Source organism: Kistimonas ophiarachnellae, from assembly GCF_057552235.1.
In genome coordinates this window covers 1-230686 of record NZ_BAAJPA010000003.1, presented here as the reverse complement: position 1 = coordinate 230686, position 230686 = coordinate 1, and the positions used below count along the sequence as shown (strand labels likewise).

The 230686-nt window shown below is 50.4% G+C and carries 207 protein-coding genes and 1 pseudogene (1 of these 208 cut by a window edge); 112 read left to right on the top strand and 96 right to left on the bottom strand.

Annotated features, from left to right (window positions below; genetic code table 11):
* Positions 1-255, top strand: partial view of a hypothetical protein gene (locus AC27K1_RS05090; RefSeq protein ID WP_487148816.1) — the 3' end only. It extends 1323 nt beyond the left edge of the window; only the last 255 of its 1578 coding nucleotides appear in the window; its start codon lies off the left edge, out of view; the stop codon is at positions 253-255.
* A 50-nt stretch (positions 256-305) separates the two neighbouring features.
* Here AC27K1_RS05090 and AC27K1_RS05085 read toward each other — a convergent pair whose 3' ends face one another.
* Positions 306-557 (bottom strand): NirD/YgiW/YdeI family stress tolerance protein, encoded by a 252-nt coding sequence (locus tag AC27K1_RS05085; RefSeq protein WP_487148815.1) that lies wholly within the window; start codon positions 555-557, stop codon positions 306-308.
* Positions 558-1039: 482 nt separating this feature from the next.
* On the opposite strand from AC27K1_RS05085, the gene AC27K1_RS05080 reads away from it, so the two are divergent.
* The gene (locus AC27K1_RS05080) at positions 1040-2014 is read left to right on the top strand and encodes an ADP-ribosyltransferase domain-containing protein (RefSeq protein WP_487148813.1); all 975 of its coding nucleotides are present in this window, start codon (positions 1040-1042) and stop codon (positions 2012-2014) included.
* A gap of 136 nt (positions 2015-2150) precedes the next feature.
* Here the strand turns inward: AC27K1_RS05080 and AC27K1_RS05075 are convergent, their stop codons facing one another.
* Positions 2151-2561, bottom strand: coding sequence for a NirD/YgiW/YdeI family stress tolerance protein (locus AC27K1_RS05075; RefSeq protein WP_487148812.1), 411 nt, complete (start codon positions 2559-2561; stop codon positions 2151-2153).
* Between the two features lie 417 nt (positions 2562-2978).
* Between AC27K1_RS05075 and AC27K1_RS05070 the strand changes: the two genes are divergently transcribed.
* From AC27K1_RS05070 to AC27K1_RS05040, 7 genes are all read left to right on the top strand, one after another.
* The gene (locus tag AC27K1_RS05070) at positions 2979-3182 is read left to right on the top strand and encodes a hypothetical protein (RefSeq protein ID WP_487148810.1); all 204 of its coding nucleotides are present in this window, start codon (positions 2979-2981) and stop codon (positions 3180-3182) included.
* A 104-nt stretch (positions 3183-3286) separates the two neighbouring features.
* Complete coding sequence (locus tag AC27K1_RS05065) at positions 3287-4120, top strand: helix-turn-helix domain-containing protein (RefSeq protein ID WP_487148809.1); 834 nt, start codon at positions 3287-3289, stop codon at positions 4118-4120.
* Positions 4121-4366: 246 nt separating this feature from the next.
* Positions 4367-7324: an ankyrin repeat domain-containing protein gene (locus AC27K1_RS05060; RefSeq protein ID WP_487148807.1), complete on the top strand. Its 2958-nt coding sequence runs from the start codon at positions 4367-4369 to the stop codon at positions 7322-7324.
* A gap of 490 nt (positions 7325-7814) precedes the next feature.
* On the top strand, positions 7815-7937 hold the full coding sequence (locus tag AC27K1_RS05055; RefSeq protein WP_487148806.1) for a hypothetical protein: 123 nt from the start codon (positions 7815-7817) through the stop codon (positions 7935-7937).
* Between the two features lie 166 nt (positions 7938-8103).
* Positions 8104-9609: a sodium:solute symporter family protein gene (locus AC27K1_RS05050; protein WP_487148804.1), complete on the top strand. Its 1506-nt coding sequence runs from the start codon at positions 8104-8106 to the stop codon at positions 9607-9609.
* A gap of 74 nt (positions 9610-9683) precedes the next feature.
* Entirely contained in the window at positions 9684-10976 is a 1293-nt protein-coding gene (locus AC27K1_RS05045) for a glycine/sarcosine/betaine reductase component B subunit (protein ID WP_487148802.1), read from the top strand.
* Positions 10977-10996: 20 nt separating this feature from the next.
* On the top strand, positions 10997-12286 hold the full coding sequence (locus tag AC27K1_RS05040; RefSeq protein WP_487148801.1) for a glycine/betaine/sarcosine/D-proline family reductase selenoprotein B: 1290 nt from the start codon (positions 10997-10999) through the stop codon (positions 12284-12286).
* 46 nt (positions 12287-12332) lie between these two features.
* Here the strand turns inward: AC27K1_RS05040 and AC27K1_RS05035 are convergent, their stop codons facing one another.
* From AC27K1_RS05035 to AC27K1_RS05025, 3 genes are all read right to left on the bottom strand, one after another.
* The gene (locus AC27K1_RS05035; RefSeq protein WP_487148799.1) at positions 12333-13337 is read right to left on the bottom strand and encodes a hypothetical protein; all 1005 of its coding nucleotides are present in this window, start codon (positions 13335-13337) and stop codon (positions 12333-12335) included.
* A gap of 135 nt (positions 13338-13472) precedes the next feature.
* Positions 13473-14243 (bottom strand): C39 family peptidase, encoded by a 771-nt coding sequence (locus AC27K1_RS05030; RefSeq protein ID WP_487148797.1) that lies wholly within the window; start codon positions 14241-14243, stop codon positions 13473-13475.
* Positions 14244-14261: 18 nt separating this feature from the next.
* Entirely contained in the window at positions 14262-14789 is a 528-nt protein-coding gene (locus tag AC27K1_RS05025) for a hypothetical protein (RefSeq protein ID WP_487148795.1), read from the bottom strand.
* 647 nt (positions 14790-15436) lie between these two features.
* Between AC27K1_RS05025 and AC27K1_RS05020 the strand changes: the two genes are divergently transcribed.
* Positions 15437-16720 carry a hypothetical protein gene (locus tag AC27K1_RS05020; RefSeq protein ID WP_487148793.1) on the top strand — a complete coding sequence of 428 codons (1284 nt, stop codon included), beginning with the start codon at positions 15437-15439 and terminating at the stop codon, positions 16718-16720.
* A gap of 72 nt (positions 16721-16792) precedes the next feature.
* Here the strand turns inward: AC27K1_RS05020 and AC27K1_RS05015 are convergent, their stop codons facing one another.
* Together AC27K1_RS05015 and AC27K1_RS05010 are read right to left on the bottom strand one after the other, a co-directional pair.
* Positions 16793-17353 (bottom strand): hypothetical protein, encoded by a 561-nt coding sequence (locus tag AC27K1_RS05015; RefSeq protein WP_487148792.1) that lies wholly within the window; start codon positions 17351-17353, stop codon positions 16793-16795.
* Between the two features lie 186 nt (positions 17354-17539).
* The gene (locus tag AC27K1_RS05010; protein ID WP_487148791.1) at positions 17540-17746 is read right to left on the bottom strand and encodes a hypothetical protein; all 207 of its coding nucleotides are present in this window, start codon (positions 17744-17746) and stop codon (positions 17540-17542) included.
* A 254-nt stretch (positions 17747-18000) separates the two neighbouring features.
* Between AC27K1_RS05010 and AC27K1_RS05005 the strand changes: the two genes are divergently transcribed.
* The 8 genes from AC27K1_RS05005 (at position 18001) to AC27K1_RS04970 (ending at position 27956) form a co-directional block, all read left to right on the top strand.
* The gene (locus tag AC27K1_RS05005; RefSeq protein ID WP_487148786.1) at positions 18001-19149 is read left to right on the top strand and encodes a hypothetical protein; all 1149 of its coding nucleotides are present in this window, start codon (positions 18001-18003) and stop codon (positions 19147-19149) included.
* A gap of 348 nt (positions 19150-19497) precedes the next feature.
* The gene (locus tag AC27K1_RS05000; RefSeq protein WP_487148790.1) at positions 19498-20958 is read left to right on the top strand and encodes a hypothetical protein; all 1461 of its coding nucleotides are present in this window, start codon (positions 19498-19500) and stop codon (positions 20956-20958) included.
* Positions 20959-21109: 151 nt separating this feature from the next.
* Positions 21110-22312: a hypothetical protein gene (locus AC27K1_RS04995; RefSeq protein WP_487148788.1), complete on the top strand. Its 1203-nt coding sequence runs from the start codon at positions 21110-21112 to the stop codon at positions 22310-22312.
* Between the two features lie 490 nt (positions 22313-22802).
* Positions 22803-23951 carry a hypothetical protein gene (locus tag AC27K1_RS04990; RefSeq protein ID WP_487148786.1) on the top strand — a complete coding sequence of 383 codons (1149 nt, stop codon included), beginning with the start codon at positions 22803-22805 and terminating at the stop codon, positions 23949-23951.
* A 101-nt stretch (positions 23952-24052) separates the two neighbouring features.
* Positions 24053-24175, top strand: coding sequence for a hypothetical protein (locus tag AC27K1_RS04985; RefSeq protein WP_345197114.1), 123 nt, complete (start codon positions 24053-24055; stop codon positions 24173-24175).
* A gap of 105 nt (positions 24176-24280) precedes the next feature.
* Positions 24281-25249 carry a DMT family transporter gene (locus AC27K1_RS04980; RefSeq protein ID WP_487148785.1) on the top strand — a complete coding sequence of 323 codons (969 nt, stop codon included), beginning with the start codon at positions 24281-24283 and terminating at the stop codon, positions 25247-25249.
* 73 nt (positions 25250-25322) lie between these two features.
* On the top strand, positions 25323-26813 hold the full coding sequence (locus tag AC27K1_RS04975; protein ID WP_487148784.1) for a sodium:solute symporter family protein: 1491 nt from the start codon (positions 25323-25325) through the stop codon (positions 26811-26813).
* Positions 26814-27302: 489 nt separating this feature from the next.
* Positions 27303-27956, top strand: a complete 654-nt coding sequence (locus AC27K1_RS04970; RefSeq protein ID WP_487148783.1) for a hypothetical protein — start codon at positions 27303-27305, stop codon at positions 27954-27956.
* Between the two features lie 310 nt (positions 27957-28266).
* On the opposite strand, the gene AC27K1_RS04965 is transcribed toward AC27K1_RS04970, so the two are convergent.
* Positions 28267-30015, bottom strand: a complete 1749-nt coding sequence (locus AC27K1_RS04965; RefSeq protein ID WP_487148781.1) for a hypothetical protein — start codon at positions 30013-30015, stop codon at positions 28267-28269.
* A 223-nt stretch (positions 30016-30238) separates the two neighbouring features.
* Here AC27K1_RS04965 and AC27K1_RS04960 point away from each other — a divergent pair, with 223 nt between their 5' ends.
* Together AC27K1_RS04960 and AC27K1_RS04955 are read left to right on the top strand one after the other, a co-directional pair.
* Positions 30239-30643, top strand: a complete 405-nt coding sequence (locus AC27K1_RS04960; protein WP_487148779.1) for a helix-turn-helix domain-containing protein — start codon at positions 30239-30241, stop codon at positions 30641-30643.
* A gap of 148 nt (positions 30644-30791) precedes the next feature.
* Positions 30792-31243 (top strand): annotated as a pseudogene (locus AC27K1_RS04955) (IS630 family transposase).
* Positions 31244-31550: 307 nt separating this feature from the next.
* On the opposite strand, the gene AC27K1_RS04950 reads toward AC27K1_RS04955, so the two are convergent.
* Positions 31551-33563, bottom strand: coding sequence for a hypothetical protein (locus tag AC27K1_RS04950; protein ID WP_487148778.1), 2013 nt, complete (start codon positions 33561-33563; stop codon positions 31551-31553).
* A gap of 322 nt (positions 33564-33885) precedes the next feature.
* Between AC27K1_RS04950 and AC27K1_RS04945 the strand changes: the two genes are divergently transcribed.
* The 3 genes from AC27K1_RS04945 to ahpF all read left to right on the top strand — a co-directional run bounded on the left by AC27K1_RS04945 (position 33886) and on the right by ahpF (position 36624).
* The gene (locus AC27K1_RS04945; RefSeq protein ID WP_487148776.1) at positions 33886-34191 is read left to right on the top strand and encodes a hypothetical protein; all 306 of its coding nucleotides are present in this window, start codon (positions 33886-33888) and stop codon (positions 34189-34191) included.
* Between the two features lie 153 nt (positions 34192-34344).
* Entirely contained in the window at positions 34345-34914 is a 570-nt protein-coding gene (gene ahpC, locus AC27K1_RS04940) for an alkyl hydroperoxide reductase subunit C (RefSeq protein ID WP_487148774.1), read from the top strand.
* A 129-nt stretch (positions 34915-35043) separates the two neighbouring features.
* Positions 35044-36624 carry an alkyl hydroperoxide reductase subunit F gene (ahpF, locus tag AC27K1_RS04935; protein WP_487148773.1) on the top strand — a complete coding sequence of 527 codons (1581 nt, stop codon included), beginning with the start codon at positions 35044-35046 and terminating at the stop codon, positions 36622-36624.
* A gap of 116 nt (positions 36625-36740) precedes the next feature.
* Here ahpF and AC27K1_RS04930 read toward each other — a convergent pair whose 3' ends face one another.
* The 6 genes from AC27K1_RS04930 to AC27K1_RS04905 form a co-directional block, all read right to left on the bottom strand.
* Positions 36741-37754, bottom strand: coding sequence for a YopT-type cysteine protease domain-containing protein (locus AC27K1_RS04930; RefSeq protein ID WP_487148771.1), 1014 nt, complete (start codon positions 37752-37754; stop codon positions 36741-36743).
* A 504-nt stretch (positions 37755-38258) separates the two neighbouring features.
* The gene (locus AC27K1_RS04925) at positions 38259-39065 is read right to left on the bottom strand and encodes a hypothetical protein (protein ID WP_487148770.1); all 807 of its coding nucleotides are present in this window, start codon (positions 39063-39065) and stop codon (positions 38259-38261) included.
* Positions 39062-39496: a putative periplasmic lipoprotein gene (locus AC27K1_RS04920; RefSeq protein ID WP_487148769.1), complete on the bottom strand. Its 435-nt coding sequence runs from the start codon at positions 39494-39496 to the stop codon at positions 39062-39064. Before AC27K1_RS04920 ends, AC27K1_RS04925 begins: the two co-directional genes overlap by 4 nt.
* Before the next feature lie 3 nt (positions 39497-39499).
* Complete coding sequence (locus AC27K1_RS04915; protein WP_487148767.1) at positions 39500-40762, bottom strand: COG3014 family protein; 1263 nt, start codon at positions 40760-40762, stop codon at positions 39500-39502.
* Positions 40719-41345, bottom strand: coding sequence for a penicillin-binding protein activator LpoB (locus AC27K1_RS04910; protein WP_487148766.1), 627 nt, complete (start codon positions 41343-41345; stop codon positions 40719-40721). The genes AC27K1_RS04915 and AC27K1_RS04910 overlap by 44 nt, the downstream gene beginning before the upstream one ends.
* Before the next feature lie 18 nt (positions 41346-41363).
* Positions 41364-41882 (bottom strand): hypothetical protein, encoded by a 519-nt coding sequence (locus tag AC27K1_RS04905; protein WP_487148765.1) that lies wholly within the window; start codon positions 41880-41882, stop codon positions 41364-41366.
* 272 nt (positions 41883-42154) lie between these two features.
* Between AC27K1_RS04905 and AC27K1_RS04900 the strand changes: the two genes are divergently transcribed.
* Complete coding sequence (locus AC27K1_RS04900) at positions 42155-43183, top strand: AraC family transcriptional regulator (protein WP_487148763.1); 1029 nt, start codon at positions 42155-42157, stop codon at positions 43181-43183.
* Positions 43184-43321: 138 nt separating this feature from the next.
* Here AC27K1_RS04900 and AC27K1_RS04895 read toward each other — a convergent pair whose 3' ends face one another.
* From AC27K1_RS04895 to AC27K1_RS04860, 8 genes are all read right to left on the bottom strand, one after another.
* Positions 43322-43816: a DM13 domain-containing protein gene (locus AC27K1_RS04895; RefSeq protein WP_487148762.1), complete on the bottom strand. Its 495-nt coding sequence runs from the start codon at positions 43814-43816 to the stop codon at positions 43322-43324.
* Between the two features lie 305 nt (positions 43817-44121).
* On the bottom strand, positions 44122-45039 hold the full coding sequence (locus tag AC27K1_RS04890; RefSeq protein WP_487148761.1) for a ParB/RepB/Spo0J family partition protein: 918 nt from the start codon (positions 45037-45039) through the stop codon (positions 44122-44124).
* A 2-nt stretch (positions 45040-45041) separates the two neighbouring features.
* Positions 45042-45854 carry a ParA family protein gene (locus tag AC27K1_RS04885; protein ID WP_487148759.1) on the bottom strand — a complete coding sequence of 271 codons (813 nt, stop codon included), beginning with the start codon at positions 45852-45854 and terminating at the stop codon, positions 45042-45044.
* Between the two features lie 43 nt (positions 45855-45897).
* Positions 45898-46539 (bottom strand): 16S rRNA (guanine(527)-N(7))-methyltransferase RsmG, encoded by a 642-nt coding sequence (rsmG, locus tag AC27K1_RS04880; RefSeq protein ID WP_487148757.1) that lies wholly within the window; start codon positions 46537-46539, stop codon positions 45898-45900.
* A gap of 946 nt (positions 46540-47485) precedes the next feature.
* Positions 47486-49417, bottom strand: coding sequence for a ricin-type beta-trefoil lectin domain protein (locus AC27K1_RS04875; RefSeq protein WP_487148755.1), 1932 nt, complete (start codon positions 49415-49417; stop codon positions 47486-47488).
* Positions 49418-49715: 298 nt separating this feature from the next.
* Complete coding sequence (locus AC27K1_RS04870; protein ID WP_487148754.1) at positions 49716-50123, bottom strand: hypothetical protein; 408 nt, start codon at positions 50121-50123, stop codon at positions 49716-49718.
* Between the two features lie 170 nt (positions 50124-50293).
* A complete protein-coding gene (gene mnmG, locus AC27K1_RS04865) occupies positions 50294-52183 on the bottom strand; it encodes a tRNA uridine-5-carboxymethylaminomethyl(34) synthesis enzyme MnmG (RefSeq protein WP_487148753.1) in 1890 nt (629 codons plus the stop codon).
* Between the two features lie 510 nt (positions 52184-52693).
* Positions 52694-53107, bottom strand: a complete 414-nt coding sequence (locus AC27K1_RS04860) for a GtrA family protein (protein ID WP_487148751.1) — start codon at positions 53105-53107, stop codon at positions 52694-52696.
* 93 nt (positions 53108-53200) lie between these two features.
* On the opposite strand from AC27K1_RS04860, the gene AC27K1_RS04855 reads away from it, so the two are divergent.
* The 4 genes from AC27K1_RS04855 to AC27K1_RS04840 all read left to right on the top strand — a co-directional run bounded on the left by AC27K1_RS04855 (position 53201) and on the right by AC27K1_RS04840 (position 56898).
* Positions 53201-54229: a glycosyltransferase family 2 protein gene (locus AC27K1_RS04855; RefSeq protein WP_487148750.1), complete on the top strand. Its 1029-nt coding sequence runs from the start codon at positions 53201-53203 to the stop codon at positions 54227-54229.
* 188 nt (positions 54230-54417) lie between these two features.
* Entirely contained in the window at positions 54418-55989 is a 1572-nt protein-coding gene (locus AC27K1_RS04850; RefSeq protein ID WP_487148992.1) for a glycosyltransferase family 39 protein, read from the top strand.
* Positions 55990-56053: 64 nt separating this feature from the next.
* Positions 56054-56449, top strand: coding sequence for a hypothetical protein (locus AC27K1_RS04845; RefSeq protein ID WP_487148749.1), 396 nt, complete (start codon positions 56054-56056; stop codon positions 56447-56449).
* A gap of 116 nt (positions 56450-56565) precedes the next feature.
* Positions 56566-56898 carry a hypothetical protein gene (locus AC27K1_RS04840; protein ID WP_487148748.1) on the top strand — a complete coding sequence of 111 codons (333 nt, stop codon included), beginning with the start codon at positions 56566-56568 and terminating at the stop codon, positions 56896-56898.
* 8 nt (positions 56899-56906) lie between these two features.
* Here AC27K1_RS04840 and mnmE read toward each other — a convergent pair whose 3' ends face one another.
* The 5 genes from mnmE to rpmH form a co-directional block, all read right to left on the bottom strand.
* Positions 56907-58289, bottom strand: coding sequence for a tRNA uridine-5-carboxymethylaminomethyl(34) synthesis GTPase MnmE (gene mnmE / locus AC27K1_RS04835; protein WP_487148747.1), 1383 nt, complete (start codon positions 58287-58289; stop codon positions 56907-56909).
* Between the two features lie 87 nt (positions 58290-58376).
* The gene (gene yidC, locus AC27K1_RS04830) at positions 58377-60026 is read right to left on the bottom strand and encodes a membrane protein insertase YidC (RefSeq protein WP_487148746.1); all 1650 of its coding nucleotides are present in this window, start codon (positions 60024-60026) and stop codon (positions 58377-58379) included.
* Positions 60027-60028: 2 nt separating this feature from the next.
* Entirely contained in the window at positions 60029-60439 is a 411-nt protein-coding gene (yidD, locus tag AC27K1_RS04825) for a membrane protein insertion efficiency factor YidD (protein ID WP_487148744.1), read from the bottom strand.
* 55 nt (positions 60440-60494) lie between these two features.
* Positions 60495-60911, bottom strand: coding sequence for a ribonuclease P protein component (rnpA, locus tag AC27K1_RS04820; RefSeq protein ID WP_487148742.1), 417 nt, complete (start codon positions 60909-60911; stop codon positions 60495-60497).
* 20 nt (positions 60912-60931) lie between these two features.
* Positions 60932-61066, bottom strand: coding sequence for a 50S ribosomal protein L34 (rpmH, locus tag AC27K1_RS04815; RefSeq protein WP_395180574.1), 135 nt, complete (start codon positions 61064-61066; stop codon positions 60932-60934).
* A gap of 843 nt (positions 61067-61909) precedes the next feature.
* Here rpmH and dnaA point away from each other — a divergent pair.
* The 8 genes from dnaA (at position 61910) to AC27K1_RS04775 (ending at position 71067) form a co-directional block, all read left to right on the top strand.
* On the top strand, positions 61910-63589 hold the full coding sequence (gene dnaA / locus AC27K1_RS04810; RefSeq protein ID WP_487148990.1) for a chromosomal replication initiator protein DnaA: 1680 nt from the start codon (positions 61910-61912) through the stop codon (positions 63587-63589).
* Between the two features lie 40 nt (positions 63590-63629).
* A complete protein-coding gene (gene dnaN, locus AC27K1_RS04805) occupies positions 63630-64733 on the top strand; it encodes a DNA polymerase III subunit beta (protein WP_395180572.1) in 1104 nt (367 codons plus the stop codon).
* 85 nt (positions 64734-64818) lie between these two features.
* Positions 64819-65907: a DNA replication/repair protein RecF gene (recF, locus tag AC27K1_RS04800; RefSeq protein WP_487148740.1), complete on the top strand. Its 1089-nt coding sequence runs from the start codon at positions 64819-64821 to the stop codon at positions 65905-65907.
* Between the two features lie 111 nt (positions 65908-66018).
* Positions 66019-68433: a DNA topoisomerase (ATP-hydrolyzing) subunit B gene (gene gyrB, locus AC27K1_RS04795; RefSeq protein ID WP_487148739.1), complete on the top strand. Its 2415-nt coding sequence runs from the start codon at positions 66019-66021 to the stop codon at positions 68431-68433.
* Between the two features lie 94 nt (positions 68434-68527).
* Positions 68528-69115: a D-sedoheptulose 7-phosphate isomerase gene (gene lpcA / locus AC27K1_RS04790; RefSeq protein ID WP_487148737.1), complete on the top strand. Its 588-nt coding sequence runs from the start codon at positions 68528-68530 to the stop codon at positions 69113-69115.
* 181 nt (positions 69116-69296) lie between these two features.
* Complete coding sequence (locus tag AC27K1_RS04785; RefSeq protein ID WP_487148736.1) at positions 69297-69620, top strand: hypothetical protein; 324 nt, start codon at positions 69297-69299, stop codon at positions 69618-69620.
* 19 nt (positions 69621-69639) lie between these two features.
* Positions 69640-70599 carry a hypothetical protein gene (locus AC27K1_RS04780; RefSeq protein ID WP_487148734.1) on the top strand — a complete coding sequence of 320 codons (960 nt, stop codon included), beginning with the start codon at positions 69640-69642 and terminating at the stop codon, positions 70597-70599.
* 18 nt (positions 70600-70617) lie between these two features.
* On the top strand, positions 70618-71067 hold the full coding sequence (locus AC27K1_RS04775; RefSeq protein WP_487148732.1) for a hypothetical protein: 450 nt from the start codon (positions 70618-70620) through the stop codon (positions 71065-71067).
* A 70-nt stretch (positions 71068-71137) separates the two neighbouring features.
* Here the strand turns inward: AC27K1_RS04775 and AC27K1_RS04770 are convergent, their stop codons facing one another.
* From AC27K1_RS04770 to AC27K1_RS04745, 6 genes are all read right to left on the bottom strand, one after another.
* Positions 71138-71758 (bottom strand): lysophospholipid acyltransferase family protein, encoded by a 621-nt coding sequence (locus AC27K1_RS04770; RefSeq protein WP_487148731.1) that lies wholly within the window; start codon positions 71756-71758, stop codon positions 71138-71140.
* Between the two features lie 104 nt (positions 71759-71862).
* Positions 71863-72414, bottom strand: coding sequence for a D-glycero-beta-D-manno-heptose 1,7-bisphosphate 7-phosphatase (gmhB, locus tag AC27K1_RS04765; RefSeq protein WP_487148729.1), 552 nt, complete (start codon positions 72412-72414; stop codon positions 71863-71865).
* 178 nt (positions 72415-72592) lie between these two features.
* Entirely contained in the window at positions 72593-74683 is a 2091-nt protein-coding gene (gene glyS / locus AC27K1_RS04760; RefSeq protein ID WP_487148727.1) for a glycine--tRNA ligase subunit beta, read from the bottom strand.
* A complete protein-coding gene (glyQ, locus tag AC27K1_RS04755; RefSeq protein ID WP_345196824.1) occupies positions 74683-75630 on the bottom strand; it encodes a glycine--tRNA ligase subunit alpha in 948 nt (315 codons plus the stop codon). Before glyQ ends, glyS begins: the two co-directional genes overlap by 1 nt.
* Positions 75631-75935: 305 nt before the next feature.
* The gene (locus AC27K1_RS04750; RefSeq protein ID WP_487148725.1) at positions 75936-76565 is read right to left on the bottom strand and encodes a glutaredoxin domain-containing protein; all 630 of its coding nucleotides are present in this window, start codon (positions 76563-76565) and stop codon (positions 75936-75938) included.
* A gap of 273 nt (positions 76566-76838) precedes the next feature.
* The gene (locus AC27K1_RS04745; protein WP_487148723.1) at positions 76839-78875 is read right to left on the bottom strand and encodes an ankyrin repeat domain-containing protein; all 2037 of its coding nucleotides are present in this window, start codon (positions 78873-78875) and stop codon (positions 76839-76841) included.
* A 425-nt stretch (positions 78876-79300) separates the two neighbouring features.
* On the opposite strand from AC27K1_RS04745, the gene AC27K1_RS04740 reads away from it, so the two are divergent.
* The 3 genes from AC27K1_RS04740 (at position 79301) to AC27K1_RS04730 (ending at position 84010) form a co-directional block, all read left to right on the top strand.
* Positions 79301-80254, top strand: a complete 954-nt coding sequence (locus AC27K1_RS04740) for an aldo/keto reductase (RefSeq protein WP_487148721.1) — start codon at positions 79301-79303, stop codon at positions 80252-80254.
* Positions 80255-80433: 179 nt separating this feature from the next.
* Positions 80434-81918, top strand: a complete 1485-nt coding sequence (locus AC27K1_RS04735; protein WP_487148719.1) for a hypothetical protein — start codon at positions 80434-80436, stop codon at positions 81916-81918.
* A gap of 433 nt (positions 81919-82351) precedes the next feature.
* Complete coding sequence (locus AC27K1_RS04730; protein ID WP_487148717.1) at positions 82352-84010, top strand: hypothetical protein; 1659 nt, start codon at positions 82352-82354, stop codon at positions 84008-84010.
* Between the two features lie 49 nt (positions 84011-84059).
* Here AC27K1_RS04730 and AC27K1_RS04725 read toward each other — a convergent pair whose 3' ends face one another.
* The 4 genes from AC27K1_RS04725 to fmt form a co-directional block, all read right to left on the bottom strand.
* Positions 84060-85508, bottom strand: coding sequence for a TrkH family potassium uptake protein (locus AC27K1_RS04725; RefSeq protein WP_487148715.1), 1449 nt, complete (start codon positions 85506-85508; stop codon positions 84060-84062).
* A gap of 160 nt (positions 85509-85668) precedes the next feature.
* Positions 85669-87042 (bottom strand): Trk system potassium transporter TrkA, encoded by a 1374-nt coding sequence (gene trkA / locus AC27K1_RS04720; RefSeq protein ID WP_487148713.1) that lies wholly within the window; start codon positions 87040-87042, stop codon positions 85669-85671.
* A gap of 73 nt (positions 87043-87115) precedes the next feature.
* A complete protein-coding gene (gene rsmB / locus AC27K1_RS04715; RefSeq protein ID WP_487148711.1) occupies positions 87116-88447 on the bottom strand; it encodes a 16S rRNA (cytosine(967)-C(5))-methyltransferase RsmB in 1332 nt (443 codons plus the stop codon).
* A gap of 1 nt (position 88448) precedes the next feature.
* The gene (gene fmt / locus AC27K1_RS04710; RefSeq protein ID WP_487148709.1) at positions 88449-89396 is read right to left on the bottom strand and encodes a methionyl-tRNA formyltransferase; all 948 of its coding nucleotides are present in this window, start codon (positions 89394-89396) and stop codon (positions 88449-88451) included.
* A 194-nt stretch (positions 89397-89590) separates the two neighbouring features.
* On the opposite strand from fmt, the gene AC27K1_RS04705 reads away from it, so the two are divergent.
* Positions 89591-91978, top strand: coding sequence for a hypothetical protein (locus AC27K1_RS04705; RefSeq protein WP_487148707.1), 2388 nt, complete (start codon positions 89591-89593; stop codon positions 91976-91978).
* Between the two features lie 57 nt (positions 91979-92035).
* Here AC27K1_RS04705 and def read toward each other — a convergent pair whose 3' ends face one another.
* Positions 92036-92545, bottom strand: a complete 510-nt coding sequence (gene def / locus AC27K1_RS04700) for a peptide deformylase (protein ID WP_487148705.1) — start codon at positions 92543-92545, stop codon at positions 92036-92038.
* A gap of 283 nt (positions 92546-92828) precedes the next feature.
* Here def and AC27K1_RS04695 point away from each other — a divergent pair, with 283 nt between their 5' ends.
* The 8 genes from AC27K1_RS04695 to AC27K1_RS04660 all read left to right on the top strand — a co-directional run bounded on the left by AC27K1_RS04695 (position 92829) and on the right by AC27K1_RS04660 (position 99765).
* Positions 92829-93878, top strand: a complete 1050-nt coding sequence (locus AC27K1_RS04695) for a LysM peptidoglycan-binding domain-containing protein (protein ID WP_487148703.1) — start codon at positions 92829-92831, stop codon at positions 93876-93878.
* An 85-nt stretch (positions 93879-93963) separates the two neighbouring features.
* Positions 93964-95112 carry a DNA-processing protein DprA gene (gene dprA / locus AC27K1_RS04690; protein WP_487148701.1) on the top strand — a complete coding sequence of 383 codons (1149 nt, stop codon included), beginning with the start codon at positions 93964-93966 and terminating at the stop codon, positions 95110-95112.
* Between the two features lie 73 nt (positions 95113-95185).
* Positions 95186-95692 carry a 5-(carboxyamino)imidazole ribonucleotide mutase gene (gene purE, locus AC27K1_RS04685; RefSeq protein WP_487148699.1) on the top strand — a complete coding sequence of 169 codons (507 nt, stop codon included), beginning with the start codon at positions 95186-95188 and terminating at the stop codon, positions 95690-95692.
* Positions 95692-96243 (top strand): L-threonylcarbamoyladenylate synthase type 1 TsaC, encoded by a 552-nt coding sequence (gene tsaC / locus AC27K1_RS04680; protein WP_487148697.1) that lies wholly within the window; start codon positions 95692-95694, stop codon positions 96241-96243. Before purE ends, tsaC begins: the two co-directional genes overlap by 1 nt.
* Before the next feature lie 72 nt (positions 96244-96315).
* Positions 96316-97230: an oxygen-dependent coproporphyrinogen oxidase gene (gene hemF, locus AC27K1_RS04675; protein ID WP_487148695.1), complete on the top strand. Its 915-nt coding sequence runs from the start codon at positions 96316-96318 to the stop codon at positions 97228-97230.
* Between the two features lie 9 nt (positions 97231-97239).
* The gene (gene aroE / locus AC27K1_RS04670) at positions 97240-98079 is read left to right on the top strand and encodes a shikimate dehydrogenase (RefSeq protein WP_487148693.1); all 840 of its coding nucleotides are present in this window, start codon (positions 97240-97242) and stop codon (positions 98077-98079) included.
* A gap of 71 nt (positions 98080-98150) precedes the next feature.
* The gene (locus AC27K1_RS04665) at positions 98151-98714 is read left to right on the top strand and encodes a hypothetical protein (protein WP_487148691.1); all 564 of its coding nucleotides are present in this window, start codon (positions 98151-98153) and stop codon (positions 98712-98714) included.
* Between the two features lie 331 nt (positions 98715-99045).
* Positions 99046-99765 carry a glycerophosphoryl diester phosphodiesterase gene (locus AC27K1_RS04660; protein ID WP_487148689.1) on the top strand — a complete coding sequence of 240 codons (720 nt, stop codon included), beginning with the start codon at positions 99046-99048 and terminating at the stop codon, positions 99763-99765.
* Here AC27K1_RS04660 and AC27K1_RS04655 read toward each other — a convergent pair.
* Positions 99734-101188 (bottom strand): sodium:solute symporter family protein, encoded by a 1455-nt coding sequence (locus tag AC27K1_RS04655; protein ID WP_487148989.1) that lies wholly within the window; start codon positions 101186-101188, stop codon positions 99734-99736. The two genes, AC27K1_RS04660 and AC27K1_RS04655, sit on opposite strands and share 32 nt — an antisense overlap.
* Positions 101189-101190: 2 nt before the next feature.
* Positions 101191-101418 (bottom strand): hypothetical protein, encoded by a 228-nt coding sequence (locus tag AC27K1_RS04650; protein ID WP_487148687.1) that lies wholly within the window; start codon positions 101416-101418, stop codon positions 101191-101193.
* Positions 101419-101561: 143 nt separating this feature from the next.
* On the opposite strand from AC27K1_RS04650, the gene AC27K1_RS04645 reads away from it, so the two are divergent.
* Positions 101562-101996: a DUF2141 domain-containing protein gene (locus AC27K1_RS04645; RefSeq protein ID WP_487148685.1), complete on the top strand. Its 435-nt coding sequence runs from the start codon at positions 101562-101564 to the stop codon at positions 101994-101996.
* A 49-nt stretch (positions 101997-102045) separates the two neighbouring features.
* Here AC27K1_RS04645 and AC27K1_RS04640 read toward each other — a convergent pair whose 3' ends face one another.
* A complete protein-coding gene (locus AC27K1_RS04640; protein ID WP_487148683.1) occupies positions 102046-102639 on the bottom strand; it encodes a YhgN family NAAT transporter in 594 nt (197 codons plus the stop codon).
* Positions 102640-102791: 152 nt separating this feature from the next.
* Between AC27K1_RS04640 and gpt the strand changes: the two genes are divergently transcribed.
* A complete protein-coding gene (gene gpt, locus AC27K1_RS04635; RefSeq protein ID WP_487148681.1) occupies positions 102792-103298 on the top strand; it encodes a xanthine phosphoribosyltransferase in 507 nt (168 codons plus the stop codon).
* An 11-nt stretch (positions 103299-103309) separates the two neighbouring features.
* Here the strand turns inward: gpt and AC27K1_RS04630 are convergent, their stop codons facing one another.
* Together AC27K1_RS04630 and AC27K1_RS04625 are read right to left on the bottom strand one after the other, a co-directional pair.
* A complete protein-coding gene (locus AC27K1_RS04630) occupies positions 103310-103711 on the bottom strand; it encodes an SMI1/KNR4 family protein (RefSeq protein WP_487148679.1) in 402 nt (133 codons plus the stop codon).
* 340 nt (positions 103712-104051) lie between these two features.
* The gene (locus tag AC27K1_RS04625; protein WP_487148677.1) at positions 104052-104621 is read right to left on the bottom strand and encodes a hypothetical protein; all 570 of its coding nucleotides are present in this window, start codon (positions 104619-104621) and stop codon (positions 104052-104054) included.
* A gap of 435 nt (positions 104622-105056) precedes the next feature.
* Here AC27K1_RS04625 and AC27K1_RS04620 point away from each other — a divergent pair, with 435 nt between their 5' ends.
* From AC27K1_RS04620 to maiA, 6 genes are all read left to right on the top strand, one after another.
* Positions 105057-106181: a pentapeptide repeat-containing protein gene (locus AC27K1_RS04620; RefSeq protein ID WP_487148675.1), complete on the top strand. Its 1125-nt coding sequence runs from the start codon at positions 105057-105059 to the stop codon at positions 106179-106181.
* A gap of 121 nt (positions 106182-106302) precedes the next feature.
* Positions 106303-107385 carry a 4-hydroxyphenylpyruvate dioxygenase gene (hppD, locus tag AC27K1_RS04615; RefSeq protein WP_487148673.1) on the top strand — a complete coding sequence of 361 codons (1083 nt, stop codon included), beginning with the start codon at positions 106303-106305 and terminating at the stop codon, positions 107383-107385.
* Positions 107386-107425: 40 nt separating this feature from the next.
* On the top strand, positions 107426-108223 hold the full coding sequence (phhA, locus tag AC27K1_RS04610) for a phenylalanine 4-monooxygenase (protein WP_487148671.1): 798 nt from the start codon (positions 107426-107428) through the stop codon (positions 108221-108223).
* Between the two features lie 15 nt (positions 108224-108238).
* Complete coding sequence (locus tag AC27K1_RS04605) at positions 108239-108583, top strand: 4a-hydroxytetrahydrobiopterin dehydratase (RefSeq protein ID WP_487148669.1); 345 nt, start codon at positions 108239-108241, stop codon at positions 108581-108583.
* A gap of 138 nt (positions 108584-108721) precedes the next feature.
* The gene (locus tag AC27K1_RS04600; RefSeq protein WP_487148667.1) at positions 108722-109711 is read left to right on the top strand and encodes a fumarylacetoacetate hydrolase family protein; all 990 of its coding nucleotides are present in this window, start codon (positions 108722-108724) and stop codon (positions 109709-109711) included.
* Entirely contained in the window at positions 109708-110340 is a 633-nt protein-coding gene (maiA, locus tag AC27K1_RS04595; RefSeq protein WP_487148665.1) for a maleylacetoacetate isomerase, read from the top strand. Before AC27K1_RS04600 ends, maiA begins: the two co-directional genes overlap by 4 nt.
* Before the next feature lie 9 nt (positions 110341-110349).
* Here maiA and AC27K1_RS04590 read toward each other — a convergent pair whose 3' ends face one another.
* From AC27K1_RS04590 to satP, 3 genes are all read right to left on the bottom strand, one after another.
* The gene (locus AC27K1_RS04590; protein WP_487148662.1) at positions 110350-110892 is read right to left on the bottom strand and encodes a gamma carbonic anhydrase family protein; all 543 of its coding nucleotides are present in this window, start codon (positions 110890-110892) and stop codon (positions 110350-110352) included.
* A 69-nt stretch (positions 110893-110961) separates the two neighbouring features.
* Positions 110962-112674 carry an AMP-binding protein gene (locus tag AC27K1_RS04585; protein WP_487148987.1) on the bottom strand — a complete coding sequence of 571 codons (1713 nt, stop codon included), beginning with the start codon at positions 112672-112674 and terminating at the stop codon, positions 110962-110964.
* 149 nt (positions 112675-112823) lie between these two features.
* Positions 112824-113387 carry an acetate uptake transporter gene (gene satP, locus AC27K1_RS04580; RefSeq protein ID WP_487148660.1) on the bottom strand — a complete coding sequence of 188 codons (564 nt, stop codon included), beginning with the start codon at positions 113385-113387 and terminating at the stop codon, positions 112824-112826.
* Between the two features lie 450 nt (positions 113388-113837).
* On the opposite strand from satP, the gene AC27K1_RS04575 reads away from it, so the two are divergent.
* Positions 113838-114104 (top strand): neutral/alkaline non-lysosomal ceramidase N-terminal domain-containing protein, encoded by a 267-nt coding sequence (locus AC27K1_RS04575; protein ID WP_487148658.1) that lies wholly within the window; start codon positions 113838-113840, stop codon positions 114102-114104.
* Between the two features lie 42 nt (positions 114105-114146).
* Here the strand turns inward: AC27K1_RS04575 and AC27K1_RS04570 are convergent, their stop codons facing one another.
* Positions 114147-116099, bottom strand: coding sequence for a S41 family peptidase (locus AC27K1_RS04570; RefSeq protein WP_487148656.1), 1953 nt, complete (start codon positions 116097-116099; stop codon positions 114147-114149).
* A 664-nt stretch (positions 116100-116763) separates the two neighbouring features.
* Here AC27K1_RS04570 and AC27K1_RS04565 point away from each other — a divergent pair.
* From AC27K1_RS04565 to prlC, 4 genes are all read left to right on the top strand, one after another.
* A complete protein-coding gene (locus AC27K1_RS04565; RefSeq protein ID WP_487148654.1) occupies positions 116764-117075 on the top strand; it encodes an ArsR/SmtB family transcription factor in 312 nt (103 codons plus the stop codon).
* A gap of 2 nt (positions 117076-117077) precedes the next feature.
* A complete protein-coding gene (locus AC27K1_RS04560; protein ID WP_487148653.1) occupies positions 117078-117485 on the top strand; it encodes a YeeE/YedE family protein in 408 nt (135 codons plus the stop codon).
* Between the two features lie 9 nt (positions 117486-117494).
* Entirely contained in the window at positions 117495-117938 is a 444-nt protein-coding gene (locus tag AC27K1_RS04555) for a DUF6691 family protein (protein WP_487148651.1), read from the top strand.
* 63 nt (positions 117939-118001) lie between these two features.
* On the top strand, positions 118002-120029 hold the full coding sequence (gene prlC / locus AC27K1_RS04550) for an oligopeptidase A (RefSeq protein ID WP_487148649.1): 2028 nt from the start codon (positions 118002-118004) through the stop codon (positions 120027-120029).
* A gap of 63 nt (positions 120030-120092) precedes the next feature.
* Here prlC and AC27K1_RS04545 read toward each other — a convergent pair whose 3' ends face one another.
* Complete coding sequence (locus AC27K1_RS04545; RefSeq protein ID WP_487148647.1) at positions 120093-121013, bottom strand: carbohydrate kinase family protein; 921 nt, start codon at positions 121011-121013, stop codon at positions 120093-120095.
* Positions 121014-121133: 120 nt separating this feature from the next.
* Between AC27K1_RS04545 and AC27K1_RS04540 the strand changes: the two genes are divergently transcribed.
* The 4 genes from AC27K1_RS04540 to AC27K1_RS04525 all read left to right on the top strand — a co-directional run bounded on the left by AC27K1_RS04540 (position 121134) and on the right by AC27K1_RS04525 (position 124310).
* Positions 121134-121391: a YheV family putative zinc ribbon protein gene (locus AC27K1_RS04540; RefSeq protein WP_487148646.1), complete on the top strand. Its 258-nt coding sequence runs from the start codon at positions 121134-121136 to the stop codon at positions 121389-121391.
* 304 nt (positions 121392-121695) lie between these two features.
* Positions 121696-123063 (top strand): serine/threonine-protein kinase, encoded by a 1368-nt coding sequence (locus tag AC27K1_RS04535; protein WP_487148644.1) that lies wholly within the window; start codon positions 121696-121698, stop codon positions 123061-123063.
* Between the two features lie 387 nt (positions 123064-123450).
* Positions 123451-123870 carry a hypothetical protein gene (locus tag AC27K1_RS04530; RefSeq protein WP_487148643.1) on the top strand — a complete coding sequence of 140 codons (420 nt, stop codon included), beginning with the start codon at positions 123451-123453 and terminating at the stop codon, positions 123868-123870.
* A 293-nt stretch (positions 123871-124163) separates the two neighbouring features.
* The gene (locus tag AC27K1_RS04525) at positions 124164-124310 is read left to right on the top strand and encodes a hypothetical protein (RefSeq protein ID WP_487148642.1); all 147 of its coding nucleotides are present in this window, start codon (positions 124164-124166) and stop codon (positions 124308-124310) included.
* On the opposite strand, the gene fabG is transcribed toward AC27K1_RS04525, so the two are convergent.
* Positions 124290-125063, bottom strand: a complete 774-nt coding sequence (gene fabG, locus AC27K1_RS04520) for a 3-oxoacyl-ACP reductase FabG (protein ID WP_487148641.1) — start codon at positions 125061-125063, stop codon at positions 124290-124292. The two genes, AC27K1_RS04525 and fabG, sit on opposite strands and share 21 nt — an antisense overlap.
* A gap of 665 nt (positions 125064-125728) precedes the next feature.
* Between fabG and coxB the strand changes: the two genes are divergently transcribed.
* From coxB to AC27K1_RS04500, 4 genes are all read left to right on the top strand, one after another.
* Positions 125729-126907: a cytochrome c oxidase subunit II gene (gene coxB / locus AC27K1_RS04515; RefSeq protein ID WP_487148639.1), complete on the top strand. Its 1179-nt coding sequence runs from the start codon at positions 125729-125731 to the stop codon at positions 126905-126907.
* Positions 126904-128484 carry a cytochrome c oxidase subunit I gene (gene ctaD / locus AC27K1_RS04510; protein WP_487148637.1) on the top strand — a complete coding sequence of 527 codons (1581 nt, stop codon included), beginning with the start codon at positions 126904-126906 and terminating at the stop codon, positions 128482-128484. The genes coxB and ctaD overlap by 4 nt, the downstream gene beginning before the upstream one ends.
* 27 nt (positions 128485-128511) lie before the next feature.
* Positions 128512-129063 (top strand): cytochrome c oxidase assembly protein, encoded by a 552-nt coding sequence (locus tag AC27K1_RS04505; protein ID WP_395180498.1) that lies wholly within the window; start codon positions 128512-128514, stop codon positions 129061-129063.
* Positions 129064-129185: 122 nt separating this feature from the next.
* Positions 129186-130073, top strand: coding sequence for a cytochrome c oxidase subunit 3 (locus AC27K1_RS04500; RefSeq protein WP_487148635.1), 888 nt, complete (start codon positions 129186-129188; stop codon positions 130071-130073).
* Positions 130074-130161: 88 nt separating this feature from the next.
* Here AC27K1_RS04500 and AC27K1_RS04495 read toward each other — a convergent pair whose 3' ends face one another.
* Together AC27K1_RS04495 and AC27K1_RS04490 are read right to left on the bottom strand one after the other, a co-directional pair.
* Complete coding sequence (locus AC27K1_RS04495) at positions 130162-131706, bottom strand: carotenoid oxygenase family protein (protein WP_487148633.1); 1545 nt, start codon at positions 131704-131706, stop codon at positions 130162-130164.
* A gap of 227 nt (positions 131707-131933) precedes the next feature.
* Positions 131934-132188 carry a twin transmembrane helix small protein gene (locus AC27K1_RS04490; protein WP_246506670.1) on the bottom strand — a complete coding sequence of 85 codons (255 nt, stop codon included), beginning with the start codon at positions 132186-132188 and terminating at the stop codon, positions 131934-131936.
* A 50-nt stretch (positions 132189-132238) separates the two neighbouring features.
* On the opposite strand from AC27K1_RS04490, the gene AC27K1_RS04485 reads away from it, so the two are divergent.
* The 5 genes from AC27K1_RS04485 to AC27K1_RS04465 all read left to right on the top strand — a co-directional run bounded on the left by AC27K1_RS04485 (position 132239) and on the right by AC27K1_RS04465 (position 136350).
* Positions 132239-132955, top strand: a complete 717-nt coding sequence (locus AC27K1_RS04485) for an SURF1 family protein (protein ID WP_487148631.1) — start codon at positions 132239-132241, stop codon at positions 132953-132955.
* The gene (locus AC27K1_RS04480) at positions 132939-133559 is read left to right on the top strand and encodes a hypothetical protein (RefSeq protein WP_487148630.1); all 621 of its coding nucleotides are present in this window, start codon (positions 132939-132941) and stop codon (positions 133557-133559) included. The genes AC27K1_RS04485 and AC27K1_RS04480 overlap by 17 nt, the downstream gene beginning before the upstream one ends.
* A 114-nt stretch (positions 133560-133673) precedes the next feature.
* Positions 133674-134729, top strand: coding sequence for a COX15/CtaA family protein (locus AC27K1_RS04475; protein WP_487148628.1), 1056 nt, complete (start codon positions 133674-133676; stop codon positions 134727-134729).
* A gap of 72 nt (positions 134730-134801) precedes the next feature.
* A complete protein-coding gene (gene cyoE / locus AC27K1_RS04470; protein WP_487148627.1) occupies positions 134802-135698 on the top strand; it encodes a heme o synthase in 897 nt (298 codons plus the stop codon).
* A gap of 7 nt (positions 135699-135705) precedes the next feature.
* Positions 135706-136350 carry an SCO family protein gene (locus tag AC27K1_RS04465; RefSeq protein WP_487148625.1) on the top strand — a complete coding sequence of 215 codons (645 nt, stop codon included), beginning with the start codon at positions 135706-135708 and terminating at the stop codon, positions 136348-136350.
* Between the two features lie 9 nt (positions 136351-136359).
* On the opposite strand, the gene AC27K1_RS04460 is transcribed toward AC27K1_RS04465, so the two are convergent.
* From AC27K1_RS04460 to AC27K1_RS04440, 5 genes are all read right to left on the bottom strand, one after another.
* Complete coding sequence (locus AC27K1_RS04460) at positions 136360-137004, bottom strand: nitroreductase family protein (protein ID WP_487148623.1); 645 nt, start codon at positions 137002-137004, stop codon at positions 136360-136362.
* A 20-nt stretch (positions 137005-137024) separates the two neighbouring features.
* Positions 137025-137810, bottom strand: a complete 786-nt coding sequence (znuB, locus tag AC27K1_RS04455) for a zinc ABC transporter permease subunit ZnuB (protein ID WP_487148622.1) — start codon at positions 137808-137810, stop codon at positions 137025-137027.
* The gene (gene znuC, locus AC27K1_RS04450; protein WP_487148620.1) at positions 137791-138591 is read right to left on the bottom strand and encodes a zinc ABC transporter ATP-binding protein ZnuC; all 801 of its coding nucleotides are present in this window, start codon (positions 138589-138591) and stop codon (positions 137791-137793) included. The genes znuB and znuC overlap by 20 nt, the downstream gene beginning before the upstream one ends.
* Complete coding sequence (locus tag AC27K1_RS04445) at positions 138591-139076, bottom strand: transcriptional repressor (protein WP_487148618.1); 486 nt, start codon at positions 139074-139076, stop codon at positions 138591-138593. Before AC27K1_RS04445 ends, znuC begins: the two co-directional genes overlap by 1 nt.
* A 130-nt stretch (positions 139077-139206) precedes the next feature.
* Positions 139207-140307, bottom strand: a complete 1101-nt coding sequence (locus tag AC27K1_RS04440; RefSeq protein ID WP_487148616.1) for a hypothetical protein — start codon at positions 140305-140307, stop codon at positions 139207-139209.
* 216 nt (positions 140308-140523) lie between these two features.
* On the opposite strand from AC27K1_RS04440, the gene AC27K1_RS04435 reads away from it, so the two are divergent.
* The 5 genes from AC27K1_RS04435 to AC27K1_RS04415 all read left to right on the top strand — a co-directional run bounded on the left by AC27K1_RS04435 (position 140524) and on the right by AC27K1_RS04415 (position 144963).
* Positions 140524-140742, top strand: coding sequence for a hypothetical protein (locus AC27K1_RS04435; protein WP_487148614.1), 219 nt, complete (start codon positions 140524-140526; stop codon positions 140740-140742).
* A gap of 61 nt (positions 140743-140803) precedes the next feature.
* The gene (locus AC27K1_RS04430; RefSeq protein WP_487148612.1) at positions 140804-141109 is read left to right on the top strand and encodes a hypothetical protein; all 306 of its coding nucleotides are present in this window, start codon (positions 140804-140806) and stop codon (positions 141107-141109) included.
* A 237-nt stretch (positions 141110-141346) separates the two neighbouring features.
* Positions 141347-142045 (top strand): cysteate racemase, encoded by a 699-nt coding sequence (cuyB, locus tag AC27K1_RS04425; RefSeq protein ID WP_487148611.1) that lies wholly within the window; start codon positions 141347-141349, stop codon positions 142043-142045.
* Positions 141999-143024, top strand: coding sequence for a LysR substrate-binding domain-containing protein (locus tag AC27K1_RS04420; RefSeq protein ID WP_487148609.1), 1026 nt, complete (start codon positions 141999-142001; stop codon positions 143022-143024). The genes cuyB and AC27K1_RS04420 overlap by 47 nt, the downstream gene beginning before the upstream one ends.
* 325 nt (positions 143025-143349) lie before the next feature.
* Complete coding sequence (locus AC27K1_RS04415) at positions 143350-144963, top strand: alkaline phosphatase (protein ID WP_487148607.1); 1614 nt, start codon at positions 143350-143352, stop codon at positions 144961-144963.
* Positions 144964-145025: 62 nt separating this feature from the next.
* Here AC27K1_RS04415 and AC27K1_RS04410 read toward each other — a convergent pair whose 3' ends face one another.
* The 3 genes from AC27K1_RS04410 to AC27K1_RS04400 form a co-directional block, all read right to left on the bottom strand.
* Positions 145026-146021: a homoserine kinase gene (locus tag AC27K1_RS04410; protein ID WP_487148605.1), complete on the bottom strand. Its 996-nt coding sequence runs from the start codon at positions 146019-146021 to the stop codon at positions 145026-145028.
* 752 nt (positions 146022-146773) lie between these two features.
* A complete protein-coding gene (locus AC27K1_RS04405) occupies positions 146774-147517 on the bottom strand; it encodes a hypothetical protein (RefSeq protein WP_487148604.1) in 744 nt (247 codons plus the stop codon).
* A 679-nt stretch (positions 147518-148196) separates the two neighbouring features.
* Positions 148197-148604: a DUF2782 domain-containing protein gene (locus tag AC27K1_RS04400; protein WP_487148603.1), complete on the bottom strand. Its 408-nt coding sequence runs from the start codon at positions 148602-148604 to the stop codon at positions 148197-148199.
* A 167-nt stretch (positions 148605-148771) separates the two neighbouring features.
* Between AC27K1_RS04400 and polA the strand changes: the two genes are divergently transcribed.
* Positions 148772-151513: a DNA polymerase I gene (gene polA, locus AC27K1_RS04395; RefSeq protein ID WP_487148601.1), complete on the top strand. Its 2742-nt coding sequence runs from the start codon at positions 148772-148774 to the stop codon at positions 151511-151513.
* A 418-nt stretch (positions 151514-151931) separates the two neighbouring features.
* Here the strand turns inward: polA and AC27K1_RS04390 are convergent, their stop codons facing one another.
* A complete protein-coding gene (locus AC27K1_RS04390; protein ID WP_487148600.1) occupies positions 151932-153848 on the bottom strand; it encodes an MBL fold metallo-hydrolase in 1917 nt (638 codons plus the stop codon).
* Positions 153849-154165: 317 nt separating this feature from the next.
* Positions 154166-154789, bottom strand: a complete 624-nt coding sequence (gene yihA, locus AC27K1_RS04385; protein ID WP_487148599.1) for a ribosome biogenesis GTP-binding protein YihA/YsxC — start codon at positions 154787-154789, stop codon at positions 154166-154168.
* Positions 154790-155029: 240 nt separating this feature from the next.
* On the opposite strand from yihA, the gene AC27K1_RS04380 reads away from it, so the two are divergent.
* The 4 genes from AC27K1_RS04380 (at position 155030) to AC27K1_RS04365 (ending at position 157863) form a co-directional block, all read left to right on the top strand.
* Positions 155030-155332, top strand: a complete 303-nt coding sequence (locus AC27K1_RS04380) for a c-type cytochrome (RefSeq protein ID WP_487148597.1) — start codon at positions 155030-155032, stop codon at positions 155330-155332.
* Between the two features lie 54 nt (positions 155333-155386).
* Positions 155387-155995 carry a c-type cytochrome gene (locus AC27K1_RS04375; protein WP_487148595.1) on the top strand — a complete coding sequence of 203 codons (609 nt, stop codon included), beginning with the start codon at positions 155387-155389 and terminating at the stop codon, positions 155993-155995.
* 291 nt (positions 155996-156286) lie between these two features.
* Entirely contained in the window at positions 156287-156949 is a 663-nt protein-coding gene (locus AC27K1_RS04370; RefSeq protein ID WP_487148594.1) for a thiol:disulfide interchange protein DsbA/DsbL, read from the top strand.
* 56 nt (positions 156950-157005) lie between these two features.
* Positions 157006-157863, top strand: a complete 858-nt coding sequence (locus AC27K1_RS04365) for an endonuclease/exonuclease/phosphatase family protein (RefSeq protein WP_487148593.1) — start codon at positions 157006-157008, stop codon at positions 157861-157863.
* Between the two features lie 70 nt (positions 157864-157933).
* On the opposite strand, the gene AC27K1_RS04360 is transcribed toward AC27K1_RS04365, so the two are convergent.
* The 10 genes from AC27K1_RS04360 to AC27K1_RS04315 form a co-directional block, all read right to left on the bottom strand.
* On the bottom strand, positions 157934-158683 hold the full coding sequence (locus AC27K1_RS04360) for a hypothetical protein (RefSeq protein WP_487148592.1): 750 nt from the start codon (positions 158681-158683) through the stop codon (positions 157934-157936).
* A 173-nt stretch (positions 158684-158856) separates the two neighbouring features.
* Positions 158857-160029, bottom strand: coding sequence for a radical SAM family heme chaperone HemW (gene hemW, locus AC27K1_RS04355; RefSeq protein WP_487148590.1), 1173 nt, complete (start codon positions 160027-160029; stop codon positions 158857-158859).
* A gap of 44 nt (positions 160030-160073) precedes the next feature.
* Entirely contained in the window at positions 160074-160676 is a 603-nt protein-coding gene (locus AC27K1_RS04350; RefSeq protein WP_487148588.1) for an XTP/dITP diphosphatase, read from the bottom strand.
* Between the two features lie 8 nt (positions 160677-160684).
* A complete protein-coding gene (locus tag AC27K1_RS04345; RefSeq protein WP_487148586.1) occupies positions 160685-161125 on the bottom strand; it encodes a DUF4426 domain-containing protein in 441 nt (146 codons plus the stop codon).
* Positions 161125-161730 carry a methionine biosynthesis protein MetW gene (gene metW / locus AC27K1_RS04340; RefSeq protein WP_487148584.1) on the bottom strand — a complete coding sequence of 202 codons (606 nt, stop codon included), beginning with the start codon at positions 161728-161730 and terminating at the stop codon, positions 161125-161127. The genes AC27K1_RS04345 and metW overlap by 1 nt, the downstream gene beginning before the upstream one ends.
* Complete coding sequence (metX, locus tag AC27K1_RS04335; RefSeq protein ID WP_487148582.1) at positions 161730-162911, bottom strand: homoserine O-succinyltransferase MetX; 1182 nt, start codon at positions 162909-162911, stop codon at positions 161730-161732. Before metX ends, metW begins: the two co-directional genes overlap by 1 nt.
* A 253-nt stretch (positions 162912-163164) precedes the next feature.
* Positions 163165-165126 carry a dynamin family protein gene (locus AC27K1_RS04330; RefSeq protein WP_487148580.1) on the bottom strand — a complete coding sequence of 654 codons (1962 nt, stop codon included), beginning with the start codon at positions 165124-165126 and terminating at the stop codon, positions 163165-163167.
* Between the two features lie 190 nt (positions 165127-165316).
* The gene (locus AC27K1_RS04325; RefSeq protein WP_487148579.1) at positions 165317-165889 is read right to left on the bottom strand and encodes a YggT family protein; all 573 of its coding nucleotides are present in this window, start codon (positions 165887-165889) and stop codon (positions 165317-165319) included.
* Positions 165890-165996: 107 nt separating this feature from the next.
* Complete coding sequence (gene proC / locus AC27K1_RS04320) at positions 165997-166815, bottom strand: pyrroline-5-carboxylate reductase (RefSeq protein ID WP_487148577.1); 819 nt, start codon at positions 166813-166815, stop codon at positions 165997-165999.
* A gap of 40 nt (positions 166816-166855) precedes the next feature.
* Complete coding sequence (locus tag AC27K1_RS04315; protein ID WP_487148576.1) at positions 166856-167551, bottom strand: YggS family pyridoxal phosphate-dependent enzyme; 696 nt, start codon at positions 167549-167551, stop codon at positions 166856-166858.
* A 173-nt stretch (positions 167552-167724) separates the two neighbouring features.
* On the opposite strand from AC27K1_RS04315, the gene AC27K1_RS04310 reads away from it, so the two are divergent.
* Together AC27K1_RS04310 and AC27K1_RS04305 are read left to right on the top strand one after the other, a co-directional pair.
* The gene (locus AC27K1_RS04310; RefSeq protein ID WP_487148575.1) at positions 167725-168759 is read left to right on the top strand and encodes a type IV pilus twitching motility protein PilT; all 1035 of its coding nucleotides are present in this window, start codon (positions 167725-167727) and stop codon (positions 168757-168759) included.
* 41 nt (positions 168760-168800) lie between these two features.
* Positions 168801-169931 (top strand): PilT/PilU family type 4a pilus ATPase, encoded by a 1131-nt coding sequence (locus AC27K1_RS04305; RefSeq protein ID WP_487148985.1) that lies wholly within the window; start codon positions 168801-168803, stop codon positions 169929-169931.
* A 35-nt stretch (positions 169932-169966) separates the two neighbouring features.
* Here the strand turns inward: AC27K1_RS04305 and ruvX are convergent, their stop codons facing one another.
* A complete protein-coding gene (ruvX, locus tag AC27K1_RS04300; protein ID WP_487148573.1) occupies positions 169967-170431 on the bottom strand; it encodes a Holliday junction resolvase RuvX in 465 nt (154 codons plus the stop codon).
* 141 nt (positions 170432-170572) lie between these two features.
* Here ruvX and AC27K1_RS04295 point away from each other — a divergent pair, with 141 nt between their 5' ends.
* Complete coding sequence (locus tag AC27K1_RS04295; RefSeq protein WP_487148571.1) at positions 170573-171121, top strand: cytidine/deoxycytidylate deaminase family protein; 549 nt, start codon at positions 170573-170575, stop codon at positions 171119-171121.
* Positions 171122-171127: 6 nt separating this feature from the next.
* Here the strand turns inward: AC27K1_RS04295 and AC27K1_RS04290 are convergent, their stop codons facing one another.
* From AC27K1_RS04290 to AC27K1_RS04275, 4 genes are all read right to left on the bottom strand, one after another.
* Positions 171128-171703: a YqgE/AlgH family protein gene (locus tag AC27K1_RS04290; protein WP_487148569.1), complete on the bottom strand. Its 576-nt coding sequence runs from the start codon at positions 171701-171703 to the stop codon at positions 171128-171130.
* 47 nt (positions 171704-171750) lie between these two features.
* The gene (locus tag AC27K1_RS04285) at positions 171751-172626 is read right to left on the bottom strand and encodes an energy transducer TonB (protein WP_487148567.1); all 876 of its coding nucleotides are present in this window, start codon (positions 172624-172626) and stop codon (positions 171751-171753) included.
* Between the two features lie 176 nt (positions 172627-172802).
* Positions 172803-173756 (bottom strand): glutathione synthase, encoded by a 954-nt coding sequence (gshB, locus tag AC27K1_RS04280; protein WP_487148565.1) that lies wholly within the window; start codon positions 173754-173756, stop codon positions 172803-172805.
* A gap of 184 nt (positions 173757-173940) precedes the next feature.
* The gene (locus AC27K1_RS04275) at positions 173941-175461 is read right to left on the bottom strand and encodes a polysaccharide lyase 6 family protein (protein ID WP_487148564.1); all 1521 of its coding nucleotides are present in this window, start codon (positions 175459-175461) and stop codon (positions 173941-173943) included.
* Positions 175462-175829: 368 nt separating this feature from the next.
* On the opposite strand from AC27K1_RS04275, the gene pilG reads away from it, so the two are divergent.
* From pilG to AC27K1_RS04235, 8 genes are all read left to right on the top strand, one after another.
* Positions 175830-176216 carry a twitching motility response regulator PilG gene (gene pilG, locus AC27K1_RS04270; RefSeq protein WP_345198481.1) on the top strand — a complete coding sequence of 129 codons (387 nt, stop codon included), beginning with the start codon at positions 175830-175832 and terminating at the stop codon, positions 176214-176216.
* A gap of 107 nt (positions 176217-176323) precedes the next feature.
* Positions 176324-176689, top strand: coding sequence for a twitching motility response regulator PilH (gene pilH / locus AC27K1_RS04265; RefSeq protein ID WP_487148562.1), 366 nt, complete (start codon positions 176324-176326; stop codon positions 176687-176689).
* A 117-nt stretch (positions 176690-176806) separates the two neighbouring features.
* Entirely contained in the window at positions 176807-177349 is a 543-nt protein-coding gene (locus AC27K1_RS04260; RefSeq protein ID WP_487148561.1) for a chemotaxis protein CheW, read from the top strand.
* Between the two features lie 96 nt (positions 177350-177445).
* Entirely contained in the window at positions 177446-179515 is a 2070-nt protein-coding gene (locus AC27K1_RS04255; RefSeq protein ID WP_487148559.1) for a methyl-accepting chemotaxis protein, read from the top strand.
* Positions 179516-179538: 23 nt separating this feature from the next.
* Positions 179539-180411, top strand: coding sequence for a CheR family methyltransferase (locus AC27K1_RS04250; RefSeq protein WP_487148558.1), 873 nt, complete (start codon positions 179539-179541; stop codon positions 180409-180411).
* 37 nt (positions 180412-180448) lie between these two features.
* On the top strand, positions 180449-186400 hold the full coding sequence (locus AC27K1_RS04245; RefSeq protein WP_487148556.1) for an Hpt domain-containing protein: 5952 nt from the start codon (positions 180449-180451) through the stop codon (positions 186398-186400).
* On the top strand, positions 186393-187412 hold the full coding sequence (locus tag AC27K1_RS04240) for a chemotaxis protein CheB (RefSeq protein ID WP_487148983.1): 1020 nt from the start codon (positions 186393-186395) through the stop codon (positions 187410-187412). Before AC27K1_RS04245 ends, AC27K1_RS04240 begins: the two co-directional genes overlap by 8 nt.
* A 31-nt stretch (positions 187413-187443) precedes the next feature.
* A complete protein-coding gene (locus tag AC27K1_RS04235) occupies positions 187444-187908 on the top strand; it encodes a chemotaxis protein CheW (RefSeq protein WP_487148554.1) in 465 nt (154 codons plus the stop codon).
* A gap of 15 nt (positions 187909-187923) precedes the next feature.
* On the opposite strand, the gene AC27K1_RS04230 is transcribed toward AC27K1_RS04235, so the two are convergent.
* The 9 genes from AC27K1_RS04230 to AC27K1_RS04190 form a co-directional block, all read right to left on the bottom strand.
* Entirely contained in the window at positions 187924-188784 is an 861-nt protein-coding gene (locus tag AC27K1_RS04230; protein WP_487148553.1) for an alpha/beta hydrolase, read from the bottom strand.
* A gap of 12 nt (positions 188785-188796) precedes the next feature.
* Positions 188797-190656, bottom strand: coding sequence for an Lnb N-terminal periplasmic domain-containing protein (locus AC27K1_RS04225; RefSeq protein ID WP_487148551.1), 1860 nt, complete (start codon positions 190654-190656; stop codon positions 188797-188799).
* A 104-nt stretch (positions 190657-190760) separates the two neighbouring features.
* Positions 190761-191246 carry a DUF3015 domain-containing protein gene (locus tag AC27K1_RS04220; RefSeq protein ID WP_487148550.1) on the bottom strand — a complete coding sequence of 162 codons (486 nt, stop codon included), beginning with the start codon at positions 191244-191246 and terminating at the stop codon, positions 190761-190763.
* A 149-nt stretch (positions 191247-191395) separates the two neighbouring features.
* On the bottom strand, positions 191396-192124 hold the full coding sequence (locus AC27K1_RS04215) for a 16S rRNA (uracil(1498)-N(3))-methyltransferase (RefSeq protein WP_487148548.1): 729 nt from the start codon (positions 192122-192124) through the stop codon (positions 191396-191398).
* Between the two features lie 159 nt (positions 192125-192283).
* Entirely contained in the window at positions 192284-192898 is a 615-nt protein-coding gene (locus AC27K1_RS04210; RefSeq protein WP_487148546.1) for a hypothetical protein, read from the bottom strand.
* Positions 192899-193090: 192 nt separating this feature from the next.
* The gene (metF, locus tag AC27K1_RS04205; RefSeq protein ID WP_487148545.1) at positions 193091-193957 is read right to left on the bottom strand and encodes a methylenetetrahydrofolate reductase [NAD(P)H]; all 867 of its coding nucleotides are present in this window, start codon (positions 193955-193957) and stop codon (positions 193091-193093) included.
* Positions 193958-194038: 81 nt separating this feature from the next.
* Positions 194039-195433, bottom strand: a complete 1395-nt coding sequence (ahcY, locus tag AC27K1_RS04200; protein ID WP_487148543.1) for an adenosylhomocysteinase — start codon at positions 195431-195433, stop codon at positions 194039-194041.
* Between the two features lie 126 nt (positions 195434-195559).
* Complete coding sequence (gene metK, locus AC27K1_RS04195; protein ID WP_487148541.1) at positions 195560-196723, bottom strand: methionine adenosyltransferase; 1164 nt, start codon at positions 196721-196723, stop codon at positions 195560-195562.
* Between the two features lie 25 nt (positions 196724-196748).
* Complete coding sequence (locus AC27K1_RS04190; RefSeq protein WP_487148540.1) at positions 196749-197768, bottom strand: ArsR/SmtB family transcription factor; 1020 nt, start codon at positions 197766-197768, stop codon at positions 196749-196751.
* A 210-nt stretch (positions 197769-197978) separates the two neighbouring features.
* On the opposite strand from AC27K1_RS04190, the gene AC27K1_RS04185 reads away from it, so the two are divergent.
* The gene (locus AC27K1_RS04185; protein ID WP_487148539.1) at positions 197979-198680 is read left to right on the top strand and encodes a glutamine amidotransferase-related protein; all 702 of its coding nucleotides are present in this window, start codon (positions 197979-197981) and stop codon (positions 198678-198680) included.
* Between the two features lie 23 nt (positions 198681-198703).
* Here AC27K1_RS04185 and AC27K1_RS04180 read toward each other — a convergent pair whose 3' ends face one another.
* Positions 198704-199561 carry a hypothetical protein gene (locus AC27K1_RS04180; RefSeq protein WP_487148537.1) on the bottom strand — a complete coding sequence of 286 codons (858 nt, stop codon included), beginning with the start codon at positions 199559-199561 and terminating at the stop codon, positions 198704-198706.
* A 231-nt stretch (positions 199562-199792) separates the two neighbouring features.
* Between AC27K1_RS04180 and tkt the strand changes: the two genes are divergently transcribed.
* From tkt to AC27K1_RS04165, 3 genes are all read left to right on the top strand, one after another.
* On the top strand, positions 199793-201799 hold the full coding sequence (gene tkt / locus AC27K1_RS04175; protein ID WP_487148536.1) for a transketolase: 2007 nt from the start codon (positions 199793-199795) through the stop codon (positions 201797-201799).
* Between the two features lie 280 nt (positions 201800-202079).
* Positions 202080-202523: a hypothetical protein gene (locus AC27K1_RS04170; protein WP_487148535.1), complete on the top strand. Its 444-nt coding sequence runs from the start codon at positions 202080-202082 to the stop codon at positions 202521-202523.
* A 306-nt stretch (positions 202524-202829) separates the two neighbouring features.
* The gene (locus tag AC27K1_RS04165) at positions 202830-203321 is read left to right on the top strand and encodes a hypothetical protein (RefSeq protein WP_487148534.1); all 492 of its coding nucleotides are present in this window, start codon (positions 202830-202832) and stop codon (positions 203319-203321) included.
* Positions 203322-203376: 55 nt separating this feature from the next.
* Here the strand turns inward: AC27K1_RS04165 and AC27K1_RS04160 are convergent, their stop codons facing one another.
* Positions 203377-203949 carry a DUF4136 domain-containing protein gene (locus tag AC27K1_RS04160; RefSeq protein ID WP_487148532.1) on the bottom strand — a complete coding sequence of 191 codons (573 nt, stop codon included), beginning with the start codon at positions 203947-203949 and terminating at the stop codon, positions 203377-203379.
* A 251-nt stretch (positions 203950-204200) separates the two neighbouring features.
* Here AC27K1_RS04160 and AC27K1_RS04155 point away from each other — a divergent pair, with 251 nt between their 5' ends.
* From AC27K1_RS04155 to AC27K1_RS04145, 3 genes are read left to right on the top strand one after another with little or no spacing between them, the layout of a single operon-like run.
* Positions 204201-204866 carry a TIGR00266 family protein gene (locus AC27K1_RS04155; protein ID WP_487148530.1) on the top strand — a complete coding sequence of 222 codons (666 nt, stop codon included), beginning with the start codon at positions 204201-204203 and terminating at the stop codon, positions 204864-204866.
* A 4-nt stretch (positions 204867-204870) separates the two neighbouring features.
* On the top strand, positions 204871-205551 hold the full coding sequence (locus tag AC27K1_RS04150; RefSeq protein ID WP_487148528.1) for a TIGR00266 family protein: 681 nt from the start codon (positions 204871-204873) through the stop codon (positions 205549-205551).
* Between the two features lie 12 nt (positions 205552-205563).
* The gene (locus AC27K1_RS04145; RefSeq protein WP_487148526.1) at positions 205564-206256 is read left to right on the top strand and encodes a TIGR00266 family protein; all 693 of its coding nucleotides are present in this window, start codon (positions 205564-205566) and stop codon (positions 206254-206256) included.
* Between the two features lie 126 nt (positions 206257-206382).
* Here the strand turns inward: AC27K1_RS04145 and AC27K1_RS04140 are convergent, their stop codons facing one another.
* Positions 206383-208683: a hypothetical protein gene (locus tag AC27K1_RS04140; RefSeq protein WP_487148524.1), complete on the bottom strand. Its 2301-nt coding sequence runs from the start codon at positions 208681-208683 to the stop codon at positions 206383-206385.
* A 478-nt stretch (positions 208684-209161) separates the two neighbouring features.
* Between AC27K1_RS04140 and AC27K1_RS04135 the strand changes: the two genes are divergently transcribed.
* The gene (locus tag AC27K1_RS04135) at positions 209162-210070 is read left to right on the top strand and encodes a hypothetical protein (protein ID WP_487148522.1); all 909 of its coding nucleotides are present in this window, start codon (positions 209162-209164) and stop codon (positions 210068-210070) included.
* 128 nt (positions 210071-210198) lie between these two features.
* Here AC27K1_RS04135 and AC27K1_RS04130 read toward each other — a convergent pair whose 3' ends face one another.
* Positions 210199-210558, bottom strand: a complete 360-nt coding sequence (locus AC27K1_RS04130) for a group I truncated hemoglobin (RefSeq protein ID WP_395180419.1) — start codon at positions 210556-210558, stop codon at positions 210199-210201.
* Positions 210559-210704: 146 nt separating this feature from the next.
* Here AC27K1_RS04130 and AC27K1_RS04125 point away from each other — a divergent pair, with 146 nt between their 5' ends.
* Positions 210705-211718 (top strand): type I glyceraldehyde-3-phosphate dehydrogenase, encoded by a 1014-nt coding sequence (locus AC27K1_RS04125; protein ID WP_487148520.1) that lies wholly within the window; start codon positions 210705-210707, stop codon positions 211716-211718.
* A 109-nt stretch (positions 211719-211827) separates the two neighbouring features.
* The gene (locus tag AC27K1_RS04120; protein WP_487148519.1) at positions 211828-212328 is read left to right on the top strand and encodes an ATP-dependent zinc protease family protein; all 501 of its coding nucleotides are present in this window, start codon (positions 211828-211830) and stop codon (positions 212326-212328) included.
* A 20-nt stretch (positions 212329-212348) separates the two neighbouring features.
* Here the strand turns inward: AC27K1_RS04120 and AC27K1_RS04115 are convergent, their stop codons facing one another.
* Together AC27K1_RS04115 and AC27K1_RS04110 are read right to left on the bottom strand one after the other, a co-directional pair.
* On the bottom strand, positions 212349-212570 hold the full coding sequence (locus tag AC27K1_RS04115; protein ID WP_487148518.1) for a hypothetical protein: 222 nt from the start codon (positions 212568-212570) through the stop codon (positions 212349-212351).
* Between the two features lie 23 nt (positions 212571-212593).
* The gene (locus tag AC27K1_RS04110) at positions 212594-213037 is read right to left on the bottom strand and encodes a host attachment protein (protein WP_487148516.1); all 444 of its coding nucleotides are present in this window, start codon (positions 213035-213037) and stop codon (positions 212594-212596) included.
* A gap of 259 nt (positions 213038-213296) precedes the next feature.
* On the opposite strand from AC27K1_RS04110, the gene AC27K1_RS04105 reads away from it, so the two are divergent.
* The gene (locus AC27K1_RS04105) at positions 213297-214460 is read left to right on the top strand and encodes a phosphoglycerate kinase (RefSeq protein WP_487148514.1); all 1164 of its coding nucleotides are present in this window, start codon (positions 213297-213299) and stop codon (positions 214458-214460) included.
* 77 nt (positions 214461-214537) lie between these two features.
* Here AC27K1_RS04105 and AC27K1_RS04100 read toward each other — a convergent pair whose 3' ends face one another.
* Together AC27K1_RS04100 and AC27K1_RS04095 are read right to left on the bottom strand one after the other, a co-directional pair.
* Positions 214538-216055 (bottom strand): protein kinase domain-containing protein, encoded by a 1518-nt coding sequence (locus tag AC27K1_RS04100; protein ID WP_487148513.1) that lies wholly within the window; start codon positions 216053-216055, stop codon positions 214538-214540.
* Positions 216056-216322: 267 nt separating this feature from the next.
* The gene (locus AC27K1_RS04095) at positions 216323-217744 is read right to left on the bottom strand and encodes a protein kinase family protein (protein WP_487148511.1); all 1422 of its coding nucleotides are present in this window, start codon (positions 217742-217744) and stop codon (positions 216323-216325) included.
* A 169-nt stretch (positions 217745-217913) separates the two neighbouring features.
* On the opposite strand from AC27K1_RS04095, the gene fba reads away from it, so the two are divergent.
* From fba to AC27K1_RS04075, 4 genes are all read left to right on the top strand, one after another.
* A complete protein-coding gene (gene fba, locus AC27K1_RS04090) occupies positions 217914-218978 on the top strand; it encodes a class II fructose-bisphosphate aldolase (protein WP_487148509.1) in 1065 nt (354 codons plus the stop codon).
* Between the two features lie 105 nt (positions 218979-219083).
* Positions 219084-219311, top strand: coding sequence for a YgdI/YgdR family lipoprotein (locus AC27K1_RS04085; RefSeq protein ID WP_487148507.1), 228 nt, complete (start codon positions 219084-219086; stop codon positions 219309-219311).
* Between the two features lie 307 nt (positions 219312-219618).
* Entirely contained in the window at positions 219619-220581 is a 963-nt protein-coding gene (locus AC27K1_RS04080) for an alpha/beta hydrolase (protein ID WP_487148506.1), read from the top strand.
* Between the two features lie 122 nt (positions 220582-220703).
* The gene (locus AC27K1_RS04075; RefSeq protein WP_487148505.1) at positions 220704-221483 is read left to right on the top strand and encodes a hypothetical protein; all 780 of its coding nucleotides are present in this window, start codon (positions 220704-220706) and stop codon (positions 221481-221483) included.
* 11 nt (positions 221484-221494) lie between these two features.
* Here AC27K1_RS04075 and AC27K1_RS04070 read toward each other — a convergent pair whose 3' ends face one another.
* Positions 221495-222109: a YigZ family protein gene (locus AC27K1_RS04070; protein WP_487148504.1), complete on the bottom strand. Its 615-nt coding sequence runs from the start codon at positions 222107-222109 to the stop codon at positions 221495-221497.
* A 179-nt stretch (positions 222110-222288) separates the two neighbouring features.
* Between AC27K1_RS04070 and AC27K1_RS04065 the strand changes: the two genes are divergently transcribed.
* Complete coding sequence (locus AC27K1_RS04065; RefSeq protein ID WP_487148502.1) at positions 222289-222843, top strand: DUF4136 domain-containing protein; 555 nt, start codon at positions 222289-222291, stop codon at positions 222841-222843.
* Between the two features lie 74 nt (positions 222844-222917).
* Here AC27K1_RS04065 and AC27K1_RS04060 read toward each other — a convergent pair whose 3' ends face one another.
* On the bottom strand, positions 222918-224060 hold the full coding sequence (locus AC27K1_RS04060; protein WP_487148500.1) for a 2OG-Fe(II) oxygenase: 1143 nt from the start codon (positions 224058-224060) through the stop codon (positions 222918-222920).
* 299 nt (positions 224061-224359) lie between these two features.
* Between AC27K1_RS04060 and AC27K1_RS04055 the strand changes: the two genes are divergently transcribed.
* Positions 224360-230686: hypothetical protein (locus AC27K1_RS04055; RefSeq protein WP_487148498.1), on the top strand; the 6327-nt coding region annotated here is incomplete at its 3' end.

The following is a 230686-nucleotide window of genomic DNA, read 5'->3' as shown; positions in this document are numbered from 1 at the left end:
ACAATAGTAACTATTAATGATATTATTAATTTAAATGAATGGGTGAGATGCCTGTCATCTCATTTTAGGAAAATTAATCAGGATTTTGATAAAAACGATAAAGAGTCAGTTTACCAAAAAACTGTAGAAATACTTTTTTTATACAATAGGGATTATTTTGCACGACATAATAAATCGCCAAAACAAGCCCCCCCCTCTGAACAAGAACTTCTCTCTGAACAAGGACCTCCCTCCAAAAGACCACGTTTATTCTGATAACACTACATTCAGGGCAGGATCCTATACCTGCCCTGCTGCTTCTTTTATCAGGTTTGGTTAATTGTTGTCATTGTCGGTTTATAAGCTGCCTCAAGAATCTCAACCTTCCGGGCATCAATATCCGTTGGCTTGGTTCGGTGGTAATCCACCTCACCGGAGATATGCACTGTCATTTCCCGTGTCACTGGCTCCCGGATCGCGCCCCAGTCATCGCCGTCAATCTCGACATTGATTTCACCGGTGGAATCCCTGAACAGGTAATTCTCGTGGCTAACTTGGCGGACAATGTGGGCGGACATCTCAAACTGTTGAAAAACGGTCATTTAGAAGCGGTGGTAAAAAACGCTGGAGAGGCGACTGATCCCGTTGATTGAAAACCTTCAAGACTGCTCAGAATGATATGAACCCTTCTTATGACGTGGAACTTTAGATGGTTTCTGTACAGTCCATTAAGGTTGGCTCTTCCAACGTCAGAAACAGACTGAATAAATTGCATCTCAACCGGAACTTCCTGATAGCTATCAGGTCATAATATATATAAACAAGGTAAATACCCTGGTACATATTACCCTTTGCACAAATGGAATATTATTTATGGTCGTGTACTTAATATCCAGCGATGCACCAAATATTTGCATTATAAAAAACTAAAACCGTGATAATTATCTCAGACAATAACTTCTCTGCAACCCTACTGGAAAGCTACAGATCCAGATGTAACGAACCGAAGAAAAAAACCCCTTAAATAGGTACTTGTTATTGTTATAAGGGATTTAACAAAATGATAAGCACAGAGATAAAAAATCAAAACAGCCTGAAAAAACAGAACAATTCATTTATTGGAAAGCTCAAAGACTTATTTATTTTTATATTACGAAAAATAAAAATAATTTCTTGCTGCTATTGCATAACATCCAACAATCCAGAATCTAAAAAACAACCGAGCACATCGATATCTGCTCGACGTGTGAATACTACCGATTCTCCTGCAGCATTACCAGAAAACAACGGTAGCGTAGCTGGTAGCTCCCTAAAACATCGTAGTAATGAAAACTCCCATACAGACTCTCTTATAAAAGACCCTTTCGATTTAGTAAAACCTGGTTATATATCCAATAGTTTAGTTACTGAGGCGCTAACGAATAAAAATAAACTCTTAGCTGAAGATCAAAACACCCTGGAATATAAAACAGCAAGCCTTCTCAATGACACAGAATATGTTGCACTTGATATTTATTCAAAGTATGACTATCGATGGGTTAATGAATTCCTTCGCAAAAAACCAACAAGCGACAAGCACCCAGACAGCACCTATATTCATGCCGTAACAGAAGTATTAGTCCGTGCAATAACAAAGCTTGAACGTTTAAATGGAGATCCGCCTCAAAATAGAGTTTTGTTCAGGGGAGTCCCTCACTCAGACCTCTCACTATTTAAGACCGATGGTATTTTTACTGAAAAATCATTTATGTCCACCTCTACCAAAGACTATATAGCGGGTGAATTCATGGATAAAAGATGGAATAAAAAGCCTGATGAACAACCTGTTCTTTTACGTATAACAACAACTTCAGGTGCAGATATGTCGGCTTTGAGCACAGCCCCCGGAGAACATGAAGTCTTATTGAACGCCAATACCCGATTTAAAGTCGACAAAATAGACTTTAGCCCAACCTATAAGTTTGGAAGAGGTTTCAGCGGAGCCTATATTGTCGACCTGACTGAAATACCCGGCACGGAATCAGAAAACACCTAACCATGACTCAACCTTCGTCCCGTTCAGCTGGAAAGCCATCGCCGCAGGCAACCAGACGTTATCCCCCTGGCGATGGTAAACAGCACGGTAGCAAGACATTAGCGCCACGGTTAACGCCGATTTTATCTGGATTAGTTCAGCCTTGCTCTAAACTCGTCATCGCAGGCTTATAGGCTGACTCGATAATCTCAACCTGCCGGGCATCAATATCCGTCGCCCGGATTTGATGGTAATCCACCTCACCGGAGATACGAACCGTCATTTCCGGGGTAACCGGCTCCCGGATCGCGCCCCAGTCATCGCCGTCAATCTCGACATTGATTTCACCGGTGGAATCCCTGAACAGGTAATTCTCGTGGCTAACCTGCCGGACAATGTGACCTGTCAGCACAACCTCTACGTCATCGGAGGCTTTTTTGGCTTCTTCAACGGTCTTGATCGTTTCACTGCCCGGCCCTTCATACTGTGCCCACAGCGGGGTTGATGCGCCCAGAACCGCTGCCAACGCCATGCCACGAATCATCTGATGCTTCATTGTCTGTTTCATTGCTCTCCACCTCTGTCATTGTTTGTTTTTTGGAAGCTGCCGCTTCCCGATCGCTGTTGAGACATAATGTACAGGAGGCACTATGAACAGGGGGTGGAGGCATCATGAACTTTTGTTAATAAAAACCGGCCGGGAAATACGCCTATCTGAATTCACTCAATACGTAACCCAACCTTGAAAATCAACACAGTAACCACGCTTCACTGACAATAAAAAAAGATTCAACCCCGAAACAGCAGCCCTATAAATAAGGCTTATACCCCTCCCAAATTTTAATGATTTCACGCCGGTTCCGGACGTTCCTATACTCGCACTACTCCTCCCTGAATTGTTTCGTGGAACAGGTTACCCCTTTATCAAACCTGCCCTGGTGAATATTTATTGTCTTCAAAAAGTGGACACAATAGATATTCATTCATGGCGACCTGTTCCACGCTTTTTCTTCAAACCGGATTGATTGCCATGAATACGATGTCTGATGCAAAACGCTGGATTGAACTGAAGCAGAACACCCCTATCTTTACCGATATCATGAATGCCCGTAAGGCACTGAAGCGTTCGACCTCCTGGGACGACATGACCAAGTTCTTCCGTGAAGCGGACAAGCACCTGAAAATCTGAGTACTAATACCTATCTGCATTCGACTCTCACCTTGATAGGTATCAAAAATCCAGCAGCCTGATGTTCTATGATGGTGCGCCTAACGATTCAAGAGGGGCGCTCCGTGAGTATCAGGCTGGTTAATCGCGCAGAAAAAGAAACTTATACCTTCTTCGACAAACGCGTCGTGCAGCCCGAACCTGAACTCTATTACCGCAGTGATTTCTCGATTCTGTTTATTGAGAAGGGTGAGGGTGTCATCCAGGTCAACAGCCAGACCAGCGATTTCTCTGAACAGAATATCATCGTTATCGGTCCCTATATTCCCCATCGCGTAGTTTCCGCCACTGACTGCAAAATCACCGCCATTGTGTTCCGTATGAAAGCCATGGGAGAAGATTTCATCAACTGCTGCCAGCTCGCCCATGTTCGCTCTTTTCTGGAACGGAGCAGCTATGGCCTGAAATACAGTGGCCCTGTCTACAAAAAAGCCTTCCGGATTGCTGACCGCATTGAAAACACCTTCGGCTTCCGGGAAGTGCTCAGCCTGTTTGAAATTCTGGATATTCTGTCGTTATCCGGCAATCACAAGATACTGACTACGGAACCGGTATCTACCCCGATTATCGACAAGAACAAGCAACAGATTGATCGTATAAAGCATTACATAGAACAGCACTCACAGGATGTGATCTATGTTGAAGCGCTGGCCCAGCAGTTCAACATGGCGGAAAGCACGTTTATTCGCTTTTTCAAAAGTAATGCGGGCGTATCGTTCACCAAGTTCCTCAACCGGGTTCGGATTGATAAAGCCTGCCATCTGCTGACGACCAGTAGTGACACCATTGCCAGTATCAGTGCTACCGTGGGGTACTCGAGCCTGTCCAACTTTAACCGGCAGTTTCGCAGCATTATCGGGACAACACCGCGACAATACCGCTGTTCCCTTTGTGCATAACCTGGCTGATATTTCCTTAACGGCCGGGTAGCTGTAATTCTGGTTCAACCTGTTTTGAACTTTATACCCCCCGTGTTGGTCATACAGCAAAGTGTTTTTTCCGTATCAAAGGTAATGGTGCAACGCTGATTTCCCCTTTCCTGACAAGAAAAAAACTGTCTTTACTGGCAATAATGAATCATCCAGTCTGTCATCGGCTTGAAGAAACACCTTCCTTTGAATGAGTTTTATGCAAGGTTCATGAAAATGGAAAGACTTTCAACAGGCTTACCCCACGCTATTTCATCATCGGCAAAAACGGTTAGCAATTCAGACAACATTCCGGGCATGGCAACAGCCGGGCAGCCTGAACAGATAGCGCCTCAAGAAATCGTTTCAACTGTTCCGCATACCAGAGCTCCAGTCTCGCGAACGCCTGAAAGGGCGTTGTCTGAAATGCACATTAGCCATCCTGTGGAAGGGGCCACACATGTATCCAGCACGACCGCCGATGATGACAAACTTGTTATGGAAATCCTGCAAAATCTACCCGAAAAAAAGCTGGATGAGGATCCCTTCGAAACCCATGAGGACAAACATCCTTATTTTCGCTTGATGCCAGAACACTCCAGCAAATATATAAAGCACTGCGCAAAAATACTCGAAGACTTGCTTTTTACCAAGGTAAGACAGCCCGAAAAACGTATACACATTTTGAAATTATTAAAAGCAAAACTATCAACAGAGGCTTGCCAATTCAATGACTTAAACAAAAAATTATTACATGAACTTCTGGAAAACAGCATTTGGGCAGATTCCATACTTAATCATATTTATAACGCTTTAAACAAAACAAGTTATGGTGATGACTATTGTCTTGACGCCATCAACACGATCTGGAAATTGTGCATTGAAAAAAGAGAGGGATGCCGTCTTTATTTTGAAAATGAACCGGGTTATCTTGCCAGATTCTACCAGGGAATCGCTGAGGGGCTTGACCATATTCACTCAGGTGGGAACCTGGACATTCATTTTATGCTGAGATTAGCGTTAATCTATGGTTTATTCTTTAATTTCCTGTATTTTGGTTTTGAATATACAATTTTGGAAGATGCTCACGATATATCAGAAGGATTGAAAGAGCTACTTAGCCAAAGTCATTGTACCTCAACCAGAGGGAAGTTGGCGTCTATTCTCCCTGAACCATTGAAGGCTCTTGCCAATTCTGCACTGAGCACATCTGATAACGATGAGAAATCACATCAGTGTAAGTATAAGTTGAGTTTTGAAAAGTGTGGTAAATTCTTCGACATATATATCTTTACTCCTGAAAATAAATCGCATTATTTACGCTGTAATGAATTAATTGAAAGCCAGGAAATAAAACCACCAACAAAATATGCCATAGACATGCTAGCGGATATACACGATACCAGTTGCAAGTTATGGCTATCTCACCTGTTTTCCTGTGGAAATACCCGTCTTTTTTACATGACTTTTCAGTTTTTACGGTTATACCAAAATAATTTCTGGCAAACTGATCACTTCAGCCGCGACTATAAATATTACCTGAGAAGTTCTTTTCTCCGTTCACCCCGGCAGGTCGCCCTAAACAATATCCACAAACTAGCTAAAGCTATACCACTTGATAAGAAAACGGGTTGGCGGGAATCTTTACCCACCACAGAGAAGCTCCGTTTAGCCTGCGCTGAAAATGATCTGCCAGTAGTAAAAGCGCTTATCGAAAAAGACCCTGACCTTCTTGATGTAACGCTAAGGCCGTGGGGAGTTAAACCACTACTATTAACCGGTATGGTTTGGCGTAACCCGGAAACATTCGAATACCTCTTAACCCGAGAAAAAGAAAGAAAAACAGAGCAGGACACAATAAAAATGCTGGCAACAGCAATAGAGGACCAACGATTTTTGTTGATTGACAAGCAATGGGAAATAGAAAACTACAACATGATTACAAACAGCATAAAAATATTATTGGCTATATTCGAAGACAAATACAAAATTATGCGCTGCATTTTAAATATGAAAAAGCGACCACCGCTTTCCCCTCAAGTTTGCTCTTTCTCAAAAATAAATTGGCTGATCAGCGAACTGCTCAACGCAGAGTATGCTGATAAAGTTGAAATTTTATGCTGTCATAATCAAGAAAAAATGACCATTCTTCATCAGACCTGCTTGTATCAAAACCCATTGTTGCTCGAAGCTATTCTGGAACATAAGGAAGGAAGAAACATACTATTTCTATCCGACAGCCATGGCTATACAGCACTTCACAGAGTCTGTCTCTCAGGTAATGAGGTAATGGTTAAAGCAATACTTAAACATGCGGCTGGACGTATGACGTTATTGTTATGCTCTTCTCAGGGCATTTCACCGCTATTCATAGCCAGCAGAAATAATTTTGACAAAATCATCAATGCGATCCTTGAATATCCCGAAGGACTCACGTCACTGTCGGTAAAAACAGATAAAGGTAATACACCTATGCACGTTGCCTGTCGGTATCAGTTATTAAAATCTCTTGAAACTATACTCAAATATCCGGAAGGCCGAGAAACATTGTCCGTAAAAAACAATAAATCATATACGCCCATAGATCAGGCCTTTGAATATAAGTATGTGGCTGCTTTTGAAAAAATACTTGCCTGTCCGGAAGGAAACTATGCATTAGTGTTGAAAAATAACGAAGGTAACATGTTGCTACATCTTGCCTCTGAATGTGGTTATTTTCCAGTTGTTGAACAATTACTCGAATATCCTGAAGGCCGGAATGCCCTGTCTATAAAAAATAAAGCGGGTAACACGCCACTACATCTTTGCTGTCAAAACAACCATTTGGAAGTCCTCAAAAAATTACTTGAATACCCTGAAGGCCGCGATTCTCTATCGGCAAAGAACAGTGATGGCTTTACGCCGCTTCATCTGGTATGTCATGCCAATGGCAAGGTTGATTTGGTACGTTGCATATTAAACACTCAAGAGGGAAAATTAATATTGAAAGAAAAAAGTAACGACGGAACCACCCCTCTTTTACAGGCCTGTAAAGATAACAACCATGAGGTCATGGAAGAAATCCTTAATTATCCGAAAGGTGCCGCCACTATAGATATCTATGATATGTATTTTGTTAGCCCAGCCTCTTTTTTTGATCCCACTTTTTCCGATTTCTATCGGCTAATGTCTGCAACAGAGACTGATGATGATTGATATGAACTCTCTCTTTATAGGTACAGCAACATTTTTAATCAACTGTTTACTGTTATGATTAAACTAATAACCTAAAGCAGTTCAGAATTTCGTAACAGATTTAAATATTTACTTCACTTTTGCTTTATTCATGAGTATTGGTAATCTCTTTTCAAAACCAAACTTCTAAAAAATGATAAATAACTGATTGAGAATACAGGCTCTCCTCTTTAACAGGGCATAACAGCGCACAAAAAATGTCTATATTCGTGTCATGGAAGTGCTCAGGGAGTCGCGTATAACTCATTAGCATGAAAAATGAGCAGTCGAAGGATGATCGTCATGCATCTGCTGTTTGCCTCTCTCACTGGCATGATGCCGAACAATAAGGGTTCGGCCAGTCCCGTCCTTACGCCTGCTGGCTCGTCACTCCCCTCACTGATAACCAGAAAGTCCCTGTACGCATCATTCGGTACAACCCTGCACTCTGACCATAACCAGGAGAAAGCCTATGCTTACCGGCTCGTGGACGCTTGACTGGTTCTTTGTACTGGCCGCCATCCAGATCGGCCTGCCCGTCATGCTGTGGATAAAACGTGAATCCACCGGCGTTAAGGGAATAGGAGAAGCCTGACCCAATACCCGTTTTTACCGCGTGAATCACATCGATACAGACCTATCAAAACAACAGTGATCACGACGCTCCTCGGAAAATTCCAATAACTGATCCGGCTCTGTCTGGCGGCTGTGGCTATGCATGCCCGTCCCGTCACGCGAGTCCCGGGAGGAGAGATCCTGTTATGTCTGAAATTAACTGGACGAACTGGCTGATTCTGATGGCATCGATCGTGGTGCTGATCGGCATGGGTTATTACACCAACAAGAAAATCGTACACGGCTCCGACGGTGAAGGCGGCTTCCTGCTGGCAGGGCGATCCCTGGGTCCCATCATTGGCGGCGGAACCATCGTTGCAACCGGTTTCAGCGGCTGGGGTTTCATGGGTTCACCCGGTGCGGCCTATGCCTTTGGTACGACGGAACTACTCGGTAACTTCTTCTTTGGTTTTTCACTGGTTATCGGTGTGCTGTTCTTTGCCCGGTTTCTCTATCGCCGCGGCGTCAAAATGGGCGCGCTGACCATTCCCGAATTTATCGCCAAAAACCATCCCGGCGATGAGCGCATGCAGCGGATTCTGCAGGGAACCGCTTCCATCATCACCGCCGTGCTGCTGAGTGTTTTCCTGGTCGGCCAGATCAAGGCGCTGGGTATGCTGGGCGGCAGCTGGCTGGGTATCCCGCTTGAGTACGCCGCCGCACTGATGGTTCTGGTCATTGTGATCTACACCAGTATGGGCGGACTCGCTGCAGTCGCCTGGACAGATACCTTCATGGTGATCTGCATGACCATCTCGGCCATCTACATCTGCTTCCAGATGTTTACCGATATCAGCCTGTTCGAGATGATCGAGCAGCTCAACGTCATTGACGCCAACCTGGTGAACCCGGCCACCGCCAATCCTTACGGCAGCGCCCCCTTCCAGATCTTCTACCTGCTGCCCTACACCATCCTGTTCGCCTGCGTGCTGCCTTACCAGTCTATCCGGCTGATGTCGTTCCGTCCGGATGTGAAAGCGCACCATGCCGCCATGGTGGTCGCACCCATTGGTCTGCTGCTGAGCATGATTCCCTTCGTCGGCCTGTACATGCGCATCAAGTTCCCAGAGCTGGCGGTCGCGGATGAAGCCATGCCCATGTACCTCAAGCACTTCATGCCGCCGATTGCGTCTGGCCTCATTACCCTGTTCATCCTGTTCGCGATGCAATCAACCGCTAACTCCGTGCTGCTGGTCGTGTCCTCCTCGCTGTCCCATGACCTGCGAAAAGCCATCAAGCCGGAATCCAGGCTCTCCGACAAACAGGCGATCACCCTGAACCAGACCATGGTGGTCATCATCGGTCTGATCACCATGGCCATGATGCTGTTTGCCCCACCGTTCATGCTGAACATGATTGCCATTATGGGCACCGGTACCTTAATGGCGTCGTTTGTCGGCCCGGTGCTGGTCAGCGTGTTCTGGAAAGGCACCGCCAAGGGCGCACTGGCGGCCATTATCTCTGGATTCTGCATCAGCGGCGGCCTGCTGGTCTTCAGCGACCTAGGCTGGATTGAGCCTCCCATCTACGCCGCGGTCTGTTCCAGCATTATTTATGTCGTTATCAGCCGTTTCACCCGGACAGATCCGGTAAGGAGCAAGGAAACCACCCAGGCTTCCCATTCCCATAACGCCAGACCGCTGGCGCATTAATTGGCGGTCAAACCCAGTTTCCGGGCGGACAGCCCGTCCGGATTGCTAATGATTGAGGTATTGGAGTCGGCTTTATGAAGCTTCAGATTGAGGATATTCATGTTCGTCAACTGGCGTTCGGCTCTCCCGGGCGGGTTGAAGATGGCACCGTTTACATTGACCGGGAGGCGGTACTCACGTTTATCCGGGAACTCGATACGCATATCACCGAGGTTCGTCTGGATATCGCCCAGCCCGGCGACAGCATCCGGATCATGCCGGTCAAGGACGTGATCGAACCGCGGGTGAAGATGGATGGCAAGGGGGTGATGTTCCCCGGCATCCACGCTGATGAAAACGAAATGGTTGGCGAAGGCGTCACCCGGGTGCTGAAAGGTATGGCAGTCGTTACCACCGGCAAGGTGGTGGGCTTCCAGGAAGGCGTGATCGACATGAGCGGCCCGGGCGCGGATTACACCCCGTTCTCCAAAACCCGGAACCTGGTCATCACCTGCGAAATTGATGATGCGTGCACGGCCCACGAGAAAGAGGCCATCCTGCGCAAGGTGGGGCTGGAAACCGCCCTGCTGGTCGGCAAGCTGGCGCTGGAAGGTGTACCGGATCAAGCCGCCGTTTACGAGTGTAAATCCCTTGCAGAACAGGTGCTGGAACATCCGGAATTGCCCCGGGTCGGCTACATCTACATGCTGCAAAGCCAGGGCCTGATGCACGACACCTATCTCTACGGTGTCGATGCCAAGAAGATCCTGCCCACCCTGCTCTCCCCCACAGAGGTGATGGATGGTGCGCTGATCAGCGGCAACTGTGTGGCGGCGTCCGACAAGGTCACCACCTACATGCACCAGAACAACCCGGTCATCCATCAGCTGCTGAAATACCACGGTACCCGTTACAACTTTGTAGGCGCCATTGTCACCAATGAAAACGTCACCCTGCAGGACAAGGAGCGTTCCTCCGCCTTTACCTGCAAGCTGGCACGACAGCTGGGACTGGAAGCCGTCATCATCACCGAGGAAGGCTACGGCAACCCGGATACCGACCTGGTGATGAACTGCAGCCGTCTGGAAGACGCCGGCATTGAAACCGTCCTGATCACCGACGAATTTGCCGGCCGTGACGGTGAAAGCCAGGCCCTGGCGGACGCCACTGACAAAGCCGACGCACTGGTTTCCTGCGGCAACGGTAACCCCACCGTGGTCCTGCCACCCATGGACACCATCCTCGGCCACCTGAACTGTGCGGACACCATCGTCGGCGGCTTCACTGGCAGCCTGCGGGAAGACGGCAGCATCTGCATGGAAATTCAGGGCATCATCGGCGCCACCAGTGCGGTGGGATTCCACAACCTGGCAGCCCGCGAAGGCTGATCGTTTCCGGAGAACATGCAATGAAAGTACTGCACTACATCAACCAGTTCTTCGGCCAGAAAGGCGGCGAAGAAATGGCCCATATCGGCATGGAGCTGGTCGAGGGGCCGGTGGGCCCCGGCGCCATGCTGGCCAACCTGCTCAAGGACAAGGCCGAGCTGACCCATACCGTCATCTGCGGGGATTCCTGGTTCAATGAAAACCAGGCGGTTGCCTGCCAGGGCATTACCGAGATTCTGGAACAGGTGAAGCCTGACCTGGTGATTGCCGGCCCTGCGTTCAACGCTGGCCGTTACGGCATGGCCTGCGGTGCTGTCGCAAAAACCGCGAAGGCACTGGGCATTCCCACCGTGACCGGCATGTACCCGGAAAACCCCGGTTTTGATGTTTTCAAGACCTCGGTCTACTGCGTGGAAACCGGCAACAGCGCCGCTGCTATGCGTACCGCCCTGCCCGCCATGGCGGAACTGGCGAAAAAGTACCTTGAGACCGGCGACTTCGGTTATCCGGAAGAAAGCGGTTATATGCCTCGCGGTGTGCGGGTGAACTACTTCGCCGAACGCAACGGCGCCGAGCGGGCTGTGGATATCCTGCTGGCCAAGCTGGAAAAACGGCCTTTCACCAGCGAATTTGAGATGCCGGTTTACGACAAGGTGGCGCCACAACCGCCCGTGGTTGATCTGACCGGGGCAACCATCGCGGTGATTTCTTCCGGCGGTGTGATTCCGAAAGGCAACCCGGACCGGCTGGAATCCTCCAGCGCCTCCAAGTTCGGCACCTATGATATTGCCGGCCTAGAACGCCTGGACCCGGAACACTGGGAATCCATCCATGGCGGTTATGACCCGGTCTACGCCAACGATGACCCCAACCGTGTCACGCCGCTTGACGTCATGCGAGACCTGGAACGGGAAGGCAAGATCGGCAAGTTGTACGACAAGATCTTTGTCACCGTCGGTACCGGTACGCCGGTATCCAACTCAGAAGGCTTCGGGCGTGATATCGCCATGCTGCTGCAGAAGGCCGGGGTGACCGCCGCCATCCTGACGTCCACCTGAGGCACCTGTACTCGTTGCGGTGCAACGATCGTCAAGCAGATTGAGAAGGTAATGCCTGTCGTCCATATCGCGACAGTAACGCCGATTTCCCAGACCGTAGGCGCCAACCGGATCGTCAAGGCCAAGGCCATTCCTCATCCTCTCGGTGACCCGACGCTGGCACCGGCTGATGAGAAAGCCATGCGCCGGAAGATGGTTGAAAAGGCGCTGACCGCATTAACGACAGAAATCAGTGAGCAAACACTGTTTTAACCACACGTCACCACCGTATCAGCCATTTGGCTGATACGGTGATTTATCACGTCTTTTCGGCATAATTTAATGGTTTGAAAACCATCAGCGTTTTCGAAAACGTATCAACATGTGATTCACTCTTCATTGATTTTCTAAGCCAGGAAGAAGGCTCTAATGCCTCTATTTCGTTAATTTCCCTATAATTCTTGCCCTTCACTTTCAGGCGATAATCGGTCTCATCATAGAGGCGATGCATGTCTTTCCACTTCCATTTGGGGATACCTTTCGACTTTCCACTAGATCCCATCTTAACAAATGAAACCCCCTCATCAGGACAGCTCTTTACGTAAATTTCCTCCCTACGCATCTTGTTAACAGCGCAGGTCGCCTGCCATACTGCCGTTGTATTGAACCAGTCGAATTTCCCATTAGAAACAATAAGAAGATTGCTTTTGGTTTGATCAAATCCTAAAACAACAACAGCATGTTCTGACCACTGTTTCGTACAGGCCGCATCAGGATTCATTCTTTCATCAACTTGAAGAAAGATTACGACAGGTATTTTATTAATAATATTTTTAAAAATAAGAGTCCTATATTCATCAATAGTTTCTGCAACCATTATTTCTGATTCAAAACTGGATTTTCTTGCAAGAACCTGAAACATTAACGGACTGGCCACCTCCCCCTGGACGGAACCATAGGTTTTTGAAACTTCTCTTAGAGAAACACTACAACTTTCGCTGCCATATTCATCTTCACCTTGCTGATTAATTATTCTTGTTTTTTTATAAGGTATTAGAGGAAAACAGCATTTCTTTTGATAAAAATACTCACTTACATAACACAAGGCTGCTAACTTACAGGTTTCTCCTTTTTGATAAAAGGTGATTTTAAATGGCAAAACGTGCCCTTCCCTTATTCTGGTTTTAAATTCTGACAAATCCCGATGCGATTTTTCTTTATCTTCTGACGCTGCTGTTAAACCTATGGATACTTTACTCGAAAGATCCATTTCCGGGCTCAATGCACCGGATTCATCTTCCGGTATTGCCGGACGTTGAGTCATCGAACCTTGCGTTACTGGCCTGATCATCGTTCATCTCAAATGTATTGTGGTTTTTATCAGCGTATGGACAGCAAATGACCGAACGCAGTCTTCAAATCTACAAAATACCGGAGTGATTCATACACTTCTTCACTGTCAGTCATAGAGTGATCTGGGCAAGAAATGCATTACTGTTCTTGCAAAATGGTCGTCTGGTGAAGTGCACTTTCTGGATTTTCGTAAATAGCTGGAAGGTGTTAATTGCTCGATATCACTGAACTCGAAATAGATCCTGTTACCTACAAACAGTTTATAGGACGTTTCATCGTAAAGACGGTGCAGATCTATCCATTTCCATGGATATAGGAGGGGATCTGTTTCAACAATGGAGCAGAAGCCCACATTCTCACCTCTGTCTTTTTTCGCATATATTTCCTCTCGCCGTTCTCTGCTCATTACACAAGTCGCCTTCCATACTCTTTTTAAATCCATGAAACATATAGATCCATGATTAACAACCAAAATAGTGTCTGATAAAAGGTCATAGCCAAATACTGCAACCGCATGCTCTGCCCATTGCTTTTCATAGGTATGGTCAGGGTTACCCTTCGAATCAACATGCATAAAAATAACGACGGGTATTCCTCTATCAATCATAGAAACAATATAATCTATATATTCGCTAAAACTTTTTGCTACAAATTTAGCCGTCAAAAATTCCAGATTTTTTGCAATATTCTCCATCATGCCAGGACTCGTTACTTCCCCCTGAACCGAGCCATTCATTTTAGCGATTTGTCTGATTGAGATTTTTGAAGAAAAATTTTCATCCAGATAGCATGCCGCGTTTGCCTTTTTATAAAGTGGCGTGATTGGACAGAAACCATTTTGTTGATAAAACCCGTAAACATTTGCAAAAGCAACCAATTTACAGCTTTCTCCATATTACATATTTGTAACATCTACTTCGTAGGGTAGGAAATGAGATATAAGACTTAATGTTTTTTTTTGAAAAATTATTTCCTTATAATAATCTATTGACTTTGAACTATGGAGAGAAGTACCACTTACCCTTAATCGAAAACGAATACTGGATGATTTATCACGACGAAGATTATTACTAATGTTTTTTTCGAATTGTTCCCTTTGACGTTTTTTTATATCAGCCATCAATTGATGGCATTCATCCTTTATTTCCCTGTTTTTCTGAACCAGTGCCTGATTTTCAACGACTGATTCAGAGAGTTCAGGTTTAGGGGATTCATTGCCTGATGCCTGAGTCACCACTCTCTCTTCTAATGTTGCTGGTTCTAATCCATCGTAATAATCTCTACCTGAACCTCTTACTTCAAGGAGCTGATTCAAGTACCCATTACTTTCATCATTGTCAATACTGTCAGCACTATAAGAGCCTGTTAAATCACTATCACTACTAACCAGTGGTGGCGGGGTATCACTATTAATATGACGCATTGTATCAAAAAATCCTTACAACAAATAAGTGCCAGTACACTAGTAATCTTTTATTTTGTCAGCGATAACCGAGAAGGTTTGTTCGATGTGACAACTACGCTTCAGGTACTTATTTTAGTTAAACACTAACTGAATAATATCTATTCATGAAATCATAAAAACAATAGATTTTAAATCTCTTAAACAAAACACTATTTAGTAAAACGTTAACTTTGGCAACCACCTGCAAATAACATTCAATGATTTATCAGTTAAAATAACCTGTTTGACAGCAAATTATATCAATAATGGCATTTTTGGTAAGGAAAACCAACAATTACTATATCATCATCACCATCTGAAAACTGGCATCAAACAGGCAGCTTCATGCGAGATAGTGAATTCTTACAAGAAGATTTCTGCTTTAGTTTCATCCATCTCAGGAATGGAAAAAATCAAAACCCAACAAAAAATACCACTCTCTACAACCATTAAAAGTTTCATCTAAATCATCAATAAAGTTTTCCTTTAAACATTTCGAACTAATTATTACAGCAAGCAATCTGGTTGTTAAATTATCCATCACCATAGTTAGGCGTACTTCTGAAATATTTTAAATATTGATGGTCGAACAAATGATCACAACACACTTATTTTGGAGAACTACCATGCCTGAGATTCAAATCCCTGTCATCCGTTGCGAATACCCAAAGCAAGGCATACAACAAATTGACCAAAAATCAGATAAGAGTAGCGAATACCGTCTGGAAATTAATGGCAAGAGTTACTCAGTCACAGGTCTGGCGAGCTCAAAAGAAGGACGTATTGTCCGCCATACAGATACCTCCGTGACGCCTCACAAAAATCTGGAAGAGCGCCGATTCAAAGCCACCTTCTACCATGACTCTACACATACTTTCCTGCACCTGGAATGCCCTGAAGTAGAAGGTAAAGAGGCTATTGATATAGCGGTAGGAAAATACCCGCGTAGTAAAGGGTTGTTCAAGCTTGGATCAGTAACACAAACAAAAATTGCCGGATTTCCCAATAGCTTTGTGAGAACAGCTGTAACGATCGCTATTGCCAAACCTTTATTTGTTTTCTGTCTGTCTTTTCCTACAGATGCATTCCTGAATGATGAAAAGCGCCTCTATCAACAGTTTGGGGAAGATTGGCGACATCATCCTTATGTTACCTTTGAAATGAAACAAGAAGATGCTACTGAATTATCCAATTGGGTATTAGATTTGCGAAATCGCTCTATAAATGGAGAAAACCCGCTTAAATTCCGAATATTAGATCAGGATTGCCATGAGTTTACCCGTCAGGCATTTGAAAAAACCGGTTTCCCCGGTCAGTTTATTGATTATTTTGACGAAGAGACGTTAAGCTCTCGCGGTGCTTCTGTTGCAGAAAACGTGTGGATGTCTCAAAGTTTTTCTGAAGGGTTGGCTCGTCTCTATAAAAATTATCTAATGCCATGGATTAAATGGACTCCTTACAGCACTTATGAAAAACCTGAACCCACGCTTTCCAGTATACAGAAGCTACTTACATCGGCTGAGGGTAAACTGAAAATAAGCACTAAAGCTTCAGAAAGACGATCAAAACCACAAAGAACCGGTTGGTATGAATCGATAGTGGCCTATTGCAGCTCTTACTCGTCTTTGACTACCGCAGAAAGATTGCAAAAAGAGCAACGCTATAACGAAGCCATTAACGTGCTTAAAAACGAAACTAAAAAATTCAGACAGGAAATGGAGAAAATCCAACAGGAAAATAATAAAATCAAAAAGAAAAACAAGAGAATTAAAAACGAAAAAAATAAATTAATAGAAAAAAAACCGGATGCGAAGTGGCTGGAAGATACCGATTTCCACTTGCGGATCATTGATTCTACCGCTGACAAGATTATTCACAAGACTGGCCAGGAAAAGAAAAAAACGGACTAATACAGATATAATCCAATAACAGCTGGATGCTTGAGCGTCATCATCCAGCTGTAATTTGATGTACAGTGTTTATCAGTATTTCAGAATCCCCTTCACATCTACCCGCTTTCCGGAGGATTGGATGGTCTTGTCGATGGTAATCTCCAGCTGAGCCAGCTGTTCCGCCACAGGCTCGGTCAGCGTGATGTTTTCAATCACAAAGCAACCATGCAGCTCACAGCGTTTGTCGAACATCTGGTGTTCTCCGCCATGTCCCCCGATGCCATAGCTGTCGATCACAATAAAGGCCGGTGACTTCGTCAGAATCTGATCCAGTACATCGCTTTCCAATACGGTACGGGTTTTGGCGTAGATATCATTCCCATAACCATTGCTTTCCAGGTTAGCGGTATAAAGCACCAGCGCCTTCCCTGAGAGGTTTAACGGAATAACAGTATCCATAGTGGGCATACCTTTGCGGCAATCCAGAACCACTGCCTCAACCCGGTAGAACACTTCCTCAGGTTCACGGGTATAACAGTCAATATGGGTACCAATATGTCCCATGGCGCTGACAGCATCAGACTGACGTTTCGCCCACTGGAAAGCCGGATGATCTTCAGTGAGTTCAAGGGAAAGGGGGACAGGTTGCATGGTTACATCCTTTCTGTATCGGTAATGTCTTTGATGCGACACAGTGTAGGTATTGTTGGACTGGCAGATTACAAACATCCGGACAAAAACTATCGTAAACAGGACAACCCACTATCTTCGACTATTTGAAAAACGACTCGAACAGCTCCCTGCGAAAGCGCATTTTTCAGCTCAGAAAACAGCGGCTCAAATTCGATCAACTATCGATTTTTGACTCAAATCAATGTTCATGGAACAAACAGCTTTTCCCTGATAGTCGTAAGCATCAAACAGGTAAACTCCGGCAATTTTTTTGTAGTTTACCGCGCCCGAAAGCGTAGGATAGCAACCAACCCCGAAACAGATGGCAACATCAAAACCGGGAAGAAAAAAACTGCCGGACAGTCGTTGCATGATAAATAACCGGCAGTCGTGAACAAAAGCGCAGTATGGATTCCATTTTTACCGATATTTTTCGATTAAAAATGCGGGATGGTTTTGCCCGAAGAATCCGGGCCATAAACGACACGGCTTCCATTTTACCAGAGGGTAAAGCGTCAAGCCGCGGGCTATGGCGACAGCGCACAGGGTGTTGATTTGATCAGGCAGCATCACTGCCGGATCTCAAATACTGACGTTAGATAAAGTGTTAACTGAGGAATACTCCTGTGACTCAAGATACTATTGTCAGCTCCTGGAACGACTTTGACCCTCTCCGCCACGTAATCGTCGGCCGCGCCGACCACTGCTGCGTGCCTCCTTCAGAACCTGCTGTAGACGACAAAGTACCTGTAGACAGCAAGATGAAAGGCATGTGGGGTCCTCGTCCGCTGGAAACCGTTGAAGCCGCTAACGAACAGCTCGACGGCTTTGCCAAACTGCTCGAATCCCGTGGTATCCGTGTTGACCGTCCTACTCCGATCCAGTGGAACCAGGCGGTATCCACCCCTGACTTCCGCACCTTCTCCATGTTCGGCTGCATGCCCCCACGGGATGTTCTGCTGACTGTCGGTAACGAAATCCTCTCCGCAGCCATGTCCTTCCGCTGCCGTTACTTCGAATACCTGGCCTACTGGCCGCTGATGAACCAGTACTTCCGTGAAGACCCCAACTTCCGTTGGGAACAGGCGCCACGTCCTCGCCTGACCGATGACTCCTACCGTCCGAACTATGGCATGGGCAAGCACGCCATGACCATCGAAGAGCGTCTGGAAAAAGTGGCTGCCAAAGAGTTTGTCACCACTGAAGTAGAACCGATGTTCGACGCCGCTGACGTCATGCGTATGGGTAAGGACCTGTTCGTACAGCACGGTCTGACCACCAACCGCACTGCGATGGAATGGATGCAGCGCCACTTCCCGAACCACCGGGTACACGCGGTCAACTTCCCCGGCGACCCCTACCCCATCCACATCGACGCCACCTTCGTTCCTCTGCGTCCCGGTCTGTGCATCAACAATCCGCATCGTAAGATGCCGGAAGAACAGCGCAAGATCTTCGCGAAGAACGACTGGGAAATCGTTGATGCAGCAATGCCTGCCCACGACAACCCACCGCCGCTGTGCTACTCCAGCACATGGCTGTCCATGAACTGCCTGGTGCTGGATCACAAGACCGTCTGCGTCGAAGCCAGCGAAGTACACCAGATGGAACAGATGGACAAACTGGGCATGGAAGTTATCCCTGTGCCTCTGCGCGACGCCTACGCCTTCGGTGGTGGTATCCACTGCTGCACCGCGGACGTCTATCGCGAAGGGTCCTGCGAAGACTACTTCCCGGTTCAGGTGCCCGGCACCCAGATCCGTCCGGTCGAATAAGAAAGATAACAGGAAAGCGCTCAAGCGCTTTCCTGGTTTTAGTCAGGTATTATTCTCTACTCCACACACCCGACATCAGCCTTGACTCGCACTTCCCGACACCACTCAAGACTTGCCCGTTTCGTCAGCATTCCTGCCAGCATTAACAATCAAGACATCCATACTAACTTTCACCGAACGATTCATTAATAAGCAAACCAAAGTAAACAGAATATTATCTGTTACAGCTTTGGCCGATTTGGGTAGGTTTATTTTCATGTTACAAGCAAGCATGGTGAAATTCCGAAAAGCTGACAAATAGTTAATGTAAATATTTTATCTGTACCCAAAAAGGATTTAATGATGATAATGGAAATGCGAATTCCCAGCGCCTTGTCAACGATTGAACAGAGATGTTACTTGAACGAAAATCAAGATGAAGACTTTAATACATTTCATGAGTATGATCCTGACTACAGTAGATTTACCACCAATATAAAAACAATAAACTTAGATTTTGTTTACTTACTTCATCCAGTAAATTGCGCTGATGAAACCTGTAAAAAAATAATAAGTTCAATACGTGTTTCAAAAGCTGAAATAACATTCAAAACTATTCCTGACGAAACAAACAAAGAAAACAGACTTATCACAGATCTTATATTTAACAGTAAAAAAACTTTAATATTTAATAAATCATTTCCTATTAGTAAAATAGGAGACATACAAAAAGATGAATTCTATGATAGCTTTTATAAAAACGGAGAGGTTATTAACAAAAAATTCGAACACCAATTAAGTCCGGAAGAATTATCAGAAAAGAGTTTTTACGCAACAGGGGAGTCGGATACCATACGCTCAGGTATTTTAATTGGTAAAAATTACAATTTATTGGGTGGGCTTGGAAATTGGGAACCTGGTGAAGAATTTTCAAAAGAAATTATCAAGCATTTCGGAGAAGAAACTATTAAAGATTTAAATGAAACACTTGAGACTTCTGTTTTTCATCAAGATGGGATTGATCTTTCTGGCGTTGCAGCAAAAGTTCACGGTAGAGATATATATATTATTACTTCAGAAAACAGCCGCGAAAAAATGAATTTTAAAAAATTGACTGCAGATGAAATAAATGATTTACAAATGACAAGTGAGCAGTGGGGGATATACTGTATGTATGAAAAAGATCATAAAATGATTGAAGAAAACCTACCACTTTTTGTTTCACTCGATACAGTCATAAACGATATTGATCAACTGGATGTGTATCTGGATAAAATCAAAGCGTTCTTCCGCGAAACAGGAAATAAGCCTGAAACCCCTACAACCTCAGCTGTTGCCGAATGTACTCATGAATTGGCACAGGAAACCGTAAGTCCGGATAGTTCTGTTTCCTTAACCTCTGGTTCTGAACAAGGTGAAGGTGAAGAAGAAATCAATAATATTCAAAAAGTCATCACCTTTTTAAAAAACAATAGATCCCATATTAAAAAATTGATATTGATCGATTACCGAAGAGAATATATAAAAACTAACAGAAGCCTGAGTGAACATCTACGTGAGTCTTCCAATGAAAGAAGTGATAAAGAAGAAGACGAATGCTGGGAAAGTATTAATAATTATTTTGGAAGCGAAACCTTTATGTCTTTTCAAGAGATAGTAGATAGCGTATCCAAAGTCTTTAAAAAGTTTGATAAAAAGGGAATGTTGATAAACAAATATGGTCCGGCAAGTCAAAAATTAGGGGAATTACTAACAGAACTCTTCAGCAAGCTTACTCTATTAGGTCAACGTCATGATACAAATATCAAGCCGGACGCCGGGCACCCTTAAGGATATGGCATAGATCCATTGATGTTCATTCGCTAATAGTTATATCTAGCTGGGCTCAATTGTGATCATTTAATACTTTTCTGTTAGTGATTTATTTGACCATTTAAATAAACTGATAACAGTTTTACAAATCAGGCAGAAGGGAAATAAAATGATACATTTCCATGATACAAAAATGATACATTTCCATGATACAAAATGTTCATCAAAATGCGATGTAAACAGCAGAATTGAAACTGGCAGGAAAAGCGGTAGCAGTGAAAGGGTAAAACCATACCCAACAGAAAAAAAAAGAATGATCGATGATAAAGACAGGTTATCAATCTCATATAAAACGGGAAGAACAGAGCATAGAAAGATTATACCTTATGAAGTAAACCTAACTGTCAGGCCTTTAGATGAAAGTGAAGTAGGACAGTATTTTCAAAATTTATATCGAAAGGGTAGCCATTACGCTTACAATCCACATGATATTTCAACCATAAATAAACCAGAATGGTTTAATTCCCACTTGATTTGGCATGCTATCAAGCTATTTGACGATGTAATTTTTCATGCCTTATCAAATATCAGTGAAGAAAAAAGAAGCCTTAGTCTGTTACTGAATAAGGTCGAATCCGTTGAACCTTACTTATACCTCGTCTTTAAACGATGTATCGTATTGGGGTTAACGCTTAGTGTTGATAAATCGGTACTCGATATTAACTCCAAAACAATCATACCTTTCTGGATAAAACACTCATTAATCAAAGGAGGTGTACACGTCAATAATGCATGGTTAGATAACTGGTTATCAACAGAAAGCAATATGAATAACATTAAAAAAGACTTACATTTTAAATTCAGTATCGATGATAAATTATCACCAGGGGAAAAAGTCGAGAGCTTATTTTCCCTGGGATTTAAAAGAACAGAGTTACGAGTGGATAATAAACCCGAATCATTATCGAATAGCCTGTGGTTCATTGTGTCTAGCCTGGGACTCTACCTTTATCAATGTCATGATCAAAAAATTGATCCGTTATCAAAACAAGCCTTCTGGATTCACGGAGAGTTTTATATATATCACGATATACTCAATCGTTTTTTTTCTGGCCATAGAGAGTCCTACAAAAAACCACCGCTAGATATTCCCGAAGAAACATTAGAAAAGGATCGACTGCATGTGGAAGGTTTGCTGGATTGCTTAGCCACGCCGGATTATTATCCAGAGTTCACAAACTGGCGAGAATGGCTGAATAATGAGGTGATTTTAACCTGGATGAGTCATCCTTTTCACCTGTTGAAAGAGTCATTCCATATTCTAAAGTCCAAAGAGCATCTCCCCCCGGAGGCATTACCTGCTTCTCCGTGAACATCCCGTTGTCAGCTCAGAAAACAGTGGCTCAAATTCGATAAACTATCGATTTTGACTCAAATCAATGTTCATAGAACAAACAGCTTTTTCTCATATTTGTAAGCATCAAACAGGTAAACCCCGGCAGTTTTTTTGTAGTTTACCGCGCCCGAAAGCGTAGGATAGCAACCAACCCCGAAACAGATGGCAACATCAAAACCGGGAAGAAAAAAACTGCCGGACAGTCGTTGCATGATAAATAACCGGCAGTCGTGAATAAAAGCGCAGTATGGATTCCATTTTTATCGATATTTTTCGATTAAAAATGCGGGATTGTTTTGCCCGAAGAATCCGGGCCATAAACGACACGGCTTCCATTTTACCAGAGGGTAAAGCGTCAAGCCGCGGGCTATGGCGACAGCGCACAGGGTGTTGATTTGATCAGGCAGCATCACTGCCGGATCTCAAATACTGACGTTAGATAAAGTGTTAACTGAGGAATACTCCTGTGACTCAAGATACTATTGTCAGCTCCTGGAACGACTTTGACCCTCTCCGCCACGTAATCGTCGGCCGCGCCGACCACTGCTGCGTGCCTCCTTCAGAACCTGCTGTAGACGACAAAGTACCTGTAGACAGCAAGATGAAAGGCATGTGGGGTCCTCGTCCGCTGGAAACCGTTGAAGCCGCTAACGAACAGCTCGACGGCTTTGCCAAACTGCTCGAATCCCGTGGTATCCGTGTTGACCGTCCTACTCCGATCCAGTGGAACCAGGCGGTATCCACCCCTGACTTCCGCACCTTCTCCATGTTCGGCTGCATGCCCCCACGGGATGTTCTGCTGACTGTCGGTAACGAAATCCTCTCCGCAGCCATGTCCTTCCGCTGCCGTTACTTCGAATACCTGGCCTACTGGCCGCTGATGAACCAGTACTTCCGTGAAGACCCCAACTTCCGTTGGGAACAGGCGCCACGTCCTCGCCTGACCGATGACTCCTACCGTCCGAACTATGGCATGGGCAAGCACGCCATGACCATCGAAGAGCGTCTGGAAAAAGTGGCTGCCAAAGAGTTTGTCACCACTGAAGTAGAACCGATGTTCGACGCCGCTGACGTCATGCGTATGGGTAAGGACCTGTTCGTACAGCACGGTCTGACCACCAACCGCACTGCGATGGAATGGATGCAGCGCCACTTCCCGAACCACCGGGTACACGCGGTCAACTTCCCCGGCGACCCCTACCCCATCCACATCGACGCCACCTTCGTTCCTCTGCGTCCCGGTCTGTGCATCAACAATCCGCATCGTAAGATGCCGGAAGAACAGCGCAAGATCTTCGCGAAGAACGACTGGGAAATCGTTGATGCAGCAATGCCTGCCCACGACAACCCACCGCCGCTGTGCTACTCCAGCACATGGCTGTCCATGAACTGCCTGGTGCTGGATCACAAGACCGTCTGCGTCGAAGCCAGCGAAGTACACCAGATGGAACAGATGGACAAACTGGGCATGGAAGTTATCCCTGTGCCTCTGCGCGACGCCTACGCCTTCGGTGGTGGTATCCACTGCTGCACCGCGGACGTCTATCGCGAAGGGTCCTGCGAAGACTACTTCCCGGTTCAGGTGCCCGGCACCCAGATCCGTCCGGTCGAATAAGAAAGATAACAGGAAAGCGCTCAAGCGCTTTCCTGGTTTGTTCAGGCGTTATTCAGTATCAGGCAAGGATAATCAGCACCATTGCGCGGAGGATACTCACAATGTTCACCAGTTCATGGACCGCTGCCAGTTTTGTTGTGCTCAACCTTGCGCTGTTAGGTTTTGTGACAGCTGTCTACTGCTACCGGGAAGCGAAAGGCGCCAAAGGTATTGCGGAACAGTGATCGCTGAGCCATCACCGCCAGCCATTTCTCACTGTTTTTCCTGCATCCTTCACGTCCGGACTTCCAGACAGTTTCATCAAGAAATCCAATACCAGGGAGTTCACCGTGTCCACAACCAATACCAAGGCCCTGGGCTATACCACGATGCTGATATCAGCGACGCTGATGGGCTGCGTGGGATTGTTTGCCCGCCATATCAATACTTCCGGTGATGTTATTGCCTTTACCCGTTTCCTCGTGGGCGCCATCGGCACCCTCGCCATCATTCTTGCCAGCGGCAAGCTGATCTACCTGCGTGGTACACGACTTTCACCCGCTATCGTCTGTGGCGGTGTATCACTGGGTCTCTGTTTAGCTGCCTATGTGTCGTCTACTCAACATACGACTCTCGCCAACGCGGTATTCCTGATTTATACCGGTCCGCTGTTCTCCAGCATCCTGGCCGCCATTTTCCTGAAAGAGAAAGTGGACAAAATTACCGGTTGTCTGCTGTTCCTGGTCTTCATCGGAACGCTTATGATCCTCGGTCTGATCAACTACGATGCTGCTACCGGCTTTACCATGAGCCTCAGCTTCAAAGCGGAAAACATGCTCGGTGATATGCTCGGCCTGGTTTCCGGCTTTGGTTATGGCCTGTATCTCTTCCTCAGTCGTTATCGCACCGAAGTATCTTCCGAAATCCGCTCTTTCTATAACTTCCTGTTCGGCGGCATCGGTATCGCGGTCTACCTGATCCTGAATCCGCCTTCACTGGCGATGATGGACGGCAGCTCCTGGCTCTGGCTGATCGCCATGGCCTTCTTCACCGGCTTTGCCGCCCTGGGTCTGCTGGCCGTGGCCGCCCGCCACCTGAAAGCCGCGGAACTGGCCTGTGTCGCTTACTTTGAATGCGCGGTCGGTGCCGGTATCGGCATCCTGGTCTTCGGTGAAACCATGACCGCCTTCCAGGCCTTCGGTGGCGCCATGATCATTATTGGGGGTGTCGGCCAGGTGGTGGCCAGCACCGTGGTCGATCACTTCAGCAAATTCCGACAGCCCGCCCCGGTTCCAGAAACAGTTCGTCAAACGCACTAACCGCTCTACAGGTTAACTGTTTCACGGCGCAGCGACACAACACGCTGCGCCCGCCAAGAGAGAGGATTCACTGATGACCTCGAACTGGATTAACTGGGTTGTATTGGGTATTTCCGTTTTTGTCCTGGTGGCCATGGGACTGATTTCCAGCCGCCGGGTCTGTAACAGCAAGGGAGAAGGCGGGTTTCTACTGGCCGGGCGCAGCCTGGGGCCGGTGGTGGGTGCCGCCAGTATTGTCGCCACCGGTTACAGCGGCTGGGGCTTTATGGGCTCGCCGGGGGTTGCCTACAAGTACGGCACTATCGAAGTGCTGGGCAACTTTCTCTATGCGCCCGCCATGTGTCTTGCTGTTTTATTCTTTGCGTCTTTTCTTTACCGCCGCGCCCTGAAGATGGGCAGCCTGACCATCCCTGAGTACATTTCCCGCAGCCATCCCGGCTCCCCTGCCATGACGCGTTTTATCCACGGTTTTGCTGCACTGGCAACAGCGCTGTTGCTGCTGGTTTTTCTGGTAGGTCAGCTCCGTGCCATGGGTATGCTGGGCAGTAGCTGGCTGGGGATTTCCGTGAATCAGGCTATTGTCCTGATGATCGGGATTATCATCCTGTACACCACGCTGGGCGGAATGGCAGCCGTCGCCTGGACAGATACCCTGATGGTTGCCGGCATGACGGCTGCAGCGGCATTCATCGCCTACCGGATTTTCAGTGATGTCTCTCCGACAGCGCTATTAGCACAACTGGAAGCCATTGATCCGGCACTCATTGCTCCGGAAACGGCAGCGCCCTATGGTGATTCCCGGTTCCAGGTCTTCATGATTTTCCCCTATGCTTTCCTGTTCAGCGCCATTCTGCCTTATATGTCTGTACGTTTTCTGGCGTTCAGAAAGGATGTGAAAATCCACCAGGTCGCGCTGATTATGGCGCCGATCGCCTGCCTGCTCAGCCTGGTACCCATCGTCGGGCTGTATGTGCGTATCCGCCATCCGGAACTGGGCAATGCCGATAACGCCATGCCCTATTTCCTGGCGAATTTTGTCTCGCCGCTGGCATCCGGCCTGATCACCCTGTTCATCATTTTTGCGATGAAATCCACGGCCAGTTCGGTGCTGCAGGTGTCGTCTTCCGCCCTTTCCCATGACCTGCGCGTCGCACTCTTTCCGGATCGTCACCTGTCCCAGAAACATGCCTTGCGCTTTAACCGCTGCATTTTGGCCTGCCTGGGTGGAGTGACCCTGGTGATGACCCTCTACGCGCCGCCCGTCATGCTGTCATTGTTCGCGATCACCGCCACCGGCACGCTGATGGCCACGCTGATAGGCCCGGTTCTGATCAGCAGCGTCCTGCCCGGCAACGCCAATGGCGCACTGGCCAGCATGGTCACCGGTTTCTGCCTTTGTGGCGGCCTGCTGTTATTTACGAATACCGGCTGGGTGGAAGCGCCACTGTTTGGCTGCCTGGTATCCAGTATCGTTTACGTGGTGGTGAGCCGTTTAAGCCGTATGGAAACCCTGGTGGTTGGCAAACCCCGGTTACTGACCCTGGCGGAGTCCGGGTCACACTGAAGTCGAGGAGCCGTTATCAGTAACTACTGATAACACTTTGCCCTGCTTTTGCAGGGCTTTTTTTTTACTTGTCCGGTTTGCCTTCTAACGGATCCAACCAGCACAGACATGATTCATGTTTCAAACCTTATAAGCAGAACAGCAGGCTTTTCCTTTATACAGTGAGGAATACCTTTATCAGGATCAGTCTTATCCAGGGTGAACACTCTATGCTACCAGTCACGATTTCAAACTGAATGTTTTCAATAATGATGAAACAGGCAGAGCTTTCATCTATTTCCCCATTCATCTTATTACATCCAGCTTTCTGAAAGGGTTAATTTAACTCATCACAGCCTTATGCATCTCCCTGTAGTAGTCTGAATCTTTTAGATATCACTCCTTGGTAGTTTTTTAAGATCTGAACATCATCGTCATTGTTTTTGACTACTCCTTTATATAAAAAAGATACGTGAAAAATTAATCTTTTTAAGATTCAGGAGGTAATTTATGCCTTACTTAAATGCAAATATTCCGATCCTTGATTGCTATGTGCGGGGAAATTACCTAAGAGATCAAAAAGATTCACATGATAAATTTTTCGAATGCTCTGTATTTGGAGTAAGCTCAATACCCGGCGAAGTTCCTCTTTTCCATTTTCTTATGACAGATGGTGGTGTTTGGTGGAAAGCACCGATATCTGCGTTTTGCCAAACACCAGATATCGACGAATTACCACTCGATGAAATCTGCATGTGGGATTCATTTAGTTATAACATCAGTGTTACAACCTTTTACCAGCTGTCCGGATGCAAAATTCAATATATTTCAAGGCGAAATCAAACAAGAGAAGGTATCTATCTATTTACATTGGATTGGTGTCATGGCGATTTCAATGAGCTTGATTACGGCTATTCTAATAAACCCGATCAACATAAATGTGGTCATGTGATTGAGCTTGATGATGGTAATTATGCTATCCAGCCCAACAACCGCCTGAAATTTTTTGATCCTTGCGTTGCTGACAAACCGGATTTTCTGATTCACCGACTGGTTAATACTCGTCGATGGTCGGTAGAAACCACATCCAAATGGACCACCGATGAAAAAGAAGAAGGCAGTTACGACTATGAATATAAATCTTTAGATGACAACGATTCATAGCAGATGCTCTTTCAAAGGATGCGTCATGCACCCGCTATCTGGATCACCGTTACAGCTCATGGAAAGCAACGCTCGGTCATGTATCAAACCTGTTGATAGCGCACTCTGAAGATAAATTCATCGATCACTTTATCATCGAACACATTTCAATGGGGTTATCATGTGGTCTGCACAGGCTTTACGGCTTTTACAATTAACCAAGGTAACCAGCCTGTCATCCTGCCCATTGGGAAGCTTGTTTTTCATAAGGACAGCCTTGCGTTTTCCTTAGCCGGTAGTTTTCGCCGTACATTATCGCGCACTTCGCCTTTTATTGGGGCACGTACTGAACAAAGAATTCGCTCAGATTGAGAGGACCGAATTCACCGCTATAATGAGAACCCCTTGGTGCCTTAGGTTTGACCCGAATCCAGAGGTTTCCATCCTTATAATAATACTTATCTTCCCAGTCAATCCCTCGTATACTGGCAACATGTTCAGGTAATTGCACTCGATGTTTCCAAACATTCACTGTCTGTGGATTATTATCATCATGATATTGGTAAAGCCGAACCCCTGCCACTTCTTCCAGTTCAGAGCCAACATCGGCACTCAAGGTCACTTCCTTCCTGATCCATTCCCGGGATTCATTACGTGTGATGGGTATGGAGACTTTAGTTTCAGGTCTACCAGGCGACAGACATTTTAAAGTTTTGATTAGTGAATTATCTCTCACCGTTGCTGCTTTTACGTTTCCAATCTTTAAAGGACTACAATAATACTGATTATTACAGTCGTAACTGTTCATTTTCTGCCAAATATAAACACACTCAGGAATATTAGAACTACCTGCTTTCAGACTAGCAACAACTTCTTCTGCTGATGGCGGTTTTAAACCACCCTGTTTACTCTTACAACGATTATTCTCAGAGGTGATATATTTCAAATAAGGCGCATACGATGATAAATCAAATTCAAAAACCCCCTCTTTTAAATGGCATTCAGTGATCATTCTTCCATCAATACAGTCATTGTATCTGGCGTAATGATTAGCAACTACCTCTTCCTTGGTTAAATATAAGCCTTTGCCTTCACACACTGCTTCCCTGTTTCCCATCATCCACTGTTTTCTTCTTTCCAGTCCATATATACCCTCACCTTGAAGGTATACATTGCTATCAGGGATCCAATCTTTCATTCCATTAGTCTGGACAAAATCCTTGAATTTATAGGGTAACGACTCACTGTGCTCTTCGAATATTTTCCGATAATGCTCTGGCACACGATCATCAGGATCAGTTTGATCACCTTCATTGCCGTGGAGAACATCGCATTCATTTGTTTCATTATCAGACGATTGATCCTCAAACTCCATTAAAAATTCGTCCAGGTCGAATCCTTCATCACTTGTAAGGTCCGCGTTCAGGGCCTGATCCCCTGTGTTGTCAGGCATTGAATCTGATGATGACTCATCACCTGGAATACTATTATCATCTTCTAAATGTGGGCTGGCCACGTTTTCACCCTCTGGAATGGGTGGTAACTCATGATTATTGTGTTTTTCCAATAGCGTATTTACATCGCTCTCTGGCTTTTGAATAACTCTATCATCGTGTCCCGGTCCATGCGGATGGGAACCAGCGTCTTTGTTAACATCAGTCTCGCTGCATGATGTCTGTAAACCATGAAGCAATGGATCTATTTCTGTTTGTGCATGCTCACACTCATCAGTGGTTGCAGCGTTGATATTCTCATCAGTATCTGGGCACGTTAAATATGACCCATCGGACATTGATGAACTCCCTCCATTATCGATAGATGTAGATGTCGGTATCGGTGTCGGAAGAACTCCATCCCCCTCTACAGCAGCCGAGCTTTCAACAGCATGATCCCCTGACAGCGTAATATTCCGGACGCTAATCTGTTTTTGTTTAAACTCCTTTGCAAATGCTGTTTCCTGATACTTTTTATTATTTGCAAGCCGCTCAATATGAACATTGCTGGAATGACCATCATCAATAGTTTTATCATAACTATATGAACAAGAAGAATAAGTACTCAGCACCGTTGATTTATCCATTCTGTTTTCTACCTCCTAAAACCTCAGAATTATAATTCTTGGACAGTAGAGTTAAAAAAAAATTCATTATTATCCCAGATAATTTAAAAAATAATCTTTTTTCTCTACACATAAGTACCCGGTCATAAATAATCTGCTATTTATGTAAATGGTAATATGCACCAAAGTACTTCCCTTATTTGTATATGCTTTGACCTGACAGCTATCAGGAAGTTCCAGCGAGATGAAATTCATTCAGTCTGTTTCTGACGTTGAAAGAGCCAACCTTAATGAACTGTACAGAAACCATGCAAAGCACCACGTCAGAAGAAGGGCTCATGCCGTTCTGAGCAGCCTTGAAGGTTTTGCGGTTAACGAGATCAGCCGCCTATTTAACGTTGACAGGAATACTGTCTGCACCTGGTTACAGCTTTGGGAGCTGAAGGGAATTCCCGGCCTCCTTCAGCGCCACAGGCCCGGTCGCCCCAGCATACTGACGGCGATTGATGTGAAAAGGCTGGGTGAACTGGTAAAAGAAGAACCCCGTCAGATCAAAGTCGCCAGCGCCCGACAGGCTTCGGAAACCGGTAAGACCTTCTCGTTGCGAACGGTGACGCGCACGTTAAAAAAAACTGAATTTGACGTATAAGCGATGCCGTCGCTCCTGCAAACACAAACGTGACCAGAAAGCGTTTGAGCAGAGATACGCCATTGTACAGGCATTGATTGACGCAGAATCGCAAGACCAGTGTTCCCTGCACTATTTTGATGAATCCGGATTCAGCCTGATCCCTAATGTGCCTTATGCATGGCAGGCGATTGGTGAAACACTGGCTATCCCCTCACAACACTCTCGCCGGTTGAATGTGCTGGGTTTCCTGAGCCGAAGCGGTGAGCTGAATGACTCTGTCACAGAGGAGAAAGTGACAGTGAGGTAGTCATCGCAGCCTTTGATGATTTCATTCAACAGACAGATGATGACAAACCACGCGTCATCGTCATTGATAATGCCTCCATGCATACCAGCCAGTTATTCCGGGAGGCGCAGGATAACTGGATGGAGAAGAATGTGCACATTGTCAGACTGCCAACTTATTCGCCAGAGCTGAACCTGATCGAAATATTATGGCGAATGGTTAAGTATTACTGGGTAAATTTGTCAGCCTATGTTGACTTTGATTCGCTGAAAGAAGAAGTGATGCGAGTACTGAATGACTACGGTACCAAATATGAGATTAACTTTGTCTGATCACTTATGAATATAAATCTTTAGATGGCAACGGTTCATAGCAGATGCTCTTTCAAAGGATGCGTCATGCACCCGCTATCTGGATCACCGTTACAGCTCATGGAAAGCAACGCTTGGTCATGTATCAAACCTGTTGATAGCGCTCTCTGAAGATAAATTCATCGAATACATTTCAATGGGGTTATCATGTGGTCTGCACAGGCTTTTTTGAGTACTGACGACGAATCGAACAGACCTGGCCATTGGGAAGCTTGTTTTTCATAAGGACAACCTTGCGTTTTCCTTAGCCGGTAGTTTTCGCCGTACATTATCGCGCACTTCGCCTTTCATTGGGCACGTACTGAACAAAGAATTCGCTCAGATTGAGAGGACCGAATTGACCTCTATAATGAGAACCCCTTAGTGCCCTGGGCTTGACCCTAATCCAGAGGTTTCCATCCCTATAATAATACTTATCTTCCCAGGTAATCCCTCGTACGCTGGCAACATGTTCAGGTAATTTCACTCGATGTTTCCAAACATTCACTGTCTGTGGATTGTTATCATCATGATATTGGTAAAGCCGAACCCCTGCCACTTCTTCCAGTTCAGAGCCAGCATCGGCACTCAAGGTCACTTCCTTCCTGGTCCATTCCCGGGATTCATTACGTGTGATGGGTATGGAAACTTTAGTTTCAGGTCTACCAGGCGACAGACATTTTAATGTTTTGATTAGTGAATTATCTCTCACCGTTGCTACTTTTACGTTTCCAATCTTTAAAGGACTACAATAATACTGATTATTACAGTCGTAATTGTTCATTTTCTGCCAAATATAAACACACTCAGGAATATTAGAACTACCTGCTTTCAGACTAGCAACAACTTCTTCTGCTGATGGCAGTTTTAAACCAACCTGTTTACTCTTACAACGATTATTATCAGAGGTGATATATTTCAAATAAGGCGCATCCAATGATAAATCAAATTCAAAAACCCCCTCTTTTAAATGGCATTCAGTGATCATTCTTCCATCAATACAGTCATTGTATCTGGCGTAATTATTAGCAACTACATTTTCCTTGGTTAAATATAAACCTTTGCCAAATAATATATCACCCTTGCCTTCACACACTGCTTCCCTGTTTCCCATAATCCACTGTTTTCTTCTTTCCAGTCCATATATACCCTCACCTCGAAGGTATACATTGCTATCAGGGATCCAATCTTTCATTCCATTAGTCTGGACAAAATCCTTGAATTTATAGGGTAACGACTCACTGTGCTCTTCGAACATTTTCCGATAATGCTCTGGCACACGATCATCAGGATCAGTTTGATCATCTTCATTGCCGTGGAGAACATCGCATTCATTTGTTTCATTATCAGACGATTGATCCTCACTCTCCATTAAAAATTCAGCCAGACCGTATCCTTTATCACTTGTAACGTCCGCGTCCAAGGCCTGATCCCCTGTGTTGTCAGGCATTGAATCTGATGATGACTCATCACCCGGAGTACTATTATCATCTTCTAAATGTGGGCTGGCCACGTTTTCACCCTCTGGAATGGGTGGTAACTCATGATTATTGTGTTTTTCCAATAGCGTATTTACATCGCTCTCTGGCCTTTGAATAACGCTATCATCGTGTCCCGGTCCATGCGGATGGGAACCAGCGTCTTTGCTAACATCAGTCTCGCTGCATGATGTTTGTAAAACATGAAGCAATGGATCTATTTCTGTTTGTGCATGCTCACGCTCATCAGTGGTTGCAGCGTTGATATTCTCATCAGTATCTGAGCACGTTAAATATGCCACATCGGACATTGATGAGCTCCCTCCATTATTGATAATTGCCGACTCAGGATCACCTCTTTCCATACTGCCTGATACCGTCCCACCATTGGTGTTATCAATATCAACGTTTTGTTCATCAAGTACTGGTGTAGAGGTAGGTGTAGAGGTAGGTGTAGAGGTAGGTGTAGAGGTAGGTGTAGATATCAGTGTCGGTGTCGGTGTCGGTGTCGGTGTCGGAAGAACTCCATCCCCCTCTACAGCAGCCGGGCTTTCAACAGCATGATCCCCTGACAGCGTAATATTCCGAACGCTAATCTGTTTTTGTTTAAACTCCTTTGCAAATGCTGTTTCCTGATACTTTTTATTATTTGCAAGCGGTTCAATATAAACATTTATTACCCTATAAGTACAAAATAATGCATAGGGTAATGTAGCAAACAATACTTTTAGAACGCCAACCATGCAGCAATAACCATCATTAATAGTTTTATAATAACTATATGAACAAGCAGAATAAGTACTCAGTACCGTTGATTTATCCACTCTGTTTTCTACCTTCTGAAACCACATCATTATTATTTTTGGACAGTACAGTTAAAAAAAATTCATTATTATCCCAGAAAGTTAAAAATAATATTTTTTCTCTACGCATAGAGTTATGAATTAATCAGCAATCTTATCTTTGGCGCCGCTTTCTCTTTCAGAGAATCAAAGTCAACATAGGCTGAAAATTTTCACCCAGAAACAATTAACCCGTCCCATCGTATTTCTATCAGCTTCAGCCCTGGCGAACAGGTTGCCAGCCTGACAGTATGCACATTCTTCTCCAGCCAGTTATGCTGCGTCGTTTGTTGCCATCTGTTTGTTGAGTGAAATCATCGAAGGCTGCAATGACTACCTCATGGGCTACCTTCCCCCTTTATGGCAGCGTCATGCACAGCCAACATGCAACGTTCACCCAGGCGTTTTTGATGGTTTACCCCCCTTTTTTGCAATACCAGAATACTGGCTTCCAGCAGAGGTCATCATGATACTGCCGGCCTCAGTCACGGTTAGCGAAGCAGTCTGCGGCGGTTCAGGTGGTTTTCCAGATCTGGATAAGCTCTATTGCCCTGCCTTTAGAAACCTTCTGTTTTTATTAACCAAAATGCCCTTCCGACAGTACGCCTGAACCTGTAGTTATCCCTGCTGACAAGGCGGACTCGAACATTAACAAAAATCTATCAAACCTATAATTTTAATTAATTTTAAACATCTAACGAGTGGCCTTATAGTTACCACAACGAAACGTTACTCACGAACGAACAAACCGAGGAACATGACCATGACTCAGTCTCTGATCAACACCAAAATCAAGCCTTTCAAAGCGACTGCATTCCACAACGGCGATTTCGTCGAAGTTACCGAACAAGACCTGATGGGCAAGTGGTCCATCGTTTTCTTCTACCCGGCTGACTTCACCTTTGTCTGCCCCACCGAGCTGGGCGACATGGCGGATCACTACGAGCAACTGCAAGCCATGGGCGTTGATGTGTACTCCGTGTCCACCGACACTCACTTCACTCACAAGGCATGGCACGACGGCTCCGAGACCATCAACAAGATCCGCTTCCCGATGATCGGCGATCCTACTGGCGTCATCAGCCGTAACTTCGGTGTGATGATTGAGGAAGAAGGTCTGGCACTGCGCGGCAGCTTCCTGATCAACCCGGAAGGTGAGATCAAGGTCGTAGAAATCCACGATCTGGGCATCGGCCGCTCCGCCAAAGATATGGTCCGCAAGACCCAGGCAGCCCAGTACATCGCTGAGCACGACGGTGAAGTCTGCCCGGCCGCATGGCAGCCCGGTGAAGAGACCCTGGCACCTTCCCTGGACCTGGTCGGCAAGATCTAAGTCAGAAGAAAAGCAAGAATCACAGGCTGTCGTCCTCTCCATCAGCGACAGCCGTGAGCCGCTCCGCCCCTGGCGGGGCGTTTTCCGAACGCTTTTGTTTGCAGTATTTCATAAAGGACGGAAGCAGCCATGCTGGACGCCAAGATCAAATCGCAGTTACAGAGCTATCTGCAAAACCTGAAAACCCCGGTCGAACTCCTGGCGTCGGTTGATGACAGCGCAAAATCCGGGGAACTGAGCCAATTGGTTCAGGAAATTGCCACCATGTCTCCGTTGGTCACTGCAACTGAAAGCCGTGACAACAACGAACGCAAACCGTCCATGCTGGTTCGCTCCGCGGCCACCGGCACTGAAATCCGGTTTGCCGGCCTGCCCATGGGCCACGAATTCACCTCATTGGTACTGGCGCTGCTGCACAGCGGCGGTCATCCGATGAAACTGGATGAGGCGATGATCGAGCAGATCAAGGGCCTGCCCGGTGAATACCATTTCGAGACCTATGTCTCCCTGAGCTGCCAGAACTGCCCGGATGTGGTCCAGGCACTGAACATGATGGCAGCGATTAATCCCAAGATTACCAATGTCATGATCGACGGCGCCCTGTTCCAGGAAGAGGTCGACAGCCGCAAGATCATGGCCGTACCGTCGGTTTACCTGAATGGTGAACTGTTCGCACAGGGTCGTATTGCCCTGGCGGAAATCCTGAACAAAATGGACAGCAAAGCCGCCGAGCGCCAGGCTGAAGCCATCAGTGAGAAAGACCCTTTTGATGTACTCGTTGTCGGCGGCGGCCCTGCGGGTGCTTCTGCGGCAATTTACGCAGCCCGTAAAGGCATTCGCACCGGTATCGTGGCGGATCGCTTTGGCGGACAGGTCATGGATACCATGGCTATCGAGAACTTTATCTCCGTAAAAGCGACGGAAGGTCCGAAACTGGTTTCCGGCCTGGAAGAACATGTTCGTGATTACGATGTGGATATCATGAGCAGCCAGCGCGCCAGCAAAATTATTGGTGCAGAATCCGTTGGCGGCCTGATTGAAGTGGAACTGGAAAGCGGTGCCAAGCTTAAGAGCCGTTCCCTGATTCTGGCTACCGGCGCCCGCTGGCGGGAAATGAACGTACCGGGCGAGCAGGAATACCGTGGTCGCGGTGTTGCGTACTGCCCGCACTGTGATGGTCCGCTGTTCAAAGGTAAGAAAGTCGCAGTTATCGGTGGTGGTAACTCCGGTATCGAAGCGGCAATCGACCTGGCCGGTATTGTGGAACACGTGACTGTGCTGGAATTTGCCGATACCCTGCGCGCTGATGCAGTCCTGCAGGACAAGGCACGCTCCATGGGCAATATCGACATCATCAAGGAAGCCCAGACTACCGAGGTTATCGGCAACGGCGAACAGGTGACTGGCCTGCGTTACACCGACCGCAAGACAGGTGAAAACAAAGCACTGGAATTAGCCGGTATCTTTGTCCAGATAGGTCTGGTACCTAACACCGAGTTCCTGAGAGGTGCGGTGGAACTGTCACCTCGTGGTGAGATCATCACCGGAGCCCAAGGTGATACTTCTCTGCCGGGCGTGTTTGCAGCAGGTGATGCGACGACTGTGCCTTACAAGCAGATCATCATTGCCATGGGTAGTGGCGCCACGGCAGCACTGGGTGCGTTTGATTACCTGATCAGAACACCCATAAACGATCAACAGGCAGCCTGATTTTATATTTTGTTGCAAAGAACAAAAACAGTTAACGTGATTAATAATTTTAACAGCCGGCTTGATTAAACATCAGGTCGGCTGTTAATACTTTATAAGTCTTTACTTTATTTATACTACACACCTGTACCGGGCAGATCATCATTTTCAACATAGTGTAAAGGAACAATTAATAATTGGAAGTAGTCACTTGGTGGCCGAGAAAATACTTTTTCCATAAACTCACCAAACCTTTCTATTGGCAATATAAATTCACCTATATTGGGATCAAAAAAACACACTTTATTATTATCTAACCTTAAACCAAATGCATGAATTTTAGATCCACACTTCAAGAAAACAAAAGCTATATCCAATTCAACCACACATTCAATAATTTTATTTATAACAGTGGCTCTAATTATATTAACCATTCCATGTTTTGGATTAGGAGCGCTTATATCAATATACTGAACCATTCCCATTGAGCCTTCAGCTCCACCCGGTTTATCAACCTCAGTGAAAACAACGCCTTTAAACTCAAATGATTTCTCACACATATTTTGAAACATCGTCATATTTTCAAACTTACTAATTATTGCAGCTATAGATTCATTATTTTTTATATAATTATAATAGGTCAGTGACTGACTTAAAAAGTCTTGACTGAAAGGTTCTTCTTTACCCTCCAGCCATGCTGATACCAGACCTTTACAAACGGGTATTGTCAGAGAGGTTGAACTAAAATCTGGCATCTGACAAAATTGTTTAATTCTTTCTTCGGAAAATTGCTTACCTATCTCACCCCCCATTTCCAGACAGACATCATTAATCCATAAATTCCATTCATCTATCATTGTTGATGCGAAAAAATAGGGTTTGTTTATTTTACCAGTAGTTGCTGACTGAATCAGGTATTTAGCGGCACCTACACAAACTACAGAAGCAGCCACTTTTGAAAGTGTTGTAGCGCCATATTTTTTATATATTATTCCTGATGCTATACATGCGCCTGAAACAAGCATAGCCTCTTTACTATTTACCACAACCTTAAAATGCCGCCAGAATCTTTGCAAACAGCTGCTTTCAGGTTTATCTATTTCAACCGTTGGATCTCCAACTCTTGGACTGATATTACCGATATTTTCCATAACAACCCCATAATCTAATTAAAAATAAAATTCTATTTATACCCCATCCAATATATAAAGCACTAACCATATTGTTATGCTCCAACTGTGTTAGTTAATAGTGGATCTATTGATATAAACGCACCGGAACTGTGTTAGTTAATAGTGGATCTATTGATATAAACGCACCGGATAGTTTTTTATGATTTTAGTTTTTTATATCGCTTTACATCACTGATTAGTCAGTGATAAATAATGCTAATTAAAAAATAAATATTACCAGATAACATCTCAAAATCGATTACACCATAGTTACAATGTTTTTCATGCAATACCAGATAATGTCTACAACAAAAGGATTCATTGTTGATTGATATGAAACTGTTGCATTAAAAGCTTTAACTTGAAAGTTAAACATATCTGTACAACTGGTAGATATAAAAATACAGCTGAGTTAACTTTTTGACAGCTTATATAACTGGCCTGAAAGCTCTGCTTATAAAGGAAAATTACAGTATCTAAATTTCAGTCATTTTCATTCCAATACTTTGCCATTCTGCTCATCAAAACAGCAATCAGACTTTTTCCTGCCAATTGGGGATTCATGTGACTATCCGAAACCTTTTGATAACCTTTCCGGGTTGCCTGATACGTTGACCTGCCCTCCCCTAGAGTAGATATATCCTGCTGCTCAAGCACTAACAATTCACCATTCTGAATATTGACCACTTTGGTATGTAGCCGGTAACCCGAACCAGGCTGAGGTTTATTATTTATCCGAATTTCCACTAACAAATCAGCAAACTGACTGAGAGCATTCATTTCAATCTGCTTGAGCGCCAGCGGTTTGGTACTGTCAGAATGATCCAGTTTTGCAGCAACAGTGCGATTAATTAACGTTCGGTCAACAACACGAACCCCATTGTTGATCAGAGGTGCCAATACCGCCTCTTCAAACTGCCATTGCCAGTCTGTACCCGGCGATGCCTCGGTGTCATTGTGCTCACGTGCCTGGGTAGCCGATAAACCCTGCTGGATAAAGGATTTTCCCGCAGACGGCAAACCGATAACACTCAGATCACGGATATCAGTCACCCATTCCCGTACCTCATCGCTTAATTCACGGTTGAGATAGACCACCAATCGCGGTTTACCCGCAGCAACATAAGCCTTGGCAAAGGTTTTACCAATGGTTTCCAGGTCCGCGGAATCATTCCGCAGCACTTCCGTTCGCATGGGAACCGGTTCCGTAGGCGATGTCGCAGCCTGTGCAGTGCTCAATGTCGCTGATAAAACGACGACGGGCAGCATGATGCTTTGTTTGCCCCTCATGGTGCTTCCCTGACCTCTATCTGGTAATACGCCGCTTCCGGATACAGGGAATATTCCCGGTAACCCGCCAGGCTGTTTGCTTCCAGGAACAGGCGTTTCCACTGGCTTTCCCGGCCTGTGGGCATCTTGCTATCGTCAAAGAAGCGGGTTCTGGCTTCCAGCTGCAGGTTATGGTCGGTACGGTTGCGCAGGAGGGCGGCGACTTCCAGCGTGCCAGTCGCCGTTCTGTTGGCCGTATTCTGTTCCACGGCAATCTTTCCACGGGTATTCATCAAACCAACCCGTTCCAGACTGTCACTCAGAATCAGCACCTGGTTAAGCTGGACAAAGTTATCCCCACGCTTACCAGCGGTCACCGCACCTTCATGAGTAGCGCAACCGGTAACCAGAAGAATCAAAAGCGTGAGAGGCAGGATTTTCAGGCTTCCCATGACTTATCCCTGTGTTGTTTTTGAAGCTTGTACTGAAGGGCGAGACCGGAACCAGACCAGGTGGTTGCCCTTGCTATCCGTAAACACCTGCCGGACGTAATTTGTTAAGGACACCGGATTTCCTGCTTCGTCCTGGAATTGGACTTCCAACTGTTCCGGATCGTGGGTCTTTAACGTTTTTACATGCACCGTATCCGGCAGGTTGTTCCAGTAACGGGTATCCGCCCGGGCATCGACATTGGCGGCAATCAACAGCTGCGCCGTGCTGATCACACCAATTGCCGCCGCGGCATCGCCCAGGGCTGATTCACTGGTCAGCGGCGACAGGACCATGGCGGTCTGGGAAACGCCAGACAGCGTTGAACCGATTTTCTGATTGGCAGAACGGAACGTCGCTTTGCCTTTGACAATGCGATCCACCGCCCGTCCGCCACGGGTGCTGGCCTGCCAGAAAATATCCTCCATGGGATACAGGGCCTGCGGTTTGCCCGATAAAACAACAGACGCCTTTTTTTCCGTAAACCGTTTGCCGCGACGATAGACCAGTTCATAGTGCCCAACCCCATCAGCGAGCTTTCTGGGAGAACGGCCGGTTTCGACGATCACGAGGGTATTGTGATGTTTTTCCGGTAACGGGAAGTCTGGCCGGAATTGCGTTAATTCTTTCCAATCCCGATCCCGTCGTTGGGACTGTCCGGAAAGATGGGCCGTCCAGCCGTTAAGGAACATCAACAAAGCAAAATCCGCCCGATGCTGTTCTTCTTCGGCATAGGCATCCTGCAAAATACCGGCGGAAAAGGCGGCATGGGCGTTCTGGTAATGGGTGTCCGCAAGATCCAGAAGTCCCTGGTAGTAGTAGGTCATGGCCCGTTCATAGGGTTCGCCGCGGAAGTCTTTTTCAGCTTCCTGGTACCAGAGGCTTCGTGCTTTTTCGGCGCCTTCATGATTGCCATAAAGCTGCTCAACACGGGTCAGGGAAGCGGCAAAGGCTTCGCGGGAGTGATCCAGCAATCCCTGCTCCAGCGCCTGCACGCCGAGCTGGTTGTAGTTCAGGACAGCGTTGCGCTCACCTTCGCTGTACAGCGCCCGGTAAGCGGGCTGAAGGGGAACCGGCTGGCTGCTGACCTGCGCCTCGACGGCCGGGTCAACCGCCGCCACCCGCGTCCCGTGGCTCGCGCAGCCGCTGACGGCCAGCACCAGCAGGGCAGGCAGCCAGGCACGCTTAGCGATACAGAACGTCATCTCGGCTGGCCTTCTTGAACTCATAGATACCGCTCCAGATGATGTCGCCATATTCCAGGTCCATCAGCTCGAAATTGATCTCGTGGGCCCGGACTTTCATGCCGGTTTCCTGGTTGATCGCATCATGGGAAAGGATGACGCCGCCGAGGCGGTAGTCAGCCCCTGCGGTGGCTTTGGTCGAGCGGATGGTGCCGCCATCCACCGCGCCGTCCCGCTTCAGTTGCCGTTCTTTTTCCACCATGCTGCTGAAATGACGGCCAACGAAAATCACCTTGCCCTGCGCAGCCCGGTGAAGTCCCTGCCGAAGCCGCGTGGTGATCATCCGGACGTTTATCCGTGACGTACTCTCGTTGTAGAAATACTCGGAATCAATCACGATCCGGGGCGGGGTATCCTGTGACATCAATTGCGGCAGGGTGAGAATGTCGCGGATCATCTCATCGGTCATGCCGACAATATCCTGCGACTCGATCCCCACCCCCGTCACGCCGGGGCTGATCGCCCGGACATCCTGATAAGGTCCCTGGCTGCGGCCGGCCGAGTTATCCAGCGTGCCGCACCCTGCCAGCAACAGTGACAATACGATTATCAGTAAACCGGGCTTCATGGCATGACTCCTGTCGTCTTATCGGGCGCCAGCCTGCTGGATGGCGTAGAAATACCGCTCCTTCATTTCCGGGTAGATGGTCTGGGTGGAATCCAGTACCTCGGCATAGGAGGGATGGCTGGAGAAACGGCCATACATAAAGACCGCCAGGTCATCGATGGTGTTGAAGGACAGGTCCGAGGTTTCCTTGATATAGGCTTCGCCGCCGGCCGCTTCCAGGGCCACCTTGCGACCCAGGCTGTTACCCAGCTCCTTGCCCAGGAAACCACCCACGAACGGAATGTTCTCCGCCAGCTTCTGGCCGGCATAGGCGCCCGCCATACCACCCACCTGGGCGCCCAGTTTGGCCTGGATGGCTTTGTCGACCCACTCCGCCACCACCTCGTCACTGGTGAACGGAGACATGTATTTGCCGCTGTTGTCCTTGATGGGGGTCGGGATGGCAACCTCTTCCGGGGTGGGCATGCGGTTCATGCCGACACAACCGACGGTCATCACGGCCGTCAGTACAATGGCCAGAAGTCCTTTGCAGTTCATGGTTAACTCCGTTTTGAAGATCTTTGTTGGTGTTTTTATCGGTGTTGATTACTGGTATCGGGTGGGCAGGTCGACGTAACTATCCCCTGGCGACGTCTTGTCTCATTGGCCACCCAAGCATTCTAGGCGGCCTGAAAAAACAAATGGGGCCAGAAAAATCGGCAAAAAAAGCCAGTTTTCGATAAAAAATACTGCGCTATGACTTTTTAAACACATTTATGTGATTAAATACACAAACAACTTTTGTCGTCTGACTCAATAAAACAAGAACAATGCAACAGAACGGATTCATTATCGTTGCGGCTCTCGCGCCTTACCTTCGCCTGGCCGAGTCCTACGGTTTACCCCTGCAGCCCCTGCTAAAAAAAGCCGGCATTAATCCTGCCCAGGTACATGACAGCCGAAACATCATCACCGCGGCTGAATTCGATGCCATGATGGGTGTTTTCAGTCATGCCGCCCGGGATCCCTTATTTGGTCTTCACTCTGCACGTTTCGTGCAACCTGGTATCTACGGCTTGCTGAGTCATATCGCCATGAGCTGCGCCAATATCCGCGAAATGCTGTTGCATACCGGGCCTTATCAGCAACTGGTGACTGACCTGGAATTCACGCACGTTGAACACCTGGGAGACGCGTCCCGTTTGTACTGGTCGATACAACATGTCAGCGATGAAACGGCCTGGCATCTGGCGGACAGCAGCATGGCCAGCATGCATCGTTTTTCAGAGTTACTGGCTGGTGATCGGGTTTTACTGGAGCGGATAGAACTTCGCCGTCCCCAGCCATCCCCTTATGAAATCAAGGAATATGAAGCGGCGTTTGGCTGTCCTGTTTTATTTGGGCGCAGTTTGGATGGGATGTGGGTATCTGATCAGCAGATGAGCCGCCCTATATGCCGCCCCGATCCAAAGCTGCTGCAGTCCCTGGAAAGCCATGCGGAAGAGCAATTACGCAGCTTCAAACCTCTTTCCCTGTCTGAGCAAGTGAAAGATGCCATTCGAGGCAGGCTCCGGCGTGGCAAGGTCAATCGGGAAATGATTGCTGCGCTCTTCAACCTGAGTCCTCGCACGCTACAGCGTAAGCTCGATGGTGAAAGCACGGGGTATCAGGCCTTATTGGATGAGGTTCGGCAGGAACTGGCCCTGGAATACCTTCAGGAAAGCACCATGGAAATCAGCGAAATCGCCAGAGTATTGGGGTTTCGTGATAGCAGCTCTTTCTGTCGCAGTTTCAGGGTACAGACTGGTGTTACGCCCTTACAGTCCAGAAACCAGACAGCCAGTAACGTTGATGCTTAATTGTTTATTCGAAAATGAAGGAACCTGCATTTTTTCTCTTAAAAACCAGCTTCCCGTGCGGTGTGACTGGTAGATACTGCCACTGTTGATAGCACTATCTACCCGCCCCAGAAACAGCCATTCTTATCTTAAATAGTTTTACTGCTGATATTGTCCAGAGGTAATAAATTGCCCAAATGTCTCACACCAGATAATGACCGTGTTGTATTCAGTCGGGTCTACGGATGATGACATCGGAATAATGAAATTATCGAACGTTTTGACATCACCAATTCGTACCATGTCTGACTTGTGCTGATTAAAAGCATCTTCCGTTTCTACATAAACCGGTGACAAATAAAGCTTGTAGTCAGGTCCAGGCGCCAGTTCTCCTGAAAAGCTGATGGAGTCCTTATTGATACTAAACTGCCCCTCCCCCCAGTGGAACTTGTCGCTGTCTTTCCTATCCTTCGAGAACTGTCCCTGAAAACGCGTAGTTTTTTGGCTGTCCTCAATAACGGTTAACGAAGGTGGTTCGGGAGCTATCAGGATGGGCAGAAGGTAAATGCCAGCAGCAAAACCCACAGTAAGGCATACGATATGAGAGAACGTCAGTAACGCTAGACGGGGGAGTTTACTTTTTCGATGACTCATTTTCAGACCTGCGCCGGGTTCATTATTTTGGTGTCGTTTATATTAGGGCAGAAAATTTATAAATCTGACTCAATCTTTCATAAAGTCATAGCCGATTGCTAACGATGTATTTTCTTCTTAGAAAAACTTAAAGCTTTTTAGACAACCCATTTAATCCATTAAAATCATAAAATTAGCCTTTACTGGCATTTCACATTTAACTTAAACCACGCCGATGAGTAACCAAATATCTACGTCGAATGTTTGCCTGCAAAGCTCAGTCATCAGTAGCCTTTCTAAAGAGAAAGACTACTGATCAAGAAGCATTACTTAATATGTTCCAGCACGCCGTCCAGCTCATCAAGGCTGTTGTAGCTGATCACCAGCTTACCTTTGCCCTTGGCGGAGTGTTGAATGGCAACACGGGCCCCAATACGCTGGGAAAGATCTTCTTCCAGTGTTTTGATGTTGGGATCAACACGTTTGATCTCATACGCAGGCGCTTCTTTCTGCTGCTGAAGGCGACGAACCAGCGCTTCGGTCTGGCGGACGGAAAGACTTTTCGCGACAACGGTGCGGGCGGCTTCGAGCTGGTCGTTGCCGCTCAGGCCGAGCAACGCCTTGGCGTGCCCCATCTCAATATCACCGTATTCCAGCATTTTCATGACATCTGCCTGGAGTGTCATGAGGCGTAACAGGTTGGTTACCGTGACACGGGATTTACCCACGGCATCCGCCACTTCCTGCTGGGTAAGTTCAAACTCATCCTTCAGACGCGCCAGAGCCAACGCTTCTTCGATCGGGTTCAGGTCTTCCCGCTGGATGTTTTCGATAAGCGCCATGGCAATGGCGGACTCATCGGAAACTTCCCGGATAACCGCCGGAATCCGGTCCAGCCCGGCCAGCTGGGTAGCGCGCCAACGACGCTCACCGGCAATGATTTCATAGCGGTTTTCGTCCACAGGGCGCACCACGATCGGCTGCATGACGCCCTGGGCCTTGATGGAATTGGACAGTTCTTCCAGCGCTTCCGGGCTCATGTCCCGACGCGGCTGGTACTTGCCGCGCTGGATGAATTCCACCGGAATTTCACGCAACATTTTGTCACGAACAGCCTTAACCTCGGCAGACACAGGCTGTTCCGGCGTCTCTGGCTGTTGCAGCTCCCGAATTTCGGCCGCTACCTGGGCGCTCTGCAGCAGAGCACCGAGTCCTTTTCCCAAACCGCGTTTTTTTATTGCCATAGTCAAAGCTCTGCGGATGCGGTCTGCCGGGGCTCGACAGCCGGTTGATTGGCCTCCTGCCGGCGAATCAGCTCACCAGCCAGGGCGAGATAAGCGATGGCGCCACGGGAATTCTTGTCGTACTTGAGCACGGGCAGCCCGTAGCTGGGCGCCTCCGCCAGCCGGACATTCCGGGGAATCACACTGCGGTAAACCTTGTCGCCGAAATGCCCGATCAGCTGTTTGGACACCTCGGAAGTCAAACTGTTCCGCGGATCGTACATGGTCCGCAAGATACCTTCGATGTGCAGCTTCGGGTTCATGGTCCGGGAAATGCCCGAAATGGTTTCCAGCAGGGCCGTCAGACCTTCCAGGGCGTAGTATTCGCACTGCATGGGGATAATCACGCCGTCCGCCGCCACCATGGCGTTGACGGTCAGCATGTTCAGGGAAGGCGGGCAATCAATCAGGATAAAATCGTATTCACTGCGGACAGAATCCAGCACGCTTTGCAGGCGACGCTCTTTTTCCGGCACCTCCAGCAGTTCCACTTCGGCCGCGGTCAGGTCCGCATTGGCGGGCAGGATGGCAAAACCGGCGTCATCCGCTTCCTGGATCGCTTCGCCAATCGTGCAATTACCCACCAGAACATCGTAAATGGAGTATTCCAGCTGGTGCTTGTCGATCCCGCTGCCCATGGTGGCGTTGCCCTGGGGATCGGTGTCCACCATCAGCACGCGACGACGGGTCGCCGCCAGCGAGGCCGCCAGGTTAACACATGTGGTGGTCTTCCCGACCCCACCTTTCTGATTGGTTACCGCAAGTATTTTGCTCACATTAAGAACCTGAACGTATATAGCCGGAAAAAGTCTGTCCGTATCAGTTCCCGGAAACCTCTAGTATGACAAGATGACGCTCTCCATCACAACCGGGAACTGACAGTTGGATGGAATTAACCAGCTGGACATCCGGTCTGACGCCTTTCAGTTGCACCAGTTCTTCGTCCGGATGAATGCCTTTCATCGCCAGCCAGCGACCGCCTTCGGCCAGCAGATGGCTGGTACCGGTCACCATATCCTCCAGCGAACTGAATGCGCGGGAGGTAATTTCGTCAAAGCCGGTCTCGACCTGCCACTCTTCAACCCGGCGGTTTTCGACCGTGACATTGTTTAGCCCCAGGGCTGTTTTTGCCTGGGTCATGAAACGGGTTTTCTTGCCATTACAGTCCAGTACGCTGAACTGGCGCTCCGGGAACATGATGGCCAGCGGAATACCAGGCAGACCGGGGCCTGAACCGACATCCAGCAAACGCTCACCGCTGACATGCGGCACCAGCGTCAGACTATCAAGAATATGCCGGCTGACCATGGCGTTTGCGTCACGAATTGCAGTGAGGTTGTAGACCCGGTTCCACTTCGCCATCAGCTCAACATACGTCGCCAGCTGGCTCAGCTGCTGATCCGAGGCCTTGAGCCCCATTGCGTCAACGCCAACCGCCAGTAAACCCTCAATACCCTGCACTGTTACAACCCGTCTGCAAATTGATCAATTTTATGGCAAACCCCCGATTCCGGCTATAGGGGGTGCTACACCATAAACGACAGAACTCATATATAGAGAAATATTGATGATCAAAACCTGCGTGCAATTTTCTGAAATTGGTCTTAGATGAAATGTAAGTGATCAAGAAATAGACTATAAAAACGGGTATTTTTTGGTATTAAAAGTCACATGACTGGTATTTACAGTATCAGACACCTTCAACGAACACTCTTTCAGATTAAAATTTAATCAATTCTCCAATACCAACATCTCTCTGGAATACACCGTAAAATAAACTACTATAGTCGTTTAAATTGGATATATTGTTATCTTTTACAAAAGATTTGTTTCAGGCTTGATCTGATGATTGAAAAAACGCCAAAACTACTGTGAAAATTCAATATCAATACATCACAGCAAATACATCCAGAGTCTTGATATAAATATCCATAGCGTGGCTTCATGTATTAAATGCCTGCAAAAAATAATCTAATAATTTTTCAGCCTACATCCCGCGGGACTTTGGCATGTGCACTGAGAAAATCAGATCTGGCTAATTAGTAACTGGTCACCCCCTATGCTTCGCTTATGAAACCGCTGTTTTTTTACAAATAAAAACAATTATCAAGATAAAAGCGATTTTTCAAAAATTTATTGTTATTTCCCCATAACAATAAAATATAAATACCCGACCATAAATAATCTTATATTTTAGCGTCTGCAGCCCGCAGGGCGTGGACTGATGCACTGGGTAAACTTAGGTCTGGGTAGTTATTTCAATAATAGTAATTAAAAATAATGGATACTCTAAGTCATAACTAAAACTTGAAGCAGGTGATGACTTAAATGCTAATCAACATAGTTGGAAGAGAGGTTAACACAGGAAACTGGCTCTGAAAAATATCTCTCCAGAGCCAGGGTAGACTTAATATTGAGGCTGCGTTATCTCCAGACTATTGAAGAAATCACGAGTCTGCCAAGCCATAGCCGCCTTTACTGACTCACCATTGGCATCTTTGCGCGTTACAGTAATTGTGTAACGCATACCAGGCTTCAGGCCTTTAAGGTAAATATGCTCAACATTGTGGCCGCTGATATCACTGCTTACAATGAGCTTGTTTCGGTTGGCTTCACGCAGCTCTACCCGGAAATCAGCAAGATAGCTTGTATATTGCTCCTTGGCTTCCGGGGTCACATCCCTGAACCATGTTAGCGTCAGAGCAAACTCATCTCCGCCATTACCTGAATCAAATTCAATTGTCTGACTGGCATTATCTGCCATGGTCAACATTTTCCATCCAGTCGAGGAAACCTGCTGACTGTTTTTTTCAAGTGCCAGACCGCCTTGCATCACCTGTAAAGCGTGGTAAGCATTGTAGTTACCCGCGCCAAACCAGGGATCAAGCGGCGCTGAAGGTGGATTATTGGTCCACTGATAGGCCTTCTCGTCAACACCGGTAAATCCTGTCTTGGTGGCACCTGTCATCATAACTGCTTTCAGGATCAGTGCCTGATCCTCCCTGGCGATCAGGTTCTTGTTTTTACTGAGTGAGAGCAGAGAAGACGCTTCTGCCGCGAGGGTGCCGGTTGCCCAGCTGCTGGCGGCGGCGCCATTGTAAGGATTGGCGACCAGATCCGGTTTTGGACGACCGTAATCATGGTTATCAGTTTCCGTCGGGGTGCCGTAATTATGATTGGCATTCAGCTTACCCACAACCATGGAGTTATAATAATTACCGCCTAAGGTAGCGTTTGTCTTGGTGTATGACCCAGGTTGCGAAGTAATGGCGAAAATACCAAATTTTGAGAATAAATAGTCACCAGCTCTTAAACCATCAACCCCCCAACCTGTCGGGTTTGCAACAGGTAAAGCCCATATATCTGGCTTTTTTCCACCGGCAAACAGTCTTGCCTCAAATTGTTCAGCAGTATTTTTTAATGGATCATGATGTACGTCTCTTTCTTTGAATGTGTAAACAGACATGGCATATTTTTGAACATTCGTCTGACACCCCCAATAATGCGTATGACTTTGGTTTTGTGTCACTAAGCAGCCATAAATTAATCTGTATATAGTGTTTGAATGCGAGCTGATTTCGTCCCGTGAACCCGGAAGAATAGTGATTCCCGGAAAGTCAGGAATACCGGCATCCGTTTGTAAGATCGTCACGTCCGGATGCCCAATGTTAACGCGTTGTTCTACGGCATCCCAATTATTTATCTGTCCAAACTCCCGTAATATCTTTTCAAGGTTGTTATAGTAGCTATGGGTGCCCAGCCTTGAAGGATTTATGCCCGTACGCTTCGCATTCATCCAGATGTTGCCGCTATCTTCCAGATTCCATGCGACCTGTTCTTCAATCTCAACCGGTAAATAGGTCACTTTTGTCGCTGAATGGAAATAGTCAGACTTAACGGTACATGACTGATTCTTGGCACCAAACACATAAGAGTCAGAAATTGCAAGGCAAAGACTTTTATCCTGATTAAACAGCCTGTTGTTAGTATAAATATACCGCTGTGTTGCGAGATTATTCTCGCACTTAGCCATATTTACTCTCATGCTGTTAGAGGATAACGGGGTCAGTTGCAAACAAAGTCCATTGCTCGTGATTAACTGATCAGAGGCCGACTTTTTCCAGATCTGGCCCGGTTTCGTCCCATCACAATCCTCGAATCTAGGTGTATAAGAAGCGCCGTTCAAACATTTGTAACCATCTTTACCTTCAAATTGTAATTGAAAGCTTTCTCCGTTATTGGACGCGTAACTGACAGCACTTGCGCAAGATAAAACAGAGATACCAAAGAGTATATTAAATCGTTTCTTAATATTGGTGGTAAATTGACATATTTCCATATAATAACTCTCCCTGTTAATTATTAAAAAGATTTGAAATATAAAACTATTTTTAATCACCTATTTTTATTAAGTTAAAATAAATGATTGGAAAAGTACTTTTTTAATAATAAATATTTAAAGTATAGGATTTAATGGTTATTACATCTTCGGGAAATAAGTAATAGGGAAAAATAATTTTTTATAACTATATCAGCAACATTTTTAAAAAAGCTGCACGTTACATATTTTTTCTGTAGTTTTATTTTAACAACTTTCTTTTTAAATTTATAATTAAATTATATATTTGAAGAATGAATTATTTCTTGATGTGACTTTGCTTAATAATAAACAATGAATGAAAATAAAAACATCTCTGCTGACATAAAATTATTTGACCAAGAACTACATTAGTTTCCTCAGAGATTTCAACATCACTTTCACTAGAATCAACCGATATTGTTTGAACCTCTGAAGTCCTCTCACTAATTATTCCCTGTATCATATGGTTTAAACTTTCTAGTTGGTCTACAGGGTAACTCTTAATCATTCTACTAATTAACTGTCGCTTTATAGGCGTAGACAGATTTTCTACTTCTGTTATATCTGTTTCACTAGATTCACTCAATGATAACAGCCTAACATTACTTTCAGCCGTTGATGATCCTGATGAAACATCTGTATTTAATTTCTGGGTACTATTGTCAGAATATGATTTCCTAATCATTATTAAATTCCTATGCTTAGGTAAACGATTATTTTCTCCTGTGAATATTTTTATCTTGATTAATCAACTGAAATATTCAAACAGTTCAATCATCAGACCTAAGATAAAAACTTAATTTCCTGCTAATAAAAAAGGGTGCATTCGCACCCTTTTCTCATGGAAACAGCAGATTATACTCGCTGTCTCTCGTTAATGATCGACCGCTTTTTCAGGTAGATCAGCAGAAGGGAGATTGCTGCAGGTGTGACTCCCTGGATACGACTGGCCTGTCCCAGTGTTTCCGGACGGATATCCTTCAGCTTGATCCGTACTTCATTGGACAGACCTGAAATCGCGTCATAATCAAAATCCGCTGGCAGACGGGTTTCTTCATGACGGCGAAGACGATCAATTTCTTCAGTCTGCCGTTCGATATAGCCCTGATACTTAGTCTGAATTTCCACCTGTTCCGCCACCTGACGGTTATCCACAGGCTCGCCATTCAGAGACGCTACATCGTCGTATACGAGTTCCGGTCTTCTCAACAGTTCCAGCAAGCTGTATTCACGACCAATGGGATTTTCCAGCTTTGCATTCACCTGTTCCGCTGCTGCGGTATTCGGATGAATGTAGGTTGTGGACAAACGCGCCGTTTCTTTTGTAATCCCTTCCTGTTTTTCACAGAAAGCCTGCCAGCGACGGTCATCCACCAAGCCCAGTTCACGGCCTTTTTCGGTCAGACGCAGGTCGGCGTTGTCTTCCCGCAGAATCAGGCGGTATTCGGCACGGCTTGTGAACATACGATAAGGTTCGGTGGTGCCGTTGGTGATCAGATCATCGACCATAACGCCGATATAAGCCTCGTCACGGCGCGGACACCAGGCTTCCTTGCCCTGGGCCTTCAGTGCAGCGTTAAGGCCTGCCAGCAGCCCCTGAGCGCCTGCTTCTTCGTAGCCAGTGGTTCCGTTGATTTGTCCGGCGAAGAACAAACCATCGATAAATTTGGTTTCCAGTGAGCTGGTCAGGTCGCGGGGATCAAAGAAATCGTATTCGATCGCGTAGCCCGGGCGGCAGATATGCGCGTTTTCCATACCACGGATGGAACGTACCAGCGCCAGCTGCACATCAAACGGCAGACTTGTGGATATCCCGTTCGGATACAACTCGTGTGTTGTCAGACCTTCCGGCTCAATGAACACCTGATGAGAGTTTTTATCCGCAAAACGATTGATTTTATCCTCAATCGACGGGCAGTAACGGGGACCAATGCCTTCGATCACACCGGTATACATCGGTGAACGATCCAGGCCACCACGGATGATGTCGTGGGTGCGCTCATTGGTATGCGTGATATAGCAGCTGATCTGTTCCGGGTGATCCTCAACAGACCCCATGAACGACATCACCGGCACCGGCGTATCGCCGGGCTGCACCTGCATGACTGAGAAATCCACAGAACGCGCATCAATTCGTGGCGGTGTTCCGGTTTTCAGGCGTTCCACACGGAACGGCAGTTCTCTCAGGCGTTTTGCCAGACCAATAGAAGGCGGATCACCGGCACGACCACCGGAATAATTTTCCAGTCCGATGTGGATAACGCCGCCAAGGAATGTTCCCGCGGTTAAAACGACAGTGTCTGAATAAAAACGCAAACCCATCTGGGTGACGACGCCAACCGCTTTATCCCCTTCAACAATCAGGTCTTCCACAGCCTGCTGGAACAGCCAGAGATTTTCCTGGTTTTCCAGGGTTTCCCGAATCGCGGCTTTATAGAGGATACGGTCAGCCTGTGCGCGGGTTGCACGAACGGCGGGACCTTTACGGGAGTTCAATACGCGAAACTGGATACCACCACGGTCGGTCGCCATGGCCATTGCGCCACCCAGTGCGTCAATTTCTTTCACCAGGTGGCTTTTACCTATACCACCAATAGCCGGGTTACAGGACATCTGTCCCAGCGTTTCAATATTGTGGGTGACCAACAGGGTTTTTACACCCATGCGTGCGGCTGCCAGGGCCGCTTCTGTGCCGGCATGTCCGCCGCCAATAACAATTACGCCAAACCGTGCAGGAAATTCCACGCAGTTCGTCCCTCCTTAATAAAGGGTCTGATCAGTTCAAAGTCAGACAGCAAACCATTGTTGGTTGTTGCAATTGTGTTTCGTCGGTCAATGTTGCCGAAGTGTCTGGCTGCCTGAAGAAATCGCGCAAGTATACCGTCGGTTGATCAAAAAAAAACCGGTGTTTTCCTTTACACAGGCGGTAACTGCCGTCATTACAGAAATAAATTAATATTCAGTATCCAATCTAATCTCTTTCTTGTTTATGTTGTTATGTATAGTGTGGATAATTTCCGTGGAAAAGAGAAAAAACATGCTATTTATCAACAGGATAGCTATTGAATAACTCTGTGTACTTGAAGTCAGGAAGCTAAGGTTATGATGTGGGCTACCCTGTGCATAACTGGCAGGTTACTCACAGCTAAAAATTATTCCGTGATTCATCCATAGATTATCCGAGTAGTTTTCTGCCTACTTTTCAACAGGTTAGATAACAGAAAAAAATGAACTTACGGATGGATTCGAGAAGGATTATGAGAGAGTGGCTACCTTGAAAATCCAGTAGCGACAGAGAAGAAAACTGATGGCTGGCCAGCTGACCACTATCAGGAATATACAGATTACCGGGGAAAAGGCGGTCCACTCAGTGAGAAGCAACATACCCATCGCGTTGTAGACAAAACCACAGACCGCCAGCAACAGATAGCGTGTAAAACGCTGATGGCTGGAAAAAAAGGTTACTCCCCGCTTGTGGCCAAACGTCCAGAATGTATTCCCGAGATAAGACACCAATGCGCCAAACACAAACGCACCAAGATTACCGACGATCGGTGATAGCTGCAGAGTCTCAATGGCATATAACGCCGCCAGGAAATGCGTAGCGGCAGACAGCAGTCCTACTATCCCGTAACGAAAGACTTCCCGCACTAAAATGCTCAGTGACACCCGCGGCTCCCTGCGTTGTCTGAAGTGGCTGTTCTATGGATCTTTCACTAGCATGAATCGATATAACTCGTTTTTTCAAGGGCTGACCGTGACATGGATGATACGTCTGCCAGTAGAAGCGTCGCTGACAATTCCAACCATTCTGACAACAAGATATTAAGACCTGATCCGGACAGCCTTTCGGTCATCATACCGTTCTATAACGAAGCAGCATGTGTCGACCTTTTGCTCGATACCCTGCTACCTGTTGTTCGGCAGCTATCGCATTCCATTGAAGTGATTTGTGTGGATGATGGCAGTTCTGATAAAACGGGCCCGACTCTCCTCAACCGTTGCAGTGATATTCCTGAATTACGCGTTATACGCCTGAGCCGAAATTTCGGGCAGGATGCCGCCATTACAGCAGGACTGGCTCATTCCTCCGGCCAGGTTGTCTGCATTATGGATGCTGACCTCCAGCACCCACCGGCCTTATTGCCCGAAATGCTTAATGCCTGGCGTGAGGGAGCGGATATGGTCTGCATGATCCGCAAGCACCGGAATGATGAAACCCCGCTTGTTCGCTCAGCCAAATCTGTTTTTTACTGGATCATGAAGCGTGCCTGCTCATTTGAAATGGTTCAGAGTGCTGCTCATTTTCGCCTGATGGACCGAAAAGCCTGTGATGCCTTGCTGCGTCTGACGGAAAGATCCCGCTACCAGGCAGGGCTTTACCAGTGGATAGGTTTTCCCACGACCTACATGGAATACACCCCGGATCAACGGGCAGCAGGTTCAACCAAATGGCTTTTTCTCCCCATGCTGAACCGTGCCTTGAGAGGCATTATTTCGTTCTCCAGCGCCCCATTAAGAATATGGAGTTTTATCGGCGCAACGATCGCCTGCATCGCATTTCTTTATGGTTTTTATATCGTCGTCAAAACACTGATTTTTGGCATAGATTTCCCCGGCTTTGCCACACTGGCGACCCTGATCCTTTTCTTCAGCGGTGTGATCCTGCTTTCCATTGGTATGATCGGCGAATACCTTGCAGGGCTTTTTGAGGAAGTGAAGCAAAGACCCCTCTACCTGATCTACGAAACCCGTGGTTTCGAGCAGAACACTATCGAACGGAAGTCGTGATGTCGCGCCTTAATGTCTTTGTCTTCAAGGCTCAGGAAAACGGGTACTTCTTCCTTGGTCTTTCAGTCTCCCTGTTTCTTCTTTTAAACGGTTTTGATGATTTCTGGCTTGGCGCAGATGATGGCTATTACGCCCATACCGCCGAGCGTTTCCTCAATGGTGAAACGCCCCACGTTGATTTTCATGAAATCCATCCCGGTTACATTCTCTGGGTAAATGCTGCGGCAATGAAGTTGTTTGGAATTACAACACTGTCATTGCGCTTTCCGCTGCTTTTTCTTTCGATGATTCAATGTGTGCTTGTCTGGCAGTTATTACGCGATAGCGGGCGTTTACCCGCCATGCTGGGGATGATACTGGTGACATCCCTGGGTATGCCAGCGTGCGCCAATCCAACCGCGAATCTTTATGCCCTGTTCTTTGCCATTGCCGCTTTTCGTGTTGCCGCAGAAGCCGATCTGTTGGATCGTCCTGGCAAGCTGGTATTACTTGGGCTGATAATCGGACTTTGTGTTCTGTTCAGGCATCTCTCCGGCATTTTGCTCGGCTGTGGCATGGTGACATGGTTGCTGAGTCATCCACAGGTACAACAGCAGATTCAACCAACATCGGGAACAAGCGGTTTCCTCGGGAAATTATTGCTGTTTTCGGCTTTTCTCGGCGTTGCCGGATACAGCATAAACCGCAGTGACCTGGCAGGACTGAGCCTGTTTGCCTTTCCGGCACTGGTGATTGCAGTGGTTGCCATCTGGAAGGCAAGACCTGACGCAAAGGCAGTCTGGAGCATTCTCATTTCCTATTCTTTGGGGCTGTTTCTAGCCTTCCTGCCGCTGGCTGTTTACTTATCCAGCAAAGGTATCTGGCAAGCCTGGTTACAGGATATTGTGTTTTTGCCTTTATCCTTGATTTCCATGCCTTTTATCGAGGCTTGGCGATATTCAAACTTATTGGTCACCGTCAGTGGTGAGATTCGACAAATCACCAATACAATCAGCACCATCAATTACCTGACGTGGATAGGTCTTGTTTTACTTCCCGGGATTGCAGGCTGGATTATTGCCAGGCGATTTGCTGTTCAGTTTTCACCACACAATCGCCACAAGGCATTGCCTGCTTTTGTGGTTTGTGCCCCGTTTTATGGTCTGGCCAGTCTTCATTTTGAAATTCCTCTCTACCTGATCTGGTCAATTCCTCCCTTGTTACTGGCCGGTTTCTGGTTGTGGGGAAAACAACTCCGATGGCAAAAAGCCGGTTTTATTGGGTTAATGGTGATAACCGTCGGCGTGCAAACAACGGTGGTAGGCGCCCCGGTTTGGGAACGCAGCTTTGCTCAATTTGTGACGACTCAGCCGGGCGAATTTTCGGCTGACTCCCGACTTGGGGGACGCGCCCAAATCAATCTCACCGCTGATGAAACCGGGTTTTACCAGCGTTCATTAGCCGTGATTGATGTAAATACCACACCGTCAGACACGATTTTCAGTTTTCCCTCTCATCCCCAATGGTATTTTCTTTCTGGAAGGGAAAATCCTACAAAACATCTATTCGCTGGGATCAGTATCAATAGTAAACACTCACTATCCGAGATTAAAAACCTGTTTTCTCAACATCCTCCAGAAATGATCATTCATAAAACCAACGATAAGTATGGAAACCCCTTCACTGACAGACTGAGACATTGGCTTGATCAACATTATCAGCTGATTCATTCCGAGAAGGGCTATGATTTTCTGGTTGTAAAGGATCGCCAACCCAAGTAATCCCATACCCCATTGTCACGCCTCCAATCTGGTCTATGCTTGCTGCTCGACCAATGGAGGCTGCATGAGTAAATCGCTGTACGAAGAACTCAAACGTGTTGGTATCGATGAAACGCTGGCCTATAACGTGAGCCTTTCGCTGGATCCCGATCATAACGCCAGCAAGAAAGATATTCTGATGCTGCAGGAAACAATTCTGCAGGTTCAACTGACAACAGAATCTCGCTATCACGAACTTAAGCAGGGTATCAGCAATGTCAGCAATGAAGTGAAAGATGTCCGGTGTGAAATCAACGATGTCCGATGCGAAATCAATGATGTCCGCTCAGACCTCCATAAGGAAATCGCCGGCGTTCGAACCGAGATGGCCAGCCTGAGTCGCCAGTTCTGGATAACCTTTGGCGGCCTGATCACAACCATAATGAGCGTGTTTTTCGTGAACTGGTATTTCCACCAGTAAGCCAGTATTTACATTTCAATACTAAAACGGCTTATTCCATATAATCCAATAGGTTAGCTTGTTCACGATGTTGATAATATCTGGTCTATGCTTGCTGTTCGACAAAGGGAGGCTGTATGAGTAAATCGCTTTACGAAGAACTCAAACGTGTTGGTATCGATGAAACGCTGGCCTATGACGTGAGCCTTTCGCTGGATCCCGATCACAATGCCAGCAAGAAAGATATTCTGATGTTGCAGGAAGCGATTCTGCAGGTTCAACTGACAACGGAATCCCGCTACCACGAACTCAGACACGAGATCAGCGATGTCCGCTCAGACCTGCATAAGGAAATTGCTGGCGTTCGAACCGAGATGGCCAGCCTGAGCCGCCAGTTCTGGATAACCTTTGGCTGCCTGATCACAACTATCATGAGTGTGTTTTTCGTGAACTGGTATTTCCACCAGTAAGCCGGTACTTACTTCCCGATACAGAATGACGAAAAAATCCGTCCCAACAGGTCATCACTGGAAAACTCACCCGTGATTTCTCCCAGTGCTTTCTGGGCTTGCCTCAGATCGTCCGCCAGAAGCTCTCCAGCGCCGTAGCCGCTTAATTGGGCTTTCCCCTTCTCCAGATACTCTTTTGCCTGCTCAAGGGCCTCTATATGCCTTCTACGGGCGCTGAAGCCACCTTCAAGGGTTCCGGTGTATCCCATACAGGCTTTCAGATGCTCGCGGAGGTGATCCACACCATCACCGGTCTGGGCGCACAAATGAATCACAGTCACGCCGTTATGTTCGGTTAAACCTGCCGTTTCCGTGGTCAGGTCGATCTTGTTGCGGATAATGGTGATTTTTTCCCCTTTCGGTAACTTATCCACAAATTCAGGCCAGATGGTGTGGGGATCACAGGAATCCGTGGTACTGGCGTCAACCATCAAAAGCACACGATCGGCCTGTCCAATTTCCTGGAAAGCGCGTTCAACACCAATCTGTTCGACCCTGTCATCACTGTCACGGAGGCCGGCGGTATCGATAATATGAAGCGGCATGCCGTCAATGTGGATATGTTCCCGCAGAACATCCCGGGTAGTGCCGGCGATATCTGTAACAATTGCCGTTTCACGTCCGGCCAGCGCATTCAGAAGACTGGATTTTCCCGCATTAGGGCGACCGCCGATAACAACCGTCATCCCTTCCCGCATAATGGCGCCCTGCTGTGCTTCACTGAAAACCTGATCCAGCTTCGCCATCACAGCGTTCAGGTCATTCTGGACCTTGCCGTCTGACAGGAAATCAATTTCTTCTTCCGGGAAATCGATCGCCGCTTCCACATAGATACGCAGCTGAATCAAGGCTTCCACCAACGCCTGAACCCGGCTCGAAAATGCTCCCTGGAGAGAACGCACAGCATTTCTGGCAGCCTGCTCAGACGCACTGTCGATCAAATCCGCAATCGCTTCTGCCTGGGCAAGATCCATCTTGTCGTTCAGGAAAGCTCTTTCCGAAAACTCACCCGGCCGCGCCATGCGTACACCCAGCTTGCCAATACGACGCAGCAACATATCCAGAATGACCTGCCCACCATGGCCCTGTAATTCCAGAACATCCTCACCGGTGAAGGAGTTCGGGCCGGGGAAAAACAGCGCCAGCCCTTCATCAATCACCGAGCCGTCTTCATCCAGAAATGGCAGGTAATGCGCGTGACGCGGTTTCAGTGTTTCCGAGACTAAGGCGGAGGCAACCTCACGGCACAGCGGACCTGAAACCCGGATAATGCCAACGCTACCGCGTCCGGGAGCGGTGGCCTGGGCGGCAATGGTATCGGAACTGGTGTGGAGCGTATCGGGATGGGTCATGGTGTCGTGACGGGAAAAATCAGGGCCAATAAAAAAGGCGTAGTCTAGTGACCACGCCTTTGGGGGTAAAGCAAATCCTGTTCAACGTCAGGCGTTGGGATCCGCCTCGATCTTGCGGGTGATGTAATACTGCTGCGCGATGGACAGCAGGTTATTCACAACCCAGTACAGAACCAGACCGGCCGGGAACCACAGGAAGAAGACCGTGAAGATCACCGGCATCAGCTTCATCACCCGGGCCTGGACAGGATCCGGCGGCGTCGGGCTCAGCAGCTGCTGGACAAACATGGACGCACCCATGATCAGCGGCAGGATGAAGTAAGGATCCATCTGCGACAGGTCCTGTATCCACAGGATGAACGGCGCCTGGCGGATTTCCACGGATTCCAGCAGTACCCAGTACAGGGCAATGAAGACCGGCATCTGGACAAGAATCGGCAGGCAGCCACCCATCGGGTTGACCTTCTCCTTCTTGTACATTTCCATCATCGCCTGGGACATCTTCTGGCGATCATCGCCATACTGTTCCTTCAGCGCCTGAAGCTTGGGCGACAGTTTGCGCATCTTCGCCATGGAGCGGTAGCTGGCCGCAGACAGCGGGAAGAATACCGCTTTAACAATCACGGTCAGCGCGATGATGCTCCAGCCCCAGTTACCCAGGATGGAGTGAAGAAACTTCAGCAGTTCGAACAACGGCTTGGCGAACCACCACAGAATGCCGTAGTCGATGGTCAGGTTCAGGCCATCGGCCAGTTTCGCCAGCACTTCCTGGTTCTTCGGACCGACATACAGGGTCGCACCCGCTATACCGGTCTGACCCGGCTTCACTTCAACCGCCGGTTCTACGACACTGATAATGTTATTGCCATTAACGACGCGTGTCTGGTAAGTGTTCTGCTGTTCCTGACCCGGTACCCAGGCGACAACGAAGTAATGCTGCAGAATCGCGGCATAACCCCCTTCCACCGTTTCCTTGAACGGCTTGCTGGCAAAATCGTCAAAATCCACTTTCTGGTATTGCTTTTCGTTACTGCGAACGGCGGCGCCCAGATAGGTGTTAATTGTCGTCTTGCTGCTGAACTCGGTGCTCGGGTCCTTGGAGTTGTCCCGCTTGAGCTGACCGTAGAAGTTAGCACGCCAGGTCTGGTCAGACGTGTTGTGGACAAGATAGTCGACAGATACCTGGTATCCACCGCGCTCAAAGGTGTAACGCTTGGTGATATCCGCCTTTTCGGTCTTCAGGGTCAGGTCAACCTGCAGATTGTCCTTGCCGTCTTCCAGTTGCCAGGACGTTTTCGCGGCTGAGAATACCGGATGACCATGACGGTCAGGACCATCGGTACCGGTCAGGCCACTCTGGGCGACAAACAGGCGGTTCTGGCTGTTTTCCAGCAGAACAAACGGGTTATCCGGCTGGCTTTTCACCTTCGGATATTTCGGGAGCGAGACAGAGACAATGTCTCCGCCACGGGTATCAATGGTGACGTTGAGCGTGTCGGTGGTTACGGTGATCAGCTGCGCACTGGCGGCAGAACCGTGATCTACAACAGTATCGCTTTCCAGCACCGGCGCATCGCTGCTGCCAGTGGCTGCCTGCGCGACCGGCGCCTCACCCACGGAGACAACTTCAGTTGTGCTCAGCTCGGGGAGCTTGTTGTAGTCCTGGTTCCATTGCAGCACCATCAGGTAACCGACAACGGCCAGGCCAACGATCAGAATAGTTCTCTGCAAATCCATGATTATCGGGCCATCGAATCGGTTTGGTTTTGTGCCTTGAGCGACGCAGTCGTTTTATCCACAGAAGGATCTTCACCACCACGTAACCCAGGGCTGTTTGTTAACGGCGTTGTCCTTGCAGCGCATGCACACGCAGACAACGGGGATCGGGACTCCTCCGACACAGCATCATGCCCATCAGCCGAACAGCCCGGAACGGGATCATACCCTCCCGGATGCCAGGGATGACAGCGCAAAAGGCGTTTTATCGACAGGAAACTTCCGCCTAGAAGACCATGGGTTTCTATGGCGTCTTTCGCATAAGCGGAACAGGAGGGATAGAAACGGCAATTTCTGCCCAGCAAAGGACTGATCGCGTACTGGTATATGCGAAGAATCAACAGCACCAGTGATTTGACCGGGTTGACGGACATGGCCTGTTCTCCTTGCGGGCGGAGTGCCGGTCAGACCTGAGAAGCAACAGCCCCCTTAACCATGACTGGCGGGGGCTTTGACCTGACCCGGTGCGTTTCGGGTGGGAGACGGCTTCCGGGATTCAGACCGTTGCCTGATTCGCAACCATTGCTTCTCAAGCAGGTTCTGCAGTTGCCTGTTACTGAGTGTGTCCAGACCTTTCCGGGCCAGAACCACGATATCCAGTTTTTCAAGACTGGCCTGGTTCAGGCGGAAAGTTTCCCGCATCATCCGCTTCACCCGGTTGCGGTCAACCGCATGCCGGATATTTTTCTTGGCAATCACCAGACCCAGCCGCGGGGTTTCCCGGGTGGTGCGGTGCGCCAGAATCAGCAGATGCTTATGGGATACCTTGATATCTGCAGTATCGAAGACCTGTTTAAACTCAGCGGCATTCAGCAGCCTGTGATCACGGCTGAAACTGAAACTCACGCTCAGGTCCTGGCCGCAAATCAGGCAGACAGGCGCTTGCGACCCTTGGCACGACGACGAGCGATAACCTGCTGGCCGTTCTTGGTAGCCATACGAGCACGGAAACCGTGGGTACGCTTACGCTTCAGGACGCTGGGTTGAAATGTTCTTTTCATGGGTAACTCACCTACGCTGCAGTTGTACGGGGTACAACTAAAAATGACAGATAAAAGACGCGCAATTGTAGGGAATCCGATAAATAGCGTCAATTTAAAAGATGTATAAAAATCGACCAGCGGGTTGTGTGCTTCCTTATAAGGCAATAGGTCGGTTGCTATGGCGTCACATCCTCTACTTATCTACAGGCTGAATCCACGTAACACCTGGATCACAGGCTTTTATTTGATGACGGATAGATTTGCATCTCCTGTATGACAGTCAAAAACGCCGTTGCAGAAGAAAGTACAAATATTAGACATCTGTCTTTTTGTTGGTTTTGACGAAATAGATAAATAAAGAAAAATATAAAAAATATATTCTTATATTATGTTTTTATTCTTTGATGTTGTTTATGTAAGGCTGGCCGTTTTATGTGGAAAACGTCAAAAAAACATTATTTATCAACAGGCTAGCGTCAGGCAAACCCTGTCCAAACCACTGCGGTTACGTTGTACGGTTACCGTGGAGCGTTGTGTATAAAAAAATGGGGTGTATGACCACTTGTGTATAAAACGGCATTCTGAGCACAGGTGATCCGCTTGAGTTATACATTTTTCCCACAGAACTATTCACAGCCCTGTTAGTAACTCCCTGTTTTTAAAGCATTTATTTCTATTGATGCTAACTTGTTGATTAATAATGAAATTTTAACATCCAGCCCTATAAATACAGGGTTTTTACGGGTGTGGATAACATCGGCAACACACGATAAAATAAACTGTTTTCAACATCGGTTCTGAACCACTTTCTTCACTTTCAACCGGAGCGTCCTCGTGCCACTGGAGCTATGGCAGAAATGCATGGATATCCTTCAGGATGAGCTGCCTTCCCAGCAGTTCAACACCTGGTTACGTCCACTGAAGGTTATGGCGGACCACGACGAGCTGTGTCTGCTGGCCCCCAACCGCTTTGTGCTTGACTGGGTCAAGGATAAGTTCCTGCCTCGTATCGAGGAGGTGATGGATGAGCTGACGGATGGCAATCCGCCCGCGATCGCCCTGGGTGTGAGTAACCGGAAGCCTTCTTTTAATATCCGTTCCCGCTCGACGGGTACGACGACACAACAACGTCGTGCGCCTGCTGAATCACCGGTTGCTGCTGCGACTCAATATGCGTCGCCTTTTGCCAGCAACCAGAAAAGTCTGGATCTGGCGGATGAGCGTCAACAGCAGCCTGTCACTGCCGAGCCGAACAGGATTCAGTCCGGTTCAATAAATATTGAAGTGGAATCCCGTGTGCCTGAAATGGCGACGGCGCAGGAAGATATGACACGTGGAACATCATCCACTTCTTCTGCGTCACGCACGTTTGTGAATCCATTGAAATCTCGAGCAGCTTCCATCAGTGAAGCGGATGTGATTGAGCCGGAAGCCTCAGCAGATATCCCGCCTGAACCACCACAACCTGCGCCTACCCGTCAGAAAGAGCGTCAGGTTGAGGTTGAAGGAAGCATCAAGCACAACAGCTCTCTGAATACGACGTTTACCTTTGAAACCTTTGTTGAAGGTAAGTCCAACCAGCTGGCGCTGGCAGCGGCCCGCCAGGTGGCAGAAAATCCCGGAGCGGCCTATAACCCCTTGTTCCTTTATGGTGGTGTGGGTCTGGGTAAAACGCACTTGATGCACGCTGTGGGTAATTCAATTGTTAAACAGAATCCGGACGCGAAAGTTATTTATCTGCATTCCGAGCGTTTTGTCGCGGATATGGTTAAAGCCCTGCAGCTGAATGCCATTAACGATTTCAAACGGTACTACCGTTCTGTCGATGCATTGTTGATTGACGATATCCAGTTCTTTGCCGGCAAGGAGCGTTCCCAGGAAGAGTTCTTCCATACGTTCAACGCCTTGCTGGAAGGCGGCCAGCAGATGATCCTGACCTGTGATCGCTATCCCAAGGAAATTGCCGGTCTGGAAGAACGGTTGAAATCCCGTTTTGGCTGGGGCCTGACGGTTGCGGTTGAACCGCCGGAACTGGAAACCCGTGTCGCGATTCTGATGAAGAAAGCCGAGCAGGCCAATATTGAGCTACCCCATGATTCAGCCTTCTTTATTGCCCAGCGGATCCGCTCCAACGTCCGTGAGCTGGAAGGTGCCTTGAAGCGGGTTATCGCCAGTGCGCATTTCATGGGACGTCGCATCAATGTGGACCTGATCCGCGAATCGCTGAAAGATCTGCTGGCGCTGCAGGATAAACAGGTCAGTATCGATAATATCCAGCGCACCGTGGCTGAATATTACAAGATCAAAATGTCAGATATCCTGTCCAAGCGCCGCAGTCGCTCTGTTGCCCGTCCGCGACAGATTGCCATGGCGCTGTCCAAGGAACTGACCAACCACAGTCTTCCGGAAATTGGTGAAGCCTACGGCGGCCGTGACCACACCACGGTCCTGCATGCCTGCCGCAAGGTGAAGGAACTGATTGAAACTGATAACGAAATCGCTGAGGATTACAAGAATCTGCATCGGTCGCTGACCAGCTGATGACGGTATCTTCCAACGAGGATTACGAGAGAAGGAAACCATGAAACTCACCATTAACCGGGAAGCACTGCTCAAGCCGCTGCAGTTGGTCGCTGGTGTTGTGGAGCGCAGGCAAACTCTGCCGGTCCTGTCCAACGTTCTGCTGGTTGTCGAGGGTGACCAGCTTTCCCTGACCGGGACTGACCTTGAGGTTGAACTGGTTGGCCGCGTCAAACTGGAACAGTCTGCCGAGAGCGGCGAGATCACCGTGCCTGCGCGGAAGCTGATGGATATCTGCAAATCCCTGCCTGAGGATTGCGATATTGAGCTGAAGGTCGATGACCAGAAAGTGATTCTGCGTTCCGGCCGTTCACGGTTCACGCTGTCCACGCTGCCTGCTAACGATTTCCCGAATATTGAAGAAGAAGCCGGCTCGTTTACCTTCTCCATTGCCCAATCCCGTCTGCGTCGCCTGATCGATCGCACCGGCTTTGCCATGGCACAGCAGGATGTCCGTTATTACCTCAACGGTATGCTGCTGGAAGTGAACAATCATATGCTGCGTTCTGTCGCAACAGACGGCCACCGCTTGGCGATGTGTTCTGTGGATGCGGATATCAGTCAGGATAACAAGCACCAGGTGATTGTCCCGCGTAAGGGGATTCTGGAGCTGGCGCGTCTGCTGACGGAAGGCGATGAAGCGGTCAATATCACCGTTGGCGGAAACCATATCCGCGCCAATACCGGTGATTTCACCTTTACTTCCAAGCTGGTCGACGGCAAATTCCCGGATTACGAACGCGTTCTACCCCGTGGTGGTGACAAGATTGTGATTGGTGATCGTCAGACCCTTCGTCAGGCGTTCAACCGGACGGCGATTCTCTCCAACGAGAAATACCGCGGAATTCGCATGATGCTCAATGAAAACACCATGAAGATCATGGCGAATAACCCGGAGCAGGAAGAAGCGGAAGAAGAAGTCACCGTGAACTATCCCGGTGATGCGCTTGAGATCGGATTCAATGTCAGCTATCTGCTGGACGTGTTGTCTGTTATTTCCGGCGACGCGGTCAAGCTGACCCTGTCCGATTCCAACAGCAGTGCGCTGATTGAAGAGACTGAGGGTGGTGATTCCGTCTACGTAGTCATGCCCATGCGCCTCTGAGCCGACGGCAATTCTCTGCACCCTAACGGAAAACGGATGCCCTGTGGCATCCGTTTTCTGGTTTTAACCCGGTAAAAACAACGATATGACCATCAGGCGTCTCGCAATCACCGATGTCAGGAATCTCGCCACGGTTTCCCTGGAACCCTCCCCTGATATCAATATCTTTTACGGCAAGAATGGCAGTGGCAAGACCAGTATCCTGGAATCCATTTACCTGTTGGGTATGGCGCGTTCTTTTCGTTCCTCGAAACTAAAGCCTGTTATTAGGAATAGCTCACAATCCTGTACGGTTTTTGGGGAAATCAGTCAGGAAACTCGATCCATTCCTGTAGGCGTAACCAGAACACTGGAGGGGGATTATCAAATCCGTATCGCGGGTGAAACCGTTAATAATGTGTCGAGCCTTGCCTCCATTCTTCCCATCCAAGTCATAAATCCTGACACTTTTCGACTGCTTGAAGGTTCGCCCAAGGAAAGACGGCAGTTTATTGACTGGGGAGTGTTCCACGTGGAACATCGGTTCCTCCCTCTCTGGCAGCGCTTACAGAAATGCTTGAGACAGCGGAATACCTTGCTCCGTCATGGTAAAATAGACTGTTCGCAGTTGGCTATCTGGGATCAGGAATTGGTCACGGTTGCGAAACAAGTGGACGAATTGCGGTCTGAGTATATAGAGCGAGTACTCCCTGTTTTTGAACAGGTCATGGAGAAGTTCTCTAATGTGCCCGGTTTGAAGGTGAGTTATTACCGGGGTTGGGACAAGGACTTGTGTCTCAGTGAAGTACTCAGCAAAAACCGGGAACGTGACATTAACTCCGGGTATACGCATGCTGGTCCTCAGAGAGCGGATCTGAAGGTCAGGCTGGAGCGGATGAATGCCGCTGAGATTCTGTCCCGGGGGCAGCAGAAAATGGTGGTCTGTGCCCTGAAGCTGGCCCAGGGCTTACTGTTTTCAGAAATCAGTAATCGTCCCTGCACTTATCTGGTGGATGACTTGCCATCAGAACTGGATGCAGAACACCGGCAGTTGCTGTGCGATACATTGGAAGCGATGCATTGCCAGGTCTTTGTGACCAGCGTTGAGCGTGAAGGGTTAGCGCATCAATGGAACGAGAAAACCCGGGTAAAGATGTTCCACGTGGAACATGGTGCGGTAAGTAGTAGTAATTAACTGCGGTGACGAGTGTTTTGTCTACCCTGTTCTGCCTTGGCTCAATCGATAGTTTGAGCAGGGCAGACAGCGCACTCGCCCCGACGCGAGAGGTTATGGAGAAGCAGACTGATGACTGAGCAAAGTTATAATGCGTCGAATATTAAGGTCCTGAAGGGCCTTGATGCGGTGCGTAAGCGCCCCGGCATGTATATCGGTGACACGGATGACGGCACCGGTCTGCATCATATGGTCTTTGAGATCGTCGATAACTCGATCGATGAGGCGCTGGCGGGACACTGTAGCCAGATTGATGTGGTTATCCATCCTGACGAATCGGTCACTGTCCGTGACAATGGCCGGGGTATTCCAACAGATATCCATGAAGAGGAAGGGGTTTCCGCCGCAGAAGTTATCATGACTGTTCTGCATGCCGGCGGTAAGTTCGACGATAACACCTATAAGGTTTCCGGCGGTTTGCACGGCGTGGGTGTTTCTGTTGTGAATGCGTTGTCCAGCGAACTGCGGATGACTATTCGTCGGGCTGGTAATGTCCATCAGCAGGTCTTCAATAATGGTGTTCCACGGGAACCGCTCAAGGTCATCGGTGATACCGATACGACCGGCACCGAAGTGACTTTCTGGGCATCTCCGGAAACCTTCACCAATATCAAGTTCAGCTATGATATTTTGGCCAAGCGCCTGCGTGAACTGTCTTTCCTGAACTCCGGTGTGTGCATTGTTCTGAAGGATGAGCGCGATGGTCGCGAGGAAACCTTCAAATATGAAGGTGGACTGCAGGCGTTCGTTGAATACCTGAACAGCAAGAAAACCTCGATTAACAATGTATTCCACTTCTCCCGTCAGCGTGAAGATGGCGTGGGCGTAGAGGTTGCCCTGCAGTGGAATGACAGCTTCCAGGAAAGCATTTACTGCTTTACCAACAACATTCCCCAGCGCGACGGCGGAACCCACCTGGCGGGCTTCAGAGCAGCTCTGACGCGTTCTCTGAATACCTATATCGAAAAGGAAGGTCTGCTTAAGAAGCAAAAGGTCAGCACCACCGGTGATGACTGCCGTGAAGGTCTGACCGCCATTGTTTCCGTGAAGGTACCGGATCCCAAGTTTTCCTCCCAGACCAAGGACAAGCTGGTTTCTTCTGAGGTGAAGACGGCCGTTGAGCAGGAAATGGCGAACTTCTTTTCCGATTACCTGATGGAAAACCCACAGGACGCCAAGACAGTCGTCAACAAAATGCTGGATGCGGCCCGTGCCCGGGAAGCAGCCCGTAAAGCGCGTGAGATGACCCGCCGTAAAGGGGCGTTGGATATCGCGGGTCTGCCCGGCAAGTTGGCTGACTGTCAGGAGAAAGACCCGGCCCTTTCCGAACTATATATTGTGGAGGGTGACTCTGCAGGTGGTTCGGCCAAGCAGGGGCGTGACCGTCGTACTCAGGCTATCCTGCCGCTGAAGGGTAAAATCCTGAACGTCGAGAAAGCCCGTTTTGACAAGATGCTTTCTTCTGCGGAAGTTGGAACCCTGATCACAGCGTTGGGTTGTGGTATTGGTCGCGAAGAGTTTAATCCTGATAAGCTCCGCTACCACCAGATCATTATCATGACCGATGCGGACGTCGATGGCGCCCACATCCGCACCCTGCTGCTGACATTCTTCTTCCGTCAGATGCCTGAATTGATCGAACGTGGCTATATCTACATTGCGCAGCCTCCGCTCTACAAGATCAAGCGTGGCAAGCAGGAATCTTATCTGAAGGATGAACCTGCCCTTCAGCAATACCTGACCAGTGCAGCGATGGAAAACGCCAGTCTGCATGTCAATGAAACGGCACCAGGTATCGGTGGTGAGCAGCTGGAATCCCTGGTGGCTGACTTCCGGAATGTTCAGTCTATTATTGAGCGTCTGTCACGGGTTTATCCGGCTGATGTACTCAGAGAAATGATTTATGTCTCTGAGTTGACCGAAGAATCCCTGAAGGATCAGGCTACCGTTGAAGCCTGGGTTAAGGCGCTGAATGAAACACTGGAAGGCAAAAAACTGTCTGGTGTAAGCATCAGCCTGAGTGCGGTTGAAAATCCTGAGCTGAAAATCTGGGTACCTGTTGCCCGTGTTATTGCCCATGGCATTACCACGGAATACCGTTTCCAGACGGAGTTCTTTATCTCCAATGATTACCGCAATATTGTGAAGCTGGGTAATCAACTGAAGGGCTTGCTGGAAGCAGGCGCCCATATCCGCAAGGGTGAGCGTGTTCAGCCGATCGATGATTTTGAGCAGGGCCTGACTTGGCTGATGCACGAGTCGACCAAGCGTCACTATATCCAGCGTTATAAGGGTTTGGGTGAGATGAACCCTGAGCAGCTCTGGGAAACCACTATGGATCCGGAATCCCGTCGCATGCTGCGCGTCACCATTGACGATGCGATTGCGGCTGACCAGATCTTCACGACGCTGATGGGCGATGTGGTTGAGCCGCGCCGGGACTTCATTGAAGACAATGCGCTGAAGGTTGCTAACCTCGACGTATAATCCGGAAATCTCAAAAATACTGCGTAAAACACCGTTACTGTCTGTTTTTGAAATTAGCTGAAAACAGTCAGTGACGGTGGCTGGGACAGAAGCAATGAATGAATTACAGCAATACGTCAGACAGGAATTATCAGAAGCCGCCATGGTGCTTGACCAGTTTCTGAATGACGACGCGAATCTGGAGAAAATCACCCGTGCCGCCGAACTTCTGGCGGAATCCTTCAAGGCTGGGGGGAAAGTGCTTTCCTGTGGCAATGGTGGTTCGCATTGTGATGCCATGCACTTTGCTGAAGAGTTGACGGGGCGTTACCGCGAAAACCGTCCTGCCTATCCGGCCATTGCGATTTCAGATCCAAGTCATTTGTCCTGCGTCAGCAATGATTTTGGCTACGATTATGTTTTCAGCCGCTATGTAGAGGGGTTAGGACAATCTGGCGATATCTTATTGGGTATCAGCACCAGTGGTAACTCCGCAAATGTTATGAAAGCGCTGGAAGTCGCTAAACAGAAAGGTATGCGTACCATCGTTTTATCGGGTAAGGATGGCGGAAAAATGGCGGGACTGGCGGATATTGAAATTCGTGTACCGCATTTTGGTTATGCCGACCGAATCCAGGAAATCCATATCAAGGTCATTCATATCCTGATGGGGCTCGTAGAGCAGCTGATGGGCGATAGTTAATTGACTGAATAGTAAAAAGGCTGGTTTTGACCAGCTTTTTTTTATGACTAAATAAAACGTTAAAGCATTAATAATATAAGAATGATTATATTAACAGGCTCGATAAATCAGGCCTGTTTAATTGCTTATACTGTTATGTATCGATAAAAGTATTCTGAAAAATATCGCATGGTTTTTAATTATGGATAATGAAAACCTTGATCCGGATAAGCAAGATAAAGCCATATTGTCTGAAATAGATGAACTGATTAATCAGGGCGCAGACGTATTTGCCCGTTATCAGGGGTTACTTCGCGATATCAATATGACGCCGGAAGATGTGCAAAGGGATATTGAAAACCCTGATTTTCCCAAGTTTGCCATGGCTGAAACCATCGCATGGAAAAATGAGCTGGATGCCGATGTGAAGCGCAAGATAAAAGAAGCATCCAAATCAGTAAAACAGAATGGAAGCGCCGGAAAATCAGCAGGCAATGGTTCGGTTAAGAAGAGCGGTTTGATTTAGAGAATACGGGATTCTGGTTATGGCTATAGCGTTTAATCCTTCACAACCCCCTTCGATTGGCGGCATCGGCCAGGTTGGTGGTATTGGTGCCAGGGGCGGGATTGCGCCGGGTTATAACATACCGGGCATACAGATCAGCATCATGACCGGTGGTGTTGCCCATACACCCGGTATGATGGGCTCGATGCATGGGTTTGGAATGCAATATGCAGGCATGTCCAATTTCTACAACCAAATCCCAGGGCATGGTGCAGTGCCGGGCATTCGTCCACCTTCCCAGTTTGGTGGACATCATGCAGTGGGAGGTGGTTCTGCTGCAGTGGGTGGAGGTCCTGCAGCAGTGGGTGGAACAGGCTCAACATCCAGTACCCACGAAAAAATCATAGATAAGCAGGAAGAAAGAAGTGAAATAAGAGAAAAGAAAGGTGCCCTGGAAGAAAAACTGGAATCACTAAGAGATAAAGCCAAAGAGTATGAATCCAAATTAAAAGATAAAGATGTTGAGATTATTGGTAAAAATAACAACATCGACATGACACAAAAAGAAAAAGAAAAGAATGAAGCATTAAGAACAACTGAAGAATCGAAAAAAGCAGAATATGAGGAAAACAAAAAGAAAGCAGAAAAGAAATTACACGATAACCGCTGGCAGGGTTGGATGGTGTTGCCATGGAACTGGGGTAAAGATGCCTCAGCACGATCAGCCAGAAAAGCTGCTACCAAGGAAATTAATGCTAACAACGGTTATATCAAGAATACCAATAACAAGATCAGCGAAATCAATGACAAGATAGTAAAAAACAATGCTGAAATAACCTCTCTGACGGGAGATCGGGACAAGTTGGTGCAGGAAAAGAGTCAAATTCAGTCCCAGTATGACCCTATCAAGGCAGAGCTTGAGAAACTGGAAAACCAGTTGAAGCAGCTGGAGTTCGAAGAAGACAAGTTGTCGAATGAAATCAGGGATCTGAGAAGCTAAGGAAAGGTTGGTCAGCACATGAGCAATGATATCAGGAGCAACCAGGGCGGCACTGTTAAGCAAGGCAGACCGGTGGGCAATCAGACGGCTGATTCTGCAGGTAATCAGGCTTCCAGTGGCGAGCAAAGCAGCATTCTTGATCAAACGCTGCCTGAGTATGATTCACTGGCAACGTTGGATAAATACGCGCCCAACAAGGACTTTAAGGAACCTCATATCACCCGTGCCCAGTTGGAACTGCTGGAAGAATTTGGCATTACCGGTCTGAAAATGGAGCATCACCCACAGGCGGATGTTTATACCCTGACGCAGGATGAATGGGATCGCCTGCATGAGATCATGACGCCCATCATGCAGCAGATGAAGAAGAAAGCTCAGTTGATGGTCATTCATGCGAGAGAGACATTGAAAGGTCATGAAGTCGCCATGGATTGCGCTGACATGATCAGACGAAATGAGGATATATAGGGGATCTTTGGGAAACTGCCCTCCCCTTTCAGGTATTGCCCTATAACGCGTTTATAGGGCGTCTTTAAATTCAATCCAGCGTTTTCTGATTTTCTTTCACCCACTCATATGCCAGCTTGCTCAGTTCCGTGGTTGATTTGTCTTCACTGGCGATGGGCTGTCCGATTTTAACGTGAATAACGCCCGGCGTTTTAAGCCATTTTCCATTTGGCCAGCAACGACCGGCATTGTGAACGACTGGGACTACTTCTACCCCGGCTTTATTGGCAAGCATTGCTCCGCCCCGGCTGAATTTACCCAGATCAGGCCAGTCACGGCGTGTTCCTTCCGGAAAAATGAGTACCGAATTCCCTTCTTTCAGGTAATGGCTACCCTGCTCTATCAGCTGATGCATGGCCGCATTGCGATCACTGCGGTTGATGGCGATAGGACTCAGAAAGCGGAAAGCCCAGCCAAAGAAAGGAATATTCAGCAATTCCCGCTTAATGACCGTGGATTGCGGCGTGAAAACAGTCTGAAGGTAAAAAGTTTCCCATGTTGACTGGTGATTGCTGAGAATCACACAGCCGTGATCCGGAATATTCTCCTTTCCTTCCACTTCCCAGCGAATACCACAGAGGGTTCTAACCAGCACGAGTGCGACACGGCACCAGGTGACAACAGCATACCGATGCCGATACTTCCGCGGCACAAAATAAATGCTCACCAACACCAGGCTTGGATAAAAAACCGTCCAGAGTATCAGCAAAAAATAGAAGACAGCTGTCCTAAACCAGAGAAATGCACGGTAAACCATCAGACATCAGCTCCATTGAGCAGGTAATCTGCAAAGTCTGCGAGTGAATCGACAATTTTCACGCCCTGCAAATCATCAGCACGGGCTTTTGCGAGGGTTCTCTCCCCTTTCCCGGTTTTGACCAGAACCGGTTGGCAGCCGGTGGCTCGAGCAACGTCGATGTCTTTGCCGGTATCACCAACAAACCAGGCGCCCTGCGCCGATGTTTTCAGGTTTGCTTCAATCTGGCGAACCAGACCGGGTTGTGGCTTTCGGCAATCACAACCGTCATCCGGCGTATGGGGACAAAAAGCGATAGTGCTAATTAAACCACTATTGTCGTTTACTAGGCGATTCATCTTATCATGCATGGCGTCCAATTCTGCCAGGCCATAATAACCGCGGCCTATGCCGGACTGATTAGTAGCAACCGCAATGGTATAACCGGCCTGACTCAGCCGGGCGATGGCTTCAATACTGCCGGGAATGGGAATCCACTCGTCAACGGAACGGATATAGTTATCGGAATCTTCGTTGATGACGCCATCTCGGTCGAGAATGACCAGTTTCATCGGCAAGGCTCCCTTTCCTTTCGAGTGCAGGCTGAAACCTGTCTGTCGTTTATGGCATAAGACCGGCTGCCTGAGCCGGTCTTAGTGAGTAAAACATCCACTGAAGGCATACCGTTCCCATTATCAGGCATGAAAACGGTATTGTGGCGGAAACCGGTGACCGTTTCCGTTGCCAATATCAGCTTTTCTGTAACAGAGAGATATCCGCCACATGCAGGAACTGGTCGCGCAGCTGACGCAGCAGGGCATAGCGGTTCAGACGAACCTGCTGATCTTCCGCGTTAACCAGAACCGTATCGAAGAAGTTGTCCACGGTATCCTTCAGGGACGCCATACGTTCCATGGCCGTGGAATACTTGCGTTCGCCCAGTAGCGGCTGGACTTCCTCACGCTTGGCGGAGAGAGCCGATGCCAGTGCCTTCTCAGCTTCTTCTGTCAGCAGCGCTTCATCGACGTTATCGGGGATTACCAGGTCACCGGCCTTGGCCATGATGTTGGATACCCGCTTGTTAGCTGCAGCCAGCGCCGAGGCTTCCGGCATACGGCTGAAGTTGTGGATAGCCTTCACGCGACGATCGAAATCATAAGGCTGGGACGGCTTCAGTGCCTTGACTGACAGGAATACTTCAACTGGGATCTTTTCATCCTGATACCAGGCGCGGAAACGCTCCAGCATGAAGTCCAGCACGGTTTCGGTCAGGGCTTCACCGGCGGGCAGCTCTGTGCCCTGCTCCGCATAACCTTCGATAGCGACAGCGATCAGGCTGCGCAGGTCCAGGTTCAGCTTCTTCTCAACGATAATTCGCAGGATACCCAGCGTGGCACGACGAAGTGCAAATGGATCTTTGTTGCCTGAAGGCGGCTGGTTGATGCCGAAGATACCGGTCAGGGTGTCCAGCTTGTCAGCGATGGCGACGGCACAGCCGGTCAGGCCGGTCGGCAGTTCATCACCGGCAAAACGCGGCATATACTGCTCGTTCAGGGCGCGGCAGACTTCTTCCGGCTCACCGTCATTGGTGCCGTAGTACTGGCCCATGATGCCCTGGAGTTCAGGGAATTCCTGCACCATGTCCGACACCAGGTCAGACTTGCACAGTTCACCGGCACGACGTGCCCAGTCACTGTTACCGTTTTCCTGAGAAGCAATATAGGCGGCCAGTCGGGCAATACGCTCGGTCTTGGCGTACAGGGAGCCCAGCTTGCTCTGGAATACTACCGGCTTCAGGGTGTCGCGACGTTCTTCGAGAGTAGACTTACGGTCGTTATCGTAGAAGAACTTGGCATCCGCCAGACGGGGACGAATAACTTTTTCGTTACCCGCGATCACCTGGGCAGGATCCTGGCTTTCGATATTGGCGATGGTGATGAAGTAAGGCTTGAGATTGCCTTCACTGTCCACCACGTGGAAATACTTCTGATGCTCTTTCATGGAAGAGATCAGGGCTTCCTGCGGCACTTCCAGGAACTCATCATCAAAACGGCCAGCCAGCGCCACAGGCCACTCATTGAGCGCGGTAACTTCATCCAGCAGGTCATCGTCGATAACGGCTTCACAACCCAGTTTACGGGCTTCTGCTTCCACCTGCTGGCGGATCGTGCTGCGACGGCCTTCAAAATCGGCAATGACATAACCATTGCGCGCCAGCAGACGCTGGTAATCCGCCGGATTCTCGATGGTGATCACATCGTTGTGATGGAAACGGTGGCCACGGGTTTCACGACCGGCAGTCAGGCCGAGGATTTCACAATCCACGACTTCAGTGCCAAGCAGCATGACCAGCCAGTGCACAGGACGAACAAACTCAACCCGGCTCGCGCCCCAGCGCATGCGCTTGGGAATCGGCAGTTCATCCAGGGAGGCTTTGACCATGGCAGGCAACAGTTCTGCCGTCGCGCTGCCCTTCTCGGTGGAACGGAAAACCAGCCAGGCACCCTTGTCGGTCTCTTCTGTCACGAGATCGCTGACGGTAACGCCACAGGAACGGGCAAAGCCTTCAGCGGCCTTGGTAGGGTTACCGTCGGCATCGTAAGCGGCCTGAACGGCCGGGCCCTTGCGCTCGACGTCACGGTCAGGCTGGGCGGTTTCCAGCTCGCGTACCAGCAGCGCCAGACGACGTGGGGCGGCGAAAACCTGGTGGTTGCCATAAGCCAGTCCGGCTTTTTCCAGACGCTGGAGAATTCCTTCCGCAAAGGCGTTACCCAGCGTTTTCAGTGCTTTCGGGGGCAGCTCTTCGGTGCCCAGCTCAACCAGAAAATCCTGTGTTGCCATTAGTTCTTCTCCTGCATGGTCATTACTTCACGCCTTATCGCAGGATCCGCCAGGGGGAATCCGAGTTTCTTGCGTGCATCAAAGTAGGCATGGGCAACGGCCCGGGCCAGGGTGCGAACACGCAGGATGTAACGCTGACGTTCGGTCACGGAGATTGCGTGGCGCGCGTCCAGCAGGTTGAAGGTGTGGGAGGCTTTCAGCGTAAATTCATACGCCGGCAGCGGCAGCCCCTGCTCAACCATGCGCTCGGACTCACGTTCAAAGTAGTCGAAATGTTCGAACAGGCTCTTGGTATCGGCCAGTTCGAAGTTGAAGGTAGACATTTCAACCTCGTTCTGGAGATAGACATCACCATAGGTGACATCGCCCTGCGGCCCATGCGCCCAGACCAGATCATAGACGCTGTCCACGCCCTGCAGGTACATGGCCAGACGCTCCAGACCATAGGTGATCTCGCCGGTAACGGGATAGCATTCAATACCGCCCGCCTGCTGGAAGTAGGTGAACTGGGTTACTTCCATGCCGTTCAGCCAGACTTCCCAGCCGAGACCCCAGGCACCGAGGGTTGGGGATTCCCAGTTATCTTCCACGAAACGGATATCGTGAACGGAGGTATCAATACCCAGCTCTTTCAGGGAGCCGAGGTAGAGTTCCTGGAAGTTTTCAGGAGACGGCTTCATTACCACCTGAAATTGGTAGTAGTGCTGGAGACGGTTCGGGTTTTCGCCATAACGGCCGTCAGTCGGACGGCGGCTGGGCTGCACATAGGCGGAGTTCCAGTTCTCCGGACCGATGGCGCGCAGGAAGGTCGCAGGATGGAAGGTGCCGGCGCCGACTTCCATATCCAGCGGTTGCATGATTACACAGCCTTCACGGGCCCAATAGTTTTGCAGGGCAAGGATCAGCCCCTGGAAAGTGCTGGCGTCGGGCACGGTTTGTTGGGTCACAGTACCACCTCAGGGTTGGGGTTCCTGTCCGACACGGCGGACAGTGGGATAAACCGGAAAAATGGCGGAAATTATACCTTGTCCGGCCAGCACAAAAACAGGGCAGTCTCAGGATGAGTCTCTGGATAAAGCGGTTAGCCCGAAAGTATGGCAAAAAGATCGGGCCATAATGTGGATAACATTGTGTGTAATTTATGTATTGGCTGGGGGAAAGCTGGGAAATACCTGTGCTTCAAGCCAGAAATGCACTGTGGATGATGCCGCTGACAATACGGAAAAAGTGATTGTCAGCGGTATGAACAGAATTAGTCGTTATCGCTTTTCTGCCGATTCTCAGGCGAAATGGAACACTGGCCGCGGTCATAATTGGGTTCGACGTATTCATCAACGATTTTGCTGAGTTTATCGGCGCCCCCCACATAGTTTCCGTCAATCCAGATTTGAGGAACGGTGACCGGGGTTTTAGGACCTATGATGGGTTTTACCCGTGCCAGCATGTCATAAAGGGCGCGGGAATCCTTGATAACATCGTGGTACTGATAAGGAATGCCACGACGAGCCAGATGTTCCTTGGCTCGCACACAGTAAGGGCAGTTTTCCTTACCGAAAACATGGTTACCGCTGATCGGGCTCTGGCTGCTGTGATGCTCAATCACCGCCTGGGTCAACAAGCCCCGGTTTAGCGCCATTCCCTGTGAAATGACTTTACCTTCAACCATGACAATGGGCGCATGCCAGCCGCCTTTGGTCAGTGGTTTCCACCATTCGGTCAGCCATTCCCGTTCATCCAGCTCCACGGGAATATCCGCCAGCTCGTTGGCCATGGTGTCGCGAATGATGTTTTCAGTCAGCGCACACTCGCCACAGGGAATCTTGATCTTGAAAGGACCCCATGAGCCAGCCCATTTGAAGACGGTTATATTGACCTTATTCATTATTGGTAACCTTTATAGCGATACATATAACTATATAAAAAGGAACTCTTCTCGCCAGCGTTTTCTCACGAATGATATGAAAAACATCTGGGATAATCTGCATATACGGATAAAGAGGATTTATGGATGCACAACATTGATCAGCATTGGCTCTGATAGGCGGTTGAAGAGTATGACGGCTAAATCAAGATAGACGTGTGAGATAGAGTTATTTCTGTGAGATTGGGTTTGGAGTCGGATCTGTATCTGTAAGCAGACTATAAATCTAAATCTTTAATTAAATTTATTAGGATCGCGCTTTATTTTTGAAGGCTCCGTAGAACCAAATCCCTGTCTTCTTACTTCTCTACTACGACTTTCAATGAAATCTTTATTTTCAATTCGTCTATTTTGGTGAACTGTTGTCCATTTTTTTTCATCTTGCGTTCTTGGCAAGCTTTCAGGAGTTGTCTTTCCAGCAGGTTTTTTTTGTTTTTCTGAGTCTGCTGTTGGTTTAAGTGCTTGAGTACTATGATCTAAAGAAGGCTCAATATAATGATTAGCTCGGATACGATCTTTAAGAGCTTGTGGTAAAGGCAAACTAGAAACATCAGGACTATTCCTAATCCGTTCACGAATTATCAGACGTGTCATATTGGATAAAAGAAAACGATTAAATTTATCTCTAAATATGATAGAAATACCAGCTGTTGGTTTTAATTCCAGAAGTTCCTTTATTTCATCGTGGGTATATAGATTGTTTATTATCTTGAAAGGAGTATTTCGATTTTCATCGCGTATAGCTTCATTCACTTTATCCAGATCAGCGCCTGCTTTTATCAATATCTTGATAATATCTGTATGGGTTCTTTTTAATTGGTCTGTTGTGCTATTTCGAACATTGTTTGCCGCTTTATATAGAGGTGTCTGTTTCGAAATAATATCAACTGGATCGGTGTTGGCTCCTGCATCTATCAGAATTTGCACTGCTTCGGGATATCCTTTTATTACCGCAAGATGTAAAGATGTCATGCCATGTTTATCTATCATATTAGCATTAGCGTTGTTTTGTAATAGAAGCGTAGTTAGGGATGTATGCCCATATTCGACTGACAAGTGTAAAGGACTTTTATCTTTTATAAATCGAGAGCCGTGCTGATCTTCACTGAATTTGAGCAGAGTCGGCTGATTAATATCAGCACAGATTTCAATTAAACGCTTTACGATCTCAGGTTTAGGGGTATCGTTTGATATGGCAACGTGTAAAGGCGCCATGCCTTTATTATTGTGAAGATGAACATTTGCACCGGCATCTCCGAGAATTTTGATGACTTCTGCGTGGTTATCATTATGTGGAAATGCATTTTTTAACCCCGATGCTGCAAGATGGAGAGCGGTATCACATTTACGATTGGTATAAGTAATATCAACGTTAGCATCAACTAATACCCTGACGGTTTCGAAATAGCCGAATTCCGCTGCTGAAAGTAAGTCATTACCGTGCACTATACCGCCGGAAGCTATTAATTGCTTAAGTGCTTCTGCACGACCATATCGTGATGCCAGGTTTACAGGTGTTTGACCAGAATGATCGGCTTGATTTGGATCAAGACCTGCCCTGATGAGTATCGGCACTGCCATGGTACGATTTTTATGTGCATATGCAGCATTGTGTAATGCCGTTCTGCCACTCGCGTCAGTCTGGAAAAGGTCAACATCTGCATCAATAAGAAGTTTAAGCGATTCTATATCACCTGACCATGCGGCATCATGTAAAGGCGTATGTCCCCTACAGTGAAAATTAATATCTGCCCCGGCTTTTATTAGTATATCTGTAATACCGGGATGCCTGGTGAATGCTGCTACACATAAAGCTGTCCTGCCATCAATTTCTGGGGAATCAATCTCAGCATTTTCTTGAAGTAGAATCTCAACGATATCTTTGTGACCTTCTTTGGCTGCATAATATAAGGGGCTGTAGTGATTATCATCGGCAGCATTAACTTCTGCTCCTAAATCTATCAATATTTTTACAATTTCAGTTAAACCAAGACAAGAAGCTGTATTTAGTAATGTTAGATCTGTAATTAATAATTCATCAATATTTTCACAGAATGAAGCAAGCCTTCTAATTTCTGAAGAGGGTATAGGTTGAATTTTATAGTTTGTTAAGAGCCTATAGATATGATCACATATTTGATAGTTGTTCATACCTGACAATTGTTCTTCGGTGAGAGCAATATATGAAGTATTAGTCGTGCTTTCATTACCTGTTGACGTACTAGCAACTAATGGTGTGCTAGCGGCTGTTGTTGGAATAGTATTATCCAAAACGTTTGACCTTGAGTATCTTAAAAAATTATAAAACTATGATGGAGATGAATACATTTAGTTCACTAGTACATTTAAAGTGATAGTAATAAAAACAATACGTGGTTCTTTTGTATTTGTTAAGGTTTTTATTCTTGATTACTATCACGGTCGATTATACCCTGGCCGTAAAATCAAAAAGAAAGTGGAATCAAAGTTCGTGTGCCTGTTGTATTGTTAGGCTGATTTTAAGGTGTAATAGATATGCTAATAATTTTTTAGTTTTCCCAATAATGTTTCTTATATTTAAAGTTTATTTAAGTTTGGTTTTTTATGTATAAAAGCATATCTAATAATCTATATTGAATGTCGTTAATATTGGTTGTTAGTGACTCTTTTCTTATATGATTGATAAGGTCTTTTTTCTTTAATCTAAAGAGATCAATATGAGTCTCACGACATTATCTGGTAATGCCCTGCCAATGATAGGCTTGGGAACATGGAAATCAGAGCCTGGCGTTGTTTACGAGGCTATAAGAGAAGCCATAAACATCGGTTATCGACATATTGACTGTGCACCGGTCTATGGCAATGAACCTGAAATTGGCCAAGCCTTTCATGATGCTTTCAAAGAAGGAGATGTAGGCAGAGAAGACCTGTTTATCACGTCAAAACTCTGGAATAACGCCCATGCGCAAGAGGCTGTGAGACCCGCGCTGGAAAAGACGCTATCCGATCTGCGGCTGGATTATCTGGACCTGTTCCTGATGCACTGGCCTGTGACTGTTCGGGAGGATGTGCTTTTTGCTTCAACAGCTGATGAGTGTATCTCCTTGAAAACCTTACCTTTAGAGACAACCTGGCTGGGGATGGAAGCCTGTGCCGATGAGGGTTTGGCAAGGTATATCGGTGTGTGTAACTTCAGTATCCGAAAGCTGGAGCAGTTGATCAGCCAGGCGCGGATTATGCCGACGATGAATCAGGTGGAGCTGCATCCTTTTCTGGAGCAGCAGACATTGGTTCGTTTCTGTCAGGAGCACCGGATTCAGGTGACGGCCTATTCCCCCCTGGGGTCTATGGACAGAAGTCCGGAGATACGCTCTGAGAATGAACCCGGGTTACTGGATCATCCGGTCATTGGCGAGATTGCCCGGAAACATTGCGTCACGCCTGCCCAGGTGCTGATCCAGTGGTCCGTACAGCGAGGGGTGTATGTTATTCCCAAATCGGTATCCCCTATCAGGCAGAAGGAAAACCTAGAGGCTGCCAGCCTGGTGCTCGGAGTGGAGGATGTTGATCGAATCTCTGAACTGGAGCGTCATTTCCGTTATGTGGATGCCAGCTTCTTCGTTGTGGAGGGCAGTGACTATACGCTGGAATCCATCTGGGATGAGGATTGATAGCCGGTTTATGCCTCGTATGAATGGGCAAACGAGAGAGTTTCCAGTATTCCTTATTGGGCTTCGTGACTGATATTCCGAATCAGTCTCAAATCATCCGGCGGGGAGCTTTAGGGATAGCCAATAATTAAACCAATAAACACACCGTAACCCGCCAGCATTATCAAGGAAGTAGCAGCATGAAAAATCCTTCATCCCGTCAGAATTCATCGGATAACAATTCAGCAGTTAATCCAGCCAATGACAGCGCAAGCACTGATATACCGAAGTTTGCAACGGCCAGTAAGCAGAGTGACCAGAATCGTGAGGCTGCGGCGGACTTTAATGCATACCGCCCTACCATGTTTGATGAAATATCCCCCATCGCGACGCTGAGATATAGCTTGGATAAATCGATCAGAACCGTCGGGAACAAGGTTAAAACGACCTTGAAAGGTGAAGATTTCCACAAAATGTCGAATTATCACCGCCAGGCTGTCCGGGCGAACGAGACTGTCCGTGAAATGGCGCAGCGGTTTGACCGTCTGGTGGATAAGGTTCAGATGATCAATGTCGAGATCACGCTCCTGCAGAATAAGTGCAGCAGTTTTGAGATCGAATACAGCTTTGCCTTCGAGATCTGCAGAATTATTGACCGTTATAACAATGCCCAGTGGTCAGAGCATCGGCTCTCATCTGCACTACGGAACTTGCCGGAACACATCCATATGCCGGGACAGATGGCCTGGTACCTGGTCAGTGACGAGGCTGAGCGTCTGCGGCAGATGAAAAATGCGGTAGAGGTTTTCAGGAAAACAGATCAATACCGTTGCTACCAGAACGATCAGGAGAGCATTGCCAGCCTGGAAGAACAGCGCAATGAGCTGATTGAGCCGTTGAAAGCCTTTTCTGAGGCAACCCGGGTGTCAGGTATTCATTTAAAAACCCGCTGGCAGGATCGTCTTGGGCTCAATGCGTCAGAAACAACAGAACCTGTGGCTGATGAAAGTACGCTGACAGACAATATTAATGATCACCAACGGCAGACGCTGACCAGTGTCAGCATTCCCCATTTATCCGACCTGCCACTCAAAGAATCGATGATCTTCAATCTCAGCCAGTGGCAGAAGGCGTTGAGCCGTCAGGTAGGCAGCATTGCCAAAGGGGAGGATTTCCATCCTTCATCACAGCAACAACGTGAGATTATCGGTAAAAATCCTCAGCTTAATGAAATGATCCTGGACTTTGATGACATGGTTTCTGAGGTGGAACTGCTTGAGGCACGGATCCGTCAGCTGGAAAAACTGACAGATCGCTTTGAAGTCGCTTTCAGTGATTTGCTGAATGCTCGCCGGTTTATCGAGAAGAACCGCAAGGAAGCGCTGCCTGAGGCGCAGCTGGAAGAAGCACTGCACCGTCTACCGGAATCCATCATGCTGCCGTGGCAGGATCAGCCCGCCCGGTTGAGTAGTGGCCATGAAGCGCGTCATGATGCCGTGGAAGATCTGATTGATACGCTGTATAGCTCTGAGGCCTGGCAGGCTTACCTGGCGGATAAAGCCGAGATCAATGCATTGCGAGGCCGACGCCGTGCGATTGTTTCACCGCTCAGGGCTTTTTCAGATGCTACCTGTGCAACAGGGATTCACCTGAACGCATGGCACAGGAACGACCCGCATTCCTGAACTGCAACCACTGGTTCATGGCGTGTTTATCACCGTCAGGTGATGGGCAAAAGAAAAAGAACCATTGTTATGCCTGCACTTACGTTTACGATGAGCTATCAATTGCCCCTTGTCAGTCAATGAGCGCTGGCAGGGGAATGGATTTCGGATTTTCCTCCAAATGTTACTTTTCCCACCTGTTTCTACAGTAATAACCGATCTGTCAGCCAGACAAAAAGGGATTGTTGAACTAATTACGGAATAATAATTTCAAACCAGTAATCCTGTGTAGTAACGGATTATCGATATTTTCGGTATCAATGATTTTTGCAGTAATTCGCTAGATATCCACCATCGCTTTTTTCTGATACTCACTGAGATATTCAACCTGATTTACAGGTCATCAGGCTCTTGCTGTTTATCACCCATCAATATTTACCAAGAGGTTAGTGAAATGATTCTTTTCAATAATTTACTCAGTGTTTTCCCGTTGTCTTCTTTAACCGAAAATTCTTCCAGATCAAAAGGGACTAACAGAATAAAACCTGCTGAAAAATCGGAGGAGAGACTCACTTCCGGTATTGAGGATAGCGGGAGTTTACCTCAAAAAAATCACAAACACCGGAGCGTATTGCCTGTTAATGAGGAAAGTCGAGGAAATAAATCAATGAAGAAAAGGGCCTCGGAATGCTCTGAAGGTTTCTTTCAATGTAAATCGGGAGAATGCAAGCCGGAATCTTACCTTTGTGATGGTAGTCCTAATTGTCAGGATAATTCAGATGAAGACCTTGAAACCTGCCAACAGTTAGAGTGTCAAAAAGATCCTTTCTACTGTGATGATAAATGTATTCCCAGGGAAAAACGTTGCGATGGAAAAGACGACTGTAAAAACGGTGAAGATGAAGCAAAAGAGTATTGTGCCAATGTTATCTGTAAATCGGAGGAGTTTCAGTGTCACAGCGGACTCTGTCTGCCTGAGAGTGAAAAATGTAATGGGATCATTCGTTGTCCAGACGAGGATGATGAAAATGGACTGGTGTGTCGGGGTTTATGTGGTGATGATTTCAGGTGTAATGATTATTCTTGCCGATTCAATAATACCGTGTGTAATGGGCATGATGACTGTCCTGAGGGAGAAGATGAATCGCCTGTTATGTGCAAGATTGTAGGGTGTTCTGATCCTGACAAATTTCAATGCAATAATGGCAAGTGCATAACAAACGAGCAGTTATGTGATGGTCAAGAGGATTGTGATGAGGGTGAGGATGAAGACTTTAATTACTGTGCGCCTCCCTGTCATCCGGACGAAGAAATCCAGTGTGATGGCGAAATATGTTGGCCGATAGATTATCGGTGTGATAATCATACGCACTGTGATGATGGAACCGATGAAAAAAACTGCAATTACTCGTCAACGATTAAAACGACTCAATTACCAGAACTCACGACGTTGAATACAACAACAAGACGCAGATTTAATTGTCCGGATGGAAACTGCACAACTATCCCTGGAAATCATATGACAACACAATTAGTTGAAACTACCAGGGGGCAAACGAATGGTGGTATTAGTGAAGGGGTAAAAACAGCACTTATAGTAGGCGTGGGAGGAGGTTTGTTTGTAGGTTTTATTGTGATGTTGATAGTAATCCTTTGGAAGGTGGAAAAGTATCGTAAAGACAGGAAAAGCCGAATAAAGCAACAAAGAGATAGCTCGGTCAAAATGGAACTACTGGAGACACCTCAAATAAAGGGGGAGTCTAAAAATGATACATCTCCGCATGAACAGCCAAAGTCTCACCCTGCCCCGGCGGATGTCACTGGGACTGTTATGGAATCAGGTGAATCCAGGGCAACAGAATCAACTCGTCAGCCAGCGGATATCATTGAGATAGTTATGGAGCCAGAAGCTGTTCCCGGTGAAACCAGAGCAACAGAATCAACCCGTCAGCCAGCGGATATCATTGAGACAGTTATAAAGTCAGAAGCTGTTCCCGGTGAATCCAGGGTAACAGAGTCAACCCGTCCGCAAATAATAATAGAGGTTGATGTACACAGGGTGGAGGAGTCTTCGCCTCAGGAAACGGATCCGATGATGACAGAGCTTGTGTAACCGTTATCATCTGTAATCTTGCAGGTTTCATAACCTCATCGCGACTGGTTCAATGGCGCCAGAACATTGGAGTAAACAGTACCAGCAGGGTAAAGATTTCCAGACGCCCCAGCAGCATGGCAAAGCTCAATATCCACTTCGCAGTATCGGGCAGGCTCTGGTAGTTAGCTGATGCTTCGCCCAGGGCAGGACCCAGGTTGTTCATACAGGATGCAACGGCAGAGAAGGCTGTGGTGATATCCAGACCGGTAGCCAGCAGTGCCAGATACATCACAATAAACAGGAATACATAGGCCGAGAAAAAGCCCCAGACAGCATCCGCTACCTTGTCATCTACCGGTTTGCGTCCCAGCTTGATGGAAAATATGGCGTTGGGGTGAATCAACCGTTTCAGTTCCCGGGATCCCTGCTTGAAAATCAGCAATACACGGATCACTTTCATACCACCGGCCGTTGAACCGGCACAGCCACCGGCAAAGCTCGTCAGGAAGAGCAACAGCGGAAGGAAGGTGGGCCAGATGGAAAAATCTGTGGTGGCGAATCCTGTAGTTGTCGCGATGGAAACCACTTCAAAAATACCGTAACGGGCGGCCTCCATCCCGTCGTAGACATCATTGTAAAGCAGTACCGGCACTGTCAGCAGAGATACGCCAACCAGCATCAGCAGATAACCACGGACTTCCGGATCCGAGAAATACATCAGGAAACTGCGGTTGTGCCAGACAAGGTAATGCATGGCGAAGTTGATGCCGGAAATCAGCATGAAGAATATTGCGATACCTTCAATGGCAGGGCTGTTAAACCAGCCAATACTGGCGTCGTGGGTTGAGAATCCGCCAATCGCTACGGTGGAGAAGCTATGGCTGATGGCGTCAAACGGTGTCATACCGGCCATCCAGTAGGCCAGTGCGCAGGCAACTGTCAGACCAAGATAGAGATACCAGAGGGTTTTGGCGGTTTCGGCTATTCTGGGCGTTAGCTTACGATCTTTGACCGGGCCGGGAGCTTCTGTTCTATACAACTGCATGCCACCGATGCCCAGCATGGGAAGAATCGCGACGGCGAGAACAATGATTCCCATACCACCTAACCATTGCAGTTGTTGTCGATAGAACAATATGGAGCGGGGCATATTGTCAATATTGGTCAGCACTGTGGCGCCAGTGGTGGTCAGGCCGGATATGGACTCAAAGAAGGCATCCGTGACGGATAACGATGGCGCATCCATCAACAGGAGCGGAAAGGCACCGAAAACCGCAAGAACCACCCAGAACAAGACCGTAATCAGGAAGCCGTCCCGCGGTCGCATATCATGCCTGGCGCGCATGAACGGCAGACAGAAGACCAGCCCGGTCACCAGTGTGATCAGGAAGGTATAGGTAAACAGCATGATTTCCGGCTCGCCGTACCACCAGGCCACTGCCATGGGCGGCAGGCTGGCGGTGCTGAACAGCACCAGAAGAATCCCCAGAATGCGCAGAATGACCGGCAGATGCATTCAACTCCCCCAGAAAGCACCTTGTATTCTGTACCCCTTCGCCTTGTTCCGTGTTGTTATGGCCAATCCGGCGGCGGTACAGAACAGACTATTGTTATTCCTTCGTAAAGTGACTGGCCGCGGCGTCAGTGTTTTTATGCGGCCAGGTTTTACCGGTTTTTCAGAAGAAACTGAGTCCCACCTGGAACAGTTTTTCCACCTCGGTTATACGCTTCTTGTCGGTGAGGAACAAGATAACGTGGTCGCCGGACTGGATTTCGATATGGTCGTGGGCGATCAGTACCTGATCATCCCGCACCACTGCACCGATGGTCGTACCCGGTGGCAACTCAATGGCGCCAATGGTTCGGCCAACAACCCGTGAGCTGGTTTCGTCACCATGCGCGATAGCCTCAATCGCCTCTGCCGCGCCCCTGCGAAGTGAGTGAACGTTTACTACATCTCCGCGTCTTACATGGCGAAGCAAACTGCCAATAGTGGCCAGCTGCGGTGAGATCGCAATATCAATGCTGCCGCCCTGTAACAGGTCGACGTAAGCTGGATTGTTGATCAGCGCCATCACCTTGCGGGCACCGAGACGCTTCGCCAGCAAGGAAGACATGAGGTTGGCTTCATCGTTGTTGGTCAGGGCGATGAAGACATCAGTTTCCTCAATACTTTCCGCGACCAGCAGATCCCGGTCAGAGGCATTGCCGTTAAAGACAATCGCCTTGTTCAGTGACTGGGACAGGTGATGACAACGCTGAACATTGTGCTCAATGATCTTGACGTTGTACTTGTCTTCAATCGCCTGGGCCAGTCGCAAACCAATGTTTCCGCCACCGGCAATGATGATGCGCCTGTAGTCCTGGTCCAGACGGCGCAGCTCACTCATAACGGCGCGGATATGTTTGCGGTCAGCAATGAAGAAGACTTCGTCATCCGCTTCAATCACGGTGGTGCCTTCCGGCATGATCGCCTTGCCGCGACGGAAGATGGCTGCAACCCGGGTGTCCACATTGGGCATGTGTTCGCGGATAGTCCGGAGTTCCTGGTTCACCAGTGGGCCGCCGTAATAAGCCTTCACAGCAACAAGCTGGGCCTTACCGCCGGCAAAGTCGAGTACCTGCAATGCGCCGGGGTATTCGATCAGACGGGTGACGTACTTGGTGACCACCTGTTCCGGGCTGATCAGAACGTCGACAGGGAAGGCTTCGTCGTTGAACAGGCCAGCGCGGCTAAGGTAAGCCGTCTGGCGAATTCGGGCGATCTTGGTAGGCGTCCGGAACATGGTGTAGGCGATCTGGCAGGCCACCATGTTCACCTCGTCGGTGTTGGTGACGGCGACCAGCATATCGGCGTCATCCGCGCCCGCCTGTTTCAGGACCGAGGGAAACGAGGCCATGCCATGCACCGTGCGGATATCCAGCCGGTCCTGCAATTCCCTGAGTCGTTCGCCATCGGTGTCCACGACCGTGATATCGTTTTCTTCGCTGGCCAGGTTCTCAGCCAGGGTGCCCCCGACCTGTCCGGCGCCGAGAATGATGATTTTCATGAAACGTGCCTGAATGGGTTCCTTACATCGTGAGGCCGCCGGCCTGGCCGGCGGTCATCAGGTCAATCCTGCATTATGACGCTTTTTTGCGTAACCGGCAGTAGAAAAAGCCATCATTTCCCTGGGGTTTTGGCAGCAGCTGGATGCCGTAACCGGTATCCAGGCCGAATTTCGTTGGGATAGGTTCCAGAATGGCATCGTGGTGTCGTGCCAGGAATGCTTTTATCTGCTGGCTGTTTTCATCAGGCAGCACGGAACAGGTGGCATACAGCAAAATGCCGCTGGGCTTGAGCAGGGACCACATCTGGTCAATGATCTGCCGCTGAAGGTCGGCCAGCTGGGCGATATCCTCGTCCCTTCGCAGCCATTTGATATCAGGATTACGTCGTATGACGCCTGTGGCGGAACAGGGAGCATCTAACAGGATTCGGTCGAAGGGCTTGCCGTCCCACCAGGTGTCTGGCTGGGTGGCATCGCCGGTAATAACATTGGCCGTTAGTTGCAGGCGAGACAGGTTTTCATGGATACGGTCTGCACGCTCACTATCGACATCCAGTGACCAGAGCGATACATCTTCGGTTTGTTCCAGAATATGGCAGCTTTTGCCGCCTGGAGCTGCACAGGCATCCAGAATCCGCTCGCCCTTCCGGGCCTCCAGAAGATATGCACTCAGTTGTGCCGCTTCATCCTGCACACTGACGCGGCCATCCTGAAAACCCGGTAACGCTGTAACCGGACAGGCTTCTTCCAGTTGAATACCATGACCAGAGAATTGGCAGGAATGCGCTGCAATACCTTCTTCTAACAGTTGGTTCAGGTAATCGTCCCTGCCGTACTGGCGGGCATTAACCCGTAATGTCATTGGTCCCTGCTGATTGCCTGCCTCAACGATCGCTTGCCATTGTTCCGGCCAGGCCTGTTTCAGGCGACGCAGTAGCCACCCGTGATGCTCAAAACGCGCTTCTTCCGTGGAACCCTGCCAGTCTGTCAGCAGATCCTTTTGCCGTTGAGCACTGCGCAGGACGGCGTTGACCAGTCCCTTTGCCCAGGGCTTTTTCAGGTTGCGTGTAGCATTGACGGTTTCCGAGAGAATCGCATGTTCGGGAATACGGGTATAAAGCAGCTGGTACAGACCAACCAGCAGCAGTGCCTGTATTTCCTTTTCGCTGGCTTTGAGCGGTTTGCTCAGCAGGCGGTCCCGAATCAGCGACAAACTGAAAAAATGGCGTGCCGTGCCATAACAGAGCTGTCGGAGTAGCGGATGTTCACTGTCGTGAAGACGCTTTTCCGCCTGCGGCAACATAGTGGCCAGCGATTGGCCCTTAAGCACGGCAGCGATCGTACGTGCTGCCTGAAGTCGGACACTGGCCGGACTTTTTCTAACCGGTTGCTGTGGAGTACTCATTTCAGGCGAACCGCTTTCCCGGGGCAAACTGGTCACTGCGGCTGTTGAGCAGATCCTGAATGCTCATCGCGCGGCTGCCGGGCAATTGCAGTTGTTTCAGAACAAGGCTACCGGTACCGCAGCTGACGGTAATACCCTGTTTGTCTGCTGAAATAATGGTGCCGGGCGCTTTATCGGAAGACGCTTCGATAGCGGTGGCCTGCCATACACGAATGCGTTCGCCGTCCAGTTCCGCCCATGATACCGGCCAGGGATTGAAGGCACGCACCAGGCAATCAAGCTCCCGGGCAGGCTTGGACCAGTCGATACCGCCCTCTTCCTTGCTCATCTTGTGGGCGTAGTTGGCCTGTTCATCATCCTGTTTTTCCGGAGACAGGTTGCCGGCGGCAATCTGATCCAGTGCCTGCTGGAGACAGGGAGCGCCGATTTCAGCCAGTCGGTCATGCAGGTTCTGGCTGGTATCGTCTGCATGAATCGGGCAGCAGGCTTTCAGCAGCATATCACCGGTATCCAGACCGGCATCCATCTGCATGATGGTGACACCGCTTTCCTTGTCGCCGGCGGCAATGGCCCGCTGGATCGGCGCAGCTCCCCGCCAGCGTGGCAGGATGGAGCCGTGAACATTGATGCAGCCATATTTCGGGATATCCAGCACAGCCTGAGGCAGTAACAGACCATAGGCAACGACCACCATCAGGTCTGGCTTCAGGGCTGCCAGCTCCTGCTGGGCTTCCTCGGTTTTCAGGGTCTTGGGCTGAAATACGGGAATATTATGTTCCAGCGCCAGCTGTTTGACCGGGCTGGGGGTCAGCTTGCGTCCCCGCCCTGCCGGACGGTCGGGTTGAGAATAAACGGCGATGACTTCATGGGGACTGTCAATGACGGCCTGAAGGTGAAGGCTGGCGAATTCCGGGGTGCCAGCGAAAACGATGCGTAATGGTTGAGTCATTCTGGATAAAGCAAATCTGTAAAAATAGCTGCATTATCCTCCCTGTGACCTGGAAATAAAAATGCTTTTCTTTAACTTGTTGATTTATATATTAAAAATACTGATTTTTGATCTTGTCTCATGCTTGGTTCTGAGGAACCAAATGGAAAATATCATTGTCTAATAGTGAATAATCGGGTTTTAAGGAGATAGCTGTGGCTTCAGCGAGTGGCGTTAGGGCAGGGAATCCGCCTGGCACAGCGACAGGACAGCAAAAAAGATTGGGATGTTGCGCCAAATTCTGGAATTTTTTAGTAACAATATTCTGTTTCTGTTGTCCGTGCCTTAAGCAAAGTCTAACGCATGAAGACAAGACTCCAAGGCAAAGGATTCAAACTCGAACAGCTGTACAGAATGGAAGTGGGGGACAAAACGTACAAAGACCGAAAATAAAAATTTCAGGCGATACAGGGCTAGCGGCTGGAACAGTAAAAGATTTAGAAAATGAAATTAATCAATATCCAAGTTTACAAAATGATAATACACAAGCTTTAGTTAAAGCTACATTGACTAGAAAAAATGTTGTACCGATATTAGTTAATAATAACGACCTGAGACCTAACGAATTTATTTATCGGTATATATTGTTTTTGTTATTGAATAAAGAACATCAAGATATTAGTGCTCTTTACTTCGGTCCTGTTATTTCTGCTGCAGCCCAGGCTCCAGTTAAAGAGTGTCTTAAAAATAGTAGTAAACGGAATAAATTTTATCGTGATTTAAAACGACTATATCCAATGGTCTCGAGCAATGATGATCAAGGGGGACATCCTCCGGTAGGACACGGTAATAATGTATCTTCAGGGCAAGCTTCTTCGCAGCAGCAGTCACATAGAATTCAACCAACGACTTCTAGAAGTACATTCCGTAGAATTGATAATATTGTTGATACAGGAGCAGCATCATCATCTACCCAAACAGCTCCTGCTCTTACTTCAGACTATTTAAGTCAAGAAGTAATAATAAATCTTTTGGGAAGATTTAAACGTAGGGATTTTGAAGGTCAAATAGATCCATTAACTCAAGCTGAATTGGATGCAATGATCCGGTCAGTTGATATGGCAGAGTTGGAACGCTTGGCACCTAATGCTGTTGCTGATCGAATTGAATGTTTTGTGCGTATGATGCGCTATAAAAATAGAATAAAACCAGAAGCATTTGGAATGCTGTTTTCAAAAATTACTGGAACTACAGTTTTATCGGCAAGGATTGGAAGGCATGATCGTGTAGAAGATTACTTGTTTAAAGCAACACAAGCACGATCTGATCGTAGGAATAGCGACCCTCAAGTACAAGAGCGGCCTGAAAGTTTATATAAGGATGTAATTAAAGCAATAAATGATGAGCTTGTAAGGCTTAATATAAGTGATCTCGTTAATGAAGAACGTTTACTGTCTCTGACAGGCTGCAATCCTGATGTATTAAAAAAGGCAGGTTATCAAGATAAACTTATCGCATATTTGCTGTGTCAGCATTATGCTTCTTCTTCATCCCAAACTAGTGACGTTTTAAAGGATGATTTGTTTTTAGATGTGGTTGCTAGTAATTATATTGAAGATTCAGTGGTTGATATTACAAGCGGAAGAAAGCCATTTAATATGGTGTTGATTAATCAATCCATTTTTATTCTATGCGCCAAATTAAGAAACTATTCGAGGGTTTACTCTTCTGTTTCTAGTCCGCACCAATCTATTGTCACAACCGAATTAGATAGACCGTCAGCATTGGACAGTTTGACAAATGAACAACAAATACCCGTTGTAGCTCTCCCTGAACGATTTGTTAAAGTGAATAGATATCAACAGTGGTATGGCGTGCAAGACTTTTCAGGACGTGTATATTCAGCTTACCTACACCTGCCCCTGCCCCATAGAAGAAAATTACCCGCTAGATTGCATGAAATTAATGTTCATGATGATGGAGACTGTACACTGCATGCTCTTGGTATTAAGCGTGATGATTTAATTAAAGCAATAATTGAAAAAATCAGAAAAGCAAGAACTGATGATGAGTTAGCAGGTATATTGAATATGACTCAGGCGGTTTTCGTAGATCCAGGCACAACCAATGGCACTTTTGGTACATTGAATTCAGAAAGAAAGAGAAAGCTGGTTGCAGATGTATTAAAGCCAATAATTATTAATAAGAATCACCCCGCTTCAAGAAAAGTTCTGGCCAGGAATTATGATGGAACATCGACGACCGAACGGGAATTTAATGATGTGGTGTTTGATTTAAGCTTGAGGAATAGAGAGTATGTTATCCAATTAATAGACGTATTGTATAAAACCGATGGTATAAAAACCTATGCACCTATTCTCTTCCTTCTTGATATTATGTTGGGCATGGGATTTAAAGTACGAACCTGGATGTTGGATCGGGGAAACAATGTGCCTCCTTTCAAGCCTGAAAATGAATGGAAAGCTATTCTCAATGGTGCTGAAAGTACAGCCTCGCCCGAAGATACCTCGGATAATGTCATAGATATTATATCAATGGGTAACCACACTAATTTGGCCCTTATGGAAAGGGAGAGGCGATAACGACATGTTGTTGCTATGGCCTGAATCTGTGTGCTCAGACCATAGCAGGTGAAATATTTATTTTTCCATCAAGCGGTGCTGTTTTTCGAGCTTCTTACGAATCCGTTCACGCTTGAGTTTGGAGAGGTAATCCACAAAGAGCTTACCATCCAGATGATCCGTTTCGTGTTGTACGCACACTGCCATCAGGCCTTCACACTCTACCTCGAAAGGCTCGCCGTTTCGGTCCAGCGCATTCACACGAACCCTGGCCGGACGATCCAGGTTTTCATAAAAACCGGGGACTGACAGGCAGCCTTCGCCGTATTCTGTCACTTCCTCCGTCAGTGGCGTGATTTCCGGGTTGATGAACACCATGGGTTCGCTTTTGTCTTCCGACAGATCCATGACGAAGATGCGCTTCTGCACGTTAACCTGGGTGGCTGCCAGACCTACGCCCTTGCTTTCATACATGGTGTCAAACATATCGTCGATGAACGTGCGCAATGCGTCATCCACTGTCTCGACAGGGACGCCGACTTCACGGAGACGCTCATCGGGGTATTCAAGAATCGTTAATATAGCCATAAATTATGCCGTTCCATTTTTCTATAACATTGCGTGCATTGCCCACACCGGAACGCACATCGTTTAGTGTTTATTGTAAATTTCCCCCGTTACCGACACAAATTAGCATTTTCAATACTGCTGATAATGACTGTCACTGACGCGGCTGTTGCTTTGTCTAACCATTCGACCGATTTGCGACGGCTGTCACGCAAGCTCAGGTTGGGTGGCCTGGCGCCGAAAAACGTTGGTATCATTGTTGGAAAACAGGCAGAGGCCTGGCCGGCAGAGCTGAGACATAATAATGAAAAAACTGTTACTGGGATGTGTGCTGTGGAGTCTTTCCATGATCTCCTGGGCGGAAGCCTCTGACGAGATGTTCCGGGATGATCGCCCCGAGAGCTATACCGTGGCGCCCGGTGACACTCTCTGGGAAATTTCCGGCCGCTTTCTCAAGAGTCCCTGGCGCTGGCCGGAAGTGTGGGACATGAACAGCCAGATCCGCAATCCTCACCTGATTTATCCCGGTGATGTCATTAACCTGGTGTATATCGATGGCAAACCGCACCTGACGGTCAGTCGTAACGGGCAGTCCGCCACAGGTGATGGCCGTACGATCAAGCTGACGCCGAAAATTCGCAAGAAGCGCCTGGCGGATGCCATACCCGCCATACCCCTGGATGCGATCAGCGGATTTCTCAGTAATAGCCGGATTGTCAGTGCCCCGGAAACATTGACGAATGCGCCTTATGTCGTCAGTGGAAAATCCGATAATCTCATCAGTGCCACCGGAGACATCATCTATGCCCGGGGAACACTGGAAGACCAAATTACCAGTTACGGCATCTACCGTAAGCAGCAGGTGATTTTTGACGATGAGACTCAGGAAGTGCTGGGGATTATGGCGCTGGGTCTGGGTTCGGCAACACTGAAGCAGGTCAATGGTGACCTGCTGACACTGGAAGTGTCCCGTGCTTCAGAAGAAGTCCGCGGTGGTGACCGGCTGCTGGTGTCCGAAGAACGGGGGCTCGCCTCTTCATTCATGCCCAGTGCGCCTGAAGACCGTGAGATGCGTGCCAGAATTCTTCACGTTATCAGTGGCGTCAATCAAATTGGGCGTTTCAATAATGTGATTATTAACAAGGGTGAGAGAGACAACCTGCAAGCGGGCAATGTCATGGCAATTTATAAGGACATTGAGATACGGGACCGCTTTGCTGATGAAGTCATTACCCTGCCCCCGGAACGCGTAGGTTTGCTGATGGTCTATCGAACCTTTGAGAAGGTCAGCTATGGCGTAGTACTGAAAGCCAGCCAGCCGCTGCGCGTGGGTAACCTGCTGAAAGCCCCCTGAGTCTTTTCCTGAACTATCCTGATTTCCCGTTGCCAATAACAATGCCACCCCTGCATTGTCAGGGGTGGGGAAACAGGATATCGCAATGTCCGCATTACCTGATAAACACTGGGATCAGCTGGAGCCATGGCTACGGCTGTTTCATCTTCCCGGGCTGGGTCTGAAACGCTTTCAGTTTTTGCTGGAGCATGTCGGTAGTCCGGAAAAAGTATTGTCCCTGTCATTGAAAGGCCTTCTGGAAATAGTGCCAAAATCGCTGGCTATGAAGATCGCTTCCAGCGGTAAGTCGGCAGCGGTACAGGATAATCTGGCAGCGACCCGGAAATGGTTGTCAGAACCCGGTCACCACATTATTTGCAGGGATTCCAGCGGGTATCCTTCCTCACTGGCTGCTATTGCAGACCCGCCACCCTTGCTGTTTACCCGGGGAAACCCGGAACACCTTCTCTCCCCGCAGATTGCCGTCGTTGGTACCCGTTCTCCCACCCCGCAGGGGAAGCATCATGCCTTCCGGCTGGCAGAAGAGCTGGTGGGGTGTGGTCTGACCGTAACCAGCGGGCTGGCCCTGGGGATTGACGGGCAAGCCCATAAGGGAGCGCTATCGGGTAAGGGGGTTACGGTCGCAGTCGTGGCAACCGGTTTGGATCGTGTTTATCCGGAAAGGCATCGATCCCTGGCTGAAGCGATTTCCAACAATGGCGTACTGGTTTCGGAATTTCCGCTGGGTACGCAACCCAGACCGGGGCATTTTCCCCGTAGAAACCGCATTATCAGTGGTTTGAGTCATGGGGTATTGGTGGTTGAGGCTGATATCAAAAGCGGTTCCCTGATCACGGCCCGACTGGCCAATGACCAGGGACGCGAGGTGTTTGCCATGCCGGGTCCTGTGAATAATCCCTGTACCCGCGGTTGCCATCGGCTGATTCGGGAAGGCGCCATCCTGGTGGAAAGTGTTGAACACATCCTGCAGGAATTAACCGGGCCTTTGGGTTGCTGGCAGCCGATGACTTCCGATACGCACGATGAATTACCGGAAACGGGCTCAGAGAGTGAAAAACAGGTGCTCAATGCCATGGGGTTTGAGGTCTGCCATACCGATGATGTCGTACTCCGAACCGGACTGCCCAGCCAGAAGGTGACTGGTATTTTGCTGGAGCTGGAGCTTGCCGGGAAAATTGTCAGCGTGCCTGGCGGTTTCATGCGGATAACCAACCGCCCTGCGCTGGACACCTAACGATGGTTACGATACTTTGCGCCCTCGCAAAGAATAATCATGCTTTTACGCCCCTGTTAGAAGAGTGCCTGTAATGAGCAAGCCTTTTGTTGCGATTCTCATGGGATCCGACTCTGACCTGCCGGAGGTCGAGGCGGCCATTGATGTCTTGAGAACGCTCAATGTGCACTGCGAAGTCCGTGTACACTCTGCTCACCGTACCCCTGATGCCACCCACAGTTATGTTAAGGACGCCGACGCCCGTGGTTGTGCTGCGTTCATCTGCTGTGCCGGTATGGCGGCACATCTTGCCGGGGTTGTTGCTTCCCTGACCATCAAGCCAGTGATTGGTGTACCTGTTGATGCCAGCCCGCTGGATGGCCTGGATGCCCTGCTCTCTACGGCACAGATGCCGGGTGGTATTCCGGTCGCTACCGTCGCCATCGGCAAGGCGGGCGCCCAAAATGCCGCTTACCTGGCCTGCCAGATCATTGCCCTTGGTGATGCCGATCTGGCTGAACGCCTGGAAGCTGATCGCCGTGCCAGTGCGGAAGATGTACTGGCACGTAATGCCACCCTCCAGAAAAAACTGGGTGCTTAATGACTCAACATCTGACAGAAACGACCCGGGTGCTGAAATCGGGAGGCGTTATCGCTTATCCGACCGAAGCCGTGTGGGGACTGGGGTGTGATCCCTGGAACGAGGCGGCGGTTAACCGCATCCTTGCCATCAAACAGCGGCCTGTCAGCAAGGGGTTGATTCTTGTGGCATCCTGCCCGGAACAAATTGCCCCGCTGCTGGAAACCCTGAGTGATGATCTCTCGACCAAAATGCTGGCCATGCAGTCACAGCCGTTGACCTGGCTGGTGCCCGATGAAGGCAACTGGATTCCTGCCTGGATCAAGGGGGATTTTGACAGCGTTGCCATCCGGATCACTCAACATCCGCTGGTAATCGAGCTGTGCAATGCCTTTGGCAAGCCGATGGTTTCAACGTCAGCCAACCGGGCTGGAGAGCCGCCCATGGTGACACGGGAAGAGGTGGTTGCCACGTTTGACCAGGAAGTTGACTGGATCACCGATGGATTCACCGGTGATGCCTCATCGCCTTCAAGAATTCGTGATCTGGTGACGGATCAGGTCTTTCGTTAAAACAGCATTTGCCTGCAGGCCTTCTGATGAGGGGGTTGTTTGGCAGAGGAACCATTGATCGGAATATCGCTTATGACAGACCAACCGGATATCGTCGCAGTAAAAAACTACCTGCTGGGCCTTCAGGACCGTATCTGTGACGCGTTGACGGCAGAGGATGGCAAAGCGGAATTCCGGGAAGATAACTGGGCGCATCACCATGGCGGTGGTGGCCGGGCCCGGGTCATTGAGCATGGCGCGCTGTTTGAGAAAGGCGGTGTGAACTTCTCCCATGTTCATGGCACCCAGCTGCCGGCGGCTGCCAGTGCCCGTCGGCCGGAACTGACTGGCCGCAGCTTTCAGGCCATGGGGGTCTCACTGGTGATGCATCCGGAAAATCCCTATGTGCCGGTTTCCCATGCCAATGTCCGCCTGTTGATTGCGGAAAAGGAAGGGGCTGACCCGGTCTGGTGGTTTGGCGGCGGCTATGACATGACCCCATGCTATGGCTTTGAAGAGGATTGCCGGCATTGGCACCAGGTAGCGTATAAGGCCTGTGAACCTTTCGGTGAGTCTGTTTATCCCCGTTATAAGCAGTGGTGTGACGAGTATTTCTTTCTGAAGCACCGCAATGAACCCCGAGGCATCGGCGGTTTGTTTTTCGATGACCTGAATGAGTGGCCTTTCGAACAGTGTTTCGGCTTCATGCAGTCAGTGGGTGACAGTTATATCGATGCCTATCTGCCAATTGTCAGAAAGCGGAAAGCCATGGACTGGGGTGAGCGTGAAAAAGCTTTCCAGCGCTATCGTCGCGGACGTTATGTGGAGTTCAACCTGGTCTACGATCGGGGGACAATCTTTGGGCTGCAGTCCGGTGGCCGTACAGAATCGATATTGATGTCGATGCCGCCCCAGGTCGACTGGCGTTACGACTGGCATCCTGAACCGGAAACGCCGGAAGCAGATCTTTACGAGAACTACCTGGTTTCCCGCAACTGGCTGGATTGAGAGGGCTTGATGAGCGAACAACCGCTGGATCGCTACGCTGTCATTGGTAACCCTGTCGGGCACAGCAAGTCGCCTGCCATTCATGCGGCCTTTGCCGGGCAAACGGCGCAGGCCATGACCTATGAGGCGCTGCTGGCACCGCTGGATGGTTTCAATGATGTCGTTTCATCATTCTTTCTCAATGGTGGCAAGGGGCTGAATATCACCGTGCCATTCAAGCTGGAAGCCTGGCAGATGGCTGAGCGTCGCACTGAACGGGCAGAGCTGGCGGGTGCCGTGAATACCCTGTGGCGGTCTGATGAGGGTTGTTTGTGGGGGGATACGACGGATGGTGTTGGTATGGTGACCGATATTACCTCAAATCATGACATCACCATCACAGGCAAGCGCGTATTGGTTCTTGGTGCGGGCGGCGCTGTACGGGGTGTACTGCAACCGTTGCTTGAACAGAAACCAGAACGTGTAGTTATCGCCAATCGAACCCTTTCGAAAGCTGAAACACTGGCAGATCTTTTCCGGTCTTTCGGGCCGATTGAGGCGACCAGTTTTGAATCAGTAAATGGCGTATTTGATTTGGTGATCAATGGTACTTCTGCCAGCCTGCAGGGCGATTTACCGCCAATACCTGAAGGTGTAATCAGCCGGGATTCCCGCGTGTACGATATGATGTATAGCGCAGAAAAAACGGCGTTTATGCAGTGGGCGGAATCTCAGGGTGTGGTGCTGGCGGTAGATGGACTGGGCATGCTGGTGGAACAGGCGGCGGAATCCTTTGCTATCTGGCGCGGCGTGCGTCCCGAAACCGAACCGGTTATCCGTCAGGTTCGCGCCGCCATGGTAGCTGGATAAATATCGCAAGGCATTTGCGACCATAATGGTAAGATGAACAGACTGTCAGGAAACAGCGTGGGGAGCAGTAAATGACAAGTGCCCGAAATATCGGCTTTATCGTGCTGGTGGATGCTGGTGACAACGATGTCCACAAGATTCGTGAAACCTTGCTGGAAATCGAGGAAATTGATCTTGTTCACTGCCTGATCGGGCCGACCGACCTGATCTGCTATGGTCGCACGACGGATGTTAATCAGCTCAAGAGCCTGATGAGTGATCGCGTCCATGCCCTGCTGGAAGACCGCTTCAATCCGATTGAGCGGACGGAAACCATGCTGGTGCTGGATCATTATGGTGATGCTCTGTCTTCAGAATCACATGCGCGCCCCAATGGCACCGGTGCCTGGATTTTTGCAGACCTGAGAATCAGTGGTTCCACAATCGCGGAAAAACTGTTGAGCCGTCACCCTGAAATCAAAACCGCATTCAACGTGCTGGGTCGCAATGACACCGTGTTCTATGTGGAGTCAGAAACCCTGGACAGCCTGATGGGCGTTATTGATGAAGGGTTTCGTGTATTGCGTGGCATTGGCAGCGAAGGCAAGCCGACCAAAGCGCTTTCCCGTACCGATACCCGCCTGGTGCTGATGTAAAGACCCCTTCCCTGACCGGCCTGCCGTAGTTTTTGGCAGGCTGGATTTTCTAATTTCTATAATCACCCTCTACACGTTGTAACGGGATTCTTCCCGTGGTGATTATTCATATTGCCCGGGCTTATGCGTTGTTGTAGTGGCATGGTGTGTCACCGGGGAGTGATGGCATTTTTGCTCTCAAGCCTGCTGACGTTTCCAATGCTGGGTAAGAAAAATAAGGAAGGTTGCGCCGGGTTAAGTCTTGTTGCCTGCTTCTGCAGTAGTATGGTAATTCTGGCTTATTCACAGCCGTTTTAATTCCCGTAAACTGCCAGAAATCACGGAAAGCAACATGTTACTAAGCAGGATTATCGGTCACCGGGGCAATGCCAGTCTTGCGCCAGAAAACACCCTGGCCAGTATCCGAAAAGCCCATGAAGTGGGTGCAAAGTGGGTAGAGATTGATGTGGTGTTGCTGGGGGATGGAAACCTGGTGATTCATCATGACCAGTCCCTGCGGCGCTGCACGAATGGCAAAGGGCGGTTGCTCCGGAGCAATCTGACGGATCTCCGTAAGCTGGATGCTGGCAGCTGGTTCAGCCCCGAATTTGCGGGTGAACCTATTCCGACATTGATAGAAGCCCTGACACTGATACAGGAATTGGGACTCGGCCTGAATCTTGAAATCAAAATGCACCGGCATACGGTAAAGGCACTGGTAGAGCCGGTTCTTTCGACATTGCGGCAGCACTGGAAAGAGAATGAAAGGTTGATCATTTCGAGTTTCAGCCATGAAGCACTCAGGCAGTGTCATGTTGATGCACCGGAATATCGACTGGGCCACCTTTTTGAGAAGTTACCCCGTAACTGGTTAACCCAGGCCCGGGATGTCAATGCGGTGACTATTCATGTCGACTGCAAGCGTTTAAGGGAGGCCCGTGCCCGGGAGATTACCTCTAACGGCTATGAACTGTACTGTTACACCGTCAACAACCAGAAAATGGCGGAAAAACTCTGGGGGTGGGGGGTGAATGGTATATTTACCGATCGTCCACAGGACTTTGTTGGATAATTGTACGCTCCGTGGTGCACAGCTGTACCGCCATAACGATGAGCAGGTTGCACCCCAGGGCAATGACGCCTGCATGGATACCCTGCCACTGTTTGAGCCCATGGAACAGTCCCAGTGCATAGAGGCTTATTCCGGCCAGCAAACCGAATAAAACGGCTCTCGCTGAGACACTGCGCCAGTGCAGAGCCACAATGAATGCCGGCATGCACTGAAGCAGGATTTCCAGTTTAATTTCTACCAGGCGCCAGAACGTAATATCACGATAGAGGGCGCCGGTTGCCAAGGCACCCATGATGAAAATGGAGAGCCAGCGATCCAGCTTCATGGAGGGGTTCTGGACGGTGTTTATGGCCAGATCCCGGGTCAGCAGGGAAACCAGGCTGAGTAGTACCGAGTCTGCTGTAGACATGATGGCGGCAAGAATCGCCAGAAGAACCATCATTGCTCCCAGGGTGTGAGTGAATGAGCCGTCCGCCCACTCTTTCAGAATCACGGGGAGAATCTGGTCACTTTGACAGACCCCTTCCCGGAACAGTGGAATGGCTGCCAGCCCGACAAAGAACACAATCAGGTGCGCCAGGAATACAAACAAACCCAGCATGGCCATTGAATGGTAGAGCGTAGTATTGGTTTTGGCGGCAAAGATGCGCTGAACCGCCTGTGGGTAGATAACGGTTGATAGTCCCACAAGCAACATCGTGCTCAGCCAATACCGTTGCTGTTCAGGTTGAGGGGGAGCCAGGTTACCGGGTTTGAGCTGAGCGATACCCGCCGTTATTGCGGAAAGACTGTCATGTTTGTCCAGGATCCACGTCAGCAGCAGGATTAGCCCGGTAATCATGATCAGCCCCTGAATGGCATCGGTCCATGCCACGGCCCGAAGCCCCCCTGCGAGGTCGTAAACCAGGATAACCAGCGCCAGCGCAACCACTCCTGCAGGGTAGGTTATCATTCCGCCCGTCATGACTTCAGTGATTTCACCGATGGCTTTTAGCTGGGCAAACAGAATATTGGCCAATACAACGGCCATGACCAGGGTAATGATTCGACGCAGGGAAAGCGCCAGCGGCTCACCGTAAAAGCGGTGTCTCAGCCAGTCTCCGGGTGTGATAAAACCATGCTTACAGGCAATTGGCCTTAGCGCTGGCGCGATAAAATGATAACCAACAGCCATGGAAACGACATATCCCACGGCAACCACCCAGAAAAATCCTCGCCGCCAGGTTTCCCCTGCTGCGCCCATCAGGCCATTACTGCTCTGTATCGTCGCGTAGAGCGTTAAAAGCAGGACAAAAAAACCGAGGGAACGGTTGGCCAGGTAGTGGTTGCTGTGGGCATCACTGCGATAGCGCCAGGCCACTACACAGACCGGAATCAGTATCAGCAAATAAAGTAGCAGGCCGCCAAGCCCGATTTCTGCCATTGTCACTGGCTATCCGGCTCCCGGTCCCAATAGGCAAAAAGCATCCATGTCAGCAGATTTATAACGACAATCAGGGCATAGCAGAACACTGCACGGGTGACCCAGGCAGGCATACCCAGCCACTGTATTTGATGGTATTGAGCGGTTCCATACCAGGGAACAGAGAGCACCAGCAACAGGATCATGGTGAGTCGTAAATAAAAGAGTAAAACCTTTTTCCTCGTTTCCATAAGTACAAGCGTGATGGTGATTAACAGGTTGCCAGGATCATCCGTTACTTTTTCTGGTCTATATATAGACCGTTAATTAGACCATCGCTTGAATTAAGCAGGTGGCCTGATTAAAAACATCTTGGCTGACAGGTTCATTGGCTATGTGGTCTTATTGGCGAACAGTATGGGTAGGTTTGGCGCTGATTACGGCTGGGATTGTTGCTGAATTATCGGCCGGGGAGATTATTCTCAATATCAGAAATGTGCGCAGTAATCAGGGGTTTCTGCTGGCCTCATTGCATAAAAGCGCGAAAAGTTTTCCTGATAAGCCGGGCGCACTCATGTACCTCAAGGTCAAAGCGAAAACCGGAAGAATGCAGCTACGGTTCAGTGTGGAAACACCCGGGAAATATGCCATTTCGATGTTTCATGATGAGAACAACAACGGCGTTCTTGATACTCGCTTAGGCATTCCGACAGAGGGTTATGGCTTTTCCAACAATGCCAGGGGGGATTTTGGTCCACCCGGATTTCGTCAGGCGTTGTTATCCATTGATGGCGGAGAAATTGTCCAGTTTATAGAGCTGACGTATTAGCAGGATAGATAAGTGGTGTTACCCGTTGGTAAACACCACTTTGCGGCTGTTACACACCCTGCACGTAGTGAATGATGCCGTCCAGGAACATTTGAACTGACAGCATGACCAGAATCATGCCCATAAGACGCTCAAGGGCAAACAAGCCACGCTCGCGCAGCAAATCATAGAGTTTTCCGGAACACATCAGGATACAGGCGGAAACAAACCAGGCGCTGACCACGGCAAGTGTCCAGTCAAACATCCGGTCGGGATCCTGGTTTGCCAGAAGCATGATCGCGGCCAGCAATGAAGGGCCGGCAATCAATGGCGTGGCCAGTGGTACGATCATCGGTTCGCCGTCTGGCGTATCACCCATGATGCTGCTTCCCCTGGATGGAAAAATCATGCGAATGGCGATAATGAACAGGATGATGCCACCCGCAATGCTGACCGCTTCTTGCTTCAGGTGCATGATGGCCAGGAATGACTGGCCGGTGTACAGGAACAACAGCATGATGCCCAGGGCGATAAGAAGCTCGCGAATCAGTATCTTGTTCCGGCGTTCCCGCGGGACGGATTTCAGGATGGAAAGAAAGACGGGCATATTGCCCAGTGGATCCATGATAAGGAATAAAAGAATGGCGGCGGACCATATTTCCATGGCAGGTGCACCTGGTTGTTTGAATGAAATAGGAATGGGTGATGACGGTCGTAGCTTATACCACATCCCGGAAAAGGCTGTCATTCACCGTTCTGCAGGCATAAAATGCTGCGATCAATTCAATAAGCAACCCTGATGAGTGGTCAGCCACCATGGTCAGTACGAGTGAAGCCCTGTACACCCGCGATATGATCAAAACCTGGTCTGAACTGCACCGGGATTCCCGGCTACTGGCGCAAAAGCTGCTGACACTGGGTACCTGGAACGGCATTATCGCGGTGACCCGGGGCGGCATGATACCTGCGGCGATCATTGCCCGGGAGCTGGATATCCGCCTGATCGATACGTTCTGCATCGCCAGTTACGATGACCAGCAGCAGGGAACAATAACCGTGCTAAAAGATCCGGTGATCACGTCAGAAGGAAGTGGTTATCTCATTATTGATGATCTGGTAGACACGGGAAAAACGCTGAAGGCTGTACGTAAAGCCCTGCCCCAGGCGCATGTTGCAACGCTGTATGTCAAACCCGCCGGGCAGCCGCTGGTGGATACTTTTGTCCAGGCCTACAGCCAGGAGACATGGATACGCTTCCCCTGGGATCTGACACTGGGTTATGCCGTCCCGCTGGTGGAACAGGTGGAAGAGATCGAAAGCTGACAGGGAACCTGTCAGCCATTCAGCCAGATTTCCCGGGCCCAGTGCCAGATGGAAGGCCAGGTTTCATCAGACTCACCCTCTTCCGACCACAAGGTGATCTCGCCATCTTCACTGATGCAGTAGTACTGCTCGTTGTCGCGACAGACAGGAATCAAATGACGGGGAACGAACGTATCCCAGGCTTCGGCAGCGACATCGGGAAGGTGTGTGTGTGACTGGGGGTCGGTGACTGTGACCGGCTCAATCGAACCGTAGACCACATCACTGACATTGAGCAGGAATTCCCGCAGATCGAATGGCAGTGAGATCAGCAGCTCTTCCTCGATCTCTACCAGTTCATCCTCATCAGGAAGCCTGAGGGGAACAGGAACATCCAGTGCGCTGGCTTTCAGGAGCTCAATAACATCTTCCACAGGAAAACGCCTTTTCTCAATAAACAGGGGGAGGTGTTGATGGCTGCATTATTGTCTACAAACCGGGGTATGAGAAGTGTTGTTTTTTGTGGGATGTTCCGGCCGGGATCATCATTGTTGAGGACTGCCATTCCAGCCAGATTTGAATGACGGCGGTTTCATCATGGGTTGATTGTAATGAACCAGGTTAAGAGCCAGGGCCAGTTACGGGTCTTTGAACAGGCAAATCCGGTGGCGGGCGCATAGTGGTATTGGGGCTGATTGTCGGCACCTTGTTCCTGTGGATGACCAAACCGGCGGCGACAGGCATCGCCGCACTGTTTTGCTGAATCAACCGGGATCAATGACGGGACAGGAGCAAATCCAGTTTTTCATTAACGGTTGCCATGCCGTCCTTGAGGGTAGACACGTCATCCTTGAGGGTAGAGACGTCACCCTTGAGGGTAAACACGTCATCCTTGAGGGTAGAGACGTCACCCTTGAGGGTAGAGACGTCACCCTTGAGGGTAAACACGTCATCCTTGAGAGTAGAGACGTCACCCTTGAGGGTGGAGACGTCATTTTCCAAACGATCAAAACGTTTGTTGGTTTCCTCTTTAAATAGGGAAAAGTTATTTTCCAAACGATCAAAACGTTTGTTAGTTTCCTCTTTAAATAGGGAAAAGTCATTTTCCAGCCGGATATAGGAATCGTTCAGTTTCAGCAATATTTCATCGTGCTGGACAAGGTGTTTCTCTATCCGGTCCATTTGCATGGTATTGGCGTTCAGGTGGATACTCTGTTCTTCCAGCATGGTATTAAGCGATTCATAATATTTATCACGCCTTTGTTCCTCTCTGGCGCGCTGTGCCTCCTTCTCTTCCAGGCTGGATACACGGACGTCAAGCTCATGCAGGTTGACTTCAATCACGGTTATTCCTCCTCACTTTGTTCTGGGCGGGATTGATTGTAGACAACGCTGTCATTTAAGGAGGCAAAATATCCGGTCATTTTTTATATTCGTTATCGTGGTAATGACGCCGGTTAAAACGGATAAAACCATGGCTTTTCATGTCCCTGATATATGTTGTATCGGCACCGGTTCGCTGGCAAGTACGGACAATGCGGACAACGCTGGCAAAGACGGGGTTATTAAAAAAGATTCGCTAGATGATCCATCTTCATCCTGTTAATTAAAAGACGCGGGAAGGACAGACGCTGTTTCTGAAGGGCGTGATATCAACGGAATCAGGCAGGAAAAGAACATTGGACAGCCCGGTTGCCGCTTGAGTCATTAGACAATGGTCTGACAGACCAATGCTATGGTTAATGAATATAAAGCGTTAACAATGGAACGGATTCCCTTATGACTCGTCGTTTACAATGGGTTGCGGGTTTACTGCTGCTCAGTGGCGTAGTGTTTTACCTCATTAATAATGTGTTGCAACCGGATCCTCGGCAGACACTGGTTTCTACAGTGCAGGAGATCAGGGGTAAAGGCTGGTGTCAGCCGGGAGGGGACAGGCTTTGTGGCTTTGATGAGCTGCGTCTTGCCTTTGGTTCTCCCGTGCAGCGTTTCTGCTATCGCTACCTGAATGATGCGTTGCTGCTGATGGAAGCCAGCTGTCTGCATCAGGTTCGGCTGGAATTGCAGGATGCGGACTTGAGTCAACTGGATATTGCCCGGGTGGATCTCAGTAATGCCGATTTATTGGGAGCAGATTTACAGCAGGCTGACCTGTCTGGCAGTAGTCTCAGGAGTACGAACTTAAGTCATGCAAATTTATCAGGCGCCGTTCTGGAAACAACCAAATTACTGTCTGATATGGATCATGTGTCTTTCCGCGGAGCCAGGTTACGAGGGGCGACGTCTGTCTTTCAGGCCAGTTTTCAACAGGCGGATTTTACGGAAGCTGATCTCCGGGAGGTGAATTTCGGCCGTTCAGATTTTCTCGGCGCCAATTTCACCAGGGCGGATCTTCGTCAGGCGAATATGGCCTACTCTCATCTCTCGGGTGCGTTATTTTCTGATGCAAGGGTGGAAAACCTGGTGCTTCATCAAGCCTCGGGGCTCGATAATCAGACGCTCGACTGGTTGAGGAAAAACGGCGCAATTGTTGACCAGGAAGACCTGGAAAAAGCCCTGCAAAATGGACTCAGAATTCCTGTCATGTGGTGGTTTAATCTTTCGAAAATGAACCTTTCCGGTATCGATTTCACGGATACAATCCTCAGTGGCGTGACATTCACAGGAGCAAAGCTTGATGGAGCCAAATTTGTGAATGCAAGCCTTGACCAGGCCAACTTCCACAATGCTGATCTGCGAGGCGCCGACTTCTCTGACAGCTACCTGATTCATGCGGATTTCAGTGGTGCAGATCTGCGTGGTGCCCGGTTTGATAATGCGGTTCGTCTGGAAACGATTAGGTTCGATAGTACCACCCGGTTTCCGGATAACTTTCCTCGTAACACAACGCCGGATTCGCCATAGGCTGAATTCGAATTCGGGCTGAATGCATATAAAAAATCGTTATTAGCATTGGTAGACATCGGCGTCCAATCCCTCTAAAAAGAAAGAGAAGGATAAAAAATACGTGGGAGGGAATGCTGTCATGCCTGATAAAAAACAGCTCGCACTGATCACGGAAGACAACCCCATGGGAACAGACGGTTTTGAATTCGTCGAGTTCTCTGCCAGTAAGCCGGAAGAGCTGGCTGCCCTGTTTGAACAGCTTGGTTTTACGGCTATTGCACGTCACCGTTCTCGAGATGTAACACTTTACCGGCAGGGTGATATCAATTTCATCCTGAATGCCGAAACCGATAGTTTTGCTGAAGATTTCACCATCATTCATGGTCCCTGTGCCTGCGCCATGGCTTTCCGGGTGGCAGATGCTGCACGGGCAATGGAGCATGCTATCGGGTTAGGCGCGAAACCGGTGATCAACCGGCCGGGCCCAATGGAACTCAATATTCCGGCGATTGAAGGGATTGGCGGCAGCCTGATTTACCTGGTGGATCATTACGGAGAATCGGGTTCCATTTACGATATTGATTTCATCCCCATTGACGGTGTTGATCAGCATCCGGCGGGTGAAGGGCTATTGAATATCGATCATCTGACTCACAATGTTTTCCGCGGCAATATGGATCAATGGAGTCAATTCTACGAATCCCTCTTCAATTTCCGGGAAATCCGTTACTTCGATATTGAAGGCAAAATGACAGGCCTTAAGTCCCGGGCGCTGACCAGTCCCTGTGGCAAGATTCGTATTCCCATCAATGAATCCTCGGACGATAAAAGCCAGATTGAGGAATACCTGCAGGAATACCACGGGGAAGGCATTCAGCATATCGCGCTGAGTTCAGAGGATATCTATGTCACGGTGGAATCCTTAGGGGGCGGCGGCACTGCCTTCATGACACCGCCACCGGATACCTATTACGACATGCTGGAAGAACGTTTGCCGGGCCACGGTGAGGATGTCGAACGCCTGAAAAAGGACGCCATTCTGATGGATGGCAGCCCGGGGGGGCGGCTTCTGCTGCAGATATTTACGGAAACGGTTATTGGTCCCATTTTCTTTGAAATCATCCAACGTAAAGGGGATGAAGGCTTTGGGGAAGGCAATTTCCAAGCATTGTTCGAAAGTATGGAGCGGGACCAGATCCGCCGGGGTGTATTGCAGAAATAACGCAGCATACCGTCAAGACAGGGAATAACCGGAGGCATGCATGGCCAGCAGCGGAACGGCATATGTCGCAAGGGAACCTGACGAACAGGGGTATATCCACTATCCCGACGAGGACAATGAAACCTGGCAAATCCTGATGTCGCGGCAGATGCAGTTACTGCCGGGGCGTGCCTGCCAGGAATATTTCGATGGACTGGACCAGTTGCAGCTGCCGGTTGACCGGGTGCCGCAACTGGAAGAACTCAATCGCGTGCTGGCACGTACAACAGGATGGCGGGTTGAACGAGTACCGGCACTGATCTCTTTTGATCGCTTTTTCAAGCTGCTCTCGGAGAAATGCTTTCCCGTGGCGACGTTTATCCGAACCCGGGAAGAGCTGGATTACCTGCGGGAACCGGATATTTTCCACGAAATCTTCGGCCACTGTCCGTTGTTAACCAATCCGGATTTTGCCGCCTTCACACATACCTATGGCAAGCTGGCTTATAAAGCCAACAAGGAAGATCGTATTTTCCTGGCCCGTTTATACTGGATGACCGTCGAGTTCGGTCTGGTCGATACAGACGAAGGTCGGCGTATCTACGGTGGTGGAATTCTTTCCAGCCCAAAGGAAACCATTTACAGCCTGGAGAGTGACAAGCCGCTGCGGGAAGCCTTCGATCCTGTCGCCGCCATGCGAACGCCGTACCGGATTGATATTCTGCAATCGGTCTATTTCGTCATTGATCAGATGTCAGTCTTGCAGCAATTGAGTGACATGGACATCATGGCTATGGTCAGTAAGGCAAAAACGCTGGGGCTGTTTGAGCCTCGATATCCACCGAAAGATGAACAGTGACAACAGGATTTCAGTATGTCTGAACTCGCTAATGGGGTCTGTGAACCCTGTCAATCCGGTGCGCCTCAGGTCACCGATGATGAAATGCGTGAGCTGATGGCCATGGTGCCGGACTGGTCCATTGAAACGCGTGATGGTGTCATGCAGCTCGAAAAAGTGTATTCCTTCAAGAACTTCCGTGATGCGCTGGCATTCACCAATCAGGTCGGAGAACTGGCGGAGGCACAGGGACATCACCCGGGCTTGTTAACGGAGTGGGGAAAGGTCACCGTGACCTGGTGGACCCACAAAATTAATGGGCTGCATAAAAATGATTTCATCATGGCGGCAAAGACGGATGCTGCGGCAAATAACCAATAAATTCGGCAAATACGCTAGATAATGCCGTGAAAACTGCTGTAATCAACAGTGATTTAATCGATCAGACAGAAAAAATTTCTGTCATCCCGTACCGATATTCGAATAAATCGCCCGGACTGACCGGGTAAGGAGCACTGTGTGAAGCTGGCCTCCCTGGCAGATGGCAGAGACGGTAAACTGGTTGTTGTATCCCGGGATCTGAAGCAGGCTGCTGCCGTACCCAAGATAGCAGCTACGTTGCAGCAGGCAATGGATAACTGGGAAGAAAAAGCCAGTCGGCTGAATGAAGTGTATGAATTACTCAACCGGGGAGAATGGCCAGATGCCTTTGGTCTGGAGCCGGAACAATGTGGCGCTCCCCTCCCCCGCGCGTTCCAGTGGTTAGATGGCAGTGCATACGTTAACCATGTGGAACTGGTCAGAAAAGCCCGTGGTGCCGAAATGCCAGAGAATTTCTGGACTGACCCGCTGATGTACCAGGGCGTTTCCGATAACCTGCTGGGACCCTGTGACGACGTTCTGGTCGCCTCTGAAGACTGGGGCATCGACTTTGAAGCGGAAGTGGTGGTGTTGACGGATGATGTCCCCATGGGCGTTTCTCCGGAACAGGCGGCTTCTCACATCAAGTTACTTACCCTGGTCAACGATGTTTCCCTGAGAAATCTCATTCCTGCCGAACTGGGTAAAGGGTTTGGCTTTCTACAGAGCAAACCCGCATCAGCCTTTGCTCCGGTCGTAGTGACGCCTGATGAGCTGGGTGATGTCTGGCAGGATAACAAAGTCCATTTGCCGCTTAGGGTGGAATTGAACGGCGAGTTATTTGGTCAACCCAATTGCGGGGTGGACATGACCTTTGATTTTGCCCGGTTGGTTTCCCATGCTGCCATGACCCGTCGCCTTGGAGCGGGCACACTGCTGGGCTCCGGCACCATTTCGAATACGGATCGCAGCAGTGGCTCCTGCTGTCTTGCAGAACAGCGGATGCTTGAGATTATTGAAGGTGGTGAAGCCCAGACACCTTTCCTGCGATTCGGTGACCGGGTGCGGATTGAAATGCTGGATGCCAAGGGACAATCCGTCTTTGGTGCCATTGATCAACGCATCTGCCAGTACGAGGCGGATGCATGAAGCTGTATGACTATTTTCGATCGTCTGCAGCTTACCGGATACGGATAGCACTGAACCTGAAAGGGCTTTCGTACGATTCAATTCCGATTAACCTGAGAACCGGTGAGCAGCGCTCGCAGGCCTATCGGGATCGAAACCCGCAAGGTCTGGTGCCCGCACTGGAAACACCTCAAGGTTTGTTAAGTCAGTCACTCGCGATTATGGAGTGGCTGGATGAAAGTCATCCCGAGTCGCCTCTGTTGTTGCCGGGAGATTCATGGCTAAGGGCCCAGGTCAGGAGTTTGGCCTGCCAGATTGCCTGCGATATTCACCCACTGAATAACCTTCGAGTATTGAATTATCTGCAAGGTGAGCTGGGTGTGTCTGATACGGCGAAGTCTGACTGGTACGCACACTGGATCGCGACGGGGTTTGAGGAATTGGAACCTCAGCTATCGGGTTCAGGCTTTTGTATTGGAGAAGAACCGACGTTGGCTGATATCTGCCTGATTCCACAGGTCTACAATGCGCTTCGCTTTAACGTGGATCTATCACCCTACCCTGCTATCCGGCAGGTTTACGAGCACTGCAACCAGCTAAAGCCTTTCCAGAAAGCAATCCCTGAAAATCAGGCAGATGCCATTGTGTAGGCGGATTTTTCAGTAATCTTCAGCGATATGCAGGTCTTTCAGTTTCCGGTAATTGTCTGCACTGTAATTAAAGAAACTGCGTTCTTTCTCGGTCAAGGGGCGTGCTTTTTTAGCTGGGTTTCCCTTGTAGACAAAGCCACTCTCCAACACCTTGCCGGGTGCGACCATGGCGCCAGCCGCTACCAGTACCTCGGATTCCACTACCGCCCCATCCATGACTATAGCGCCAATGCCAATCAGCACCCGGTCATGAATGGTGCAGCCATGCAGGCAGGCTTTGTGGCCGATGGTGACATCGTTACCGATGGTCAGCGGCCAGCCATCAGGATTAAAGGGGCCGGCATGGGTGATGTGCAGAACAGCGCCATCCTGCACACTGGTACGTTGTCCGATCCGGATGGCGTGCATATCACCACGGATGACTGCCATGGGCCAGACGGAACTGTCATCACCGATTTCCACATCCCCCAGAACAACCGCTGTTGGATCCACGAAGACACGGTCACCCAACTTAGGTGTTTTTTTCTGGTAGGTTCGAACCGGTGAAGACATGATTTATCCCCTGACAGTATGAAGAAAAGTAAGGAACAGGTTTTTCATTATCTGCTGAAGACTATGGGCTTAAATGGCGGTTCCTGGCAAGGCAGTTTCATCCAGATTCAGTTCCCGGGTGCTGATTTCGCGTATTTTATATTTCTGAACCTTACCGGTAATGGTCATCGGGAAACTGTCCGTAAATTTGAAATAGCGGGGAATTTTAAAGTGGGCAATCTGGTCCTTGCAGAAATCCTTGAGTGATTCCTCTGGTGGTGGCTCAATTCCGTCCTTTAACCTGATCCAGGCGATGACCGCTTCCCCATATTTAGTATCAGGCACGCCGGTGACATGGATTTCAGCCACTGCCGGATGGGTATAAAAAAGGTCTTCGATTTCCTTCGGATAGATGTTTTCCCCACCCCGGATCACCATGTCCCTGATACGCCCGATAATCTGGATAAACCCGTCATCATCCATCAGGGCCAGGTCACCACTGTGCATCCAGCCCGCCTCGTCAATGGCATTATCGGTGGCTTCCTCGTCGTTCCAGTACTTCATCATGACACTGTAGCCACGGGTGCAGAGTTCACCAACCTGTCCTCTTGGCACAATGCGTTGATCATCCGTAGAGATGATTTTGGTTTCCTGGTGGGGCTGGGTTCTGCCAACGGTGTTAACCCGCTGTTCCAGTGAGCTATCGTGGCTGGTCTGGGTACTGAGAGGACTGGTTTCCGTCATCCCGTAACCGATCTGGATTTCACTGAGATGCATGTCATTGATAATGCGTTTCATCAGTTCCACCGGACAGAGGCTGCCGGCAATCACCCCTGTGCGCAGACTGGAGAGGTCGTAGCTGGCAAAGTCGGGTTCATGCAGTTCGGCAATGAACATGGTGGGAACCCCGTGTAATGCGGTGGCTTTCTCCTCTGCCACTGCAACCAGTGTCTGTTTGGCATCAAAACCTTCTGAGGGGTAAATCAGCGTAGCGCCACAGGTCAGGCAGGCCAGGTTAGCGAGCACCATGCCAAAACAGTGGTACAGCGGAACCGGCACCACCAGACGATCCTGCTCCGTGAGGCGCATCTGGCGAGCCACAAAGCAGGCATTGTTCAGGATGTTGTGATGGGTCAGGGTTACGCCTTTAGGGTGTCCGGTGGTGCCAGAGGTGTACTGGATATTGATGGGGTCATCGAACTGCAGGGCCTGCTGCCGTTGTACCAGGTCGTTTTCTGACAGGCTGTTCCCTTTTTCCATCATATCCTGCCAGCGGATCATGCCCGGATAGGTTGTATCAGACAGGATGATGATGGTTTCCAGCGTGGGTATTTCTCTACTGCAGCCAGCTTTGCCGGGGTTCTTTTGTGGTTCGGGCAGGAGGGATTGCAGCATCTCGATGTAGTCGGATTGCCTGAATCGCTCTGCCGTTACCAGGAAGCGTATACCACAGAGGTTCATGGCATATTTCAGTTCTGGCACACGATAGGCGGGATTGATGTTCACCAGAATGGCACCGATCTTTGCGGCTGCGAGCTGGATCAACGTCCATTCCGCCCGATTGGGTGACCAGATGCCTATTCGATCCCCCTGTTCGACGTCAATGGCCAGAAGCGCCCGTGCACAGGCATCGGTTTTCTCCTTCAGTTCGCGCCAGGACCAGCGAATCGATTGATGCCGGACAACCAGTGCTTCCCGGTCAGGAAAACGGTCTGCCGTGATATCCAGCATTTCACCGATGGTCATTCCCAGTAAAGGTTGTTCTGCAGTGCCGGAGGTGTAGCTCAACCGGGATACTGTCATCACATCGCTCTCCAGTTAACACGGGCGTGGTCCGTAATAAATCGGGGAGGAAGTATAGTCAGCGGTAAGTCGGGGCGTGGGGGGAGAAAAAAGGAACGGTATTCAAAGGAAGGTTGCCCCAAAGCAAATTAGCTCCGGGGCAGGTGTTATCAGCGCACTTCGCCGATAGGCAGAACGGTACGGCCGAACTGTTCGTTCAGCACTTCCGCCATGGCCAGGTAGATGGCGCTGGCGCCGCAGATGATGCCTTCGAAACCGGCGATGGTGCCGATCAGCCCGGAACCGGTGAAATCACGGGCAGCCAGCAGGAAGAACAATACGGTCAGGGAAGCAAAGACGAACTGCAGGGCGCGGTTGGCCTTCAGGGTGCCGAAGAACATGAAACCGGTGAACACGCCCCAAAGGCCCAGATACCAGCCCATAAATGCGGCAGGCGTGGCTTCAGAGATTCCCATGGACGGGAAGATCAGCAGCAACACCAGGGACCACCAGAACAGGCCATAGGAGGTAAATGCGGTCAGACCGAAAGTATTACCCTTCTTGAATTCCATGATACCCACGATGACCTGGGCCAGGCCGCCATAGCACAGGCCCATGGCCAGGATCATGGCGCTGATCGGAAAGAAACCGGCGTTGTGAATGTTAAGCAGAATGGTGGTCATGCCGAAGCCCATCAGGCCCAGCGGAGCGGGATTGGCCAGTTTTTCTGACACGTCGGTATCCTTGCAGCAGTGATGAATGGTAGCGGGTTAAAGACAGCCATAGTTTCCGACCTCAACCGGGAAAACCGGAAGCCAGAAAGGAAACAGAATGCTGTGTGGAGGATTGTCGCCAATAGGCCAAAACCGACCGGACAATCTAAAGGGCAGCAAGCGTAGTCATTCGGTTAGTGGGACAAAATCCGCATTTGCACGATTTATAAGTTATTTCTACGAAAAATTGAGAGTATTCAAAAACACGAACCGGAAGATAACCAGTTCCCGGCATACCCTTAAAGCTGTAAAGACGCTGGCTGTTCAATCGTACTGATCTGAATATTAAGCCATGGATGGATGGGTTCTGAATCCTTCCCGGTAACGCCCTGTTTCTCTGGTCGTCTGTGCGTTGTCTCCTGCCTACACGGTTCCGATCAAGCGACAGAGGACGTATAAAACAATTATCGGGTGGGGGGTAGAATTTATGATATCACTGAGCCAGCTGTAGAAGTGAAGTTGTTTGGCTATGCCTGTGCTGACCAGTTTTCCACCGGTATCCGTGATTGCCAGTGCTCAAACGTGTTTGTGATTGCAGAACCTGTAGAAGTGGAAAAACGGGTGGTATTTGTCACCGTCTATAGACGATGTGTAATTTCTTGCGGTTTAGGGCTGTTACCCATCGATAACAGCCCCTCCATTGCTATTGCTGCAGCTATTCATATGCACCGAAAATGATGGTTATGCACCTAAGCGATATCTGACATTAGAAGGTTAGGGCTAAAACCAGCCTTTTGAAGCAGTATTTTGTTCCTCATTCTCAGTGTTCTCTTCTGGTGTTTCTGCTGGAAAACGGCACTGACAAACAGACATTTCACCAGGACGTGTTGTCCACCATAGATTAACCCAGCTTCCATCACTGGTTTCACATAAGACGGTGCATTTTTCCTGGGCATCATCATCACCATAAATAGGACCTGCATGGAGTGTACGTATGGTAACGTCATTGGTTTTAATGAAGCCTATGGCGTGCTGGAGTAGGGAATCTTCTGCATGAACAGCCTGAGGTCTGTTCGTATTCAGGTACTGACGGAAAAGGAAGTCATTGACTACGGGCATAATCACCCTGTCCGGCTCAATACCCTGATTGTCGTAGAGTTTGCCTTGTGGTGTGAATGACAGTGTTGTTCCGAGTTTTATATGGGTTCCGCAGGGTAAATCATAGGATTGTGTTGGCGTGTTCCCCCCTCCACTTCTGGTTCCCATGATGGTAATTCCATCCATCCCCTTAAGGGCACTGAGAACATTTTCGGCAGCGCCAAAGGTGTTTTGGTTGGTGAGCACCACAATCATTTCAGGCCGCCTGTATGAGGGCAGAAGATCATCCCAATGGTTAACCAGCTCTAACAGGTTATCGATTATTCTGGCATCTTCAGGTGTTTGAACAGGGTATTCCTGGATCATGCTCCGGAAAAACTGCTGGCGTGGCGACATGACCATATAATGCCAGCGGCTAAAATCTTTTCCGTTAAACCAATTGGCTGGCGGCATGGCTGAAATACTGCTGATATCACCCTGAAAGCCCGCTGTATCGAAGGCTTCAATGGCCTGGCGTTCTGGTTCAGACCAAAAGTCACTATCACTCCTGAATGCAAACTGTCTGGTTAATAGTGTGTTATCAGGATGACCCCATAGGGTTGTATCGCTTTCAGGTAGTCGATAACTCATGACATTAACGACCCTGGGAAGTGAATCCTGGTAAACAAGGAAAGGATACAATGCAATCAAAGCGGTACGACTGCCTCTATTGTTATCACGAAGATCAAGAATCATTCCTTTTTTTCCGGAAGCAGAAGCCATCTGTTGTATCAACATAAACAGCTTGGAGGCTTTATCTTTGTTGGTAGCGTTATACATTTCAGGCAGTGGAACGTAGGCAATATCGCTGTCTTCCAGTGCAGTAACCCTTTTGGTCTCAGGCTCAATATCAAAAAATTGTGCTTTGTAGCCATGATCTTTAGGGCACGCATACATGCCATGCTTCAGGGTGATAAAGTGCTCAGTTGTTTCACCCTCTTCCGAGGCAAGCGTCAGTCGTGCTTTGTCAGACAGGGGTTTGCCAAGTATTTGGCGAGCCTGGTTAATATGCTCAAGCCAGTGTGAAGATACCTGGTAAACTCGGCCTTTGTTGGTGGATGAAACGTAAGGTTCGAGCTTATACAGCCAGTATGCAATCGGGAGGTTATCAATAGCGATCAGGTAGGGATGTTCAGCATCATACAGGGTTTGCTCAATAAACGATTCTTCGTCGTTTGATTTGAGTTCACAATACGACATGAAAACGAATTTAGGATGACTTGCTGGAATAATTTGTAGTATGCCGATGCTCTGTTCAAAAAAGTGGCTTTCAGGTGTTTCTGTTTTTAAATTAAACATATCGTCTACACCGGAATGTGCATCGTGATAAGAGGCAATGATCTTTTGTAACTCAATCCGGTAGTTAACGGTATCGTCAGGAAGCTGGTAGGTGCTCAGGTTATTAAATTGTTTATCGAAATCCCGGTAGGAAAGCGAAGAAAATGAAAACTTGTCTTTTATAAGGTGTTTTATATAAGACGTGTCGTCCGAAATAATACCAGCTAATGATGAGGGTGTAATAGTGATATCATTCCCCATAGAATTGAGTGATAAGAAAAGGCCAAATAATGGCACCCCCATACTTAAACGGCGCATTTCATACCTCCTGCTGAACCCTGTTATGAGGTGTCGCTTTCAATAATTAAAAGGAGTGAATAAAAAAGTCGTAAGGTGCTGGTCATCTTTAACTGGGGGGGATTCTGTTCTTTAAATTAAAGCGCATAGGATGAACCATTCAGTATGCATATTAAGATGTACTAATAAAAATGAAACATAACTTGTCTTCAGGATATAGTTTCATTTTTAATAGCACTGAAATATAGTCACTAAATATTGAATCAGCCAATCTATTTTATCATGTAACAGCTAAACCTTTATATATGAAATTTCTTTTGGTAACTCAATCAAAAGAATAAAATGAGTTTGCTCTCGCTATCATGATGTCTATAGATTTTATGTTGAAACAGACAGATTGTTTCTGAGCTTTGAATGTGACGGGTTCAGGGTGGATCACAACAGTTGTTGGTGGGCTGAGATCACAGTTGTGGTGGATGTATTATGCAACAGAAATAACATGCCCGAGGCCCATTTCATATTGAAAAACTGAATCATAATCTTTATATTAGAATTTGCTAATTTAGCGTTTTCGAATAATTATAGTTGTTATGTTTTTCACTAAAGCTCTTTGTTTTTACTCATACGGTAGTTTCTGCATGCTGGCCTCCCGCATCTCACACCTTGCACAAATATGAATCATTCCATGGAAATGCCTATACAGGTCATGCGCCGTAATGCGCAGAATGCCTCTGCACTGCTCAAGGCGCTGGCCAATGAGAACCGTCTGATGATCCTGTGCCTGCTGGTGGAAGGTGAAATGACTGTTTCAGAGATCAATGCCCAGGTGGATCTCAGTCAGTCTGCCCTGTCCCAGCACCTGGCTGTTTTGCGCAAGGATGGGTTGGTTGCCACAAGGCGGGAGTCACAAACTATCTACTACCGCATTGCCAGTCAGGAAGCCGGAAAAATACTCGAAACATTGCATGGGATTTATTGCGCTTCAGGGGGGAAATAATCATGGCGTCATTCACACCGTTTTCAGGGCTGCTCGGCGGAATGCTGATAGGTCTTTCTGCTGCATTGCTGTTGTGGGGCAATGGCCGGGTGGCAGGAATATCTGGCATTCTCGGAGGTATTCGCCGTCATGATTCGTTGTGGCGTGTTGCCTTTCTCCTTGCGATGGGAGCGGGTGGTATGACTGCACTGGGTTTGTTGGATAAACCGGTTCCAGCACCCGACGCGAGTCCTCTCCTGTTGACAAGTGCCGGGCTACTGGTGGGGTTTGGAACCCGGTTAGGCAGTGGCTGTACCAGTGGGCATGGTGTCTGTGGGTTGGCCAGATTCTCTGTCCGTTCTCTGGTTGCCGTCATGGTGTTCATGGCAACGGCGATGTTGACGGTTTTTGTTGTTCGACATCTGGTGTGAGGTGGAACCATGAAACAGATAGTGATTGCGATACTGTCAGGCCTTCTGTTTGGTGCAGGACTGGCGATATCCGGCATGCTGAATCCGGAGAAAGTGCTCGGTTTCCTGGATATCACCGGTCACTGGGATCCAACCCTGACACTGGTTATGGGGGGCGCGCTACTGGTGAATATTCCCGCTACCCGATGGATTCTCAAGCAGCCTGCTCCAAAGGTGGCGGCCTCCTTTACGTTGCCTTCCCTGAAACAGGTGGACAAGCCGCTGGTCGTTGGCGCTGTAATGTTTGGCGTCGGATGGGGGATGGTTGGATTGTGCCCGGGACCGGCCATAACGCTGCTGGCTGGAGGAAACCTTCAGGTCGTGATGTTCGTCAGCGCCATGCTGGCAGGAGTATGGCTGCAACCGATACTGACAAATTACCTTAAACGGCCATTTCAGTCGGCAGACGCTTGAAAAGCCTGCTCTCCGGCTCCATTGTTTTCTTAGGCATATGCCCATCTACATGAGAGTCGCGACATGATGAACCCGCTGCTGGAAGAACACGAATTACCACCTTTCTCCCGGATTGATGCTGAGCAGGTCGGTCCGGCCGTTGATCAGCTGCTGAGTGATTATCGGACGGGGGTGGAGTCCCTTCTGGTAGAGGGTAAGACATTCGACTGGGTGTCACTGCAACAGCCACTGGATGCGCTTGATGACCGCTTGTCTCAGGCCTGGTCACCGGTATCTCATATGAACTCCGTGGTGAACAGTGAGGCGCTGCGGGATGCCTACAACGCGCAGCTGCCCAAACTGTCTGAACTCACGACCTGGCTGGGTCAGAACACGGCGCTTTATAACGCGTATCAGCAACTGGCTGACAGTGATGCATTCCACACACTGGATACCGCCCAGCAGAAAGTCATCACTAACGCGCTTCGCGACTTTAAACTCGCAGGTGTCGCCCTGCCCGACGATAAAAAGCAGCGCTATGGCGAACTGAAAAAGCGTCTCTCAGAAGTAACCAGCAAGTATTCAGATAATGTGCTGGATGCCACCATGGCCTGGTCCAAACTGATCAGCGATGAATCTGAACTGGCCGGCCTGCCCGACAGCGCCAAGGCCAACGCCCGCCAGCTGGCGGAAGCGAAAGGCAAGGAAGGCTGGTTGCTGAACCTGGAATTCCCAAGCTATCTGCCGGTGATGACATACAGTGATAACCGAGGATTACGGCAGGAAGTCTATACCGCCTTTTCCACCCGTGCGTCTGATCAGGGGCCCAACGGTGGGGAGTTCGATAACTCCGCCCTCATGGATGAAATCGTGGCGCTGCGCCATGAATTGGCTCAATTACTGGATTTCAACAACTACGCCGAGTATTCACTGGCCACCAAGATGGCGGAATCACCCGATAAGGTGATTGAGTTCCTGGAAGATCTGGCTGCACGCAGCAAACCTCAGGCAGAGAAAGAACTGGCGGAACTGAAGGCCTTTGCAAAAGAGGTGGACGGTTTTGAGGACTTGCAGGCGTGGGACGTCGCCTACTATGCGGAAAAGCTGCGCCAACATCGCTACGCCATTAGCCAGGAAGCGTTGCGCCCCTGGTTCCCGGCGGAAAAAGCCATTGATGGCATGTTTTCTGTTACCGGCAAGCTCTATGGCCTGACCTTCCGGGAAGTGCAGGGTGTGGATACCTGGCACCGGGATGTCCGTTTCTACGATGTGATTCGTGACGATGACGTCATCGGCCGGTTTTATCTCGACCCTTATGCCCGGGAACACAAGCGTGGCGGCGCCTGGATGGATGTCTGCCGTACCCGCATGAAATACGATGAGAAGGTGCAGTTGCCGGTGGCGTATCTCACCACCAACTTCACCCCGCCGGTGGGCGACAAGCCTGCCCTGCTGACCCACGATGAAGTGGTCACCCTGTTTCACGAATTCGGTCATGGTCTGCACCATATGCTGACCCGTATCGACTATGCGCCGGTGTCTGGCATCAGTGGTGTTGCTTGGGATGCCGTAGAGCTACCCAGCCAGTTTATGGAGAACTGGTGCTGGGAACGGGAAGGTCTGGCGTTGATTTCCGGCCACTATGAAACCGGCGAGCCCCTGCCGGATGAAATGCTGGAAAAACTGTTGGCAGCGAAGAACTTCCAGTCCGCCATGATGATGATGCGTCAGCTGGAGTTCGCCCTGTTTGATTTCAGAATGCACAAGGAATATCAGCCGGGACTGAGTATTCAGGGCATGCTGGATGATGTACGCAAGCAGGTGGCGGTTATGGTTCCCCCGTCATTCAACCGTTTCCAGAACAGTTTCAGCCATATTTTTGCGGGTGGATACGCCGCGGGTTATTACAGCTACAAGTGGGCGGAAGTGCTGTCAGCAGATGCTTTCTCCCTGTTCGAGGAAAACGGGATCTTTGATCGTGCAACGGGCGAGAAATTCCTTCATGAAATCCTCGAGAGAGGCGGTTCCCGTGAACCCATGGAGTTGTTTGTCGCTTTCCGCGGACGTGAGCCGCAGATTGATGCGCTGCTGAGACACAGTGGCATTCAGTAATCACTAGTTTATTACCATGAGAAAAGGCCAGCATTTAGCTGGCCTTTTTATTGAATGATTGTCTTAAACAGGCGTGATGCCGGGCTCGGGGTAGCTTGCCATAAATCGCTTTATGGTTTGCATATCGGGCAGGCCTGCCCGTGTGCCTTCCCGGGTGCAGCAAAGCGCACCGGCAGCGCTGGCAAAACGCAGATTGTCATGGAGTGGATAGCCGCGGAATAATCCGGTGCAGAAGGCGCCATGAAAAGCATCACCGGCCCCCAGTCCATCGACACAGTCAACGGGCCAGCAGCCCATGCTGCCCTCCTCCCCCAGCCAGTGCCAGATGCATCCCCCACTATCAAGGGTGATGATGGTTTTTGTACAGTGCCGGGTCAGTTGCCTGAGGCCAGCATGCCAGTCTTCAGACTGCATATATTCTCTGACAAAGTCATGAGACGCGATGACTATATCGACCTTGGGGATCAGTGCCAGTCGCCTGTCAGAGAGAAAGCAGGCGTCCAGAATGACCGGAATGTTTCGTTCCCTGGCGGTTTCAATCAGCGCTATAGCAACGTCGAAGGATTCCCCATCAAGCAGAATTAACGATGGCTGGCAGGTCAGCGGATCACTAACCATTGGTGTGTGCGGTGTCTGGTACCAGGAGTATTCTGATTGACCGTTGGCGTGGTTCAGGGCCAGAAAAAGGCTGGGGATGTAATCCTGTTGAACCACCAGTTCCGTATTCACGCCATTCTCATGAAACTCATCCACTTGAAATTGGCTGAAAGGGTCTATGCCCAACCGGCCGGAAAACCCGGTACGTAAGCCCAGCCTGGAGGCGGCTATCGCTGCATTGGCTGCCATACCCCCTCCATTAATCACCATGGATTGGATCCTGTACTGCAGGTCATTGGTTCGAGTGTCGTCATGCTTGATATGCACATCCAGACAGGAATGACCGTGTACCAGCAGTTCAATATCCATCAGGGCGGGAATTGTCATGCAGCGTCTTCATTCGGTTAGTCAGGATGATAGTTATAGACAGTAAAATGCAGTTGGGGCAGGCGGGCTTGAGGCGTAAAATAGTGCACAAATGGCAGTAAAAAAGACAGTCAGGCAAGTATGAGTACCGTGAAACGCTTTATCGCCGGCGCCGTTTGTCCGCGCTGTGCCGCCATGGATCGGGTTTTGATGTATGAAGAGGAGGGGAAGCAGGTCAGGGAATGCATAGACTGTGGTTTTCGTGACGTGATGACTGATGAACCGGAAGCTCAAGAGCTGGAAACCCGTGTTAATCGTCAGAAGCAAGCGCCAAAGCCTACCGAAGCCCAGCCAATCCGGTTCTATCCCAATCCGAAATCATCCTCGAAAAAGGATTAAGCGGATGTTTCCCCTTTCCTGTTGTTGCCTGCTGAGCCCGGGGGAGCTTGTTGGCAATCAGGATTCCGTTGGTCTTGACGGCGGCTATCGCGCATCAAGCACAACAGGGATTTCAAACTGGATGGTGGAAAAATCAACAATAAGGCTACTCAGAAGGTTTACCTGTCCCCGTCCCTGGTATGAATGACCGGGGACGTTAGGGTCCTTTCTTATTTGAAGATCACAAGAAACCTGCCCGGACAATGTAAATAAAATGCTTTTGTGGCCGACCTGTTGAGTATTACTTCCGCAGAAAATAGCCACTATGACGATCATTGATCCTGGTAACAAAAGTTCGGGCGTTCAGAACCAGCCAGCCCATCAACAGGAAACCGATACCCAATCTACGACAACCAAAGCCTTTGGTCGAAAGATGCAGTCGGGAGAAGATAAAAAATTCAAAGCAATCAGCTTGTTATATATGCTCCGTGAATCGAACCTGGGGAGAAAGATCCGCGCCGCGTATAGATCACTCCGGCAGTTGTCGAACCATAGCCTGAAGCCTGCAAAGAAAGCTCGCAGCGTAATGCCGGAGTATCAAAATAAGGTGAGAAAAGCACCCAGTATCCAAGATTTCCAGAAGGGGGAAGAACTGGATAAAGGGGCGTCTGGCCACGTTTCTTCAGTAAAACGACAGACTCAATCACATCCAGGTCATGCGCCAGACAAACTGGAAAAAAATTATGTTGTGAAAACCCAGTTGTTACAGGTAGAGGAAGATATAGACGACGTTAATATGGAGGTTGGTTTACAGCAAAGTATTCCCTTTGCCCCGGGGGTAACAGGATATGGGGTAACGGTTGGCGCTGATGGTCTGAAATACCTTACGACGATAATGGAGCACAGGGGAACACAACTGGCAGAATTGATTTATGGTAATGAAAAAGATAAGGAGGAGATCAGCGTTACACCAATAAATGACACCCTTGCCCGTTCCATTGCACGACAATTTATGGAACAGCTTAAGCTGTTGCACCGGGAAGGTATTGCCCACAGGGATATAAAGCCTGAAAACCTGCTGGTTGATCACAGGGGGGTAGTCACGATAGTAGATTACGGTGAGGCACGACAAGAAGCGAATGCCAGGTTACCGCTCTATTCCGGCAGGTATGGAACGCCTGAGTATATGGCGCCGGAAATCGTGAGTGATAAGCCATATACCGCTGCTGTAGATGTATGGTCGTCAGCATTGATACTCTATGATTTGTTAACAGGTCATTGTCCAGATAATCTGTTTACGCGTAAGGGACCCCACTATATTTTCAATCCTGCCAGGTATGACCAGTTTATTGATAAGATTAAAAACCATGAGAACCTGTCAGCGCATGCCAAGGATTTAATCATACGCATGCTGGCTTTTAACCCTGAAGAGCGACCGTATGCTGAAGAGATATTGCAACACCCCTTCTTTGCCGAAAGCGAGTCCATTGAACGAGCGTCTTATCCTGAGTTGCAGGCCCGCCACATAAAAGCTATGAGTGACTTGGCAAAATACGAAGACATGAAAGCCAGCATCAAGGCCAGAAAAGCAAAATCAGGCACTCTTTCTCTGAAAGAAGTGAAGAGTGAGATAAAAAGGCTGCAAGATGAAGTTCGCAATCTGCAAGATGCTATGAACACTAAATCAGAATAACAGGATGCATTTGGTTCGATTAGCGATGACTTTTTGAAGCCGATCACTGACGGTCTTGCCAAGTGTGATATGTCCCTTCAACCTGGTATCAGTCACGTGATGGTTTAAGCATATAGCGGCAGGTTGAGAACACGGCTTTCATCGCCTTTCAGGCACAATGGTGCGCTGGCGGGAGCTTGCCAGGATTCCATGGCTGTGATTGTTTCGCCGGTCTGGCGGAGGCTGTCGCAAAGAATGATCCGCAAAAAAGAATCATTGAAAACAACAGAAGAAAATCTGAGGGATTATTGTTTTTATCCAACATTTTTATGCGGTTAATCAGCCATATTTGGTCTATAGTGTGGGTCGACTGGTTGTGCAAGAATCAAGAAAGTGAAGGAATCCAATATGCATTATGATTCACGACTTGATGACATTGAGCGGCGGTTAACTGTAGTGGAAAACTATCAACGTACGTCGGCAGAACCGTTGAATGATACTGTGGAATATCAGCGGGAAACCATGCAGCGTCTGGAGCGTAATTATGGCCATATCCTGCATATACTGGAACGGCAGAGCGCAACGTTGGCCAGCCATGATGAACAACTGGCCAGCTTGAACAGTGATGTCTGCATCCTCAAAGCCGATGTGGATGCCATGAAAACGAATGTTTCTACACTCGAAAAACGGGTTGAGCAGGGGTTTACCGGCGTAAAAGCGGATATTGCAACGCTGAACAGTGATATTACCGGTATTAAGTCTGATATTGCGGTATTAAACAATGACATCACTGATATCAAGGCGATGCTGGTTAAGCATTTAAAATAATGTGGTTTATTTTCCGGTTATTTCTGATCGTATCTGTCTTGTTTCGGTTATCCTCTCAATCTGATCGCTTGCGTGTGTTTTAATACCAGCGATCATTTTCATTGAAATTACGGTATTTCATTTTCTAAAATTTTTCGGCAGCAACGACTTGCTTGAATGCTCTCTGTTATTTCCCTGAGAATTGTCGGTGACGAATGGATGTCCCTGGCATCATCTAACGTGGATGACGGGTCATTTCAGGCGGAACGCCAGGAACGCAATGCCGGTTTAACATCGAACAGTGACTGCTGTTGATGGAACTGGATTGGGAAGATGGCCTGTGGCGAACGGTGCTGGTGGAGCGTATGTTGCGTAGCAAGGGGACGATTTTCAGCCTGATCCGTCATGCGGAGCGCTGTGCGTTGGTTGCTAAACCCCCGTCACGTCATGGCCTCCAGTGATTCGGGGAGTACCTGACCGCCATCAACCACAATTGTCTGGCCGGTGATAAAACCAGCCTCATGTGATGCAAGAAACAGCGCGGCATAGGCAATATCGTCGACCGATCCCAAGTGCTTCATCGGGATAGCGGCTGTCATGGTAGCCATGTAATCGTCTGTCTGCGCGGCCATGCTTTCGGTGACAATATTGCCAGGCAGGATGGCATTTATCGTAATGCCGGTTGAGGCCAGCTCGACGGCTGCGGTACGCATGAAACCGAGCATGGCGGCTTTGCTGGCGCCATAGTGTGACCAGCCGGGATAACCGGTGATAGGCCCGGTGATCGATGAGGTCAGAACAATGCGCCCCTGGTTCGACTTTTTCAGTGCCGGCAGTGCGCTGTTCACGGCGTGGAACATGCCTTTGGCATTGACGTCCATGACCGTGTCCCAGTCTTTGCCAGTCATCTGACCCAATCTTGCGCTTGGGAATATGCCGGCATTGCAGCAGAGAATGTCGAGACCACCAAACCGATCTACGGCCTGATCAACCGCAGCCTGGATTGCGTCAGCATCAGTGACATCAGCGCAGAAAAAGTCAGCGGTGCCTCCGGCTTTCTGGATGCTTGATACCGCGTCACGCAACAAGGTTTCACTGCGCGCAACGAGGAGTACCTTGCACCCTTTTTCCGCGAACACGTTGGCAATCCCTTTGCCGATACCTTTGCTTGCGCCGGTAATCAGTACACTACGACCAGAGAGTGGGGTCAGCATGTCTGCAACCTGTTCATGGATGAATCGAAGAAACCTCAAATAAAGCAGCTTTTTTCATGACTGCCAGAATGGCGTGGTAGCAAACCGTAATGACCTGAAAAACAGGCAAAATATTATATACGCAGTGTTATTAGCTGTTTGCTTTTGTTTGTGCTTGTTGTTTAATGAAAGTGCAGTTCTATACTCAGTGGCATTTGCTGTATTCAAGACTGAGGGATCAGGCGCATCGTTGTATACGTTGTGACGTTTGATGTAGTGGTAATGCCGTATTCGCCTTTAGGGGATGAAATAAAGTGTGTAGTAACTGGTCGCTGGTAACCGGTGTGCTGTATGGACCGAACACGGGCTGGCTGGTCGAAGTCTTAACCCTTGATAGTTGAAGTGCTGTAACGGTCGGTGGCCGCCTCAGCCGTCATTACCTTTCTGAAACGCAATGTATCCTTGTGGCACGGTTGTGTCGCGCATACGTTTGCCCTTCCCTGCCTGAATCAGCCCTAAGCCCTGAGCGGTGCTGGCGCGTGTCACAGGAGTGTCCCGTCCAGTGCCTGGCACCATAAGAACAAGAATGCCGTAGTCACTGCAGCTTGTTTGTCCGGCGCACCAGGGTTCGATGTGCGCGCAAACAAGTCGGTGGCGGAACCGATTAGTCAGAGGAATCTAAGGGAATGAGGTTGCGCACACATAAGCTGTTCCTGCTTCTGGCTGGCCTGATGTCGACCGTGACAGCGAGGGCTGACTGGACTGTAAACATGACCGAAGGGGTGACCAGTCTCAGTCGCTCCATCTACAGCCTGCATATGACCATCTTCTGGATTTGTGTGGTCATCGGTGTGCTGGTTTTCGCGGTTATGTTCTGGTCGGTCATCTTCCATCGCAAATCCCGCGGGGCCAAGCCAGCTGAATTTCATGAAAGCACGTTGGTCGAGATTCTCTGGACCAGTGTGCCCTTCGCCATTCTGGTGGCCATGGCCATACCGGCGACAAAAACGCTCATTGAAGTGTATGACGCGGATGACGCCGAGGTGGACATCAAAATCACCGGTTACCAGTGGAAATGGCAATACGAATACCTGGATGACGATATCGGTTTCTTCAGTAACCTGAAAACCGGTAAAGAGCAGATTTATAACCTCAGAACCAAAGATCCTGAATACCTGCTGGAAGTGGATGAACCCATGGTGGTGCCGGTGGGGCGGAAGATCCGTTTCCTGGTCACAGCTGCGGATGTTATCCACGCCTGGTGGGTGCCGGCGCTGGCTGTGAAGAAAGATGCGATTCCAGGCTTCATCAACGAAGCCTGGACCAAGATTGATGAGCCGGGCATCTACCGCGGGCAGTGTGCAGAACTCTGCGGAAAGGATCACGGCTTTATGCCGATTGTGGTCGATGCAAGGTCAGAAGCGGACTATCAGACCTGGCTGGATGAGAAGAAAGCCGAAGCCCAGAAAATCCGTGAGCTGACCAGCAAGGACTGGACCCTTGAGGAGCTTGTGGCCCGGGGAGAAGGTGTCTATACCAAGGTATGCGCCGCCTGTCATCAGCCGAACGGGAAAGGCATGCCGCCGATGTTCCCGGCACTGGATGGCTCGGATATGGCCGTCAACCCGGCTCGGATGGTCGAGCATGTGGACATTGTCGTGAACGGCAAGAAAGGCACGGCGATGCAGGCGTTCGGTGGTCAGCTGAGCGAAGCGGATCTTGCCGCGGTCATCACCTATGAACGGAATGCCTGGGGCAACAAGACCGGCGAAATGGTCACACCCAAGGCGATTCTGGATTACAAGCAGACCGGCAAGCTGCCGGAAGTACACGCCGGTAAAGCACCGGAAGGAGGCAGCATATGAGCGCTGTGATTGACGATCATCAGGATCATCATCATGGTCCTGCCAAGGGGTTTATGCGCTGGGTTCTGACCACGAACCACAAAGACATCGGCTCCATGTACCTCTGGTTCAGCTTTGCCATGTTCCTGTTTGGCGGTTCCATGGCGATGGTGATCCGGGCGGAACTGTTCCAGCCGGGCATGCATATTGTTGAACCGGCCTTTTTCAACCAGATGACCACCATGCATGGTCTGGTGATGGTCTTTGGTGCGGTTATGCCAGCGTTTGTCGGGCTGGCAAACTGGATGATTCCACTGATGATCGGGGCGCCGGATATGGCGCTGCCCCGGATGAATAACTGGAGCTTCTGGATTCTGCCCTTTGCGTTTGCCTTGATGGCGAGCACGCTGTTTATGGAAGGTGGTGGTCCGAACTTTGGCTGGACGTTTTATGCGCCGCTGTCGACGACCTATGGTCCACCTTCTACGACCTACTTCATCCTTGCGGTTCATATGATGGGTATTTCCTCCATCATGGGGGCGATTAATGTTATTGCCACCATCCTGAACCTGCGGGCGCCGGGCATGACGCTGATGAAGATGCCGCTGTTCGTATGGACCTGGCTGATTACCGCCTACCTGCTGATTGCCGTTATGCCTGTGCTGGCCGGTGTGGTCACCATGATGCTGATGGATATCCATTTTGGCACCAGCTTCTTCAATGCCGGTGGTGGCGGTGACCCGGTATTGTTCCAGCATGTGTTCTGGTTCTTCGGGCATCCCGAGGTCTATATCATGATCCTGCCTGCGTTCGGGATTGTGTCTGCCATTATTCCTGCCTTTGCCCGTAAGCAGTTGTTTGGCTATACCTCGATGGTGTATGCGGTGGCCAGTATTGCGTTCCTGTCATTCATTGTCTGGGCGCACCATATGTTTACCGTGGGGCTGCCGCTGACCGGTGAACTCTTCTTCATGTACGCCACCATGTTGATCGCCGTCCCAACCGGGGTGAAGGTGTTCAACTGGGTAGCGACCATGTTCAGAGGTTCCATGACCTTTGAAACGCCAATGCTGTTTGCGACGGCCTTTGTCGTGCTGTTTACCATCGGAGGCTTCTCCGGCCTGATGCTCGCCATTGCACCAGCAGATTTCCAGTATCACGACACCTACTTTGTGGTGGCGCATTTCCATTACGTGCTGGTTCCCGGCGCTATCTTTGGCATTTTTGCCGGTGTGTATTACTGGCTGCCGAAATGGACAGGCCACATGTATGACGAAACACTGGGCAAAACGCATTTTTGGATGTCTTTCATCGGCATGAACCTGACCTTCTTCCCCATGCATTTCCTGGGACTGGCGGGGATGCCTCGGCGGATACCGGACTACAATCTCCAGTTTGCTGATTTCAATATGATCGCGAGTGTCGGTGGCTTCCTGTTTGGTACCACCCAGCTGTTGTTCCTGTTTATCGTGCTCAAATGCGTACGCAGCGGGAAGAAAGCACCGGCTAATCCTTGGGAAGGCGCTCACGGACTGGAATGGACCGTACCCTCACCGGCGCCTTACCACACGTTCAGTACGCCACCGGATGTGAAATAAGGTTCAGGATTCAGGGAGGTTAAGGGAATGGTGTTACAGGGGGCACAAAAGACCGTTATCAAGGCAACGCTTACAGCCGTTGCGATGTTTGGTTTTGGTTTTGCGATGGTGCCCCTCTATGACGTGTTCTGCAAAGTAACCGGTCTGAACGGGAAAACCAGCGATACGCCCTATGAATACCGGGCTGAAGCCGCCCGGGTTGATACGTCCCGGACAGTGACCATCCAGTTTGTCAGCACCAATAACGCCAATATGAGCTGGGCTTTCAGTCCGAGTATCAGGAAGGTTAGCGTCCATCCGGGTGAGGTGGCGGAGCTGAGCTTCAACGTCCGCAACCCGACCGGTCAGCGGATGATCGGTCAGGCAATTCCCAGCGTAACGCCCTTTGATGGCACCGATTTCCTGCACAAAACCGAATGTTTCTGTTTTACCACACAGCCGTTGGAAGCGTTTGAAGAGAAGAATATGCCGCTGAAAATCATTATTGATCCGGCATTACCGCGGCATATCAAGAAATTAACCCTGTCATATACGCTGTTTGATGTGACAGACATGTACGCAGCAGCGGGCACGCCATGAAGGCTCGCAGGCTAATATTGCAGTAATACAGACACACAATTTGCAAGGGACAGCCGGGCTGTAGTCCTAACCGATCACGCCGCTGCCACTGCCGGGAGCGACGTAAGGAAAGGGGATAACAGATGGCAGCAGAAGGTAACTACTATGTGCCGGCCCAGAGCAAGTGGCCGATCGTCGCAACAATCGGCCTGTTCCTGACGCTGGTCGGCATGGGCATGATGATGAATGACATGTCCGCCGGCGTGAAGGATTCTTCGGCACATTTTGTCTTCCTCGCGGGTTCGCTGATACTGGCTTATATGTTGTTTGGCTGGTTCGGCAATGTGATTCAGGAATCGCGCGCCGGACTCTACAGTGACCAGATGGATAGGAGTTTCCGCTGGGGAATGGGCTGGTTCATTTTCTCGGAGGTCATGTTCTTTGCCGCCTTTTTTGGCGCTCTTTTTTACGTTCGAAATTACAGCGTGCCCTGGTTGGGTGGCGATGGGGATAAAGGCCTTTCCAGCATGTTGTGGCCTGATTTTGTCTCGCAATGGCCTTTGATGAGTAACCCGGACAATGAAACCTTCAAGGGACCCGCTGAGATCATACCGGCAGCAGGATTACCCTTGATCAACACGATCCTGCTGATCACCTCCAGTTTCACTGCAACCTTTGCGCATCATGCTCTTCGAAAGGATGAGCGTAAGAAGACCAAGATTTGGCTAGGTTTAACCCTCGTATTGGGTTTTTCGTTTTTGGTGTTGCAGGCCATGGAATATATTCACGCCTATGAAGAGTTGGGCCTGACCCTGGCTTCAGGTATCTATGGTTCAACCTTCTTCATGCTGACCGGCTTTCATGGTGCGCACGTTACGCTCGGAGCCATCATGCTTACCGTGATGCTGGTCAGAATCATGAAAGGCCACTTTACACCGGATAACCATTTTGGTTTTGAAGCAGCGTGTTGGTATTGGCACTTTGTGGATGTGGTCTGGATTGGGCTGTTTATCTTCGTATACATATTCTAGCGTTTTTGATCGGACGTGATATGACGTCCGATCTACCCACCAAACGATAGCGAATCACATGTAACTGATCGTATACAACCTTGTGTGGTTATCCAGAATAATGTGAGTGGAACTTCCCATGTAATCCCAATGGCATGGCATAAGGCAGAACGGCTGTGGCCACTGGGCCTGCATCAATCGTATTCGCATCAAATACATTGAGTATTGTGGACTGGTTCTTCCAGTCATGTGCTGTACCTAATACCCAGCCATCCATTTCCGGAACACTCCCCGTCTTTCCAACAAACAGGTGCTCTTCAGGGATTTGGTGATCAGGATAGCGATAACGCAACTGTCTGCCTGTTGCCATATCCAGCGTAAACACTTCATTAAAAAAATGATGGACAGGTGGATGGTCAGCAACAGATGCAAGCATCAGCAGCCGGTGATTACGTGAACAGCTGATTCGAGGATCAATAACAGGAAATTCGGTATTCAAATACGGTTCAAATATCGGTATTTCTTGAATGGTCCAACGCCTGGTATCAATTCGATACTGATGATGTCGACTGGGTACGCCAGCCGTTATTTCTCCCCGCATAATATTCCTGAAAACCTGCGTCATGGATACAGGGCTTGCACTTCGTGCGCCATCGAAATAAATGACTCCATTGCTATCTTCCCAGCCATTACCAAAGTGATAGACCCATTGACTGGGCAGCTCCAGCCAGCGATAGCGGGAAAAGTCATCTTTATCAATAATCAATACACGGGTTGGCAATTCTGGTTGCCATTGATGGGCATCCAGAAATGAAGAACCTTCAAACAACGTTTCCCGCATGAAATGAAAAGGTGGCATCAGTAGCACGATGTGTTTTGATGTCACCACAAAATCATGGGGCATGCTGATTGGGGAAGCCGTTATCTGGCCCATTTTGACCAGCTTGCCCTTTCGATCGATATGCCATAGCACTATCACTTCACCCAGGGAAAAATAGCCAAAATTCCAGAGGGTGCCATCGGGCTCAACCCGTGGATGGGCAGAAAACGGTATCCCTTTACTCTCGGGTGAGAACGCGTGACAGCCTTTTGTTTTCAGGGTGTCTGGATCAATGTCCCACGGACTACCAGCCTCCCATAGTGCAAGCAGTTTGCCATGGTGCCGTAACAGGCTGATATTAGCAGTATTCATGCTATCGGGGCTCGATAGAGGAATAGAACCTTTGGGAATAGTGGACAGCCCCGGGAGCAAGGCTCGGCCTGCTTCCATCTCCGCCTGATATTTGTGCGTGGCAATCATCCTTGCGTTGTGGGTAATCCCATGGTCATTTATGTGGTATGCCTGGATCATCCCATCTCCGTCGAACCAGTGATGATAGCGGAAATTGCCAATCTCATGGCGGGCTGGGCCATTACGATAGAGGCAGCCTCGCAAATCCCTGGGCCATTGTCCAAAGCATTCTGTATGGCATGCAAGCGTTTCGCAGTTAATTGACTGATAGGCTGAAAGCCACGGTTTATTTTGTTTTTGTATTAAAAATTCCGTACGCCAAGGGTCATCATCTTCATTAACAGAAGGGAAAAGCGGAATCGGTAAGGAGGCCAGAGCAAAGCCACTCGCTCCGCTGGAGAGAAACTGCCTGCGACTATGCATGAATCGTCATGCTTAAAATGCAAATAACATGCGAAAACTAGCAACCAAACGGGTTTTGCACAAATGCAAATTAATGGTCAATTCAGGTTACTTGTGCAGGATGGCAGCACTATGAAGTGATTGAAGGAGAGCTATACCTAAAATGCAACGGGTCGTCCCACCGTTACCCATGGGCATGAGACATTGCCATCGCTATCCACACACCACTATAAGACATGCAAGCTGAGTCAGCGATACAGCCACGGCGCTGATACCTCCAGTTGCCCACTCATGTGGCCATAGACAATCAGGGCGAGTATGATGGCTGAAAGGGTGACTCGGGTTGTCAGCGACCAGACCAGCCGTGGTGAACCGCTCCGGTCCTTGATCAGGAAGTAGAAACCACTGGCCAGGCTGCCGATGACAGCCAGAAGAAGAACAACAATAATCACTTTTAACCACATGTCGGCGGGCTCGCTGATCTCGACTCCAGAGACCAGCATAACAGGCCTGCGGCGGGAAGGCAGTATGCCGCCACCGACGCGCAGTGCAGATGATGTGGAACTTTAAAACGAAACTCGTCTTACTGATGCTGTTGCTGTTTCCCCTGCTCACGAGCCTGGGGTTCTGGCAGTTGAGCCGCTATCAGGAAAAGCTGGATCTGGAAGCGCAGCTGGCGGCGCGCCAGCAATCAGAGCTTCATTCCCCCGGCACCCTCCGAACGCTGGATGATCCCCGTTTTTACCGTCTACAGGCTGAAGGCCGTTACCTGGACGATCAGACCTTTTTGCTGGATAACCGGATTCACCTGGGACGTTCCGGCTATCATGTGATCACCCCGTTTATGACCCATGGCGGACAGTTGATGCTGGTTATTCGCGGCTGGCTGGCAGGTAGTCCGGATAAAACGCAGATTCCCATGATTCCTCGTATACAGGGCAATAATGTCCTTGATGGTCTTGCCTGGCAGCCTGCTGGAAAGGCGTTTTTACTGGGCGAGGATCACTGGGCAGACAGTTGGCCCAAAGTCATTCAGGCGCTGGATATCCAGCGGATGGGAGAAGCTCTCAAGGCCGTGCCGGAAGCCTGGTTTATGGTGCTGGATGAACAGCAGCCCGGCAGCCTCACCCGTGATTTTCACCCGATCAACATGCAACCCGGCAAGCATCTGGGATACGCCATTCAGTGGTTCCTGATGGCGCTGGTGATGCTGGGGATTGGCGGTTATTACCTCAAAACGGCAGGACGCACACATGACAAAGGACACTGAACAGCCCATGGTTTCGACGACCGAGCAGCAGCCAACCGGTAATCGCGGGCGGCTACAGGCGTTATTTATCCTGATGCTGCCTGTTACATTAATGGTGCTGGCAACCTGGATGTATTACGCCGGTGTCTGGTTGCCAAGCGGGCGCGTCAATAATGGTGAGTTAATCATGCCTCCTGTGAACCTCAGTGCAATGGCAGCGCAGGATGAAACAGGCCATTTGCTGGATGTTGAGTCGCTTGATGGTGAATGGGGGATGCTTATTCTTGCAGGCAGCGACTGTACTGAATCCTGTGCTAATGCCCTTTATCTCAGTCGACAGGTACATATTGCTCTGGGGCGAAATGTGACCCGTATGAACCGGTACCTGATTGGTGAAGGGATTGCTTTATCGGATGAGCAGAAGCGTGAACATCCGGGTTTGAAAACACTGAAAGCAGATCTGGCAGCGGTTAAAAAGCAATTGCCTGCTTCCGTCACTGGTGAGAATCCGATTCTGCTGGTGGATCCACTGGGCAACATCATGATGCACTATGGACCAGACCATACGGGCAAACAGATACTCAAAGATCTCGAAAAACTGTTGAAGGCCAGCAAGATTGGCTGAAGAATAGAAGAACTATGTCGTAAAGGCAGTCCGGCATCCGTTACACGCTAAAAGCAACTATAACAATCGGTGTAACTGCGAAGGATACGCAGTCGAGACCAGGGAGAATGCCATATGACAGTAGCTCCACAGCAGCGACGTCTGTTTATCTTATCGCTTGTCGCCACCTGTCTGTCCGTTGTCGTCGTTGGTCTGGGGGCCTGGACACGGCTGGTGCATGCAGGACTCGGTTGTCCTGACTGGCCCGGTTGTTATGGTTTCCTCACCGTGCCTGACGAAGCGCACGAAATTGCTACCGCACAAGCTCGCTTTCCAGATGATCCCGTGGATATCTTTAAAGGCTGGGCGGAGATGATTCACCGTTATGTGGCTGGCACATTGTTGCTGCTGGTTGCTGCTATTGCAGTGTTTGCCTGGCGGGTCCGGAAACAACCCATAGAACAGCGTCTTCCATTGAAACTGCCCCTGTTTATCCTGGGATTGATTATCTGTCAGGCGTTGTTTGGTATGTGGACGGTCACCCTGAAACTCTGGCCGCAGGTTGTCACCGCCCATTTGCTGGGTGGGTTTGCCACGCTAAGTCTGTTAATGCTGTTGACGTTGCGGCTCAGCCCTCTTTCGGCGAAAACCTTGTCAGGCCCACCCGTCACCACACTGAAACGGTTGGGTGGTGTGGCACTACTGGTGGTGATTGTTCAGATCTTTCTTGGAGGGTGGACCAGCTCCAATTATGCGGCGCTGGCCTGTCCGGATTTTCCCACCTGTCATGGTGTCTGGCTGCCGGAGCTGGATTTTGCGGAAGGTTTTGACCTCGCTCAGTCGATTGGTCCGAATTATCTGGGCGGGCAGATGGACAGTGCAGCCCGTACAGCGATTCATTTTGTCCACAGGATAGGCGCCGTAGCAACGACGGTGATTGTGCTGCTGATGATTGCTGCGGCATTTTTATGGCTGCGCAGGAATCCCATGAATGATAAAAGTCTGCCGTTCTTAACTGCGCTGGTCACTATTGCGCTTGGCGTACAGGTGGCTTTGGGGATCAGTAATATTCTGTTTTATCTACCGCTGCCCGTTGCTGTAGCCCATAACCTGGGCGGCGCATTTCTTCTGGCGACGATTATCGCCTTTAATTACCGGCTCTCTGCCGTGAATCGCAACACAGTCGTTTAGTTGAGAGGAAGAGAAATTCGGCAATATTCCTTACAAAAATGGCATGGAAGTGACTATAAGAAAGGGGATGTTATGACGACAAACAAACTTGAGCTGGCAGCCCAACCGGCTGGCTGGCGTGACTACCTGGAACTGTGCAAACCGAAAGTTGTCGCACTGATGCTGCTGACGGCGGTGATTGGTATGTGCCTCGCAACATCGGGCATGGTGCCGCTGGATATTCTGCTGTTTGGCAATGTGGGTATTGGGTTATGTGCCGCGTCCGCCGCGGTGATCAACCATATCGTTGACCGCCGTATTGATCTGTTGATGGCGCGAACCCACAAACGCCCGGTAGCGACGGGTAAAGTGGAGCCTGCCGCAGCGCTGACCTTTGCGTTGGTTATCGGCGTGCTGGGTATGGCTGTTCTGATCACCATGGTAAATGCGCTGACAGCCTGGTTAACCCTCGCGTCACTGGTGGGTTACGCGGTGATCTATACCTCGATACTCAAGCGTGCTACACCTCAGAATATCGTGATTGGCGGGATTGCCGGCGCCGCCCCTCCTCTGCTGGGCTGGACAGCAGTGACCGGAACTTTCGATGGTAATGCACTGCTGCTGGTATTGATTATCTTTGCCTGGACACCACCACACTTCTGGGCGCTGGCCATTCACCGCAAAGATGAATACGCCAAGGCGGATATCCCGATGCTGCCGGTCACCCATGGTGAGCAGTACACCAAGCTGCATATTATGCTTTACACCATTGTGATGCTCCTGGTTAGCCTGCTGCCCTTCCTGACCGGAATGAGCGGTTTGATTTACCTGACCGGTGCAACCGTCCTTGGACTGCGTTTCATGTATTGGGCGACGGTTCTGTATCGCGGAACGCGCAAGCATGCCGCCATCAAGACATTCCACTACTCCATCACCTATCTGATGCTACTGTTTGTAGTGTTGCTGGTGGATCACTATTTGCCGTTGTGAGGATGCCATGACGAAATCAGTCCGAATGACAGTGTTTGCCCTGCTGGCGGTTGTAGCGGTCATTCTGGGGCTGACATTCAACAAATTTACGCAGTCCCCGCTGCTCGACAGGGAAAAGTTGCGTGATGAGGGTGTTTTTATCTTTGAAACGCCCCGCACCTTTTCCATGGCGCCACTGGTCAATCATGAGAATCAATCCTTCTCTGTGGATAACATGAAAGACCACTGGACGTTGCTCTATTTCGGCTTCACGTTCTGCCCGGATGTCTGTCCGACGACGCTGGCTAAATTAAATGAACTGAGTCTGGAACTTCAGGAACTGAACGGAGAGTTGGGCAAACGCTTCAAAGTGGTGATGGTGACCGTCGATCCCCAGCGGGATAATCCGGCTAAGCTGGCGAATTATGTACCCTTCTTCAATCGGGATTTTGTGGGTGTTACCGGAGATATGGCCAACATCTATGAACTGACGCGGCAGTTAAATGTGGCTTTTACCCCGGTGGGTGATACATCAAAAGATGACTATCTGGTTGAGCACAGCGCGAATGTGGTGCTGGTCAATCCAAAGGGGGATTATCATGGTTTTATCCGTCCCCCTCTGGTGGCCGCTCAGCTGGCGAAGAATCTGCAAACGGTCGATCGTGGTTTTTAAGTGTGACTGTTAGCGGATTTCGGTCACAACCTGTTCTTTCGGGAATCGAACTTTAGGAGCCTGGGAGGGATGATTGAAGTCCCCTTCTGCATGATTGCCCACAAGTCCCAGCACAACACTGGTCAGCCCGCGCGCTTTCAACCCCATCAGTTCATCCAGCATTTCGGTACTGAAACCTTCCATCGGGCAGGCATCCAGATCAAGGATCGCGCAGGATAACAGGAATTGGCCAAAGGCCAGATAAACCTGCTGTTTAAGCCATTGGCTGCGCTCTTCCGAGGGTTTGCCGGAGACAAAACTGGTGAGCATGTTCAGCCGTTCTTCGTTGATTTCCATACCACGAACACCGGCTGTCAGTTCTTCAATGGCATGGACATCGTTTTCATCGAACTGGGTTTTCGCGCAGAACACAAACAGGTGCGATGCATCGCAGAACTTGGGCTTGTTGTTATCCCAGGCGGATTCCGCCAGTCTCGCCCGTTCGTCCGGATTGGAAATCACAAAGAAGTGCCAGGGCTGGCTGTTGATAGAAGAAGGCGCTAAACGCAGTGTTTCAATCAGCGTCTGAATTTTCTGCTCGTCAGCCGGCCAGTCCGGGTCGAAGACCTTGGTGGTGTAGCGGTTTTCTAAAATCGTTCTCAGCGTATCGTTCATGGTGAAAATCCTGATCACAGTTAACGACGTTGCGGTAAAGCCAGCGTCAGCAGGAATAGCAGGGTGCTGCAGACCACTACCGAGGGACCGGCCGGTGTGTCCTGATACCAGGAAAGCGCCAGACCACCCAGAACTGCCAGCATGCCACACAGACTGGCGCCGATGGCCATCTGTTCGGGCGTGCGTGCCAGGCGCTGGGCCGTGGCTGCAGGAATAATCAACATGGCGGTAATCAGCAGAACACCGACAATTTTCATGGCGACGGCAATGACCAGGGCAATCAGTACCATCAGAGCCAGTCGCACTTTACGAACGGGAATGCCCTCAACCTCCGCCAGCTCTTCGTGAACAGTGATGGCAAGCAGAGGCCTCCAGAGCCACAGCAGCAGTGTCATGACCAGCGCGCCACCGCCGTAGATCCAGAACAGGTCTTCGGTGCCAACGGCCAGCAGGTCACCAAACAGGTAAGCCATCAGGTCGATACGGACATTGTCCATGAAACTGACGGCAACCAGCCCCAGGCTGAGTGCACTGTGCGCCAGTATACCCAGCAGGGTGTCCGTCGCAATGAAACGTTTTTGCTGCAAGGCGACCAGGAACAGGGCCAGCACGACACAGCAGACCATGACAGCAATGTTCAGGTTGATATCGAGCAGCAGCCCGAGGGCAACGCCAAACAGGGCTGAGTGGGACAGGGTATCGCCAAAATAGGCCATCCTTCGCCATACGACAAACGCCCCGAGTGGACCCGCGACCAGGGCGACGCCCAGTCCGGCCAGCAGGGCGTTAAGCAGAAAATCCGGCATGTTTTTGCGTCCGTGTGTGTTCGGTAGTTGTGGATGCGTCCGTTGAGGATTCCGGGATTATTTCGCCGCAGGAACCGTGCTGGTGGTCATGGTGATGGCTGTAGACGGCCAGTTCTTCCGATTCCCCGCCAAAGAGTTTCAGGTAGGCCGGGTGACGGCTGACCTGCTGCGGGTGGCCGGAGCAGCAGACATGGCTGTTCAGGCAGATCACCCGGTCGGTGGCCGCCATGACCAGATGGAGGTCGTGGGAGACCATCAGTACGCCGCAGCCGGTTTCATCCCGAAGCTGGCCGATCAGGTGATACAGCTCTCTCTGACCATTCACATCAACGCCCTGTACCGGCTCATCCAGCACCAGAAGGTCGGGTTTTCGCAACAGGGCGCGGGCCAGTAATACCCGCTGCATTTCGCCGCCTGAGAGGGTTTGCAGGGGGCTTTCGCTGACATGGGGTACGCCGGTCTTTGCCAGTGCTGTACCGATGCTTTTCCTGTCAGCACCGGCCAGCGCCAGGAACCGTCGGACTGACAGTGGCATGGAGGGTTCCACATGCAACTTTTGTGGCATGTAGCCAATAGTAATGCCAGGGGTCAGGGTTCGCTGACCGGTATCGGGTTTCAGAAGACCGAGTACGACACGAACCATGGTGGTCTTGCCCGCGCCATTGGGGCCGATCAGGGTGACGATCTCGCCCCGGTTGAGACCCAGGTCGATCGCGTCCAGCACCGTACGGCCCTGGAAACAGACACTGGCGTTTTTCAGCTGCAGTAACGGGTTGTTCATTAATCCGGTTTCCGACAGTTGGGGCACAGTCCGGTCAGTTCGATATTGGAGTGGTTGACCAGAAAACCGCTGGTATCGGCAGCCTGTGCGATAGCGGTGTTGATCACGGCATTATCCAGTTCAACGGTGGTGCGGCACTGTTCACAGATCAGGAACGAACTCTCATGGGGCTGCTCGGGATGGGGACAGCCGATATAGGCGTTCAGTGAGGCAATCCGATGGACAAGCCCCTGGGACTGAAGAAAATCCAGTGCCCGGTAAACAGTGGGAGGTGCCGCGGTGCGCTCCTGTGTTTGAGAGAGCATCGCCAGGATGTCATAAGCACCGACCGGCTTGTGGCTCTGCCAGACCAGTTCCAGCACCTGACGCCGGAGTGGTGTCAGGCGTGCGCCCTGCTTCTGGCAGAGTTTTTCTGCCTGATAAAGCGCACTGGCGATACAGCGATCATGATTATGCTCACAACAAGTGTTTTCGGTAGTTTGCAAGCGAGTTGATTCCACGAATATCAAAAGTGATACATTATAACATTTTCTGTTTTCATGGTGTTAGGGTGTGTTTCAGAAAGCGTTTGCAGACAACAAGGGATAGCATTAATACGCTAACGTTGCCTGCGCATTAGACAGGGCAGCATTGGTTAATGCTTTTACCATCCCCAAACGGGAAAGGGGATTGCCATGGGAACTTGCTTCTTTCTTCTTGCTCTTCCTCTTGATCGGCTTCGCTCTTTTGGTTTTCACGTACTTTGGAAGGACAGGTAATCCAGGTGACTTCAGCGACTAACCGAACAGTATTTACGGCCCCCATAATAACGCCACAAGGGATCAAATAAGGTAAAGAAACCAACGTGATGAGGGCTGCCCGGAGTGAGCTGGGCAAACTTTCGGCTATACAGGAATTACAGGTCGGGCAGCAGGCTTGGCAAACTCGACCATCCACGATTGAATTCAGTTCTTGTAACTCTTCATCAATAAGCGCAAGTTTTTCTTGTGTGTAGTGTATATATTGTTTCAATTTATCTCTGGATGGCATTGCTTGTTCCAGGGACTGACCACTGTTCTCCAAAGCAGTATTAACGTCTTTGGCGGCTTGATCAGATTCATTGAAGTAACCTTCAGCTTTTGTCTTTAGTTCATCCAACTTCATTTTTGCATGTTTCACATTATCCCTAAGGTCTTTGGCTTCGTTGAACTGTAATTCATGTTGATTGTAAGCCCTGTCGATTGCTATCCGGATTGGATCATTCTCTGCAGGCAGGAGTAATTCGCTAACTTGCGCGGTTGAGCTCTCAGGCACATTTAATGCCTGTAGTTTTTCAAGGTGTGTTTGTAAGGCATCCTTGATGCTTTCTGCATTTTCTTTTTGTTTTTTATGTAGATTCTTTCTTTGTATTGCAAGCTCTCCTACATGGTGTTTTTCGTAATGCAGGTAGCGGTTGTAAGCAAATTCAGCCACCAGTCTTAACCCATAAATACCACCGGCGACGATCAGTGGGGCAGAAATTAGAATGGTAAAAGTGATATTGAAAACGGTAATGATGAAATCAAATAAAGATCTTATAACGCATTTAACCGTTTTTTCCAGGCATGACCGGGCAACCTTGGGTTCGGTTTCAGTTGTCTGGCTTACATTATGGCCATTAAAGCTTGAAGGCTGGCTACTTGATGAACCAGTGCTTATATGGTTTGGATTTGATGGTGAGACAACTTCAACTTCCATGTTATGTCCGCTGCTTCATTCGTTTTAAACTTTGATCATAATATTTTGATGCGTTTTGTTGACGAAAGTTCACTGTTTATTAAAAAGCTTTATTTTAGATTGAGTTGTAAAATTGGCTTAAATATCAGAAGGTTAATGATAGAGTGTATACATTGATCGCTGGATAAGATCGATTGCAGTCATTGAGAATAACGAAAGCAAAAAAAGGATTTTCACATGCCAAAATATCGTATTGAACCGGTTAACGAATCAGATAGTGTCTGGCAGGAATACTGCTGTGAAGTACTGGTTGTTGAAGCAGATGATGAACAACAAGCCCGCTTTCTGGCGGCAAACCGTATGGCCGGGCAGAAACTGGCGGAAAACAAGGGGAATGCTATGCCGTTGCCCCCGCCTCTGGTGAAAGAGCAGACACGCTGCATTAGCCTGGATTAAGCGATTTAACCGGTGTGTTTGCAACTATCATAAAAAAGACGAACGGACAGGGAGTGTCATCATGATGGGCAAGGGGTTGTCGTTTGCAATGGTTCTGGCAGTTTTTATGCTGTTTGGTTCTGAAACAATGGCACAGGAAGCAGACCACAACAGTGGCCAGCGTGTCACCAAAGAACAACTGAAGAGCATGACGCCGGAGCAGCGTCGGGCCTGGTGGAAAAGCCTGACCCCGGAGCAGCGCGAAAAAATCAAGGCAAAACGCCGCGCCAAGGCCGGAGACCATGATGGTCATAACCATGAGCGTGCAGGTAGCCATAAGAAGCGCATGAAAAAGCATGATGATCACGATCATGGGCATGATCATTAGGGGTAAGCTGAGCGCTGGAACGCTCAAGGCACTCCTGTCACCACAAACCTGCCGATAAGGCAGGTTTTTTTTTTGTCTGTTATCACTTCTGGTCACGATCTGATTGCCGTTCCGGCATTGGTCTTTCTTTTTGGGCATTTCACACGGGCAGCCGGGCAGGGAATCATAACGTCAAACACTCACGGCGCAGGCCAATCACTGACCCGGCTGCGTGTGCCTTGGCGGGAGAACAGGACAATGCTCGGTATTCTGGGAGGCATGGGGCCTCTGGCAACCATCGATTTCATGCAAAAAGTGGTACTGCGCTGTGGCGTGGGATCTGACCAGGAGCATATTCCCATGCTGGTTCATAATGTGCCGCAGATCCCGGATCGGAGCGCCTGTATTCTGAAAGGGAGTGAAGACCCCTTCCCCGCTATGCTCGATGGCCTGCACCGGCTGGAGGATAGCGGCGCAACCTGTGTTGTGATTCCCTGTAATACCGCCCATTTCTGGTTTGAGCGCCTGCAGGCTGAAACCCGGGTTGCCATGATCAGTATTCTGGATTGTGTCATGGCAGAGATTCAGCTGCGGAACCTGACTCGGATTGGCGTCATGGCAACGTCTGCGACTGTCGCTGCGGGTTTGTATCAGTCCCGGATCGAGGCGATGGGTGGTCAGACGTTATTACCTGATGCCCTGGCGCAGGAACGTATGATGGCGGCGATCTATGCCATCAAGGCTGGCAGAATGGCGGAAGGTACGGCAATGATGGAAGCTATTTTCGCCGATTTAAAAGATCAGGGGGCTGAAGCGGTGATCCTGGGTTGTACGGAAATCCCGGTCGGGCTGGCCCGCCTGACGATGGAACAACCGGAGTTCTGCCTGGATGCGACGGCGCTACTGGCAGATGCCTGCGTACATTGGTATTACGATAGTCCCGCATTGGCGGCCTGAGGAGAGTCTGGAATACTCTGCCACACCCAATCTTTCCCCATTCGGGCGTATATTGAGTGACGGCATGAATCTCGAAACGAAATGGCTTGAGGATTTCCTGGCGCTGGCTGACCTGCGGAACTTTTCCCGTGCGGCGGCCCAGCGCAATGTGACGCAGCCTGCGTTCGGACGCCGTATCCGGTCACTGGAACAGGCGACCGGTATAGAGCTCATAGACCGTGGAACGACCCCGGTCAGCCTGACGCCACAGGGACGGTTGTTCCGGACCACGGCCCGCAACCTGCTCCGCCAGATGGAAGAAGGCCTCAACCAGATTCATGGCCTGGATGAACCCGGCAGCCAGCCCATTGATTTTGCCGCTTCCCATTCCCTGTCCCTTTCCCAGTTACCCAACCTGCTCGAACATATGGGCAAATTTGATGTTGCTACACGCAGCCGGGTTGAAAGCATTGATATGGATCTGGCCGTGGAAGCCCTGCAACAGGGACGTTGTGATTTCCTGCTGGGGTTTGATATCGATGCCCTGATGCAGCCGCCCTTTGCCAGTTTGCCGCTGGGCAAGACGTGGATGCGCCCGGTGTGTGCCAGTGATCCGGATGGAAAATCCCTGTTCCAACTGGAAGCAGGACAGCCATTGCCATTGCTGCGTTACAGTCCGGGCTCACATATGGGGCGTCGGGTGAATACCCTGCTGAAAAAAAGTGCGGATAGCCTGCAGTTCCGCTCGGTCATGGAATCGTCATTGACGGATTTGCTGAAGGTGATGGCGTTGCGCGGCAAAGGCATTGCCTGGCTGCCGGATTATGCGATCACGGACGAGTTACGTTCTGGACAACTTCAACCATTAGGCGGAGAAGAATGGTGTATTGCCGTGGATGTGGTGTTGTACCGCAATGATGTCAGGCTGCATGCTGGTGCTGAACGATTCTGGTCATTACTGGCGAAACAGTGTGCTAGTGGTTGGCTGCTACCCATGTGACCAGCCGCATGGCAAGGTAATTGCTGTGCTCGTCTCGAACGTTGCGGTCGTTTTGATAATTGGCACCGCACTTGAAGTGCAGGCGGAATGTCGTGTTAGCATTGCCCGCTATCTGCTCAATGACGCATGAAAGACGACGTCTTTCTGAAGCGTGAATACAACAATGGACGAGCAGATGGCTCCGACAGCCTTGGTTTTTTCTGTGATAAAAACGCGTGTGCGCAGCATCGGTGTTTTGTCATGGAACAGTCATCAAACTGACCGCGAGTGTTCATAAACGGACTTTACGATCAGCCACACATCATAAAACAACTAAAGACTGCTCATGAAAACACCATTCAAACGTTCCATTATTTTCGGCGTGTTATCCTCCGCCGTCCTTATGGCGGGATGCCAGTCAACCGATCAGCAGGTCGCTGCCGCCAAGCCAGAAGTCAAGAATGTCATCATGATGATTGGTGACGGCATGGGGCCACAACAAGTGGGCCTGTTACAGGAATATGCCACGAATGCGCCAGGCTCAATCTACAAGGGCGAACCCACGGGTATGGCAAGGTTTATGAATGCCGGTGTCGTTGGCATGTCGCAACATAATCCTGCGTACAATATCGTGGTGGACTCGGCCAGTTCCGCCTCCCAGCTGGCAACGGGTGAGCCCTCTCCCTCTGAATCGGTAGGGCTTGATGCCCTGGGCAATCCCGCGGAAACGGTACTGGAAAGCGCCAAAAAAGCGGGCAAAGCCACCGGACTGGTGTCAGATACCCGTTTGACCCATGCAACACCGGCTTCCTTTGCAGCCCATCGCCCCCACCGTTCCCTGGAAAACCAGATTGCTGAAGATATGCTGGCAACCGGGGTGGATGTCATGCTTTCCGGCGGACTTCGCCACTGGATTCCGAAGCGCGTCAACGACAGGGGGGATTTATATCAGCAACTGACCGAGCGTACTGACGGTACAGTCAGGATCAAATCCAAGCGTAAAGACGACAAAAATCTGTTGCTCGATGCAGAACATGCCGGCTACCAGGTCGCCCTGACGCGCAGTGAATTCGAAGCGGCTGACAACGGTAAACTCCTGGGTCTGTTTGCGTATTCCGGTATGGCCGATGGCATCGAGCATACGCACCACAGGAATGACCCCGGTCGCACGGAACCCACCCTGAAGGAAATGACAGCGAAAGCGCTGGATATCTTGTCCCGGGATCCTGATGGCTTTTTCCTGATGATCGAAGGCGGTCGTATTGACTGGGCGGGTCACGATAACGATGCCGGCACCATGCTCCATGAAATGCTGAAGTTTGATGAAGCGATCGGCTATGTCTACGACTGGGTTAAAGACCGTAACGATACGCTGGTTGTCATCACGGCAGACCATGAAACCGGTGGATTTGGTTTCTCCTACACGCGCGCCAACATTCCTGCGCCGGAGTCGCTGAATGGTGAAGCCTTTGCAGAGCAGGCTTATAAACCAAATTTCAACTTCGGCAACTTTGAAATTCTGGATCGTCTGTACGACCAGAAGATGAGCTACCCGAATATGTTCTCAGCGTTTTCCAGGACCGATAAAACCGCTGAAGATCTGGTGAACATCGTTAATGCCAACAGCGAGTTCAAGATCACGGTTGAGCAGGCCAGGGATATTCTGGCCAGCGAAAACAACCCTTTCCGGGTGGCGGGCCACAAGTACCTGGATACGGATAAATTCCCGAAAGTTCGTGATTTCAGGGCCTTCTATGTCTACGGCGAAGAGATTCGTCACGACCTGCTTGGCCGTGCGGTTGCACAGGACCAGAACGTGATCTGGGGCACCGGTACCCATACCAGCACTCCGGTGCCGGTCATTGCCTTCGGCCCTGAAGGTGCTGCAGAGCCTTTCGGGAAAATGCTGCATCACACTGATATTGGCCTTCTGACAAAGACTGCAGTCACTGCACAGTAAGAGGTGTGATCTGTCCGCCACAGGGAATTGGCGGACATTCATATTTGCCGCACACGTAATGCTTAGTCAGAGATGGGCTGCGCCTTGTCTGCTCGTAATGCGAGCATTGCCCGGAACTTTTCCGGATCAAGAAAGTTTCTTACCGCGGCGTCATTCTGGTAACTGTCATGATGGTCTTCCGGGTGCACAAACGTCACCAGTCGGGATAACCAGAACCGCAGGCAGGATAAACGCTGAATGACCGGCCAGGCCTGTTTTTCTTCCGGCGTAAACAGTCGTACAGACTGGTAGCCATCCAGGAAGGCTTCGGTCTTTTCAGCATTCAGCGTCAGGTCGTCATTCAGGCACCAGTCGTTCACAGCGACGGAGACATCGTAGATCAGCCAGTCACGGCAGGACTGGAAAAAGTCGATAATGCCGCTGACTCCGCTGTTATCAAACAACACGTTATCGAAGAACAGATCCCCATGAATGAGGCCTTCAGGCAGGTTGCCGAACTGCTTCAATGCTTTCGAAATTTCCTGCCACTGCCCGGTCAGGTATTCGCACTCAGCCTCGGAAAGTAATGGCTTCAGCCGATCCACCTGCGCCTGTATCCAGGGCATACCGCGCAGGTTTTCCTGGGATATGGCGGCTGCTTGCCCCATCCGGTGAATACTCGCCAGGTAGCGGCCGATGGTGAAACATTTCGGGGCGGTGATGTCCTGCTTTTCCAGATGCTCCCCGGGCATTCGCGGTTGTAGCAGGCAGGGTTTACCTTTCAGTGTCAGCAGGGCTTCATCTTGTCTGTTGCGGACGGGGGCGGGAACCGGCAGGCCGTTGTCGGCCAGCAGTGTCATGAAATCAATGAAAAACGGTAGTTGCTCCCGGGGCTGATATTCGAATAGCGTCAGCACAAACTGCCGGACATCGGGTTCTCCGGCAACCTGTGTATTTACGAAGTAGTTGGAGTTTTCGACCCCTGCCTCAATTCCCCGGAAATCGACCAGCTCTCCCTGGTCATAACCGGCAAGAAAAACCTCAATATCCTGTTGTTCCAGCAGGGTATATACCGACATTGTTACTCCGAGGCCTTATCTCTTTGGGTGTAACAGGGTTACACCATCGCTCTCTTGTGAACCGGGGATGGTAACATTACCGGACGTTGTGTCGACCATAAAAAATGACCGGCTTCGTCAGCATACATGCATTGTCGTGGGAAAATGCGCGGTTCAGATTCCCTATGCTGATGGCGGCGGTGCCAGCTATTCGCACAATTTGCTGAAACCCTTGATGTACGTGACATTCCGCTTCGATGAATGCTCAAGGTCTGCCATAACGCCAGATGATTATCGTGATGTATCTGGTGTGTTCCCGTCACAATGCCGATAACACAATGGGATAAAGATACCCATTTCATAAAAACATGACCGTAGCCATATAATACCCATCGCTTTTCCAGCTACGGTTTAATCCTCGGTTGCCTGTGCTGCATTGCTTGCAGAAATTTGCAGGTTTCCTTCATAGGTCGGTTTCCGAAGGACGCCGACACTCTCTGCCGGTAGAACGTCTGCTCGCGAGCGAATCGAACTACGTGAATCAGGCCACAGGCCTGCCTGTTCAAAGTCAATCTGGTCGCCTTTATAGTCTATGTTCCAGATCGTGGGCAGTTATAACTGCAGTTAGAAATTGCAATGGGTGTATCACGTGAATTACTACAGTTGCAGGTTCGTGATTTTTATCGGATCTTAATATTTGCTCATGGATTAAAAAGCCGGTATTTCCGCTGACATTTATTTACAAATATCAACTAAAAAGACCGGCGTAGTTTTTATAGTTCAGTTTCTTTTATTAGTGGTGATTCTTCTTCTGATAGTGATTCTGCTTTTGCGAGTGGAGCTGCTTTTGGAGCTGCTTCTGTTTCTCTTGTTTCTGTATCAGCTAATCTTGAAGGTGTTTGTTCAGTTCTACAGATACAATCAGCAATCTTGTTTTTATTTATGTATAGTATGGTCAATAAAGATGTGCCAATTAATACCCCTGCATGAGTACCAGCATCATCAAATTTATCTGGATCTTCCAGAAATGGTTTAACTGCTATTATGATGCCTTGAGGCACTGCATTGAACAAAATAGCGCCTAGGATTTTGCAAGCTTTGGCTCTTTTCGAAGGTGCAGCCTGAGAAGTTTCGTTAGCAGCTGCAGCTTCATCCTGACCTGGTGACAGCTGACTATCTGTTTCAGGCAAGTTATCATCGTCACTAACAGTGTCATTTGAATGCCCTGCGAGGGGTACCGGTAAAAGTTCAATTTCAGGCAAGTTTTCATCGTCACCACTAGTGCCACTAGTGCCATTTGAATCCGAATCCATTTCGGCGATGGTCTGAATCGTTTCAAATCTGACCTTACGTTCACCTACCGTAATCGTATCAGCAGTGACTGTGTGAAGCGTCGGGCTTATCTGTTTTTTTACCTCCTCTGGGGGGATTGAAATACTGGTAGACGGTTTATGCTGCACATGTGCTTGTGAATGAGCAGTCGATGTCGGTGTGGCTTTCGTTACTGGGGAAGTCATGATTATTAACCCTCCGGTTTGTATCAATGATGAAAATAATTCAAATGTTCGTAATGAACATGACCTCTGACAACGAAAGAAAGGATTAGTTGGGCTGTCACTATCATGTTTGTTTTATTATGAATAACGAATAATGATTGTGTTTATAACATCTGAAGATGATGATAGAAGGCCAGACATTTTTTTTGTTGAGCTATAAAGTATTATTGTGTATTGAGTAGTTGCTGTCCCGTTAATGCATTCAAGGTATTATTCAGACAGGTATTATTTTATCCATACTTGAAATGTGTTTAATACCCAGTGTGATTTCTAACTACGATAAGGATCATCGAATGAAAAGGAACTGCAAGAATTTATAAGTACCCAGGCCAAGGTTTTCTAAGTGTATCAGCCAAGGCCCTGCGGGCTGTAGACGCTAAAATATGAGATTGTTTATGTCCTGATACTTACCGTCGTTAGCAAAACGATGGGTATAAAATCCATCAATGCAGACTGCAATAAGCGCTCACGGGATGAGCGGAAATCCAAACGGACAAAAATGTAAGCATAAAAGAATGTATGGCGTAAAAAGTGCGGCGACAATTATGTTTTTTTGTAAATGTAATAACTGTCGCCCTGCAGAATTTTGGCAGGTAACGGCATCATGACATGCTGTTTTGTTTTTTTGGGTAACCGCCTGTTACCACTCCAGGATGCGCCATGAGGGTATCAGTATCTGCGGCTGATCGGCCCGGATAAAATTGCCCAGGTTATCCACAGCGATCAGGAAGTAAGGCTTGCCAGCTTTTGGCGTTACCTTGATGGCGTAAAGAAAGCCGTTGATCCGGAATTCCTGGATTTTCTTTTTCTCACCGGAGCGGATCACCACATCGGTCCCTTCCGGCAGGTTCCTGCTGTCGAGATTGAGGGTGCCGTCACGTACCGCCTCCGCGAGAATTCTGGCCGTTTCATCCATGGGTTCAACGGTTTCAGGCATGGGTTGGCTGGCAGGTTCTGCGGCAGTTTGTGGCGTAGATTCCAGGGTATTACAGCCAGCGACAATACCGGCGGCAGCCAGCAGCGGTAACAGGCGGGTTAGCAATTTCATGGCAAGCCTCACATATCCCGGGCTGACACCCCGGGTGGTTGCGTTAGAATAGTCGTCTGTCGCAGAAAATGAGCGCGCATAGTCTACCCGCCCCGGTGGCAAATTATCAGGGCAGGCGCGTGAAAATCCCGCGATAACCTGTCAACAACTGAGTCGAAACGTTACTGATGCCTGCAGCAAACACTTCCGCCCCCCTGGTTCTGGTAGATGGTTCCTCCTACCTCTACCGGGCGTTTCATGCCCTGCCCCCGCTGGTCAGTTCCAAAGGGCAGCCGACCGGCGCCATCAAGGGTGTGGTGAATATGCTGCGCCGGATGCAGTCAGATTATCCGGACAGCGAGGTGGTGGTGGTCTTCGACGCCAAGGGTAAAACCTTCCGGGATGATATTTACCCCGAGTACAAGGCTCATCGCCCACCCATGCCCGATGACCTGCGCTGCCAGATCGAACCACTGCATGCGGTGATCCGTGCCATGGGGCTGCCATTGCTGGTGATTGAAGGGGTTGAGGCGGATGACGTGATCGGCACACTCGCTGCGATGGCGACTGAGGCCGGCAAAGATTGTGTGGTGTCTACCGGCGACAAGGACATGGCACAGCTGGTCAACCAGCACGTCACCCTGGTGAATACCATGACGGATACCGTTATGGATATCCCTGGCGTACAGAACAAATTCGGCATAGGCCCGGAACTGATTATCGATTTTCTTGCGCTGATGGGTGACAAGGTCGATAACATCCCCGGCGTGCCCGGTGTAGGCGAAAAAACAGCGCTGGCGTTGCTGCAGAACCTGGGTGGACTTGAGTCGATCTACGCTAATTTGGACAAGGTGCCCACCCTCACCTTCCGTGGCGCCAAGACCATGCCGAAAAAACTCGAGGACAACCGGGAGCAGGCATTCCTGTCCTACGAGCTGGCAACCATCAAGACCGATGTAGAACTCAGTCTGACATTAAGCGATCTGCGTAATGGAAATCCGGATCGGGAAACGTTGCTGCACTGGTTTCAGGAACTGGAATTCAAAGGCTGGATCAATCAGCTTCAAAAAGAAGGCGATGAAGAGACGGGTGCTGAACCGGCCAGCGCACCAGCGGCTGTTGAGCGGGTCTATGAAACCGTGCTGACAGAAGCGGATTTCATCCGTTGGATGGATCAGCTGAAGCAGGCACCACTCTTTGCCTTTGACACGGAAACCACCAGTCTCGATTACATGCAGGCAGAGCTGGTCGGTGTGTCGTTCTCCGTAGAACCCGGCAAGGCAGCTTACGTACCGTTTGCCCATGATTACCTGGATGCACCTGTCCAGTTGGAGCGGGATTATGTGCTCGGTGCCCTGAAGCCTTTGCTGGAAAGTGAGAAACACCTGAAAGTTGGCCAGAACCTGAAGTACGACAAAAGCGTGCTGGCCCGCTACGACATCACGCTACGCGGTATTGCCTTCGACACCATGCTGGAATCCTATGTACTGGATTCCACCGGTACCCGGCACGATATGGACAGCTTGTCTCTGAAATACCTCGGGGAAAGTACCGTCAGTTTCGAAGATATTGCCGGAAAGGGTGCTAAACAGCTGACATTCAACCAGATCAGTCTGGAACAGGCTGGCCCCTATGCGGCGGAAGATGCAGATATCACCCTGCGTCTGCACCAGACCCTGTGGCCAAAGCTGGAAGCGGATGCGCCGCTGAAATCCGTGTTTGAAAGTATTGAATTACCGCTGGTTAGCATTCTGTCTCGTATGGAAAGAACCGGTGCACTGGTAGACGCCAACTTGCTGGGTGAACAGAGTATTGAACTGGCAGACCGCCTGCAGGTACTTGAACGGGAAGCCTTTGATATTGCCGGGCAGGAATTTAACCTGGGCTCACCCAAGCAGCTGCAGGAACTGCTGTTTAACAAGCTTGGACTACCGGTTATCAAGAAAACCCCCAAGGGACAGCCTTCTACAGCGGAAGAAGTGCTGGAGGAGCTGGCGCTCAGTCACGAACTGCCGCGCCTGATTCTGGAGCATCGCAGCCTCAGCAAACTGAAATCAACCTATACCGATAAGCTGCCGCGGATGGTGAATCCGGTCAGTGGTCGTATTCATACGTCCTATCACCAGGCTGTAACGGCTACCGGACGACTGTCGTCCTCAGAGCCCAATCTGCAGAATATCCCGGTCCGAACCGGTGAAGGCCGTCGTATCCGCCAGGCATTCATTGCCCCGAAAGGCTACAAGGTGGTTGCGGCTGACTATTCCCAGATAGAACTGCGCATCATGGCTCACCTTTCCAAAGATGAAGGGTTACTCAATGCCTTTGCCCATGGGCTGGATGTCCACAAGGCAACTGCCGCAGAAGTCTTTGGTGTACCACTTGATAGCGTCACTGCCGACCAGCGTCGCAGCGCCAAGGCTATTAACTTCGGACTGATTTACGGCATGTCCGCCTTTGGTCTGGCTAAACAGCTGGGCATCTCCCGTCAGTCAGCACAGGAATACGTTGATCTCTATTTTGAGCGTTACCCCGGTGTTAAGGACTATATGGAGCGCACACGGAAACAGGCGCATGAGCAGGGTTACGTCGAAACTCTGTTTGGACGACGTTTGCATCTGCCGGAGATCAATGCCCGCAACAAGATGCGTCAGCAGGCGGCAGAACGAACCGCCATCAACGCCCCCATGCAGGGTACGGCCGCCGATATCATCAAGAAAGCCATGATCGGTGTGGATCAGTGGCTGGCGGAGTCAGGGCTGGATGCCCGGATGGTTATGCAGGTACACGATGAACTGGTACTGGAGGTCGCTGAGGGTTGTCTGGAGACCGTGGTTGATGGCCTGCGTGAACATATGTCGACCGCCGCAGAACTGGCGATTCCGCTGCTGGTGGATGTTGGCATCGGCGATAATTGGGATGAAGCACACTAACTCACTGATAAATAAGGAGTTGTTCCCGTTATCATCGAAGCAGTGAAAAAAAGTAAAAATTTTTTGTTAGTAACGGGAACTTTTTGGTTAGGTCGGTGTCTGAGTAAGTAAGCAGACGGAATTTTTCGACCTGCTCCTTGTGTGTTGTGTTGGTTTATTTGGGTAGGTGTCTGCCCCGACTCTACCCAAAAATGTGAATACCTTGGCCCCGGCAGGAATCCCCCATTCTCCGGGGCTTTTTTTATGCCTTTTCCAATGCATGAAAACTGTCGTTAAATTTTTTTCAGATGCATTGGAACTTTTTACGACAATCGTTGTCTGTATAAGTGAGTGGCAAAAAGGCTACTCCTTCTACTCCTTGTGTGTTTGGTGTTTTTTTAAGCTCTGGTCAGATGTCCAGAGCTTTTTTTATGGGTAGTCAATGAACGCTGATGCTTAAGTCAGGCGCTGGCGTCGGTTGGTTGAGTGGCGAAGTGATGACACTTACAGAAGTCTCTCTTTCATTTTGGGTGCTGCCAGTATGCCGAAATATTTCATGAAACAACGTTTCTGATCGATCATCCGGATGTGTAAAAAACCAGCGTGACAGATTATGGGGCGTCAGGTTTTCAAACCTGGTGCTGTTGGAAGGATCACAGATCCAGTGAGCGGTATCAGAGTGTTGTTGGTGACCAAAGGATGTTTCATGATTTGTGGCAACCTGTGTGAACAAGGTTTTCATGAGTATTTTGGCTATATCAGATTGATCCCACGGCTCCAGATTTTGAGTACCAAACGCAGCATTAATGTCTGAAAGATCTTGTTGAATTTGTGTTGTCACGGACTCCAGTGTCGCACGGTATGCCGGACTGTTGATAAAGCCCTGTATGTCTGTTGCTCCTTCGCCAATCGCCTGCAGGTCAAAGTCAGAACCGAGGACATTGGCGATTAGTTGAAGCCAGCAAATCCAGGGGTCTTCAAAGTGTATTGGTCCAAGCTTGTAGTGGCCCCAGTGAATGAAATGGCATTCTGTCTGTGTCATGAAATCATGGAGTATTTGTTGTTTGTCGGTTATGCCGTTGCGGATCTGTTTCTTGATAAAGGGTATGAGCTGCAGTTTCGTGATACATCTTGCCGTATCAATGGTGGCTTGATGGGTTTTTTCCATATGCCTGCGTTTAAAATCAGGACCAGCCGGACTGAAGAGTGCTGTCACATATTTTGGTCCCCCAGCATGCGGATTTGTTGCTGCAATGGCTGCAACGGCATCATACAACTCCCCGGAGTAGCCGGTATCGCCCGCATCAAAAATGCATTCTTTTTCAGTCATCAAGAGGTAACCGAATCCGGGCGCTTTATGGAAGTTGGTTAATGGGTTGGTACCTGCCCAGTGTTTGGTTGGGATTGCGACCAGTGTTGCAATGACATCATCACTGCCGGGTCTTTTTATCGTGTAAGGCACAAAAGCATCGGCTGCCAAGCCAACAGATGTTCCATCGTGACAATTATTTTTGAGGGTTTGCTGGAATAGGGTGTCGATTTGTTCAGAACCTGCAGGAAAACACAGGCGAGTTCTTATTGGGGCCGCTGGCGTTCTTTCGACCTCAGGTTGTCCAGAAAGATATCGGGTTAAATGTTTGAAGGGTTTGATGATCCGTTCAACAAGCGTCGGCCTTTGTGGGTAGAGACAGTATAGAAGGGCATCTTTAAAGTGATCCAGGTGGGCATGGGAGATCAATACCAGGTCCGTATCTTCAAGTCCCTCAGGAATAACAGGGGGGAGTTGGGGTGAGTAACAAGGTCCAAGCTTGTTAACGGCCGGATCAACAGCAATATAAAGCTGATCATTGTCACGGGTTGGCAGGGCAATGCCTAAGTGAGCATGCCCGCGTTTTATAAATCCTCCCCTGTCTGTCTGCTTACTGTCCTGGCAGGGTATTAAGCCGTTTTGTATGTGAGTCAGCGCGTCTTCTTTGATATGTCTGCTTAAGAAGAACAGATCTTTACCTGAAAAAAAGCGTTTAATTTTTTCCCACAATGTTGAAAGACCTATTTTGATGGCATCCAAGGGATCGCGAAGGCCGGCTATTGGAGGAGGTTCAGCCTGGTGTGAAAAATATTTCCTGTTACGGTGAACTGCAGGCTGACGTCCCCATTGGTCATAATCCACTTGTTGCCACGTGCAAGGAGGGCTGTCAGGTGCTTTTTCCCAAACCGTGAGAGTGTTTGCGCAAGTTTTTACTTCCCTGAGTCCTTGAAAGCATTGACGGTAGTTAGCATCGGCCTCCATGGTAATTGTCGCTCGGTCTTCGGTAGCGGCGGAGGGAAAAATCGGCCGAATAGAGTCTGCAGACATAGGCGTTGTGTCTTATCGCTGAGTCAGTTATTTATTCCTTCTAATTAGGCAGCTATGTCAGACAATAGTTCAGTAACTAGCGGTAATTATTAGTAATTTTGTTTGTTTGTAAGAGGATTTCTGGCTGGTTTTAGCCATCGTGAATGGGAACAATCGGGCTGGTAAATGGTCAAACGACTGTAATGCCTGTGAGCATCACCCCCCATGTGATGATCCATCACGGGTATTGCATCATACCGTCGGTTATCGGAGCTCCGACGTTTGCTCCGGCTCATCCGTTCCAGGAGGCCGGAGCTTTTTTTATGCGGTATCAGGCATTATTCGCCATCTTCGGCCAGCAGCCAGGAATCCAGCCGGGCGGTCAGATCCTCAACGCCAGTACGCTTCAGGGAGGAAAACAGCTGAATGCTGAGCTGATCGCCCCACTCTTTCAGATCATTACGGATTTTGATCAGGGTGCTCTTGGCGGCGCCGAATTTCAGCTTGTCCGCCTTGGTCAGCAGGATGTGGATGGGCATCTGGCTATCACGGGCCCAGTCCAGCATGATCTGGTCGAATTCCTTCATGGGGTGGCGGATGTCCATCAATAACACCACGCCAACCAGGCTCTGGCGTTTCTCCAGGTATTCGCCGAGGTGTTTCTGCCAGTCCTGCTTCATGGCGACGGGAACCTTGGCGTAGCCGTAGCCGGGCAGGTCGACCAGGCGGTGTTCCTCGTCAATGGGGAAGAAATTGATCAGCTGGGTGCGGCCCGGCGTCTTACTGGTGCGCGCCAGGCTGCTGGAGCCGGTCAGCGTATTCAGGGCGCTGGATTTCCCGGCGTTGGAGCGACCGGCGAAGGCAACTTCACGGCCGGTATCGGCGGGACACTGATCCAGCCGGGCGGCGCTGGTCTCGTACCGTGTGATACGGTAGTTAAGGCCGGTCATCTGTTCAGACATGAAAAGAACTCATTTACGGTGAAAATCGGTTAATTGACTGCCAGCAATCGGCACGGAGACGGATTACCGTGTTCTGATTGCAGAGGCGATAGTATATACTGCTGAGCTATAGTGCGAGCCAGTCATAAGCTCAATCACAACGATAAAGGTATTGCACTGCAGTGAATGACGGAAAAGCAGCCTGTTCATGCCTCGCATGACAAAGGACAGAACCGGATTTCGCTGTCTGATGAGGCGGATATGAAAATACTAACCAGAACCGTTCTGCTCACTGCAGCCGGCCTGATGTCTCAGGTGTCGGTTGCCGGACAGGCCCCGGAATCCGTATACCAGAAAGCCTGCAAAATCTGTCATGACACAGGCGTGGCCGGGGCTCCCCGCAAGGGCAATGCGGCTGACTGGGAGACCCGCCTGAAATTGCCGATGGAAACGCTGGTCAACAGCGTCGTCCAGGGCAAGGGGGCCATGCCACCCAAAGGTATGTGTATGGATTGCACAGCCGAGGATTATGAGGCGGTCATCCGCTATATGTCTGGGCAATAGATCTCTGAATACAGAACGGTAACGCGCTGGATTAGCCGAAAAGCTGGGTTTGCTATGAAAAAAATCATTCTGAGTCTTGTGGTGTCTCTGGGGGTATCGGGTGTCGTGCAGGCGGGTAGTGGGGATCCGCAGGCGGGCAAGGAAAAAACCGCTGTGTGTGCGGCCTGTCATGGGCCGACCGGTAACAGCATGGCGCCGAATTTTCCTAAACTGGCTGGCCAGGGCGAGGGGTACCTGGTGAAGCAGATCCAGGAAATCAAGTCCGGTGAACGCAAGGTGCTGGAGATGACCGGCATGGTGGATAACCTGTCAGACCAGGATATCGCCGATATTTCCGCTTTCTACGCCAGCCAGGCTGTCAGCGTGGGCCAGGTGGATCCGAAGCATATTGCCCTGGGTGAGAAATTGTATCGTGGTGGTGATGTGGATCGGGGTATTCCGGCCTGCTCCAGCTGCCATTCTCCGACCGGCAAGGGCAACAGCCTTGCGAAGTTCCCGCTGCTGTCCGGCCAGCATCCGGATTATATCGGCAAGACGCTGCGTGATTTCCGTGAAGGGGTTCGCGTGAATGATGGTGAGACCAAGATCATGCGTACCATCGCTGAAAAGCTCAGCAACAAGGAAATCGATGCGTTGGCCAGCTATATCAATGGTTTGCACTGATCTTCCGGTGGATCCAGAAAGGCGGCTTGATAGCCGCCTTTTTTGTACCTGACATTCCTCTCATCGCTCAATATACGCACTCTGTCCCATCCGAAAAATCCTGATACCTGTTTATTCACGGGATACGGCACTATTGTTTTGAACGTTTGTCTATTGTGGACGGAGGTGGTGGCAGCCTGAGTGGAATCGCCTGAATCGGTTCAACAGGTGCCAATACCGATACTTCCGAATATTTCTTTTTGCTATATAGATCACGCATAAATAATCATGTTTGGAGCAGTGGAGACTCGTATGCGAAAGCTGTTATGTGGGCTTATCATGGCCATCGGGCTGGTGGTTGTTCAGGCCCAGGCGGATGAATACCGTGCAGGCCAGCAATACAAAGTGTTGAAAGAGGCGGTATCTGTCGAGAAAACTGATGGAAAAATCGAAGTCGACACCATCTTCTGGTATGGCTGCCCCCACTGCTACGATCTGGAAAAGCTGATGCCTGCCTGGAAAAAGACGCTGGCAGCCGATGTGGATGTGGTGAAAACACCGGTTATTTTTGGTCGCCCTTGGCAACCCCATGCCCAGCTTTTCTACACTTTAGAAGAAATGGGGTTGGATGAGACTGCCAATATCGCCATTTTTGAAGCCGTCCAGAAGGAAGGCAAGCGGCTGGACAAGCCGGCAGATATGGCGGATTTCCTGAATGAGCACTTCAAGGTCAACAAGGAGACATTCCTGAAGACCTACGACTCTTTCGGTGTACGCAACCAGTCCCAGAAGGCGTATGCTAAGGTTCGGGGCGCGCAGCTGATGGGAGTGCCTGCCCTGATTATCGACGGACGTTATGTGGTTGATCCACAATCTGCCGGCGGACTGGAGGAAATGCTCAAGGTCGCCGATGCACTGGTAGAGAAGGTTCGCCGGGAAAAGGCGCCAAAGCAGAAAACCGCTACCGCCGGTTAAGTCCGGTTTTCTGATCACGGTGTGTTCCGGGTGCCATACAGACGCAGGTAAAGTCGTTGAACGCTATCCGCGGGCTATTGGCCCATCACAAGACAGGTCGTGGCTTTCATCAGGGTCAGGTGGTTTCCGCCAGCTTTGATGATTCCGTTCAGGATGCGGCCCGGAACACGATCAAACTGCTGAGTTTTAATATCCAGGTGGGTATCAATACTCAGCAGTATCGTCATTATCTTACCCGCAGCTGGCAGCATATCCTGCCGACCTCGGCCCGTGTCACCAACCTTGACCAGATTGCCCGCCTGATCAGCCCCTATGATATTGTCGCCATTCAGGAAGCGGACGGTGGCAGCCTGCGCAGTGGGTTTATCAACCAGATTGAATACCTGGCCCATCGAGCCCGCTTTCCCTACTGGTATCAGCAGCTTAACCGTAATCTGGGACGGATTGCCCAGCACAGCAATGGTCTGCTGACACGGCAGGAACCGCTGCATCTTGAAGACCATAAGTTGCCGGGTCTGCTGCCTGGTCGCGGAGCGATAGTGACGCGGTTGGGTTCAGTGGACAATCCGTTGTTGATTGTCATGATGCATCTGGCCTTGAGTCAGCGCACCCGGAACAATCAGCTGGCTTATATTCGTGATCTGATCGAAGGGTGTGAGCATGTGATTCTGATGGGGGATATGAACACCCATGCAGAACAATTGATGGGGCATTCTCCGCTGAAAGGGTGTGATTTACGGCCTGCGCTGTGGGACGACAATACCTTTCCCAGCTGGCGCCCTCGTAAATCTCTGGATCATATTTTTCTGAGTCCCTCCCTGCATGTTCGGGAGTATGGTGTGGTTGACTTTGCCCTGTCGGACCATTTGCCAGTTTCTGTTGAAATTGAAATACCCGATACACTCATTCCCTGAATGAACAGGTGTTCTCTCAGTTCCACCTGAGGCGACGCAAGTGTTCATATGATTATCCTGACCGTAAACTTTATCCTGGTTGAGCGCTATTGGGATCTTCGTAAGAATCCAATGAAGCGTACAGTGAGACTGAAGAGGATATCGATTCAGCATCGTCATCAAATTCTGCAATTTCGCTCGAAGGGGGCAACCTTCTGGAGAAATATCTTGCCAATCTATCTCTCTCGCTTTCTTGCGGGAGTGCGCTAAGACGTTCCTGGAATGTGGGATCGTTAGCGGTTGTAAATTCATTATGTTGTACATCAGGCATAGCAGGTGTTCTGGCTGTGACGAGAGAGGCGCTGTCATCGGGCGTTATTAACCGCTCTGTGTTATCGCTGAGGAATTGTGTTTGAAAGGCAGAAATGCTGATGTTGTGCTCATCATTGAGACGCTCACATTCATCAAGATCCAAAATGGATGGCCCTGGTAGGTTTGTATCACTTAGATAGTTATTGATAGTGGCAAGCAAACTATTTTGAGAAACGTCATAACCACATTCCAGAAACTGTAGTTCCAGGGCATAGAAATAATCCCGTAATTCGTCGACTTGAGTGATCTTTCGAACATCCAGTTTTTTTAGCTGACCCACCCGGTCATCGGTAAAAAAACATTCAATCACCTTTCGAAGGAAGGCATCTGGATTGACGTCAGAGATCGATCGGCCATTGTCCTTTGCAACGACTGATACTTTGGTCGCACGATCAATAGCACTCTCATAATCACCGTAAGAGGTGAGACTATGTAATGCGGCTATATCATTGACGGTTCCGTCTGCCATTTTACGCTCCTGATACCTGTCTGTTTTCTATCTATAAATAAGATTCCTTTATTTGATAAAGGTTCAGATAAAGTGACTGTCAGCCCTGTTAGACAGCAGTAAAAGACTTGGCCTTATGGCATGGCTGGAATTGACAGGGGTGCTAACACCCCTGTCAGTGATGACGTATCCGTTCAAAAAAGGGCGAGAATGTCGTTTAGAAACAGACTGCCTTTCGGGCTTGGTTGAAGCTTTTGACTATCATGGGACATCAACTGCTGATGTTGTGCTTCGTTCACCGCATCGGCAATCGAAGACAGGGGCAAGCCTGTTCGTTGACTGAACTGACCAGCATCTACACCCTCATTGAGTCGCAATACGTTCATCATGAACTCAAGCGGCAGATCATCTTCTGCCAGGATTCTATTTCCGGCTTCAAACGGCTTGGAAGAGTTGAGGTAATCCGCTGGTAACCGGGTTTTCCAGTGTCTCAGGATTTTATTTTCTTCCAGTAAGGTTAGCTTGCCATGGGCGCCCGCGCCGATACCGATGTAATCGCCAAATTGCCAGTAATTCAGGTTGTGCCGGGATTGGCGACCGGGTTGGCTGTAAGCGGAAATTTCATATTGCTGATAGCCGGATTCTGCGAGCAGGGCCTGACCGGCTTCCTGAATATCCCAGAGGGTATCGTCTTCCGGCAATACGGGTGGTCTTGAGTAAAAGACGGTGTTTGGCTCAATGGTAAGCTGATACCAGGAAAGGTGCGTGGGTTTCAGGGCTATGGCGGTCTTCAGGTCAAAGAGGGCATCGTCCAGACTTTGATTGGGCAGACCATGCATAAGATCCAGGTTGATATTGGTAAAGCCGGCGGCAAACGCCATACCCACAGCACGCCGGGCTTCCTCGCCGCGATGAATACGGCCAAGGTTTTTCAGCTTGTCATCCTGGAAACTCTGGATACCGATGGAAAGCCGGTTAATGCCGGTTTGCCTGAACCCGGTGAATTTGTCCTGCTCAAACGTGCCCGGGTTGGCTTCCAGGGTGATTTCGATATCGTCGCTGAACTCGATATGCTGGCGAAGCCCGGCAAACAGTTGCTCATAAGCACCGGGGGATAGCAGACTCGGGGTGCCGCCACCGATGAAAATACTGTGCAGGGTTCTGCCCTGAATCGCATCCAGAGAGGCTTCAAAGTCCTGCAGCAGAGCGTTTACATACTCCCTTTCCGGCAGTTCCCCTTTGGCTGTATGGGAGTTGAAATCGCAGTAGGGACACTTTTGGATGCACCAGGGAACATGGACGTAGAGGCTGAGAGGAGGAAGAGTCAGCAAATTCGTTACCGCCAGCAAAACAGGACTCGAAATCATAAGGGACGGGCACGCCGGACACCATGACCAGCGTGCGCAGAGGGTTAAACCGTGAGCTTTTCGGCCAGCTGCCGCATGGCTATCGCGCGGTGGCTCTGGCTGTTTTTCTGTTCCGGTGTCAGTTCGGCTGCTGTGCTGTGCATGCCGGGCACGAAGAAGACCGGATCATAACCAAAGCCATGGTCGCCCCGGGGTTCTTCGATGATATAGCCTTCCCAGGTGCCCTGGCAGATCAGCGGAGTCGGGTCATTGGCATGACGCAGGTAAACCAGCAGACACTGGAAGCGCGCAGTCCGCTCGGAGACCGGCAGGCCCTGAAGCGCCTTTAGCAGCTTTTCAATATTGTCCGCATCCGAGGCATTCTCACCAGAATAGCGACTGGAATAGATGCCGGGCGCGCCATTCAGAGCGTCTACTTCCAGACCGGAATCGTCAGCAATAACTGGCAGGCCAGACGCTTCCGCCGCAGCCCGTGCCTTGAGAATCGCGTTTTCGACAAACGTCAGCCCGGTCTCTTCCACACCCGTGACCCCGAACTGCTTCTGGGTCAGCATCTTGATGTTGTGCGCGCCCAGCAGGTGCTGGAATTCCGCCAGCTTGCCATGATTGCCAGTGGCGAGGACGATCTGTCGAATCTCTGAGGACATGGATGCTGTCAGCCTTCGTAGAATGTTCGTGAGAAACGGACGGTCATCGGGCCGCCGTCCCCCTGCTCGGGTGTCACCGTCACGGTGAACCGCAACAGCTCTTCATTGGTGAAACGGAATGGCGCCAGGTAATAGACGGATTCCCCTTCATCAATCAGCCGGAAGGTCAGGGCTTCTTTCTGTTGTAACAGGTTGGCCGCCTCGCCTTTGATGTCTGCCTTAACCGGCTTGCCCTTGTAGTGTACGGCGATATTAACCAGTCCGGTACGTTTGTCACGTGTCAGAGCATAGCTCTTCGCGACCTGGGGTGTCACAAATGTACTGTTGAATGGGGAGTAATGAATTACGTAATCGCCGAACCGCTTTGTGGACGCCGGTTCACTGGCAATCGCTGTGTTGAGGGACAGGAGCAGAGACAGGAACAGCAGGGATGAACGTACAGGTCGCATCAGGCAGCCTCGTTGTGTCGACACAGGTGATAGATCGCAATTTCGCCAAACAGGTTCGGCATGGCGCGGGCCAGCGCCGGACTTTCGTGGTCCCGGTTGGCCACCAGACGGTTGAGAATTTTCAGATTGCTCTTGCGGCAGAGATCCTCGAAATCCCGGAATGTGCAGAAATGGATGTTTGGCGTGTCATACCAGGTGTAAGGCATGAACTTGGAGACAGGCATCTTGCCTCTCAGTGAAAGATAAGTGCGGCAGCGCCAGTGGCCGAAATTTGGGAACGTGACAATGCATTCTTTTCCAACCCGCAGCATCTCCTCCAGTACCAGGTGCGGGAAACGCATAACCTGGAGGGCCTGGGTCATGATCACGGTATCAAAGGTGTTATCACCAAAGTTCTTGAGCCCGTGATCCAGGTTCTGCTCAATCACATTCACATCTTTGGTGATGCAGGCCTGGATATTTTCCGGATTGATTTCCAGCCCATAGCCTTGCACGTTGTGGCTCGTGGTCAGCTGGTCCAGCAGGGCACCGTCGCCACAGGCCAGATCCAGCACCCGGCTCTGCGGCTTGATCCAGTGCTGGATGAGTTCGAAGTCCTTTCGCATCAGCAGACCTCCTCAGCAATACGTCCCAGGTAAGCCTTCAGGGTATCCATGTAGCGGGGTATCGACATCAGGAAGGCATCGTGACCCTGTGGGGCATCCACCTCCAGATAGGAAACCGGTTTTTTCGCAGCCAGAAGTGCATTGACGATTTCCCGGGAGCGATCGGGCGCAAAGCGCCAGTCCGTTGAAAAGGACAACACCAGGAAACGGGCCCGGGTTCCTTCGAGCGCTTTGACCAGGTCATGATTGAACCGTGCTGCCGGGTCGAAATAATCCAGCGCCTTGGTCATCAGGAGATAACTGTTGGCGTCGAAACGGCCAGAGAACGCTTCGCCCTGGTATCGCAGGTAGCTTTCTACCTGGAATTCGGCGCCAAAGTCGAAATTGATTTTGTCCTGCCTCAGTTCGCGGCCGAACTTGGCGCCCATGGCGTCATCGGACAAATAGGTGATATGGCCGACCATGCGTGCCAGCATCAATCCATTCTTGGGAATGACGCCGTGATCCTGATAATGGCCATCGTGGAAGTTCTCATCACTCATGATGGCGCGGCGGGCGACTTCATTAAAGGCAATATTCTGGGCAGAGAGTTTCGGCGCTGAAGCGATAACGACCGCATACCGGAGCCGTTCCGGATAACGGATTGTCCACTCCAGTACCTGCATGCCGCCAAGGCTGCCGCCAACCACTGCAGCCCACTGTTGGATGCCCAGCAGGTCAGCCAGACGCGCCTGACTTTCGACCCAGTCATCCACGGTGACTACCGGAAATGTAGGTCCCCAGGGGCGACCGGTTTCCGGGTTGATACTGGTAGGACCGGTGCTGCCATGGCAGCCACCCAGGTTATTCAGGCAAACGACGAAGAATCGGTTGGTATCAATGGGTTTGCCGGGGCCGATTGCCGTATCCCACCAACCAGGCTTGCGATCTTCCGGAGAATGGTAGCCAGCCGCATGATGATTGCCGCTCAATGCATGACAGATCAGGATGGCATTGGACGCCTCGGCATTGAGTTCGCCATAGGTTTCGATCATCAGGTCAAACTGCGGCAGAACCCGGCCACAACGCAGGTGCAGCGGATCGGCAAAGTGCAGCTTGCGCGGCTCAACGAGTCCCACGGAATCTTCAGGCAGACTGCGTACAGGGGGAGCACCCCGCTGCTTGGCGGCAACATCTGTCATGGCGAATTTGTTCGAATTATTGCAGGTTCGGCAAGTCTAAAGGAGGCGGGATGGCGGGTCTAGCCGCCGACGCGTATCTGGTTCGGGTAACGTCCCGGTGCAAGCGTGCCCAGTCCGGCGCCGACCAGACCAGTGTCAGCACCGACAGGGATGGCGATAGGCGTGTTCATGGTATTTTGAGGCTATCACGGTAGAGGGCGCAGCATAGCCTGCAGCGGGTTGTTGGTATGTCACTTGTGGAGTCATGGTCCGGTCAGGCCATCGCCGGTCGCTCATGAAGAACCACCACATTGCCGGATTTGGCTGGACTGATTCGCTGCCGGGTATTTTTCAGAATATGGTCAATTTTTACCAGCTGATGTTCTGTATCCGCCAGGAATTCATCCAGTTTTCCTAACAGTTGCTTGCGGTTGGCGTTGTCCCGGTTGAGGGTTTTTAGTTGTACCAGCTGTCGCTCCAGGAGTTGTTTATGCTCCAGTGCGTGCTGGGTTAATGGTAAGAGTGCCTGATCTGTCCATTGCTCTGTATCAGTTTCTGCGCGTTCATGGAGTGCAATCACTTCACGTACCAGTGTATTAAAAAAACGTCGTATAACCAGGTGCTGTTCTGTTAATACAGTACTGATTCGTTTACCGAACTGGTCTGCTTTGCTTCTGATGGCGTTGAGCTCTTTGAGGTAATTGTCTGTCTGAAACAGTGTTGGAGAAAGCGTATGGCCATCGGCGTCAGCATGTCGCTCGTAGATGGATTGAACCAGCCGGTTTGCCAGCCGCGCCTCAATACTGAGCTGGTGAATATCATCCTGCATATAGAGGAAAAAGCGGGTGATGGTCTGGTTAATGCCGACGGTGGTCAGACTCTTCAGAAGGAGTGTGTGGACTTTCCTGACACGCTCCTGGAACAGTTCGGTACGGCAGGCCCTGACCAACGCCCTGCCCTGCTGCTGTACCAGTCGACGACTGGACTTTAACGCCAGCAGCCGTTTGTGGTGCTGGTTGTACTGAGTGCGTGTTTGTTCCGTCAGTTCTGCGACCAGTAACTGATCATCCTTGCGGCTGCCGTTGAGCTGTCTCTGTCGGGTATAAAGATCCTGAAGACGTTTTTCCAGTAGTTGACGACTGTTGTTTAACAGGTGGTTCAGAACATTGACAACACCATCGTCGAGCACTTGTTCCTGATGATGAATTAACTCGTAACTGAGCAGGTGCTCCAGCGTTTCTATCCCGCTGTTGGCGACGAGTGCCGGATGGCCTTTCAGTTTACCGGTCAGCGCCTGACGGGCACTGACCGCGATGATTTCATCGGCTTTAAGGCCTAGCTGGCGGGCGGATGTATCCAGAATAACGGATCGAATATCCTGCTGTTGAGTGAGCGTCAGCAGTTCATCGTCCAGTAGATCAATCTTGTTCAGTACGGCAAACAGGCTGGAAGGCGCTTCCTGCTCAATGGTCTGGATATGATTCTGCCAGATGGCCATATCACTGGCTGTGACACCGGTATCGGCGCTGAGCAGGTAAATGATGGCGTCGGCAGCAGGCAACATGTTCAGGGTCAGTTCCGGTTCCAGGCCGAGGGCGTTCAGACCCGGGGTGTCCAGAATGCGAATACCCTTGCTCAGCAGCGGATGATCAATATTGATCAGGGCGTGTCGCCACGCAGGAATCTTCACGTAGCCGTTATCTGCTTTGCTGAACTGAAGGTGTTCCGGTTCAAAGCCCAGCGCAATGGCTTCCTCTTCAGTGACATCCAGCGTTTCTGCAACCCGTGCCAGTGCCTCGGCCAGTGCTGCTGTATCTTCTATTGGTAGTGGAATCTTGTGCCACTGGTTCTGGTCTTGCCGAAGATCTGTGAGGGACGTTGACTGTAACCGGGTGTGTATCGGCAACAGTTGAATTGAAGTCGGTTTTCCCGGCTCATGAAAGAGTTCTGTCGGGCACATGGTGGTGCGACCGGCGCGGGAGGGCAACATTCGGGCGTGCTGGTTGCCGAAAAACAGGGCGTTGATCAGCTCGGTTTTACCGCGGGAGAATTCGCCGGCAAAGGCAATCGTAATGGTTTTACGGCGCAGGCTCTCATTGGCCCGGGACAACCGGCGATCCAGCTCGGGCGTCAGCAGATGGTTATGAACCAGCCAGGATTGATAGCGGGTGACCTGAGTCAGCAGATGCTGTTTCCAGTCAATAAAGGCGTCAAACTGTGATTCCAGTTGTCCCATGACGCGATCCCCCTCTTCCTTAGGCTGGCAGCATGGTTATTATTAGTGAGCACATGGCAAGCATATGGCGAGCACGATTATATAGTGATACGCACAGGGAGGCTAACTATGCGGTCAGGATTGGTTTCAGGAGCAATAAAAAACCCGTAGGCAGCTACGGGTTTTTGAAGGGGCCAACGTTTCGAAGGGCTTATAAACCAGGAAGCCCCGGAATAATCGCTGGCAGTGCGTTCTTGGTCATGACGATCAGGATAACGAGCACCATCAGGGAGAAATCCAGTCCGCCTACCGGAGGAATCACACGGCGGATGCGGCTGCTCAACGGCTCGGTCAGCTGATGCAGCAGGATCAGTGCCGGGTTATAACTGCCGGGCGCTACCCAGCTGGCGATAGCGATAATGATCAGGCTGAACATGTAAATATTCAGCAGGGTATTGAGCAGTTTGAAGATGGAAATCGCCAGTACCTGTCCCACCGGTATCACCGAGGGAATGTAGCCGTGAATCCCAAGCAGCAGGTAGACAATCACGATCTGAACCAGCAGGGCCAGGATCAGGGCCGCGATATCCATCCCCTTGAAACCGGGAATCAGGCGACGCAACGGATTCAGTAAGGGACCCGTAACCTTCACGATGGCCTGGGAGATGGGATTGTAGAAATCCGCCCGTACCAGTTGTAGCAGAAAGCGGATCAGCACAGCCATAACAAACAGGCTGCCGATGGTTTCCACCAGGAATGACAGGGAGCTGGTCAATGGTGACATGTATCGGTAACTCTTCAGTAGTCCGGATTTTCACACTATGGGGGTGCTGCAACCGAGTTGCAACAGCCCCGCCTTAATCTTATCCACCGTTAACGGTGTTGGGAATGTCAGTCCTGCTTTGCCAGTTCCCGGGAACGTCGCTCGGCGGCATCCAGGGCTGATTGCACCAGTGCACGAAATTCGCCCTGTTCAAACGTATTGATGGCTTGCTCGGTGGTGCCGCCGGGTGAGGTGACGCGGCGACGCAGTTCGGCAGCTTCGACATCCCCTTTGGCAGCCATTCGCGCTGCACCAAGCGCCGTTTGCAGTGTCAGTGCCGTGGCGGTTTCTGGCGGCAGGCCCAGTTGTTTACCGGCATTGATCATGGATTCCATCAGGAGGAAGAAATAGGCCGGGCCGCTGCCGGATAGTGCAGTGACTGCATCAATAGCGCTTTCTGAATCCAGCCAACGGCTGATGCCGACAGCATTCATGACCGTTTCCGCAAGCGCTTTCTGCGTTTCCGATACCTGTGGGTTGGCATAGAGGCCACTGGCGCCGCAGCCAAGCAGTGCCGGCGTATTCGGCATGCAGCGGATAATGGGAAGCTGACCGCCACTCCAGTCATCAAGGCTGTCGATGGTGATGCCGGCGGCAATAGAGACCAGCATGGGTTTGGCATCCTGCAGCGCTGGCGCCAGCTCTGTCACGACGGGCTTCATGACCTGCGGTTTGACGGCGAGAATGACGACATCCGCATCCCGTACGGCATCGTTGTTGTTTACGGCAATCTTGATACCAAACTGTGCTTGCAGAGACTGCAACGTTTCCCGGCCCGGATCGGAAGCGATGATGTGTTCAGGATCATAGCCATTGTCGATCAGTCCACCGATAATGCTGCCAGCCATGTTGCCGGCGCCGATAAAAGCCAGTGTTGCTGTGGTCATGCTGCTATTTCCGGTTTGGTGTTAATTCTGTGATCAGGAACTACGAATAATCCCGTGCGCCAAACAGTGCGGTGCCAATCCGTACCATCGTAGCGCCCTCCGCTATCGCGGCTTCCAGGTCATCACTCATGCCCATGGACAGGGTGTCCAGCCCCTGTTCAGGCCAGCGTTCCTGAAGTGTTGCCAGTAATTCTGACATGGCCCGGAAGACGGCATGTTGCGCCGCGGGATCTTCCGTGGGTACAGGAATTGCCATCAGGCCGCGCAGTTCCAGGTTGGGCAGTGTCACAATCTCAGCGGCCAGGGGCAGAACATCTTCCGGCGAAACACCGGATTTGGTGTCTTCATCACTGATATTCACCTGAATACAGATATTCAGTGGTGACAGGTGCCCTGGTCGCTGCTCGCTCAGGCGCTGGGCGATTTTCAGGCGATCAACGCTGTGCATCCAGTCGAAGTGTTCTGCGACGGCACGGGTCTTATTGGACTGCAGCGGGCCGATAAAGTGCCAGCAGATGCCGTCGAGATCCTGAAGGGCCTGGATTTTTTCGACGCCTTCCTGCACATAGTTCTCACCGAAATCCCGCTGACCGGTATGCCAGGCTTCGCGCACCAGGCTGGCCGGTTTGGTTTTGCTGACCGCCAGAAGCTTGACGGCACCGGCTCTGCCACAGGCGTTTTCTGCGGCATGAATCCGGTCAAGGACCTGTTGAAATTGGGTTTCAATTGCAGACATGGCTATGTAATGATACTTCCCGTCTTTGCCGGGTACGGCTGAAAACCGCAAGAATACCACCACCTGCGTGGAAAGAAGAATCAGGCCGTGACCTAGCTATTCTTAAAAGAAAGACTGCAGGCGCAACGCTTCAATGCGCCTGGCCAGAGAATAACAAGACCCCGGGGGGAGTCATGGACATTACCGAGCTGCTCGCGTTTGGTACCAAACAGGGCGCGTCCGATTTGCATCTGTCTGCAGGTCTGCCGCCCATGATTCGTATCGACGGCGATGTGCGCCGGATCAACCTGCCCGCCATGGACCATAAACAGGTGCATGGTCTGATCTACGACATCATGAATGACAAACAGCGTAAGGACTATGAAGAGTACCTTGAGACGGACTTTTCCTTCGAGGTGCCGGGGGTAGCCCGTTTCCGGGTTAACGCCTTCAACCATGGTCGAGGTGCTGGCGCCGTATTCCGGACGATTCCGAGTAAAGTGCTTTCCATGGATGAACTGGGTATGGGACAGATTTTCAAGGATATTTCAGTCCTTCCCCGGGGGCTCTGCCTGGTGACAGGGCCTACCGGTTCCGGCAAGTCCACTACCCTGGCGGCCATGCTGGATTACGTGAATGAAAACAAATATGGCCATATCCTGACTGTCGAAGATCCCATCGAATTCGTGCATGAATCCAAAAAATGCCTGGTCAACCAGCGGGAAGTCCACAGGGATACCCTGGGCTTTGATGCGGCATTGCGTTCCGCGCTGCGGGAAGACCCCGACATCATCCTGGTGGGTGAGATGCGGGATCTGGAAACCATCCGCCTGGCGCTGACGGCTGCTGAAACGGGCCACATGGTATTTGGCACCCTGCACACCACCTCCGCCGCCAAGACGATTGACCGTATCGTTGATGTATTCCCCGGTGAGGAAAAGGCGATGGTGCGCTCAATGCTCTCAGAATCCCTGCAGGCGGTTATTTCCCAGGCGTTGTTGAAGAAAATCGGCGGTGGTCGGGTTGCTGCGCATGAAATCATGATTGGCACGCCAGCCATACGGAACCTGATCCGCGAGGACAAGGTCGCCCAGATGTACTCTGCGATTCAGACCGGGGGCAACCTGGGCATGCAGACACTGGATGGTTGTCTCCATAATCTGCTCCAGAAAGGGATTGTTACCCGGGAAGCGGCCCGTTCGAAGGCAAAGAATCCGGACGATTTCTAACGCACAGTCCACACATAAAGCGAGATAAGTGAATGAGTCATATGGATATCCACCCCTTGCTGAAGCTGATGGTGGATAAGCGTGCATCTGATCTGTTTATCACGACGGGTATGCCGCCCTGTATGAAAGTGGCGGGCAAGATTATACCGGTGACTAAAAATCCCATGTCTCCCGAGAAGTCCATGGAGACTGTGCTCAGTGTCATGAGTGATAAACAGCAGGAAGAATTTCAGGCCAATCATGAATGTAATTTTGCGATCAGTGCCAGTGGTATAGGGCGTTTCCGGGTCAGTGCTTTTTATCAGCGCAACCTGCCTGGCATGGTGCTGCGTCGTATTGAAACCAAGATTCCCACGGTAGAAGAGTTAGGGGTACCGGAAATTATTAACCAGCTGGCCATGACCAAGCGTGGTCTGGTTATCTTCGTCGGAGCCACCGGCCATGGTAAATCATCCTCTCTGGCGGCGATGATTGGACACCGGAATGAGAACAGTCACGGCCACATCGTTTCCATCGAAGATCCGATCGAATTTATCCATCAGCACAAAGGCTGCATTGTTACCCAGCGAGAGGTGGGGCTAGATACGGAGTCCTTTGAGGTCGCGCTCAAGAATACGCTGCGCCAGGCGCCGGATGTCATCATGATCGGCGAGGTACGAACGCGCGATACCATGAACTACGCCATCACATTCGCAGAAACCGGCCATCTCTGCCTGGCAACACTGCATGCCAATAACGCCAACCAGGCGCTTGACCGGATTATTCACTTTTTCCCGGCAGATCAGCATCAGCAGATCTGGAATGATCTATCCCTTAATCTCAAGGCGATTATTGCCCAGCAGCTGGTTAAGACACCGGATGGAAAAGGGCGCACAGCGGCAACGGAGATATTGATCAATACGCCCCTTGTGGCAGACCTGATCCGGAAGGGTGATGTCCATGAACTGAAAGGGTTGATGGCGCGCTCGAATGAAGTGGGCATGCATACATTCGATCAATCGTTGTATGAACTGTATAACAATGGCGAAATCACGTATGAAGACGCCATTGCCCACGCAGATTCAGCCAACGATCTCCGCCTGATGATCAAGCTGGGTTCAGAAACCGATGCTGAACATCTCAACGCCATGTCAAGCGGCCTCAGCATTGAGGGTGATGAAGATCTTCGTTAAGCCTGTTGACCACTTACCGACCCACCCGGATAACATCAGGATCCGGGTGTTTCCCTGATTAACCAGCCGGCATTGGCGGGATCATTCATCCAGCTTTCCAGGATCATTTGTGCCGCCATGCTGTCGACAGGGTTGTCGCCGTAGCTGCCGCTATGGCCCAGTCGTCCTGCCCACTCTTTTGCTTCATACGTGCTCAGGCGCTCATCGGCCGCATGCCAGGCTTTTCCGAAGCGACCGTAAAGCCGGTTGCCGAACTTGCGGGCCCGCTGTGACATCTCGGACTCGGTGCCGTCCATATTCAGGGGAATACCGACCACGAAGGCGTCGGGTTGCCATTCTTCAACCAGGCGCGCCACCTGCTGCCAGTCAGGGATGCCGTCGCGGGCTTTCAGACCCGGTAAAGCGGTGGCGGTACCTGTCAGTGACTGGCCAATGGCCACGCCGATATTGCGGGTGCCGTAGTCAAACGCCATCAGGGTTCTTGCGGGTGCTGCTTTCATGGTTCAGGTCTTACCGGGAGTGAAGCGCGGATTATATGACAGACCGGTTATCTGTGCTGCGCAATGTCAGATTGCAGCTATGCTGGTGGTTCGAACGCGTTATTTCACCCTGTCGTCCCGGGCGGTAAAGAGGTACGAACGATGGACAACCATGAGTTTATTATCCGTGAGCTGCTGGAAATGGGCGTGGATGTTACGCCCGGTTACCCCTTTGCAGCCTGTTTTGTCGATGCTGCGGATCGTGTTGTGGTGACAGCCTGCAGCGCCTGCCACATCAGTCCGGTCTATACCGCGGAGGCGCTGGCTGTTCATATGCTGTGTACCCGTTATAGTGCCCGTGATGGACAGGCTCTGACGTTATTCTCAACCGCGTTGCCGGAGCCGGTTGGCATGGGCGCGATTCACTGGGCCAACGTTATGGGCTACAACATCCGGCAGGTGGTTTACGGGGCTTCGCGGGAAACGATCAGTCATATCTGGGGAAGTGACAAGGAGATCGCATGCGCTGAGTTACTGGAACAATTGAAGGCCACAGGCATCGAAGTTTCCGGACCGGTTATAGAAAATGAATGCCGCAATGTTTTCGAGGCGGGTAAGAGCCTGATTGATGGTGGAGAATGTCCGGTCTTATCGCTGGAGCTGGAAGATTTCTGGATGGCGGGCGACTGGCTGGACCTGGATGTGGAATAAGTTTGCTCAGGCGTGCCCCGTTTCATGGCTCAGCAGGTCAAGGTTAACCCCAATCTTCGCTGCTGCCTTAATCAGGCGCTGGTCAGTGGGCGTGTTGAAAAGAATATCGTTATCCGCCGGGCAGGTGAGCCAGGTATTCTGGGATATTTCCTGTTCCAGTTGGCCTGCGCCCCAGCCGGCATAGCCCAATGTGACCAGGGACATATCCGGACCTTCTCCGTCTGCCAGGGCCTTCAGAATGTCACGGGAAGTGGCCAGTGAGAGAGTGTCCGTGATGGGCATGGTGGCATTCCATTGCCGCTCGTCACGGCTGTGCAGGATAAAACCATGTTCAAGGTCGACCGGGCCACCGCCATAGACGGTGTCGTGGTAATGGGACGCATCCGGTGAAATGGGAATCCCTATGTGGGTAAGAATATCGCCCAGGCAAAGGCTGGTGGGGCGGTTGATCACCAATCCCATGGCGCCCTGCTCGTTGTGTTCGCAGAGGTAGGTGAGGGTGCCGCTGAAATTCGGGTCTGCCAGCTGCGGCATGGAGATCAGAAATTGGTGGCGCAGGCTGCTGCCTGTCGGCTCGTTCATGGCTTTATCCTGATGATGACGGAACCGCGTGCAGCAGGAAAAACGCGTTAGCCACTGTATAACCGGTCACCGGGCTCGAAACGCCAGGTCCGGATGATTTCGATGATATCCTTTTCACGCAGATCGTCAGGGAAAGGAGCAAACGGTGCGGCCAGCTCAACGATCCGGATGGCGGCGTCATCCAGAACCTTGTGACCGGAAGAGCGCAGAACCTCGATTTTGTTCAGGGTACCGTCCCGGTTGATCTGGACAGCCAGTTCCAGCTGGCCATACAGTTTCTTGCTGCGAGCAGACTCAGGATAGTTGATATTCCCGATCCGCATGACTTTCTTGCGCCAGGCTTCCATGTACCATACACCGTCGCTCTGCCGTGTTGACGCGGCGTTGAGGCGCAGGATGCGGGGGCGCTTGGCATAGGCATTGCGCTGTTCATAGAACTCCGCTTCCAGGCTGGCGATTTCAGCACGCAGATCGATTTTCGGGCGAGGCGTATTGTTTTCCCTGACCGGGCTTTCTTTCTGCTTGCCGTCGCCCTCCTTGATCCGTTGGTTCGAAACGGCTGCAGTAATCTTGCTGGAGGTATCCAGCGTCTGCCTCTGCTGTTGTTCGGTTTGTTCCCGCAGCTCGACTTTCCGGATCTCGTTATCCTGCACCGGTGCAGGTAGCTGATCACTGGAGGGACGGGCTTTTTCGTCCAGGCTGCCGCTGCCTTCCTGGTTGACCTGGGCAAGATAATCAGCCTTTTCCGGCGCTTTTTCACTTTGGAAACTGGCCAGGGTCACTTCAATGGTTTTAGCGGGTTCGGGACTGTCATGCAGCGTGAAGCCTACGCCAAGGATGATGAGCGCATGCAGGGCGACTGCCAGTAGCAGGGTAAAGCTTAATCGGTCTGTTGCCGTGACCGGTGCCGTTGCTTGTGCCATGTTTGGTGGACTTGTCTTGTTATCCATACCCCGGGGATCAGGGTTACTGCAGTGACTTTCACTCTGCCAAGATCAACCGGAAAAGTCCATGAAGTGTGTACCGGAGTATGACAGGCTAATCATTTTATTGTTATCTGCCCGGCATCGTGGGTGACGATACCAGGCAGTCAGACGTTTCAGGCCTGTTGCCGTTTTTCAGCAATTTTATCCATCAGCATGTCAGCAATGCTGATATCGAACTGGGCATCCAGCTCCCGGATGCAGGTTGGGCTGGTGACGTTGATCTCGGTAAGATAATCACCAATCACATCCAGCCCGACAAACAGCAAACCTTTCTCTTTCAGGACGGGGCCGACCTGTCCGGCAATCCAGCGATCCCGGTCTGAGAGCGGCTGGCCAACACCGCTGCCGCCTGCGGCAAGATTGCCCCGGGTTTCGCCTTCGGCGGGAATCCTCGCCAGTGCGTAAGGTACCGGTTCGCCGTCAATCATCAGGATTCGCTTGTCGCCTTTCCTGATTTCGGGAATAAACTTCTGCGCCATGATCTGGCACTGCCCCCGTTCGGTCAGGGTTTCCAGAATCACACTGACATTGGGATCATCGGCTTTGACACGGAAGATGGAGGTGCCACCCATGCCGTCCAGTGGTTTGAAAATAACATCCTGGTGGCGTGCGGCAAATTCCCGCAGGCGATTCATGTCCCGACTCACCATGCAGTCAGTACAGCATTGTGGAAACAGGGTTGCGAAGAATTTCTCGTTATAGTCCCGAAGGCTCTGGGGCTTGTTAACGATCAGGGTGCCTGCCCGTTCAGCCTGTTCCAGCAGGTAGGTGCTGTAGATGAATTCATTATCAAACGGCGGATCCTTGCGCATCAGGATCACATCCAGCTCGGCCAGCCTGCGGATGGCGGGTTGTTCCAGCGTAAACCAGTCCTCCGGATCCGCCCTGACGGTCAGCTCGCACATTGATGCCTGCGCGACGCCATTTTCCTGAAACAGGTCGCCCTGTTCCATGTAAAACAGTTGCCAGCCCCGTTTCTGGGCGGCCAGCAGCATGGCCAGGGAGCTGTCTTTTTTGTAACTGATGGCGGCAATAGGATCCATCACAATGCCGAGCTTGATGGTCATTCCGGTTCTCTGTGCAGATAATGGATGGCGGCATTGTACCAGATGTAAAGCCTCGCAGAGTATGGTTGATCCCGCGGTCAGGACAGTAAGTCAGCGGATTCGACGCTCAACAGGCTGAACCTTTAGCTCTCGCATGCAGGCTTTGGGAAAATGACGAATTGTTGCGACAAAACGGAACATTTCATTAAAAGTTGATACCTGTACCCGGGCTGGTTTTGCTTAATGGCAAAACCATTTGGTGGGTGCGTGGGTCTGTGGGCACTTCAAAACCAACCGCAGAGCTGTTTTGAATACGGTTGATTAAGGCAACGTTTTCCACCCACCTTGTATCAAGGGGAATCATGTTAATCGTTTGCGTCAAATTGGCTGCAGATGCGCTGGAAGGCACTGTTGGCATCTGGAGACTGGTCGCAGGATCACTATGCAGTGGCAGCGATGCTTGTATCAATCCCGGGGTTGTCAGGCCAGCGCTGGCGGCGTCAAAGTAATTGTTCGACCATGAAATATCATTGGCGCCAGTATTCTGGTTCACTGCAACCGCACTGTTATGTACAACGTGAGTGTCATTGATGACCAGGTTGTTGGCAAAATACAGGTCTTCCGGCAAGACCGTACGTTGTTGCGGATCATTCAAATCCCACTGGCAACCAATGGAAATGCCGGAATAGTAACCATTAACCAGGGTGTTATTCGCAAACAGCACGTTTTTCGTTAAGGGGTAGTGGTATGGGTTTAGTCCATCGTCCGCTCTTTGATCATCAGCGTTTGCGCTTGAAGCACCGAAACAGGCGGTACCAAAATCGGTTTCTGTTGCCTTGGGGCGTAAATTTGAGAAGTAGTTGTTGAAGATCACATGATCTTCTCCACGGACAAAAATACCACGCTCTTGAGCATTGTTTTGACCCAGGAAATAGTTGTCATACACCAGGGTACGTTTACCTTGACGTAGACTCAGGTGCCCGCGTGAATTTTTAAACGTGTTATAACGGAAGATGTTTTCGCTACTTTTTACAGAGACAACCTCGGATTCTCCATCAGCGTTCTCGAACAGGTTGTATTCGAAAATAATCCGTGCATTGAACGTGTACATGGTGCCATTTCCGGCATGTGTCGCGGAGCCATGATCAGCGTTCGGGAACCGCAGGCGAGAGAAGTAGTTATGGTCTACGAGATGATATGAAGGGTCAGTCCTGTCAATATCCATGTTGATGTAGCTTCCGGCGCTTCGCTTATTTTCAAAGTTGCAATGATCTACACGATGATTATGACCACTCAACTTAATCCAGACGCCTGTGACATCATCGACATCATCAAATTTGGAATTGGTGATGCGGTTACTGCTCCCTGCGACGGTAATTAACGTCGCTTTTGTTGCCGTGCGCGTATTGCCGCTGGCATGTCGAGTGAAAGACAAACCTGATAACTGATAGTGTTTTCCGCTGATTGTGATTGCCATATCACCTGAGAAAACGGCCTGTCCGGGGTTTTCTGCCTCAATAATGACAGGTGTAGCGGCAGAACAATCCTTGTCCAGATTAAGCTGCGCGTTAACGTAATCTCCATTTTGTAAAATGACCGTGTCACCGCAAGCTAACAGGGAAATTTGAGTCTGTAATGTTTGAGAGCCAGATGCCTGGCGGGTTGTTGGAAAACCCGTTGCCGGAAGAAAAGATAACAACGCTAACAGGGTAAGCTTTGCGTTCATGACGGCTTCATCCTGATTTCATACTACCTGTAGGGGGAGTGAGGGGCGTGAGCGATATGTTCTGATGACGTGAAGCGAGTGCGGTTTTACGACCATGAGATATTCACGGCATCTCACGGACAAAAAACAGTGTAATACAGTGATTTGGATTTAACTAATCCCGCTTCCAGCGCTACACGGGCCTAAAACCCGGGCTTTTGTTTCTCCCCCCTTGCCGGCTTCGGTCGTTGGCCGGTGAACTTGTATTTGTCGCAATTTGGTCAGTAGAATGCCGTAGTAATGTGTGTTAAAAAGTGGCTTCAATGCCGCAAGGCAGACAATAACAAGAACCATGGCAGATACATTGACCCGGTAGGGAAGGGCCAGGAATGAGCGATAACTTTGAGAATCTGCGGATAATGGTCATCGATGACAGCAAGACCATCCGCCGTACTGCAGAAACACTGCTCAAGAAGGTCGGCTGCGATGTTGTTACCGCCATCGACGGCTTTGACGCGCTGGCCAAGATTGCCGATACCCGCCCGCATATCATTTTTGTCGATATCATGATGCCCCGCCTTGATGGCTACCAGACCTGCGCCCTGATCAAGAACAACAGCACTTTCAAAGGCACGCCGGTCATCATGCTGTCGAGCAAGGACGGGCTGTTTGACAAGGCCAAGGGGCGCATTGTCGGCTCCGACAAGTACCTGACAAAACCGTTCAGCAAGGATGAATTGCTGGATGCGATACGGGAATATCGACCGGCCGCATAACGCATAAAAGCGATACATACAGTCAGGGCCGGACTGTTGTCATAACGAATAAACAATCGCATCCCGCTCTGTCTCATGGGAATGCGTGAAGAAACACTGGGGGAACCATGGCGCGCGTACTGATTGTTGATGACTCTCCGACAGAAACAGCGATTCTGGAAAAAGTCCTGAAAGCGAACGGGCACGAAGTGCTCAAGGCTGACAATGGCGCCGATGGTGTCGCGCTGTGCCGGGCCGAAAAGCCGGATGCGGTGCTGATGGATATCGTGATGCCGGGTCTGAATGGTTTCCAGGCGACGCGCCAGTTGTCCCGGGACCAGGAAACCCGTCATATCCCGGTCATTATTGTGACCACCAAGGACCAGGAAACCGACCGGGTCTGGGGTGAACGCCAGGGCGCCAGGGGCTACCTGACCAAGCCGGTAGACGCGTCCAACCTGATCAAGAAGCTGAATGACGTCATGGCCGCGTAAAGCGGCTCCTCACATGCGGGTTGACATGATAACGATAACAAACGTGCAAACCGTGAATCTCTCTTCCTCTCCCTGCCCTGTGCAGGGTTTCGTGGTTTCGGACAGGCGGGGTCTGGCATGAGTACACCGTTTGAGCTGTTGCTTGACCTTGACCAGCGAGCCCGCGCCAACAATGACGGCCTGCCTGCCCGGCAGGATCTGAAACAGTACTGGAGTGGTGTGGGTTTCTCTCTGGCCGGGGAGCGTTGTGTGGCGCCTCTGTCTGAGGTGGCTGAAATTCTCCACGTACCTGACAGCATAACGTTGGTACCCGGGGTGAAATCCTGGATGAAAGGCGTGGCCAACAGCCGTGGGCGTTTGTTGCCCGTGATGGATCTGGGTGCATTCCTGGGACTCGAGCCTTCGTCTGCCAGTACCACCCGTCGCATCCTGATGCTTGAACAGGGTGACTTGATCTGCGGCCTGATCGTCGATGGCGTTCAGGGCATGCAGCATTTTGAAGCAGATACTTTTTCTGACTGTATACCGGCCAGTACGTCGGAGGCACTGCAGCCATTCCTGGCGGGCAGCTACCAGCGGGAAGCGTCCTACCTGGTGTTCAGTCTTTTCACGCTGGCAGAACATGCCAGTTTCATGCAGGTGGCGCTGGAAACGGCCTGACGGTCGGGCAGCGGAGTGTCTCTGGGGAATGGCTCGGTACAGAGCCCTGTATAAAGCAAGAACAATGACTTCCAGGCCAGCGGGGGCCAGAGCGAAATGAAAGGCAAAGCAAAAGCAGCAAGCGGATCGCAGACAAACGGTGTCATCCTGACCCTGTTTGTTGTGCTGATCCTGTCACTGGTTGCGATGATCGGGGCGTTCTGGCTGATCAACAAGCAGTCAACGCAGGACAAGGAATACATCGCCCATGCGGGCGAGTTGCGGGTTCTGTCGCAGCAGATAGCCAAGAACGCCACGGAAGCCGTATCCGGTAAGGCCGAGGCGTTCCCCCTGCTCAAGCGGGCGCGGGATGAGTTCCAGCGACGGTACAACTACCTGCAGTCTGGCGATCCATCCATGAGCCTGCCGGCTGCTGGCGGACAGTCTCCCGTGGTTGCCGAACAGATGCAGGGCGTGACTGCGACCTGGAACCGTGTCCGGCAGAATAGCGACAGCATCCTGGAAAGCCAGGAAACGGTACTTTCACTCCATGACGTTGCTGCAACGCTGGCTGAAACCATTCCCCAGCTTCAGGTGGAATACGACGAGGTGGTCGAAATCCTGCTGGATACCGAAGCGCCGGCAGAACAGATTTCCGTCGCCCAGCGTCAGCCCTGGCTGGCGGAACGTATTGTTCGAAGCGTCAGCAAGGTGCTTGAAGGGGGCGAGGATTCGGTGATGGCCGCGGACAGTTTCGGTCGTGACGCCAAGCTCTTCGGCCGGGTGTTGAACGGGATGCTGGAAGGCAACATCGCCATGAATATTTCCCAGGTGGAAGATGAGGAAGCCATCGACCGCCTGGTGGAAATTGCCGACCTGTTTGAATTCGTTTCGGGCTCGGTGGACGAGATTCTGGAAACCTCACCGGAACTGTTCCTGGTGCGTGAAGCCTCCGACCAGATCTTTGTGAATTCACAGCAGCTTCTGAAAAATACCTCTGACCTGGCCATGACCTTTGAACATCTGGCCGACCAGCGTTCTGTGATCCAGGGTAATGAGCTGACTGTTGCCGTACCGGGTCTTGTGGCGCTGGGTGCGATCCTGTTGATTGGTCTGGTCATGGTGGGCGGCACCCGTCGTCGTCTGGCTGAAACCGCTGCCAGCAATGAAGCCAACCAGGCCGCGATCCTGCGACTGCTGGACGAACTGGCCGACCTGGCCGATGGTGACCTGACCGTTACCGCGACCGTCACCGAAGATTTCACAGGTGCGATTGCTGACTCCATCAACTTCTCCATCGAGCAGCTCCGGGCGCTGGTTAACACCATCAATGATACCGCGGTGCAGGTTGCCAGCGCGGCGGATGAAACCCAGACCACGGCGAAACACCTGGCCGAGGCCGCGGAACACCAGGCGCAGGAGATTGCTGGCGCCTCGGCGGCGATCAACGAGATGGCGGTTTCCATCGACCAGGTATCCGCCAACTCGTCCGAATCCGCGGCAGTTGCGGAACGGTCGGTTGACCTGGCCAACAAGGGTAACGAGCTGGTACAGAACACCATCTCGGGCATGGATACCATCCGTGAGCAGATCCAGGACACCTCGAAGCGGATCAAGCGACTGGGTGAATCGTCTCAGGAAATCGGTGACATCGTCTCCCTGATCAACGACATTGCCGATCAGACCAACATTCTGGCATTGAATGCCGCGATCCAGGCCTCCATGGCCGGAGAAGCAGGCCGGGGCTTCGCGGTGGTTGCGGACGAAGTTCAGCGGCTGGCAGAACGGGCATCGGCGGCGACCAAGCAGATTGAAGGCCTGGTTAAAACCATCCAGACCGATACCAACGAAGCGGTTATCTCCATGGAACAGACCACCTCCGAAGTGGTTCGGGGCGCGGGCCTGGCCCAGGATGCCGGTGTGGCGCTGGAAGATATCGAGCAGGTTTCCAACAGTCTCTCGACCCTGATCCAGAACATCTCCAACGCAGCACGTCAGCAGTCGTCTTCTGCGGGCCATATCTCCAATACGATGAATGTTATACAGGAAATCACGTCCCAGACGTCAGCGGGTACCAATGCGACGGCACGGTCCATCGGTAACCTGGCGACCATGGCCAGTGGTATGCGACAGTCAGTCGCGGGCTTCAAGCTGCCGGAGTCGCCGGTGGACTCACTGGAACCCTGAGCCTGATGCCGGAGTAGCCTGATATGTCCATGCCTGGTTGGTCAGTCCAGCCCGTACCGGAAATGACGCCGGAACAGTACGACAAATGGCAGAACCTGCTTGAAGGTCGTACCGGTAATCATTTCAGCTGGCAGCGTCGCTCTATTCTGCAGGCCAACCTGGCCGGCCGGATGCGTGAGCTTGGGCTGAATGATTATGACGTGTATTACCAGCGGGTCACGGCACCGGACGGATCGTTGGAATGGACGACATTGGTTGAACGACTGACGGTGCATGAAACCCGCTTTTTCAGGCATCAACCGTCGTTTGAATTGATGACGTCCTTCCTTGAAAAGCGTGTTGCTGAAAAACAGCACTCAGGTCTGGAGCTTTGGAGTGTCGGTTGTTCCACCGGCGAAGAAACCTGGTCACTGGCCATGACGGTTTGCCAGTTATTGCGTCAGAGTGAACAGGTGATTCGTTATAGCGTGACTGGCACAGATATCAGTCTCAAGGCACTGGCCCATGCCCGTCATGGTGAATATACCCGACGGCGTCTGGGTGATCTGCCAGCAGAATTACAGCAACGTTATTTCGAAGACGGTTCGGGCGAAACCCTGAAAATCGGCTCTTTGCTGCGGGAGCGCGTCTGCTTTACCCGCGTCAATGTGCTGGATCTGGAGCGGGCGCCCATGGGCAATATGGATGTCATTGTCTGCCAGAACCTGCTTATTTATTTCAGGACCTGGCGTCGGCGGATCATTCTGGGACAACTGGCGGAGCGACTGGCGCCCGGCGGGCTCCTGATTCTGGGGCCGGGCGAAATCACAGACTGGACGCATCCGGATCTGCAACAGGTTAACAATGATCAGGTGCTGGCATTTTACCGCCGGACTGGCGTGACCTGCAGTAAATAACTTAGGTGCGGCAAGGCTGCAACCAACGGGAGACATTATGGGGATGGGGGATCACCACGATTACGTCGCCCTGGACTGGGTGAAAGGTGAGATCAGTGACACCCTGACACAGGCGCGTCAGTCGCTGGAAGCGTATGTCGACAGTGTACAGTCTGGCGAGCAGGATGATACCCGGCTGCGTTTCTGCCTGAACTATATCCACCAGGTCCATGGCACATTAACCATGGTGGAGTTCTATGGCGCTGCCCTGTTGGCGGAAGAAATGGAAGCGTTGACCCGCGCTCTACTGGATGGCTCGGTCGCTAACCGGGATGAAGCACTGGAAGTGCTGATGCAGTCGATCCTGCAGATTCCCCCTTACCTGGAACAGGTTTACCGTGGTCGCCGTGACCTGCCGGTTGTGGTGATGCCGGTACTCAATGATTTGCGGGCTGCCCGTGGAGAGAGCCTGCTGTCTGAAACCTCCCTGTTCAAGCCGAAACTGGGTGTGCCGGTTCCCGCCGTGATTGGTGATCATCTTAAATCATTCAGAAACCCGAAACTGCCAGCCTTCCTGAAAAAACTACGCCAGATGTATCAGATGGCGCTGGTCGGTTATATCAAGGGGCTCAAAAACGAAGAGAACCTGGCGTATCTCCTGAAAGTCTCTGAACGGCTTAATACACTGCTGGAAGGTGCTCCGGCGGGAACGCTGTGGCCTGTGGTTTCTGCGTTAGTGGAAAGTCTGAAGGCTGGCGGCTGTAAAAATACGTCGACGGTCAGAAACCTGTTGCGACAGGTGGATGCAGAAATCCGTTGCCTGATAGAGGACGGTGAAGCGGCCGTGAACCGTGCGGCTCCCGAGGATCTGTTAAAAAACCTGCTGTATTACGTTGCCCGCTCCAGTTCTGATGGCGCAATGACAACTGCCATCAAGGCGCAATATCAGCTCAATGATGCCCTGCCGGATGAAAATACCGTTTCACTGGAGCGCCAGCGGTTGCAGGGGCCGGACAATGCGGCGATGTCTTCGGTCATTAAGGCAGTTTCCGATGAGCTGATGGCCGTCAAGGATGCATTGGATCTTTATGTCCGCAGCCCGGGCAATGACCGTGAACTGGTGAAAGCGCAGCTGCCGGTGCTCAGCCAGGTGGCCGATACCATGGGCGTTTTGGGGCTGGGCATGCCCCGCAAGGTGATTCAGGACCAGGTCGATATCCTGAGCCGCATGGTCAATGAAGATCACTATGACGGCAACGTGTTGATGGATGTTGCTGGCAGTCTGCTCTATGCCGAAGCGACACTGGCCGGCATGGCACAGGAAAAACCGGCTTGCGTGGGTGACTCTGCGGTACCGGAAGCGGACCTTGCCAGTGCGCATCAGGCCGTTATCCAGGAAGCCCGCAGCGGACTGGAGCAGGCAAAGGACGCCATTGTCGACTATATCGCATCCCAGTGGGATACCCGCTGCCTGGCGCCGGTACCTGATGTATTGGCCAGTGTGCGTGGTGGTCTGGGCATGATTCCATTGGAGCGTGCCGCACAGCAGGTGGCTTCCGCCTCTGTGTATGTGGAACAGGAACTGTTAAGTGGCCGGGCAGAGCCGGACTGGCAGGCGCTGGACACGCTGGCCGATGCGATTGCCGGGGTGGAATATTACCTTGAACGTCTCCTGGATGACCGCCAAAGTCAGGGCGATGTCATTCTGGATGTTGTCGATGAGAGCCTGAATCGACTGGGTTACCGTCCGGGGAGTGCGCCCGGGGGTGAGCCTTCCGACGAGATTGCGGAAGAGATTGTGCTGGCCTCTGATGAGCCTTTGATTGTCTCTCCTGGGCTGGTCGATAGTGCAACGGCAGAGCCAACCGATGACTGGATTGATGACGAACTGCTTGAAGTCTTCATAGAGGAAGCCCAGGAGGTTCGGGAAACCCTGGCTGAGTACTTCCCTCGTTGGCAGGCAGATCGTACCGATGCGGATTCACTGGCAGAGTTCCGGCGGGGTTTCCATACACTGAAAGGCAGTGGTCGCATGGTGGGCGCCACGGTTGTCGGTGAACTGGCCTGGAGCATCGAAAACATGCTCAACAGGGTGATTGATGGCTCCATTGATCCCTCTGATGCACTGGTAGCACTGGTTGATCGAGTGATTGCACTGCTACCCTCGACAATTGCCGCTTTCGCTGAAAAACAACAGATCTTGTCGCCGGATATCCAGTTCCTGATGGATGAAGCGGATTGTTATGCCCGCGGTGAAAGCTGGACACCCGTCGAACCTCTCCCTGTTGCTTCTGTGCCAGAGGGCGTCGATGACGGTGTTGCCGGGCAAGCTGAATCGGAAGCGGACCTACTGGATATTTTCCGCAAGGAAACTGTCGTTCATCTTCAGGTCATTAATGATTTTATTGCCGAATCCAATGAACGACAGGTTGCCCTGACTATAACCGACGAACTGCAGCGATCACTTCATACCCTGAAGGGCAGCGCCAGCATGGCCGGTATCACGCCGGTGGCAGATGTAGTAATACCGCTGGAAAAGATGGTCAAGGAATTCCAGGCGCACAATATCGTGGCAGATGAGCTTGTGCTGGCCTTGCTCAATCGTGGCGGCCTGTTGATACAGGATGGTCTGGATCAGTTGGATGCCAGTCCGCTGTCGCCACTGGCGGGGGCGAATGCACTCATTCATGAAATACAACTGCTGCAGTCTGAACGGTTAACGGATATTGATGAGAAAGAGCCGGTCCCTGGTCCCCGACAGGAGCCGAAGTCCGTTGCGCTGTTTCTGGCTGAAGGTGTCGACCTGCTGCTGGAAGCCAATGACACGCTGGCCCACTGGAATTATCAACAGGATACGGAGACTGCCCAGGCACTGCTCAATGCCCTGATTACCGTTAGCGGCAGTGCGAAGCGGGTGGATATTGAGCCACTGGCGACACTGGCAGACAATCTCATTGAACTCTATCAGCGTGTTCTGCAGCGCCAGGTTACGATGGATGACGATCTCGTACAGCTGTTACGGGATAGTCATGAACACCTGATTGCCATGATGGATCAGTTGGCCGCCCAGCAGACACCGACCGGTTCTCAGCCATTGCTGGATCGGATTGCGGTATTGCTGCAGGACAGTGTGTCGGCTGCGACTGATGACCAGGCCGATAATCAAAGGACCGTTTCTGTTGAGGCCACCGCAGCGGGTGATGTCGCGTCTGATGATATGGATCAGGAGCTGATTGCCCTGTTCCTCGATGAAGCAACGGATATTCTCGAAGCGGCGTCACGCGACCTCTACCGCTGGCTGGAATATCCGGACGACCATGGTTGTCTGCAGTCTCTCCAGCGTCACCTCCACACCTTGAAAGGTGGTGCGCGAATGGCAAGTGTCACCGCCATCGGTGATCTGGGCCATGAACTGGAATACCTCTATGAAGATCTGTGTGAAGCGCGGCTCGGTGTTTCACAGGAGCTGATCAACCTTCTGTTGCGCACACATGACACACTGGATGAAATGCTCAGTCAGCTGCGTTCCAACAATGTGTGTCGTTCAGCAGAAGACCTGCGAACCCTGATTCATGAATTCAGGGGCGGTACGACTGACGACGATCTTTCGGTAGACGATGCGCAAGAGACTGTTCAGGCATCAGTTTCTGAACCCGTATCCGTTTCCCTGTCCGATGGGCTGGATCCGGAGATGGCCGGTATCTTCCTCGAAGAGGCGACCGATCTGCTGGAACAGATAGAAGAGCAGATGGCTGCCTGGCAGTCCGATACGGCCAACATGATGCTGGCGGAAGAACTGATGCGGGCACTCCATACCCTCAAGGGGAGTGCGCGGATGGCCGGACTGGTTGAGCTGGGTGATGCCAGCCATCAGATGGAAGTGGTGATTGAAGCGCTGCAGCAAAAAGGGAGTATCAGTAAGGATGACATTCGGGCGCTGGCTTCAGACACAGAAACGCTTCAACGCCTGGTTGAGGGGATAGCCTCAGGCTTTGGGCCGTTTGATGAATCGATTGACGCTGTTCCTGTCCAGGCAATACCAGGCACAGCCAAAGCGATAGATTCAGACCGGAAAATTGCCGATGTGCTCTCGTTCCCCGAACCGGACGACCAGGGAGCATCTTTCATTAAGGCGCCGGCGTTTCTCCGTTCAGCTCAGACTCCCGGTAATACGACTGTTGACGTATCAGCCCGCGAAATGGTGCGGGTACCCGCGGAACTGCTGGAACAGCTGGTTAACCTGGCCGGTGAAACCAGTATCAGCCGGGCACGGGTAGAGCAGCAGGTCAGTGATTTCAGCTATACCCTCCAGGAAATGCACGACACCATCGAGCGTTTGCGCGAACAGCTGCGACGTCTCGATATTGAAACCCAGAGCCAGATTCTCTCCCGCCATGAAGGTGAACTGGCGGACCATCCTGAGTTTGATCCGCTCGAAATGGACCAGTATTCCGAACTGACCCAGCTGTCACGCTCGCTGGTGGAATCGGCTACGGACTTGATGGATCTCAAGGATGCTTTGGCAGACCGTAACCGGGATTCTGAAACCCTGATTACCCAGCAGGCCCGCATCAATACCGAGTTGCAGGAAGGGCTGATGCGGACCCGCATGGTGCCCTTCTCCCGCCTGTTGCCCCGTTTGCGCCGGATTGTCCGTCAGGTGTCTTCAGAGTTGGGTAAGGACGTAGAGCTCAGGGTGGAAAATGCCGAGGGCGAAATGGACCGTAGCGTCATGGAGCGGATGCTGGCGCCACTGGAGCATATGCTCCGCAATGCGGTCGACCACGGCATAGAAAGTACGGATGAGCGTACCCGTAAGGGCAAGCCCGCCACCGGTCAGATCAGCCTGGTCTTCGGTCGTGAAGGTGGTGATATTGTTCTGAGCCTCCGTGACGACGGTAAAGGGCTCAATCCCGATGCTATTCGGGAGAAAGCGCTGTCGCGCGGTCTGCTGGCAGCAGACGCGGAGGTGAGTGATGCTGATGTCACCCGGCTGATTCTTGAACCCGGTTTCAGTACGGCGGAGAAAGTCACCCAGATTTCCGGTCGAGGCGTCGGCCTGGATGTGGTGAACAGTGAACTCAAGCAGCTGGGTGGTCGTCTGGATATTCATTCTGATCAGGATGCTGGCACCACATTTGAGGTTCGTCTGCCCTTTACCCTGTCTGTCAACCGGGCGCTGATGGTGAACCAGGGGGAAGAGGTTTATGCCGTTCCGCTCAATACCATTGAGGGTATTGTGCGTGTCAGTCCGAAAGACCTGCAGACCAGCTATGACAGCGGTCATTATGAGTATGCCGATCGCAGTTACCGACTCCATTATCTCGGCGAAATACTCGGCAAAGGCCAGCCCTCACTGGGGCAAATGACGCAGGATGTGCCGGTATTACTGGTGCATTCCGGTGACACCAGTGTCGCGTTGCAGATTGATGGACTGTCAGCCAGCCGGGAAATTGTCGTGAAAAGCCTTGGGCCGCAGTTTGCGAAGTTGCCGGGTATTTCCGGCGCTACGATTCTGGGTGATGGTCGCGTTGTTATCATTCTGGATGTGGTGGCGCTCGCACTCAGGACGCTGGCGCGTACGGCGACAGCTGAAACCCGGGCTGAGCCTGTCGCTGCACCAGAGAGCCATGATGAGAAGGCCCTGATCATGGTGGTGGATGACTCGGTTACCGTCCGTAAGGTCACTACCCGCCTGCTGGGACGGCATGGCTACGATACGCTGGTGGCGCGAGATGGTGTGGAAGCTATGGCCCTGCTGCAGGATCAGCGGCCTGACCTGATTCTGCTCGATATCGAAATGCCGAGGATGGACGGCTTTGAGGTCGCTACAGCGGTGCGGAATGATCCCGTATTGTCGGACATACCGATCATCATGATTACGTCCAGAACCGGTACCAAGCACCGTCAGCGTGCCATGGAGATCGGAGTCAACGATTACATGGGCAAGCCGTTCCAGGAGGGGCCACTGCTGGAGGCCATCGAGGGACTGGTCAGTGTCTATGGCTGAGAGTGGCGGTGTCGGCATTATCGCGGATACGTCGCTGCAGCGGCATGCCATACGCACGCTGTTGATGGAGGCGGGTTATCCCGTTATTGCCACGCTGGCAACGGACGGGTGTACGACACGAGCGCTGGAAGATCGCCGGGTCAGGCTCTGGATTGTTGATCTGGAAGATGCGAATAATCGTGAATTTCTGCTGGAATCATTGCCGGACCTTTCCCGGGCGCCGGTGCTGTACGGCGTTGGCAAGGCGCCGGCCAGAAACACCCCGGACTATTCACGTTGGCAGCGTCGCTTATTAACGAAGCTGAAAACATTCATTCCGGTAACGTCAAAGCAAATAGCGGAGCAACCCAAAGGACAAGGCAAGGTTTTGCCCTGGCCTTTGAAGCCTGCTTCCCGTCAACGTACGCGGCATATAACAGCTGAGGAAGTCTGGGTGCTCGGTGCATCACTGGGCGGACCGGAAGCTGTGAAAGTCTTCCTGGACTGTCTGCCTGAAGATTTGCCGGTGGCCTTTATCTATGCCCAGCATATCGACAGGGCGTTTTCCCAGGTGCTGGCAGCCACGATTGCACGACACAGTCCGTTTGATGTGGTCACAGCCGGTGATGGTCAGCCGCTCCATCAGGGAGAAGTACTTCTGGCGTCGGTAGAGCAAGCCATGGATATTGATGACAAACAGCGGGTTCGATTGCTCGACAGGACATGGGGTGGCCCTTACAGCCCATCTATTGATGAGGTGATGGCGCTGACGCGTCTGGCCTGGCCCGTCAGTGGTGCGATTATCTTTTCCGGTATGGGAGAAGACGGTTTGGTCGAAGCTGGCCACTATCGACGTGAGGGGCTGCCAGTCTGGACGCAATGTATGGCTAGCGCAGTCAGTGATGTAATGCCGGGCGCAATAAAATCTGCCGGTTTCAGCGATTTTTCCGGTACGCCCGAGCAGCTGGCGCAGCAGTTGGTGAACCGCATTGCTCGCCAGAGTGCAGTAAAGCGTGAAGAATGCCCCGCATAACTCAGACAACAATAGTCAACAGGACAGGATCATGAGTCACAGCCAGGAAACCTTGTCAGCGTTACTTATCCCGATCTCGGGTAGTGCACTGTTGGTGCCGAGTGCGGCATTGGCTGAAATGATTCCTTTTTCAACGCTGGAAACACAGGAAGAAGGCCCCGAGTGGTTATTGGGGCAGATCAGCTGGCGTGATCAGACGATCCCGGTCGTTTCGTTTGAACGCGCCAATGGCGAAGCCCTGCCGGAAGGCCGGGATAACGCCCGCTTCGCTATCATGAACCGTGTCAGCGACAAGGGAGATCTACGCTTCTACGCACTGGTTGTTCAGGGCATACCCCATCCATTAAGTGTTGCACCCGCTGATATCTCTCACCGTGACAAAGAGCCCGGCGAATATGAGAAAGCCTGTGTCATTGTCCATGGAACGCCTGCTGTCATCCCCGATCTGGACGGTATTGAAGCAGGGATTGATGAAGCAATGAAGGTAGGCAGTTAAGCGTACCGCCAGTTTTTAATCGCGATGTTCCTGTAGAAACTGTAAAACGCTGTTCCGGTTTTCCCGCTGGCCAAAGGTCGCGATATGCGGCCCTCTTGCTTCCAGCCACTGCTTCTGTGTGTGGCTATTGTCGTACACCTTTCGGGACTGGGCTGTGGGAATGATCTCGTCCTCAATACTGTGAATGACCAATAATGGTTTTTTCAGCTTCTCAATATGTTGTTCAGCATCCCATTGGGCGGGTACCAGGTAGGTGCCCGGTAAGAATGCCCAGGTTTGCCATTGTCGGGACATGGCATAACGGGCCATGCCGGGCCAGCTGGCGAACGGTGCATCCAGTACCACAGCGCTGAACGCATCCTGTTGGTTGGCCTGGCTGATCCATGTGGCGCCCAGTGCGCCGCCGATGCTTTGACCCAGTAAATACAGGGGTTTTTGCTGAACACTCTCCTGCGCTAACAGCCAGGTGGCGGCAGCATCAATATCCTGAAAAATCTCGGGTAGTTTGGGTTTTCCGCTTGAGTGACCGAATCCCCGGTAATCAAGCATAAACACGTTATAGCCTTGTCGGGGAAGCCAGGCGATGCTGTGGATATGGGTACTGATATTCTCCGCATTACCGTGCAGGAACAGGATAGTGCCCAGTATCTCACCGGTGTCTGGATTGGGTTGGGCCGGCAACCACCAGTTTTTCAGGATAATGTTGTCACGGGTTTTCAACTCAACTGGCTGCCAGGCAAGGTTGAGTTGGTCTGGTGTCAACCGGTAACCACTTTCCGGAAAGAAGTAGAGTCCTGTCAGGCTTTGGCAGCCTGACAGTAAACTGGTCAACAAGGCCATGGTCAGTGTCAGCGAATAGAGCGTCTTTCGTTTCATTATCGTCCCTGATCAGAAATAGTGACGCCAGCTTAACGACAATTCGTAGTTATTGAATGAATCCTGGTCTTCATGGCGCACATCAAGGCGCAGGCCATTGTTACGGTTCAGTTCCCAGTGTTGTCCCAGGGTGACTGTTGAACGCAGCTCGCCGTTGAGAAACTGATCCAGTTGCCATTCCAGTCGCCAGTTGCCCAGAGGGTTGTGGCTGCTGAATCCGGTATTGATACCGGGCGCCAGTTGCATATTGCGGTCGAAGCCGCTGTTATGTTCGAGGCGCAGAGTTGCCAGTCCAAACCATTGGCTATTGGCGGTCACTGGCAATGTGATTCCTGCTCCACCGTTGATATGGGCTGCCAGATGCTCCTTGCCATCGGAGCCGGGCTGACGTTCAAGCCCTGTTTGAACTTGCCAGGACAGCGGCTTAAAGAACCGATCTCTAGGGTATTGGGAGCGGATTGAGATGATATCCAGCTGTTCAAGTTGCCAGTAATTGTCCTCGTAGCCCCTGATGCGCAGATCGCCAAAGGTGATCTCGGCGCCTGGAGGGAAGCCTTCACTATTATCTAAAAGATCGTGATAGGTAAAACGTCCCTGAAGCTCAACAAAATTCCCAAGGCCTTTGTGGTGGCCGGATCCCAGCGCCAGCATGGATGTGTCATGCCCCTGTTCCGGTTTCTCCGGTGCCACCGGTGGGGCGATGTTATGCGGCGGAAGCCGGTTGAGTCCTCGTAGCAGTGCCAGGCTGTTACCGGCGGTTTCTGGTGAACGAAACTGCTTGTTCACCTCATAACGCAGGTATTTGTAGGATGACTGGATCATCCGTGCCTGCCGTTGCGCGGGTAATTGGGTGACAGCCTCGCTATCGATTACGTCCGGATCCATTGCCATTTCGTAAACCAGGGCCTGCTCCGAAGGATTCAGGGGCGCCAGGTAGTGATGCAAAGTCGTGGCATTGGAGGGGCGATAATGGACGTTCTCAACCAGATCGGCATCCAGCACAGTTCTGACTGTATCCACAGGAATGGCTGCCACGGGAAAGTGGCTGGTCAGGTCGAGATCCGGCTCGGCCAGTTCAAGTAATTCCAACAGACGAAAGCTGCAGTTTTCATCAATGAAAAAATAATCAAAGCGGATATCCCGCAGTTCCCAGATATGGCTGCTGATAAATGCCGTCTGTTCGGGAGACAGATTTAACCGGTATTCCCAGATATCCCGGTTTTCCAGACGGTTGTACTCCTGTAGCTTCCGGTAATAGGGCATCATGGCGAACTTGCCCGGATAACCGCCTGCGACTCCTTTCCAGGCATAGAGAATTGAGTTGTCTTCTCCCTCCGGGGTAGCGCCAAAATTAACCGCCCAGGAAAGCCACAGGGAATCCTCCGCAATATTTTCCGAATCAAAGCGCAGGAAGGTATGTCCGAACATGGACGACGGGCTGTTCATATAAGCAGCCGGGAAAGCCAGTGTGACAGAATGCGCCTGCAGTTGTTGGCGCCAGTTGTCGTATTCGGGGCAGGACAGTGAGGGGAAGTCATAGCCCTGCTCCGCCAGCCACTGGTAGCGAGCCTGAAAATGGCAGGCTTTGCTATCGGAAACCTGTTCCGGTTGTGAGAATAACCGGATGGTTGCTGCCAGCTCAGCCCGGGGATTGTTATCCCCGTCGTTGCTCAGGAAAAACGCGGGATCATCCACATAACTGGTGTAACCGGAAGGGCTCATCAGGCTGGTGTGATAATGCCCGAGCTTGAGCCACATCGGGGAGCGCGCCAATGTTTCGATGGCAGGCGTGGCAAAGGTGGTCGTGGAAAACAGGCACAGCAACATGGCCGGTAGCTGCCTGACCAGGACGGAAATCGAAAAGCGCGACATGGATAGGGAGAACCGGTTGCTCTGTTATCGGACGAATGGGTAACAAGGGTATTCATAAGACAGTCGTCTATTAAAGACGACTGTCTTTTATTAGCGAAACGCTATCAGGATGCAATGTACCTGGACAGTTGCTCGTCATTGTTCATGACAACGGCCAGGTTGTTTACGACCTGATCAGCTGTTACGTCAGCACTGGGGAAAATCTGGTTGAAGTTTTCGTGGGTAACAGCGGCAAAGCGGGCACGGTCTTCCTGCTCAATACCGATCATAACGGCAACCGCATTCAGGGCTTCACCATTACCACGCGCCATGTCTTCAGACAGTTCGTCCATCATGTAGGAGACGTTGATCATCTTCTCGCCACGGTAGGTCAGCGGTGCAGAAGTCTGGCAGCCGTTGGTGCCGGAAGTCATACCGAAAGAGGCGTTACCGGAAGTGCCGTTGGTGGTATAGGCGACAACGTGAGTCGGCGTGCCGGACTGGCCTTCGAACAGCATGTTACCCCAACCACAGCTCGGACCGCCGGGGGCTGCAGCCATAACAGAGGAAGAAGCGGCAACCAGGGTTGCGGCTAAAACGATTTTTTTCATGAGAAATACCTAGGTGTGTTCTTAAAGGCGATTGCATCCTGCAGTCAGGGTATGGCCCTGTGCCTGCCAAGTGTTAGCTTTTTTGAACAAATGGTCAATTACATAAAATTTGTCGTTTACTTAGAAAAATTTGCCAGATTTAAAATGCCTCAATGCCAGTCGCCCCAGAGGTATTGAAGGACCGCGGCAGCGGCAACCGGCGCCGTTTCTGTTCGCATGACCCTTGGCCCCAGCGCCAGCGGATGGAAGCCCCGATCCTGAGCCTGTTCTATCTCATCTGTGGTCAAACCGCCTTCTGGCCCGATCAGTAGAGAGACCGACTGTGGGCGATCAAATCCCTTAAGTTGTTTTTCGGTGCGATGATGCAGCACAAAATTCAGGTCGGTTGTTCGGTTATTGAGCCATTCTTCCAGTTTTACCGGTGGATGAATGACGGGAACACGATTTCTGCCACACTGCTCACAGGCACTGATCGCGACTTGCTGCCAGTGTTGCAGCCGCTTTTCCTGACGCTCACTGTTCAGCTTGACCTCGCAGCGTTCACTGAACAGTAACGTGATATCTGTCACCCCCAGTTCAGTCGCTTTCTGGATGGCATAATCCATCCGTTCTCCGCGGCTCAGGGACTGACCCAGCTCGATGCGCAGCGGCGATTCATTGTCTCCTTCAAGTTGTTCAAGCGTTCTGACTTCAACCTGTTTTTTACTGACAAGGAGAACTTCAGCCTGCCAACTGCCCCCTTCACCATTGAACAGGATCAATGGATCTCCCGGGCGCATACGGAGCACCTTGCCAACATGATTGGCCGCACTGTCTGTAAGCGTAAACGCGGTATCTGCGCAAAGTGTTTGCGCGGTATAAATTCGGGGGTTTCTCATGTTGGTGCTTGATACATTACCACTTCACAATGGCTGTTATTTTATACCAACAATCATGTGATGAAATCATTAGAAGCGACATGAGTGGCAGCGTGATCAGGATATTGTCTTGTCTGGCGATTATTGGCGTACCTCGCTCAACATAGCGTTAGTGACAGGTTATGTATTGTCGCTGTTGTCTGGTAGCTGAAGAGGTCTGTTATCAAGCCATTTCAGCTCTTCCGCTGAAGGTGGCTGGGAATAAAACGTCTTTAGTTTATGACTTGCTTCTATACCGTATAAGCAATTTTTCACTTTGTTATAAAGCGTACACACACCAGAGCATGGGCAAAGTAACGAAAGGCACACATCACACCCTTTTCGGGCATTGCTTTTTTCTTGCTCTCTCATTTTCTTGGCGTGAATTCTTATTTGTTCAAGGCTCAATAGTCTTGATTTTTTACCTTCAATATCAAGGAAGTCTTTAATATCTTTATTATCAAGATGACGGATGTGGCGACAGTTTGAGGTGACCGTGTAATAAATAGAGAGAGGGAGTAAAATCGTACAGGCAGCGATGAATACACACAATAATACAATAGGGTAAATAAGGTAGTCGCGAAGGCACTTCCATGTCCCATGGCAAAATCCATAACAGCCGCCGGTATGAAATTTTTTATTGTAGGCTTTTGCATTTTCATCCAGTTTTACTTTGTGATTGTTGAGTTGTGCCTCATTTGTTTTGTTGAATTGTGTCAGGTCTGGTTCAGAAGCACGTCTGGAGAGAGAAATCATAAAGGATCCCCATGAAATATAAGGTTAAAGAATAATGTTTTATATCAATGGCATGATAATGAAATAGACCTTTGGGTGGAGAGATTGTTATTAACTATGTAGTTAATAACAATTTTTACATTGAAATATAACTTTTTGGCTCAGAAGAACAAGGCGCCAGACTGACTTGTCCAGGCGCCTGAAATGTAATTGTCAGGCATCGGGAAAAAGGTTTTCCCATATTTTTAAGCTGGGTTCTGCCTGGTTCAGCGTATAGAAATGCAATCCCGGTGCACCGCCAGCCAGCAGGCGCTCACAGAGTCGGGTAATCACTTCTTCGCCGAACTGGCGGATACTGGCGGAATCATCGCCATAGGCCTCCAGCTGCTTGCGTATCCAGCGGGGAAGTTCGGCACCACAGCCATCAGAAAAACGGGCCAGTTTGGTGAAATTGGTGATTGGCATGATGCCCGGCAGGATCGGGATCTCAATACCCAGACCTCGGCAACGTTCTATAAAGTAGAAATAGCTGTCAGCGTTAAAGAAATACTGGGTAATGGCGGATGATGCCCCGGCCTTCACCTTGCGCTCAAAATTCTGGAGATCCACTTCCATGCTGTGAGCCTGGGGGTGTACTTCCGGATAGGCGGCCACCTCAATATGGAAATGATCGCCTGTTTCGCTGCGGATAAACTCCACCAGTTCATTGGCATACTGCAGGTCACCACTGTTAAAACGCCCCATGCCGGACGGAAGATCGCCCCGCAAGGCAACGATACGCTGGATGCCATCCTGCTGATACCGGGTCAGAAGTGTACGAATATCTTCTTTGCTGTCGCCAACGCAGGAGAGGTGTGGAGCGGTCGGAACGGAGGTCGTTTCCCGGATGTTATAAACCGAGTTACGGGTACGATCCCGGGTTGAACCACCGGCGCCATAGGTCACTGAGAAGAATTCCGGGTTGGCGGCCGTCAGTTTCTGTGCGGTCGCGAGCAGCTTGGCTGCGCCCTCTTCCGTCTTCGTGGGGAAAAACTCGAAGCTGACTGTCGGGGAGCTGGGTATTACTGCTGATGTTGTCATGTTCGCTGCTCTGCTCGTATTTTTTAGGGTCTTTATGGGCAGATGGCGCGCCCTGTCGGACGCGCCTTATGAACGACGATCTTAATATTTGTAATCGTCGCTCTTGAAGGGCCCGTCTACCGGTACGTTGATATAGTCTGCCTGTTCCTGCGTCAGTTGGGTAATCACCCCGCTGAACCCTTCCACCATGTAACGGGCCACTTCTTCGTCCAGCTTCTTGGGCAGGACGGTGACCGTGATTTTTGCCGGTTTCTCGTCAGCAGGCAGGTTGGCAAAACCTGCTTCATACAGGTGAATCTGCGCCAGCACCTGGTTGGCAAAGGAACCGTCCATGATCCGCGAAGGGTGACCAGTGGCGTTGCCCAGGTTTACCAGGCGACCTTCGGAGAGCAGGATCAGGTGATCATTCTCTGCACGGTTGCGGTAAACCTTGTGCACCTGGGGTTTCACTTCTTCCCATTCCCAGGTTTCACGCATGAAGGCAGTATCAATTTCGGTGTCGAAGTGACCGATGTTGCAGACGACACAGCTGTTTTTCAGGTGCGTCAGGATGTGGCGGTCACAGACGTGGACGTTACCGGTAGTCGTCACTACAAGGTCGATGGTCGCCAGCAGCTCCTTGTTAATGCACTCAGCGGAGCCTGTATTTACGCCACCAATATAAGGGGAAACAACCTCGAAGCCATCCATACAGGCCTGCATGGCACAGATGGGATCGACTTCGGTGACCTTAACGATCATGCCTTCCTGACGCAGAGAGGCGGCAGAGCCCTTACCCACATCACCGTAACCAATGACCAGCGCTTTCTTGCCGGACAGCAGGTGGTCTGTGGCACGTTTGATGGCGTCGTTCAGTGAGTGACGGCAGCCGTATTTGTTGTCGTTCTTGCTCTTGGTGACAGCGTCGTTCACGTTGATGGCAGGTACATGCAGTGTGCCTTTTTCCAGCATTTCCAGCAGGCGGTGAACACCCGTTGTCGTTTCTTCAGAAATGCCGTGAATGCGGGTCAGCAGTTCCGGGTATTTCTCATGCAGTACCAGGGTCAGGTCGCCTCCGTCGTCCAGCACCATGTTGGCGTCCCAGAGTGCGCCGTCTTTCTGGATGGTTTGCTCAATACACCACCAGAATTCTTCTTCGGTTTCGCCTTTCCAGGCAAATACAGGGATGCCAGCAGCGGCGATAGCGGCAGCGGCATGATCCTGCGTGGAGAAAATGTTACAGGATGACCAGCGAACCTCGGCACCCAGCTCCACCAGGGTTTCAATCAGGACGGCAGTCTGGATGGTCATATGGATACAACCCATGATCCTGGCGCCCTTCAGAGGCTGCTGGTCACGGTACTTGTTGCGGATGGCCATCAGCGCCGGCATCTCGCCTTCGGCAATCTGGATTTCCCGGCGGCCCCATTCCGACAGGTTGATATCTGCGACCTTGTAGTCGCTGAAGCTTGCCACGGTGTTGAGGTTGGCGGTCATTGGTTTATCTCCTTTTGCCAGAACGTTGGCTCTGGCGTTGTCATGTTCGTTGTTTCGTTCTTTGTCTCGCCTGCTATGCATCAGGCGAAAAAAAAGCCGCAGGGGGAATCCCGTGCGGCTTTCGTTTTACAGTCCGGCGGCCTGCTTGAGTGCGTCCGCCTTGTCGGTGGCTTCCCAGGTGAATTCCTTCTCCTCGCGGCCAAAGTGACCATAGGCGGCTGTGGGCTGGTAGATCGGACGCTTCAGGTCGAGCATCTGGATCAGGCCCTTCGGGCGCAGGTCGAAGTGTTCGCGTACCAGTTCACCGATACGTTCATCAGAGACCTTGCCGGTGCCAAAGGTGTTGATGCTGATGGAGGTCGGTTCTGCCACACCAATCGCGTAGGACACCTGAATTTCGCAGCGATCTGCCAGGCCGGCAGCAACGATGTTCTTGGCAACATAGCGGCCAGCATACGCGGCGGAGCGGTCTACCTTGGACGGATCCTTACCGGAGAATGCACCGCCACCGTGACGGGCCATGCCGCCGTAGGTGTCCACGATGATCTTGCGGCCGGTCAGACCACAGTCGCCCACAGGGCCACCGATAACAAAGTTGCCGGTTGGGTTGATGTGGTAGCGGGTTTCTGAACTCAACCACTCAGCAGGCAGCACCGGACGGATGATTTCTTCCAGTACGGCGTTATGCAGTTCTTCCTGGCTAACGCTCGGGCTGTGCTGGGTAGACAGAACCACAGCGTCAATCGCGACAGGCTTGCCATCAGCGCTGTAGCGCAGAGTCACCTGGCTCTTGGCATCCGGACGCAACCAGGGCAGTTGGCCGTTCTTGCGGACTTCTGCCTGACGCTTCACCAGCTGGTGGGCGTAGTAGATAGGAGCAGGCATCAGTACATCGGTTTCGTTGGTGGCGTAGCCGAACATCAGGCCCTGGTCACCGGCGCCCTGTTCGTGGATGCTGGTTTCATCCACGCCCATGGCGATGTCCTGGGACTGTTTGCCGATGGCGTTGAGTACGGCCACACAGTCGCCGTCAAAGCCCAGGTCGCCATTGTTGTAGCCGATGTCTTTTACGACCTGGCGGACCAGGTCTTCAATGTCCACATAGGTGTTGGTGCGCACTTCACCGGCGACGATGACCATACCGGTCTTGACCATGGTTTCGACGGCGACACGGGACTCCGGGTCATCCGCCAGCATGGCGTCGAGAATCGCATCAGAAATCTGGTCGGCGATCTTGTCCGGATGGCCTTCGGAGACGGATTCTGATGTGAACAGTGAGTATTCAGCCATGTGCTCTGGTTCCTCTGAAAGGTTATTAATTGAATACGGTATGGGTTTGGGGGTGCCGGAAACAGCGCACCTGTATCTGGAAGCCGTTACGCAGCCCCAGGTATTGCGATTCACCGACCGTGAGCCCTGCCATTTGCGCCCACTCCGTCAGTTCCTCTTCCCGGAAGCCCAACCAGAGATCACCGCAGGATTCCCGCACCCAGTGTTGGTCATGGGCGCTGAGTTCACTGATGATCAGGCTGCCGCCGGGTTTCAGGATAGCCGCGGCATGCCGGAAGATAGTGTCTGGTTGGGGAATATGGTGGAGAACCATATTGGCGATCAGACAGTCAACGGCGTGCGGGTAAGCGGTTAGCAGATCGCTGGTTTCACCCAGGATAAATTCCACATTACCGAGCGACGCGCTGGTGGCGGTTGTCCGGGCCTGGTCAAGCATGTCGGCCGAGTTGTCAACGGCAATGACGCGCTTGAACTGCTTTGACAGTGCAGGCAGGAAGCAGCCTTCCCCGGGGCCCAGCTCCAGTGCCGTGTCATGGGCCGGTAGCTGGATGCTCCCGAGCATGTCGAGCACCGAGCGAGCATAGAGCTCGTGCTCGGCAATCATTTCCTGGTGTCGGCGGAACTCGTGGAAATGGCGGGAGAAAAAGGCGCGGGACTGCTCACCCCGTTGTGCCCGGATGTCGTCCAGACGAGCCTGCACCGCCTGACTCAGCGGTATGGCGTCAATGGCCTGAAACAGGGCGCGGATGTAACCGCCCAGACTATCCTCTGCCGGCGGCAGTGCACGACGGTAAAAGATGGAATTGCCTTCCCGTCGTGTGGTGACCAGTCCGGTGCGTGCGAGCACCTTTAAGTGGTGGCTCATGCCGGATTGCTTGCTGTCAAAAACAGCGGTCAGTTCCAGTACCCCCATGGATTCCGTACGCAGCAACCGCAGAATTTCCAGACGCAACGGATCACCGGCCGCCTTGTTAAGGGCGGCCAGTGTTTGAAAATCCTGTTCCCCTATTGCTTGTGGGGATATTGGGGTAGCGGTTGCAGTCATGAGAGAAAGTCTATCAACGCATGCGATCTATATCAAAATAATTTGATATAGATTTCGGAATTTCCCATGGGTGTGGCGGTCTAACCGGTTGCGCCGATAATAAATAGTTGACGGCTGAGACCGGACAGCTTGTGATTAAAGGCAGGATGCGAAAGCGGCAGGATTCCTGCTACAGGAAATCTGCACCCAACTGTTGGAGGGAACGAGCCTGTGAAACTGGGAATTCTTCAATGCGGCAGCTTTACCCCCGAACTGGCCAGCGAATACGGTTCTTATCCTGACATGATTGAAACCCTGCTTTCCAGTGCCGGGATTGAGCTGGAGTATGCGGTCTATACCTGCTTCGATAACCAGTTCCCTGATAGTCCTGATGAGTGTGATACGTGGTTGATCAGTGGCAGCAAACACGGTGTTTATGAGCCGTTTGACTGGATAGCCCGCCTGGAAAGCTTTGTCCGCGACCTCTACAAAGCACAAAAAAAGACCATCGGTATCTGCTTTGGGCACCAGATCATGGCGCAGGCCATGGGGGGAACGGTAGAAAAGTCAGACCGGGGTTGGGGGGTTGGGGTCGCCTTTAACCAGATGGCCCGGCGCAAGCCCTGGATGGAGCCCTGGTGTGACACGCTGGACCTCGCCTGCTTCCACCAGGATCAGGTCATCGTGCTGCCGGAGAAAGCGGAAGTGCTGGCCGGGAATCCATTCTGTCCCTATTACATGCTGCAATATGGTGATTGTTTTCTGAGTATTCAGGGGCATCCCGAGTTCAGCCTGGGGTTTGTCCGGGCTCTGATCGGCAGTCAGGATTTGCAGATTCCGCCCAACCGGATTCGTGAAGCGTTGGTTTCCCTGCAGGCACCGGTTGACTCCGGACGGGTTGCCCGCTGGGTGGTGAAGTTTCTGTCAGAGTAAATGGTTTTTAGACGGTACCGTTTTTAGTGGGATAAACTCAGAATCGCCTTACTAACCGCCTCATGGTACCGGGTCATGGCATCTGACTGGCGCAGCAGCATGATGTAATGATCAACATCGTCTTCCGACAATTTCCTCAGCAGAAACAGCGTAGCGGCAATGTTCATGTTGTGTACCTGGCGCCGGAAGTGGCCGAGCAGTTCCTGCCGGGTGGGCGACGGGATTTTCATCTGGTCAAAACTGGCCGGTAATACCTCATTGATCATCCGGATATTGCTCAGGATATCGTCGGTCAGGAACTGGGCCTGAAGGTCATCCAGATGCAGTGACTGGACAACAACCTGCACCTGTTCCACCCGGTGCTTATCCAGCGGGATTGTGGATAACTGCTGGTAGAACGCCCCCATTTCCACCTGCCCGGCTTCTGACATGATGTGCTGTTGTTCTTTTGCCATGGCTTCCGCCATGGGTTTGGCCATCCAGCGGTGCAGGGTTTCCAGTTCCTCCAGGGAAAGATGGGTGGTCAGCGCTGTGACAATCGCCTGTTCATAGCGTTCCAGGCTGATTTTGTCGCGGATCCTACGATCCAGTGCGTGCAGGAGATGTTCCAGTTCTTCCTCATTGGCTTTTGCGCCCATGCTTTCACGGTAATAGTCGGTGAGGCCCTGGCTCAGCTTGTCCTGCTTGTCCTTGAAGTAAAACTGGAACTGCTCGCCCAGGTAGGTCTGCCGGTACAGGGATTTGGCCAGCGACGTCTTGAGGTCGTGTGTCAATGCATCACGAGGCGCCGGGGCTGAAACCGCATTGTGAGAAAAGGAAACCAAACCGAGAAATGCGGTAAAAACCGCACAGGATGACCATCTGACCGCTGAATACCACATCGTCCCTGACCGCCTTGACTGAGAACATTCATTGACTCAAGTCTAGTTGGCCGGGGAAGTGTTCGGCGATGCACTGTGTTTTCGGCGCTTTTGGCGTAATTTGCAAACCCGACATGTCGGCTTTCCGTCGGTTTGTTCACGTTTGGTCGTGCAGACTATACAATAGCGCTCTTTTTTCGCCCTGGCGTTCTACCAAGTCGCCGGAGAGTCTTAAATCGGAGCCAACTCGCAATGACAACCCGTCAAGACCGCGCCAACGCAATCCGCGCCTTGAGCATGGATGCGGTTCAGAAAGCTAAATCAGGCCATCCGGGTGCCCCCATGGGGATGGCGGATATCGCCGAAGTCCTGTGGTGTGATTACCTGAAGCATAACCCGGCTAACCCGGACTGGGCCGACCGTGACCGTTTTGTCCTGTCCAACGGCCACGGCTCCATGCTGCTTTACTCCCTGCTCCATCTCTCCGGTTATGACCTGACCATTGATGATCTGAAGAACTTCCGCCAGCTGCATTCCAAGACTGCAGGTCACCCGGAACACGGCTATGCCCCCGGTATTGAAACCACGACTGGCCCGCTGGGTCAGGGTATTGCCAATGCCGTAGGTATGGCGACTGCCGAAAAGGTGCTGGCGGCGCAGTTTAACCGTCCCGGTCACGAGATCGTTGATCACTTTACCTACGCGTTCCTCGGTGATGGCTGCATGATGGAGGGTATTTCCCACGAAGTATGCTCTTTGGCCGGCACCCTGGGCCTGGGTAAGCTGATCGCGTTCTATGATGACAACGGCATTTCCATCGACGGCGAAGTCGAAGGCTGGTTCACCGATGACACGCCGAAGCGCTTTGAAGCCTATGGCTGGGAAGTCATTGCCGGTGTGGACGGCCACAACCCGGACGCCATCAGCGCCGCCGTGGAACAGGCGCGCAGCAACCTCGACAAGCCGACCCTGATCTGCTGCAAGACCATCATCGGTTTTGGTTCACCGAATAAAGAAGGCAAGGAAGCCTGCCACGGCGCCCCGCTGGGCGACGATGAAGTGGCGCTGACCCGTGAGCGCCTGGGCTGGAACTATGGCCCGTTTGAAATTCCTGATGCTATTTATGGAGACTGGAACGCACGTGAGAAAGGTGCTGCTGCCGAATCGGCGTGGAATGAACAGTTTGCCGCTTACCAGGCTGAATATCCAGAACTGGCAGCGCAATACCAGCGACGCATGGCCGGCGACCTGCCTGCAGATTTCGCTGAAAAAGCGGCCGAATATATCCGTGAGTGTCAGGCCAAAGGCGAAAAGATTGCCAGCCGCAAAGCTTCCCAGAATGCTCTGAACGCCTTTGGTCCGGAATTGCCGGAACTGCTGGGCGGTTCTGCTGACCTCGCCGGTTCCAACCTGACCCTGTGGAGCGATTCCAGGGGTGTGACCCGTGAAGACGCCAGCGGCAACTATCTGTTCTACGGTGTTCGTGAATTCGGCATGAGCGCCATGATGAACGGTATTGCCCTGCACGGTGGCTTTATCCCTTACGGCGCCACTTTCATGGTATTCATGGAATATGCCCGTAACGCGGTGCGTATGGCAGCGTTGATGAAGCAGCGCTCCATCTTTGTTTATACCCATGACTCCATCGGTCTGGGTGAAGATGGCCCGACCCATCAGCCGGTGGAACAGCTGGCCAGCCTGCGTCTGACTCCGAACATGCGTACCTGGCGCCCCTGCGACACCATTGAGTCTGCCGTAGCCTGGAAATCCGCCATTGAGCGTAAGGATGGCCCGACTGCGCTGGTCTTCTCCCGCCAGGGATTGCCGGCAATGGAACGTACCGACGCCCAGTTGGCTGACATTGAGCGTGGTGGTTACATCCTGAAGGATTGTGACGGCCTGCCCGAGTTGATCCTGATTGCCACCGGTTCCGAAGTTGAGCTGGCTGCCCAGGCGTATGATGCACTGACCGGTCAGGGCCGCAAGGTGCGCCTGGTCTCCATGCCGTCAACGGAAGCGTTTGATGCGCAGGATATCGAGTACCGCATGCAGGTGCTGCCGCTGGAAGTTCCTGCACGCATCGCCATCGAAGCGGCGGCTGCTGACTTCTGGTACAAGTACGTCGGGATGGACGGACGCATTGTGGGCATGACCTCCTTCGGAGAATCTGCCCCTGCAGAGGATCTGTTCCGTGAGTTCGGCTTCACGCTGGATAATGTTCTGGCTGTAGCGGATGAGCTGCTGACCGATTTCAGCTGATAAAACCTTCGAACAAAACAGGCAACACATGACAATGTGTTGCCTGTTTTTTTGGGAAGTATTTAATCAATGCCAGTAGTATTTACTTTTATTGCGATAGATTGTTTTTAGATTATCTGTTGTTTCTTGTTAACAGTGTTTGTAATTTTTTTTGCTCTTTCCTTGATAATTATAATTCATGGCCTATTTTCATAATCCCTAAAATATTGTCATGCTTTCATGAATGGGTTTGGTTTTTTGTTCACGCACTTATGAATAATAAATTTATTGGGAATTAGCTATGTTATCTACCTTGAGCAAAGGTCTGCTGTTTTGTTTGATATTAATATCATCAACCGCATTTGCGTATAAAAAGTCCAATGTAACGATCTCGTTGCCATTGGGTGCCGCTTTTATCAGTTATGTCAGTTTTGGCAGTGAAGGAATTGATGCTTCAGAATTCTCTACGCTGTCCGTAGGCAGGAGCTTGACAGAAGCCTTGGATGTTGGTGATTTTATCCTTGTTGATACACTGTATGGTTTCCTGGCAGACCAGCATCGCTGTGATTATTTTATGTTAACTGAAAAGGGGGATGTGCTTATCGAATATACGGGTGTTGCCTGGGCACCTAAATATGTCATTGATAATGATAACCTTAAGCTGGTACATCGATACAGTACTATTGGCTGGGGACAGTGTGATAATCCTGATGTGATCAAAGAGACTTATCTTTACAGTAATTGATACAAACAATCACAGCCTTTCATAATTTTATACATGAGATGCCAGAGAATGATGTTGTTTATTAGGAAATACCATGTTTATTCAAAATTGTATTTCTTTGTTCGTGCCGGCGTTTCAGATTACCTGGTCTTTGTATACAGGCTGTTTTGTCAGTGTTGCTTATCTTTTTAGATATGTCATTGCGTTTGTTGATGTGCCTTTTAATTGAACTTGCTGTTAGTTTTTATGTCTTACAAGTGTCGGCAAGCGGTATCGATATTGTTTGTCACAGCAATATTTCGGATTTTTATCAACAGGGGATTTCTTATGTTATATTCAGTTGCAAAAAAAGGTGCAGCATTACTACTGTTTGTCTCAGCGTTTAGTGTTCTTGCAGATTCTGCAGATTCTGCAGATTCTTCAGATTCTATCGATGGAGAAGCTAACGTTACCGTTACACTTCCATTAGGTGCCGCTTTTATTAGCTATGTCAGCTATGCGAGCGACAATGTTGCGGCTTCGGATTACAAAACACTGGCTGTTGGAAAAAGTACTACGCAGGCGCTGAATGAAGGTGACCTGGTGTTGGTCGATACATTGCAGACATTGGATGCCCATCAGTGCGATTACTTTAAGGTGATTGGATCGGGTGATGCATCAATAAGCTACACAGGTGCTGCCTGGAAGCCTAAACATAAAATTGATTCAGACGAGACAGTACAGCTGTTTTTCCAAAGTCACACGAATCTTTTTCATTCCTGTGATGCACCTGCCCTGATCCGGGATCGCTTTCTTAATAATTACTTTATTAATAATTAATGGGCTAAATGAAAGGCGTGAGAATTAGTTTGTGACTATTTCTCACGCTTGTGCATCAAAGGTGATGGGGTTTGGAGGCGTCAGGTGGAAATGCCGATAAAAGGCGATCAACAGCACTTCTGATATATTCCTTCTTCTCTTCTGGTGACATGGAACCTGTTAAGCGATGGCTGGCGACACCCTGCCAGATCAGGTTTTTTGTTTTGGGACTGATCATGTTTAATGTCAAGTACCCTTCTTCATAGGTATCAATGATGGTTTCCGTGGGCCCGCTGCTCATCATCCAGGGATAGGGATACCACGAAAAACCGGCATTATAGCGGGTTTCTTGAAGCCGTTTTCTTTCCGTAAAGCCCCAGCTGAGCCATACATTGGCATCCTTGGCATCTACTTTTTTCAGCCCTTTTTGCATCAATGCATCATCAACAGCATGATGCACCCGTTGGCTCATAAAACCATGGATTATCTGATCCTTGAATTTGTCTTTGGGTTCCAACCATGCCCAGGTTTTCAGGTTGTGCCAGCTGAAATGTGGATTGTAATCCCAGTTGACCTTCGGTTTGGCGGCGGAGCAGGCTGAGATCAGTATCAGTACGAGTACAGTCGTGAAGGGGAAAGCGCTTTTCATGGAGGATACTCCTGTCTGCAAAAGCATCAGGGAAAGCGCCTGAAGTATAACGTAAGCGGTCAGAATAATTTGGTGGTTGTTTGACAGGCTACGGAGTTGAGGGTAACTCATTTTTTAAACGACAATTGTTTCATAGTTTGGTTGCTATTGATGAGGCTTGTTCCTGCTGATATCAATGACATGACAAGCAAAGCTGCCATATCATGCTTTTTTTAAACGCAAAGAGTCGTCTTTTAAGGAGCGACACAACCATGCACACCGATATTAAAGGAGCGCCGGCCTTTGCTCATCTGGCGGTTGTGTTGGCGCCTGGCGAACGTTTGATTGCTGAATCAGGCGCCATGTCGAGCATGGATGCCGGACTTGGCCTGAAAGCGCGGATCAATGGGAACCCTTTCGCTGCCCTGATGCGTAAACTGTTGGGTGGTGAGACATTCTTTCTCAGTGCTTTTGATAACTCAACGAATAAAGATTGCCAGCTGGTGTTGGCTCAGACAACGCCTGGAGACATTCGTGAAGTGTCGCTTAACGACGAGTGTCTTTATCTTCAGTCCGGTGCATTTCTCGCCTGTACCGAAGGTATCAGGCTTGGCTTGAAGTGGGCGGGATTCACGTCCTTTCTGGCGCGGGAAGGATTGTTCAAAATTGCAGTGAGTGGCACGGGGCGCGTTTGGTATGGCGCATACGGGGCATTGTTGGAAAAAGACGTCGATGGCGAAATTATAGTCGACAGTGGTCATCTGGTTTCGTATGGGCCAGGGATCAAGTTGAAACTGCGCCTCGCCGGTGGACTGTTTTCCAGTTTCTTTGGTGGCGAAGGACTGGTTATGCGGATTGTAGGAAAAGGCCGGATCACACTGCAAACCCGAAACCTGGGCGGGCTGGCCGGCTGGTTGAATCCAAAACTCCGGGGATGATGCTATGGATGTCGTATTACAACATGGACCCGGGAATGCCGTTGCGCGGCTGACACTGTCACCGGGGGAAACCTGCACCGCAGAGGCCGGCGCCATGATTGCCATGAGTGGCAATATGACGGTGACGACCACTACCCATAAGAAAGGGCAAGCGGGCCTGTTCAAGGCGATGAAGCGCATGGTGGCCGGTGAATCCTTTTTTTTGAACCACTTTGAGCCACAACAAACGACGGGGGAAGTCTGGCTGGGCACGACACTGTCAGGTGATATGCTTTCGCTGGACCTGGACAGTGGGCTGGTTGTTCAGGCGGGTTCCTTTGTCGCCTGTGAGCACTCCGTTGATATGGATCTCGGCTGGCAGGGTATTAAAAACCTGGTTTCTGGTGAAAGCCTGTTCTGGTTGCATATGTCTGGCAGCGGCAAGCTGGTACTCGGTGCGTTTGGTTCCATTTACCCGATCGATGTCGATGGGGAGACACTCGTGGATACCGGCCATATTGTCGCATTCGACGATACCCTGGATTTTTCCTTAAGCAAGGCGGGTGGTAGCTGGCTGCATTCCTGGCTGGGCGGAGAAGGCCTGGTCTGCCGGTTTAAGGGGCGAGGTCGGGTCTGGTGTCAGTCACACAGTCCATCGGGGTTTGGTCATCGTCTGACGCCCCTGCTACGTCCAAGAAAAGCCTGAGGAACACGACTCATGTCTGCAGAACAGATGCAGGGCTATTCATTTACCCTTACCGGCCAACCGGACTACAGTTTTCTGACCGTGCAGGTACCGGCCAATGAAACGCTGAAAGTGGAAGCCTCTGCCATGGCGACGATGGACAGCCATATGCGGATGAAGACAAAACTGCGTGGCGGCATTGGGCGACTGATGACAGGGGAATCGTTGTTTATCAATGAATACACGGCAGCTGATGCCAGTGGTGAAATCGGTATTGCCCCGGGTTCTCCGGGTGATATGGCCCATGTGTTTCTGAACGATGAATCAATTTACCTGCAGAGTGCCGCCTTTGTGGCTGCCACCGCAGGCGTCGACATTGAGACAAAATGGCAGGGGCTGACTCGAGGCTTTTTCTCCGGTGAATCTCTTTTCCTGATCCGGTGTCGTGGAAAGGGAGATCTCTGGTTCAACACCTATGGGGCGATGATTGAGCTGGATGTCACGGAGGATTATGTGGTCGATACCGGCCACATCGTCGCCTTTACCGAAGGACTTGATTACGAGATCAGCAAACCGGGTGGTTATAAATCCCTGTTTTTCTCAGGAGAAGGGTTTGTCTGTCGTTTTTCCGGGCAGGGAAAGATATGGATACAAACCCGGCAAGCGAGTGCCCTGGCAGCCTGGGCAGAGCCATTCCGGCGGATAATCAAAAAGAAAAAGGACTGATCAGAAGTATTCAAACACTGTCCCAACCCTCTTTCAAAGACACATCGAAACGTTCAGGTAGTTGATGGAAAATAATCAAGGCCTCTAAACTGCAGAGGCCTTGATTCAACAAGCAAACGTGAACGATCAGAGTGTCAGCAGATAGGTGACCAGATCGTCTATATCGCCAGCCTGTTCTGCACACCATGGGTGAGGCGCAGCGGGCATGCCAATGGCCTGTGGAGCCCCCATTTCATCCTTGCCCCATTCCTGACGCATCTTCTGGTAATCCCAGTAGAAGTACTGGTCATCAAACTCCGGGCGGACAAAATAGCGGTGACGCTTGATAAAGCGTTTGCGCTGCTGATTGATATCATTCTTCTTCTTGATAATCGGCACAGGAACCCGGAATACATCACCCTTGCGGTTCAGCGACGGATAAGGATCAATTTCATCCGGGAATGACCTGCTGGTGTCGTTCAAGGCCGGGTGCAGCGTGTAGTACTGGTTATACAGCGGCGAACCTTCCTGACAGCGCTGGGGATTCACCAGGTCTTCGATATTGCGGACATGGCCGTCAGACAGCAAACCACGCTGCTGTGTCCAGTAAATATCCCGCAGGAAGGTGACCCGGATGGACTGCTGGTTCTTCTGGTAAATCGTCGGTGCGAAGAAACGCCCTACTTCCGATAACGGAATCATTTGCTCATTGGTGTGCAGGCCGACCTTGTCCGTATGACAGCTGGCGCAGGCTTTGTCGTAGGCCTGCTTGCCCCGTGCGACGGTGGCGCTTAAAGAAGGAATGTTCTGCCAGCCAGTCTGAACAAACGCGCCTTCTGAGGCTGGTGCATCACCAGGCAGTTGGTCTTTGTGCTTGAGCCAGCGATAGAGGCCTACATTGCGCAGTTCATCATCGTACTGGTCCAGCGTCGTCATATAGGCAGTCAGAGCCTTGAGCGGCTGGGCGTACATCGCGCCCATAGCGCCGTCAGGTTCTTCCGAGTGGATATACGACCCTTCAAAGCCGACGTAACTTTCAGTATGCGATAGTGAACGTCTTATGCCGGTATAAAAGGTTACGTTGGGAATGGCGATGGGAGAGAACTGGTTATCGTTATCGGTTTCAGAACCCTCCCCGACCAGCCGGATCATATTATGTTCACCGGCACCCTGGGGCATGTGGTAGATCAGCAGGTCCTTGGCGACATCCTTGGTGCCGGGCATCCATTCGGGCCCGTCTTCCGTGGCGTAAACGCCGGTAAAGGATTTGGTCTCCAGCCCCTTCTTGTGCTGCATGATCGCCCATTTCATCGACCATTTCGGATTAGGTAGCCCGGGTACCACTTTGGTGATGCTTTCACCGGGTGCCCGCTCCCAGGTAATCCGGTTGCCGTGGCAGGAGGCGCAGTTAAAGCCGATCCAGGCGCCATCGCCATTGTAAGGATCGACGGCTTCTGCATAGCGGTAACCAGCCCAGCCGGAATCACGGGTTAAACCGGCATGTTTCTGGGGGCCGGAAGCCAGTAACCCGGGGATGGGAGATGGCATGGGATATCGGTCGAAATAGACATCCTTGATGGCTTCTTCCGGGACTTCACCGGGAATGTTCGGGTAGGCGCCAAACAGGTTTTCCAGGTCCAGGGCGGTTGTGCCGGTGATCGGATCTTTGGCCTGGTACTGGAAAATGGCGTCCCAGCTCAGGTCACGGAACTGGTGGGCAAGCCCCAGGTTGTAATCAAAGGACCAGAAGACTTCACGGCCTTCGCGCACCAGGTTGTCAAAGTCGGGGTTGTTAACCTGTACGGCAAAGCTGGTACCGTAAGGTTGGTCTGAGAGTTTTGATACCACGTCACAGTCGTGAGAAAACGTATCGCTGATCACCCGGCGGGTAATTGCATCAATCACGTTGTGAGGCTCTCCCGGACGGAGATAGGATTCGTTATAACCATCCCGTTTCTGAATCTGCAGGGTCAGGGTGGTGTCACCATCGGCAACATGTACGGGCACGGTGAATGAGACCCGGTCATCCTGCCAGGAGAGAATGTCCTTGTCCCAGCGATCAACGACTTTTGTCGTTTCATAATTCACTTCATCCTCAATCGCCAGCTTCTGCTCGAACATGAGCAGGTCGGATTCCAGCACCCGGCTCTTGCCGATCATGATCTTGGTGAAGTCGATGTCCGGCCCGGCGCCAAGGCCGGTGCCCGTGAGTGTGACAGTATCACCGGGCGCAAGCACCGGAACCTGTCCATTATTGAGGTCATAGACGACACCGTTTACGTCTACGGTGTCGATGACAGGCGCTGCAATATTGGCCGCAGAGGCGCTGCGCTGTTCTTCCCGGGCACTGTCAAAGGTACACAGTGCTTCCTGTTCAGGAAAACTGCCGGGTAGTTTACAGCCAGCGAGCACGGCGACAGCGCCTGCCCAGAAGGCAATACGGTACATAGTGGGGATCCCCTGATTATTGTTTGTACTTTTTTATTGTTATTTTTTCGGTGGGCTATCCGGAGGGATACAGCAGGCTTCCACCCGCTGAAACAGCATTTATACCGACAAATATTCAGCGTATCTAAAGATGCCTGTTTTTGTATTTTTGTGCAAATTTTGAGCGTCTACAGGATTCATAGGCCTGCAGCATTGTGCCTCAATGAAGACTGAATCAACAGGTGATCCATGTTGCTTTGATGAATTTACCTTGTGTCTTCCTGTGTTATTCATATTTGTTAAAAGCAATATTAAAATGTTTTTTTTATAATTTATATTGGGTACCAAACTTATATTTAATATTTTTCGGTGAATGCGTTGCAATGATTTCTTTATGTTAAAAGGTAAGAATATATGTCCATGATGTTTTGAATTTAATACGTAATTATTAGTCTTAATGCTTAGTTTTCACAAGGTTTTAATTTAATAATGGAGAAGTATGATGGAAGTGACTTATACACCGGCTAAAAAATCTGGCGCTGAGTTTAAAGCAAGACCTTCTGGTTTTTCAGAAGGAGAAGCATCTACCTCTAGAGTATCCCTAGGTTCAATTGAAAGAGTAGAGATTATGAGAACTCAGGGACAATCTGTTGTAGGACAGAGAACTACACAATCATGGAATATTCGAGCCGTGAATGTAATGCAGCAGCTTAAACAATCTCTATGCTCCACAAAAATGAAGGAAACTGTCTATCCTGTTTTGGGATCTAGCATAGTTTCATTCGCTATAGTTTATTTAGCACTTTCTCATGCTCCTACAACATCGCATTTAGAAGAGCCACCCAAAGTCATTCTTGGTTTATGCGGCAGTGTGGCTGCTGGTATGCTGACACTTTTAGGTATTAAATGTAGACCTTTTGTAACTCATTTTTTAATGAATACCTGTGGTCAGCTTTGTACCAGAGAAAGCTCGGTTCACGAAGATAGTCATGGTCGAGAGCCATCGGAAACAAATACAGACGATGTTGATTCTCTGGCATCGCTTTCACCGGAAGAGCAAGATCAACCGTATGAAGAGGCCGGAGTTTCGACTCTCGAAGAGCAAGATCTTTTTGAACAAGGCGAAAACCACTTCATGGAGTTTATCGAAAAAACAGGGCTGAATGAAACCGAGCTGTGTGGTAAAAATGCTCTTGATTACTATGATGTATTGAATTTTCATGCAGGTAAAACATTAAGTGTTAATGTTGAAGAAATGAGCGAGAGTGCTAAAGCATTGCATGAACAGATACGTACTTTGAATATTAGCCAAGAACAGTGTCGTTGGGTTGCAACTTTCATTGAGGTTAGTAAAGAGGTTGAGCGTGAAGAAGAAACAGAACTTTCTGACCCTATATTTTTGGGATAAAAAATTCATTTAGATAAGTGAGGATTGAATAAGGCAATAGTTTTATAAAAGGAAGTATTCCAGTTATGTGTTTAATGAATCTTGTTATATTTTTAAAAGGGTATGATTTTTAAATGAATCATACCCTTTTAATTTTTAACAATATCGTCTCTTGCGTTTTCAATAATAGCCAAAACCTCATGCTGGGTTGCTATGGCAACCCCCATTTCTGTCAGGGTTTCTTGCATCAGACTGATCAGTACATTGAATTCATGGCCTGATATATTCAGGTTTTCATGAATCTCTTTCAGCGAGCGGGTTTCTTCCGGGGGTTGTCCCCCAAAAGCCCGGGTCATGAAAGAAACCTGCTTACGGGTCAGGCTTTCGATATCCATGTCTTCAAAATAGTGGCTGATAACGGGGTCGCTTTGCAGCTTTTCGTACAGCCGATGCATAGCTTCGAACAGTGTGGAATGACCGCCTAGCCGCTCATAGAGTGAATCTGCCATTGTTAGCCCTGCCCTGTGTATTTTTGATGGTCATTTACGGTATGTCGGCAGCCTGCTTGAGAAAAAAAGGTTTTAGAAAAGGGCTGCTGATAACCTCGTGATATACTCCAGCCGGTATTTTCGATGGGTAACGGGTACGGGCAGGCATGGTGTACAGGCTGGCAATCAATGGTTATGGGCGTATTGGCCAGAGCGTGATGAGAGCGCTCTATGAATGTGGCTATCGCGACTGTTTCCGGGTTGTCGCCATCAATGAACTGGCAGATATTGCCACATTGGCCTATCTCACCCGCTATGACACGACCCACGGGCGGTTCCCGGGCCAGGTGACCCACGAAGGGAACTGGCTGCAGATTAATGACGATAAAATACGCATACTCAACGAACCTGACCCGCGGTGTCTGCCCTGGCGGGAACTGGGTGTTGACCTGGTGCTGGAATGCTCTGGATCGTTCAGGGACCGTGAGACCGCGCAACAACACCTGGCATCCGGCGCCAATCGGCTGCTGTTTTCCCAGCCAGCCCAGGCTGATGTAGACGCCACGATAGTGTATGGACTCAATCATAACGACCTGAGCCGGGATCACCGAATTGTGTCTAATGCGTCATGCACTACGAATTGCATTGTCCCTGTGCTTGATTTACTGGAGCAGGCGTGTGGTATTGAGAATGGTGTGATCACGACCATTCATTCCGCAATGAATGACCAGCCTGTGATTGATGCTTACCACCAGGCAGACCTGCGTCTTACACGCAGTGCCCTGCAATCCATCATTCCCGTGGATACCGGCTTGGCGTTAGGGATTGACCGGCTTTTACCTGCACTGTCCGGTCGTTTCGAAGCACTGTCCATGCGTGTACCGACCATCAATGTTTCTGTTATGGATCTGACCGTTAATCTCAATACTGATGTAACGGTTGAAACGATCAACGACATTTTTAAACAGGCTTCTGTCAGTAAGCGGCTGAAAGGCTTGCTGGGGTATACCGAAGAACCCCATGCATCGGTGGATTTCAATCATGACAGTCGGTCAGGCATTGTTGATGGCACCCAGACACGGGTCAGTGGTCGACGCATGGTGAAACTGCTGTGCTGGTTTGATAATGAGTGGGGATTTGCCAACCGTATGCTGGACGTCAGTCGTGTCTGGTTAGGTTAAGTGTCTAGCTGACTGCCTGGTGTTGCCACGTAGATCATGGAAAACCAGCTATGATTCTGTGTGACTGAACAACGTCATGGCTTGTTTACAGCAATCTCAAGGGGTATTTATGCAGAGGTGGTTACTGGTTTTTCTGTCTCTGACGCTGACAGCATGCTCATCGGTGACTGATTCATTCGACCCTAAACAGGTTGTTGGGCCGGTAGAGTATATATCGATAGAGGAAACCGGTCTGACCTACCTTGCTCGGGTGGATACCGGGGCTGCAAAAGTCTCCCTGCATGCCTGGGATATGGTTGTCCAGGATCCGGCGCCGGTCATGGCCGATAATGTTGGCAAGACGATCCATTTCAAAACAGCGAATGAGTCAGGTCAGGTCATCGAAGCAGACACTGAGATTGTCGATATTGTTAAGGTGAGAAGCTCCCACGGTGCCAAAATGCGTTATGTGGTTGAAATGAACCTTGCGTTTCAGGGACAGAGTAAACCGGTTGAGGTCAACCTGAACAACCGGGATACCATGACTTACCCCCTCCTGCTGGGACGAAACTGGCTCAGTGGTGATTACCTGGTGGATGTTGAGCTGCCGGAAATAAAGCCAGAACAGTAATTCTGTTCTGGCCTGGTGGATCAATGATCGACCTTGAGATGACCCTGCGCATCGTAATACGCCGGGTCATGCCAGTGCTTGGTGATATGAGCCTTGCGTTTTTCAAGGCATTGATGGAGTCGGCTAAGGAAAGCCTGCTTGTCCTGCTCGGATAATGTGGGGTCATTCTTGGCGCTCAGCCAGGCGCTTTCTGCTTCCTGGAACTCAATATCCAGTTCTTCCAGTTCTCTGTAACGATTCATCGTGGTTACCGCCGTGCCCAGGTTCAGCTGATTTCTGCCTGTGCAAGGAGGTGATCGATAATGGCGTTGTCACTCTCCTTTACCAGATCTTTGTTTATGTGCTCGCCCTGCGGCACGTTCTTGCTGATTTCAGGCAGAATTTCACCCAGTAGTCTGGGCGGAGCACACAGGTTGATGGTGTCGAACCGGTGAAGGTCATAAGCATGGTTGATGCTGGTGCCGATCATGTGGGCGAAGTTATGGGATTCATGGGCTTTCGGGGAAGCATCCGTGCCCACTGCACGGCTGGTGTGACTGCCTGACGATGTAACGGTGTGTCCCGGCCCTGAAGAGACAAAGGCCTGGTTCTTCCACCTGCCCTCTTCGTGCTCGACCTCGTCAATCAACGTCAACGTCTTTTTATGCCGGTCAAAATCATAAACTCTGGCTTCGCTGTTATCAGCGACCAGTACCCAGGTTGATGCCATGGGATGTACCTCTCATTGGTCTTTTGACCATCGACAGCGGATGTCAGTGCAAAGATAGTTCAAGACGCCTGTTGTCGCCTGTTGGCAGGCATGAACCACGTTGCTGTCGTACGCGTTGTTGTCGTGATAATGCCGTACAAAGGCGATGGTTTACTGACCCTGAAACATGACCGGCAGCGCAAGCTTGTGGTAATGTCCGTGCCTTTCCGGCGAATGTCTGTGAGCCGGCTTGTCAGAAGCTGTCGTAAGGAAGCCTGAGATGACCGTTCTGAAGATGACCGATCTGGATCTGAGAGGTAAGCGCGTTCTGATCCGTGAGGACCTCAATGTTCCTGTAAAAGAAGGACGGGTAACCAGTGATGCCCGTATTCTTGCCTCTTTGCCCACCATTGAGTATGCCCTGAAGGCTGGCGCCAAGGTCATGGTGACCTCCCACCTGGGGCGTCCGGTGGAAGGCGAGTATGACCCTGAATTTTCCCTGCAGCCGGTAGCGGATTACATCAGTGAAAAGCTTGGCTGTGACGTACCGCTGATCCGTGACTGGGTTGAGGGTGGTTTCACCGTTGATGACGGTCACCTGGTGATTCTTGAGAACGTTCGCTTCAACCCGGGCGAAAAGAAAGACGACGAAGCGCTGTCCCGCAAGATGGCAGCACTGTGCGATATCTACGTGATGGATGCCTTTGGTACTGCTCATCGGGCCCAGGCATCGACCCACGGTGTTGGACTTTACGCGCCGGTCGCCTGCGCCGGTCCGCTGCTGGTGGCTGAGCTGGACGCCCTGTCCCGCACGCTGGGTAACCCGGAGCGGCCGATGACCGCGATTGTTGGCGGCTCCAAGGTGTCCACCAAGCTGACCGTACTGGAATCCCTGTCGGATGTCTGTGACCAACTGATTGTCGGCGGTGGTATCGCCAATACCTTCCTGGCGGCGGCCGGTTATGCGGTGGGCAAGTCCCTCTGCGAACATGACATGATTCCCCAGGCCAGGGCCCTGCTGGAAAAGGTCAATATTCCCCTGCCCCTGGATGTTGTCGTTGGCAAGGCATTCAGTGAGGATGCAGAAGCCACCATCAAGTTGGTGGATGAGGTCGCGGATGATGACATGATCTTCGATATCGGCCCGCAGACCCGTGAGCTGTTCGCCAATATCCTGAAAGATGCCCGTACCATCATCTGGAATGGCCCGGTCGGTGTGTTTGAGTTTGACCAGTTTGGTGAAGGCACTAAAGCCATGTCACTGTCGATCGCTGAATCCCCGGCATTCTCCATTGCCGGTGGCGGCGATACGCTGGCTGCTGTGGATAAATATGGGATCAAGGACAAGGTGTCCTATATTTCTACCGGTGGTGGCGCATTCCTTGAGTATGTAGAAGGCAAGGTGCTGCCAGCGGTTGCCATGCTGGAAAAGCGCGCTGGGTAATTTATTTTCATAGGGGAAACAGCAACAGTTCACCTACGTTGTCTGTTGCTGTTTTCATACTGAGTCAATACGGAAGTTCATAGAATTATGCAGCATGGCGCCATTCTGCACGCAGGACACCGGTTGTTGGCATTCTGCTGATCTTCCAGTTCTGCCTGTTGCTGTGCCAGATCTGTTTGTTGTTGTGCCAGATCTGTTTGTTGTTCTGCCAGTTCTGCCTGTTGCTGTGCCATTTCTGCCTGTTGCTGTGCCATTTCTGCCTGTTGCTGTGCCATTTCTGTTTGTTGCTGTGTCAGATCTGCCAGTTGTTTTTCCAGTGCTGCCTGTTGTTTCTCCAGTGTTGCCAGTCGTTGTTGCTCCAATGCCTCTTGTTGATAAAAAACGACATTTTCTGGATGCTGGCGGTCTACGGGCTTGTTTTGTAACAGGCTAAGAAAGGCGAGTACTAAAAGTTCCTCTTTCCAGGAATAGTTCAGCCTTATATGGGCGATCAGCTTGGGGAGCTCCCAGAAAGAGTCGATGCTATAGAGTTGGCAAGCATCATCAATGATCGAAGCGATAGTATTATGACCAGGTTTGAGTGCTTTCAGTGATGAGGTAATTTTATTAACTATCTCATTTACAAATGCTTCTCTTTCTGAATTCGAACGTTGCTTGCGGAGTTTACGCAACAAACGATTCTCTGATGCAAAAAGTGCAGGAAACAAACCTCTGAAACTTTTTTGAGGGGTAATGGTCTCCACAATCAGAATGCCATAGGCCCACACGTCAGATTTACAGGAGTAGGTGAAATTTTTAAATATTTCAGGCGCTATATATCCGATAGTCCCCCTGATTACGTTGCAACTGTCACCCTTCTCCAGCGAGAAGCCGAAATCACAGAGCTTCCATTGACCATCCATACCTTTTAGCAGGTTAGCTGGCTTAATATCCCCATGCACAATTTCAAGGCGGTGTAAATACGATAGCCCCTGCCCCAGGTCACGAATAATCGTCCTGGTATCGATTTCCGATAGATTTCTTCGATTTATATCGTCCATCAGAATATCGTTTAAACTTTTTTCACATTGTTCAAGAAATAATATTGTTTTATCTTTATATCTGAATGTTGCAATTAGTTTTATAATGTTTTTGTGAAAACATGCTTTAATTAAAATGTTTTTTTCATTAGTTATTTGTTCCTTGTAGTTAGTGTCAAGAATGTATTTAAATGCACCTCTGTGTTTAACTGGCATCTTTTGAAATCGATAATCAGGCATGAATGCAAAACGGTAATACAAGAAAATGTTAGAATAATTACCTTCACGAACATACTGTACCGAATAACTCTTTAATGGGGGGGCGTCATATTCGCCTGGTTTGTTCTCTTGATAATCGTAGAAATCGTTAACTGCCTGCCGGATGTCTTTTTCTTTGCCGAAGTATATAGCAAGGTCTGAAGAATCCTTATTCTCAAGTTTTCTGCTTTTGAATGATACTGCTTTTTTGCCTGTACTGGAGGGCGGTGAACTGGAAGACGCGCCAAACTCTGAATTGGAGGCGTTAGCTTGGTAGCTCGTTTGGACAACAGACGATGTGCCGGATGGAGAAGCCATTGTATACCCCTTGAACGCGTGGCGTCATATTGGTCAGTGAACATTGCCAAGCGCTTTGCTTTCAACTTGGACTGCTTGTACTGAGCCCATATCAACCAGAAAGTTCCTGTCATGGAACACAGGGTCAGGCATTCTGGCTATCAGGATTTTTTAATTAACGAATTCCCGGCCCAGAGCGCCGCACTCTTTCAACCCGTGGTAAATCTGTCATACACGCTCGCCTGTGTTATTGGTCAATGAAATAGCGGAAACTTCCAGGTAAGGGTTTCATTGAATCAGGCAACAGCACCGCCGCAGAAACGGTCTTTGCGGGGTGTCATCCTGCTCAACGGGGCGTTGTGGAGGCTGGCCTTGACTCTGAACTTCCCGATCCTGAATGGTCACTGCTCCCTGTTCAACAGGTTGTTCACGGGCTTCTGGTTTCAGCGCGTTAAGTTTCTGTGTCTGATACTCGACAATATGTTCCGGCTTGAGCCGGTCTTCTGGTCGTAGCCTTTGCAGGGCCATGCCCTGGATCAGGGTTGACTCACTCCAGTGGAGTGTAAAGCTGTACAAAATATGTAAAGTATCCTGCGTTGTGCATAAATCATAGTTTGTTGAAAAATTGTCAAGGATTGACCCGATGGTGCGCTCTGAGGGGACAAGTTGCCTTAACCGGTCATCAAAAATATCATAATAATATTGCTCTTTGCGCATTGGTGTTAATGTCTCTCTTATTTTGACAAAGGATACATCACGTATTTGTTGTATTGTCATCTCTGTCATGGCGATTTGAATCAGCATATAACCATACGCCCAGTAGTCGGATTCATATGAATAGTTGGTATCACTGATTATTTCAGGTGCTAAATAATAGTAGGTTCCCTTTATCTCGCCTTTTTTCGTGAATGCTTCATGGGATAGATCATAGTCAATCAGTTTCCAGTGACTGCCGCCTTTCAGTAGGTTTTCAGGCTTTATGTCGCAGTGGATGATTTTTTGTTCTCGTAAATACATTAAGGCTTTCGCCGAATCCAGTATGATCTTTCGTGCTTCTTGTTCAGATAACGTATTGCCTCTGTGAACCAGAAAATCTTTCAGGTTTTGTTCACATCGTTCAAGCATTAATACGTGTTTTGTACCGCACTTGAATGAAGAATAGAGTTTTATGATGTTTTCATGATTTTGTATTTTTTTCAGAATTTTTTCTTCGTTTGCAGTCTTGCTGTTATATGTTGTGGTGCTACCGTATTTGAATGCGGCAGTAAAGGTGATTTTGTTGTCTTTGCGTTTTTTACCCTGTTGAATTCGTTCATATAGCATGATTTTAAAAGCTTTCCCGGTTTTTTTTATTGTCATGTTATAATTTTTTATACTTTTATCTTTGCCTTTTGTGTTTTGAATAAATTCACAATAATCAAGTGCTGCCTGACTTATTTCATGTGTCAGCGATTTATGTTCAGGTACAATTTGCAACTCAATTCTGGATCGTTTACACAAATCTGATAATGCCTTGTTGTCTGCTGCTGCAGTAGGTTCCGATAGTATTTGGCCAACACTGATAGTGGACTTCCTGACATTCATTCCAGGCAACTCGCTGATGGTGATATAAAGTAAAACACACTTACACTCTTGTTGAGTCAAAAAAACACAATAGGTTCGCGCTGTTGTGGAAAGCGGCAGTGAACCTTTGCACAAGGTAAGCGTCACTGACAAATTGCCCGGTGCCTGAAGTATACGTCATTTCAACCGACGCCAATCTGTCATACACTCTCACCGCATTTATCCTACCGCAAATGACCGGATACCCTGACTTTCGTAAGTACGGTGCCGGAGATAGTGCGGGTACTGCCCCAAATTCCAATGATGAGGATCAGTCATGGCTTTGATCAGCATGCGTCAGATGCTGGACCACGCCGCCGAGCACGGTTACGGCGTCCCGGCATTCAACGTCAACAACCTGGAGCAGATGCGCGCCATTATGATGGCGGCGGACCAGACCGACAGCCCGGTGATTGTCCAGGCTTCGGCCGGCGCCCGTAAGTATGCCGGCGCGCCTTTCCTGCGTCATCTGATCCTGGCGGCGATTGAAGAATTCCCGCATATCCCCGTGGTTATGCACCAGGATCACGGCACTTCGCCGGATGTCTGCCAGCGCTCCATCCAGCTGGGCTTCAGCTCTGTCATGATGGACGGTTCCCTGAGAGCGGACGGCAAGACCCCGTCTGACTGGGACTACAACGTGGAAGTGACCCGCCGCACTGTCGAGATGGCGCATGCCTGCGGTGTCTCTGTGGAAGGCGAGCTTGGCTGCCTGGGTTCCCTGGAAACCGGTCAGGCCGGTGAAGAAGACGGTGTTGGCGCTGAAGGCACCCTGAGCCATGACCAGTTGCTGACCGATCCCGATGAAGCCGCGGAGTTCGTCAAGCTGACCGGTGTAGACGCCCTGGCGATTGCCTGCGGCACCAGCCACGGTGCTTACAAGTTTACCCGTCCGCCCACTGGCGACATCCTGGCCATCGACCGCATCAAGGCGATCCACGAGCGTATTCCGGACACTCACCTGGTCATGCACGGTTCTTCCAGCGTGCCGCAGGAATGGCTCGCCATTATCAATGAATACGGCGGTGAAATTCCGGAAACCTACGGTGTGCCAGTTGAGCAGATTCAGGAAGGCATCAAGCACGGTGTTCGCAAGGTGAATATCGATACCGATCTGCGCCTGGCATCCACTGGCGCGATCCGTCGTTTCCTGGGGCACAACAAGGCTGAGTTCGATCCGCGTAAATATCTGACCGAAACCATCAAGGCAATGGCGGATATCTGTGTAGCTCGCTACGAAGCGTTCGGTACTGCCGGCAATGCCAGCAAGATCAAGCCGGCCAGCCTGGAAGTGATGTTCCAGCGCTATGCCAGCGGTGATCTGGATCCGAAGATTTCCTGATCGTCTTCAAAGAAAGGGCGACCCTCAGGTCGCCCTTTCTGGTTTTATGGCGGAATTCCCTTTGCTGACTATGCTCTGAAAAGTCGATTTTTCGGAGTTGTCGGGATGTTTCGTCCATTGACTGGCCTGGTGCCGCCTGCTGTCATGCTTGCCTGTCTGGCGGTGAGCGGCTGTTCCTCTCCCCATGTGATCAAGCTGAATGATGGCCGTGAAATCGTCACGCGCGGCACGCCGCATTACGATGAGGATTCCGGTTTCTACCAGTTCACCACGGTAGCGGGTGAAAACATGCAATTGAATCGTAACCTGATTGAGTCGATAACGAAGAAATAGGACTTATTGCCGGAAAAAGGCTGTTGTTTCTTAATCAGGATTCCTTCAACAGGGAATCAAGCCACCCGCCCGGTTCATCAGGGTTAAAGAATCACAGGGCAGTGAAGGCGGGCAGCTTGTGATGATTACTTTAAAGCGATTCTGACGGGGCGGATATACGACCATCAGCTATGATACGTTTGTCTGGGCGTAGCTTAAAATAAAAATGAACAGGGCAAGGCAGCAGCTTGTCATTGACTTGTTATAAGCAGATTTGGCAATACTCCGTATAATTGCCTTTTTGATAGTGTTGAATGGACGAACGGATTTGAACCGGCAGATCATAGAAAACCTTAAATCTTCCCTGCCTGCGCTGGAACTGGGGAATTCGGCAGAACCCGATACTCACCTCCGTGAATACCTGGACTTTTATGCGATGTCTCCGGAACATTTCCTGTCGGGCGTTCAACATGACATCGGTTGTCTGGAAGTCGATGGTTACCGGTTGGCCACCCATGTCTGGCGTCCTGAAAACCCGGTGGGCACGGTGTTCATTGTGCATGGCTATTATGACCATGCCGGATTGTATGGCCATCTTGTCCGCTTCTGGCTGGAAGAAGGCTACGCTGTCATGATTCATGACCTGCCGGGGCATGGTTTGTCCTCCGGCTCTATTGCCAGCATCGACTGCTTCAGCCGTTATTCCATGGTATTCCGGCACTGTCTTGAGTGGGCCAGGGGTAAGCTGCCTGGTCCCTGGTTTCTGCAGGGACAGAGCACCGGCGGCGCCATTATCACGGATACGCTGGTGAACTATCCGGAACTGCTGAAACGCTATGATATTGCCGATGTTTTCCTGTTGGCGCCGCTGGTGCGTCCGATGCTCTGGCGTCTGGGCCTGGCACAGTATTTCCTGTTGCGCAGTTTTGTGTCTTCAGTCCCCCGCTCCCGTTCGAATAATTCCAATGACAAGGCGTTTTTAACGTTTCTGGCCAATGATCCGCTGCAATCCAATATCCTGCCCGTTGAGTGGGTGGGTGCGCTGCATCAGTGGATACGACGTATCGAATCATTCCGCAAACCCTGCCCCTGCTCACCGCTGATTATCCAGGGCGAGAGAGACAAAACCGTCAACTGGCGGCATAACCTCAAAATACTGCGGAAGTTGTATACAGATCCGGAGGTTTTTCTCATCCCCGATGGCTGCCACCACCTGGCCAATGAAATTGAACGTATTCGAATGCAGTATTTTGATGCCATTCGAAAGCGCTTGGCGAAACGGCAGGCATAATGCTTTTAGAAGGTTAACCTGTGCAGAATCCCGGCGAGACATCACCGGGAACACCCGGTAAAATTCCCATATGACCATTCACCCGCCAGGGATGTTAACAAGAATAAGTATTGGGGGTTGTTGTGAAGGGTTTAACCAGGTTGTTTCGCGGTCGGTTACTGCTATGTGCCTGCCTGTGTTTTGTCTCGTCAGTTAAAGCGGATACTACGGCACTGGATACCGTTCGGCAGTTGCATATGCAGGTCTTTCGGATCAGCTGTGATCTGTTTGTTCAGCGGGGTGAAGAGGGGCTTGTTGTCGGGCAGCAGGCGGTGCTGTCGGAATTGCAGCTGGCAACGGGTTTGCTGGAGCAGGTCGTTTCTGTTGAGCATCCGGCTATTTCTGACGAACAACGAAGCGCCTTGAAAGACTTGTGGTCGGCATTTGAGCGTAAGGTCGCTGACGCCGCTTCGCTGGATCTGCATGAACAGGACTTTGAGTGGGACTTCAACCTGACCTATACCGATCAGCTTCGTGAGCTGGATACCCTGCTTGAAACCATTGCCACAAATCTTACGTCTACAGCGGAACAACAGGTAGCCTACCAGCAGGCGGTGCGATTGCAGTATATGGCGGCCCGTTACACGGCCAGGGCCTATATCGGTGCGTTGCATACGCTGGATCAGCCGGGTTATTTCGACCAGGACCTCAACCTGCTGGCTGAGGATATGGATCAGGCAATGCTGCAGCTGAAACAGGCCGGGGTGTCTTCAGAACAGCTGAAACCGGTGAGCCAGCGCTGGCGCTATATTCGTGGTCGTTACGAGGATTATCAGGTGAACCTGGCACCCATGGTGGTTGCCGGGCAGACCCGTACGATCGTCGATAACCTGCTGATACTGGCGCGTTCATTCCCGGGTTAAGCGGGCAATCATCAGCTCTCTGGTTGCAACTGACCGTCGGTGGCTTGTAGCAACTGCCGGCAGAACGTGCTGTAACAGCGGCTATCGATGGAGCAGTGCAGTGTGATGGTGTCGGTATAGCAGCGATCATCAATGACACCGGCATACTGCGCCAGAAGATACTCGACGGTTTTCAGCACGCTGTAATCACAATGCAGCGTAAACTGACGTTGGGGAATTTTCTCCCTGCGCTGCAGTTGTTTGAGGGCTTCGGCAACACCGCCGCCGTAGGCTTTGACCAGTCCCCCCGTTCCCAGCCGGATTCCGCCGTAATAACGGACAACCACGGCACAGATTTCACCGATTCCGGAACCCTGTAACTGAGCCAGCATCGGTTTGCCTGCGGTACCGCTGGGCTCGCCGTCATCACTGAAACCCCATTGCTGGCCATCGCCGGGTTCACCGGCGATAAACGCTGAACAGTGATGACGGGCTGCAGGGTGTTCGGCCTTGAGCTGGCGAACGTAAGCCAGTGCGGCTTCGCGGCCCGGCGTATGGGCAAGGTAGGTCAGGAAGCGACTTTTCTTGATGACCTCTTCCAGGCAAACGGTGTTATCTGGAATGGAAAAAGGGGATGTATCAGGCATGAATTACTGCGTCAGTGTCCTTATTTGATGACAGTTGTCGTATCTGTCATCTGTGTAGCATTCAATGATAATTAAGCCTTTCCATATGGCAAGCAGATGTCAGCAGGCCGTAAAAACAATGCCTTTCAGATGACTATTTACATATAGTGGCTGCATACAGGTCAACGGCGGGAGGAATAATGAAACCGATGAAAACATGGGTGTTTCTGGTACTGTCACTGTTTCTGGTTGCCTGCTCCAGTGTCAAGGTGGATCGTGACTTCGATCCGGGATACACCTTTACCTCACTCTCACGCTATGCCTGGTTGCCTCAGGCTGACCAGTCAGAAGATTATGACAAGGACAGTTTGCAGGATCGACGTATCAGGACAGCAGTCGACACAACGCTGGCAGAACAGAGGTATCAAAAGGTCAGCCCTGAAAATGCTGATTTCCTGGTTCACTATTTCACCGGCAGCAAAACACGTCGTGATGAAACCCATGTGACGGTTGGTATGGGGTATCACACACTGCCTTGGACGATGGGCGCAAGAACGGAAACCCGGGTGCGGGATTATGAGGAAGGACAGCTGACGCTGGATATTATTGATCCCGGTAGTCGCCAGTTGATCTGGCGGGGTGTCGCTAAACGACGATTGCCTGAAACCTCTACACCGGAAAAAAGAACAGTATTCATTCAGGAAGCGGTTCAGGAAACCCTGAAAGACTTTCCGCCGGACAATATCATCCATTAATACCCAATAATAAAAGCCCCTTTCCATTGTTATCATGAAAAGGGGTTTTTCTATTTAAGGTCTATCGTCGTTTATTAAGCCTGTTTATCCCAGTCATCGCTTTGATCATCACAGCGATAGGGTTCCACCCCATCACCCAGGTAACAGTTATTGGCTTCCCGTATTTTTGCAGCGGCATCGTCATAGAGAAATGGCAGAGTGACGTACCGGGTGCCCTGCGTCACGGGTGTGGCAGCGTGCATCAGGGAACAGGAAAAGACGACCGCACCACCGGTAGGTGGCTTGTAGCGGCGGTTCCCATATTCCGGAAACCAGAGCTCTCCCCCGTCATACTCTTCGCTGTTGAGATTGATACTGATGGCAAACCGGCGGTGAGCGGTGCCTTTGGTGGTGTTGTCTCGATGCTCTTTGAAAAAACCGGCGTCGCTGCTGTCATAACAGGCAACGATATAGCGCTCAATTCGTGTGGCCAGGAACTGGAAAGCCCTGGCGATTTCGGGGACTAGGCGGGTTCTGACCCGGTATTTCAGGGCATCCTGCAGGGATTCATCGTCAATATTTACATCGGCGCGGCGTTTGACGTCTGCGTCCTGTAGTTCAAGGGTTTTGCCGTTAACCGTACGCATAAAGCCGGAGGGTTCCGCTTGGCCGTCATGGTAATAGCGAATCAGTGTCTGACAGAGGTCGGGCTCCAGAATGCGGGGTACCAGAAGGACGGGAGCCCAGAGGTCAATTGCCGGATCAACATGACAGGCGGGATCCGGCAGATTCTGCATGGCGCGGATAAACTGGTCTGGCTGGTCAATGCTGCCTTTGGCATAGACGCGCAGTGTGGGATCAAGCACCAGCCAGTAGGGATAGAAGACATCCTTGCCCTCAACGGGATCGTACCCCAGTGCGCCATAATCCCTCGCAATGGAGGCATCCTTGTCATAGAAAATCCGTTGTTTCGGAAAAGCGTCAAGCGCCAGGCGGTTTTCCTGATCTTTGGGATTCAGTGTTACCGCAAAACGGACACTGTGATCATCATTCGAAGCCAAATCTGCTTTTTTTATCGCATTCAGAAATTGCACTACCGGCGGTGCCGCGCAATTACCCAGGAAAATCAGGCCAACAAAGCGACCGCCCAGGCTGGAAAAGGCAAAGCGAGGATTATAAGCCGTATGGGCATAGAACCAGGGAGCAGGTTCTCCCCAGGAGGGTGATTTAATTGGCATGATGAACAGTATTCCTGTTTGATTATTCTATTGGCTTATAGAAATTATAAGTAAAAAAATATTTTTAATTAAAATGGGTTTTCATTGTTTTTATTGTTTGCAGATTCTTTGAATTAATGCTGGTGACTAACTATAAATTATTAAGATAACCTGCGTTTGTGGGGCTCTATTCATTTCTTAATAAAATGTTCTGACGGAATTGTGTCGAATTAATTAATAATTAGCTGTTGTTAATTAATAAACGATCAGATTTTTGTGCCTTTTCCTGACGTTGGCAGGAATAAAACAGGGATGTTGCCATGGCCGATGAAAACGGCGCCAGTGGTGACCAGCAGTCGGAAACCACCGGTGTTTTCGGGTCAAATCAGGGAAGCGCTACCAAAATTGAAGAAGTCCGCTACGAGGCGCTATCCACATCGGTAGTTAAGCCTGCGGCGGCTGACACCCAGTATTTGCTGGATGTGAATCCTGATGAAATAAGAATGGAGGTCAGGGGACCGGACTTTGTTCTTATTTATCCCGATGGTCTTGAAGTCACCCTGCTGCTGGCAGGGGTCATGACGGCAACCGAAAAACCGCTGGAATTTAAATTTGCCGATGGCACGGTCATTACCGGTGATGAATTTATTGCCCAGGCTAATTTTGTCGAATCTGAAGATGTGCCGGTTTCTACCCTGAAAGGACTGGAAGGCGATTCGGATGAATTGGAAGAAGCGCCGGGTTCCTCTGGAAAGACGGAAGCTGATTCCTCCTACAGTGAGGCTGCGGATTCCAGGAAACAATCCAAAGCCAGCGAGGAAATCAAAAAGAATGAGGAAGAATTCAAGCAAAAGCCGGTAGAAGAGGTTGAGCTCCGGGAAGGGGATTTCACAGAAAGCCTGGAGGCAACCAGTGCTGCGACATCATCGGCATCCGGGCCGGATGTTGGACCCTCGCTGGCAGAAACGAATATCGATATCTCTTTCTCGATTTCAGTCACCAATGTGGGGGCACGGGCTGCCGGACAGCTGATTATTGGCGGTGGCGGAAACAGCCCGTCTATCAGCCAGAGTGATCCTGAGCAGCACCTGGGTACGGAGTATTTTGGCGGTGACCTGGATGGGCTGGACGGTGAGCTGCCCGATGTTTCACTGAACAAGGGCAATGGGCTGGAGATTTATGGTGATGATCCGTTACTGTTCAGCGATACGCAGAACAGTAAAGTATTGAATCTGCAAAATGATTCAAAAATCACCGATATTGCTGCCATTTACGTTGAAAATGTGCCGGATGAGTGGGCAGTATCTGGTGGTTCGAACCAGGGAGAAGGCAGTTGGCTGCTGCCGAGTCTTTCAGCTTTTACGCTGAAATTTCCCACCCAGTCTGACAGTCAGGTTGTGGATCTTTCCTTCCGGGTGGTTTTCAAGGATGGTTCTGAAAATGACTATGGCATCCCTGTCGTATTGCGGGACGCAACGGGGCCGGATGACCTGGTTCTGACATCTTCCGGGCAGGTGCCGCTGGTGCTGGATGTCAGCCCGACCGGCGACCAGATTACCAGTGGTGACCAGAATGACATTATCCATGCTGGTGTGGGGGATGACATCATTGATGCGGCAGGAGGCGATGACATCATCTCCGGCGGCGTCGGGAACGACACACTGGATGGTGGTGAGGGATCGGATACCGTCCAGTACAGCTATGAATACCTCGGGAATACCATAGGGCCGGAGAATGGTGTCACGGTCAGCCTGGGATCCGGTTCTGTCATGGATGATGGTTATGGCACCTCCGATACCATCAGCAATTTTGAAAATGTCACCGGCACGACCCACGACGACACTATCACCGGTAGTGAATACGTTGATGTGGATAATGATGGTGCCAATGTACTCACAGGTCTGGCGGGTGATGACACACTGAATGGCTTGAGCGGTGATGACACACTGCTTGGCGGCGAGGGCATCGATACGCTGGATGGTGGATTCGGCAATGACTCTCTGGATGGAGGCGATGGCGACGATATCCTGTCCGGTGGCGACGGGGACGACATCCTGAAAGGCGGTGCCGGTGTCGATAATCTGGATGGCGGCAATAACACGGACACGGTGGATTACAGTGATGAATCCGGCCCTGTCATTGCCAGTCTGACGGCAAATAGCGCCATCGATTCGACAGGTGATACCGATACACTGACCAATATTGAAAATATCATCGGCAGCACCGGGGATGATCAGCTGTTCGGTGATCTTGGGGCGAATGTTCTCAATGGTATAGACGGCAATGACACCATATTCGGTGGTGATGGCACAGATACGATCAATGGCGGCGCCGGCAATGACATTATCAATGGCAACCAGGGTGATGATGTCATTGATGGCGGTGATAACGATGACACCATTCATGGCGGCTTTGGCAACGATACCCTTGATGGCGGCGGCGGTACTGACACGCTGGATATGGTGGGTAACGTCACCAGCCCCTTTGATGCGCCGGATGATATTACCGTTGATTTATCACAAACGCCGGATGCCCAGGGATATATAACCGTTTCAAAAAGCTTTGGCGGTGGCATTGAAACCGGTACTGACCAGGTCAGGGGTTTTGAAAATGTTATTACCGATCATGGCAATGACGCTCTCACCGGTGATGCCCTGGATAATGTACTGAGTAGTGGACGTGGCATTGATACCCTGGATGGTGGTGACGGGCACGATACGCTGCTGGGAGGAACGGGCGATGACACACTGATTGGCGGTGCAGGCAATGACATCCTGGAAGGCGGTGATGATAACGATACGCTGGCAGGGGGATCCGGAAACGATGATCTTCGCGGAGGTGACGGTATTGATACGGTCAGCTTTGCATCCCTCAGTAATGCAGTCAATGTCGACCTGAGCGATGGGCGTATCTCCAATGACGGTCAGGGTGGTACGGACACCATTGACTCCATTGAAAATCTTGAAGGAACCAATCTCTCGGGACAGGGTGACACCCTGCTTGGTGATGCTTCAGACAACCAGATCTTTGGTCTTGATGGCGATGACAGGCTAGGCGGTGGTGGCGGTACCAACACTCTGGATGGCGGCGCTGGGAGTGATACCGTCAGTTACGCGAGTGAAACCGCAGATCTCACGGTGGATCTGGATGATACGTTGAATCCTGTCGTTACCGCATCCGGTCAGGATACGCTGATTTCGATCGAAAATGTCTCCGGTGGTGTCGGTAACGACACGCTCAGTGGTACTGCTGATGACAATAGCATCAGTGGAGGTGGTGGCGATGACCTGCTGGCAGGCCGTGCCGGAGATGACAGACTGGATGGTGGTAATCATGGTCTGAACGGCGACACCGTAGATTACAGCAGCGCTTCCGCCGCTGTCACAGTCAACCTTTCCAACACTGATTACACGGTCGCATTTGGCATCGGTGCCAACACCGCACAGGATGGCGAACTGGGTACGGATACCGTTCTGAATATTGAAAATGCCATCGGTACCAGCGGAGATGACACGCTCATCGGTAATGCAGCAAACAACACTCTCCAGGGGGGGGCGGGCAGCGATACGTTTGTGGGAGGCGATGGCAGTGACGTCCTTGATGGTGGTAGCGGTGCAGAAAGTGATACAGCCGATTATTCGCAGGTGACCGGTGATATCGCCGTTGACCTGGAAAATGATCTTGCCAGCAATGACGGCTTTAACAATACCGATACCCTGACCCGCATTGAAAATGTCATCGGAGGCAGCGGTGATGATGTGATCAGTGCTGCTGATACCGGAACGGAAGGCAATGTCTTGCGTGGTAATGCCGGGGCTGACCAGTTATCCGGCGGTGGCGGCGTCGATATTCTGGATGGCGGAGATGGCGATGATACGCTGACCGGTGGCGCTGGAGCCGATCAGCTTATCGGTGGTGAAGGGAATGAAACCAATGGCGATACCGCCGATTACAGCAGCGCTTCTATTGCCCTGCAGGTCGATTTGACCAGTGGCGTTGTTGCTAATGATGGCACCGGTAGCCAGGACACGATTTCGGGCATAGAAAATGTGTTGGGTGGGTCAGGAGATGACCAGCTGACGGGTAATGCGGATGACAATGCCATCACGGGCAACGCCGGTGATGATGTCCTCGATGGTGCCAACGGAGAAGATACGCTGCTGGGCGGTGAAGGTGATGATCAGCTGACCGGTGGCAGCGGTAATGACATCCTGAATGGTGGCACCACGGGAGAAACAACAGGCGATACCGCGGATTACAGTACTGATTCAACCGACCTGAATGCCGATCTGGGTGTCGGTTTCGCCAACAGTATTCTCAGCGGAAATGACACGCTCATCAGTATTGAAAATATTACCGGCGGCAGCGGTGATGACACTCTGCAGGGAGATGGTGCAGATAATCAGCTATTGGGTGGGGTTGGTGATGATGTACTCCGTGGGCTGGGTGGCAGCAATACGCTCAATGGTGGAGAGGGCGGTGAGACCAAAGGCGATACCGTTGATTATTCCAGCAGTACGGGAGTGGTGACGGTTGCGCTGGATGGTTCCCTCACAAATTCGAACGGTATTGATGCTGGCATCGATACCCTGATTGATATCGAGAATGCGACCGGTGGCAGTAACAATGACACCCTGGTCGGCAACGCGGATAACAATATCCTCAGCGGGAATGCCGGTGATGACCTGATGCGGGGTGGAGCTGGCGATGACATCTTTTATGGAGAAACGGAAGCAGGTGGTACGAACCCGGCCAGTCAGGGTAGTGATACGGTCAGTTATTCGCTGGCCGCAGGCAATGTAACCGTTGATCTGGCTGCACATCTGGCGAGTGATGACGGCGATAGTGGTCGAGACTTCCTTTACGGCATAGAGAATGTCACCGGTGGTGCCGGGCAGGATAATATTTCCGGAGATGCCAATGACAACCATCTCAAGGGCGAGGGAGATAATGACACCCTCTCCGGAGGTGCCGGTGATGACATTCTTGATGGTGGTGCAGGAACCAGCGACCTGGCGGATTACAGTGGTGCTGGTGGCGCGATTACCGTTGATCTTGCCGCAGGTCGGGCATCGGATGACGGAGACGGAAGTGAAGATACCCTGCTGTTCATCGAAAATGTCACCGGTAGCAATGGAAATGATGATATCAGGGGATCGTCAGAGGCCAACATCCTCAATGGGGGGAATGGTGATGATCTGCTCTTTGGTGGCGCCGGTGATGATGTGCTGGATGGGGGGGGTAATACCGATACAGTAACGTTCGCCGCTTACGGGCGGGGCGTCATTGCCACTCTGGCTGATAGTGGTGATGGTTCTGCAACCGATGCCGGGAATACGGAAACCGATACGCTTCGTAATATTGAAAATATTGTTGGGTCTTCAGGATACGGCGATACCCTGACAGGTAATGGTGTGGATAACGTCCTGTCCGGCGGTGGTGGAGATGACATTCTTAACGGTGCTGCTGGCGCAGATACGCTCAACGGTGAAGGGGGTAATGACACGCTCTCAGGCGGTACCGGTAGTGACAGTTTCGATGGCGGTTCAGAGCTTGATACGGTCACTTACGATGGTGTTTCCCAAAATGTAATCGTGAATCTCGAAACGGGTATCGGAAATGATGGTACCGGTGGAAATGACTCATTTACCAGTATTGAAAATGTCATCGGCGGCAGCGGCGATGACACCCTGATCGGCACAGATAGCACCACGGTGAGCAATGCCCTGACCGGTGGTGCGGGGGATGACACCCTGACCGGCGGTGCCGGCGACGACATCCTGGACGGTGGCGCCCATGGCCCGGGCGGCGATACCGTGGACTTCAAGAACGGTACGAACGGCGTGACTGCGAACCTGGCGGACGGCACGGCCACCGACAGTGAAGGCGGCAGCGACACCCTGCAGAACATCGAGAACCTGACCGGTACGGACAGCAATGACAGCCTGACCGGTGATGCCAATGCCAACCAGCTGCTGGGCATGGATGGCGATGACACCCTGGTGGGCGGCGACGGCAACGATACCCTCAATGGTGGCGAAGGGGGCGAGACCAACGGTGACACGGCGGACTACAGCGCGGCGACGGCGGGTCAGAATCTGAGCATCAACCTGACCAGTGGCACGGCGACGGACCAGTTCAACGAAACGGATACCCTGCAGAACATTGAGAACGTCACCGGCGGTGGTGGTGACGACATCCTGACCGGCGACAGCAGTAACAACCAGCTGACCGGCGGTGGCGGTGACGACATCCTGATGGGTGGCACCGGTGCGACCACCGGCGCAGACACGCTGGACGGCGGGGCCCACGGTGCCAACGGCGACACGGTGGACTACAGCCAGAACAGCACCGGGGTGGAAGTGGACCTGTCGGTATCGACCAACCAGGTGAAGGAAGGCAGTGTCTTCACCGACACCCTGCTTAATATTGAGAACGTGATCGGCACCGGCAGCGATGATGTGCTGACCGGCGACAACCAGGTCAATACCCTGACCGGCGGTGACCGGGATGACACCCTGAAGGGCAATGACGGCGACGACGTTCTCAACGGTGGCAATGACAACGATATCCTCAATGGCGGCGCCGGTTCTGACACGCTGAATGGCGGTGCCGGCACCGATACGGCGGATTACAGCGACAACACT

Coding starts and splice junctions, on each gene's coding strand:
- AC27K1_RS04140 (WP_487148524.1), bottom strand. CDS start 208,683: ATGTACCGTATTGCCTTCTGGGCAGGCGCTGTCGCCGTGCTCGCTGGC.
- AC27K1_RS04405 (WP_487148604.1), bottom strand. CDS start 147,517: ATGACTTCCCCAGTAACGAAAGCCACACCGACATCGACTGCTCATTCA.
- AC27K1_RS04930 (WP_487148771.1), bottom strand. CDS start 37,754: ATGGAAAATATCGGTAATATCAGTCCAAGAGTTGGAGATCCAACGGTT.
- AC27K1_RS04505 (WP_395180498.1), top strand. CDS start 128,512: ATGGTGTTACAGGGGGCACAAAAGACCGTTATCAAGGCAACGCTTACA.
- maiA (WP_487148665.1), top strand. CDS start 109,708: ATGAAGCTGTATGACTATTTTCGATCGTCTGCAGCTTACCGGATACGG.
- AC27K1_RS05010 (WP_487148791.1), bottom strand. CDS start 17,746: ATGCAACGACTGTCCGGCAGTTTTTTTCTTCCCGGTTTTGATGTTGCC.
- AC27K1_RS04380 (WP_487148597.1), top strand. CDS start 155,030: ATGAAAATACTAACCAGAACCGTTCTGCTCACTGCAGCCGGCCTGATG.
- AC27K1_RS04500 (WP_487148635.1), top strand. CDS start 129,186: ATGGCAGCAGAAGGTAACTACTATGTGCCGGCCCAGAGCAAGTGGCCG.
- yidD (WP_487148744.1), bottom strand. CDS start 60,439: ATGTCCGTCAACCCGGTCAAATCACTGGTGCTGTTGATTCTTCGCATA.
- AC27K1_RS04085 (WP_487148507.1), top strand. CDS start 219,084: ATGTTTCGTCCATTGACTGGCCTGGTGCCGCCTGCTGTCATGCTTGCC.
- AC27K1_RS04210 (WP_487148546.1), bottom strand. CDS start 192,898: ATGATTTCTCTCTCCAGACGTGCTTCTGAACCAGACCTGACACAATTC.
- AC27K1_RS04465 (WP_487148625.1), top strand. CDS start 135,706: ATGACGAAATCAGTCCGAATGACAGTGTTTGCCCTGCTGGCGGTTGTA.
- AC27K1_RS04330 (WP_487148580.1), bottom strand. CDS start 165,126: ATGGGACAACTGGAATCACAGTTTGACGCCTTTATTGACTGGAAACAG.
- cuyB (WP_487148611.1), top strand. CDS start 141,347: ATGCTCGGTATTCTGGGAGGCATGGGGCCTCTGGCAACCATCGATTTC.
- AC27K1_RS04985 (WP_345197114.1), top strand. CDS start 24,053: ATGTTCACCAGTTCATGGACCGCTGCCAGTTTTGTTGTGCTCAACCTT.
- AC27K1_RS04890 (WP_487148761.1), bottom strand. CDS start 45,039: ATGGCAATAAAAAAACGCGGTTTGGGAAAAGGACTCGGTGCTCTGCTG.
- AC27K1_RS05035 (WP_487148799.1), bottom strand. CDS start 13,337: ATGACTCAACGTCCGGCAATACCGGAAGATGAATCCGGTGCATTGAGC.
- AC27K1_RS04310 (WP_487148575.1), top strand. CDS start 167,725: ATGGACATTACCGAGCTGCTCGCGTTTGGTACCAAACAGGGCGCGTCC.
- AC27K1_RS04525 (WP_487148642.1), top strand. CDS start 124,164: ATGGAACTGGATTGGGAAGATGGCCTGTGGCGAACGGTGCTGGTGGAG.
- ahcY (WP_487148543.1), bottom strand. CDS start 195,433: ATGACCGCCAACCTCAACACCGTGGCAAGCTTCAGCGACTACAAGGTC.
- cyoE (WP_487148627.1), top strand. CDS start 134,802: ATGACGACAAACAAACTTGAGCTGGCAGCCCAACCGGCTGGCTGGCGT.
- AC27K1_RS04995 (WP_487148788.1), top strand. CDS start 21,110: ATGATACATTTCCATGATACAAAAATGATACATTTCCATGATACAAAA.
- AC27K1_RS05020 (WP_487148793.1), top strand. CDS start 15,437: ATGCCTGAGATTCAAATCCCTGTCATCCGTTGCGAATACCCAAAGCAA.
- AC27K1_RS04170 (WP_487148535.1), top strand. CDS start 202,080: ATGTTATCTACCTTGAGCAAAGGTCTGCTGTTTTGTTTGATATTAATA.
- coxB (WP_487148639.1), top strand. CDS start 125,729: ATGAGGTTGCGCACACATAAGCTGTTCCTGCTTCTGGCTGGCCTGATG.
- AC27K1_RS04925 (WP_487148770.1), bottom strand. CDS start 39,065: ATGAGGGGCAAACAAAGCATCATGCTGCCCGTCGTCGTTTTATCAGCG.
- phhA (WP_487148671.1), top strand. CDS start 107,426: ATGGCCAGCAGCGGAACGGCATATGTCGCAAGGGAACCTGACGAACAG.
- AC27K1_RS04640 (WP_487148683.1), bottom strand. CDS start 102,639: ATGGAAATATGGTCCGCCGCCATTCTTTTATTCCTTATCATGGATCCA.
- znuC (WP_487148620.1), bottom strand. CDS start 138,591: ATGAACAACCCGTTACTGCAGCTGAAAAACGCCAGTGTCTGTTTCCAG.
- AC27K1_RS04360 (WP_487148592.1), bottom strand. CDS start 158,683: ATGGCAGACGGAACCGTCAATGATATAGCCGCATTACATAGTCTCACC.
- proC (WP_487148577.1), bottom strand. CDS start 166,815: ATGACCACAGCAACACTGGCTTTTATCGGCGCCGGCAACATGGCTGGC.
- AC27K1_RS04440 (WP_487148616.1), bottom strand. CDS start 140,307: ATGGAAGTTGAAGTTGTCTCACCATCAAATCCAAACCATATAAGCACT.
- AC27K1_RS04190 (WP_487148540.1), bottom strand. CDS start 197,768: ATGACTGCAACCGCTACCCCAATATCCCCACAAGCAATAGGGGAACAG.
- AC27K1_RS04290 (WP_487148569.1), bottom strand. CDS start 171,703: ATGAACGAGCCGACAGGCAGCAGCCTGCGCCACCAATTTCTGATCTCC.
- AC27K1_RS05055 (WP_487148806.1), top strand. CDS start 7,815: ATGCTTACCGGCTCGTGGACGCTTGACTGGTTCTTTGTACTGGCCGCC.
- AC27K1_RS04870 (WP_487148754.1), bottom strand. CDS start 50,123: ATGATTAGGAAATCATATTCTGACAATAGTACCCAGAAATTAAATACA.
- rsmB (WP_487148711.1), bottom strand. CDS start 88,447: ATGAGTACTCCACAGCAACCGGTTAGAAAAAGTCCGGCCAGTGTCCGA.
- AC27K1_RS04400 (WP_487148603.1), bottom strand. CDS start 148,604: ATGAAATTGCTAACCCGCCTGTTACCGCTGCTGGCTGCCGCCGGTATT.
- trkA (WP_487148713.1), bottom strand. CDS start 87,042: ATGAAAATCATCATTCTCGGCGCCGGACAGGTCGGGGGCACCCTGGCT.
- AC27K1_RS05050 (WP_487148804.1), top strand. CDS start 8,104: ATGTCTGAAATTAACTGGACGAACTGGCTGATTCTGATGGCATCGATC.
- tkt (WP_487148536.1), top strand. CDS start 199,793: ATGACAACCCGTCAAGACCGCGCCAACGCAATCCGCGCCTTGAGCATG.
- purE (WP_487148699.1), top strand. CDS start 95,186: ATGAGCAAGCCTTTTGTTGCGATTCTCATGGGATCCGACTCTGACCTG.
- AC27K1_RS05085 (WP_487148815.1), bottom strand. CDS start 557: ATGTCCGCCCACATTGTCCGCCAAGTTAGCCACGAGAATTACCTGTTC.
- AC27K1_RS04530 (WP_487148643.1), top strand. CDS start 123,451: ATGCATTATGATTCACGACTTGATGACATTGAGCGGCGGTTAACTGTA.
- AC27K1_RS04180 (WP_487148537.1), bottom strand. CDS start 199,561: ATGTGGTATTCAGCGGTCAGATGGTCATCCTGTGCGGTTTTTACCGCA.
- AC27K1_RS04415 (WP_487148607.1), top strand. CDS start 143,350: ATGAAAACACCATTCAAACGTTCCATTATTTTCGGCGTGTTATCCTCC.
- tsaC (WP_487148697.1), top strand. CDS start 95,692: ATGACTCAACATCTGACAGAAACGACCCGGGTGCTGAAATCGGGAGGC.
- AC27K1_RS04220 (WP_487148550.1), bottom strand. CDS start 191,246: ATGAAAAAAATCGTTTTAGCCGCAACCCTGGTTGCCGCTTCTTCCTCT.
- AC27K1_RS05070 (WP_487148810.1), top strand. CDS start 2,979: ATGGCGACCTGTTCCACGCTTTTTCTTCAAACCGGATTGATTGCCATG.
- AC27K1_RS04250 (WP_487148558.1), top strand. CDS start 179,539: ATGTCCATGCCTGGTTGGTCAGTCCAGCCCGTACCGGAAATGACGCCG.
- AC27K1_RS04375 (WP_487148595.1), top strand. CDS start 155,387: ATGAAAAAAATCATTCTGAGTCTTGTGGTGTCTCTGGGGGTATCGGGT.
- AC27K1_RS04620 (WP_487148675.1), top strand. CDS start 105,057: ATGACTCGTCGTTTACAATGGGTTGCGGGTTTACTGCTGCTCAGTGGC.
- AC27K1_RS04115 (WP_487148518.1), bottom strand. CDS start 212,570: ATGAATCGTTACAGAGAACTGGAAGAACTGGATATTGAGTTCCAGGAA.
- AC27K1_RS04695 (WP_487148703.1), top strand. CDS start 92,829: ATGAAAAAACTGTTACTGGGATGTGTGCTGTGGAGTCTTTCCATGATC.
- AC27K1_RS04325 (WP_487148579.1), bottom strand. CDS start 165,889: ATGTCACCATTGACCAGCTCCCTGTCATTCCTGGTGGAAACCATCGGC.
- glyS (WP_487148727.1), bottom strand. CDS start 74,683: ATGGCAACACAGGATTTTCTGGTTGAGCTGGGCACCGAAGAGCTGCCC.
- AC27K1_RS05000 (WP_487148790.1), top strand. CDS start 19,498: ATGGAAATGCGAATTCCCAGCGCCTTGTCAACGATTGAACAGAGATGT.
- AC27K1_RS04735 (WP_487148719.1), top strand. CDS start 80,434: ATGAAAAATCCTTCATCCCGTCAGAATTCATCGGATAACAATTCAGCA.
- AC27K1_RS04145 (WP_487148526.1), top strand. CDS start 205,564: ATGTCTGCAGAACAGATGCAGGGCTATTCATTTACCCTTACCGGCCAA.
- AC27K1_RS04545 (WP_487148647.1), bottom strand. CDS start 121,013: ATGACAATTCCCGCCCTGATGGATATTGAACTGCTGGTACACGGTCAT.
- AC27K1_RS04555 (WP_487148651.1), top strand. CDS start 117,495: ATGAAACAGATAGTGATTGCGATACTGTCAGGCCTTCTGTTTGGTGCA.
- AC27K1_RS04240 (WP_487148983.1), top strand. CDS start 186,393: ATGGCTGAGAGTGGCGGTGTCGGCATTATCGCGGATACGTCGCTGCAG.
- AC27K1_RS04295 (WP_487148571.1), top strand. CDS start 170,573: ATGGACAACCATGAGTTTATTATCCGTGAGCTGCTGGAAATGGGCGTG.
- AC27K1_RS04255 (WP_487148559.1), top strand. CDS start 177,446: ATGAAAGGCAAAGCAAAAGCAGCAAGCGGATCGCAGACAAACGGTGTC.
- AC27K1_RS04390 (WP_487148600.1), bottom strand. CDS start 153,848: ATGTCTGCAGACTCTATTCGGCCGATTTTTCCCTCCGCCGCTACCGAA.
- AC27K1_RS04235 (WP_487148554.1), top strand. CDS start 187,444: ATGAGTCACAGCCAGGAAACCTTGTCAGCGTTACTTATCCCGATCTCG.
- AC27K1_RS04495 (WP_487148633.1), bottom strand. CDS start 131,706: ATGCATAGTCGCAGGCAGTTTCTCTCCAGCGGAGCGAGTGGCTTTGCT.
- AC27K1_RS04645 (WP_487148685.1), top strand. CDS start 101,562: ATGTGGTCTTATTGGCGAACAGTATGGGTAGGTTTGGCGCTGATTACG.
- AC27K1_RS04785 (WP_487148736.1), top strand. CDS start 69,297: ATGGATAATGAAAACCTTGATCCGGATAAGCAAGATAAAGCCATATTG.
- AC27K1_RS04135 (WP_487148522.1), top strand. CDS start 209,162: ATGATGGAAGTGACTTATACACCGGCTAAAAAATCTGGCGCTGAGTTT.
- metK (WP_487148541.1), bottom strand. CDS start 196,723: ATGGCTGAATACTCACTGTTCACATCAGAATCCGTCTCCGAAGGCCAT.
- ruvX (WP_487148573.1), bottom strand. CDS start 170,431: ATGAAAGCAGCACCCGCAAGAACCCTGATGGCGTTTGACTACGGCACC.
- AC27K1_RS05075 (WP_487148812.1), bottom strand. CDS start 2,561: ATGAAACAGACAATGAAGCATCAGATGATTCGTGGCATGGCGTTGGCA.
- AC27K1_RS04565 (WP_487148654.1), top strand. CDS start 116,764: ATGGAAATGCCTATACAGGTCATGCGCCGTAATGCGCAGAATGCCTCT.
- AC27K1_RS04120 (WP_487148519.1), top strand. CDS start 211,828: ATGCAGAGGTGGTTACTGGTTTTTCTGTCTCTGACGCTGACAGCATGC.
- metW (WP_487148584.1), bottom strand. CDS start 161,730: ATGCGAAAGGACTTCGAACTCATCCAGCACTGGATCAAGCCGCAGAGC.
- AC27K1_RS04590 (WP_487148662.1), bottom strand. CDS start 110,892: ATGTCTTCACCGGTTCGAACCTACCAGAAAAAAACACCTAAGTTGGGT.
- AC27K1_RS04260 (WP_487148561.1), top strand. CDS start 176,807: ATGAGTACACCGTTTGAGCTGTTGCTTGACCTTGACCAGCGAGCCCGC.
- gyrB (WP_487148739.1), top strand. CDS start 66,019: ATGACTGAGCAAAGTTATAATGCGTCGAATATTAAGGTCCTGAAGGGC.
- dprA (WP_487148701.1), top strand. CDS start 93,964: ATGTCCGCATTACCTGATAAACACTGGGATCAGCTGGAGCCATGGCTA.
- fabG (WP_487148641.1), bottom strand. CDS start 125,063: ATGCTGACCCCACTCTCTGGTCGTAGTGTACTGATTACCGGCGCAAGC.
- AC27K1_RS04655 (WP_487148989.1), bottom strand. CDS start 101,188: ATGGCAGAAATCGGGCTTGGCGGCCTGCTACTTTATTTGCTGATACTG.
- AC27K1_RS04215 (WP_487148548.1), bottom strand. CDS start 192,124: ATGAGAAACCCCCGAATTTATACCGCGCAAACACTTTGCGCAGATACC.
- AC27K1_RS04660 (WP_487148689.1), top strand. CDS start 99,046: ATGTTACTAAGCAGGATTATCGGTCACCGGGGCAATGCCAGTCTTGCG.
- lpcA (WP_487148737.1), top strand. CDS start 68,528: ATGAATGAATTACAGCAATACGTCAGACAGGAATTATCAGAAGCCGCC.
- AC27K1_RS04540 (WP_487148646.1), top strand. CDS start 121,134: ATGAGTACCGTGAAACGCTTTATCGCCGGCGCCGTTTGTCCGCGCTGT.
- AC27K1_RS04730 (WP_487148717.1), top strand. CDS start 82,352: ATGATTCTTTTCAATAATTTACTCAGTGTTTTCCCGTTGTCTTCTTTA.
- AC27K1_RS04125 (WP_487148520.1), top strand. CDS start 210,705: ATGGTGTACAGGCTGGCAATCAATGGTTATGGGCGTATTGGCCAGAGC.
- AC27K1_RS04875 (WP_487148755.1), bottom strand. CDS start 49,417: ATGGAAATATGTCAATTTACCACCAATATTAAGAAACGATTTAATATA.
- AC27K1_RS04350 (WP_487148588.1), bottom strand. CDS start 160,676: ATGTCCTCAGAGATTCGACAGATCGTCCTCGCCACTGGCAATCATGGC.
- znuB (WP_487148622.1), bottom strand. CDS start 137,810: ATGCCGGATTTTCTGCTTAACGCCCTGCTGGCCGGACTGGGCGTCGCC.
- ctaD (WP_487148637.1), top strand. CDS start 126,904: ATGAGCGCTGTGATTGACGATCATCAGGATCATCATCATGGTCCTGCC.
- AC27K1_RS04570 (WP_487148656.1), bottom strand. CDS start 116,099: ATGCGCCGTTTAAGTATGGGGGTGCCATTATTTGGCCTTTTCTTATCA.
- hemW (WP_487148590.1), bottom strand. CDS start 160,029: ATGATTTCGAGTCCTGTTTTGCTGGCGGTAACGAATTTGCTGACTCTT.
- AC27K1_RS04315 (WP_487148576.1), bottom strand. CDS start 167,551: ATGTCTGCAATTGAAACCCAATTTCAACAGGTCCTTGACCGGATTCAT.
- AC27K1_RS04430 (WP_487148612.1), top strand. CDS start 140,804: ATGATGGGCAAGGGGTTGTCGTTTGCAATGGTTCTGGCAGTTTTTATG.
- AC27K1_RS04585 (WP_487148987.1), bottom strand. CDS start 112,674: ATGACAGTATCCCGGTTGAGCTACACCTCCGGCACTGCAGAACAACCT.
- AC27K1_RS04110 (WP_487148516.1), bottom strand. CDS start 213,037: ATGGCATCAACCTGGGTACTGGTCGCTGATAACAGCGAAGCCAGAGTT.
- pilG (WP_345198481.1), top strand. CDS start 175,830: ATGAGCGATAACTTTGAGAATCTGCGGATAATGGTCATCGATGACAGC.
- recF (WP_487148740.1), top strand. CDS start 64,819: ATGACCATCAGGCGTCTCGCAATCACCGATGTCAGGAATCTCGCCACG.
- AC27K1_RS04665 (WP_487148691.1), top strand. CDS start 98,151: ATGACAAGTGCCCGAAATATCGGCTTTATCGTGCTGGTGGATGCTGGT.
- AC27K1_RS04960 (WP_487148779.1), top strand. CDS start 30,239: ATGAAATTCATTCAGTCTGTTTCTGACGTTGAAAGAGCCAACCTTAAT.
- AC27K1_RS04150 (WP_487148528.1), top strand. CDS start 204,871: ATGGATGTCGTATTACAACATGGACCCGGGAATGCCGTTGCGCGGCTG.
- fba (WP_487148509.1), top strand. CDS start 217,914: ATGGCTTTGATCAGCATGCGTCAGATGCTGGACCACGCCGCCGAGCAC.
- AC27K1_RS04370 (WP_487148594.1), top strand. CDS start 156,287: ATGCGAAAGCTGTTATGTGGGCTTATCATGGCCATCGGGCTGGTGGTT.
- ahpF (WP_487148773.1), top strand. CDS start 35,044: ATGCTGGACGCCAAGATCAAATCGCAGTTACAGAGCTATCTGCAAAAC.
- AC27K1_RS04060 (WP_487148500.1), bottom strand. CDS start 224,060: ATGCCAATTAAATCACCCTCCTGGGGAGAACCTGCTCCCTGGTTCTAT.
- AC27K1_RS04485 (WP_487148631.1), top strand. CDS start 132,239: ATGATGTGGAACTTTAAAACGAAACTCGTCTTACTGATGCTGTTGCTG.
- AC27K1_RS04245 (WP_487148556.1), top strand. CDS start 180,449: ATGGGGATGGGGGATCACCACGATTACGTCGCCCTGGACTGGGTGAAA.
- AC27K1_RS04345 (WP_487148586.1), bottom strand. CDS start 161,125: ATGCGACCTGTACGTTCATCCCTGCTGTTCCTGTCTCTGCTCCTGTCC.
- AC27K1_RS04480 (WP_487148630.1), top strand. CDS start 132,939: ATGACAAAGGACACTGAACAGCCCATGGTTTCGACGACCGAGCAGCAG.
- AC27K1_RS05045 (WP_487148802.1), top strand. CDS start 9,684: ATGAAGCTTCAGATTGAGGATATTCATGTTCGTCAACTGGCGTTCGGC.
- AC27K1_RS04650 (WP_487148687.1), bottom strand. CDS start 101,418: ATGGAAACGAGGAAAAAGGTTTTACTCTTTTATTTACGACTCACCATG.
- AC27K1_RS04160 (WP_487148532.1), bottom strand. CDS start 203,949: ATGAAAAGCGCTTTCCCCTTCACGACTGTACTCGTACTGATACTGATC.
- AC27K1_RS04065 (WP_487148502.1), top strand. CDS start 222,289: ATGAAACCGATGAAAACATGGGTGTTTCTGGTACTGTCACTGTTTCTG.
- metF (WP_487148545.1), bottom strand. CDS start 193,957: ATGACAACATCAGCAGTAATACCCAGCTCCCCGACAGTCAGCTTCGAG.
- dnaA (WP_487148990.1), top strand. CDS start 61,910: ATGGATATCCTTCAGGATGAGCTGCCTTCCCAGCAGTTCAACACCTGG.
- mnmE (WP_487148747.1), bottom strand. CDS start 58,289: ATGACCCATCCCGATACGCTCCACACCAGTTCCGATACCATTGCCGCC.
- gshB (WP_487148565.1), bottom strand. CDS start 173,756: ATGACCATCAAGCTCGGCATTGTGATGGATCCTATTGCCGCCATCAGT.
- gmhB (WP_487148729.1), bottom strand. CDS start 72,414: ATGAAACTGGTCATTCTCGACCGAGATGGCGTCATCAACGAAGATTCC.
- AC27K1_RS04915 (WP_487148767.1), bottom strand. CDS start 40,762: ATGAGTTCAAGAAGGCCAGCCGAGATGACGTTCTGTATCGCTAAGCGT.
- aroE (WP_487148693.1), top strand. CDS start 97,240: ATGAGCGAACAACCGCTGGATCGCTACGCTGTCATTGGTAACCCTGTC.
- fmt (WP_487148709.1), bottom strand. CDS start 89,396: ATGACTCAACCATTACGCATCGTTTTCGCTGGCACCCCGGAATTCGCC.
- AC27K1_RS04460 (WP_487148623.1), bottom strand. CDS start 137,004: ATGAACGATACGCTGAGAACGATTTTAGAAAACCGCTACACCACCAAG.
- yidC (WP_487148746.1), bottom strand. CDS start 60,026: ATGGATTTGCAGAGAACTATTCTGATCGTTGGCCTGGCCGTTGTCGGT.
- AC27K1_RS04225 (WP_487148551.1), bottom strand. CDS start 190,656: ATGTCGCGCTTTTCGATTTCCGTCCTGGTCAGGCAGCTACCGGCCATG.
- AC27K1_RS04750 (WP_487148725.1), bottom strand. CDS start 76,565: ATGAATAAGGTCAATATAACCGTCTTCAAATGGGCTGGCTCATGGGGT.
- AC27K1_RS04605 (WP_487148669.1), top strand. CDS start 108,239: ATGTCTGAACTCGCTAATGGGGTCTGTGAACCCTGTCAATCCGGTGCG.
- AC27K1_RS04840 (WP_487148748.1), top strand. CDS start 56,566: ATGAGTAAATCGCTTTACGAAGAACTCAAACGTGTTGGTATCGATGAA.
- hemF (WP_487148695.1), top strand. CDS start 96,316: ATGACAGACCAACCGGATATCGTCGCAGTAAAAAACTACCTGCTGGGC.
- def (WP_487148705.1), bottom strand. CDS start 92,545: ATGGCTATATTAACGATTCTTGAATACCCCGATGAGCGTCTCCGTGAA.
- AC27K1_RS04560 (WP_487148653.1), top strand. CDS start 117,078: ATGGCGTCATTCACACCGTTTTCAGGGCTGCTCGGCGGAATGCTGATA.
- AC27K1_RS05080 (WP_487148813.1), top strand. CDS start 1,040: ATGATAAGCACAGAGATAAAAAATCAAAACAGCCTGAAAAAACAGAAC.
- polA (WP_487148601.1), top strand. CDS start 148,772: ATGCCTGCAGCAAACACTTCCGCCCCCCTGGTTCTGGTAGATGGTTCC.
- AC27K1_RS04895 (WP_487148762.1), bottom strand. CDS start 43,816: ATGAGTCATCGAAAAAGTAAACTCCCCCGTCTAGCGTTACTGACGTTC.
- AC27K1_RS04490 (WP_246506670.1), bottom strand. CDS start 132,188: ATGCTGGTCTCTGGAGTCGAGATCAGCGAGCCCGCCGACATGTGGTTA.
- yihA (WP_487148599.1), bottom strand. CDS start 154,789: ATGTCTGAACAGATGACCGGCCTTAACTACCGTATCACACGGTACGAG.
- dnaN (WP_395180572.1), top strand. CDS start 63,630: ATGAAACTCACCATTAACCGGGAAGCACTGCTCAAGCCGCTGCAGTTG.
- AC27K1_RS04165 (WP_487148534.1), top strand. CDS start 202,830: ATGTTATATTCAGTTGCAAAAAAAGGTGCAGCATTACTACTGTTTGTC.
- AC27K1_RS04130 (WP_395180419.1), bottom strand. CDS start 210,558: ATGGCAGATTCACTCTATGAGCGGCTAGGCGGTCATTCCACACTGTTC.
- prlC (WP_487148649.1), top strand. CDS start 118,002: ATGATGAACCCGCTGCTGGAAGAACACGAATTACCACCTTTCTCCCGG.
- AC27K1_RS04855 (WP_487148750.1), top strand. CDS start 53,201: ATGGATGATACGTCTGCCAGTAGAAGCGTCGCTGACAATTCCAACCAT.
- AC27K1_RS05015 (WP_487148792.1), bottom strand. CDS start 17,353: ATGCAACCTGTCCCCCTTTCCCTTGAACTCACTGAAGATCATCCGGCT.
- AC27K1_RS04105 (WP_487148514.1), top strand. CDS start 213,297: ATGACCGTTCTGAAGATGACCGATCTGGATCTGAGAGGTAAGCGCGTT.
- AC27K1_RS04965 (WP_487148781.1), bottom strand. CDS start 30,015: ATGGATAAATCAACGGTGCTGAGTACTTATTCTTCTTGTTCATATAGT.
- AC27K1_RS04155 (WP_487148530.1), top strand. CDS start 204,201: ATGCACACCGATATTAAAGGAGCGCCGGCCTTTGCTCATCTGGCGGTT.
- AC27K1_RS04920 (WP_487148769.1), bottom strand. CDS start 39,496: ATGGGAAGCCTGAAAATCCTGCCTCTCACGCTTTTGATTCTTCTGGTT.
- AC27K1_RS04900 (WP_487148763.1), top strand. CDS start 42,155: ATGCAACAGAACGGATTCATTATCGTTGCGGCTCTCGCGCCTTACCTT.
- AC27K1_RS04420 (WP_487148609.1), top strand. CDS start 141,999: ATGCCTGCGTACATTGGTATTACGATAGTCCCGCATTGGCGGCCTGAG.
- AC27K1_RS04100 (WP_487148513.1), bottom strand. CDS start 216,055: ATGGCTTCTCCATCCGGCACATCGTCTGTTGTCCAAACGAGCTACCAA.
- AC27K1_RS04435 (WP_487148614.1), top strand. CDS start 140,524: ATGCCAAAATATCGTATTGAACCGGTTAACGAATCAGATAGTGTCTGG.
- metX (WP_487148582.1), bottom strand. CDS start 162,911: ATGACAGATGTTGCCGCCAAGCAGCGGGGTGCTCCCCCTGTACGCAGT.
- hppD (WP_487148673.1), top strand. CDS start 106,303: ATGCCTGATAAAAAACAGCTCGCACTGATCACGGAAGACAACCCCATG.
- AC27K1_RS04970 (WP_487148783.1), top strand. CDS start 27,303: ATGCCTTACTTAAATGCAAATATTCCGATCCTTGATTGCTATGTGCGG.
- ahpC (WP_487148774.1), top strand. CDS start 34,345: ATGACTCAGTCTCTGATCAACACCAAAATCAAGCCTTTCAAAGCGACT.
- AC27K1_RS04475 (WP_487148628.1), top strand. CDS start 133,674: ATGACAGTAGCTCCACAGCAGCGACGTCTGTTTATCTTATCGCTTGTC.
- pilH (WP_487148562.1), top strand. CDS start 176,324: ATGGCGCGCGTACTGATTGTTGATGACTCTCCGACAGAAACAGCGATT.
- AC27K1_RS04285 (WP_487148567.1), bottom strand. CDS start 172,626: ATGGCACAAGCAACGGCACCGGTCACGGCAACAGACCGATTAAGCTTT.
- AC27K1_RS04230 (WP_487148553.1), bottom strand. CDS start 188,784: ATGAAACGAAAGACGCTCTATTCGCTGACACTGACCATGGCCTTGTTG.
- AC27K1_RS04070 (WP_487148504.1), bottom strand. CDS start 222,109: ATGCCTGATACATCCCCTTTTTCCATTCCAGATAACACCGTTTGCCTG.
- AC27K1_RS04775 (WP_487148732.1), top strand. CDS start 70,618: ATGAGCAATGATATCAGGAGCAACCAGGGCGGCACTGTTAAGCAAGGC.
- AC27K1_RS05025 (WP_487148795.1), bottom strand. CDS start 14,789: ATGCGTCATATTAATAGTGATACCCCGCCACCACTGGTTAGTAGTGAT.
- AC27K1_RS04275 (WP_487148564.1), bottom strand. CDS start 175,461: ATGAACGCAAAGCTTACCCTGTTAGCGTTGTTATCTTTTCTTCCGGCA.
- AC27K1_RS04305 (WP_487148985.1), top strand. CDS start 168,801: ATGGATATCCACCCCTTGCTGAAGCTGATGGTGGATAAGCGTGCATCT.
- gpt (WP_487148681.1), top strand. CDS start 102,792: ATGGTCAGTACGAGTGAAGCCCTGTACACCCGCGATATGATCAAAACC.
- AC27K1_RS04740 (WP_487148721.1), top strand. CDS start 79,301: ATGAGTCTCACGACATTATCTGGTAATGCCCTGCCAATGATAGGCTTG.
- AC27K1_RS04410 (WP_487148605.1), bottom strand. CDS start 146,021: ATGTCGGTATATACCCTGCTGGAACAACAGGATATTGAGGTTTTTCTT.
- AC27K1_RS04780 (WP_487148734.1), top strand. CDS start 69,640: ATGGCTATAGCGTTTAATCCTTCACAACCCCCTTCGATTGGCGGCATC.
- AC27K1_RS04845 (WP_487148749.1), top strand. CDS start 56,054: ATGAGTAAATCGCTGTACGAAGAACTCAAACGTGTTGGTATCGATGAA.
- AC27K1_RS04905 (WP_487148765.1), bottom strand. CDS start 41,882: ATGAACTGCAAAGGACTTCTGGCCATTGTACTGACGGCCGTGATGACC.
- rpmH (WP_395180574.1), bottom strand. CDS start 61,066: ATGAAAAGAACATTTCAACCCAGCGTCCTGAAGCGTAAGCGTACCCAC.
- AC27K1_RS04725 (WP_487148715.1), bottom strand. CDS start 85,508: ATGCATCTGCCGGTCATTCTGCGCATTCTGGGGATTCTTCTGGTGCTG.
- AC27K1_RS04975 (WP_487148784.1), top strand. CDS start 25,323: ATGACCTCGAACTGGATTAACTGGGTTGTATTGGGTATTTCCGTTTTT.
- AC27K1_RS04910 (WP_487148766.1), bottom strand. CDS start 41,345: ATGAAGCCCGGTTTACTGATAATCGTATTGTCACTGTTGCTGGCAGGG.
- AC27K1_RS05060 (WP_487148807.1), top strand. CDS start 4,367: ATGGAAAGACTTTCAACAGGCTTACCCCACGCTATTTCATCATCGGCA.
- AC27K1_RS04535 (WP_487148644.1), top strand. CDS start 121,696: ATGACGATCATTGATCCTGGTAACAAAAGTTCGGGCGTTCAGAACCAG.